The organism is Flavipsychrobacter stenotrophus (assembly GCF_002954265.1).
Taxonomy (GTDB): domain Bacteria; phylum Bacteroidota; class Bacteroidia; order Chitinophagales; family Chitinophagaceae; genus Flavipsychrobacter; species Flavipsychrobacter stenotrophus.
The window spans coordinates 57,672-288,357 of the sequence record NZ_PPSL01000001.1 but is presented as its reverse complement, the minus strand read 5'-3'; the positions used below and the strand labels follow the sequence as shown (position 1 = coordinate 288,357).

225 protein-coding genes and 2 tRNA genes (2 of these 227 only partly in view) are annotated in these 230,686 nt (G+C 42.3%); 110 read left to right on the top strand and 117 right to left on the bottom strand.

The window, feature by feature from the left end; translation table 11 throughout:
* Both CJD36_RS01425 and tilS read left to right on the top strand, forming a co-directional pair.
* Nucleotides 1–96 carry the 3' end of a tetratricopeptide repeat protein gene (locus CJD36_RS01425; protein WP_105037323.1) on the top strand. It extends 219 nt beyond the left edge of the window, so 96 of the gene's 315 nt are visible here — the last part of the coding sequence; its start codon lies beyond the left edge, outside the window; its stop codon occupies nucleotides 94–96.
* A 63-nt stretch (nucleotides 97–159) separates the two neighbouring features.
* Nucleotides 160–1,497, top strand: a complete 1,338-nt coding sequence (gene tilS, locus CJD36_RS01420; protein ID WP_105037322.1) for a tRNA lysidine(34) synthetase TilS — start codon at nucleotides 160–162, stop codon at nucleotides 1,495–1,497.
* Between the two features lie 5 nt (nucleotides 1,498–1,502).
* Here the strand turns inward: tilS and CJD36_RS01415 are convergent, their stop codons facing one another.
* Both CJD36_RS01415 and CJD36_RS01410 read right to left on the bottom strand, forming a co-directional pair.
* Entirely contained in the window at nucleotides 1,503–2,168 is a 666-nt protein-coding gene (locus tag CJD36_RS01415) for a rhomboid family intramembrane serine protease (protein ID WP_205685535.1), read from the bottom strand.
* Between the two features lie 163 nt (nucleotides 2,169–2,331).
* Nucleotides 2,332–3,735 (bottom strand): phosphoglucomutase/phosphomannomutase family protein, encoded by a 1,404-nt coding sequence (locus tag CJD36_RS01410; RefSeq protein WP_105037320.1) that lies wholly within the window; start codon nucleotides 3,733–3,735, stop codon nucleotides 2,332–2,334.
* 226 nt (nucleotides 3,736–3,961) lie between these two features.
* Between CJD36_RS01410 and CJD36_RS01405 the strand changes: the two genes are divergently transcribed.
* Nucleotides 3,962–5,842 (top strand): Nramp family divalent metal transporter, encoded by a 1,881-nt coding sequence (locus tag CJD36_RS01405; RefSeq protein ID WP_105037319.1) that lies wholly within the window; start codon nucleotides 3,962–3,964, stop codon nucleotides 5,840–5,842.
* Between the two features lies 1 nt (nucleotide 5,843).
* Here CJD36_RS01405 and CJD36_RS01400 read toward each other — a convergent pair whose 3' ends face one another.
* Complete coding sequence (locus CJD36_RS01400; RefSeq protein ID WP_133162438.1) at nucleotides 5,844–6,977, bottom strand: hypothetical protein; 1,134 nt, start codon at nucleotides 6,975–6,977, stop codon at nucleotides 5,844–5,846.
* A gap of 5 nt (nucleotides 6,978–6,982) precedes the next feature.
* Nucleotides 6,983–8,104, bottom strand: coding sequence for a hypothetical protein (locus tag CJD36_RS01395; protein WP_105037317.1), 1,122 nt, complete (start codon nucleotides 8,102–8,104; stop codon nucleotides 6,983–6,985).
* A 575-nt stretch (nucleotides 8,105–8,679) separates the two neighbouring features.
* On the opposite strand from CJD36_RS01395, the gene CJD36_RS01390 reads away from it, so the two are divergent.
* The 11 genes from CJD36_RS01390 (at nucleotide 8,680) to CJD36_RS01335 (ending at nucleotide 17,231) form a co-directional block, all read left to right on the top strand.
* Nucleotides 8,680–9,663, top strand: coding sequence for a glycosyltransferase (locus CJD36_RS01390; RefSeq protein WP_161499166.1), 984 nt, complete (start codon nucleotides 8,680–8,682; stop codon nucleotides 9,661–9,663).
* 118 nt (nucleotides 9,664–9,781) lie between these two features.
* Nucleotides 9,782–10,717, top strand: coding sequence for a heme o synthase (cyoE, locus tag CJD36_RS01385; protein WP_105037315.1), 936 nt, complete (start codon nucleotides 9,782–9,784; stop codon nucleotides 10,715–10,717).
* Nucleotides 10,718–10,741: 24 nt separating this feature from the next.
* Nucleotides 10,742–11,362: a cytochrome c oxidase subunit 3 gene (locus tag CJD36_RS01380; RefSeq protein WP_105037314.1), complete on the top strand. Its 621-nt coding sequence runs from the start codon at nucleotides 10,742–10,744 to the stop codon at nucleotides 11,360–11,362.
* Between the two features lie 54 nt (nucleotides 11,363–11,416).
* The gene (locus CJD36_RS01375) at nucleotides 11,417–12,178 is read left to right on the top strand and encodes a cytochrome c oxidase subunit 3 (protein WP_105037313.1); all 762 of its coding nucleotides are present in this window, start codon (nucleotides 11,417–11,419) and stop codon (nucleotides 12,176–12,178) included.
* 35 nt (nucleotides 12,179–12,213) lie between these two features.
* Nucleotides 12,214–12,657 carry a cytochrome C oxidase subunit IV family protein gene (locus tag CJD36_RS01370; RefSeq protein ID WP_240609271.1) on the top strand — a complete coding sequence of 148 codons (444 nt, stop codon included), beginning with the start codon at nucleotides 12,214–12,216 and terminating at the stop codon, nucleotides 12,655–12,657.
* Nucleotides 12,657–13,376, top strand: a complete 720-nt coding sequence (locus CJD36_RS01365; RefSeq protein ID WP_105037312.1) for an SCO family protein — start codon at nucleotides 12,657–12,659, stop codon at nucleotides 13,374–13,376. Before CJD36_RS01370 ends, CJD36_RS01365 begins: the two co-directional genes overlap by 1 nt.
* A 121-nt stretch (nucleotides 13,377–13,497) precedes the next feature.
* The gene (locus tag CJD36_RS01360) at nucleotides 13,498–14,052 is read left to right on the top strand and encodes a DUF420 domain-containing protein (protein ID WP_105037311.1); all 555 of its coding nucleotides are present in this window, start codon (nucleotides 13,498–13,500) and stop codon (nucleotides 14,050–14,052) included.
* Nucleotides 14,053–14,387: 335 nt separating this feature from the next.
* Nucleotides 14,388–14,600, top strand: a complete 213-nt coding sequence (locus CJD36_RS01350; RefSeq protein ID WP_240609270.1) for a hypothetical protein — start codon at nucleotides 14,388–14,390, stop codon at nucleotides 14,598–14,600.
* A gap of 71 nt (nucleotides 14,601–14,671) precedes the next feature.
* Complete coding sequence (locus CJD36_RS01345) at nucleotides 14,672–15,409, top strand: head GIN domain-containing protein (RefSeq protein ID WP_105037309.1); 738 nt, start codon at nucleotides 14,672–14,674, stop codon at nucleotides 15,407–15,409.
* Nucleotides 15,410–15,464: 55 nt separating this feature from the next.
* Nucleotides 15,465–15,917, top strand: coding sequence for a DUF2147 domain-containing protein (locus CJD36_RS01340; RefSeq protein ID WP_105037308.1), 453 nt, complete (start codon nucleotides 15,465–15,467; stop codon nucleotides 15,915–15,917).
* 528 nt (nucleotides 15,918–16,445) lie between these two features.
* Entirely contained in the window at nucleotides 16,446–17,231 is a 786-nt protein-coding gene (locus CJD36_RS01335; protein WP_105037307.1) for an IS3 family transposase, read from the top strand.
* A gap of 421 nt (nucleotides 17,232–17,652) precedes the next feature.
* Here the strand turns inward: CJD36_RS01335 and lipA are convergent, their stop codons facing one another.
* From lipA to CJD36_RS01320, 3 genes are all read right to left on the bottom strand, one after another.
* Nucleotides 17,653–18,585 carry a lipoyl synthase gene (gene lipA, locus CJD36_RS01330; protein ID WP_105037306.1) on the bottom strand — a complete coding sequence of 311 codons (933 nt, stop codon included), beginning with the start codon at nucleotides 18,583–18,585 and terminating at the stop codon, nucleotides 17,653–17,655.
* 167 nt (nucleotides 18,586–18,752) lie between these two features.
* On the bottom strand, nucleotides 18,753–18,995 hold the full coding sequence (locus CJD36_RS01325; RefSeq protein WP_133162437.1) for a hypothetical protein: 243 nt from the start codon (nucleotides 18,993–18,995) through the stop codon (nucleotides 18,753–18,755).
* A 50-nt stretch (nucleotides 18,996–19,045) separates the two neighbouring features.
* Nucleotides 19,046–19,867, bottom strand: coding sequence for a hypothetical protein (locus CJD36_RS01320; RefSeq protein WP_105037304.1), 822 nt, complete (start codon nucleotides 19,865–19,867; stop codon nucleotides 19,046–19,048).
* A 111-nt stretch (nucleotides 19,868–19,978) separates the two neighbouring features.
* Here CJD36_RS01320 and CJD36_RS01315 point away from each other — a divergent pair, with 111 nt between their 5' ends.
* Nucleotides 19,979–20,389 (top strand): OsmC family protein, encoded by a 411-nt coding sequence (locus CJD36_RS01315; protein WP_105037303.1) that lies wholly within the window; start codon nucleotides 19,979–19,981, stop codon nucleotides 20,387–20,389.
* Here the strand turns inward: CJD36_RS01315 and CJD36_RS01310 are convergent.
* The 4 genes from CJD36_RS01310 to CJD36_RS01295 all read right to left on the bottom strand — a co-directional run bounded on the left by CJD36_RS01310 (nucleotide 20,373) and on the right by CJD36_RS01295 (nucleotide 24,135).
* Nucleotides 20,373–21,644, bottom strand: a complete 1,272-nt coding sequence (locus CJD36_RS01310) for a DUF2851 family protein (RefSeq protein WP_105037302.1) — start codon at nucleotides 21,642–21,644, stop codon at nucleotides 20,373–20,375. The two genes, CJD36_RS01315 and CJD36_RS01310, sit on opposite strands and share 17 nt — an antisense overlap.
* Before the next feature lie 32 nt (nucleotides 21,645–21,676).
* Entirely contained in the window at nucleotides 21,677–22,906 is a 1,230-nt protein-coding gene (locus tag CJD36_RS01305; RefSeq protein ID WP_105037301.1) for an MFS transporter, read from the bottom strand.
* Between the two features lie 24 nt (nucleotides 22,907–22,930).
* Complete coding sequence (locus CJD36_RS01300; protein WP_105037300.1) at nucleotides 22,931–23,581, bottom strand: DedA family protein; 651 nt, start codon at nucleotides 23,579–23,581, stop codon at nucleotides 22,931–22,933.
* A gap of 104 nt (nucleotides 23,582–23,685) precedes the next feature.
* Nucleotides 23,686–24,135 (bottom strand): hypothetical protein, encoded by a 450-nt coding sequence (locus tag CJD36_RS01295; RefSeq protein ID WP_105037299.1) that lies wholly within the window; start codon nucleotides 24,133–24,135, stop codon nucleotides 23,686–23,688.
* 82 nt (nucleotides 24,136–24,217) lie between these two features.
* Between CJD36_RS01295 and CJD36_RS01290 the strand changes: the two genes are divergently transcribed.
* Nucleotides 24,218–24,934, top strand: a complete 717-nt coding sequence (locus CJD36_RS01290; protein WP_105037298.1) for a nucleotidyltransferase family protein — start codon at nucleotides 24,218–24,220, stop codon at nucleotides 24,932–24,934.
* A gap of 4 nt (nucleotides 24,935–24,938) precedes the next feature.
* Here the strand turns inward: CJD36_RS01290 and CJD36_RS01285 are convergent, their stop codons facing one another.
* Complete coding sequence (locus tag CJD36_RS01285; protein WP_205685534.1) at nucleotides 24,939–25,619, bottom strand: SanA/YdcF family protein; 681 nt, start codon at nucleotides 25,617–25,619, stop codon at nucleotides 24,939–24,941.
* A gap of 173 nt (nucleotides 25,620–25,792) precedes the next feature.
* On the opposite strand from CJD36_RS01285, the gene CJD36_RS01280 reads away from it, so the two are divergent.
* From CJD36_RS01280 to CJD36_RS01260, 5 genes are all read left to right on the top strand, one after another.
* Nucleotides 25,793–28,030 carry a sodium-translocating pyrophosphatase gene (locus CJD36_RS01280; RefSeq protein WP_105038024.1) on the top strand — a complete coding sequence of 746 codons (2,238 nt, stop codon included), beginning with the start codon at nucleotides 25,793–25,795 and terminating at the stop codon, nucleotides 28,028–28,030.
* A gap of 246 nt (nucleotides 28,031–28,276) precedes the next feature.
* Nucleotides 28,277–30,385, top strand: coding sequence for a glycosyltransferase family 39 protein (locus tag CJD36_RS01275; RefSeq protein WP_105037296.1), 2,109 nt, complete (start codon nucleotides 28,277–28,279; stop codon nucleotides 30,383–30,385).
* A gap of 49 nt (nucleotides 30,386–30,434) precedes the next feature.
* Nucleotides 30,435–31,793: a methyltransferase RsmF C-terminal domain-like protein gene (locus CJD36_RS01270; RefSeq protein WP_105037295.1), complete on the top strand. Its 1,359-nt coding sequence runs from the start codon at nucleotides 30,435–30,437 to the stop codon at nucleotides 31,791–31,793.
* Between the two features lie 63 nt (nucleotides 31,794–31,856).
* Nucleotides 31,857–32,717 carry a LysM peptidoglycan-binding domain-containing protein gene (locus CJD36_RS01265; RefSeq protein WP_117601785.1) on the top strand — a complete coding sequence of 287 codons (861 nt, stop codon included), beginning with the start codon at nucleotides 31,857–31,859 and terminating at the stop codon, nucleotides 32,715–32,717.
* Nucleotides 32,718–32,777: 60 nt separating this feature from the next.
* Nucleotides 32,778–33,824 carry a glycosyltransferase family 9 protein gene (locus tag CJD36_RS01260; RefSeq protein WP_105037293.1) on the top strand — a complete coding sequence of 349 codons (1,047 nt, stop codon included), beginning with the start codon at nucleotides 32,778–32,780 and terminating at the stop codon, nucleotides 33,822–33,824.
* Nucleotides 33,825–33,873: 49 nt separating this feature from the next.
* Here the strand turns inward: CJD36_RS01260 and CJD36_RS01255 are convergent, their stop codons facing one another.
* The 8 genes from CJD36_RS01255 to CJD36_RS01210 all read right to left on the bottom strand — a co-directional run bounded on the left by CJD36_RS01255 (nucleotide 33,874) and on the right by CJD36_RS01210 (nucleotide 45,676).
* Nucleotides 33,874–35,202, bottom strand: coding sequence for a LamG-like jellyroll fold domain-containing protein (locus CJD36_RS01255; protein ID WP_105037292.1), 1,329 nt, complete (start codon nucleotides 35,200–35,202; stop codon nucleotides 33,874–33,876).
* 118 nt (nucleotides 35,203–35,320) lie between these two features.
* On the bottom strand, nucleotides 35,321–37,525 hold the full coding sequence (locus CJD36_RS01250; protein ID WP_105037291.1) for an outer membrane beta-barrel protein: 2,205 nt from the start codon (nucleotides 37,523–37,525) through the stop codon (nucleotides 35,321–35,323).
* Nucleotides 37,526–37,538: 13 nt separating this feature from the next.
* Nucleotides 37,539–38,102, bottom strand: a complete 564-nt coding sequence (locus CJD36_RS01245; protein ID WP_240609298.1) for an RNA polymerase sigma factor — start codon at nucleotides 38,100–38,102, stop codon at nucleotides 37,539–37,541.
* Nucleotides 38,103–39,273: 1,171 nt separating this feature from the next.
* Entirely contained in the window at nucleotides 39,274–39,777 is a 504-nt protein-coding gene (locus CJD36_RS01240; protein WP_105037289.1) for a hypothetical protein, read from the bottom strand.
* Nucleotides 39,778–40,064: 287 nt separating this feature from the next.
* Nucleotides 40,065–40,616, bottom strand: coding sequence for an REP-associated tyrosine transposase (locus CJD36_RS01230; RefSeq protein WP_105037287.1), 552 nt, complete (start codon nucleotides 40,614–40,616; stop codon nucleotides 40,065–40,067).
* Nucleotides 40,617–40,947: 331 nt separating this feature from the next.
* A complete protein-coding gene (locus CJD36_RS01220; protein ID WP_105037285.1) occupies nucleotides 40,948–43,887 on the bottom strand; it encodes a sensor histidine kinase in 2,940 nt (979 codons plus the stop codon).
* Complete coding sequence (locus CJD36_RS01215) at nucleotides 43,880–44,683, bottom strand: LytR/AlgR family response regulator transcription factor (RefSeq protein ID WP_105037284.1); 804 nt, start codon at nucleotides 44,681–44,683, stop codon at nucleotides 43,880–43,882. The genes CJD36_RS01220 and CJD36_RS01215 overlap by 8 nt, the downstream gene beginning before the upstream one ends.
* Before the next feature lie 177 nt (nucleotides 44,684–44,860).
* Entirely contained in the window at nucleotides 44,861–45,676 is an 816-nt protein-coding gene (locus CJD36_RS01210; RefSeq protein ID WP_105037283.1) for a tetratricopeptide repeat protein, read from the bottom strand.
* 187 nt (nucleotides 45,677–45,863) lie between these two features.
* Between CJD36_RS01210 and CJD36_RS01205 the strand changes: the two genes are divergently transcribed.
* Both CJD36_RS01205 and CJD36_RS01200 read left to right on the top strand, forming a co-directional pair.
* On the top strand, nucleotides 45,864–46,898 hold the full coding sequence (locus tag CJD36_RS01205; RefSeq protein ID WP_105037282.1) for a N(4)-(beta-N-acetylglucosaminyl)-L-asparaginase: 1,035 nt from the start codon (nucleotides 45,864–45,866) through the stop codon (nucleotides 46,896–46,898).
* Nucleotides 46,899–47,009: 111 nt separating this feature from the next.
* Nucleotides 47,010–47,690: a copper homeostasis protein CutC gene (locus CJD36_RS01200; protein WP_105037281.1), complete on the top strand. Its 681-nt coding sequence runs from the start codon at nucleotides 47,010–47,012 to the stop codon at nucleotides 47,688–47,690.
* An 82-nt stretch (nucleotides 47,691–47,772) separates the two neighbouring features.
* Here CJD36_RS01200 and CJD36_RS01195 read toward each other — a convergent pair whose 3' ends face one another.
* The 6 genes from CJD36_RS01195 to CJD36_RS01170 all read right to left on the bottom strand — a co-directional run bounded on the left by CJD36_RS01195 (nucleotide 47,773) and on the right by CJD36_RS01170 (nucleotide 56,183).
* Nucleotides 47,773–49,077, bottom strand: a complete 1,305-nt coding sequence (locus CJD36_RS01195) for a DUF6600 domain-containing protein (protein WP_105037280.1) — start codon at nucleotides 49,075–49,077, stop codon at nucleotides 47,773–47,775.
* 152 nt (nucleotides 49,078–49,229) lie between these two features.
* Nucleotides 49,230–49,811 (bottom strand): D-glycero-alpha-D-manno-heptose-1,7-bisphosphate 7-phosphatase, encoded by a 582-nt coding sequence (locus CJD36_RS01190; protein WP_105037279.1) that lies wholly within the window; start codon nucleotides 49,809–49,811, stop codon nucleotides 49,230–49,232.
* Nucleotides 49,812–49,822: 11 nt separating this feature from the next.
* Nucleotides 49,823–50,407 (bottom strand): D-sedoheptulose-7-phosphate isomerase, encoded by a 585-nt coding sequence (locus CJD36_RS01185; protein ID WP_105037278.1) that lies wholly within the window; start codon nucleotides 50,405–50,407, stop codon nucleotides 49,823–49,825.
* A 632-nt stretch (nucleotides 50,408–51,039) separates the two neighbouring features.
* Complete coding sequence (locus tag CJD36_RS01180) at nucleotides 51,040–53,004, bottom strand: peptidylprolyl isomerase (RefSeq protein ID WP_105037277.1); 1,965 nt, start codon at nucleotides 53,002–53,004, stop codon at nucleotides 51,040–51,042.
* A gap of 24 nt (nucleotides 53,005–53,028) precedes the next feature.
* On the bottom strand, nucleotides 53,029–54,486 hold the full coding sequence (locus CJD36_RS01175) for a TlpA family protein disulfide reductase (protein WP_105037276.1): 1,458 nt from the start codon (nucleotides 54,484–54,486) through the stop codon (nucleotides 53,029–53,031).
* A 254-nt stretch (nucleotides 54,487–54,740) separates the two neighbouring features.
* On the bottom strand, nucleotides 54,741–56,183 hold the full coding sequence (locus CJD36_RS01170) for a TlpA family protein disulfide reductase (protein WP_105037275.1): 1,443 nt from the start codon (nucleotides 56,181–56,183) through the stop codon (nucleotides 54,741–54,743).
* Nucleotides 56,184–56,440: 257 nt separating this feature from the next.
* Here CJD36_RS01170 and CJD36_RS01165 point away from each other — a divergent pair, with 257 nt between their 5' ends.
* From CJD36_RS01165 to CJD36_RS01145, 5 genes are all read left to right on the top strand, one after another.
* Nucleotides 56,441–57,019: an RNA polymerase sigma factor gene (locus CJD36_RS01165; RefSeq protein ID WP_161499165.1), complete on the top strand. Its 579-nt coding sequence runs from the start codon at nucleotides 56,441–56,443 to the stop codon at nucleotides 57,017–57,019.
* On the top strand, nucleotides 57,019–57,615 hold the full coding sequence (locus CJD36_RS01160) for a cupin domain-containing protein (protein ID WP_105037273.1): 597 nt from the start codon (nucleotides 57,019–57,021) through the stop codon (nucleotides 57,613–57,615). The genes CJD36_RS01165 and CJD36_RS01160 overlap by 1 nt, the downstream gene beginning before the upstream one ends.
* A gap of 364 nt (nucleotides 57,616–57,979) precedes the next feature.
* Complete coding sequence (locus CJD36_RS01155) at nucleotides 57,980–60,469, top strand: TonB-dependent receptor (RefSeq protein WP_105037272.1); 2,490 nt, start codon at nucleotides 57,980–57,982, stop codon at nucleotides 60,467–60,469.
* A gap of 241 nt (nucleotides 60,470–60,710) precedes the next feature.
* Complete coding sequence (locus tag CJD36_RS01150) at nucleotides 60,711–60,941, top strand: hypothetical protein (RefSeq protein ID WP_105038023.1); 231 nt, start codon at nucleotides 60,711–60,713, stop codon at nucleotides 60,939–60,941.
* Nucleotides 60,922–61,338, top strand: coding sequence for a putative toxin-antitoxin system toxin component, PIN family (locus CJD36_RS01145; protein ID WP_161499164.1), 417 nt, complete (start codon nucleotides 60,922–60,924; stop codon nucleotides 61,336–61,338). The genes CJD36_RS01150 and CJD36_RS01145 overlap by 20 nt, the downstream gene beginning before the upstream one ends.
* An 18-nt stretch (nucleotides 61,339–61,356) precedes the next feature.
* Here CJD36_RS01145 and CJD36_RS01140 read toward each other — a convergent pair whose 3' ends face one another.
* On the bottom strand, nucleotides 61,357–61,650 hold the full coding sequence (locus CJD36_RS01140; RefSeq protein ID WP_105037270.1) for a hypothetical protein: 294 nt from the start codon (nucleotides 61,648–61,650) through the stop codon (nucleotides 61,357–61,359).
* 82 nt (nucleotides 61,651–61,732) lie between these two features.
* Nucleotides 61,733–62,776: a hypothetical protein gene (locus CJD36_RS01135; RefSeq protein WP_105037269.1), complete on the bottom strand. Its 1,044-nt coding sequence runs from the start codon at nucleotides 62,774–62,776 to the stop codon at nucleotides 61,733–61,735.
* A 583-nt stretch (nucleotides 62,777–63,359) separates the two neighbouring features.
* Here CJD36_RS01135 and metG point away from each other — a divergent pair.
* The 6 genes from metG (at nucleotide 63,360) to bamE (ending at nucleotide 69,696) form a co-directional block, all read left to right on the top strand.
* Entirely contained in the window at nucleotides 63,360–65,459 is a 2,100-nt protein-coding gene (metG, locus tag CJD36_RS01130) for a methionine--tRNA ligase (RefSeq protein WP_105037268.1), read from the top strand.
* A 97-nt stretch (nucleotides 65,460–65,556) separates the two neighbouring features.
* Entirely contained in the window at nucleotides 65,557–66,915 is a 1,359-nt protein-coding gene (locus tag CJD36_RS01125; protein ID WP_105037267.1) for an efflux RND transporter periplasmic adaptor subunit, read from the top strand.
* 99 nt (nucleotides 66,916–67,014) lie between these two features.
* Entirely contained in the window at nucleotides 67,015–68,034 is a 1,020-nt protein-coding gene (locus CJD36_RS01120; protein ID WP_240609269.1) for an NAD(P)H-dependent glycerol-3-phosphate dehydrogenase, read from the top strand.
* Nucleotides 68,035–68,107: 73 nt separating this feature from the next.
* The gene (locus tag CJD36_RS01115; protein WP_105037266.1) at nucleotides 68,108–68,740 is read left to right on the top strand and encodes a response regulator; all 633 of its coding nucleotides are present in this window, start codon (nucleotides 68,108–68,110) and stop codon (nucleotides 68,738–68,740) included.
* 66 nt (nucleotides 68,741–68,806) lie between these two features.
* Entirely contained in the window at nucleotides 68,807–69,358 is a 552-nt protein-coding gene (locus CJD36_RS01110; RefSeq protein WP_105037265.1) for a PH domain-containing protein, read from the top strand.
* Between the two features lie 23 nt (nucleotides 69,359–69,381).
* Entirely contained in the window at nucleotides 69,382–69,696 is a 315-nt protein-coding gene (bamE, locus tag CJD36_RS01105; RefSeq protein ID WP_105037264.1) for an outer membrane protein assembly factor BamE domain-containing protein, read from the top strand.
* 61 nt (nucleotides 69,697–69,757) lie between these two features.
* On the opposite strand, the gene CJD36_RS01100 is transcribed toward bamE, so the two are convergent.
* The 5 genes from CJD36_RS01100 to CJD36_RS01080 all read right to left on the bottom strand — a co-directional run bounded on the left by CJD36_RS01100 (nucleotide 69,758) and on the right by CJD36_RS01080 (nucleotide 73,273).
* A complete protein-coding gene (locus CJD36_RS01100) occupies nucleotides 69,758–70,195 on the bottom strand; it encodes a DUF5684 domain-containing protein (protein ID WP_240609268.1) in 438 nt (145 codons plus the stop codon).
* 138 nt (nucleotides 70,196–70,333) lie between these two features.
* On the bottom strand, nucleotides 70,334–70,834 hold the full coding sequence (locus CJD36_RS01095) for a DUF5684 domain-containing protein (RefSeq protein ID WP_240609267.1): 501 nt from the start codon (nucleotides 70,832–70,834) through the stop codon (nucleotides 70,334–70,336).
* Between the two features lie 63 nt (nucleotides 70,835–70,897).
* Entirely contained in the window at nucleotides 70,898–71,491 is a 594-nt protein-coding gene (locus CJD36_RS01090) for a class I SAM-dependent methyltransferase (RefSeq protein WP_105037263.1), read from the bottom strand.
* A gap of 121 nt (nucleotides 71,492–71,612) precedes the next feature.
* Nucleotides 71,613–72,140 carry a TlpA family protein disulfide reductase gene (locus tag CJD36_RS01085; protein ID WP_105037262.1) on the bottom strand — a complete coding sequence of 176 codons (528 nt, stop codon included), beginning with the start codon at nucleotides 72,138–72,140 and terminating at the stop codon, nucleotides 71,613–71,615.
* Between the two features lie 74 nt (nucleotides 72,141–72,214).
* Complete coding sequence (locus CJD36_RS01080; RefSeq protein ID WP_105037261.1) at nucleotides 72,215–73,273, bottom strand: quinone-dependent dihydroorotate dehydrogenase; 1,059 nt, start codon at nucleotides 73,271–73,273, stop codon at nucleotides 72,215–72,217.
* A gap of 86 nt (nucleotides 73,274–73,359) precedes the next feature.
* Here CJD36_RS01080 and CJD36_RS01075 point away from each other — a divergent pair, with 86 nt between their 5' ends.
* Nucleotides 73,360–74,070 carry a carboxypeptidase-like regulatory domain-containing protein gene (locus CJD36_RS01075; protein WP_105037260.1) on the top strand — a complete coding sequence of 237 codons (711 nt, stop codon included), beginning with the start codon at nucleotides 73,360–73,362 and terminating at the stop codon, nucleotides 74,068–74,070.
* 68 nt (nucleotides 74,071–74,138) lie between these two features.
* Here the strand turns inward: CJD36_RS01075 and CJD36_RS01070 are convergent, their stop codons facing one another.
* The 4 genes from CJD36_RS01070 to CJD36_RS01055 all read right to left on the bottom strand — a co-directional run bounded on the left by CJD36_RS01070 (nucleotide 74,139) and on the right by CJD36_RS01055 (nucleotide 76,810).
* Nucleotides 74,139–74,390 carry a hypothetical protein gene (locus tag CJD36_RS01070; RefSeq protein WP_105037259.1) on the bottom strand — a complete coding sequence of 84 codons (252 nt, stop codon included), beginning with the start codon at nucleotides 74,388–74,390 and terminating at the stop codon, nucleotides 74,139–74,141.
* 236 nt (nucleotides 74,391–74,626) lie between these two features.
* Entirely contained in the window at nucleotides 74,627–75,178 is a 552-nt protein-coding gene (locus tag CJD36_RS01065) for a CopD family protein (protein WP_105037258.1), read from the bottom strand.
* An 11-nt stretch (nucleotides 75,179–75,189) separates the two neighbouring features.
* Entirely contained in the window at nucleotides 75,190–76,233 is a 1,044-nt protein-coding gene (hemH, locus tag CJD36_RS01060) for a ferrochelatase (protein WP_105037257.1), read from the bottom strand.
* A 196-nt stretch (nucleotides 76,234–76,429) separates the two neighbouring features.
* Complete coding sequence (locus CJD36_RS01055; protein WP_105037256.1) at nucleotides 76,430–76,810, bottom strand: winged helix-turn-helix transcriptional regulator; 381 nt, start codon at nucleotides 76,808–76,810, stop codon at nucleotides 76,430–76,432.
* 108 nt (nucleotides 76,811–76,918) lie between these two features.
* On the opposite strand from CJD36_RS01055, the gene CJD36_RS01050 reads away from it, so the two are divergent.
* The 9 genes from CJD36_RS01050 (at nucleotide 76,919) to hemL (ending at nucleotide 85,824) form a co-directional block, all read left to right on the top strand.
* Nucleotides 76,919–77,500, top strand: coding sequence for a YceI family protein (locus tag CJD36_RS01050; RefSeq protein ID WP_105037255.1), 582 nt, complete (start codon nucleotides 76,919–76,921; stop codon nucleotides 77,498–77,500).
* A gap of 115 nt (nucleotides 77,501–77,615) precedes the next feature.
* Nucleotides 77,616–78,314 (top strand): DsbA family oxidoreductase, encoded by a 699-nt coding sequence (locus CJD36_RS01045; protein ID WP_105037254.1) that lies wholly within the window; start codon nucleotides 77,616–77,618, stop codon nucleotides 78,312–78,314.
* A gap of 287 nt (nucleotides 78,315–78,601) precedes the next feature.
* On the top strand, nucleotides 78,602–79,831 hold the full coding sequence (gene hemA, locus CJD36_RS01040; RefSeq protein ID WP_105037253.1) for a glutamyl-tRNA reductase: 1,230 nt from the start codon (nucleotides 78,602–78,604) through the stop codon (nucleotides 79,829–79,831).
* Nucleotides 79,824–80,744, top strand: coding sequence for a hydroxymethylbilane synthase (gene hemC / locus CJD36_RS01035; RefSeq protein WP_105037252.1), 921 nt, complete (start codon nucleotides 79,824–79,826; stop codon nucleotides 80,742–80,744). Before hemA ends, hemC begins: the two co-directional genes overlap by 8 nt.
* Nucleotides 80,734–81,447 carry a uroporphyrinogen-III synthase gene (locus tag CJD36_RS01030; protein ID WP_105037251.1) on the top strand — a complete coding sequence of 238 codons (714 nt, stop codon included), beginning with the start codon at nucleotides 80,734–80,736 and terminating at the stop codon, nucleotides 81,445–81,447. Before hemC ends, CJD36_RS01030 begins: the two co-directional genes overlap by 11 nt.
* A gap of 15 nt (nucleotides 81,448–81,462) precedes the next feature.
* Nucleotides 81,463–82,491, top strand: a complete 1,029-nt coding sequence (gene hemE, locus CJD36_RS01025; RefSeq protein WP_105037250.1) for a uroporphyrinogen decarboxylase — start codon at nucleotides 81,463–81,465, stop codon at nucleotides 82,489–82,491.
* A gap of 35 nt (nucleotides 82,492–82,526) precedes the next feature.
* Nucleotides 82,527–83,435 carry an oxygen-dependent coproporphyrinogen oxidase gene (gene hemF, locus CJD36_RS01020; RefSeq protein WP_205685533.1) on the top strand — a complete coding sequence of 303 codons (909 nt, stop codon included), beginning with the start codon at nucleotides 82,527–82,529 and terminating at the stop codon, nucleotides 83,433–83,435.
* A 73-nt stretch (nucleotides 83,436–83,508) separates the two neighbouring features.
* Nucleotides 83,509–84,486 (top strand): porphobilinogen synthase, encoded by a 978-nt coding sequence (gene hemB / locus CJD36_RS01015; protein ID WP_105037249.1) that lies wholly within the window; start codon nucleotides 83,509–83,511, stop codon nucleotides 84,484–84,486.
* Nucleotides 84,487–84,531: 45 nt separating this feature from the next.
* Entirely contained in the window at nucleotides 84,532–85,824 is a 1,293-nt protein-coding gene (gene hemL, locus CJD36_RS01010; RefSeq protein ID WP_105037248.1) for a glutamate-1-semialdehyde 2,1-aminomutase, read from the top strand.
* Between the two features lie 76 nt (nucleotides 85,825–85,900).
* Here hemL and pfkA (CJD36_RS01005) read toward each other — a convergent pair whose 3' ends face one another.
* Nucleotides 85,901–86,878: a 6-phosphofructokinase gene (gene pfkA, locus CJD36_RS01005; protein WP_205685532.1), complete on the bottom strand. Its 978-nt coding sequence runs from the start codon at nucleotides 86,876–86,878 to the stop codon at nucleotides 85,901–85,903.
* A gap of 109 nt (nucleotides 86,879–86,987) precedes the next feature.
* Between pfkA (CJD36_RS01005) and CJD36_RS01000 the strand changes: the two genes are divergently transcribed.
* The 4 genes from CJD36_RS01000 (at nucleotide 86,988) to CJD36_RS23910 (ending at nucleotide 90,712) form a co-directional block, all read left to right on the top strand.
* Nucleotides 86,988–88,058, top strand: coding sequence for a tetratricopeptide repeat protein (locus CJD36_RS01000; RefSeq protein ID WP_105037247.1), 1,071 nt, complete (start codon nucleotides 86,988–86,990; stop codon nucleotides 88,056–88,058).
* A gap of 81 nt (nucleotides 88,059–88,139) precedes the next feature.
* Nucleotides 88,140–89,531: a peptidylprolyl isomerase gene (locus CJD36_RS00995; protein WP_105037246.1), complete on the top strand. Its 1,392-nt coding sequence runs from the start codon at nucleotides 88,140–88,142 to the stop codon at nucleotides 89,529–89,531.
* A 27-nt stretch (nucleotides 89,532–89,558) separates the two neighbouring features.
* The gene (locus CJD36_RS00990; RefSeq protein WP_105037245.1) at nucleotides 89,559–90,179 is read left to right on the top strand and encodes an ABC transporter ATP-binding protein; all 621 of its coding nucleotides are present in this window, start codon (nucleotides 89,559–89,561) and stop codon (nucleotides 90,177–90,179) included.
* Nucleotides 90,180–90,520: 341 nt separating this feature from the next.
* On the top strand, nucleotides 90,521–90,712 hold the full coding sequence (locus CJD36_RS23910) for a glycoside hydrolase family protein (RefSeq protein ID WP_394337877.1): 192 nt from the start codon (nucleotides 90,521–90,523) through the stop codon (nucleotides 90,710–90,712).
* 448 nt (nucleotides 90,713–91,160) lie between these two features.
* Here CJD36_RS23910 and CJD36_RS00980 read toward each other — a convergent pair whose 3' ends face one another.
* Entirely contained in the window at nucleotides 91,161–91,646 is a 486-nt protein-coding gene (locus CJD36_RS00980; protein ID WP_105037243.1) for a hypothetical protein, read from the bottom strand.
* Nucleotides 91,647–91,795: 149 nt separating this feature from the next.
* Between CJD36_RS00980 and CJD36_RS00975 the strand changes: the two genes are divergently transcribed.
* The 6 genes from CJD36_RS00975 (at nucleotide 91,796) to CJD36_RS00950 (ending at nucleotide 95,378) form a co-directional block, all read left to right on the top strand.
* A tRNA-Arg gene (locus tag CJD36_RS00975) sits at nucleotides 91,796–91,867 on the top strand.
* A 152-nt stretch (nucleotides 91,868–92,019) separates the two neighbouring features.
* Nucleotides 92,020–93,267 carry a phage integrase SAM-like domain-containing protein gene (locus tag CJD36_RS00970; RefSeq protein WP_161499163.1) on the top strand — a complete coding sequence of 416 codons (1,248 nt, stop codon included), beginning with the start codon at nucleotides 92,020–92,022 and terminating at the stop codon, nucleotides 93,265–93,267.
* On the top strand, nucleotides 93,264–94,223 hold the full coding sequence (locus CJD36_RS00965; protein ID WP_105037241.1) for a hypothetical protein: 960 nt from the start codon (nucleotides 93,264–93,266) through the stop codon (nucleotides 94,221–94,223). The genes CJD36_RS00970 and CJD36_RS00965 overlap by 4 nt, the downstream gene beginning before the upstream one ends.
* Nucleotides 94,224–94,380: 157 nt before the next feature.
* Nucleotides 94,381–94,659 carry a hypothetical protein gene (locus tag CJD36_RS00960; RefSeq protein ID WP_105037240.1) on the top strand — a complete coding sequence of 93 codons (279 nt, stop codon included), beginning with the start codon at nucleotides 94,381–94,383 and terminating at the stop codon, nucleotides 94,657–94,659.
* A 10-nt stretch (nucleotides 94,660–94,669) separates the two neighbouring features.
* Entirely contained in the window at nucleotides 94,670–95,194 is a 525-nt protein-coding gene (locus tag CJD36_RS00955; RefSeq protein ID WP_105037239.1) for a hypothetical protein, read from the top strand.
* Nucleotide 95,195: 1 nt separating this feature from the next.
* Nucleotides 95,196–95,378 carry a hypothetical protein gene (locus CJD36_RS00950; RefSeq protein ID WP_105037238.1) on the top strand — a complete coding sequence of 61 codons (183 nt, stop codon included), beginning with the start codon at nucleotides 95,196–95,198 and terminating at the stop codon, nucleotides 95,376–95,378.
* 83 nt (nucleotides 95,379–95,461) lie between these two features.
* Here the strand turns inward: CJD36_RS00950 and CJD36_RS00945 are convergent, their stop codons facing one another.
* From CJD36_RS00945 to CJD36_RS00930, 4 genes are all read right to left on the bottom strand, one after another.
* Complete coding sequence (locus CJD36_RS00945; protein ID WP_105037237.1) at nucleotides 95,462–97,054, bottom strand: recombinase family protein; 1,593 nt, start codon at nucleotides 97,052–97,054, stop codon at nucleotides 95,462–95,464.
* Nucleotides 97,051–97,281: a hypothetical protein gene (locus CJD36_RS00940; protein ID WP_105037236.1), complete on the bottom strand. Its 231-nt coding sequence runs from the start codon at nucleotides 97,279–97,281 to the stop codon at nucleotides 97,051–97,053. Before CJD36_RS00940 ends, CJD36_RS00945 begins: the two co-directional genes overlap by 4 nt.
* 985 nt (nucleotides 97,282–98,266) lie before the next feature.
* A complete protein-coding gene (locus tag CJD36_RS00935) occupies nucleotides 98,267–99,166 on the bottom strand; it encodes an IS3 family transposase (RefSeq protein WP_105037235.1) in 900 nt (299 codons plus the stop codon).
* 20 nt (nucleotides 99,167–99,186) lie between these two features.
* Nucleotides 99,187–99,570, bottom strand: a complete 384-nt coding sequence (locus CJD36_RS00930) for a hypothetical protein (RefSeq protein WP_105037234.1) — start codon at nucleotides 99,568–99,570, stop codon at nucleotides 99,187–99,189.
* Between the two features lie 102 nt (nucleotides 99,571–99,672).
* On the opposite strand from CJD36_RS00930, the gene CJD36_RS00925 reads away from it, so the two are divergent.
* Both CJD36_RS00925 and CJD36_RS00920 read left to right on the top strand, forming a co-directional pair.
* Nucleotides 99,673–99,975: a hypothetical protein gene (locus tag CJD36_RS00925; protein WP_240609266.1), complete on the top strand. Its 303-nt coding sequence runs from the start codon at nucleotides 99,673–99,675 to the stop codon at nucleotides 99,973–99,975.
* Between the two features lie 8 nt (nucleotides 99,976–99,983).
* Nucleotides 99,984–100,463 carry a S24 family peptidase gene (locus CJD36_RS00920; RefSeq protein WP_105037233.1) on the top strand — a complete coding sequence of 160 codons (480 nt, stop codon included), beginning with the start codon at nucleotides 99,984–99,986 and terminating at the stop codon, nucleotides 100,461–100,463.
* Between the two features lie 267 nt (nucleotides 100,464–100,730).
* Here CJD36_RS00920 and CJD36_RS22935 read toward each other — a convergent pair whose 3' ends face one another.
* Together CJD36_RS22935 and CJD36_RS00910 are read right to left on the bottom strand one after the other, a co-directional pair.
* Complete coding sequence (locus CJD36_RS22935; RefSeq protein ID WP_133162435.1) at nucleotides 100,731–101,018, bottom strand: hypothetical protein; 288 nt, start codon at nucleotides 101,016–101,018, stop codon at nucleotides 100,731–100,733.
* Nucleotides 101,019–101,393: 375 nt separating this feature from the next.
* Entirely contained in the window at nucleotides 101,394–101,858 is a 465-nt protein-coding gene (locus tag CJD36_RS00910) for a response regulator (RefSeq protein WP_161499162.1), read from the bottom strand.
* Nucleotides 101,859–102,193: 335 nt separating this feature from the next.
* Here CJD36_RS00910 and CJD36_RS00905 point away from each other — a divergent pair, with 335 nt between their 5' ends.
* Entirely contained in the window at nucleotides 102,194–102,616 is a 423-nt protein-coding gene (locus tag CJD36_RS00905) for a hypothetical protein (RefSeq protein ID WP_105037230.1), read from the top strand.
* A 278-nt stretch (nucleotides 102,617–102,894) separates the two neighbouring features.
* Here the strand turns inward: CJD36_RS00905 and CJD36_RS00900 are convergent, their stop codons facing one another.
* Nucleotides 102,895–103,488: a chemotaxis protein CheB gene (locus CJD36_RS00900; protein ID WP_105037229.1), complete on the bottom strand. Its 594-nt coding sequence runs from the start codon at nucleotides 103,486–103,488 to the stop codon at nucleotides 102,895–102,897.
* A complete protein-coding gene (gene kaiC / locus CJD36_RS00895; protein ID WP_105037228.1) occupies nucleotides 103,488–105,017 on the bottom strand; it encodes a circadian clock protein KaiC in 1,530 nt (509 codons plus the stop codon). Before kaiC ends, CJD36_RS00900 begins: the two co-directional genes overlap by 1 nt.
* 811 nt (nucleotides 105,018–105,828) lie before the next feature.
* Between kaiC and CJD36_RS00880 the strand changes: the two genes are divergently transcribed.
* Nucleotides 105,829–107,505, top strand: a complete 1,677-nt coding sequence (locus CJD36_RS00880; RefSeq protein ID WP_161499161.1) for a Na/Pi cotransporter family protein — start codon at nucleotides 105,829–105,831, stop codon at nucleotides 107,503–107,505.
* 64 nt (nucleotides 107,506–107,569) lie between these two features.
* Here CJD36_RS00880 and CJD36_RS00875 read toward each other — a convergent pair whose 3' ends face one another.
* From CJD36_RS00875 to CJD36_RS23600, 4 genes are all read right to left on the bottom strand, one after another.
* Nucleotides 107,570–108,331 carry an SDR family NAD(P)-dependent oxidoreductase gene (locus CJD36_RS00875; protein WP_105037225.1) on the bottom strand — a complete coding sequence of 254 codons (762 nt, stop codon included), beginning with the start codon at nucleotides 108,329–108,331 and terminating at the stop codon, nucleotides 107,570–107,572.
* A gap of 77 nt (nucleotides 108,332–108,408) precedes the next feature.
* Nucleotides 108,409–108,660, bottom strand: a complete 252-nt coding sequence (locus CJD36_RS00870) for a hypothetical protein (RefSeq protein WP_105037224.1) — start codon at nucleotides 108,658–108,660, stop codon at nucleotides 108,409–108,411.
* A gap of 291 nt (nucleotides 108,661–108,951) precedes the next feature.
* Nucleotides 108,952–109,086 carry a hypothetical protein gene (locus CJD36_RS23810; RefSeq protein WP_262497490.1) on the bottom strand — a complete coding sequence of 45 codons (135 nt, stop codon included), beginning with the start codon at nucleotides 109,084–109,086 and terminating at the stop codon, nucleotides 108,952–108,954.
* Nucleotides 109,087–109,275: 189 nt separating this feature from the next.
* A complete protein-coding gene (locus tag CJD36_RS23600) occupies nucleotides 109,276–109,434 on the bottom strand; it encodes a four-helix bundle copper-binding protein (protein WP_240609297.1) in 159 nt (52 codons plus the stop codon).
* A gap of 756 nt (nucleotides 109,435–110,190) precedes the next feature.
* Between CJD36_RS23600 and CJD36_RS00850 the strand changes: the two genes are divergently transcribed.
* The 4 genes from CJD36_RS00850 to CJD36_RS00830 all read left to right on the top strand — a co-directional run bounded on the left by CJD36_RS00850 (nucleotide 110,191) and on the right by CJD36_RS00830 (nucleotide 115,269).
* Nucleotides 110,191–110,739 (top strand): hypothetical protein, encoded by a 549-nt coding sequence (locus tag CJD36_RS00850; RefSeq protein ID WP_105037220.1) that lies wholly within the window; start codon nucleotides 110,191–110,193, stop codon nucleotides 110,737–110,739.
* 580 nt (nucleotides 110,740–111,319) lie between these two features.
* A complete protein-coding gene (pfkA, locus tag CJD36_RS00845) occupies nucleotides 111,320–112,300 on the top strand; it encodes a 6-phosphofructokinase (protein WP_105037219.1) in 981 nt (326 codons plus the stop codon).
* 367 nt (nucleotides 112,301–112,667) lie between these two features.
* Complete coding sequence (gene rhuM / locus CJD36_RS00835; RefSeq protein ID WP_105037218.1) at nucleotides 112,668–113,636, top strand: virulence protein RhuM/Fic/DOC family protein; 969 nt, start codon at nucleotides 112,668–112,670, stop codon at nucleotides 113,634–113,636.
* Entirely contained in the window at nucleotides 113,629–115,269 is a 1,641-nt protein-coding gene (locus CJD36_RS00830) for a type I restriction endonuclease subunit R (protein ID WP_205685531.1), read from the top strand. Before rhuM ends, CJD36_RS00830 begins: the two co-directional genes overlap by 8 nt.
* Before the next feature lie 63 nt (nucleotides 115,270–115,332).
* Here the strand turns inward: CJD36_RS00830 and CJD36_RS00825 are convergent, their stop codons facing one another.
* From CJD36_RS00825 to CJD36_RS23895, 20 genes are all read right to left on the bottom strand, one after another.
* A complete protein-coding gene (locus CJD36_RS00825; protein WP_240609265.1) occupies nucleotides 115,333–115,539 on the bottom strand; it encodes an SHOCT domain-containing protein in 207 nt (68 codons plus the stop codon).
* Nucleotides 115,540–115,750: 211 nt separating this feature from the next.
* Entirely contained in the window at nucleotides 115,751–115,978 is a 228-nt protein-coding gene (locus CJD36_RS00820) for a heavy-metal-associated domain-containing protein (protein WP_105037216.1), read from the bottom strand.
* Between the two features lie 49 nt (nucleotides 115,979–116,027).
* The gene (locus CJD36_RS00815) at nucleotides 116,028–116,477 is read right to left on the bottom strand and encodes a hypothetical protein (protein WP_105037215.1); all 450 of its coding nucleotides are present in this window, start codon (nucleotides 116,475–116,477) and stop codon (nucleotides 116,028–116,030) included.
* 24 nt (nucleotides 116,478–116,501) lie between these two features.
* A complete protein-coding gene (locus tag CJD36_RS23905) occupies nucleotides 116,502–116,705 on the bottom strand; it encodes a DUF5676 family membrane protein (protein WP_394337876.1) in 204 nt (67 codons plus the stop codon).
* 117 nt (nucleotides 116,706–116,822) lie between these two features.
* Complete coding sequence (locus CJD36_RS22880) at nucleotides 116,823–117,149, bottom strand: four-helix bundle copper-binding protein (protein WP_117601784.1); 327 nt, start codon at nucleotides 117,147–117,149, stop codon at nucleotides 116,823–116,825.
* Nucleotides 117,150–117,355: 206 nt separating this feature from the next.
* On the bottom strand, nucleotides 117,356–117,565 hold the full coding sequence (locus tag CJD36_RS00800) for a dodecin family protein (protein ID WP_105037213.1): 210 nt from the start codon (nucleotides 117,563–117,565) through the stop codon (nucleotides 117,356–117,358).
* A 38-nt stretch (nucleotides 117,566–117,603) separates the two neighbouring features.
* On the bottom strand, nucleotides 117,604–117,666 hold the full coding sequence (locus CJD36_RS23900) for a hypothetical protein (protein WP_394337883.1): 63 nt from the start codon (nucleotides 117,664–117,666) through the stop codon (nucleotides 117,604–117,606).
* Nucleotides 117,667–117,775: 109 nt separating this feature from the next.
* Nucleotides 117,776–117,976: a dodecin family protein gene (locus CJD36_RS00795; RefSeq protein ID WP_105037212.1), complete on the bottom strand. Its 201-nt coding sequence runs from the start codon at nucleotides 117,974–117,976 to the stop codon at nucleotides 117,776–117,778.
* Nucleotides 117,977–118,014: 38 nt separating this feature from the next.
* Entirely contained in the window at nucleotides 118,015–118,200 is a 186-nt protein-coding gene (locus CJD36_RS00790) for a DUF6496 domain-containing protein (RefSeq protein WP_105037211.1), read from the bottom strand.
* A gap of 28 nt (nucleotides 118,201–118,228) precedes the next feature.
* Nucleotides 118,229–118,516, bottom strand: coding sequence for a hypothetical protein (locus CJD36_RS00785; protein WP_105037210.1), 288 nt, complete (start codon nucleotides 118,514–118,516; stop codon nucleotides 118,229–118,231).
* A 120-nt stretch (nucleotides 118,517–118,636) separates the two neighbouring features.
* Complete coding sequence (locus tag CJD36_RS00780; RefSeq protein WP_105037209.1) at nucleotides 118,637–118,906, bottom strand: hypothetical protein; 270 nt, start codon at nucleotides 118,904–118,906, stop codon at nucleotides 118,637–118,639.
* Between the two features lie 563 nt (nucleotides 118,907–119,469).
* On the bottom strand, nucleotides 119,470–119,739 hold the full coding sequence (locus CJD36_RS00775) for a hypothetical protein (RefSeq protein WP_205685530.1): 270 nt from the start codon (nucleotides 119,737–119,739) through the stop codon (nucleotides 119,470–119,472).
* A 98-nt stretch (nucleotides 119,740–119,837) separates the two neighbouring features.
* Nucleotides 119,838–120,398 (bottom strand): helix-turn-helix domain-containing protein, encoded by a 561-nt coding sequence (locus CJD36_RS00770; protein WP_105037208.1) that lies wholly within the window; start codon nucleotides 120,396–120,398, stop codon nucleotides 119,838–119,840.
* A gap of 365 nt (nucleotides 120,399–120,763) precedes the next feature.
* Nucleotides 120,764–120,940 carry an LOG family protein gene (locus CJD36_RS23595; protein ID WP_394337882.1) on the bottom strand — a complete coding sequence of 59 codons (177 nt, stop codon included), beginning with the start codon at nucleotides 120,938–120,940 and terminating at the stop codon, nucleotides 120,764–120,766.
* Nucleotides 120,941–121,052: 112 nt separating this feature from the next.
* Nucleotides 121,053–121,388, bottom strand: a complete 336-nt coding sequence (locus CJD36_RS23590) for an LOG family protein (protein WP_240609263.1) — start codon at nucleotides 121,386–121,388, stop codon at nucleotides 121,053–121,055.
* A 26-nt stretch (nucleotides 121,389–121,414) separates the two neighbouring features.
* Nucleotides 121,415–121,624 (bottom strand): DUF2158 domain-containing protein, encoded by a 210-nt coding sequence (locus tag CJD36_RS00760; RefSeq protein WP_105037207.1) that lies wholly within the window; start codon nucleotides 121,622–121,624, stop codon nucleotides 121,415–121,417.
* Nucleotides 121,625–121,663: 39 nt separating this feature from the next.
* The gene (locus CJD36_RS00755) at nucleotides 121,664–122,290 is read right to left on the bottom strand and encodes a hypothetical protein (protein ID WP_240609262.1); all 627 of its coding nucleotides are present in this window, start codon (nucleotides 122,288–122,290) and stop codon (nucleotides 121,664–121,666) included.
* 376 nt (nucleotides 122,291–122,666) lie between these two features.
* Nucleotides 122,667–122,918: a hypothetical protein gene (locus CJD36_RS00750; RefSeq protein WP_105037205.1), complete on the bottom strand. Its 252-nt coding sequence runs from the start codon at nucleotides 122,916–122,918 to the stop codon at nucleotides 122,667–122,669.
* A 291-nt stretch (nucleotides 122,919–123,209) separates the two neighbouring features.
* Nucleotides 123,210–123,344, bottom strand: a complete 135-nt coding sequence (locus CJD36_RS23805; RefSeq protein WP_262497490.1) for a hypothetical protein — start codon at nucleotides 123,342–123,344, stop codon at nucleotides 123,210–123,212.
* A gap of 189 nt (nucleotides 123,345–123,533) precedes the next feature.
* On the bottom strand, nucleotides 123,534–123,692 hold the full coding sequence (locus CJD36_RS23895; protein WP_394337881.1) for a four-helix bundle copper-binding protein: 159 nt from the start codon (nucleotides 123,690–123,692) through the stop codon (nucleotides 123,534–123,536).
* Between the two features lie 817 nt (nucleotides 123,693–124,509).
* On the opposite strand from CJD36_RS23895, the gene CJD36_RS00735 reads away from it, so the two are divergent.
* Both CJD36_RS00735 and msrA read left to right on the top strand, forming a co-directional pair.
* The gene (locus tag CJD36_RS00735; RefSeq protein ID WP_105037202.1) at nucleotides 124,510–126,027 is read left to right on the top strand and encodes an SIR2 family protein; all 1,518 of its coding nucleotides are present in this window, start codon (nucleotides 124,510–124,512) and stop codon (nucleotides 126,025–126,027) included.
* Between the two features lie 231 nt (nucleotides 126,028–126,258).
* Entirely contained in the window at nucleotides 126,259–126,750 is a 492-nt protein-coding gene (gene msrA, locus CJD36_RS00730; protein WP_105037201.1) for a peptide-methionine (S)-S-oxide reductase MsrA, read from the top strand.
* Between the two features lie 196 nt (nucleotides 126,751–126,946).
* Here the strand turns inward: msrA and CJD36_RS00725 are convergent, their stop codons facing one another.
* Together CJD36_RS00725 and CJD36_RS00720 are read right to left on the bottom strand one after the other, a co-directional pair.
* Nucleotides 126,947–127,399: a DUF1569 domain-containing protein gene (locus CJD36_RS00725; RefSeq protein ID WP_105037200.1), complete on the bottom strand. Its 453-nt coding sequence runs from the start codon at nucleotides 127,397–127,399 to the stop codon at nucleotides 126,947–126,949.
* A 60-nt stretch (nucleotides 127,400–127,459) separates the two neighbouring features.
* A complete protein-coding gene (locus CJD36_RS00720) occupies nucleotides 127,460–127,732 on the bottom strand; it encodes a hypothetical protein (protein ID WP_105037199.1) in 273 nt (90 codons plus the stop codon).
* A gap of 216 nt (nucleotides 127,733–127,948) precedes the next feature.
* Between CJD36_RS00720 and CJD36_RS00715 the strand changes: the two genes are divergently transcribed.
* The 3 genes from CJD36_RS00715 to CJD36_RS00705 all read left to right on the top strand — a co-directional run bounded on the left by CJD36_RS00715 (nucleotide 127,949) and on the right by CJD36_RS00705 (nucleotide 129,408).
* Entirely contained in the window at nucleotides 127,949–128,338 is a 390-nt protein-coding gene (locus tag CJD36_RS00715; protein ID WP_105037198.1) for a winged helix-turn-helix transcriptional regulator, read from the top strand.
* Nucleotides 128,339–128,510: 172 nt separating this feature from the next.
* Entirely contained in the window at nucleotides 128,511–128,951 is a 441-nt protein-coding gene (locus CJD36_RS00710; protein ID WP_105037197.1) for a hypothetical protein, read from the top strand.
* A 106-nt stretch (nucleotides 128,952–129,057) separates the two neighbouring features.
* Nucleotides 129,058–129,408 carry a DUF2200 domain-containing protein gene (locus CJD36_RS00705; RefSeq protein WP_105037196.1) on the top strand — a complete coding sequence of 117 codons (351 nt, stop codon included), beginning with the start codon at nucleotides 129,058–129,060 and terminating at the stop codon, nucleotides 129,406–129,408.
* A 124-nt stretch (nucleotides 129,409–129,532) separates the two neighbouring features.
* Here the strand turns inward: CJD36_RS00705 and CJD36_RS00700 are convergent, their stop codons facing one another.
* The 3 genes from CJD36_RS00700 to CJD36_RS00690 form a co-directional block, all read right to left on the bottom strand.
* On the bottom strand, nucleotides 129,533–129,949 hold the full coding sequence (locus CJD36_RS00700) for a hypothetical protein (RefSeq protein ID WP_105037195.1): 417 nt from the start codon (nucleotides 129,947–129,949) through the stop codon (nucleotides 129,533–129,535).
* 9 nt (nucleotides 129,950–129,958) lie between these two features.
* Nucleotides 129,959–130,312, bottom strand: a complete 354-nt coding sequence (locus tag CJD36_RS00695; RefSeq protein ID WP_105037194.1) for a YciI family protein — start codon at nucleotides 130,310–130,312, stop codon at nucleotides 129,959–129,961.
* A gap of 78 nt (nucleotides 130,313–130,390) precedes the next feature.
* Nucleotides 130,391–130,960 carry a Crp/Fnr family transcriptional regulator gene (locus CJD36_RS00690; protein WP_105037193.1) on the bottom strand — a complete coding sequence of 190 codons (570 nt, stop codon included), beginning with the start codon at nucleotides 130,958–130,960 and terminating at the stop codon, nucleotides 130,391–130,393.
* Nucleotides 130,961–131,188: 228 nt separating this feature from the next.
* On the opposite strand from CJD36_RS00690, the gene hemN reads away from it, so the two are divergent.
* The 3 genes from hemN (at nucleotide 131,189) to CJD36_RS00675 (ending at nucleotide 135,158) form a co-directional block, all read left to right on the top strand.
* Complete coding sequence (gene hemN / locus CJD36_RS00685; RefSeq protein ID WP_105037192.1) at nucleotides 131,189–132,553, top strand: oxygen-independent coproporphyrinogen III oxidase; 1,365 nt, start codon at nucleotides 131,189–131,191, stop codon at nucleotides 132,551–132,553.
* 95 nt (nucleotides 132,554–132,648) lie between these two features.
* Nucleotides 132,649–134,535 (top strand): CocE/NonD family hydrolase, encoded by a 1,887-nt coding sequence (locus CJD36_RS00680; protein ID WP_105037191.1) that lies wholly within the window; start codon nucleotides 132,649–132,651, stop codon nucleotides 134,533–134,535.
* A 2-nt stretch (nucleotides 134,536–134,537) separates the two neighbouring features.
* A complete protein-coding gene (locus CJD36_RS00675; RefSeq protein WP_105037190.1) occupies nucleotides 134,538–135,158 on the top strand; it encodes a hypothetical protein in 621 nt (206 codons plus the stop codon).
* A 435-nt stretch (nucleotides 135,159–135,593) separates the two neighbouring features.
* On the opposite strand, the gene CJD36_RS00670 is transcribed toward CJD36_RS00675, so the two are convergent.
* Nucleotides 135,594–135,785 carry a hypothetical protein gene (locus CJD36_RS00670; RefSeq protein WP_105037189.1) on the bottom strand — a complete coding sequence of 64 codons (192 nt, stop codon included), beginning with the start codon at nucleotides 135,783–135,785 and terminating at the stop codon, nucleotides 135,594–135,596.
* A gap of 162 nt (nucleotides 135,786–135,947) precedes the next feature.
* Between CJD36_RS00670 and CJD36_RS00665 the strand changes: the two genes are divergently transcribed.
* Both CJD36_RS00665 and CJD36_RS00660 read left to right on the top strand, forming a co-directional pair.
* Nucleotides 135,948–137,639, top strand: a complete 1,692-nt coding sequence (locus tag CJD36_RS00665) for a formate--tetrahydrofolate ligase (RefSeq protein ID WP_105037188.1) — start codon at nucleotides 135,948–135,950, stop codon at nucleotides 137,637–137,639.
* 114 nt (nucleotides 137,640–137,753) lie between these two features.
* On the top strand, nucleotides 137,754–139,184 hold the full coding sequence (locus tag CJD36_RS00660; RefSeq protein ID WP_105037187.1) for a HEPN domain-containing protein: 1,431 nt from the start codon (nucleotides 137,754–137,756) through the stop codon (nucleotides 139,182–139,184).
* Nucleotides 139,185–139,544: 360 nt separating this feature from the next.
* Here CJD36_RS00660 and CJD36_RS00650 read toward each other — a convergent pair whose 3' ends face one another.
* Nucleotides 139,545–139,916 carry a DUF1801 domain-containing protein gene (locus CJD36_RS00650; protein WP_205685529.1) on the bottom strand — a complete coding sequence of 124 codons (372 nt, stop codon included), beginning with the start codon at nucleotides 139,914–139,916 and terminating at the stop codon, nucleotides 139,545–139,547.
* A gap of 209 nt (nucleotides 139,917–140,125) precedes the next feature.
* Between CJD36_RS00650 and CJD36_RS00645 the strand changes: the two genes are divergently transcribed.
* From CJD36_RS00645 to CJD36_RS00605, 7 genes are all read left to right on the top strand, one after another.
* Nucleotides 140,126–140,578, top strand: coding sequence for a ferritin-like domain-containing protein (locus CJD36_RS00645; protein ID WP_105037185.1), 453 nt, complete (start codon nucleotides 140,126–140,128; stop codon nucleotides 140,576–140,578).
* A 719-nt stretch (nucleotides 140,579–141,297) separates the two neighbouring features.
* Complete coding sequence (locus CJD36_RS23800; RefSeq protein WP_170067815.1) at nucleotides 141,298–143,898, top strand: T9SS type B sorting domain-containing protein; 2,601 nt, start codon at nucleotides 141,298–141,300, stop codon at nucleotides 143,896–143,898.
* Between the two features lie 283 nt (nucleotides 143,899–144,181).
* Nucleotides 144,182–144,841 carry a hypothetical protein gene (locus CJD36_RS00625; RefSeq protein ID WP_105037181.1) on the top strand — a complete coding sequence of 220 codons (660 nt, stop codon included), beginning with the start codon at nucleotides 144,182–144,184 and terminating at the stop codon, nucleotides 144,839–144,841.
* A gap of 79 nt (nucleotides 144,842–144,920) precedes the next feature.
* Entirely contained in the window at nucleotides 144,921–145,940 is a 1,020-nt protein-coding gene (locus CJD36_RS00620) for a gliding motility-associated C-terminal domain-containing protein (protein WP_105037180.1), read from the top strand.
* A 296-nt stretch (nucleotides 145,941–146,236) separates the two neighbouring features.
* Nucleotides 146,237–147,769: an OmpP1/FadL family transporter gene (locus CJD36_RS00615; protein ID WP_105037179.1), complete on the top strand. Its 1,533-nt coding sequence runs from the start codon at nucleotides 146,237–146,239 to the stop codon at nucleotides 147,767–147,769.
* Between the two features lie 140 nt (nucleotides 147,770–147,909).
* On the top strand, nucleotides 147,910–149,076 hold the full coding sequence (locus tag CJD36_RS00610) for a glycosyltransferase family 9 protein (RefSeq protein WP_105037178.1): 1,167 nt from the start codon (nucleotides 147,910–147,912) through the stop codon (nucleotides 149,074–149,076).
* Nucleotides 149,077–149,218: 142 nt separating this feature from the next.
* The gene (locus CJD36_RS00605; RefSeq protein ID WP_105037177.1) at nucleotides 149,219–151,057 is read left to right on the top strand and encodes a DUF7619 domain-containing protein; all 1,839 of its coding nucleotides are present in this window, start codon (nucleotides 149,219–149,221) and stop codon (nucleotides 151,055–151,057) included.
* 68 nt (nucleotides 151,058–151,125) lie between these two features.
* Here CJD36_RS00605 and CJD36_RS00600 read toward each other — a convergent pair whose 3' ends face one another.
* Both CJD36_RS00600 and CJD36_RS00595 read right to left on the bottom strand, forming a co-directional pair.
* Nucleotides 151,126–151,380, bottom strand: coding sequence for an acyl-CoA-binding protein (locus CJD36_RS00600; protein WP_105037176.1), 255 nt, complete (start codon nucleotides 151,378–151,380; stop codon nucleotides 151,126–151,128).
* 83 nt (nucleotides 151,381–151,463) lie between these two features.
* On the bottom strand, nucleotides 151,464–151,940 hold the full coding sequence (locus CJD36_RS00595; RefSeq protein WP_240609261.1) for a heme-binding domain-containing protein: 477 nt from the start codon (nucleotides 151,938–151,940) through the stop codon (nucleotides 151,464–151,466).
* 149 nt (nucleotides 151,941–152,089) lie between these two features.
* On the opposite strand from CJD36_RS00595, the gene CJD36_RS00590 reads away from it, so the two are divergent.
* The 3 genes from CJD36_RS00590 (at nucleotide 152,090) to CJD36_RS00580 (ending at nucleotide 156,064) form a co-directional block, all read left to right on the top strand.
* Entirely contained in the window at nucleotides 152,090–152,701 is a 612-nt protein-coding gene (locus tag CJD36_RS00590; protein WP_105037175.1) for a thioredoxin family protein, read from the top strand.
* 23 nt (nucleotides 152,702–152,724) lie between these two features.
* The gene (locus CJD36_RS00585) at nucleotides 152,725–153,498 is read left to right on the top strand and encodes a hypothetical protein (protein WP_133162434.1); all 774 of its coding nucleotides are present in this window, start codon (nucleotides 152,725–152,727) and stop codon (nucleotides 153,496–153,498) included.
* Nucleotides 153,499–153,637: 139 nt separating this feature from the next.
* Complete coding sequence (locus CJD36_RS00580) at nucleotides 153,638–156,064, top strand: choice-of-anchor L domain-containing protein (RefSeq protein WP_105037173.1); 2,427 nt, start codon at nucleotides 153,638–153,640, stop codon at nucleotides 156,062–156,064.
* A 320-nt stretch (nucleotides 156,065–156,384) separates the two neighbouring features.
* Here the strand turns inward: CJD36_RS00580 and CJD36_RS00575 are convergent, their stop codons facing one another.
* Both CJD36_RS00575 and CJD36_RS00570 read right to left on the bottom strand, forming a co-directional pair.
* A complete protein-coding gene (locus CJD36_RS00575; protein ID WP_105037172.1) occupies nucleotides 156,385–157,161 on the bottom strand; it encodes a hypothetical protein in 777 nt (258 codons plus the stop codon).
* 325 nt (nucleotides 157,162–157,486) lie between these two features.
* Nucleotides 157,487–159,682, bottom strand: a complete 2,196-nt coding sequence (locus tag CJD36_RS00570) for a S46 family peptidase (protein ID WP_105037171.1) — start codon at nucleotides 159,680–159,682, stop codon at nucleotides 157,487–157,489.
* A 125-nt stretch (nucleotides 159,683–159,807) separates the two neighbouring features.
* Between CJD36_RS00570 and CJD36_RS00565 the strand changes: the two genes are divergently transcribed.
* Nucleotides 159,808–162,429, top strand: a complete 2,622-nt coding sequence (locus CJD36_RS00565; RefSeq protein ID WP_161499160.1) for a T9SS type A sorting domain-containing protein — start codon at nucleotides 159,808–159,810, stop codon at nucleotides 162,427–162,429.
* Between the two features lie 74 nt (nucleotides 162,430–162,503).
* Here the strand turns inward: CJD36_RS00565 and CJD36_RS00560 are convergent, their stop codons facing one another.
* The 4 genes from CJD36_RS00560 to CJD36_RS00545 all read right to left on the bottom strand — a co-directional run bounded on the left by CJD36_RS00560 (nucleotide 162,504) and on the right by CJD36_RS00545 (nucleotide 165,372).
* On the bottom strand, nucleotides 162,504–163,145 hold the full coding sequence (locus CJD36_RS00560; RefSeq protein WP_105037169.1) for a zeta toxin family protein: 642 nt from the start codon (nucleotides 163,143–163,145) through the stop codon (nucleotides 162,504–162,506).
* Nucleotides 163,132–163,398, bottom strand: coding sequence for a hypothetical protein (locus CJD36_RS00555; protein WP_105037168.1), 267 nt, complete (start codon nucleotides 163,396–163,398; stop codon nucleotides 163,132–163,134). Before CJD36_RS00555 ends, CJD36_RS00560 begins: the two co-directional genes overlap by 14 nt.
* A 1,029-nt stretch (nucleotides 163,399–164,427) precedes the next feature.
* Nucleotides 164,428–165,078 carry a Spy/CpxP family protein refolding chaperone gene (locus CJD36_RS00550; protein ID WP_105037167.1) on the bottom strand — a complete coding sequence of 217 codons (651 nt, stop codon included), beginning with the start codon at nucleotides 165,076–165,078 and terminating at the stop codon, nucleotides 164,428–164,430.
* Between the two features lie 3 nt (nucleotides 165,079–165,081).
* Nucleotides 165,082–165,372 carry a hypothetical protein gene (locus tag CJD36_RS00545; protein ID WP_105037166.1) on the bottom strand — a complete coding sequence of 97 codons (291 nt, stop codon included), beginning with the start codon at nucleotides 165,370–165,372 and terminating at the stop codon, nucleotides 165,082–165,084.
* 188 nt (nucleotides 165,373–165,560) lie between these two features.
* Here CJD36_RS00545 and CJD36_RS00540 point away from each other — a divergent pair, with 188 nt between their 5' ends.
* From CJD36_RS00540 to CJD36_RS00525, 4 genes are all read left to right on the top strand, one after another.
* Entirely contained in the window at nucleotides 165,561–165,953 is a 393-nt protein-coding gene (locus CJD36_RS00540) for a hypothetical protein (RefSeq protein ID WP_105037165.1), read from the top strand.
* A 73-nt stretch (nucleotides 165,954–166,026) separates the two neighbouring features.
* Entirely contained in the window at nucleotides 166,027–166,437 is a 411-nt protein-coding gene (locus CJD36_RS00535; protein ID WP_105037164.1) for a PepSY-like domain-containing protein, read from the top strand.
* 76 nt (nucleotides 166,438–166,513) lie between these two features.
* On the top strand, nucleotides 166,514–168,673 hold the full coding sequence (locus tag CJD36_RS00530; RefSeq protein ID WP_105037163.1) for a TonB-dependent receptor: 2,160 nt from the start codon (nucleotides 166,514–166,516) through the stop codon (nucleotides 168,671–168,673).
* Nucleotides 168,674–168,788: 115 nt separating this feature from the next.
* Nucleotides 168,789–169,469, top strand: a complete 681-nt coding sequence (locus CJD36_RS00525; protein ID WP_105037162.1) for a LutC/YkgG family protein — start codon at nucleotides 168,789–168,791, stop codon at nucleotides 169,467–169,469.
* On the opposite strand, the gene CJD36_RS00520 is transcribed toward CJD36_RS00525, so the two are convergent.
* The 10 genes from CJD36_RS00520 to queA all read right to left on the bottom strand — a co-directional run bounded on the left by CJD36_RS00520 (nucleotide 169,457) and on the right by queA (nucleotide 178,378).
* On the bottom strand, nucleotides 169,457–170,176 hold the full coding sequence (locus CJD36_RS00520) for a 4'-phosphopantetheinyl transferase family protein (protein ID WP_105037161.1): 720 nt from the start codon (nucleotides 170,174–170,176) through the stop codon (nucleotides 169,457–169,459). The genes CJD36_RS00525 and CJD36_RS00520 overlap by 13 nt on opposite strands.
* 9 nt (nucleotides 170,177–170,185) lie before the next feature.
* A complete protein-coding gene (locus tag CJD36_RS00515) occupies nucleotides 170,186–170,719 on the bottom strand; it encodes a GNAT family N-acetyltransferase (protein WP_240609260.1) in 534 nt (177 codons plus the stop codon).
* A 139-nt stretch (nucleotides 170,720–170,858) separates the two neighbouring features.
* The gene (argS, locus tag CJD36_RS00510) at nucleotides 170,859–172,658 is read right to left on the bottom strand and encodes an arginine--tRNA ligase (RefSeq protein ID WP_105037159.1); all 1,800 of its coding nucleotides are present in this window, start codon (nucleotides 172,656–172,658) and stop codon (nucleotides 170,859–170,861) included.
* A gap of 273 nt (nucleotides 172,659–172,931) precedes the next feature.
* Entirely contained in the window at nucleotides 172,932–173,234 is a 303-nt protein-coding gene (gene secG, locus CJD36_RS00505) for a preprotein translocase subunit SecG (protein ID WP_105037158.1), read from the bottom strand.
* Nucleotides 173,231–174,289 carry a tetratricopeptide repeat protein gene (locus CJD36_RS00500; RefSeq protein ID WP_105037157.1) on the bottom strand — a complete coding sequence of 353 codons (1,059 nt, stop codon included), beginning with the start codon at nucleotides 174,287–174,289 and terminating at the stop codon, nucleotides 173,231–173,233. The genes secG and CJD36_RS00500 overlap by 4 nt, the downstream gene beginning before the upstream one ends.
* Before the next feature lie 4 nt (nucleotides 174,290–174,293).
* Nucleotides 174,294–174,797 carry an LPS assembly lipoprotein LptE gene (gene lptE, locus CJD36_RS00495; RefSeq protein ID WP_105037156.1) on the bottom strand — a complete coding sequence of 168 codons (504 nt, stop codon included), beginning with the start codon at nucleotides 174,795–174,797 and terminating at the stop codon, nucleotides 174,294–174,296.
* Nucleotides 174,798–174,864: 67 nt separating this feature from the next.
* Complete coding sequence (locus CJD36_RS00490; protein ID WP_105037155.1) at nucleotides 174,865–175,155, bottom strand: c-type cytochrome; 291 nt, start codon at nucleotides 175,153–175,155, stop codon at nucleotides 174,865–174,867.
* Nucleotides 175,155–175,316, bottom strand: a complete 162-nt coding sequence (locus tag CJD36_RS23110; RefSeq protein WP_161499159.1) for a hypothetical protein — start codon at nucleotides 175,314–175,316, stop codon at nucleotides 175,155–175,157. The genes CJD36_RS00490 and CJD36_RS23110 overlap by 1 nt, the downstream gene beginning before the upstream one ends.
* 64 nt (nucleotides 175,317–175,380) lie before the next feature.
* A complete protein-coding gene (locus CJD36_RS00485; RefSeq protein WP_105037154.1) occupies nucleotides 175,381–177,063 on the bottom strand; it encodes an NAD+ synthase in 1,683 nt (560 codons plus the stop codon).
* Between the two features lie 265 nt (nucleotides 177,064–177,328).
* A complete protein-coding gene (gene queA, locus CJD36_RS00480; RefSeq protein ID WP_105037153.1) occupies nucleotides 177,329–178,378 on the bottom strand; it encodes a tRNA preQ1(34) S-adenosylmethionine ribosyltransferase-isomerase QueA in 1,050 nt (349 codons plus the stop codon).
* A gap of 180 nt (nucleotides 178,379–178,558) precedes the next feature.
* On the opposite strand from queA, the gene CJD36_RS00475 reads away from it, so the two are divergent.
* Nucleotides 178,559–179,077 (top strand): acyl carrier protein, encoded by a 519-nt coding sequence (locus CJD36_RS00475; protein ID WP_105037152.1) that lies wholly within the window; start codon nucleotides 178,559–178,561, stop codon nucleotides 179,075–179,077.
* Between the two features lie 196 nt (nucleotides 179,078–179,273).
* Here the strand turns inward: CJD36_RS00475 and CJD36_RS00470 are convergent, their stop codons facing one another.
* Complete coding sequence (locus tag CJD36_RS00470) at nucleotides 179,274–189,299, bottom strand: T9SS type A sorting domain-containing protein (protein WP_133162433.1); 10,026 nt, start codon at nucleotides 189,297–189,299, stop codon at nucleotides 179,274–179,276.
* 620 nt (nucleotides 189,300–189,919) lie between these two features.
* Here CJD36_RS00470 and pruA point away from each other — a divergent pair.
* Nucleotides 189,920–191,551, top strand: coding sequence for an L-glutamate gamma-semialdehyde dehydrogenase (pruA, locus tag CJD36_RS00465; protein WP_105037150.1), 1,632 nt, complete (start codon nucleotides 189,920–189,922; stop codon nucleotides 191,549–191,551).
* A 183-nt stretch (nucleotides 191,552–191,734) separates the two neighbouring features.
* A complete protein-coding gene (locus CJD36_RS00460; RefSeq protein ID WP_105037149.1) occupies nucleotides 191,735–192,727 on the top strand; it encodes an amidohydrolase family protein in 993 nt (330 codons plus the stop codon).
* Between the two features lie 92 nt (nucleotides 192,728–192,819).
* Here CJD36_RS00460 and CJD36_RS00455 read toward each other — a convergent pair whose 3' ends face one another.
* Nucleotides 192,820–193,299, bottom strand: coding sequence for a hypothetical protein (locus tag CJD36_RS00455; protein ID WP_133162432.1), 480 nt, complete (start codon nucleotides 193,297–193,299; stop codon nucleotides 192,820–192,822).
* 4 nt (nucleotides 193,300–193,303) lie between these two features.
* Nucleotides 193,304–193,753 (bottom strand): acyl-CoA thioesterase, encoded by a 450-nt coding sequence (locus CJD36_RS00450; RefSeq protein ID WP_105037147.1) that lies wholly within the window; start codon nucleotides 193,751–193,753, stop codon nucleotides 193,304–193,306.
* A gap of 159 nt (nucleotides 193,754–193,912) precedes the next feature.
* Here CJD36_RS00450 and CJD36_RS00445 point away from each other — a divergent pair, with 159 nt between their 5' ends.
* The 7 genes from CJD36_RS00445 to CJD36_RS00415 all read left to right on the top strand — a co-directional run bounded on the left by CJD36_RS00445 (nucleotide 193,913) and on the right by CJD36_RS00415 (nucleotide 199,042).
* A complete protein-coding gene (locus CJD36_RS00445) occupies nucleotides 193,913–194,524 on the top strand; it encodes a fumarylacetoacetate hydrolase family protein (protein ID WP_105037146.1) in 612 nt (203 codons plus the stop codon).
* A gap of 25 nt (nucleotides 194,525–194,549) precedes the next feature.
* Nucleotides 194,550–195,221: a uracil-DNA glycosylase gene (gene ung, locus CJD36_RS00440; RefSeq protein ID WP_105037145.1), complete on the top strand. Its 672-nt coding sequence runs from the start codon at nucleotides 194,550–194,552 to the stop codon at nucleotides 195,219–195,221.
* A gap of 116 nt (nucleotides 195,222–195,337) precedes the next feature.
* Nucleotides 195,338–196,084 (top strand): lysophospholipid acyltransferase family protein, encoded by a 747-nt coding sequence (locus CJD36_RS00435; protein WP_105037144.1) that lies wholly within the window; start codon nucleotides 195,338–195,340, stop codon nucleotides 196,082–196,084.
* Nucleotides 196,085–196,086: 2 nt separating this feature from the next.
* The gene (locus CJD36_RS00430; protein WP_105037143.1) at nucleotides 196,087–196,869 is read left to right on the top strand and encodes a Rossmann-like and DUF2520 domain-containing protein; all 783 of its coding nucleotides are present in this window, start codon (nucleotides 196,087–196,089) and stop codon (nucleotides 196,867–196,869) included.
* A gap of 94 nt (nucleotides 196,870–196,963) precedes the next feature.
* Nucleotides 196,964–197,734 carry a L,D-transpeptidase family protein gene (locus CJD36_RS00425; protein ID WP_105037142.1) on the top strand — a complete coding sequence of 257 codons (771 nt, stop codon included), beginning with the start codon at nucleotides 196,964–196,966 and terminating at the stop codon, nucleotides 197,732–197,734.
* A gap of 130 nt (nucleotides 197,735–197,864) precedes the next feature.
* A complete protein-coding gene (locus tag CJD36_RS00420; RefSeq protein WP_105037141.1) occupies nucleotides 197,865–198,647 on the top strand; it encodes a (Fe-S)-binding protein in 783 nt (260 codons plus the stop codon).
* Between the two features lie 32 nt (nucleotides 198,648–198,679).
* Nucleotides 198,680–199,042: a CoA-binding protein gene (locus CJD36_RS00415; protein ID WP_105037140.1), complete on the top strand. Its 363-nt coding sequence runs from the start codon at nucleotides 198,680–198,682 to the stop codon at nucleotides 199,040–199,042.
* 125 nt (nucleotides 199,043–199,167) lie between these two features.
* Here the strand turns inward: CJD36_RS00415 and CJD36_RS00410 are convergent, their stop codons facing one another.
* The 4 genes from CJD36_RS00410 to CJD36_RS00395 form a co-directional block, all read right to left on the bottom strand.
* Entirely contained in the window at nucleotides 199,168–200,604 is a 1,437-nt protein-coding gene (locus CJD36_RS00410; protein WP_105037139.1) for a TolC family protein, read from the bottom strand.
* Nucleotides 200,597–203,836, bottom strand: coding sequence for an efflux RND transporter permease subunit (locus CJD36_RS00405; RefSeq protein WP_105037138.1), 3,240 nt, complete (start codon nucleotides 203,834–203,836; stop codon nucleotides 200,597–200,599). Before CJD36_RS00405 ends, CJD36_RS00410 begins: the two co-directional genes overlap by 8 nt.
* A 22-nt stretch (nucleotides 203,837–203,858) precedes the next feature.
* Nucleotides 203,859–204,938: an efflux RND transporter periplasmic adaptor subunit gene (locus tag CJD36_RS00400; protein ID WP_105037137.1), complete on the bottom strand. Its 1,080-nt coding sequence runs from the start codon at nucleotides 204,936–204,938 to the stop codon at nucleotides 203,859–203,861.
* Nucleotides 204,939–205,164: 226 nt separating this feature from the next.
* Nucleotides 205,165–205,455 carry a hypothetical protein gene (locus tag CJD36_RS00395; RefSeq protein ID WP_105037136.1) on the bottom strand — a complete coding sequence of 97 codons (291 nt, stop codon included), beginning with the start codon at nucleotides 205,453–205,455 and terminating at the stop codon, nucleotides 205,165–205,167.
* A 330-nt stretch (nucleotides 205,456–205,785) separates the two neighbouring features.
* Here CJD36_RS00395 and CJD36_RS00390 point away from each other — a divergent pair, with 330 nt between their 5' ends.
* A complete protein-coding gene (locus CJD36_RS00390) occupies nucleotides 205,786–206,694 on the top strand; it encodes a hypothetical protein (protein ID WP_161499158.1) in 909 nt (302 codons plus the stop codon).
* Between the two features lie 132 nt (nucleotides 206,695–206,826).
* Nucleotides 206,827–206,900, top strand: a tRNA-Arg gene (locus CJD36_RS00385).
* A gap of 128 nt (nucleotides 206,901–207,028) precedes the next feature.
* Here CJD36_RS00385 and CJD36_RS00380 read toward each other — a convergent pair.
* Nucleotides 207,029–208,396, bottom strand: coding sequence for an NHL domain-containing protein (locus CJD36_RS00380; protein ID WP_161499157.1), 1,368 nt, complete (start codon nucleotides 208,394–208,396; stop codon nucleotides 207,029–207,031).
* Between the two features lie 236 nt (nucleotides 208,397–208,632).
* The gene (locus CJD36_RS00375) at nucleotides 208,633–209,064 is read right to left on the bottom strand and encodes a VOC family protein (RefSeq protein ID WP_105037133.1); all 432 of its coding nucleotides are present in this window, start codon (nucleotides 209,062–209,064) and stop codon (nucleotides 208,633–208,635) included.
* 197 nt (nucleotides 209,065–209,261) lie between these two features.
* Between CJD36_RS00375 and CJD36_RS00370 the strand changes: the two genes are divergently transcribed.
* On the top strand, nucleotides 209,262–210,842 hold the full coding sequence (locus CJD36_RS00370; protein WP_105037132.1) for an NHL domain-containing protein: 1,581 nt from the start codon (nucleotides 209,262–209,264) through the stop codon (nucleotides 210,840–210,842).
* Between the two features lie 190 nt (nucleotides 210,843–211,032).
* On the opposite strand, the gene CJD36_RS00365 is transcribed toward CJD36_RS00370, so the two are convergent.
* The 8 genes from CJD36_RS00365 to CJD36_RS00330 all read right to left on the bottom strand — a co-directional run bounded on the left by CJD36_RS00365 (nucleotide 211,033) and on the right by CJD36_RS00330 (nucleotide 217,678).
* Nucleotides 211,033–211,464: a DUF1801 domain-containing protein gene (locus tag CJD36_RS00365; protein ID WP_105037131.1), complete on the bottom strand. Its 432-nt coding sequence runs from the start codon at nucleotides 211,462–211,464 to the stop codon at nucleotides 211,033–211,035.
* 27 nt (nucleotides 211,465–211,491) lie between these two features.
* A complete protein-coding gene (locus CJD36_RS00360; protein ID WP_105037130.1) occupies nucleotides 211,492–212,049 on the bottom strand; it encodes a dihydrofolate reductase family protein in 558 nt (185 codons plus the stop codon).
* 143 nt (nucleotides 212,050–212,192) lie between these two features.
* Nucleotides 212,193–212,768 carry a dihydrofolate reductase family protein gene (locus CJD36_RS00355; protein ID WP_105037129.1) on the bottom strand — a complete coding sequence of 192 codons (576 nt, stop codon included), beginning with the start codon at nucleotides 212,766–212,768 and terminating at the stop codon, nucleotides 212,193–212,195.
* Nucleotides 212,769–212,870: 102 nt separating this feature from the next.
* Nucleotides 212,871–213,395 carry a VOC family protein gene (locus CJD36_RS00350; protein WP_240609259.1) on the bottom strand — a complete coding sequence of 175 codons (525 nt, stop codon included), beginning with the start codon at nucleotides 213,393–213,395 and terminating at the stop codon, nucleotides 212,871–212,873.
* Nucleotides 213,396–213,485: 90 nt separating this feature from the next.
* Complete coding sequence (locus tag CJD36_RS23580) at nucleotides 213,486–213,866, bottom strand: VOC family protein (RefSeq protein ID WP_105038013.1); 381 nt, start codon at nucleotides 213,864–213,866, stop codon at nucleotides 213,486–213,488.
* A gap of 159 nt (nucleotides 213,867–214,025) precedes the next feature.
* On the bottom strand, nucleotides 214,026–215,336 hold the full coding sequence (locus CJD36_RS00340; RefSeq protein ID WP_105037128.1) for an ATP-binding protein: 1,311 nt from the start codon (nucleotides 215,334–215,336) through the stop codon (nucleotides 214,026–214,028).
* Between the two features lie 24 nt (nucleotides 215,337–215,360).
* On the bottom strand, nucleotides 215,361–215,834 hold the full coding sequence (locus CJD36_RS00335) for a two-component regulator propeller domain-containing protein (protein ID WP_105037127.1): 474 nt from the start codon (nucleotides 215,832–215,834) through the stop codon (nucleotides 215,361–215,363).
* Nucleotides 215,807–217,678: a ligand-binding sensor domain-containing protein gene (locus CJD36_RS00330; RefSeq protein WP_105037126.1), complete on the bottom strand. Its 1,872-nt coding sequence runs from the start codon at nucleotides 217,676–217,678 to the stop codon at nucleotides 215,807–215,809. The genes CJD36_RS00335 and CJD36_RS00330 overlap by 28 nt, the downstream gene beginning before the upstream one ends.
* Nucleotides 217,679–217,945: 267 nt before the next feature.
* Here CJD36_RS00330 and CJD36_RS00325 point away from each other — a divergent pair, with 267 nt between their 5' ends.
* From CJD36_RS00325 to CJD36_RS00285, 9 genes are all read left to right on the top strand, one after another.
* A complete protein-coding gene (locus tag CJD36_RS00325) occupies nucleotides 217,946–218,146 on the top strand; it encodes a hypothetical protein (protein ID WP_133162431.1) in 201 nt (66 codons plus the stop codon).
* Nucleotides 218,147–218,167: 21 nt separating this feature from the next.
* Entirely contained in the window at nucleotides 218,168–218,482 is a 315-nt protein-coding gene (locus CJD36_RS00320) for a DUF2975 domain-containing protein (protein ID WP_105037124.1), read from the top strand.
* A gap of 12 nt (nucleotides 218,483–218,494) precedes the next feature.
* Complete coding sequence (locus CJD36_RS00315; RefSeq protein ID WP_449401675.1) at nucleotides 218,495–218,692, top strand: helix-turn-helix domain-containing protein; 198 nt, start codon at nucleotides 218,495–218,497, stop codon at nucleotides 218,690–218,692.
* A 158-nt stretch (nucleotides 218,693–218,850) separates the two neighbouring features.
* Nucleotides 218,851–220,497 carry a PAS domain-containing protein gene (locus CJD36_RS00310; protein WP_105037122.1) on the top strand — a complete coding sequence of 549 codons (1,647 nt, stop codon included), beginning with the start codon at nucleotides 218,851–218,853 and terminating at the stop codon, nucleotides 220,495–220,497.
* A 156-nt stretch (nucleotides 220,498–220,653) separates the two neighbouring features.
* Nucleotides 220,654–221,037, top strand: coding sequence for a hypothetical protein (locus CJD36_RS00305; protein ID WP_105037121.1), 384 nt, complete (start codon nucleotides 220,654–220,656; stop codon nucleotides 221,035–221,037).
* 248 nt (nucleotides 221,038–221,285) lie between these two features.
* On the top strand, nucleotides 221,286–222,200 hold the full coding sequence (locus tag CJD36_RS00300) for a hypothetical protein (RefSeq protein ID WP_105037120.1): 915 nt from the start codon (nucleotides 221,286–221,288) through the stop codon (nucleotides 222,198–222,200).
* A gap of 14 nt (nucleotides 222,201–222,214) precedes the next feature.
* Complete coding sequence (locus tag CJD36_RS00295) at nucleotides 222,215–222,607, top strand: hypothetical protein (RefSeq protein ID WP_105037119.1); 393 nt, start codon at nucleotides 222,215–222,217, stop codon at nucleotides 222,605–222,607.
* Nucleotides 222,608–222,718: 111 nt separating this feature from the next.
* On the top strand, nucleotides 222,719–222,994 hold the full coding sequence (locus tag CJD36_RS00290; protein ID WP_105038012.1) for a YHS domain-containing protein: 276 nt from the start codon (nucleotides 222,719–222,721) through the stop codon (nucleotides 222,992–222,994).
* 226 nt (nucleotides 222,995–223,220) lie between these two features.
* The gene (locus tag CJD36_RS00285) at nucleotides 223,221–223,994 is read left to right on the top strand and encodes an MbnP family protein (protein ID WP_105037118.1); all 774 of its coding nucleotides are present in this window, start codon (nucleotides 223,221–223,223) and stop codon (nucleotides 223,992–223,994) included.
* A gap of 243 nt (nucleotides 223,995–224,237) precedes the next feature.
* On the opposite strand, the gene CJD36_RS00280 is transcribed toward CJD36_RS00285, so the two are convergent.
* From CJD36_RS00280 to CJD36_RS00265, 4 genes are all read right to left on the bottom strand, one after another.
* Nucleotides 224,238–225,155 (bottom strand): LolA-like protein, encoded by a 918-nt coding sequence (locus tag CJD36_RS00280; RefSeq protein ID WP_105037117.1) that lies wholly within the window; start codon nucleotides 225,153–225,155, stop codon nucleotides 224,238–224,240.
* A gap of 61 nt (nucleotides 225,156–225,216) precedes the next feature.
* Nucleotides 225,217–225,624, bottom strand: a complete 408-nt coding sequence (locus tag CJD36_RS00275; protein WP_133162430.1) for a hypothetical protein — start codon at nucleotides 225,622–225,624, stop codon at nucleotides 225,217–225,219.
* A gap of 371 nt (nucleotides 225,625–225,995) precedes the next feature.
* Nucleotides 225,996–227,993 (bottom strand): tetratricopeptide repeat-containing sensor histidine kinase, encoded by a 1,998-nt coding sequence (locus CJD36_RS00270; RefSeq protein ID WP_105037115.1) that lies wholly within the window; start codon nucleotides 227,991–227,993, stop codon nucleotides 225,996–225,998.
* A gap of 204 nt (nucleotides 227,994–228,197) precedes the next feature.
* A complete protein-coding gene (locus CJD36_RS00265) occupies nucleotides 228,198–230,165 on the bottom strand; it encodes a KUP/HAK/KT family potassium transporter (RefSeq protein ID WP_105037114.1) in 1,968 nt (655 codons plus the stop codon).
* 355 nt (nucleotides 230,166–230,520) lie between these two features.
* Here CJD36_RS00265 and CJD36_RS00260 point away from each other — a divergent pair, with 355 nt between their 5' ends.
* Nucleotides 230,521–230,686, top strand: the 5' end (the start) of a protein-coding gene (locus CJD36_RS00260) for a biotin/lipoyl-containing protein (RefSeq protein ID WP_105037113.1). It continues 335 nt past the right edge of the window; 166 of the gene's 501 nt are visible here — the first part of the coding sequence; it begins with the start codon at nucleotides 230,521–230,523; the stop codon falls past the right edge of the window.

The window sequence follows — 230,686 nt, the reverse complement described above, 5'->3', positions numbered from 1 at the left end:
AGCATTTATGAGAAAGGAATGATACAGGCAAAAGCAGCAAAAGACATGCATAGCTACAGCGAGTTGCAGAATGCACACGAGGACCTGGTGTATTAACTTAAAAATTAAAAGTAAAAAGTGTTTGCTGTAGACTCCTTTTATACAAACATTTCAATTAAAATGATGGATCTATTAGCACAATTCAGGTATAACTGGGCGGCCAGGAAATTTTGCGGTGCTACCGAGAGTGTTTTGCTCACTGTAAGTGGTGGCATTGACTCTATGGTAATGGCTGAACTGTTTCTGAAGAACAACATTGCATTTGGAGTAGCACATTGTAATTTTCAACTAAGGGGTGAAGAGGCCGATGGTGATGAACAATTAGTGAGGGACTGGTGCGCAGTAAATACTATCCCCTTTCACAACATTCGCTTTGAAACAAAGAAACACTCGGAAGAGTGGAAAAAAGGAACCCAGGAAACTGCGCGCATACTGCGCTACGAATGGTTTGAACAATTAAGAAAGGAACACAAATACAGCAAAATAGCTACTGCGCATCATGGCAATGACAATGTAGAGACCCTACTCATTAACCTGTTCAAAGGTACCGGTATAGCAGGGATTCATGGCATTTTGCCGGAACAGAATGATATCATTCGGCCACTACTGTTTACCAACAAAGCCGCAATACTAGCCTATGCCGAACAGAACGAGATCCGCTACAGGGAAGATGCATCTAACGCCAGTGACGACTACCTGCGCAACGCTGTAAGATTAAATATCCTTCCCGTGGTGCTGGAAAGCTTCCCCAATGCAATAGCAAGTGTAAACGAAAGCATAGAAAGGTTTGGAGAAGCGGAACTACTCTACCGTAAAGCACTTGAAGCAGAAAAAAAGAACCTGATAGAACTTAGAGGACAGGACCTCTACATTCCTATATTGAAGTTGCGCCACAAACAGCCGCTGGCCACTATCGTCTATGAGTTGATCCATCCTTATGGATTCAATTCTGCACAGGTGCCACATGTATTTGGTTTATTGGATTCAGAAAGCGGTCACTATGTTAACTCGACCAGCCACAGGGTAATAAAGAACCGTGACTTCCTGATCATCACTACCCTGCCTACTTTAACTACCGACATGATACTGGTGGAGGCCGCGCCATGCAATATTGATACAGGTAAGGACCATTTTTCATTTGCTATTGAAGACAAACCTAAGCAGCTGGACAAAGATGCACACACCGCATTGATAGACCTTAATAAGGTGGAATTTCCAATGATACTCCGCAAGTGGAAGATCGGTGACTATATGTACCCGCTGGGTATGAGCATGAAAAAGAAAAAGGTAAGCAAGCTACTGATAGAAGCCAAGATGCCGATTCACGAAAAGGAACATGTGTGGGTACTGGAGTGCAATAAGCGCATAATATGGCTTACAGGCATGCGCCTTGACGAACGCTTCAAGGTAAAGGAATCTACCGAACAGGTACTTGTGGTAACCAAAACAACACGTTAGATTTATTAAAAAACGGGGTGCAGTATCTGGTACAGGAACATTTGTCCGTGTGTAGGATCAACGATCAACGCGAATACAAAACCATATAATGCACCACCAAGGTGAGCATCATGACCTATATTGTCGTTTCCACGCTTAGACATATACAGAGAGTAAAGTGTGTATAGTACTCCGTATATTATAGCTGGTATACCGATAGGAATAAAGTACATACTGATCTTGGACCATGGAAAGAAATAGATAACAAAGAAAAGAATTGACGATACACCACCCGATGCACCCAGCGCAGCATATGTACTATCATTCCGGTGTTTGATAACACTAGGTACCGAAGACATAACAATACCCGACATATATAGAATAAGGTAAATAAGCCCGCCGGCGCGGCCATAAAAATCGCCTAGAATGCTTTCTTCAACTATTCTGCCAAAGAAGAACATGGTGATCATGTTAAAGATAAGGTGGTTCCAGTCGGCATGAATAAAGCCGGAAGTCAGTAACCTGTAATACTCTGACGGGCCGTTCATGATACGCGGATAGAGTATAAGCCTGCTGCGCAGATTAGCATCATTGAATGCAGCCAATGACACTAATACGGTTGTAACTATAATAATAAGCGTAAATACCACGATTGGGAGATTGTATTTGTCGACGAATGTGTTGTGTTTCAAAGATAAGCGAAAGTGGGTGTCATAGCAGTGCGGTCGATCTCTTTATTGCAAATATTCTCATAAAATAAAATGCGCCTTACCAAACAGGCAAGGCGCACTAATAAATATTTAAACCCTGATCAGTAACTTACACTTTTTACTTTTCAGTTTTTAGTTTTCACTTTTAAAGAATTTCCTTCTTCACTTCTTCCAGTATGTCCAGTGTTTCTTCTTTGCTGTTACCTTCTGCATAGATACGCAATACAGGTTCTGTACCCGATGCGCGCAGCATCATCCAGCCGCCGTTATCAAGGTGGTATTTAACACCATCTATCGTCTCAATGCGGTTGAAAGTGTACTTGCCGAATTTAGCATAACCATTGGCCTGCGCCTTTGCTATTATAGCTTCCTTCTTGCTGTTCTCTACATGCAGGTCGTTGCGCTCGTAAACGAAGTGCCCAACTATTGCATAAACTTCTTCACAAAGTTCCTTCAATGTCTTGCCGGTCTCTGTCATGAATTCATACAAAACCAATCCATCATAGATACCATCGCGCTCAGGGATATGCCCCTTGACAGCAATACCACCACTCTCTTCACCACCAACCAATACGTCTTCGTTCACCATTATTTCGCTGATGTACTTAAAGCCGATAGCCGTAACCTCTACTGGTATATTGTAATGTTCGCACATCTTCTTTACCCTGTCTGTTACAGAGAAAGCGATAGCTACCTTACCGGTCATTTTCTTGTACTTGAACAGGTAGTGAATGAGCAACAAGATGATGTTATGTGCATCAACAAACTTACCGTCTTCGTCATACAAACCAATACGATCAGCATCACCATCGGTAGCAAGACCTACTTTCAACTCAGGAGTTGAAGCGATAGCTTTTGCCATTTCCTGCAGGTTCTTATCCAATGGCTCAGGCGCCTGGCCGTGGAAACCCGGGTTGTTGTCGCAATGGAACAATACCGCATTGGGCAACAGGCGCTTAATAACATTCTGCCCTGCACCAAACATAGCATCATAGGCCATTTTGAACGGAGACTTGTTCAACGCGTCAAAATCAAACTTGGTTTTGATGTAGTCAACATACATATCTTCCAGGTTGATGTATTCCAACAAACCCTTCTCTTTGTAGTATTCTATTGATTCTGTAGGGATGGTCACTTCTTCAGGTATCAATGCTTCAACAGCAGCAATATCCTTAGGGCTTGACGGGCCACCGTGTGCTCCCTTAAGCTTATAACCATTGTATGATGGAGGATTGTGTGATGCTGTGATCACCACACCCTGCTGTGCATTCAGCTTCAATACACCCAAAGATATCATTGGTGTGCTGATAAAGCCTTTAGACAACAACACCTTTACACCATTGGCACACAACACTCTTGCAGCAGTTTCCGCAAACAATTCACCTGCAAAACGGCAATCGTGCCCTACAACAACAGTCGGATTCTTATGGTCTTTCAGCAACCAGTCAGCCTGACCCTTAGCTACTCTTGCAACATTGTAAACGGTGAAATCCTGTGCTATAATAGCTCTCCACCCGTCAGTACCAAATTTGATTTTATCAGTTACCATGTGTATGATTCGTTTCTAATGTGCGGCAAATTTATAAAACCTTTTGTTGTTACGGTCATAATGTGAATGAAATAATAAATTATCCTCTTTTGAATAGAAATAGGAATGACCAAAGCCATATAATTAGTCTTGCCTAATTTTATTTCGTACATTTGCAACGCTATTATTAACGGTACTGCTTACTGAAAGCCAAACCGGACAAATAGCCATCAAACAGTGTTTTTTAATGACCGATCATATAAACGAAAAATCACTTCACGACGTACACGGATCAGTAGATCCTTCGAAATCGGGTAATAAGTGGAAGAAAATATTTGCATTCTTTGGCCCCGCCTACCTGGTGAGTGTAGGTTATATGGACCCCGGCAACTGGGCTACAGATATTGCCGGTGGCAGCCAGTTTGGTTACGTCCTGCTGTGGGTATTGCTGATGAGCAACCTGATGGCATTCTTACTACAGTCACTCAGTGCCAGACTTGGTATTGTGCAGGGCCGCGACCTGGCGCAGTGCAGCCGCGATCTCTATCCTCCTTTTGTCAACTATGTACTCTACGGACTAGCTGAAATTGCCATTGCAGCATGCGACCTGGCAGAAGTACTCGGTATGGCAATAGGTCTTAACCTCTTGTTTGGACTACCCATGCTGGGTGGCGTGCTCATTACACTGCTCGATACTTTTCTGCTGCTTTACCTGCAAAAGCTGGGCATGCGCAAAATGGAGGCATTTATTATAGCGCTTATTGCCATAATAGGCGGCTGCTTCCTTACCGAGATCTTCTTTGCCAAACCCGATCTGGGACAAGTATCGCTGGGCCTCGTACCGCACATACCCAATAACGCCGCCCTTTATATTGCCATTGGTATCATAGGCGCCACGGTAATGCCGCATAACCTTTACCTCCATTCAGCCCTTGTGCAGACCCGCAAGATCGGCACCGATGAAAAGTCCATCAGGAAGGCTATTCGCTTTAATATTCTGGATAGTGCTATCGCCCTCAACATCGCATTTTTTGTCAATGCGGCAATATTGATATTGGCGGGAACGGTATTCTACACCTCCGGTTTGCACAATGTTGCCTCCATTCAAGACGCACATAAACTGTTGGCACCGCTGCTGGGCAGCAAGTGGGCTGCTATTCTTTTTGCTGTTGCACTGGTAGCAGCAGGACAAAGCTCTACAGTTACCGGAACCCTTGCTGGTCAGATAATTATGGAAGGCTATCTACACCTTCGCTTAAATCCTATAGCGCGTCGACTTATAACCCGTATGCTAGCCATAGTGCCGGCGGTAATAGTTATATTGATCGCGGGAGATTCAAAGCTCGATGAGATGCTGGTCTTCAGCCAGGTGCTATTGAGCATGCAATTGGCATTTGCGGTAATACCCCTCATTCACTTTGTAAGTGACAGAGCCAAAATGGGTGTGTTTACTATCAGTATGACAACCAAAGTAGTATCATGGTTGATAGCTGTTATCATTCTATCGCTCAACATAAAACTGGTTGCCGAGAATGTGCAGCAGTGGTTGGCCTATAGCAATAATATTTGGTTGCAGGGCCTCATCATTGGCACGGTGACATTCATTACAGTAGTCTTATTAATAACCATTTTCTACCCGTTTGTGTTGAAAAGAAAAGCTAGCCATAAAGATATTCACCAGCATACCCCGGCCGATATAATGGCTGAAGTAGAGCAGGTCTCTTTCAATAAAGTAGCACTGGCACTTGATTTCAGTAATAAAGATGGAAAGGTATTGCAGTATGCAATGAAACTGGCAAAGGAAAACACTTCACTGGTATTGATACACGTGGTTGAAAGCGCATCGGCTATGGTAATGGGCAATAAAGCAGAAGACTTCGAGACCCAGACAGACCGGGCTACTATGGATGAATATGTAGCCCTGCTGCAAGCGAAAGGATATACTGCCACCGGTGTATTGGGCTTTAAAAACCGTATAACCGAAATAGCCCGCATAGTAAAAGACAACAACTGCGACCTGTTAGTAGTCGGTAGCCATGGCCATAAAACAGCTAAAGACTGGCTGTTTGGCGAAACCATCAATTCAGTAAGACACAAGATAGATGTGCCGGTGTTTATAGCGCGGTAGGTTACGGCAATACTATTTTCTTCCCGGGGTTCTTACGCTCATTCACTACTTTAAAAGGAACAAACGACCATTCAGGGTTACGGCACGGCGCTATTTCGCGCGGGAATACCGGCGATATGTAAAGTCCCTTATCGTTGATATACCATTCAGGGTTTACCCATAGCTTCACACCGTTGTAGTTGCAGTCTTCCTTGTAAGCCATTTGTTTAGGGTGTAGGCCCTGTAGCAGTGCTACCAGTTGCGGGGCATAAACCTTCTCCCTGTAAGCAAACCACTTAGCAGAGCCAGGCTCAGGCACTGCCACTTTACTCAGATATAACAGGTCTTCCAACTCCAGCTCTTCTCCTGTTTTCAGGTCTATATTAATAGGCTCCTCTCCCCCATCGGCATGTGGCTCTCCCTTGCAGAAATATTGGAAGGTGACGTATACACTCAGTATATTCTCGGAGAGGTAGAGATTTTCTATATTGTACTCATAAGAGGGTGCACCTATGTTGGCTGCACAGGAACAATAACTACAGGCAAACTCTATAAACTTATTGATCATCATATTATTGACCTTAGCCATCATAGCACTCTCCAAGCCCTCTGTCAGGAACAATAACTTCACCGACGTGCCTCTAAGCTTTATGTATTTGAACTTGAGTTTCCCTTTATTGGTTGGGTTGGCATCCCTGTCTACAGGCAGCATATATGACCTTACAAATTCGTAGGGTTCTGTCGCTTTAAATTGCCTCACTACTGGCAGGTCGGCAAATGGATGTTTTATGGTCGCTACATCTAAGGGGGCCAATAACATAGGCTGCTTTTTGCCCTTTTTATCTGCCCAGGTGCCAGTCCAGCTTTTGTCTGGGTTTTGCTTCAGTATTATACTTTCAGACGTATCGTAGTTTTTGCCTACTAAAAAACTGCGGTGTGTTGCATACACTGCTATACCACCACTGGTCTTTAATCCCCTGAGCGTAATATCAGTGCACGTGGTGGAATAAAAATAGGTGACCTCCGCGTCACCACCAGACACAATAAGGTCTACTACTACGGTGGATCTGCCCAATGTGCCTTTAAGCAAATAGTCCTGTGCTTTTACAGTATTGATCGTCAAAACGGCAACAGATAATAAAAATAATTGCTTCATGATACTTAAGGTAGTGTTATATGCTTTTTAGGATTCTTATGTTTTTTGAGCTCTTCAAATGATATGTAAGACCAATCAGGAAGCAAGCAATTGCTCATCACATGCGGAAAAGAAGGTGATATATAAAGTCCCTTTTCAGTTACGTACCAGGTCGGATACCTCCACGGATCGACTGTACCATAGCCACATTCATTTATGAGAGACATTTGATGAGGATGTAACTTCTGCATTAACGCCAAAAGCCTTGGTCCGTAAATTTCAGCCCTGTAGTCGCTCCACTTCCCCTCATGGTCAACCGACACCACTGTAGCAGTGAGACTGAGAATATCTTCCAGAACCAGTTCATTGCCCGTTTTCATGTCTATTGTTACCGGATCCTGTGTAAAGTCGGGGTGCGCAGCCTGATTACAATAATAATCAGCAGTGATGTTAACACTCAATATATTGTCGGTGATGTATGGTGGATAGATCGTATAATTGTAAGCAGGAGTATCATTGCCGGTACAACCATAGTAATTCCACGCATGTTCTACAAACTTGTTCAGCAAGCGGCTGTTTATCTTAGCTGCAAGCGTCTTATCCATGCCCCCCACTATTTCAAACATCTCTATCCTTGCATTCTTCAAATGGTAGTCTCTCAATGAGTATTTACCGTATTGGGCTATAGCAGTATCCTTAACAACCTGCAGCATTGAAGATCTTACGTAATTATAGGCATCTCCTTCTTTAAATTCTTTTACAATTGGCAATTGAGCATATGGATGTCTGATAGTATTAACATCTATCGGCGCCAACACCACATCATACGCTTTACCTCTCTTACCTATCCATTTACCCGTCCAGCTTTTGTTGGCATTTTCCGTGAGTTGCCACGTCTCTGTAGTATCCTCTATGTTCCCGTTATAGTGGCAGGCGTAGAGCACTACCCCATTGTCTGTGCGTTCTCCCTTCAGTACTATGTCTATGCAGGTAGAAGTGTAGAAATAGGTCGCCTCTATCTGGTTGCCACTCATAAACAGATCAAAAACCACAGGGTACTTCCCAATGTTGCCCTTCATAAGGTAATCATCGGCACGAACATTACAGAAGGCGGGCAATAGGAAAAACGAAAGGAAAAGTGTCTTCATAAAACGTTGTTCAGGAAAATAGTGCCAAAGCAATTTAATAACGAGTAAAACCGGGACTGTCAAACAGTACACAAAATCCCAAAACAATATAAATATTCCAACATTAGCACATTATCCCATTGTTCCCACACAATAGTTTTGCTCGTATGTGGATAATTAATGGAATCACCATGGTATACCACCAACTGAAATAATAAAAAGTGGTAGTTTTACCCAACAGCTTTAATTCGATACTATTGATTATGACTAATCCTCAACTAATAAAATTTAAGCGAGACCTTATAACTGTTTATTTTACGTTACACTTTGTAAAAAATTACTTCAGGAAAAACTATGCTACCTGTTTTGGATTTGCAGCAAACACAGAACACCTTGAATCTCACATTTCGGGCATTGTTAGCCGCATACTCTACCGAAATTTAAAAAACAAATATACCCCCGAAGATTGCAGCCTGGCGGAACCTTTTCGAAAAGATGTGATCAAACGCTTTAATAACGAATCAGGGAAAAAATTTCTGAGAGCAAATATCCTTTGCATTAAACCATGGATATCAGTTAAAGAAAAAGGCATTATTATGGTAAAATATACCGAGATAATAAACGCCCTACCTTTTTTGTTTGATATGGATAAACTACAGGAAAAATACCACTTGGTGATAGAGCCTAGTGCCGAAAGCCCGTACCAAATGTATAGTGCTTTTCTGCCATTAAAGTCAGAGATTTTCGTGCAATCATTAAGTATCAGGGAGAAGAACATTCATATTGCCCATGGTTTCAAACCGGTTCCACTTACCGCGGGCGACTGGGTAAATATAGAAAATTTTTATCCGGACGAATCTATTGAGAAGAAATATGATTTTTGTATCATTTCTAATTTCATACCCGTAAAGCGATATCCCTTCTTATTGGCTGCTTTAAGCAAATACTGGATTGGTGATCTGAGGTTTGCTATTGCGGCCTCCAGTCATGTGGGGTACAAAAGAGAATGGATGGAAGCACTGCTAAAAAAGTATGGCTTGTTTGATAAAGCTGATATTTTTATAGAAATTAAACAAACTCAAATAAATGAGATCCTAAATGCTTCTTACTGTCATGTGCTGGCCTCAAGGCGCGAAGGAGCTAATAAAGCTAATTTTGAAAGTATGATGGCTGGTACTCCGGTAGTTGTGGTAAAAGACCATATCGGGTTCCCTAACTGGAAGTTCACATCACCATTAGTTACAAATTACACTACACCGCAAGATCTTGTCTCTGCTATTAAAAAGAGCAGAGCAACAACAAGGACAGAAGTAGCAAAAGCTGCGAGTGAAATGATCGGATATAAACACGCGTCAAACACCTTAAATAAGGAAATAAAGAAAGTAAGTTTAGCCAGAGGTGACGAATGGACGGTAGATATCCTGCCGAAGATCAATCGTGTTCACTTGTTTTACGGTAATCAGGAAGACACTCATAAGTGCATTAAAGACTATCAGTTCATAGAGTCGATCGTCTATGAAAAGTCTTACTATCAGGCTGCATTAGCTATTGAGCGATTCAGCAAAAACGAATCTATTTAGGTGGGCAATATAGCCAAATCAAATACTTGTTTTAGAAATTTTTATTACTCCTTAATGAAATCATAAAATGTCGTAGTTTTGCGACCTGTAATCAAAAAGATATTTCCCCAGGTAATTAATGTTGCGAGAACAGTCTATCAAAGCAAAGTGGCATATAACGGCAGCAGGCCGTGCTAAGGACTACAGCCAACTACTGAAGCCAAATCTCAGTGGCATGGTGGTATTCAGCAGCGTTATAGGCTATCTAATGGCTCCCAACATTACTTTTTCATGGAGTGATATGACCATGTGGCAGAACGCTATTACCCTGTTTATCGGGGGCATGATGGTTACCGGTGGCGCTAATACCATTAACCAGATCCTGGAGCGCGATAGCGACAAGCTAATGAACCGTACCAAAAACCGCCCTATGCCGGAGGGCCGCATGGACCAACCCGAAGCCTGGGTATTTGCCGCGGTTACAGGTCTTGGTGGTGCAATTTTGCTGGGTTACTACTTCAATATTCTTGCTGCAGGGCTTAGCTTCTTCTCTTTATTGCTGTACGCGTTCGCCTACACACCAATGAAGAAAATACATCCGGTTGCCGTGCTTATAGGCGCTATACCGGGTGCATTACCACCCCTTATAGGCTGGGTGGCTGCTACTGGCACACTTACCGGCGTGCTTGGCTTAGGCGGCTGGGTTTTATTCTTATTCCAGTTTTTCTGGCAGTTCCCGCATTTCTGGGCTATCGCCTATGTAGCGTTCGACGATTACAGCCGCGCAGGCATGAAAATGCTCCCTACACGTGAAAAAGAAACACGTTTTACAGGTTTGCAATGTATGTTCTATAGCCTGGTGCTCATCCCTTTATCAGTAGTGCCCAGAATGATAGGACTTACAGACAATATTGGCATGTACGTGTGTATGGCATGTGGTATTATGTTCTTTGTAGCATCTGTTATGTTTTTCAGGGCCAATGATCATAAGTCAGCAAGAAGAGTAATGTTTGCATCGTTCATATATCTACCGGTTATACTGATAGCCTTACTGGCCGACAAACATGTGATATAATATTTTAGTGAAAAGAACAGCGTTATGGAAGGTATTTTAAAGAGTAACAAGACCGAGGGCAGAAAGATACATCCGCATAAATTCGCATTGTGGGTAGCCATGGGTAGCATCAGCATGATGTTTGCCGGGCTCACCAGCGGCTATATGGTACGCGAATCTCAGGGAAACTGGCGTTATTTCACGCTTCCTTCCGTGTTCTGGTATTCAACTATCGTAATTTTCCTCAGCAGCATTACCATTTTCCTGGGGACTAAAGCCTTCAAAAACAGGCAGATGTCGCGTTATAGAACACTCCTATTGACCACTTTGGTATTGGGCTGTTTATTCTGCGCATTGCAATGTTTAGGCTTTTACCAGTTGTACCACCTCGGCCAGCCCATGAGGATCAACGGACAAACACTCAACGAAATAATGCCGGTTCGCGTAGATGGCAACCCTAGTGAATCATTTTTGTTCATCATTGCAGGTCTGCACATTGCCCACATTTTAGGTGGAATTGTAGCGCTGGCCATCACATTTTTACGCTCTTTCAGAACACAAATTAAGGTCTATAATTCAACAGGTTTGGAGATCGTCGGTGGTTACTGGCACTTCGTTGACGCATTATGGATATATTTATTTGTATTCTTTCTGGTAAATCAATAAAATTGTTTGCATTTTCGCACTCAAATTCACACACTGAAATAATAAAACAAGTCTATGTCGCAAGCTACAGCTACTACAGCACAGGAGCCAAATTTATGGGGAGGAGGTCGTTCTCCTTTCAACGTCAGCTACGGAAAAATGATGATGTGGTTCTTCCTCTTATCGGATGCCCTCACTTTCGGAGCCTTCCTTATCTCGTATGGTACTACCCGTTTCTTCAGTGCCGTATGGCCTGATGCAAACACTGTATTCAAGTCGTTCCCCTTCCTCGAAGGGCACAACCTCCCGTTGGTATTCGTGAGTCTGATGACTTTCATACTCATCATGAGTTCTGTAACTATGGTACTGGCAGTACATGCCGGTCACTATGGCGACAAGAAAAGCGTGGCTACATGGTTGTTATGGACCATTATCGGTGGTATTGCGTTCCTGGGTTGCCAGGCTTGGGAGTGGACACACCTTGCAGGTGAGTGCGGCGGTCTATGGGGCACATTTACAAATGTGAACACACCAGTACACGAATACCAGCAGTTCTTTAATATGGAGAACAAGGAAGTTGCCAATATGCTGCATACACAGCCATTGGTAGCTATGCAGTCTACACACAACTTCTTCAACTATTTCTTTACTATCACAGGTTTTCATGGTGGTCACGTAACCAGCGGTGTTATCTTCAACATACTCATGTTGGTTAATACAGTAAACGGCACTTATGAGCGTCGCGGTCACTACGAGATGGTAGAAAAGATCGGTCTTTACTGGCACTTTGTAGATCTGGTTTGGGTATTCGTATTCACTTGCTTCTACCTTCTTTAATCTCTTACTGACTCAAAACCTAAAAAAATTATACAATGTCATCACACGCTAATAACGATAACATACAAGCACTTTATGAGGGAGACCAGTCTAAGCTCTACTCTGGTGTAATGTCTCATCATTCTGATGTAGAATCTACAGAAAGTAAAACGCAGATAAAAAAGATATGGAAAGTTTTCTGGGTTTTGCTGGCCATCACCATTGTTGAAGTTTTCATTGGTATGCAGTTAAGCCACAGCGTATCTCGGGAGATCCTTGCATTTGTATACCTGAGTCTTACATTGGTTAAGGCGGGCTTTATTGTTTACGTATTCATGCACCTTGGCGATGAAAAGAAAAACTTCATGGTCACGGTATTGATACCACTCGTTTTGTTCGTATGGTTCATCATAGCATTCCTTGCCGATGGCAGTTTCTGGTTGCACATGAACGACACAAGCAAAGCACGTGACCATGGTACTGAACAGATAGCAAAATAATGACTCAGAAAAGATCAAATAATAAATTCTTTATTGGTATAGCGGTAGCGTTTTTGCTACCGCTTTCTTTATACCTTATAGTGAGCAAACTCTCTAAGGGCAAGATAAAGATGCCAAAACACTACATTATAGAGAAGGTAGACACACTGGCCGGAGATCCGCCTAAACTAGATACTGTTTACCACCAGGTGGGTGACCTTGTACTTACCAACCAGGTAGGCGAAAAAGTATCGCTGAATAAAGATTTGGAAGGGAAGATGGTGGTCATCAATTTCTTCTTCGCCGAGTGCAGCGCTACCTGCCCTAAGTTGTCCAAAAGCATGCGTACCCTGCAGATGGGCTTTAAAAAAGATCCTAAGAAAGAAACTAATCTCAGCAATGATATACAGTTCATTTCTATAACTGTAATGCCGGAGCACGACTCTTTCCAGGTACTACGAGCCTATGCCGACAGGTATGATGCCAACCCCGATCATTGGTGGTTCCTGACGGGTGATAAAAAGACCATTTATGAATTCGCCCGTAAAGAACTGGGTATTGCTACAGGTCCCGGCGATGGTGGCGCAGAAGATTTCATTCATTCTGATAAGCTCATATTACTTGATAAGAACCGCTACGTAAGAGGTTACTATGATGGGCTTAACGATACCGCTGTTACCAAATGTGCCGACGACATAGTACTACTAACACTTGAAAAAGATAGAAAGAAGAAAAAATAAAAAATATTCCAATACAAGCAAGCGTAAAGTTAAAAGCAATTGAGCAGTGAGCACTTTTATCGTATATACATCGGCTCAGGTACTTTTATGTTTTAACTTTTCACTTTTAACTTAGTTTAATATGCTTACCCCTGTTTTAAAAAAAGACGACAAAAAAGCACAGATCATTATCTGGACCGCATCTATTGCTGTGTTTGCATTGGTGGCCATTACATCAAAATACAAACTCGACCTTGACCTCGGTTTTAATATTCACCTGTTTGCCTTGGTCAATGCGCTGATCAACTCTACCGTTACCGTATTGTTGATATTGGGTCTGATCACTGTAAAGAACAAACAGTATACCGCTCATAAGAACATTATGCTGCTGGCTATTATTTTGTCTTCATTGTTCCTGCTGTCTTACGTTGGCCACCACCTGCTGGCCGGAGAAACTAAGTATGGCGGTCCGCACGATGGTAAGTACTACGCATACATCTTCATCCTGATCACTCATATCCCTCTGGCAACTATCATACTGCCATTCGCATTGTTCACCGCCTACAGGTCACTGACCGGCGAATATGAAAAACATAAAAAGCTGGCAAAGTATACCTGGCCACTGTGGTTGTATGTAAGCATCACCGGTGTATTGGTGTACTACTTCATTCATCCGTATTACGTGCCTGCACTTTAGTTTTGATTTGTTAAGTTTCGTCCTACGTTTTCTAAACGTTACTCACTACCAAATTACCTGGATAGTACGTATGAATAGCGTATTTTGGCGAAAGAAGCGTTGGCCGAGCTTGCGAGGAGCGGTCGGGTCGGGCCAGCTGCAATAACACGCAGCTTAGCTCCTTTTGCGCGCGGAGCGATTCGCAAAAGTGCCGCTTTCTTTTGTTTCTTTTCGGCGTCTATCCCGCCCTTCATGCGGGACGGCAGCACAAAGAAAAGAAAACAAGAGGTGGGATTCAAAACACTTCGGTCACTGCATAAACCTGAACATCACACAAAACCCCTAACTTTGCAATTATGAAAAAGTATTTGCTTGCTTTATTCTTAATGACCGCATCTGTAACTGCTGTACAAGCACAGGGATGCTCGGTATGTACTAAAACTGCGCAGGGCCTTGATGACAAAAGCGCCAAGGGACTAAATGGTGGTATCGTATACCTCGCCTTCCTCCCGTTGGGCATCATGGGGACGCTCGCCTATCTTTGGTGGAGGTCTAACCGCAGTTTATAGGGTATTCACCGATTTCAGTAACCTACCTGTAGCCCTGTTTATTACTTTAGCAGCACTTTAAATAGGTAGTCATGAAAAAACACGTTTACTTTCTCGCCGCTCTCACCGGAATTGCCGTATTGATCGCCTCTTGCCATGGCAAAAGATTGCGTGGAACCGGCAATAAGATCTCTTCAACACGCACCATTACTGCATTTACTGAGCTGGACCTTTCCGCCGACATTAAAGCAAACATCACAATAAAACCGGGTGTTCAGCCTACCCTTGTGCTGCACGGCTATGAGAACATTCTCAAACACATCAAAACCGCCAACGACAGCAATACGCTTCGTATCTATACCGACCTTGAAGATTCATGGTCGTTCGATAGCCACTCAGGAACTACAGCAGAATTGATAGTACCGTCTTTATCTGCCTTAGGCATGAGCGGATCTACCGATGCCGATATTCATGGTGCTGTTACCGGAGAAAAACTGTCAGTAGAGATATCGGGCAGTGGTAAATTAGTTATAGATAGCCTAAATGTTACAGACTTTTCTACCTCAGTATCAGGTGCAGCCAACATAGCGGTAAACGGCGGCACAGCACAACGAGCCAGTTACGAGGTAAACGGAGCGGGCAAGATAGCAGCATTCCAGCTGCAGGCTACCGAGGTAACTACCTCTGTATCAGGCGCTGCGAAGGCCGATGTTACCGCCCTCAAAACATTGAACGTCAATATAAGCGGTGCTGGCAAGATAAAATATAAAGGCCACCCTACTGTAAATAAAGACATATCGGGTGCCGGCACAGTAAGAGACGTTAACTAGCTTTACTACGTTATTGGAAAATAATCGGTATTTTTATAATCAAACGTTATGAATCATGCCCGTTAAGCAGACCCTTATCTTCCTCTCCTTCTTTCTTCTTTCATTAGTTGCTAAAATAACCGCCACTGCGCAGGCTGCCGATCAGATAGAACGTACATGGTACAACGAACGATTAACGGCCAAAATACAGGTATATAAGGGCACAGACGGCAAGTTTTTTGGCAAGGTGGTTTGGCTTAAATATCCGCTGATGGCCGATGGCCGCCCGAAGATCAACGGCTATAGCCCCCACCCCGAACAAAGGAACGACCCGATTATTGGCTTACTTATACTCCGCAACTTCAAAAAAGTAGGTAAAGTCACCTACGAAGGCGGCACCGTCTACGACCCCGAAAACGGTAAAACCTACGACTGCAACCTCACCTACAAAGGCAATAAACTACTCGTCCGCGGCTACGTTGGCTTCTCCATGTTCGGTAAAACCACCACCTGGACTCTGGCAGAATAGTTGTGAAATTCCTTCAAATCGAATGCTGGGCGTAGTCTCTGACTACGTCCTGGCGGTTGCCGGTCTCCCGACCGGCTCATCGGGCCGGTTCTCTTTGAGACAAGCTAACAACATAGTCCATACACACCAAAACACATCAACGTAGAGACGCATAATTGCGTCTCCACAGCTGCTTGGCCTGATGCTGGGCGTAGTCTCTGTCGCAGTTCCTTCCCCGAAGGTTGTTGGTCAAAAGACCAACAACCTTCGGGGAAGCTCTCTTTGAGATGCGCTAACAACACAGCTCACATGTGCTGAGCGTTAGTCTCTGACGACGCTCGCGCGGTTGCCGGTCTCCCGACCGGCTCACCGGGCCGGTTCTCTTTGAGAGCACCAAGCAACAACTCCCCTCTTATTTTAAGCGGCAATCTCCCGATTCCCGTTATCTAAGAAAACCGCATATACCGGGATTATCTAACCAACATGTAAACCTACTTAGGGACGAAGAAAGCCTGGTATGTACAACAATGGCATGGTAGTCAAAGCGATCTGGACAATGCCATTATTCTCAAAAGAGTCAAGGAAATACGGGAGCAAATGCCCCGCATTGGTACCCGCAAGCTGCATTACATGCTTACTGAGACATTGGAAAAGCATAACATCAGTATTGGAAGAAATAAGCTCTTTGATCTATTAGCAGATTATGGACTGTTGGTCAGACGTCGCAAACGTAAACGCATTAACACCACAGATTCAAATCATCCGTTCAGGCGGTACCCTAACCTGATCCGGGAGCTGCGGGTACTACGTCCCAACCACCTATGGGTAAGCGATATCACCTACCTGAGTCTATCAGAAGGGTTCTGCTATCTGAGCCTGGTAACAGACGCGTACTCCCGTAGAATAGTGGGTTATTGCCTCTATCCTACGTTGAAAAAAGAAGGGCCGTTAAATGCATTAAAAATGGCATTGAATAGCCTGAACTACACGATCAAGGCCGCCCTGATCCATCATTCGGATAGAGGTTTACAGTACTGTTGTGCTGATTATACGTCCGCATTAGCGGATATAGGTATCAGTATAAGCATGACAGAAAAAGGAGACCCTTATGAAAATGCGATTGCGGAAAGAGTAAATGGGATATTGAAATGTGAGTTTGCAATAGACCGGGACTTTAAAGATATCGAACAAGCAAAAGAGGAGGTAGATAATGCAATAGCTATTTATAACCAGCTACGACCTCATGCAAGCTGTGATTATCTAACTCCCGACCAAGCTCATCAAAAAGAACGATTATTAACCGCTAAATGGAAAAGGAGGTTGGTTATGACATAATAGCTAATTTTACAGTGTAATCGAACCGCACCTGAACATCCTAAACCTGTAAATAAAAAACGGGACTAACAAAATGGCAGTAAATAAATACAGGGATTATCTAACAAACATGTAAACCTATTTAGGGACGAGGCACCAATTTCGGGACGAGGCAAACGAAGAAAAAAGTAGCAACATGTGGCAGAAAGTGGCAGTTTGTGGCAGTTTGTCAAAAAGCCTAAAACCCTTACCCACACAGCAGTACAGCAAAAATCCCATCAAAAAACTGCCACTTTTCATATAACCACATTTTTTGGAGTTCGTAGAGACGCAAAATTTTGCGTCTCCACAGCGGCCGGACAGAATAGCACGGTCATCGAAAAATGCAAAAAGAAAAGGTCGGAACCCTAGCCCCGACCTTCACTATAAAATCAAAATAACATTACACAGTCATCTTACTTTCTTCCCATTTCCTTCTACCCTCACCCTTTATAACATGCCTCTCACTATGATAAGAAGAACGAACCAACGGACCGCTCTCTACATAATCAATACCCATGTTATACCCTCCTTCGCGGTACTCTGCAAACTCATCGGGGTGTACAAAACGAACTACAGGCAGGTGCTTTTGTGTAGGCTGCAGGTATTGACCAAGCGTTACTACATCAATGCCGTTATCAGCAAGATCCTGCAACGATTGCAATACCTCATGCTTCTCCTCACCAAGGCCCAGCATTATGCCGCTTTTGGTACGCATACCGCCATCTTTAAGGCGACGAAGCGCTTCAAGGCTGCGGTGATACTTAGCCTGTATCCTCACCTTCTTAGTGAGCCTTTCTACCGTCTCCAGGTTATGAGATACAACTTCCGGTGCTACATCAATGATGCGCTGCAGGTTGTCCCAGTCACCTCTGAAATCAGGGATCAGTGTTTCCAGTGTAGTTTCAGGATTCAGTGCACGAACAGCTTTAATAGTATTGGCCCAGATGATAGAACCACCATCTTTCAGTTCGTCTCTGTCTACAGAAGTAAGCACAGCATGCTTTACCTTCATCAGGTGAATGGCCTCTGCCACACGCTGCGGCTCATCCCAATCTACAGGCTCAGGCCGGCCGGTAGCCACCGCACAGAAACCGCATGAACGTGTACAGATGTTACCCAGTATCATAAAGGTAGCAGTACCCTCTCCCCAGCACTCACCCATATTAGGGCAATTGCCACTCTCACATATAGTATGTAGTTTGTGTGTATCTACCAGGCCACGTACATGGCGGTAGTTCTCACCTATCGGCAATTTTACGCGAAGCCAGTCCGGCTTCTTAACACGCGTGTCAGCTTTCACATCTACTGAACTGATTATCGGCAATTCTTGCATATCAGGGTGCAAATTAGGCCAAAATGGGCATAAAAAGTATAATTAAATGGGCAAACCGGGAAAGAGAAAATCTATATTAAATAGAAAGTATAGAGTAGAAAACCCAACACTGGTCGAAGCGTCCCGCTTCGACCCACAACATGCAGCGTCTCGCTTGCGAAAAATAATCATTTAGGGTCCACCCACTCCGACTTATATCTTGCCCTGTATTCACTATCCGTTATTTCCTTGGTAGATATTATTTCGCCGGTAACAGTATCAATAACAGTGACAATAACCATCTCCGCCTTCTTTTTCTTTTTGCGGGTGGTTCTATCCATATTACCTCCCATTATAGGCTTGTAGCCCATAGCGGTAAAAGACAAAACGATCAGCATGCAAATGATACAGATATTGAGAATAGATTTCATAGTACACGATTTGGCTACCCTTATTAGGTTTCAATTATCGCTCCAGGCACCTACCAACGACGACCAAACTGGAAAGAGACAAAGAGATCGTAAAATGCAGATGTCGGCTTTTGGTTAGCCATTAGCATTACAGGTGTAGAGTAAAATTCTGCATTGACACCGGCTTCTACACCAATCACATTCTTCCTGTTAGCGGAGAAATCAAAATGCAGCGCCGATTTAAGGTGACCACCCGGTACAAACTGAATTTCATTCATACCCTTACTAAAGCCGGAGTTGCCCTGTATAATGCGCTCATCAAGGAAATCAGACTGGTTGATATCCGTGTACTTAATACTTTGCGATCCGCCAACAAGAGTGATATAGTAGGGCTTCAGCAATCCTAACGCAAAACCACCCGTTGTGGCCCAGTGAATAGCTACACACCCCGGATCAGGCTTACCTGCTATCAACTTACGATAACCCAGGCCAATCTTCAGCGCGTAAAAATTATTTACCTTACCATATATGTAAGTGCTGGAGCTCCTGTTGCTGATGGTCTGGCTCTTTACTTTTTCTTCCTTAGGGTCTTTCTTTTCCGTGAATTCGGTTTGCAAATAGAGCACATTATGAAACATATCTACCCGCTTCATATCATTGGTCTTAGCCCTACCATAGTCGGTGTATACACTCCAGCCATTGGTATTCACCCGCAGCCCGAAACTCAATTCATTACGAATTGGCTTAGGCAACTTTATGGGTCTTGGCTTTGCCTTTGGTGGTTCAGGCTGCTCTATTTTTTTAGTAGAATCAGATGAAAACACAACTTGCTGGGCATAGCTTACGCTACTCAAGCTTAGTAAACCAATAAATGCCCCAAGTACCTTGTTCATATAAATAGATAATAATCTGAATTTCTACCGAACATTATTAATTAAACTAAATTACAACTTTATCTTTGAATCAACAATGTATCAGTAATTTTAACAAAAAAGAATCAGGCCATGACATCTAAAGTAACATACACCGGCGACCTCCGCACTACCTGTACCCATTTACGTTCAGGCAGCACCATTGAAACCGATGCACCGGTAGATAACCACGGCAAAGGTGAGCGCTTCTCCCCTACCGATCTCCTGGCTACAGCACTGGCATCGTGCATGGTAACCACTATGGGCATTGCGTGTCTTACCCACAATATCAATATCGACGGTATGGAATGTGACGTGGAAAAGATAATGGTAGCCAACCCAAGGAAGGTAGGTGAAGTGAAGATAGACATGCGTTTCCCTCAAAGCAAACCATTTACCGACAAGGAAAAGAAGATTCTGGAAACAGCTGCCATCAACTGTCCTATAATGGAAAGCCTGCACCCCGACTGCAAAAAGACATTGAACATTACGTGGCCTGCCTGATAATGTTCAGGCCCACAGTACATTCCAGGCACCGGCGGTTGGTGCAGTAATTATTGTACAATTGTATCAGTGCCTGGCTTTGCGCTGCATTTTCCGCTTCCCAGCCATTTTCGGCCCACAGTGTAGTTATGTTGTTCTTTTCGGCAGGCACAGCTTCCAGCAGGTTCAGCGCCCGCTCTCTCAGCGACTCTGCACCCTGCCTCGATGCATACAAGAACTGTATAGGTGCTATAGTGTTGATGATGATATTCTGGACAGATGACTTGCCCAATGTTTTGGTGCCCGGGCCGGTGTGTACTTCATCAAACCTGAAGTGATCACTCCAATAATCACTGGCAGTTACATCCAGCAATGGTTCCACTTCTTTTATTGAATGCGTTTCTATGATCTGAGAAAACAAGTGTTCCGACTTATGTATCAACATGGCAAACTGCGCTATCCTTACTGTTGGGAAATTGGCAGGCCGCATCCGCAGGAATTTCCAGAGGTGAGCAGATATTGGTGATAACTTATACTTCTTTCTCAGGTAGTTATACTCGTCCTGTAGTTTTTCAGGATAGTCGTCCATAAACGCGGCATTAAGCATACCCGCCTGACCGAATAACAAAGCCTCTATCTGTTGCAGATTTTCCCTGTGCCTGCCCAATACATTTAAGGGTATGGACTGAGCCAATAGCAGGAAGGGAGTTGCATTGGTCTTAAAACCAAAGTTAGCAGCCATCCGCCAGTAAAGCAGGTTACGCCAGTCTTCAGCAGAGTTTTCCAGCATCACATTCCAGTCGCCAAGCTTCTGCTCCCAGCGCTCCGCCAGCAGCCTGGTCAACCATCCTTCTTTGGTTATAGATCGAACTTTATCATGTTGTCCGGCACAGGGTAGCTTATTGCGTATGTTCATCAAGCCTTCATAGTGGCGCATCACATAGCCGGGAATCTTACCTTCAAGTACCAGTACAGGAGTATTAACTGCCACTCCATCCACATCATTGTCGTACACCACATGCAGTGCCAGGTTATGATAAGCAGCATTATGCTGATGGCCGTGCTTCAGCCAGTCACTGCTTTTAAGGTGCAGTTCTACATTGCCAACAAGAATGGTCTTACCTATTTTTATACGTGCCTCCAGAAAATCGGGACCCGCATCTTTGTTTAGTTTACCGGGATGAATGATGGTGAGTGCTTCACCATCTGTGGTGGTCAGATCTGTAACCTGGTACAGGGAGTGTTGCCAGATGAACTGAAATAAAGCTTCTGTCATGTGTCAAGGTTTTCAGGGCAATAAGAAATGGATCAACTTTCAGTAAAATCGAGATCCTTACCAAAGGTCTCTTCTGTCATAAACACAGCTATAGTACTGATGGTCATAACAATAACACCTGTTATAGCGCCGGCATCTATAAAACTGAATCCCCACCTTTTTTGCAATGCGGTAAACAGAAATACCATTATGGGCAATGAACCACGCACCATATTGGGTACTGTAGTAGCTGCTGTAGCCCGCAGGTTGGTACCAAAATGCTCGGCGGCCATGGTCACAAACAATGCCCAGAAACCCGTACCAAAGCCCATAAGGGCGCAAATCATGTACATATTGCCGGCAGTTCCATTCTGCTGACGGAAGTACAAAACAATACTTGCAATGGTAATGGCGTAAAATATATACAAGGCCTTCTTCCTGCTCTTTAATACATGACTCACCAACCCTATCAACACATCGGCAATGGATATAGCCACATATGCATACATTACAGCCCTGCCCGGAATGACAGCTTCACTGAGATTGAATTCTTTACCAAACTTATCTGAAACCTGTATCAACAGCCCTATTACATACCAGGTAGGTAAGCCGATAAGCACACTAAGGATATACTTTTTAGCCCGTTTTTTCTTTGTAAAGAACATGAAGAAATCTCCTTTCCTTACATTGCTCTTTTGCACCTGCGTATACATACCCGATTCAAATACACTAACGCGTAATGCCAGCAACGCCAGCCCCAGTCCACCGCCAATGTAGAAACAAACTCTCCAGTCGAATAATTGAGATATAAAATAAGCAGCCACTGCGCCTGTAAGTCCTATACCCGCTACCAGTGATGTAGCAATACCCCTTTTTTCCTTAGATATAAGTTCACTTACCAATGTAATACCCGCACCCAACTCACCCGCCAGACCAATGCCCGCGATAAACCTGCAGAGTTGGTATTGTTGTATAGTGTGCACAAAACCATTAGCTATGTTAGCCGCTGAATATAGAAGAATAGATCCGAACAACACACTTAACCTACCCTTCTTGTTACCTAAAATACCCCAAAATATACCACCTATCAAAAGGCCATACATCTGCACACTCATTATTTCCAGACCTGTATTAATAGCCTTATCACCTGTAAGCCCAAGGCTCAGCAAGCTGGTATTACGCACCATACCAAACAAAAGGAGGTCATAGATATCGACAAAATAACCTAATGCCGCCACCAAAACGGGTATGCTCAGTAAACCGATAGACTTGCTTTGATTCATGTGGTGTGTAGGAGTTTGTGGTTTTTATGCTTCTGTAGTGGCCTTCTTTTTGCCAAAGAACATCTTAAATAAAACAGGGCCGGTTGTTACTATTACCAGACCAATAACGATAACTTCCAGATTCTTTTGTACCCATGTAATATTGCCCAGAAGAAAACCAGCCATTATCATGCTTATAACCCAGGCCAGACAGCCAAGAATGTTATAGTAAACGAATTTTTTGTAGTTCATATCTACCATGCCACCTACAATGGGTGCAAACGTGCGAACGATAGGTAAAAAGCGTGCGAAAAATATGGCCATGCCGCCCTTCTTCTCGTAAAAATCATGAGCCTGATGAATGTACTTTTTCTTAAAGAGCATACTATCCGGCCATTTCATAAGTATATGGCCAAATTTGCTGCCATACCAATACCCTATTATGTTACCAATAACCCCTGCAAATGTTATTAAACTTATCCAGTAAAGGAGATCCACGTATACATTGCCAAACTTAGTTAATGAATTGGCTATGATCACACCGGTAACAAATAACAATGAATCTCCTGGAAGGAAAAAGCCAACAAAAAGACCTGTTTCAGCGAAAATAATAAACATGACCACATATAAGCCACCGTGTGCCATTATCCACTCAGGCTTAATCAGTTCTCTATAAATTTCAATTAGTTGATGCATATTCTTTTAAGTTGCCGTGAAAATATAAAAAAAAGCCGAACAACCGGAAACAGAGTTTGCGCAGGATGGAGAATTAACCGATTTAAAAGAAAATGACGCACAGGTTATCCGCCATTTCGTTGCTTTTTTTTAGATACGCTGGCCACTTCTCTGAAGCAGATAGAGAAATACCATGCAGACACAATCAAGCCTGCGAGCATCACATAAAAATCATGTATGCCGGTTTTAGCAAACATCTGTAGGTCAAAGTCGGTTACAGCAACCTCTTTTACTTGTGTACTCACGTAGTAGTAAATGAGCGACCATATAGCCAGGACTACAGCAAAAAACAACCGCTCTAATTTTCTCTTTTTATAGAATTCAAGAAAGCAATTTACAACAAGGCTTACCACCTGTGTAGCCAATAAAGCAAAGAATACTGTTCTAAATGAATTCCCCCCCTCGTCAAGTACATAGAAATAGTACATTAGCAGAAGTGTCTGGATAGTGGGGTCGACTATTTTGAAAGCAAGCAACTTATCAAAAGTGCTCCTTGATTTCGTTTTCCTGGGCATTGAGGTTGGGTATATTTTTTGCTAAAGTATATAAAAAACAAATCCATAAATGATTTTGTACTGATATCCATAATTTTACATCATGAAAGCCATGCTGTTTGCCGCCGGGTTGGGCACAAGATTAAAACCATTTACCAATAATGCGCCAAAAGCACTTGCTATGGTCGGCAACAAAACCCTATTGGAACTCAATATCAATTATTTGCAGCGATTCGGCATAACAGATGTAATTATCAACGTGCATCATTTTGCAGAAATGATAGAAGAGATAGTGGTAAAACGCAATGGTTTTGGCAGCAATATCACTATTTCTGATGAAAAAGCAGAAGTACTGGAGACAGGCGGAGGGTTGAAAAAGGCTTCCGGTTTCTTTACAGGAGATGACCCATTCATAGTGATGAATGTAGACGTACTGACTAATTTAGACCTTACAAAAATGATAGCGGCGCACAATAATCATACTACATTGGCAACACTAGCTGTTATGCAGCGGGATTCGTCGCGTCAGCTGCTGTTTGATGCTGATATGACATTATGCGGCTGGCAGAATAATGCTACCCATGAGCAAAAAGTAGCTCGGCCTTTAGATCATACTTCCCCATATGCGTTTAGTGGTATACAAGTTGTTTCCCCCTCCATATGGCAGGATGCTCCTTATGATGGCAAATTTTCACTCATAGACCTCTACCTACATGTGGCAAAACAGCATGTGGTAAAAGGATTTGACCATACCGGAGACACCTTCATTGATGTTGGCAAACCAGAAAGCATTGCCAAAGCAGAACAACTGTTTAAATAGCGGGTTATTTGATCTCTACTTTATCGCCATAATATTTAGCCTGCTTATTGAGCAACAAGTCTATCATCATTTTTACGCGTGCCATTTTTTCGCGGATAAACTCTGATATATAGGCGTCCCCATCAGCGGCACAAAAGCCAACTGTGGTAACATTTTTCCGGTTGGCTATGTAAATGGCCCGCTCATTATGAAAAGCCTGAGATATTACTGTGAATTTGGTTTGCCCAAAGATATCTCTGCACCTGAGTATACTATCTAATGTTCTAAACCCTGCATTATCGAAGAAAATACGACCCTCTGGCACACCTTTTGAAATCAGATCTCTCTTCATCAATAATGGCTCATTGTAGTATTGAGTGCTGTTATCACCACTTACGATCACATAATCTATTTTACCAGCCATGTATAATGCCACAGCAGCATCAATACGGTACTGGTAGTAAGGATTAATGATGTTCTTCGCCTTATCCATATACTTGGCAGTACCTAATAGCAGACCCACTTTGTTTTTAGGTATGGCATTAACATCGCGGTAAATCTGATCTTTTGTATCATTTACAACCATATAATTAACTATGCCAACTAACGCCAGCACCAGTAGTAAAAAGACAATTAAAATATTCCGCCACTTCTTAAACGACATAAAGCTCTCTGTAATTGCCGGCAAGATACTCAATCGAGCCATAACTTTTATGCGGAGTTATACACCCGATTCCTATTAAACTCCCGGTATCCATTGATTTACAGGTTTTACATACATTATTAACATTGGTAACATTGTTTTATAACAGTGCTATTTTTTTTTCAAATCAAACCGCTATATTTGTCACTTCACATTTTTTTAACAAGATTTTCAATATGACGCCATTATTTTACCTCGTACCGGGATTTGGTATCCTGGCATTGTTGTACACTTTTATTAAGGGAGCCTGGGTAACTAAGCAAGAAGCAGGCAATGCCCGAATGACAGAAATAGCCACTTATATTGCCGAAGGTGCAATGGCTTTTCTGAAAGCTGAATACAAAATAATGAGCTACTTTGTCGTAATAGCCGCTATTCTACTTGCATTTATGGGTAATAGCAGTGAACATTCAAGTCCATTGATTGCAGTTGCATTTATAGTAGGTGCATTCTTTAGCGCACTTGCGGGTTTTATAGGTATGCGTATAGCCACCAAAGCAAACGTACGTACCGCTCATGCAGCACGTACAAGCCTCAGTAAGGCACTTGCTGTATCATTTGGCGGCGGTTCTGTAATGGGCCTGGGTGTTGCCGGCCTTGCGGTATTAGGTCTTGGTGGTCTGTTTATCATCCTTAAAATGTATTTCGCCCCAACTGCAGCCGTAGACAGCGCAGAAATGGAGCGCGTGATAGAAGTATTGACCGGGTTTTCACTGGGTGCCGAAAGTATTGCATTGTTTGCCCGTGTAGGTGGCGGTATCTATACTAAGGCTGCCGACGTAGGCGCTGACCTTGTAGGAAAGGTAGAAGCAGGTATACCTGAAGATGACCCGCGCAACCCGGCTACAATTGCCGATAACGTGGGTGATAATGTAGGTGACGTGGCAGGTATGGGTGCTGACCTTTTCGGTTCTTATGTAGCTACTGTATTGGCTACAATGGTTCTAGGCAGAGAAACATCTTCAGCCGCCGGTGATATGTTTGGTGGATTGGCTCCGGTATTATTGCCAATGCTTATAGCTGGTGTGGGTATTGTACTTTCTATGATCGCTACCCTGTTTGTACGTGTATCTGACAGCGCAGGCATCAGTACAAGTGCTGTTCAGAGAGCTTTAAACATGGGTAACTATGGTTCAATTGTACTCACGGCTATTGCATGTTACTTTCTGGTGAATGGTATTCTTCCTGAAACTATGTCTCTGCGTGGACATGAGTTTACACGCAACGGAGTATATGCGGCAATACTTGTGGGCCTTGCAGTAGGTACATTGATGAGTATGATCACTGAGTATTATACTGCTATGGGCAAACGCCCTGTATTGAGCATTATCCGCCAGTCGGCTACAGGTGGTGCTACTAATATAATTGGCGGTCTGGCTGTAGGTATGGAAAGTACTTTCTTACCTATATTGGTTCTTGCCGGTGGTATCTACGGCGCGCATTATTGCGCAGGCCTTTATGGAGTGGCTATTGCTGCTGCGGGTATGATGGCGACAACTGCTATGCAGCTGGCTATTGATGCATTCGGACCAATTGCGGATAACGCGGGCGGTATCGCTGAAATGAGTGAATTACCAAAAGAAGTTCGCGAAAAGACAGACGTACTTGATGCTGTAGGTAATACTACCGCTGCTACAGGTAAAGGATTTGCTATCGCTTCTGCTGCATTGACATCATTGGCTTTGTTTGCTGCCTATGTAGGTGTTGTTGAAAAGAATGGTTTTGCATTGAACGATGCTATCAATATCTACCATGCCGATGTATTGGCTGGTTTGTTTGTGGGTGCTATGATACCGTTTATCTTCTCTTCTCTGGCTATCCGTGCAGTTGGTGAAGCTGCAATGAGCATGGTAGAAGAGGTTCGTCGTCAGTTCCGCGAAATACCGGGTATTATGGAAGGTACAGGCAAACCTGAGTACGACAAGTGCGTAGCTATATCTACTACAGCATCTCTGAAGAAAATGATGTTGCCGGGTGCTATTGCTATTATTTCTCCATTGCTGATGGGCTTTATCTTAGGCCCTGAAGTATTGGGTGGTTTCCTTGCAGGTGCTACAGTAAGCGGTGTGTTGATGGGTATGTTCCAGAACAACGCCGGTGGTGCATGGGATAACGCCAAGAAATCATTCGAGAAAGGTGTTGAGATCAATGGAGAAATATTCTACAAGAAATCTGAACCACATAAAGCATCAGTAACAGGCGATACAGTGGGCGATCCTTTCAAGGATACATCAGGACCATCTATGAACATCCTTATTAAGCTGATGTCTATTGTGGCTTTGGTTATAGCGCCAACCATTTCTGTTTTACATGCTGGGAAAGCGGCACATGCGGCAGCACCTGTAAAGAAAGAAGTACGTGTTGCAGGTACTATTACTGCGCCTAAGGCCACAAAGGTGTTTACTATTAACTAATTGAAATTAATAACTATAGTGTACCCTGCGCTCTGAGAGTGCAGGGTATTTTTTTGCCTGTTTCTTTCTAAGACCCTAACACCTGCGGTGAAAGATGCGTCTTACTTACAAACAACTGCTCAACGCAGACACCCGGCATAATAATGAACAAATAAACCGCCGATATTTGCATAGTCAGCACAATTGAATTATAATTGCCTTGCGTTAATATCACCCATGTAAATAAGTAGCTTTTTATATCCCGTTATGAAAAAAAAACAACCACAAGGCCCCACCCACAACCCTAAAGACACACAGGAAAAAAATGCTCCCGCCAGGGATCAGACCTCTGTATTTGCAGCTCAACCAGAATCACGGAAAACATTGATCTCTGATAATACCCTGAAAAGTATATTTCTTTTTTCTATTGTCGGCATGTTGTTGACGGTATGGATAAGCGGCTTCAATATCGGTTTCCATTGCGATGAAATGGACATGAACAATTATGGCAAGGCCAACTATGCTTACTACATGACGGGAGGTAAGGATAAGAGCTTTATGGGCACTAAAAAGGAAGGAGCAGAAGTAGATTCCCTTTTAAAGTTTTACGGAAGTGCTTTTGAGATCATTGCCGTAGGAACAAACAAAATAACCGGCATGGATAAAGGCATGCACGAATTTGATTCCCGCCACTTCATTAACCAGATATTTGGTATCCTTGCCATTCTATTTGCAGGACTAACAGCTAAAAAAATAGCAGGATGGAGGGCTGCGATCTTCACCTCCTGGTTGCTCTTCCTCACACCATCCTTCTTCGGGCACATTCTCTTCAACACCAAAGACATACCCTTCTGTGCCGGGTATATCGCAGCTATATACTTCATGATTGAGTTCCTGGAGCAACTACCTAATCCGACCTGGAAAACCACACTAGGGCTTACAGTATCATTTGCGTTTGCTACCAACACCCGTATTGTGGGTGTACTGCTGATCGCATACCTGGGCCTGTTTACCGTTTTATACCTGCTGGTCAATAAAGAACTGTTGAGCAACACACTGAAAAACAGTAAAAATGTACTAATCAAATACGTCACTATAGGTGGTGGTGGCTTCCTGCTGGTAGTGCTTACATGGCCCTACCTGCTGATGAATCCGGTCAAAAACTTTTTCAACGCACTGGGTATATCCAGTAAATTCCCTATGAAAGTGAATATCAATTTTGAAGGCAATGCTATCAATTCGCTTCATGTACCTATTGGTTATATTCCTAAGTTTATGCTGGTCACCATTCCAATATTTATATTACTGAGTTTACTTGTTGGCGCCGCACTCTTTCTAAAGAGAATGAGAGAGTATGACTGGAAAGTTGGTTTATTGCTGTTAGTTGCCACATTCTTCCCTGTTATATATGCTATTGCCAGTCATGCTGCGCTCTACTCTGGCTGGAGACACTTTCTGTTCATCTACCCGGGCATTTGCTTAATTGCTGGCATTGGCCTGAGCGAAATATCGAAATTTCTTAAAAAACCTGCCTTTCAGATAGCATTTGTTGCACTCTGTATAGTGGGCATGTTTAAGCCAATAGTCTGGTGTATAAAGAACCACCCATACGAATACACCTACTTCAATGAATTTGTAGGCAGTTTCAACAAAGCCTTCTACGCATACGATAATGATTATTGGGAAATAACTATGCGCAAAGCAGTAGACAAAATGATGGTAAATGAACCTATTGAGCAGTCTAAAGACACCGTGTCAATAGCTACAAATGCCAGTGCCTTTGTAAAATACTATATCAACAGGCATTATCCGAAAGCCAAAATAAAAGTAGTACAGTCGGGCTATACCATGCGTAATTCCAACTACTGGACATATGGAGTATTCAATTCACTATTTGTAAAACCCGACTACCTCGAAAACTACTTCCCTCCGCCGTATGTGTATTCAGAGAATATTGATGATGTACCTGTAACAGTAATATTGAAAGACACAGCCCGCCTGGACTGGAAGGCTGCGCTTGCACTAAAGGTGGCGCAACATAAAGCAGCCGATTCGCTATATACCGCTTATATAAAAACAACCAAGGATGACAATGTGGGCCTTTATGCTTACATGGCTGTAGCCAAGGGGTCGCTGAACCAGAATGACGAGGCAATAAAATTGGCTAATAAGTGTCTGGAATATCATCTTTCCCCACTACTGGACTACAACTCTTATTGCGCACTTGGCATAGCTTATGCCAATAAGGCTCAGTGGAAAGTGAGTATTGAACAACTGAACAAAGCAATGTCGGTAATGCCTAAAGAAAGTGCTGCAAAAGACATAATGAGGCAAGTATTGGCAGCACAAAGACAGAGCCCTCCCAAACCACAATAACAGAGTGTTTGTTGTCCGATTTATTAATTTCGGGTTTTAATTAACGATATTGAATTTACCAGATCCGCTACTCATAGATTTACGTAAGGTACAAGGCTTCGATGAATCCTCTTTTCAGAAGGCTCATGACGAACCTGTTACCACATCGGTAAGATTACATCCGATTAAAAGGTCAGGAACCGATATTTCGGGAGATGCTATACCATGGAGTAACGGAGGTATATACCTTGCTCAGCGGCCGGTATTTACATTAGATCCGGCCTTTCATGGAGGAGCCTATTATGTGCAGGAAGCGTCGTCGATGTTTCTGGAACATGTGTGGAACAGTACGGTGCCACAAACTGAAGGCCTGCGGGTACTTGATCTATGCGCTGCGCCGGGTGGCAAATCAACCTTGATTGCCTCTCTACTTACCAACGACAGCCTGCTTATATCTAATGAAGTGATCCGGGCGAGAGCAACTATACTCGAGGAAAACATTGTACGCTGGGGGTACACCAATAACTGGGTGACATGCAACGACCCCAGAGATTTTACAAAGCTAGGCGGCTACTTTGATGTAATAGTTATTGATGCCCCCTGCAGTGGCTCGGGCCTGTTCAGAAAAGACCAGAACGCCTTGCGCGACTGGACAGAAGCTAATGTAGACCTGTGTAGCGCCCGTCAGCAGCGTATATTGGCCGATGTATGGCCCGCACTTAAAGAGAATGGTCTTATCATTTATGCAACCTGCTCTTTCTCTCCCCAGGAAGATGAAGATATACTGGACTGGATAGCCAATGAATATAAAACAGAAACTGTGCCCGTAAGCATTAGAGATGAATGGGGCATTGTGGAAACGCGATCACCTAAGCATAAAATGCATGGCTACCGCTTTTTTCCGGGCAAGGCGAAGGGCGAAGGCTTTTTCATATCCGCAATTCGGAAGAAAGAAAGTGCGTCAACCCTTTTTCTGCGACGTGCGAAGGCCGCAGATATGAGTAAGATCAAACAGCAGGCAGGACACCTGCTTGCAAACGATAACCTGCAATATATACAACCGGACAAAGAAAGCTATAATGCTATTGCCGCCGCACACGAAGCCGACTGGCAGCTATTACAGAAATTGTTTTACTTCCGCAGGGCAGGACTGCCTTTAGGTGCACCATCTGCCAAAGACTGGATACCTGCGCACGATGTAGCACTGAGCATTGATGCAAACCTGTCATTACCCGCAATTGACGTAACCCGTGAACAAGCTTTGAAATTCCTGAAAAGGGAAGACATGAACCTCGACAGCGCTGCCCGGGGTTGGCAGATAATTAAATTTAACAACCTGGGATTGGGCTGGATAAAATCGTTGCAGAACCGCGCCAACAACCACCTGCCAAAGAATTGGCGTATAAGAATGGAGATACCGGAAACTTAATATAGTAGCCTGTATGCAAAAAGGGCATGGATTTTGTATTTTACTCGTAAATTTGCCATCTATATGTTGAAATATTTAATTTTATTAATATGCTCGTTGATTGGTGTACAATCATATGCACAAGTTACTGACAGCATTATTGCGGGAAGGAAAGGTGCTGGTCTTGTTATCACTTACCGGCTGAAAGCGGGAGAAAGTGTAGCAATGATAGCTAACCGCTATTATGCATCGCAGGAAAAGATAGAAAGCCTCAGCATGGTTGACGGCAGAAAGAAATTGCCTGTAGGTACCACGCTGTACATACCTGTATCACCTGAAAATTTTACAGCTACCAAAGAACGATCTGGAATTGAGAACAAACAGGAGCTTTATTTCCGCGTAGGAGAAAAAGATGATCTGGCCCTGGTAAGTATGTACGCAGGTGTAAAAAAACAAGATATAGTGCTATGGAACAATATGCGGGGCAACACACTGAAACAAGGCCAGTCGGTTTTTATTGGCTGGTTAAAGATTGTGCAACGCGACAGCATAACAATGGCAGATGGCATAGCGTATCCCTCTAGAAAAGGAAGAGTAGTGAATAATGATACAGGTCGCCATGCATTTGGAGAATTGGACAGTATTTACAATGTGCAGACCAGAAATGGCACCAATGTATTGAATGAAAAAGGTACAGCCGTATTTTTCGAAAAAGCCGGCAGCAACAAAATATACTTTGCCTTTCACAATACCACTCCAAGAGGTGCTGTAATAAAGGTAACCAACCCTGGTACAGGTAAGACCATTTATGCCAAAGTACTGGGACCTGTTCCCGATACCAAACAGTATGCTAATGCCGTAATAGGAATAAGCAATGCAGCAAAAGAAGCACTAGGCATTACAGAAGATAGGGCATGGTGCGAGCTCACTTATTTTCCTAACTAATATTGCTGAACCCGCGATATGGCGGTTTCCAGATTTGCATCTTAACTCCAGGATTTATTAATGAAGGTCCTCATTATCCGTTTTTCCTCTATTGGCGATATTGTATTGACAACCCCCGTTGTACGATGCCTTAAGCAACAGCACCCTGAAGTAAAGGTGCATTACCTTACTAAGGCTGCTTTCCAACCAATACTGGCGCATAATCCATACATAGATAAGATCCATCTTTTCAGCGATGACCTGAATGCTGCCATTGAAGAACTGAAAACCGAGGACTTTGATTTTGTCATAGACCTGCACAAGAACCTGCGAACAACAAAGGTAAAAAGAGCACTGGATGTACCATCTGATGCGTATCCCAAACTCAATATACAAAAGTGGTTACTCACCAATTTCAAATTAGACATGATGCCCGACAAGAGCATCGTGGAGCGCTATTTTGAACCGGCTGCCGAGATAAAGGTACACAATGATGGCAAAGGCCTGGATCACTTCACTCCTGAAAGTGCAAAACTGAGTAACGACGATATACCTATGGGCCACTGGGGCGGATATGTAGGTTGCGTAATAGGTGGCTCATTTAACACCAAGAAATTGCCTGTAGAACAATGGAAGAAATTCTGCGCTACGGTCCCCTACCCTGTTATACTTCTGGGCGGACCTGAAGACAGAGAAGAAGGGCAGCTAATAGCCGAACAAGACCTTATTAAGATCTACAACTCATGCGGCAAATTCAACCTGAATGAATCGGCGGAGCTGGTAAAGCACGCACTGGTGATAGTGAGCAATGATACCGGCCTTATGCATATTGCTGCGGCCTATCAGAAGCCAATAATTTCCCTTTGGGGCAATACATCTCCCGAGATGGGCATGTTCCCTTACTATGGCTTTAATAACCTGAAAGATAGAATAGCGCCGCAGTCGGTGATCATTGAGAACAAATCATTGGGCTGCCATCCGTGCAGCAAAATTGGCTACAATAAGTGCCCCAAAAAGCACTTTAAGTGCATGAATGACCTGGATATGAACCTTGTCAGCGAAAAGGTGGTTAAGCAATGGAATATTGCGGTTTCACACAACAAGCAATCATCAAATACCGGCAATTAGGGATACGCTCAACAATCCTTGCTCATTACTATTTGACAAGACAATTTGGTCAACAAACCACAAGTTTGTATGTTTTATAAGTATGCGGGGAATGTATGACAACAATGTAAGAACCTTGATTCAACGTACCATTCAGGTTGATGGCGCCTGTTATCGTTCCATTATCAATATGTATTTCAGATTCATAAACTCTTCGCCCAAGCAAATCTAAAATCTCAATACTACCTATTTCTGTCAGACCATTACTTAACATTCCAGAAAAGCGAAAAGACCCATTCCCTGGATTAGGGACAATCATAAGATCATCACTATTACCTTGAGTGCTAACAGACAATGTCGTATCAGTTGTGGTGGTCGTGTCTGGTGTACTCGTCGTATCGGTTGTCAATACTGCAAAAACTGAAGTATCTATACAAGCACCTGCATCACGAATACAGCGATAAGAATTCACGTTCATTGCAGCTGTTACGGGGTTTATTGTCAATGTCATTGTATTTGATCCTGAATATGAACCACTGCTAATAACATCCGTAAAACCTGCACCAGCATTCACCTGCCATTGATAAGTTGCAATACCTCCCGAATCTGCGATACTAAATGTCGCTGTTCCTCCGGAAGCAACATACGTACTGGAAGGATTACCCATAATCAGGCTATTATTTGCGTAGTATAACTTACTTATCTCGCAATCAGACAATCTTCTATTCCAAGCACCCACATCATCTATCTTTCCTTTATAAAACTGCCAGGTACCGTAGTCAACCGCACCGATCATATTCCAAAAACCAGTAGTAGAATAAGCAATTGGCGTAGGAGCATACACTGCGGCATATCGTTTTCCGTCGTAGTATATTTTCATGGAATCATCGAGAATACTAAACGTACCTACAATCATGTGATATTTTGATGTATCAACTATTGATACGGGAATAGATGCATCATATGTTGCCGTACCCGTGGCCACATTTCTTCTGAATCTGATAGCTCCGCCGGTGATGAAAAGCATGTAGGGATCATAGGCACTTAAGGTGTTCCCTCTCCAAAAAATCTGACTGATGCTTGTTCCATAATTGTCACATTTTATCCACGCCATGATCGTCACCTCTTTTACTAGATCCAATGATGTGCTGGGAGGCAAGCTTATATAATTTGACGTTCCATTAAAGGAATAGGCTGATAACGAACTTCCGAAACGATCTGTGGTTGGCGATGCTCCGGTTACTGTGCCATTAAGTGCGTTTGCGCTACCATCAATTGCACCTCCGTTAAACGAGTACCACAATTCAAGATTGCCGGTTGGTACATAAGATGGAAGTGCCTGGCTGAAAGCAGCTGCGGAAAACAACATAAATACCGCAAGTATGGTGTGCTTTTTCATAGTGTAAGATTTTGATAAAGTTACAAATAAAGGAAATTAAATGAATTGATTTTTTTTAACAAAACATCCCGCTCCATAAGAAGCGGGATGTTTGTTTATATTTCATTCAGATCATCTGTTAATCTTCTGCTCTCTTGCCTGCGCCTAAGCGGTAGAATAGGGAGAATTGTAGTGATGGACTCTTGTACAGCTGACTGGATACTGATTGCGATCCGCCAACTTTAGCATTATCCCACACTGTCTGCACATTGCGGAAATCGAGCATTACGTTAGGAGATACCCTATAAGCCATACCGCATGTGTACCCAACTCCAAAGCGGGCACCGAAGTCACTTTCCTTGATAGAAGGTGTGGTGTTAGCAGTGTTTGTAGCTACAACAGGTAACGTAGTAGGATCTACCAATTGCTCTGCACCGCCGGTGTTTACTGACAATGTATACAGGAAGTTACCACCAAGGAAGAAGCTGAACTTAGCTGCTGTGTACCTCATTGTAATTGGTAATTCAAAGCTGTGCAATGTAGAGAAACCATAGCTTACCAGCGTAGAATCTTTATAATAACCACCTGAACTTATAGGGCGATACTTGTTGTAAGTAACATCCATTGAGTAGTCGTTATTCATGCGGTGGAAGTACTTCAGTTCACCCATAAAGCTCCATTTGTCATCCAACTCGAATGAGCCGGTAAAACCAAACTGGAAGCCCTTGAAGCTGTTAGGACCAAAGAAAGTGCCATTGATACCGGCTGTAAGCCCCGGAGCAAATTGAGCACCGCCCAACTTGTACTTCACTTCATTGAACATGTTGCTGAGGCTCTCGGCTATGTTCGATCCGTGTTTCTTCTTAGCAACAGCAGGTTTGTTTTCTACAGGCGGTGGCGCTGTAGGTGTAGACAAAGCCGCATTAGGTGTGATGTCTGAAGGTGCCTTAATATCTCCATTTGCAGAAGCAGCAAGAACAGCTGTATTTACCTGATTATCAACACTATTTCCCGCAGCATTTGAACCTGCATTGCCGGTCTGTTTGTTATTTGTAGTATTTGCAGCTACACCGGCAGTGCTATTATTTTGCGCAGCATAGGTATTAACTGATTGCCCATTACCAGACTTATTACCGGTAGTCTTATTACCTGTAGTCTTGCTGCCCGCAGTCTTATTGGCAACAGTGTTATTGTTATTATTATTATTTGCCTGATCGGCTGAGCCCTTACCCGTTGTTGCAACACTTGCTGTAACAGCAGGCTCTTTTGCCTTGGTCAGCTCCATGGTTATGCGGTTGATAGAGATAGTGTCGAGGCGGGTTTCAATTCTGCCTTCAGATGCACCATTAACTCTTGTCTTCTGCACAACAACACGAGATATTACTCTCTTGCCCGGAATAGGCTTTACTACCATTGGCGCACGTGCCACTGACGGAGCTGTAGTAGTGTTGTTTGCTACCACAGGGGTTACCGCAGCGGGCTTTACCGGAACAATAGTAGCAGGCTTATTGGTAGCCGCACTCAGGGGTATTTTATTCAGACTGCTCACATATGCAGTACCATGACCATGATCGATCATGTGGTCATTTTTAGGGATGGCCTTTATAGGGCTATTATCTGTAGCTACAGATGCTACAGCATTATCCATTGCAGTAGCAATAGCAGGACTGTTGCTCTTTGCAACAGTAGAATTTGCATTAACTAATTGATTATCAGATTTTTTAGGTGAATTATTTGCAGTAGAAGTGGCACCGGATGTATTCCCAGCCAACTTACCACCGTCAATATGAGCCGAACCCGAAGTTTTGTGGTGCTGGCCACTATGTGGAACAGATGATGTACCCGAAGAAGCAAAATGATCATTGCTATGCATATGGGCTAACATATCGTTATTGACCGCACCATGCTCAGTGGTAGCAGCAATGCCCGATGATGCTACATGGTGATTACCGGTAGCTGTTCCCGCCTTATGACCTGTATGTTCTGCAACAGTATTGTGGCTGTTGTCAGCGGCGTTGGTAGCAATATTATTTGTTGCCGGTACTGAGCTCTTAGCCACTGCACCTGCGGCAATAGCATTGCCCTCAGCCGCACCTGCCACCGCACTACCCGGATTTCTGAATGCCGTGGTTACCTCGTACCCCCCAACACTTACCGCTGCCAGTAACATAGCCACACCACAATAACTCATGGCACGCTTCCAGTAAAGACCTACAGGCTTACGGCGATCTTCTTTATCCAGCAACTGCTCCATGCGAGACCAGGCACCGGATCGCTCCGGCTCCTGCCCACCGCCTAAGCGCTGTCTGACAAGATCATCAATATTTACAAAGTTGTTATCCATATGGATAAATTTTTTAAGCTTTTAAATGCAGTTCTAATTTTTCAATTTTTTCCTTCAGTTGCCGCCTACCTTCAGACAGATGCCACTTTGATGTTCCTTCGCTTATCCCCAACATATTCCCGATCTCCTTGTGCGTAAAACCCTCCATTACATACATGTTAAAGACCGTTCGGGTAGCATCGGGTAATGCCTGCACCAATTTCACTAACTGATCGTAGTATAGCTTGTCGGCGTGATCCTTATGCACCAGCTCATCTTTCTCTACCAGTACTACTTTTTCAGAATAACGGGCATTCTGCTTTACATAGTCTGATACCGCATGAAATATTATTTTACGCAACCAGCCTTCGAAAGAACCTTGAAAATTATATTGACTTAATTTTTGAAACGCACGTAAATAACCATTGTTCATTACCTCTTCGGCCTGCTCATCATGGTCTATATAACGGCGTACCATTGCCATCATTTTGGGGTAAAATAAACGATATAACTTCTCCTGGGAGCTTCGCTCATTGCGAATACACCCCTGAATGAGTTGTTCAAGCTCACTTACCTGACTTGTTGCGGTATATGCCAAAGCTATAGACAAGTATAGTGGTTATTAAATATTTACAAAGATAAAGACCGTCTCACCCTCAGAAAGGTTGGGTAAAACACTCACAATTGATACTAAGTTAACAATATTAGGGGAGAATTGGTTGTTTTTGACAGTAATTGCCTCATTTAGTGATCGGGCAAATCTCATTACTACAGATCGGGATCAAACAACAACAGGTAACATGAAAATCATTTAATACTATCCATTCTATATATTTTGCTTAGCGTAGAGCTTTTACCTGCAGACTGCGGCCAGCCGGGCTGATTAGTTTGCCTGAACTCCAGCTTGAAGGGCGGGACAGGCTTGATTATGCTGATCAACTGAAGGCTGTGATTCCCGATGCGTTATCTTCTTTTAAAAGATAGTTTGGGGGAAATGCCCGATGAAAATGAAATTGTAATCGGGCATTAGTGTGGTGTAGTTTGTTGATTTTCATTGGTTTGTGGTTTTGGGTTATGCCCGATCATGCCCGATCGGATTGTCCGAACTCGCGCTTGAAGGGCGGGACAGGCCTGATTACGCTGATCAACTGAAGGCTGTGATTCCCGATGCGTTATCTTCCTTTAATAGATAGTTTGGGGGAAATGCCCGATGAAAATGAAATTGTAATCGGGCATTAGTATGGTGTAGTTTGTTGATTTTCATTGGTTTGTGGTTTTGGATTATGCCCGATCATGCCCGATTGGGTTTGTCTGAACCACCGCTTGAAGGGCGGGACAGGCTATTTTTCGCCATAGCTAGGTTCTGCTGATGTTGTTTGTCTCCCGGGTGGATACCCAATGGAAATGAAATTGTAATGGGGCATGGATTGGGTGTATGGCGGCAGAGTGGTGGCTAATGTTGATGGTATGGATTTAGGAAATGGTAATATATAATTTTGGGTGCAAGTTACTGCATTGGTGTTTACCGGTGAAGTGTATTAACAAAATGTGGATATCTTTTGACCGGCAGTAGTCTAAATGTAGTTAGGTTTATAATTCGAGTTATATCTTGTCTGTTTACGGTAATCGGGAGATTCCGTGCCGGACAAACCCCGAAATAATCGGGATGAACTCCGTGAATAGACTTCGTTTAGCGACCCTTTTTTGTTTTGTGAAAAGACTACGGAGAGCTTGGGTTGGTCATAATGGACAGTTTTGAAAATAAACAGTTAGTCAAAATAAATTGACATTACTACATCTGTGTAAAGTTTGTGATATCTGTCAAATTCTTTCGCCTGACATGTGCCAGACAAAAGAAAAACATCGGTATTATGGCAAAAATAAAACTGAAAACGAACTAAATTGAGAGTGGATGTTCCATGCAATATAGATTGCTGAAAATTATCAACAACATATTTTAAACGATTTTTATTAAATTGTATTAGTGAATTGGGATAGTACATATTTACTAAACTCAATTCTGAAAGCATAGCTATACTGGTTTCTTTATCTCTTACAACCTCAATTTTTTCAATTATATTTTTTTCTCCATGTAAATTAATTGGATCTTTAACAAAAGAGATACCCTCATATCCTGTAGCTCTGTAACCTGCTGACCAGTTTTCAGGAAAGGAAATATGGAGTTTATTTACACTATCATAAAAAGGAATTAACTTTTGCCCTGAGCAATATGATGCTGAAAATAGGAGGAAAGCAATTGCACTTTTTTTCATATTTTATTTTTTCTGAACATAGCCTTTATCATAATAAATTTCGGCTCCAATTATATAGCCCTGAGGCTCTATTTGATTTTCATCGATTATTTGGACAAAGTTCTTTATTAAAACTGCTCCCAGTCCCCGTGCTGAGCGAAGTCTATTGACTTCGTTCGACCGGTAGGGAATCCCCTGTTCGCCGTAGTCTTCCAAGTTACAAAAAACTGTGCTGAGCGAAGTCTATTGACTTCGCTCGACCGGTAGGGAATCTCCCGATTCCCGTAAACATGCCCAACAGCCGTATCCTAAAAGCCCCATTGTGTAAGCGGTATTTGTCCCGGCAGATTCTGCAATAGTGCTTTTGCACTGCTGTAGATATATTCTTCGGCGTAGCTAACCCACCCTGCTCTAACGGGATTGTTATGTATGTATTGCAGCTTATTGGTAAAAAAATCATTTGAATAAACGTGTACCGCATGATTTTCGTGTGTCCAAACCTGGTAATTGGCATTGCGGGTATGGGTTGAAGCATTCCACGAAAATCTGTGCAACATCCACTCTCTGCGGCTTTCGGGCTCATTGGCTATTGTTGCCAATATCTTACTGGCCGTATATTTTTTGAAGTCGCGTATAATGCCCGACAGGTCGCCATTTTCGCTTCTTACTATTATATGCGCATGGTTGGTCATTATCACATACCCGTATACCAGTAACCCTCTTTTTTCAATACAATATTCAAGGCTTTCTAATACAATATCCCTATACACCTGTCTCGAAAAAACATCTACCCAATCTACAATTGTAGGCGTAATATAATAGGTAGCAAACTGGTCGGCGATCTGGTAACCTGTGCTCATAGTAATAGTTAGATTTGATGTTATAAATTACAAATAATTCAGCATTTGGTGGTTACGGGAATCGGGAGATTCCCTACCGGACAAACCCCGAAATAATCGGGATGAACTCCGTCTATAGACTTCGCTTAGCATCCTTTTTCTTTTGTTTTTTTGAATAGACTACGGCAAACTGGGACATACAGACAAATCGCCAAAACCAAAAATTCCGCAAACAAGAAAAAATTGCCACTTGCTGAAAACCATATTCGTACTGGCTGGGCTCGCCCCTGCCCTGCATTAAATGTACCTGTGATGGCTGCAAGTCAGGAAACATAACAGCCGCAGTTGCCGGTTACAATTCCATTGTTATCAACACCACCGTCCAGTTGCCGCGGTCATCAACTATTTCTTTAATGTCGAAATCGATTTTTTTGCCGAGGATGATGCTGAGCTGCTCTATACGCACCTTTACATTGTTGAGGCCGAAGGACTCGTGTTTGTCGCTGGCTTTCTTTTTGGCATGTGCAAGGCCTACCCCATTGTCGCGTACTTCTATGTGCAGAATATCCCTTACTTCATAAATATTCAGCTCTACCCTGCTATTCTCAGACTGGCGCGGGAAGATGCCATGCTTGATGGAGTTTTCTACCAGCGGCTGTATGAATAGCGGCGGTATCATTATCTCGGTAGCATCCACATCTTCATCCACATTAATGGAGTAGTTGAGCATCTCCTTAAAGCGGAGCTTTTCAAGGGCCAGGTAGTTGGTTACGAGGTCTACCTCTTTCTGCAGCGATATGAGTTCTTTAGATACGTTGTGCATGTTCTGCCTGATGAGGTCGGCAAATATGCGCAGGTATTCATTGGCAGCCAGCTTATCATTCCTGTTTACCAGGCCCTGTACATTGTTAAGGGTATTGAAGATAAAGTGCGGGTTCATGAGGGCATTCAGCGCTTTGTACTCCGACTTCATGAACCTTATCTTATTGTCATTTTCCTTTTGCGTTTTACGGAAGGCCATCAATATGCGGTAGCGCACAAACAACACAATAGCGCCAATGATCAGGCAAACATAGAAGGTAATGAACCACCATGTAGCCCAGAATGGCGGGGTGATCTCCAATACAAACTCTATAGGAATAGAGTTGGCGCTGGATACGCTTTTGGCCTTTATCTTAATGATATACCGGCCGTACTTAGGATTGATAAGATCTATATGATCACCTGTAAGTTCCAGCCAGTTATCTTCATCGGTACTGGAAACAGAATAGCGGTAGGAAATAGTTTTACCAGTAAATGAAAGAGTGGAGAAGGTAATGGAGATATTACGCCCACCCTGGTAGGGCACCTTAAGATAATCGTACATTACATACCTGCGGGTACCGTAGGTGATAAGATCAAAAAATAGTGTAGGCGGCTTTGTTTTCAATAACAGGTTATCAATGCCCATCTCCACAATATTCCCCTTATCAAAGAAAAAGCAGTTTTCGCCATCGCTGCAAAACCATTCGGCCGACAATGGCAGAATGGGATTTTCAATACCTGTAACGGTAAACGGCACTTGCGAACCGGGAGGATTGATAGTGAACAGCCTGTACACATCGTTGGTACTAATGAGCATGTGTGTACTATCTACCCTATAAAATTTATCCCAGATACAGTCCTGGCTAAAGACCGTATCCATGATTATCTGCTTGTCTATGTTGCGGCAAACCACCAACCTGTTATTGGCAGTATAGCCTACCAGGTACTTGCCCAGAAACTCAAACTTCTTGAAGGTAACATCTCCAAACTGTGGTTGAATAAGCGTAGTATCGACAGTTTTATACACCCCGTTAACGGTAGAGAACCATATATCATCATTGGCATTGCTGGCAAATGCGAATATTCTACCGGCCGAAGCAACCAGCTTTGCATTGGGCTCTCCCAACACACCGCTAACCTTGTAGTCATTAATAGGTTTGGCGTATATCTTGTCAATTGTTCTGACTATGAGTTTGTCTTTGGCATCAATGATCGATTTCACGCTCTCTCCATCCTTAAATGGTAGCCTTTGCGGAGTGAGTCGCCGCTCTCTTAAAATGTCTCTTAAGAATATGATATTGTTCTCATAAAAATTATAGTAATCATAATCTCCGGCAGCCTGCCTGGTGATCAGAAATCCATGATTGGCAGGCACTACAGGCAGTTTTATCACAAACTTTGAATAGTCGAACAGGCACTCAATCGCATTGTTCTTCAGCCTGTAAAGATTATTATCAGAATTGGTATAGAACAGGCTGTTATTGTCGGCATATGAGTACCTTATGTTGCCTTCATATGCCTTATTGTAGACATGAAAGTTGATGTAATTATTGTCTATTACATACAGCCCATCGAACAATGTGGTCACCCAGTAATTACGCTCTATATCCTGAGTGATAGACGTAACCCTCACATCGGGGATAACGTGTATACTATCATCTATATACAAGCCATTCTCTGTACCCAGGAAGAATTTTTCAGCTTTATCGAAGTAGACAATAGGTGCATGGAAGCTGATCTTATCCTTGCTGGTGATCACCTTTATCCGTTCCATCTGCGGATTAAATACGTCATTATTACTAACAATGTACCGCTGATCCTGCGCTATGGAGTGCGCTATGCCATGTGCAGCATCGGGCTGGCTGTAGTTGTACAGTACAAGCCTGCGGTTCACTATCTTGCTCGTTTTATCTATGTCTTTAGTACTATCAGCATAAAAACACCTGTATAAGCCACCCTTCAGTTTGTACATGGCATAGAAGCCCCGCACACCGGGCACATTTACATTCACTATGTCTACTTTATTCTCATTAATGTTGATGAACTTTTCCTGGTTATCAAACATAATGGTGACCGTACTATCTGCCTCTACCGCTATCTTATTGATGAATGTATTCTTAAAGGGCAGTTTAAGAAAGCCGGTATTTACCGCCGTATGAAAGCGGCTGTCCTTATAATAGCATAGCTCACCATTGTAGGTTGCCAGCCATAGCCTGCCCTGCTTGTCTTCCTGAAAAAAGAAAACCTCATTATCGGGCAACCCATCTGACGTAGTGAATTTTTGAAAATTGATACCGTTATAGCGGGCTATGCCCTTGGGTGTAGCTATCCACAAAAAACCCTTGCTATCGCGATAAACACTATAGACAGTATTGCTGGGCAAACCATCGTCGATAGTATAATGTAATAATGGAAAGTTCTGTGCAATGGCACTTCCACAGTATAGAACAATAAAAACAGTAAGGATGGTCCAAAACCTCCTATACATCCACAGTTGGTTTTGTCTGTAAGAATTCGAGTAATGCCGAGAACCTGCGCCTGCTTACCGGTATGGTATGCGCCGAGTTGAGCAGTATACTCGGAGACTCGTCTTTATGTATTTTCTTTATCTGGTCGCAATTGATAAGGTATGATTTATGAACCCTGTAAAAGACCTCTGGTGCCAGCATATCTTCGTACTCAGCTATTGAATAACTGGTGAGCATATCTACAACCTGGTTGTCGCGAAGGAAGAATACCTTAGAATAACCGCCAAATGCCTCTATATAAAGTATATCTTTAAATGCTACTATCTCTACATTATTATTGCCTTTAAGGGCTATCTTATTGAGCTTTGTTTTGGAAGAGATCTGTTTAGATATCTCGGAGAATTCGGAAGTGCCCGCGCTAAAGTGAGATTTATATAATACCCTTTCCTTCAACTTTGCTACGGCGTTGGCCAATTCAGAAATACTAATGGGTTTAAGAATATAGTCGACAGCATTCAATTTGAATGCCTTAATGGCATATTCGTCGTACGCAGTAACAAATATCACCTCGAAGTGAATAGGTGCAATACGCTCAAGGAACTGAAACGCATTTTCATTGGGCATTTCAATATCCAGGAAAACAGCATCGGGGTTATGGAGGGTCAATTGCTTCTCTGCCTCTGCCGCACTATAGGCCATGCCTACTATGTTGATAGATGGATCGATATACTCTAATAGAATGCTCCTGAGATTGCGGCATGCCTCCACCTCATCATCTATAAGCAATACATTGAGCTTTACATCCGCATTAACCATACCTATTTCCCGCTGTTTTTTATGTTGTTACAAAGTAAGAATATATTGGGTGATGGACAAATTATAATTCCACAATTTGGCAATTTGACAATTTGACAATGTCCGTCAATGAATTAATGAGGTATCCTGTGGGAAACTGCTCAATGTTTGCGCAATAACAATTTGTTCGAATAAGGCTTAATGACAATATTTTTCAATATAGGTGGCAGCATTTAATACACCCAGTCTTTCAGCGATATGAAGATCTTTGCAGGCATCATCCGTTTTATTGAGCTTTGCGTTGCAAATTCCTCGATATAAATAGGCCATGGCAAAGGTAGAATCCACCTTTATTGCATTATCAAAACTTACCAGTGCCTGCTGGGGAGCATTATTTGCCTGGCATGCTAGTCCCATGTACAAATAGACGTTTGCATCATTGGCATCAAGCGAAATATATGTTTCAAAATCTTTAATAGCACCGGCGTTATCTCCGATCTTGTACTTTGACAGGCCTAAAATATAATAGGCTCTGCTCAGATCTTGCCGTTTGGCTGTTACTTCGCCCAAGTCGGCAATTGCTTTTTTCCACTTTCCTTTATTGTATTCCATTCGTCCCCTTGAATAGAGTGCAAGAAGCAGATCGGGTTTGAGGGAGAGCGCTTGGTCCAAATCGGCGGCGGCTTTTCCATCTTCACCCGTAAGCTCCTCCAGTATGCTTCTGTAATAAAAAGCGAGCCCATTGCCGGGATGTAACTTTATAACCTTAGAAAAATAGAAGACTGAAGTTTTAAAATCTCCCTCTAACTCACAAACACTCGCCATACCGTAGTATCCTTTCCATAAGTTTGAATCGGACCTGATGGTTAAAAGATATTCTTTTCGGGCGTTGACCAAATCACCCACAAAATGAGACTCTAGCCCCTTTGAATAATGTATATCTGCATCTCTTTTTTCAGGATTACAGGAACAGAAGTATAAAGAAACAAGAAGAGGAAGTATTATAATGCGCATACCCAAAGTGAATTGAAACAGTAAAATAATTAAATTAATTTAAACACTTCAAATAACAAAAAGATGACGTAGAACTGAGCAGAAAATTGCCATCCGATTAAATTCTACAAGTTAATAAAGGCAAAAAACGACGTTCGTAATTTTTTTTGCATAATTACTCTTATCTTGTCCGCTGAAATAGAAATTAATGTCGGATCGCAGAGCTTTTTTAAAATTTTCACTACTCACATCAGCAATTCTTGCCAGTGGTAAAAGCTTGTTAGCCAACGACTCAAGAAGAAATCCAGAGTTACAACCGACGGTAAAGGATAACCCAATAGTTATATCTACCTGGGACTTTGGAAAAGAGGCTAACAAGGTAGCATGGAAGGTATTGACGGGTGGAGGCAGAGCACTTGACGCCGTAGAGGCTGGTGTAATGGTCCCGGAAGCCGACCCTGAGAATCAGACTGTAGGACTCGGTGGCAGGCCCGACCGCGACGGTAGAGTGACCCTGGACGCAAGCATAATGGATGAGAATAGCAAGTGCGGTGCAGTAACCTGCTTGGAACATATTGTTCATGCAATATCTGTAGCAAGGTTGGTGATGGAAAAATCGCCACATGTAATGCTGGCCGGAGAAGGTGCACTAAGATTTGCACTTGCTAACGGATTCAAGAAAGAAAACCTGCTTACCGAAAAAAGCGAACAGGAGTGGAAAGAGTGGTTGAAAGAATCGAAATACAGCCCTGCAGTAAATACAGAAAATCAATATCATAAAACCATTAATTGCCTGCCGGGCGGAAAGCTTAACCACGATACAATTGGTATGGTGGCAATGGATAAATCGGGCAACCTGAGTGGTGCATGTACCACCAGCGGACTGGCCTATAAGATGCACGGCCGTGTGGGTGACTCACCAATCATTGGCGCGGGACTTTATGTAGACAATGAAGTAGGTGCTGCAACAAGCACAGGCATGGGTGAAGAAGTAATACGGGTAGTAGGTTCTCACCTGGTAGTGGAGTTAATGCGCCAGGGATTATCGCCCGAGGAGGCTTGCAAAATGGCTGTAGAGCGCGTAGCCCGTAAGAATCCTGAAGCACATAAGAATTTCCAGATCGGCTTTATAGCCCTGAACAAAAAAGGTGAATATGGTGGCTATGCTTTACAGAAAGGTTTTTCTTTTGCTGTAAGAAATGGCAATGAAGAGATGATCTATTATGCTAAGAGTATGTATTAGTCTAGTAGATAGTACGCTTAATAATATTTATGTAAAGCTTTGGTTGCACGGTGTATAACTATGTAGCCGAAGCTTTGTAGTTTCAGCGTAATTAACCCCCAATTAATTTTCATGAGCAAATCTATACTCGAAGTTTGTGCCTATAATATACAGTCTTGCATAATTGCTGAAAAAGCAGGTGCTGGCAGAATAGAACTGTGTGCCAGCCCGGCCGAAGGGGGTGTAACACCCAGCTATGGTATGATAGAGTATGCTGTCAAAAATCTATCCATACCTGTATATGTAATGATCCGTCCGCGTGGAGGGAATTTTGTGTATACCCCGGAAGAATTGGCGATCATGCGTAAAGACATAGCAGTGTGTAAAGAATTGGGTGCGGCCGGAATAGCCATAGGCATATTGACCGCCGACAACCTAATAGATACTGCGGCAATGAAACAAATGGTAGCCCTCGCCTACCCCATGGGCGTAACCTGCCACAAGGCATTTGACAGAACACCTGATGCCATTACATCTCTGGAGGAAGTAATAACGGCAGGATGCGAACGCATCCTTACATCGGGACTGCAACCCACTGCTGTAGCAGGAGCAGATATGCTTGCAAGACTTGTAAATAAGGCATCAGGAAGAATAATCATTATGCCGGGTGGAGGTGTAAGAAGTACCAATGTGAGGCAACTGGCAACCGATACAGGTGCTACCGAGTTACATAGCTCTGCCCTTTTGCAAGGCTCAGAAGGCTTTGTAGCTGATGCTGGTGAGGTAGCTATGCTTGTGAAGCAGATAGGGTAATTATTATCGAAATAGGTACAGATGTTGTATAAATGGTAACGCCTCCCGATGGGAGGCGTTACCATTTATGATCGGTATGAAATTATTTACCGTTAGGTTTTATTGGTTCGGGATGCTGCGCCGGTATGGGTTCTGGCTTAGGCTGTGCCTGATCGGGCTGAACGGGCACGGGGTCTGCATGTTGCCTGATAGTAGCTTTTGTTTCTTCCTGCCTGTTGGTTACGGTTACCGGCTCAGGGGTCTGAGACTGCTGCTGAGGTAGTGGTTTAACCGGTGGCTTAACAATACCATTTGACGATTGCCTTGGCCTTTGTGGCTCAGGTACTTTTACGCTCGACTGGTAAGTATTTTTATCCGCACGTATCACTTCTGCCGCTTTAGCTGTATTTGTTACGTTTGTGTTTTGCGCAGGAACAGGGCTTAGCACCGGCGATACAGGAATGTCTTTTATATCATTCTTAAATGCCGGTACAGCACCTGAGTTAATGTTAACCGCCACCGCCTTTGTACCTACAGGGCGGGGAGCAACAATAACATTAGGTGGCACAGCTATTTCACCATTTGCCAATGAGGTTTTGATCTCATTAGGGCGATACATTTTGATCATGTCATTATGTATATACGATGCGCGTGGGCTGCCCGAGTTGAACAGGTGAAACAACTGAACAGGCTTATCGCTCACGGCCTGTATCTGCGTTGTCGTAGGACCTGCTACATAAGTATTGCCATTGCTGGTGTAGGTATTATCTAACACCGTTGTCCCCTTACTTGCTATGCTGTTGCCAAACGGACCTGTAAGATAGCGATAATAGTTACCACCATAGAGGTACTGTGGCGGCAAGAATACCCACCAGTCCTTGGGACTATGATAGGCTTTAAAGTCAGACGCGGTGAACTGGTATTCAGGATCGAGCGGAGCCCAGCCAAAAACGCCTACGCCACTTCTCCAGCTTACCCAGGCCGGTCCCCATAGGTTGCCCGGCACCCACAACCAGCCATAATAGCTATCGAAAGTCCAGCGGCCATAGTGGAAACATGCCCAACCCCATGGATAGTCTGATATCCAGGTATTGCCATAGTCGGTTAAAGCCCAGTGACCACCTGTATAGTACGGGCGGAAATTAACATCCATATTAGGGCTCCACACGTAGCCATAATGCGCGTCTTCTATCCACTGACCATAAGGTGCCAGATTCACATAAAAATCATTGTAAGACACATAATCATTATACTGCGGATTTGTGTACTTACCCTCGTTATATTGGTTATTGTAGTACAGGTTATTACTACCAAACTGATCGGTCTGAGCCTCTACCCTGCCTGCGCTACCCATTAAAAACAAGCTCAAAGATGCGGTCACCAAAGCCTGTTGATACTGCCTTTTCATAACTATTATTTTATTGTGCTCCGCCACCAAATAATGACAGAAATATAATACCGATGCCAATATACATAAAATAGGGTTTCTATAATCGAAAAAAACAAGCAGAACGCTTAATTCATGCTTGTTTTTGATAAATATTAGTCCAATTATAGTGCCTAGTTAGTCACCATCTCGGTTGCAAGTAGTGCCTGCGCCCATTCGTTAAGCGAGGTATACTGCTCGTCAATAACATCGTTAGGTAACTCCACGGCTTTATACTTAGTGGTAAGGAATATAGTATGCATGCCCAGGCGTTTACCAAACTCCATATCACTCATACTGTTACCTACCATTATGCTCTTCTTAAAGTCTATCTCAGGGAAATCCTGCTGCGCCTGGTGGCCCATACCCACATTAGGTTTGCGGTTATGGTCGGTATCTACCAGTGCTGTACAAGCGTAAACCTTGTTGATACGGCCTCCGTTATCGGCTACCTCTTCCTTCATGTTAGCATGTATTTCCTTTAGTGTAGCCAGGGTCATTATTTCCTTGCCTACCCCACGCTGGTTGGTAACTACAACTATGTTACCAAATACACCGCTAAGGTCTTTTATAGCCTGCAGCACGCCATCGTGAAATTTGAATTCACTCCAGGTGGTAATGTATGAGCCTACTGATTCTACATTGATCACGCCATCTCTATCAAGGAACAGAGTCCATGAATTATCTACTTCGGGTCTATTATTCAGAAAAGTCATTTGCTACCTCCTCATTTCTTATCGTTAAACAAACTTGCTTCTACCAATTCACAAATTATATGCCCCATTGTTATGTGCGACTCCTGTATCCTTGGGGTATCTGTACTGGGTGCGTTGAGCAGATGATCGCAGATGTCCTTCATTTTACCACCACTCTCACCAGTTAATCCTACACTTATCATGCCTAACTCTCTGGCCTGCTCCATAGCCTTGATAATATTAACAGAATTACCCGAGGTACTCAGGCCTATCAAGACATCGCCCTGGCGGCCCATTCCTTTCACCATTCTACTATATACGACATCAAAGCTGTAATCGTTTGCTACCGCAGTCAAATAAGATGTATTGCAGTGCAGCGCATCTGATGGTAATGGATTACGATCGGTATAGAAACGGCCACTGAATTCAGCCGCAAGGTGCTGCGCATCGGCCGCACTACCACCATTACCGCAAAAGAGTACTTTATTACCATTAGCAAAAGCATTGGTAACAATGTTGGTAACCTCTTCCAGTTTAGCTATCATAGCGGGGTCTGAAACTATTTTCTGCTTCACATCGATAGAAGCCTGGAGTATACTTTTTATTTTTTGTTGCATATAGATAAGTCAAAATAAAGAATAAATTTCCACACAAAGAACAAACTAAATTAATGAAAATGTATTGTGCAGTGTTTTTAACATTTAAGCAATATAGCCATTTATCTTCTCTATGACACCACCATTTGCATGGCCATTTCTAATAACGTGCCTATAGATATTGATGAGTTTACTACTCACTAATATAGACGTAAAATCTTAGGGTTATGTTGTTTAGGGAATGTTAAGAAATCCAGAGGGTCTTTCTAGGACACGGATTCGGCCTGATAAACGTCGGTCAGAAGACGAACATCGGCGAATGAATCAGGCTAAGCATCATCCACCAATGTATTAACGTAGGACGCATAATTGCGTCTCCACAGCGGCTGGATCTGCAACAAACACACATCACCAATTGTGGCATGTGAAGACGCAATTATGCGTCTCTACCACTGACCTACTCCAAAGCAATGACGGCTTCGGAGTGATTACGTACTCAAAGAGAGCCGACCCCGATGAGCCGGTCGAGAGACCGGCAACCACAAGGGCGTAGTCGGAGACTAACGCCCAGCACCACAGGGGTGTCAGTCACGTAAACTAAAAGAGGTTGTCACAGTGTGACAACCTCTTTCTATAATACTATACTTATTTACTTATTTGCTACCTACCATGCTCTGGAAAACCTTTTCGTTAACCTTCATAGGGTACTCTTTCTTCATCATAGCATTCCACTCTTTTTCCAGATGATCCTGGTATTCAGCAACTACATAGCCACGTGCTTCATCCAGCGTTTTGATACCCGGTGTTGTGAATACCTGCCTTGCAACAACCATTCTGTACGTGCCATTTACTCCGGGCATTACCTTGGTCTTGTTGGCAGTTAATTCAGCCTGTGTAGCATCTCTGAATTTAGAGAACTCATAACGGCCGCGCTGAATGGTAACCCTGTCAGGATTGTTCTGTGTATTCAAAGCCTTTATGAGGTCTTCGTCAGTTACATTACCAGCTTTCAATATTTGCTGTGCAGTATCAAGGCTTGCTTTGTTCTTAAAGGTATAAACCGAACCTTCAAAACCGTTTTCCCATACGTACTTGGTCTTATGGCTTTCGTAGAATGCCTTTAAACCCGCAGAATCTTTCGTAGCCTTACTCCATACATTACGGTCCATCAGTTCGAACAACATGATACCATCACGGTATTCTTCCATAAGAATGCGGAAGTCAGGGTTTTCTTCTACCAGTTTATGCTCCTGAAAATCGGTGACTACATTGCTTACATAGACACCAAATGCGTCTTTAACTACAGTCTGTTTAGGACCATTCAATCTGCCATGTGTCAGATTTTCAAGGAACCTCATGTAGTCGTTCTGCAGATAGTTTTTACCGGCAAGCGTAAACACGGGCTTGGTCATGTTATTAAAGTCTGTAGACTTGAACGTTCCCTTAGCTTTACCTGTATCAGCTACCATGCTCATCAACTTGTCAACTATGGCACTTACATTTTCAGGATACTCTCTGTAGCCGTTCTTTTCCTTGATCTTGTTGAAGAAGATCTCCCTTGCAGTCTGTGCACGTGAATCATTCTCTACTTTGTGCTTCAGCGTAGTGTAAACGCTGTCATAAGGCTGTACAGGATACTTAGCCAGCAATTTGATAATGTGGTAGCCATAGTCTGTCTTTACCGGCTGAGAATACTCGCCAATGTTCTTCAGGCTGAAGGCAGCGTTCTCAAATACAGGCTGATAGCGGCCTACACCAAACTGCTTCATTACGCCACTGTCGTTAACTGAGTACTTATCTTCAGACAATGCTCTTGCCATTACTGCAAAAGAAGTGCCTTTCTTCAATTGCGCTATAACGCTATCCGCACGTTTGCGGGCAGCTTCCATACCTTCTTCACCTCTTGATTTAGGAGAAAGGAAAAGTATCTGTGCCACCTTTATCTGGCCACGATCAGCACGCTTTTCTATCACCTTTACAATATGGTAGCCAAACTGGCTGCGGAAAGGCTTAGACATCTTGCCGACAGGCGTAGAATAAGCTACATTCTCAAAAGAATAAACGGTCTGCATTGCAGAGAAGAAACCTATATCGCCACCATTTTCTTTCGAGCCCTTGTCATCAGAAAACTGCTTAGCCAGATCTTCAAACTTTGCTTTGTTGGTTACAATAAGGTTATAGATGCTATCTGCTTTTCTGTAAGGCAGCGTAGAATCACTTCCCGGAGGGCAGTTGATAAGGATGTGTTTTACATGCACATCTTCCTTACTTCTGTCATAAGCTTCCTTTATCAGCTTATTGGTGACCTGCTCATCTGTAAGATAATTCTTGGCCAGCTGCTTGCGGTAAGTGTCAAGGTCCTTCTGTATTTTATCTACAGTATCCAGGTGCTGCTTGTCGGCTTCTGCCACCTTCATACGAAACAAACCATACAGATCAAGATAAGTGCGCAGGGCAGTATCTGTCATGTCGGGTTTCTTGTTGATGCTATTCTTCTTATAAACCCTCAAAAAATCATTCTTAGCAACTGAATGGGTGCCGTAGGTAAATAATGTCTGGGCATATCCGGATGTGATACCTATTCCGGAAATAAGGCAAGTGATTACCAGCTTTCGCATTGTGTATGTGTGTGGTTTTATAATTTACTTTTTACTGTTCTTTGCTTTGTCTCTAGCCTTCCTTTCCTGCATTTCTATTACGCTCAGGATGTTGGTATGGTCAAGTCTCTTACCCCTTATGATCTTCTTATCATCCATCAGGTAAATTGTAGGTGTGCTGTATACGTCATACTTACCTCTCCAGTCACCAACATGTTCATTGTCCCATGTGTTGGTCCACTTTTCCAGTTTGTGCTTGATAAGGAAGTCTGCTATTTTCTTTTGGTCACCCTCTGTAGCCACGGTCATTACCTTAACGCCCTTAGCCTTAAGTGATGTTTCGTAAACAGTATCCAGTGCAGGTATCTCATGCTGGCAATGGCCGCAATCAGGAGAATAGAATACAAGCAATGTGTAAGGCGACTTGATTGCCTGCATGCTTTCTTCTTTCTTGGTCAGTACATTAGGCAATTTCACTTCAGGTGCTACGTTACCGATCACATTCGGCGCGATCTTCATTGCACGATCCTGGTACTTGGTCAACTCTTCGTTGCTCAGCCAGAATGCTTCACCCTTCATGTAATAATTTTCAACAAGGTATACGAAAGCTTCGTCCATACCCATTACCTTACTGTTCTCAACATTACGGGTCAACCACCAAAGTGTGTACTTGTACAGATCTTTAGTACCATGCGCTTTCTTCAGCAATACATCGCTTTCATGCTCTACGCTATCCGGCCAAGGCAATACCAGCTTGTTCATGTATTCTTCCAGCTTGGCATCCAGTATTGGCGTGTGTATCAAGCGATCATCCTGGTAATTGAAACCATCCCAGAAATGAGCCTTATAATATTTGTAGGCAAACGTTGAATCTTTGGTCTTACCGTCTTCAAGGAAATGGTCGCCTTCCGGTATCTGTGGCACTTCCAGCGCATTAAAGATATTGGCCAGCAATGTACCCGGGAACTTAGCTACATAGTCGTGACGATAGTTAGTAAGGTCTTTAGCAGTCTTGCCGGCTTTCTTACGAACTGCAGCAGTATCTTCTACACTCTTTGCCGCTGCCAGTTCATCCTTCAGCGCTTCCTGGCCCTTGCTATATACTTTCAGAAAATCTACATAACCCTGGAAACGCTCATTCTCAGGTGAATTTTTAAACTTCACACCTTCGGGCAGTTTACTTACGCTGGCCGTAATGGTCATATCATCATTAGAATTCAAAAGGAATTCGAAATACGTCTTCTTGTCAGACAACAGCATCATGTAGATGCCGCCTACAAAAGAAGAATCTGTAGTGAAAAATTCCGCATTTCCGTTCTTATCAAAACGTGCAGAATCCCTTTTGTAAATAGTGGGCAAAGGCTTACCATAATAGTGAGCCAGGAATACCATTGAATCTTTTACATCGGGAATTTTTAGATGGATCTTGTAACCATTGCGGGCAGTAGATTGAAGGGACAAACCCATCAGCAATAGTGTGGCAAACAGCGTGATTTTCTTCATACTCGATCTCAGATTAGTTTTTCCGTCTAAGACGGGGTTAAACTCGTACGTTGTTGGTTTAGAAACTCAAAAATAAATCATAAAATTGGTGAAACCCAATTCATTTACTTACAATTCCTATTATAACAAAGTTTTTACAAGTCAGATAAAATTATTTGTTTATTGGTCGGCAAAATTAATGGTGCTAAAACTAATATAATGGCGCCTAACGTATTAGACACCATTATGACGGTAAAGTAAAAATTTCGGCACTATTACTTCTTTAATAACCTGTCTCTCGCCTTTCGTTCTTCTATTTGTATCACATTCATAATATTGGTATGGTCTAGCCTTTTACCTCTTATTATTCTGTTTTTATCCAAAATATATAAAGTAGGTGTACTATAAACATCATACATAGATCTGAAGTTACCCACGTTCTTTGGGTCCCAGGTATTTGCACCACCCCACTTATCCATGTGTTGCTTTTTCACAAAGTCGGTATTTTGTTTTTCATCACCTTCTGTGCTGACTGTAAATATTTTAACACCTTTTTCTTTAAGTGCTGCATTATATAAAGAATCTATCAAAGGTATCTCGTGCTGGCAATGGCCACAATTGGGTGAATAGAATAATAATAAGGTATAGGGGCTGGCAATATCCGATAGTTTGTCATCCTTACCCGTGAACAGATCGGGCAATTTTACTTGTGGAGCTATATGCCCCAATACGTTTGGCGCTATCTTTTGTATACGGTCCACATACTTCTGCAGCTCTTCCGGTTTCAGCCAGAATGCATCGCCCTTCATGTAATAGTTCTCTACCAGGTATACAAAGGCTTCATCCATGCCCATCACCTTACTATTCTCTACATTCCTTGTTGTCCACCAAAGCGTGTATTTGAATATATCCTTGGTTCCCCGCGCTTTTGCCAGTAAAACATCAGCTTCATGCTCTACACTATCAGGCCAAGGCAGCACCAGTTTATTGAAATACTCATCAAGGCGGGCATCAAAAAGGGGTGTATAGACCAGCCTGTCATCCTGAAAATTAAAACCATCCCAGAAATGCGCCTTATAATATTTGTAAGTAAAGGTGGAATCTTTCGTCTTTCCGTCATCGAGGAAATGATCACCCGATGGTATTTCCGGCAACTTCATGGCGCTGAAAATATTAGAAAGCAATGTGCCGGGATAGTTCCTGGTATAATCCATCCTGTATTCATCCAACTCTTTGGCCAGCACTGCCGACTTTTTCCGCACCGCCTCTGTATCGGAAAGGCTATTTGCATGTTCCAATTGCTGCTGTAGTGCTTTCTGACCATCACTGTAATGAGCCAGAAAATCGACATAGTTTTCGAAGCGGGTATTCTCCGGCGAATTTTTGAACACCACTCCTTTTGGCAATGTAGCCGCATCTGCGGTCACAGTAATATTATCGCCGTTATTCAACAAAAAATCGAACGTGGTATTCTTACCCGGCAGGAAGACCATATAGATACCACCGGCAAACAAAGAATCGTGGCTTACAAACTCCGCTACCCCATTTACCAGTTTGGCTGAATCTTTTTTATAAGGATTGGCAATACCATAGTAATGACACAAAAAGACAGTCGTATCTTTTACATCCTTCATTTTTAACTGAATACGATAGCCATCTTTAGCAAAAGATGATAATGCCGTAAGTGATATCGCAACGCTGATCAATAGTTTTTTCATGCTGAGATCGATTTTAGTTTATGGTTATTACCAGTCTACTCAATACTAAATGCAGACTATATGGAAAGCGTTGGACGAGCACCAAACATTATTTACATGTAAATAATATTATGACGTATTAACCAATAACAAAATTTTACCGAAATAGTCTCAAAAACATAAAACCGCAATACCATTTTGAACGAATGTTATCATAGCATTATACGACTTCAAATGCATTTGCGATAGAGATTTGTTTTTGTTTAATAAACTCAATATTGTTTATAACAAAAGCCATTATCTTTGACAATAATGCCGAAAATTTGATAACAGATACCGCTAATTTCGATTTACTGGAACTCATTAGGCAACGTAGCGCAAAGGGATTTGAAATATTATATGACAAATACTCTGATGCACTCTTTAGCATAATCACCCGTATAGTTGCCAACACAGCCACTGCTGAAGATCTGTTGCAGGATACGTTCGTGAAAATATGGAAGAACATAGGTTCCTATGACGAGCAGAAGGGATCATTTTACACATGGATGCTTAATATCGCGCGGTTCACAAGTATCGATTACCTGAGGACCAAACAACATAAAAATGAGCTAAAGACAGGTTCTGATGAAGTTCTTGAATTTGGCCCTGATGCGAAGAAGACGTTACCGAGTATAGACCATATGGGGTTGCGCGCCTCGGTGCATAAAATGGAGTTGAAATACAGGCAGGTAATTGACATTATCTACTTTTATGGATATACTTATGAAGAAACCGCTGTGATTCTGGACATACCTGTAGGAACAGTAAAAACAAGGGCCAGAAAAGCTATACAACTATTAAGAAACGACCTGTAATGAATATAGAAGACAGTTTGAATCAAGGCTTATTGCAGGACTATTGCCTGGGCCTTCTGACAGATCCTGAAAAGGAGATGGTAGAAGGTATGGTAAAATTATACCCTGAGGTAAAATCTGCACTTTTAGCAATGCAACAAGGCCTTGACAATTATGTGGTGGAAAAACCAATATGGAGAAAAGCCGCACTGAGAAATAAGATATGGGAGACTCTCGACAATATTAATACCGAAGAAAAGAAGGACATCAACAACCTGCCGCTCATCAACAAATACAGCGACCACAAAAAATGGCTGGAAATGGTTGCGCCAATGTTGCCGGCTACCCTGGAGGAAGATACTTTCCTATCACCTATACAAGCTAACGAGCATGTAGTGCAGCTGGTAACGAAATCTATAACCGGTCATGCCGAAGAGATACACACCGACATGATAGAAAGCTTCCTGATACTGGAAGGTGATTGTATCTGCCAGATAGGTGATAATTTCACTCAGCTTACAGCAGGTGGCTTTATCGAGATCCCGTTATTTGAAAAGCACAATGTAAAAGTGCTGTCACCATATATCGTGGCAATAGTGCAAAGAATAGCTGTGTAATTATTAGATAACGAAACAGAATTGAAAGCGACTGCTCACAAAGAAGTCGCTTTTTTATTGGGTATTTTTAACTAAAAGAAATAAGGTAACGCAGCCACCACAGCCATTTTCACTCGAAATATCCCCCTTTTCTTATTCAGTCAAAATATTTTAACTTTTTATCCATCCACCCAAAAGGGGTATTTACCGCCAAAATCGGTTAATTAATCTTAAATCGATTTTTTGATATCCATTTTCTCACCACTTTTGTCTTGTTGTTGTAACCACAAACTACTAATTGTAGTCAAATGAAGGGCGATAGCAGCAATTTATTTTCACAGCCCCTGTAACATTTTGCTCAAATCAACTACTAACAAGTAGTAACATGAAACACACACCACCTATGCAGAAAACAAATACTATTCACCACTCGAAAACACGCAAGTCGTTATCAATGCTTTTAGCTTTGGTGGCGCTATCCACCGGTAGCTTTGCCCAGACAATGGGTAAAGTAACCGGCACTGTAAAGGATAAAGACAACGCCGCTCTGTCAATGGCTACTATTATGCTGCTTAAAGCAACAGACAGTAGTGTGATAAAAACAGAACTATCAGACGAAAAGGGCTCTTTTGAAATGGCTGTGCCTGCCGGCAATTACCTGCTGCGCTACACCAACATCGGTTTCACCGATTCATGGACAGCACCATTTACACTTACAGATGGTTCACCATTCACCGCACCTGCAGTTACATTGCAAAGCAGCACCGTAAAACTTAAAGATGCATCTGTGGTGGCGCGCAAACCCATGATTGAGATCAAGGCCGACAAAACTGTGTTCAATGTAGAGAACAGTATCAATGCCACCGGTAGCAATGCGTTGGAACTACTGCGCAAAAGCCCCGGCATGCAGGTAGACAACAATGACAACATAAGCATGCGCGGCAAGAACGGCGTGAAGATATACATAGATGGTAAACCATCTCAGCTGGATGCGGCAAGCCTTGCTTCTTACCTGAAGAGTATAAACAGCAGCGACATTGAAGCCATAGAAATGATCAGCAACCCAAGTGCCAAATATGATGCAGCAGGTAATGCAGGTATTGTCAATATCAAGCTGAAAAAGAACAAGAAAATAGGCACTAACGGAAGTATCAACGCAGGTTTGAACCAGGGCATACGCATGAAGGAAAATGCCGCAGTAAACTTGAACTACCGCGACAAAAAGCTGAATGTTTTCGGTAACGCCAGCTACAATGGCGGTATCTATCAGAACGACCAGAATCTCTACCGTACCTCTAATAACATCATCTTCGATCCGCACACGGTGCAGCTAACCAACAATAACAACACTAACCTGAAAGCAGGTGCAGACTATTTTGTGAACAGAACGACCACCATTGGTGTAATAGCAACGACAGCAATAAGCGACGGCACATGGAGCAGTACCGGCACTACCAAAATATATGAAGAGGGGCCAAATGGCACAAAGGGCGATTACCTTAAAACACTCCGCGCCTACAACAAAATACCGGGCGCCAGTACCAACAGTAACCTTAATTTCAATTACCGCTTTGTAGACACCAACGGTAAAGAGTTCAATATTGATGCCGACTACGGTACATTCATAAGCCGCCACAGCAGCTACCAGCCAAACTATTACGACAATGCAAATGGCACTGTAGACACCTTTACCTACAAAAACATCACCCCGGTGAATATTGATATTTACTCACTAAAAGGTGATGGCGAACAGAACCTGTGGAAAGGGAAGCTAGGCTATGGCCTCAAATTCTCTTATGTAAAGACCCGCAACACGTTCGACTTCTTCAACGTTTACAACAATGTAGATGTAAAGGTGATGGACCGAAGCAATAAGTTTGAATATACAGAAAATGTGAATGCGGCCTATGTAAACTACAACCGTCAGTTTTCTGAAAAATGGAGCTTGCAGGCAGGTGTGCGTGCTGAGCAAACCAATAGCGAAGGAAAATTAACAAGAGCTGACAGCATAAAGCAGAATGATGATGATGTAAAGCGCACCTACCTCAATCTCTTTCCTAGTGGGGCACTAACCTGGACATTGAACAAGAACAACACCCTGAATTTTACCTACAGCAGGCGCATAGACAGGCCAACTTACGAAGACCTGAATCCGTTCGAATTCAAATTGGATGAACTGACCTACAACAAGGGTAATGCATTTCTCCGCCCACAATACACCGATAATTATGAGATCAGCCACACGTTCATGGGCTTCATCAATACAACCATCGGCTACAGCCATGTAAAGGATTACGCGGTACAGGTTTTGGATACAACCAAAAAAAATGCAACCTACGTGCAGCAGCAAAACCTTGCAACACAAGATATCTATACTTTCAGCATCAACTCACCACTCATGATAAAGAAGTGGTGGACGGGATATGTAAGCGTATGGGGCAACTACCAGTCGTATAGCGGAAAAATAACTGACCGTAACCTTACTATGAAGATACCGACCTACGGTGCCTATATGCAGCACAGCTTTACACTGGGCAAAGAATATACTGCCGAGATCAGTGGTTGGTTCAACGGCCCCGGCATATGGGGTGCAACGGGTAAGACCAATGCACAGGGCAGCCTGGATATTGGCCTGCAGAAGAAATTCCTCAACAAGAAACTGATAGTTAAACTATCTGCTACCGACCTGCTGGCAACAGCATCTCCATGGCGCATCAACAGCAATTTCAGCGGGCTGATCATTAAAGGCAATGGCACCTGGGAAAGCCGCACAGTAAGACTGAACGTTACTTACCAGTTTGGTAGCAGCCAGATAAAATCTGCAAGACAAAGGCAAACAGGTTTGGAAGATGAAAAGAAGAGATTGAAAGGCTAATAATTTATTGGCTCAATGCACTAATAATAACCACCATGCGAACAATAAATTAGCTGATCACTTACACAGCTGACCAGCTAATTTATTTTAGTATCCTGTATCCTCTATCAAGCACCCTGACGCACATTCAGGGTGCTTTTTTGTGAATAAATATCATCTTGAACCACTAACTGGTCGGAGTGTATACAGGTTCCATATACAGCAAATGTTTCTTAACTTTGAGAAGCAAACAATACATGAAATGAAAACACTGAACATTTCTATATCGGACATTGAATACAATAAATTTGGCATTAAGAACAGTAATCTAGCTTTCTCTGATTTTGTGGATATCATTAGTAGAGAGTTGGCAATGCAAAATCTAAATAGGTCGGTAGCACTTGCGGAGAAATATGGTCTCTCTGATATGTCTATGGATGAAATTGATCAGGAAGTTAAAGCAGCAAGAAAGGATGCAGAGAATAATCATTGATACAAATGTTTTGGTATCTGCTCTTATTCAAAAGTCCTATCCCTACTTTGTTGTAAGCGATATTTTTCTTGACCGCAATATTGAATGGTGCATATCTGATGAAGTATTAAAAGAATACCATAATGTCTTAAAGCGTGATAAGTTTTCCAAGTATCCAGGATTTACAGCAAGAGCTGAAAGTATACTTGCTTCCATAGAAGAGATTGCTACGCTATTTACGCCCAAAATCAGGCTGACTATTATCAACGATCCTAACGACAACAGGTTTATTGAGTTGGCAGATGAAAGCAAAGCAGACTTTCTCATTACAGGTAATACTGCCGATTTTACCTTCCGAAATTATAAGCAACCCCAAATTGTCAGTCCAAAAGAATATTGGGAAACTTATCGAAAGTAAAGTGGTACCCGCTCAGCCCTAAGACTGCCCCACTGCGTTTCTCCTCCTCCTTGCCGCAAGTGCTACAACAACTGCTATAAGTACACCTGCACTGGTGAACAATACAAAATTGCTTCTTTTAGTACCCTTGTCGCCTGCCGGATTATGCACCGCTGTAGTATCTATGAGCGACTTGTCTTTCATTGAATCTTCCATCACTTCACTCAATGCGCCGGCCTTAGCTGCTGCCCCTACCCCGGCCGCACTACCCAACTGCCCATAACTAAGCGTTGATAAAAAGAGTACTGTCAGAATTAAAGAAAGGCGTTTCATGGTTGGTTGCTTTTATAGAATAAAGTTACTGGTTCTTGTCTGAATCATAGATTTCAAAAATGAACGAACCTTCTGGAGATTTTCAATTAGTAGTAGGCGGTTGTAAATATCCCACCTTTTGAGCAGAAGGATCGTCTGCAACCCTTAGATTTCTGCTGTACAATTTCCGTTGCTGGGGTAGCAGATGCGTCCACCAGGACAAAAGCCTCTTTTTTGCAGTTTCCTGCGTACAGATAAATACCTTATTCCCATCAACGTAGTATTGTAGTTTATTACCGATTTCGCAATAGTCCACCCCGGTGAGATCATATAAAAAATCTCTGATTTTTACATATGCTGAAGGTTCATGAAGGCCATTAATTGTCGAATCTTCTACATTTTTGAAGTCTACCAGACTATGTGCCCGGTTTCCCCACAAATTTTTGCAGAGTAATGTTTGATCAACAAAAAAAGTATCTGAATGAGAATTACTAATTGCGTTTAATATCAATGGTAAGTGATTTGCCACATCCTCATAAGCTCCTTTGTCAGGGTTCTGTATTTTAACTGACTGGTCAAATTCTTTAGGGATTTCCTGACCAACTGGTAGGTCTATTGGGAATATCGTTAGGTAGTTATTGAGTGCCCAGGTATCCCCTTTTGAGTTCCTCATTACATTCATAACAATTGGAATGTCACTATAACGTGGATCTCTGATCAGTAACTCTATAATACCCGCCTGTAAACTCGTGTCACTTAGCAATGACAGTAGGGCATTTCGTGCAGACAAATTAGTAAATTCCTCAGTTTCCCTTCCGGCAATTTCACTGTTGATACCAATCAGATGAATCGTACAAATAGCTCCCCATTTAGCATGTCGATTCTTAGTGGTGTTAATAAAATTTAGTAATGGTTTAATTGCAACATTTCTTTTTGCGGCGATAGAATACATAAGATCTGTATATCCTATCCAATAAAATTTATTGGTTTGTACCCACTTCCAGTCACCTTCAAAGCGTTTTATAAGGGTGTTTACCGGCGTAGTATTATCTAAAACGACAGGCCAGCTATTTTGTTCGGTGATATGCATTTGGGCAGACATTTCCGCCGAAAAAAATACTGCCAGCAGAAGAAAGTAAATTTTCATAGAGTTTAGTTCGATTGGTACTCTAAGCTAACATAAAATTCTCTTATGACCATTATCCTTGCTGGTTATCGATCACATTCATGCAGAAAATATACCTCACTTCAAGTAAACTCCATAACGGAATGAGTCACCGATCATTAGCACCACTTATCCACATTTTTGTGAATATCTTTATTTGGCAGGTGCATTTCTATCTGCTAATTTGCACTACAATTACATAAAAATAGAATCATGTCTATCCTTCAATCAGGCGAATCATGGTTCAGACAATCCACATGTAAACAAATTCAGGGACTAAGCAACTGAAAAAAAGTGGAAGAGAGTAGAAAAAAGTGGAAGTTTTTGGAAATTTGTTAAAACACCACGAAACCCTTACCTACAAACAAATACAGCCCAAAAACCTTAAATAAAACTTCCGCAAACAATAAAAAAATGCCACTTTTAAAATTCACCAAATATCAACACAGACTCACTGAATCTGTGAAATCTGAGCAATCCTTTTAAAATCTGTGATTCAGACAGCTAAATCTGTGGTTCAGACAACAGTCCCCCCGCTCTTTTTTTATTATCTTGCACCTTAATTATGGAGTTCAAACGTCATTTAGTTACCGCAGCCCTTCCTTATGCCAACGGACCAGTACATATTGGCCATCTGGCAGGCTGTTATTTACCCGCCGATATATATGTGCGCTATCAGCGTGCGCAGAAAAGAGATGTAAAATTCATTTGTGGCAGCGATGAGCACGGTGTGCCTATCACCATTCGTGCCATGCGCGAGGGTGTTACCCCACAAGACGTAGTAGACAAATACAATACGATCATAAAGGACAGCTTCGATGGTATGGGTATCAGCTTCGATATCTATAGCCGCACCAGCAATCCTACTCATAAAGAAACATCGCAGGCATTCTTTAAGAAGCTTTACGACGATGGTGCATTTGAAGAGCGCGAAAGCGAGCAGTACTACGATGCCGAGAAGGATGTGTTCCTTGCCGACAGATACATTGTAGGTACATGCCCTGTATGTTCCAACCCTAATGCCTACGGCGACCAGTGCGAAAAGTGTGGCTCTACCCTCTCTCCCGAGCAGCTCATCAACCCACGCAGCGCACTGAGTAATAGTCCACTGGTAAAGAAGCCAACAACACACTGGTACTTCCCGCTCAATAAGTATGAAGACTTTTTGAAGGAATGGATAGTTGTAGGCAAGAAGGACGAATGGAAATCTAACGTTTACGGACAGTGCAAAAGCTGGCTCGATAGTGGCCTGCAACCACGCGCTATGACCCGCGACAGTAGCTGGGGCGTACCCGTTCCGCTGCCCGGCGCTAATGGCAAGGTGCTGTATGTATGGTTTGATGCACCTATAGGTTACATCAGCGCAACCAAAGAATTGACCAATCAGTGGGCCGACTACTGGTGTCAGGAAGATACCAAGCTGGTACACTTTATCGGCAAGGACAATATCGTTTTCCATTGCATCATATTCCCTGCTATGCTTAAGGCGCACGGTGGATTTGTGTTACCGGAAAATGTACCTGCCAATGAGTTCCTGAATATAGAAGGAGAAAAAGTGTCTACATCGCGCAACTGGGCGGTGTGGGTAGACGAATATCTGAAAGACTTCCCCGATCAGCAGGATGCATTGCGTTACGTACTCTGCGCCAATGCTCCGGAAAGTAAGGACAATGACTTTACCTGGAAAGATTTTCAGGATAGGGTGAACAACGAGCTCTCTGCTGTATTGGGCAACTTTGAGAACCGTGCATTTGTACTAATGCATAAGCTGTGTAAGGGCCGCGTGCCTGCACTGCATGCCGATGCAATGAATGAAATGGACAACGCCCTTATAGCTGATATAAAGGATGCGAAGACCAAAGTAGAAAATGCAATAGAAGGATACAAGTTCCGCGAAGGACTGGCAGAAGTAATAGACCTTGCCCGTAAAGGCAATAAATACCTGCAGGATAATGCCCCTTGGACACTGGCTAAGACGCCTGAGCTTCAGGAGCAGAACCAGAAGCGCATAGATATATGTATGCACCTGTGTTTGCAGCTTACAGCTAATCTGGCCATTTTGCTCAACCCGTTCCTACCATATACCGCCACCAAAATGTGTAAAAAAATGAAGGTGGTGCCGCGTATGCTCGATTGGGAGAATGCAGGACGCATAGATCTGCTGAAGGTTAACTATCCCCTCCTTGCGCCGGAACTATTGTTCCGCAAAATAGAGGATGAAGAAGTAACCGCACAGGTAGAAAAATTAAGAGAGAATTTAAAGAAAGCAACCCAACAGATAGTGGAAAATAAACCAACAACAGTAAGCGAGGCAGAAACGCCATTGGCAGTAGCAAAAGAGATCATCACCTTCGATGATTTCGCTAAAATAGACCTGCGTGTAGGTACTATCATTAAAGCAGAAAAGGTAGAAAAAGCTGATAAGCTGCTGAAGCTGGAAGTGGATATGGGTACTGAAGTAAGAACCATTGTATCGGGTATAGCATTGCACTTCGCTCCTGAGGAGATCATAGGCAAGCAGGTAAGCGTAGTAGCCAACCTGGCGCCACGTAAGATGAGAGGCATAGAAAGCAATGGTATGATACTGATGGCGCAGAATGCTGATGGCAAACTGATATTTGTATCTCCCCTGCAAACTGCCGATAACGGAAGTGAAGTAAAATAGTGATGCAATAATTGTAATTTGTAACTTTAGTTCGTAATCATTTCGGGCAACCAATTACGACTACTTCCTTTTAACTTTTTTGACATAATCAAATACAATGGACAGCGCACCTGGAACAGAACAGAAAAAAAAGAAAAGTAAAAAATACTGGTGGTTGGCAGGATTGGGGGTAGTAGCTATTATCATTATTGTTGCGGTAACCAACAAGGGAGATAAGGACGTTACAAAGGTGCAGATAGACAAGGTGGCCCGTCATACTATTACCGAGATCGTTACCGCCACGGGTAAGATATACCCCGAAACAGAAGTGAAAATTGCTCCTGAAGTGAGTGGTGAGATCACCGTGCTCAACATACAGGAAGGCGACAGTGTGCACAAAGGCGATGTGTTGGTAAAGATCAATCCTGCCATTTACTCATCATTGGTCAACCAGGCACAGGCTTCTGTAGAGCAGACACGTGCTTCGGCCAACAATACCAAGCAGATGATGGCACAGGCTGAATCTCAGTACGACCTTGCCAAAAGCACTTACGACAGAAACAAGAAATTGTTCCAGGATAAAGTGATCTCGTCACTCGAATTTGAACAAAGTCAGGCTTCGTTCAAATCTGCGCAAGCCACCTGGGATGCCGCTAAAGCAAGCACATCGGGCGGACAGTACGGCATTGTAGGTGCACAGGCAAGCCTTAACCAGGCACATGAAAATCTGTTGAAAACTACTATCATTGCCCCTACATCGGGCATCATATCACAGCTCAATGTTAAGCGTGGTGAGCGCGTGGTAGGTACTGCACAGTATGCCGGTACCGAGATGCTGACCATAGCAGATATGAGCCGACTTGAAGTGCGTGTAGATGTAAGCGAAACAGACATTACCAAGGTAAAAATTGGCGACACCACAATGGTAGAAACAGATGCTTACCGCAACCGTAAGTTCACCGGTGTAGTATCTAAGATAGCCGTTAGCGCCAAAACAACGGTTACTTCTACCAGCGACCAGGTAACTAATTATACCGTACACATTCTTATCTTACCATCAAGTTATGCCGATCTTACAGCTACCCTGCCTAAGGGCAAGTTCCCGTTCAAGCCTGGTATGTCATCATCAGTAGAGATACAGACCAACAGGCAGACCAACATCCTTTCCGTACCCGTTAATGCCGTTACTACCCGCGAATGGTCTGACAGTGTAATAAAGAAGAACGCGGAGAACAAGATAGTGGATAAAGTAAGACAGGTAGTATTTGTCTACGACAGCAAAACCCAGCAGGTAAGCCTGCGCGATGTAAAGACAGGACTACAGGACAATACTTATCTTGAAATAACCGGCGGCCTTAAAGAAAACGAAGAAGTAGTTATAGCTCCATATGGCGCTATTGCTCGTCTGCTATCGGATAAGAGCAAAGTAAAACCTGTAGGTAAAGATGAGTTGTTCGACGCCAAGGCAAAAGAATAAACTCCCGCAAATCTAGAGTTCTCCTTGAAAATCACATCTGGCTAACTATGCCAATTGTAGATAAAACACTATTTTTAAGTTACTATAACACAACATATCTTGAGCAGTAAACTGGGACAAATAGGTATAATAGGTAATGGTAGCTGGGGCACAGCACTGGCAAAGATACTCACAGATAATGGCCATGCCATTCACTGGTGGGTACGCAATGAAGAGGCTATCAAAGGTCTCACCAATCGCCACCACAATCCCCATTACCTTACATCGGTTCGCTTTATGCCCGAGACCATTATGCCTTCTGCCGACCTCGGTTATGTGCTGGATAAGTGTGATACTGTATTGGTAGCTGTACCCTCTGCTTATGCCCAGGGTGTTATAGAGCAGGCCGATAAAAGCGTATGGCAGCAGAAGAATATCATCTCCGCTATCAAGGGCATATTGCCCGATAGCAACCTGTTACTCAACGACTTCCTAACCAGCAAATTCGGTACGCCAATTGATAAATATATTTCCATCACAGGGCCATGCCATGCCGAGGAAGTAGCTGATGAAAGGCTCTCTTACCTTACATTCTCAGGGCTCAATGATGAGTTGACACAGGCTGTGGCAAGTGCGTTCAACAACACCTATCTTAATACTACACACAACCACGACATATGGGGCGCACAGTATGCCGCAGTGTTAAAGAACATATATGCCATAGGCGCAGGTATTGCCCGTGCATTAGATTATGGCGACAACTTCCTGAGTGTATACATCACTAATTGCTACCGCGAGATGTACCGATTCCTGGAGAGCCATTTCGAGAAGGTGCACCCTTCTAATGAGCGCCCCGATTTCCACACAAGTGCCTACCTGGGCGACTTACTGGTAACTTGTTATTCATTGCATAGCCGCAATCGTACCTTTGGTACTATGATAGGCAAGGGCTATTCGGTTAAGGCGGCAACGCTGGAAATGAACATGGTAGCGGAGGGTTACTACGCGGCACGCGGCATGCAATCTATCTCAAAAGAATTCTCCATACCATTGCCAATAGCAACATTTGTATACAAAATGCTCTGGGAAAACCTAAACCCTTCTGACGGGTTCCTGAAGCTGGAAAAAATGATGTCATAACTTTATAAAAGCCCCCTTTTAGGGTCACTTTACGCAGTCGTTTTTATTTTAAATTTGCCTATACATTTTGAATATGAATCACGACCTTGATATACGCGTAGCCATTATAGAAGATGACGAAACCATCCGCGAGGGGTATGCCTTCCTTATAGGCAATACCACCGGGTACAAAATCGTCGGCACTTACCCTTCGTTTGAAGAAGCAGCAAAAAAGATCGTCAGTGACGACCCTGATGTGGTTTTGCTCGATGTAGAATTGCCGGGCATTTCAGGTATAGACGCGTTACCCAAACTAAAGAAATTACTGCCCGAAACCCATATACTTATCCTCACTGTCTATGAGCAGGAAATGCTCATCTTCCGTTCGCTTGGCAATGGCGCAAGTGGCTATCTCACCAAGAATACACAACCGGAAAAGATAGTTGCCGCAATAAAGGAAGTAACCGAAGGTGGTGGACCAATGAGTGCCAATATAGCCCGTATGGTCATCTCCTCTTTCAAGCGCAATGAATCTACACCACTCACCCGCCGCGAAACCGAAATACTGGAACAGATAGCTACCGGCAAAAGCCGCAAACGCATAGCCGATGAGCTGTTCATAGACCTGGAAACCGTCAAATCGCACATCAAGAATATCTACTACAAACTGGACGTACACTCAAAAGCTGATGCCATAAAAGCAGCTAAGGACAATAAATTTATCTAACCTTCCCGCTCCGAAACTATACTCACCTACAATTAATATCTAAAATCTAACACATCATCTTTCACTATGTGGACCGCCGAAAAAGTAGAAGCTGAGATAAAGCGCTTAGGCGCAGAACTGATCTGGGTAACATCAGAGGTCAGTCACCTGCATAAGCTCCTTTTGCAAGACGAAAAAATGATCTACATCATTTCCGGCGACTTGAAAAAGATACATAATGAAGTGATGGACCATTCCGGAGTAGTGGTACTTACCGACTCACGAATAATATTCTTTCGCAGGAACATACTTGGTGAAATGACCACCGAAACCACACCCTTGCATACCATATCATCGGTCTCCACAAAATCCGGGCTGTTGTTCGCATCCCTGCATATTTATACCGCCAATAACGAGTCAGTGGTTGAAGACACACTAAAGAAGCAACTGATAAAAATGGCCGGTTTTATACAGGCACAACTTAAAGTTATGCCTGAGCAACCGTTGGGAGAACCCGGCAAGCAAGCTCCAGTAGCGGCAAGAGACTATTCACTTCTGGAAAAGCTGTTTGAATTAAAGACAAAAGGTGTCCTTACAGAGGAAGAATTTCAGGCTGAGAAAGCCAGGTTTCTTGCATAAATACTTGTCAAGATCTCTCGCCTATGAAACAAATACGTAGAATATGGATTATCATACCCACCTCGACACTGCTGTTAATGATTATCTTTTTTATGGCGGGCGGCCGCTTGGATGGCTACAGTAAGCAAGAAGCCAAGCTAATGCAACAGTTAACGGCAGGAATGGATTCTAATCAAGTTATATCCATACTTGGCTCACCAGATAGCAGAAGTTACCACGATGATTCGACATTTCTATTTGAATATTTCATAAGCAATAAAATGTGGTCCACCCTACCCTTTGTGAAATTTGACAGTGCGGGTAAAGTAACATCGGCATGCTACCATATCAAAGAATAAATAAAACTATAAAAAAAGCGCAGGATACGATCCTACGCTTTACACATTCAAATGATCCTTTCTAAACCAACTCATTTCTTTCAAAATCAAATTGAGGGTTGTTCCTATCCTTATAAGCTCTGAATAAAATTGGGTCTCCGTATGGCCCTTGATACTGCGCTTTGCAAAATCCAAGAATAGGGACAAATATAAAACTTAGCAAAAACAACCCGACAGTAAAACCTTCGTCTTTACCAAAACTCTTCGACAGCATGTTGTAGCCCCAGATCAGGAATACGACATTGACATATGGAATACAAAATAGAAATATCCACCACCATGGCTTGCCTATGATCTTCAGAAATATAAGTCCGTTGTAGATGGGCACAATACACTCCCAGCCTTCATAACCGGCCTTTTTAAAGACCTTCCACATACCAATTACGTGAATGATAAAGATTGGGAAGAAAATTGCAAATAATACTAACATAGCGGCAATGCCTATTCCTAATTCAGTCATGGTTGTAGATTTTAATGTGAAGTAAATAAATATAATTGATACTACATAGCAACTCTTCTCCTTTATTTATAAGACCGTACAGCCTGAGAGCCAAAGATGTTATTGCTATGAAATTAAATAGGGCGGGTTACCGAGGAGCTATGCCAATACATCATTTTCAAAGTCAAACTTGTCAGCGGCATTGTATTCGCGGAATAGCTCTTGGTTCCCGTATGGCCCGAGATACTTTGCGCTACCAAAGCCAAGTATAGGAATAAAGATCAACGGAAGAATCACGATACCTGCAGTAAATGCTTCTTCCTTCCCAAAACTCTTAGAAAGCATATTGCACGCCCAGATACCGAATACCCAAACTAAAATAGTAAGCAGGAATGAAGACCCGTAATAAATGGCATCTGTTTTACTTACTGCTATCCCATAAGCACTTGCCAACAGGTTACTCAGGATACACAGCGCCCACCAACGTGGCTTCCCTACTATCTTTAAAAAGACTATCAGATTATAAAACGGCACAAGACACAGCCAGCCCGAGTAGCCCGCCTTTTTAAAGATCTTCCACATGCCAATTACCATAGGAGTGATAATTGCGAACATTAGGAGCATCAAAATAATAGAAATGTACGGCGACTGCTGATCCATAGTAAAAGTTTGTTCGGCTAAGTAAATACATTAGCAATTCATATACAAGTGAAATTGAAAATATTAGCTACCCGACTTCATCTTATACACCTGTACCGTCCATGAATTGCCTTCCAGGTTAATGACCTTATTACTTTCCTGAATGTCGAGGATAGAGTTAAGCATTTCCCATAGACCAGTCTGCTCTTTGCCATATTTGTCTACAAGGCTTACTATAAATACACCACCCGGTTTAAGATTTGGAAACAATTTAGTAACTGCCTCTTTGGGATTAGATAAATAGTTTAGGCTTTCATTATAAATGATCACGTCAAAAGTACCTTCAATGGTCAGCTTGTTAAGGTCACCGACCAGGTAAGTAGAGTTTGGTCTCGCTTGTTTTTTTACATTCTCTATTGCCACGTCGCTAAAGTCGATGCCAGTATAATGACTGTAATCTGTCGTACTGAATTTATCTTGTAGAATACCCTCTCCACAACCCAGATCCAGGATATGACCATTTGTACAGAAATATCGCGAAAAGCCAACAATAAGGCTGTAACGGCCCAATTCAGCAAGTGTAGCCAGACCATCCCACTTATGATTGGTGTATTGCAGGTTAAACCTGTATTTCTGCGATGTCTTCCTCTTTACAAACGACTTTATCTTATCCAGCATAGTATTGTCCTGACCCTTCAAATATAAAACCTTCTCCCGAGTTAATGATAAACATGCTTACCTACGCACATAAAAAATCCCGGACTGGCCGGGATCTTTAATTCTGAATATGTTCAGGAAACTATTGTACAAACTTTTGAATGTCTGCTCTTGCCTCTTCAGCACGCATATACTTGCCAATGATCTTGCCATCAGGGCCAAGAAGGAAACACTGTGGTATAAAGCCCAGACCGTAAAGCGGTGTAGCTGCTGAGTTCCACTGTTGCAGATCGCTCATGTGGTTAGGCCAGATCAATCCGTCTTTCTTAATAGCGGCAACCCAGTTGTCCTTGCTCTTGTCCAAAGAAACACTTACTACAGTAAATCCGTTCTTTGCACCTTTGAATTTCTTTGCAGAATACTCATTGTACATCTTTACCAGTCCCGGATTTGCTGCACGGCAAGGGCCGCACCATGATGCCCAGAAATCTAGCAATACATAAGTACCCTTGTTGATCTCAGACAGTTTCAGTGTCTTGCCATCCGGGTTTGGAAATGCAAGATCAGGTGCCTTCTGACCTATAGTAATTGTTGTATTCTCATTAGACTGCGCATTAGCAGTAAAGAACAGCCCCATTATCAGTGCGACAAGCGCCAGTGTTTTTCTCATTTTGTGTTTTTTGAAAGATTTTGCTTTGTAAATATAAACAGTACAATGCACTTAATACAAATCCCGTTCCAATTTTAATTGTTCCTTGCTTTTTTGCTGAAATGGCCATTTTTTATCAGCCCTTCACAAATGTCTTTGGCTATAGATGGTCCCTGGTATATGAACCCTGTATACACCTGTACCAACGATGCGCCTGCTTCCAGTTTTTCAATAGCATCCTCGGCAGTAAATATGCCACCCACTGCTATTATTGGTATCTGCCCATTACTGCGCTCACTGATATACCTTACCACTTCTGTAGATCTTTGTTTTAAAGGCAATCCACTCAAACCACCCGCACCAAAACCTTCTACCACACTTGTTGCCGTGTGTAGACCTTCACGGTTAATGGTGGTATTAGTGGCTACTATGCCATGTAATTTAGTTGTCCGAACAATGTCAATAATATCATCTAGCTGTTCATTAGTAAGATCCGGAGCTATTTTTAAAAGAATAGGCTTCCCTTCTCCCAACTCATAGTTCATTTTCTGCAGCTTCATCAGCAGGTTGGTAAGTGGCTGCTTTTCCTGCAGAGCTCTCAAACCCGGTGTATTGGGGCTACTTACATTCACTACAAAATAATCAACCGCCTTGTATAGAAACTCAAAACACTGTTCGTAATCATCATCTGCCCGCTCATTGGGCGTCTCTTTATTCTTACCAATGTTACCGCCAATGACCACATTTTCTTTCCTTCTTTTTATGCGCGGTCCGGCACTATTAGCGCCTTTGTTATTGAAGCCCATTCTATTGATGAGCGCCCCATCGGCCGGTAAACGAAACATTCTGGGTTTAGCATTACCACCTTGTCCGCGAGGCGTAACAGTACCTACTTCTATAAAACCAAAACCCAGGCATGCCAGAGGATCGATGTATTCGGCATTTTTATCAAAACCTGCCGCAAGGCCTACAGGATTGGGAAATGTAATGCCCCATAGCGTTTGAGACAACGATGGTTCGTCAACTGCGTAACGCTTTATCATCCATCTGCGCATCATTGGCATATTGTATGCCATCTTCAGCCTACCCATTACCCATGTGTGAACAGTTTCGGGATCGACCTTAAAAAGTATGCTTCGAATTAATTTATACATAACCGCTGCAAAGGTACATCAGACATTCCTGTATTTTAACAAAAATAACTGCCATTAAAATCAGTTAAAATGTAATTTAGCACTCGATGCATATAAAGTCTTCCATCACTTTAATTACACTGCTGGCAATTGCGTGCCTGCAGGCATGCGCCCAGACCATAAAAGGAGAGGTGGCAGACAGAAACAGTAAACAACCCGTAAGCGGTGTAACCATACAGAATGTTTACACATCACTACAGGTCAATACCAACGATGACGGAGGTTTTATTATTGCGGCATCTAAAGATCAGCTACTGGAATTTAAAAAACAGGGCTACCAAACGGTGCGGGTAAGAATACCTAATGGTATAATACCACCCTACTTTAAGATATTGATGGAGCATGGCATTACCAAGATGGATGATGTATTAGCTTCAAACGAAAATAGGTACAACTATCATGATGACAGTCTGAGATTCCATGAACTGTACAAACATGAACTTGATTTCCAGAAACTATCAGCCGTGGGTAGTATAGCACATCCATTCTCCGCAATGAGCTCAAAGAACCGGGAAATATGGAGATTCCAGGAAACATTTGCCGAGGCAGAAAAGGAAAAATATGTAGATAAGACATTTAACCCTGCGCTGATAACCAAGTTTACCGGGTTAACCGGCGACAGCTTGAAATATTATATGGTAAGATACCGCCCATCATACGAAGAGCTGAGAAAGATGAATGACTACTCCTTCTTTACCTACATAAAAAAGACCGCAGTCATTTACAGAGGGCGGTCTAGAGGCAGAAGTGCGCAGTAGCAGTAAATACTAAAATGAGGATAAGTATAAACTTATCCCCATTTTACAAAATATAGATGTCCAATTTTTTAAGCGTGTGTGAAAACGTAGAATTGGCTTGACATAGCGTCAAAAAACTCTTCTGCAGTCCGGTAGTAAGAAGGCTCATTAGAAATGCCGTACAAATTATTTTCTACATCGAAGAAGGCAACCGCCTTAGCAGGGTTGGTGAAGATATGCTCCTCGTTAACTACTTTATAATCGTCAACGAGAATTTTTATTCCATCTAATTCAAAGCGATAGCCACCTTTTTCTTCTTTGGTGATCCTGAAATGATACATTTTAGAGAGGTTAGTTGACCTACCCTCTACAAAAAGAATGACAAAGTACGCAGCAAGACAGCAAATAGGATTAATTGAATAAATTTAAATTCAAAAATGATTGAATTTCAATACCACACAAATAAATATAATTTTAAACGATATTTATTTTATTTAACTATAAAGAACTTTATTAACTACCTGTATAATTATGAGATACTCGTGGTTGTAGAAAAAATTCCCCAATTAGTGAAGCCCTAGCTGGATTTTTCGTCCTTACTCCTTATCAGTTTATAGATCTTGATAGCACTCATTAGTACGATCACAAAGAGCATGAGCCCTCCTAATCCCCAAACCAGGCTCATACCATTTTTCACCACAGCCAGCATTACAATGGCTATCAAGAATATAGTGGCCACCTCATTCCAGATACGTAGCTGCGTGGAAGAATACTTATATACACCTGCTGCTAGTTTTTTATATATGCTATGGAGGGATAGATGATAAGCATATAAACCAACAACAAAACAGAGCTTTATAGCCAACCAACCATCGGGGTGATGAAAACCGCTGAACAAGTACCACATCCACGGGCCGAAAATAAGCGTAAACACTGCCGATGGCCATGTAATACCAAACCACAATCTGCGGATCATGATTGCAAACTGGTTGGTAAGAATTGTTTTTTCCGGCTCCGGCTTTTCATTCGCTTCGGTCTGGTAAATAAATAACCTCACGATATAGAACATACCGCTGAACCAGGTAACAATAAAGATAATGTGCAGTGCCTTTATATAGAAGTATAGCATGTGTGTGGTATTTAAGCGGTCACAGGCTCATCAACATTAAGAAACCACTTTTTGATCGTTTCGATCCACGATTGCTGGGTGTTCATGCAAGGAATAAAGTCATAAGTTTCCCCACCCGCTTCCATGAAATTTTCCTTCTCCCGTATAGCTACTTCCTCCAACGTCTCCAGACAGTCGCTCACAAAAGAAGGACAAACAACCATCAGGTCTTTGATGCCTTCTTTAGGCATCTGCTCCATGCGCGCTGTGGTGGCCGGTGTCAGCCATGCCGACCTTCCCAACTTAGATTGGAAAGAAACACTGTAACTACCCGCAGGTAAGCCCAGTTGCTCTGCTACCAGCCTTGTAGTAGTATAGCATTGATGGCGATAACACACGGCATGTGCAGCTGATGGTTTGTTGCAACAATCTTCTACCTTAAGACAGTGATTGCCGGTAATGTCGCTCTTCTTTATGTGCCGCTCAGGGATGCTGTGATAGCTGAACAGCAGGTGTTTACCATCATTCTTGATATGAGGCTTGATGCTTTCTACGAGGGCACTAATGTAATCGGGATTATTATAGAAAGGTGCTATAGCTGCGATCTTAAACGGATATTTGCCCTCTTTATGTACATCTTCAGCATGCACAACGGCAGTTTCATAGCTACTCATTGCATAATGCGGATAAAGTGGTAGCAATACCACTTCTTCCAGGTCTGGATACTTTTGAGCAAGACTATCGTAGGCAAACTTCATTGTAGGATTGCCATAACGCATAGCTACCTCTACCGGTTCTTTGATGATCTTCTGCAATTCGCGCTGCACCTGGTAAGTGATCTGCACTAGCGGAGAGCCTTCCTTTGTCCAGATAGTACTATAAGCTTCGGCAGATTTTGAAGACCTGAAAGGAGTGATGATACCCTTTACCAGAATAGTACGTATCAGGTATGGGGAATCTATAACACGACCGTCCATCAGGAACTCATCGAGATACCGCTTTACATCTTTAGTACTTGTGGAATCGGGTGAGCCCAGATTCATTAGTATTATACCCCTTTTTATCTTTTCGGACATGGTTTAATTACTGTTTAACGAGTATTGCAAAACGATATCTGCAATTATGCTGCAAAGAAACGCAAATATTGAACGGATGGAAAAATGAATGTTAGTAATGACGAGATAATGACAGAAAAAGGAAAATGAGAAAACTTAAAAGTAAAAACACCGACCCTGTAATCTATTCATCCTAAATACATTATCTCTACCAGAATCAGTTTTCTACTTCTTCTTTTGCCTGGCTGTGTATCACCTGTCGGTGGGCCTTACCCCATACCCGAAGTTCATTGATGACCCTGTCTAAAGACTTACCATATTCGGTCATAGAATACTCTACTACAACAGGCACCGAATTATAGACCGTTCGCTTCACCAACTTATTCATTTCCAGGTCGCGCAACTCCTTTGAGAGCATACGGTCGGTAATATTAGGTATCTCATTAGCCATCTGGCTGAACCGCTTATTTCCGAATGACAATGAAATAATGATAGGCAGTTTCCATTTACCACTTAGAATGTCCAGCGCATCGCGCACCGGCAGTATCATTTCAAGACACTCGCTTGGTTTGCACTCTTTATGTTCTGTTTTTGCCATTGATGTCGGTATTTAACTATACTCGAGTATAGTGCTATACAAAAGTAAAGCACTTACTATTGTATAGCAAATGTACTTAGGTTTGCACTTCAAAACAAACAAAACAACATGAAAAAAGGAACATTGATCTGCGCAACGGCTTTATCTGCCCTGTTATTCTCCTTCAAAACAACTGATGCTACTACCTGGAGTGTAGACAAGTCTCATGCGAAACTGGGTTTTACTATTACCCACCTTATGGTAAGTGATGTGGAAGGATCATTCAAATCATTTGATGCAACCATTACCTCTACCAAAGAAGATTTTTCTGATGCAGTAGTGAATATGAGTGCGGACATGAACTCTGTAAATACAGAAAATGAAAAGCGTGATGAACACCTTAGAGGTGCAGATTTCTTTGACGTAGCCAAATACCCAACTATGACGTACAAGAGTACATCATTTAAAAAAGCAGTTAATGGCAAGTATACAGTAAAAGGTATGCTGACCCTACATGGCGTTACTAAACCGGTAGAACTGACAGCAGTAAGCAGAATGGGTACTAACCCTATGAGTAAGAAAACTGTAGCAGGATTCAAGATCACAGGTAAGATCAAGCGTACTGACTTCGGTATATCTGCCGGCACTCCTTCATCAATGCTGAGCGACGAAGTAGAAATAGTAGCAAATACTGAGTTTGCAAAGGGCTAAAATGGGTAATAGCGAAAGATAACAAATTCGATCAAAGCTGCTCCCCAGGCGGCTTTGATTCGTTTAAACCTCACCGAACTGAAAACAGATTATATTTACAGTATAAAAAAAGCATATGCAAGTTGAGATATGGAGTGATGTGATGTGCCCGTTTTGCTATATAGGCAAGCGGAAAATGGAAGCGGCACTGGAGCAGTTTCCTCATAAAGATAAAGTGGAGATCACCTGGAAGAGCTTTCAGCTGAACCCTGACATGAAGACCGAAGCAGGCAAAAATATCAATCAGTACCTTGCTGAAGCAAAGGGCTGGACGCTACAGAAGGCAAAAGAAATGAACGACTATGTGACGGAAATGGCAAAAGAATCGGGACTTACCTACCACCTCGACAAGGCGGTTGTGGCCAATTCATTTGATGCGCACAGGTTGTCGCACCTTGCAAAGAAGCGTGGTGTGCAAGATGCTGTTGAAGAACGGATTTTTGCCGCATACTTCACTGAAGGAAAGAATACTGCCGACCATGCCATCCTTACCGAAATAGGCGTGGAAATGGGGCTAGACAAAGCAGAAGTTACCACTATGCTTGCCGGAAACGATTATGCCGAGGATGTGGAACAGGATATCTATGAAGCACAGCTGGTAGGGGTAAGAGGTGTTCCGTTCTTTGTACTAGGTAGAAAATATGCAGTATCCGGAGCCCAGCCAAGTGAGGCTTTTCTACAGGCACTGACGACTACATGGAATGAACTGGAACAGGAAAATAAGCAAATGACGTCGATCGATGGTGCGGTTTGCACACCTGATGGATGTGAGTAATATTTTCGATATTGGGATAAATTACTAGCTCTTGTTCAGAGCCTTCATAGTACGATCTGACATTAAAAGAAGCCCTCTAGATGAGGGCTTCTTACATTTAATCCTATGAAATGTGTCGCCAAAGTGTCGGATTTGATTGAACAATTACCACCATACGAGGAAAAGAAACGGTGGTCATCCCCAAAAATGATCTTTGTCAGGGTTTAAAATGACGCATACATGACACGTAAAATAGCCTAAAGCCGACGGAGAAAGTACCTTTGCGACGGAGATTCTGAATGAATTAAATGCTAACCGGAGACACACACAATATTCAAGGCTTTTGGGTTGTAGGAATAAACTACAAGAAAACTGATGCGAGCGTACGTGGGTCTTTTGCTATTAACAACGACCAATACGCCACCCTGCTTGAAAAAGCACCCGAATACGGATTAAAAGAATTATTTATACTATCTACGTGCAACCGTACTGAAATATATGGCATTGCCAATAATTCGGACCAGCTCGCAGAATTACTGTTGAGCGTCTGCGAAGGCGACAGGAAAACATTTAATGAAATTGCCTATCTGAAAAATGGCACACCGGCCATTGAACACCTGTTTCAGGTAGCGGCAGGACTGGACTCACAGATACTAGGCGACTACGAAATACTTGGGCAAATAAAAATTGCTGTTAAACAAGCTAAAGCAAAAGGTTTTGTAGGTGCATTTATGGAGCGACTGGTGAATTGTGTTTTACAATCGTCTAAGGCGGTGAAGACAAATACATCGCTTAGTGGCGGTACTGTTTCTGTATCTTTTGCGGCTATACAGTATATCAAGCAGCACGTACTAGAGATAAAGAAAAAGAAAATAGTATTATTGGGTACCGGCAAGATAGGCAGAAGCACCTGCCTTAATCTCATACATTACCTGGGCACACATAACATTACCCTCATCAATAGGACCTTTGATACTGCCGCCAACCTGGCAGCTGATCTTAAATTGGAATCAGCACCAATAGAAAATCTCAATGCTGAACTTAGCGATGCTGAGATAATCATTGTTTCTACAAATGCCAGCGAACCAATCATACTTAAGGAGCATCTTGCCAACACAGGTAAGAAGTTGGTAATAGACCTTTCAGTGCCTTGCAATGTGGAAAACGGATCTGAATTGCTGGACGGCATTACCGTTGTGAATGTAGACGTGCTTTCTAAGATAAAAGACGAGACACTCGAAAACAGAAGAGCAGAAGTACCTAAGGCGCTGGCCATTATACAGGAGCACATTACGGAGTTTAAAGAATGGCATCAGATGCGAAAGAATGTGCCTGTACTGAAAGAGGTAAAGGATAAACTGAAAGCCATACAGATAGACGCAGCACTGCTGATGACACAGCCGGCAAAAGAAACCCTGACCAAAGAAGAGACCATTCAAAGCGTGATCAATGTAATGGCCACCAAGATGCGCCGCAACAATGCTGCAGGTTGTCACTACATAGAAGCCATCAATGATTTTATAGCCCATCATGGATAAGATAATAAAGATAGGCACCCGCGAAAGCGAGCTGGCCGTATGGCAAGCCACCAATGTAAAGAACAGGCTACAAGACAGAGGTTTTCCTACAGAACTTGTTTTCATAAAAAGCGAAGGCGATACAGACCTGCAGACACCACTCTACGAGATAGGAGTTCAAGGTATTTTTACCAAGGCACTTGACATTGCCCTGCTGAAAGGCTCAATCGACATTGCGGTACACTCCATGAAAGACGTACCTACGGCAATGGCGAAAGGCATTGTGCAGGCAGCAGTATTGCCAAGGGCTTCATACAAAGATCTGTTGGTACCAAAGACAGATACCGCATTCCTGGATGATACAAGCGTTGATCAACTAATAGCTACCAGCAGCATACGCCGCAAAGCGCAATGGCTTAACAAATACCCCGGAACAGTTCTGGAGAACCTACGTGGCAACGTAAATACGCGCCTGCGCAAGGTGAATGAGAACAACTGGCATGGGGCAATTTTTGCCGCAGCAGGTCTGGAACGTATTGGACTGCGCCCGGCAAATGCTATAGAACTTGACTGGATGCTTCCTGCACCGGCACAAGGGGCAATAGTAATAGCATGCAGGGCAGATGATACATTCGCATTGGATGCCTGCGCTCCACTCAATGACGTAAACACAGCAATGTGCACCAAAATAGAACGGGATTTTCTGCGCGCTTTGATGGGCGGATGCGCTACCCCGATCAGCGCGCTGGCACAGGTGATCAACAACGAAATTGTATTTGAGGGCAACATACTCAGTACCGACGGGGTAAGAAAAGTAAGTGTGAGCAAAAAGGCGGCGGTTGAAGCGTACGAAACATTGGGTACTGACGCTGCTGAAGAACTATTGGCTAATGGAGGCAAAGCAATACTACACGAAATAAGAAATGAGCAATAAGATATCTATACTGAGCACGATGCCATTGGAGCAACCATTGCTGAATAAGGCGCTGGACAATAATATTGTGCTGGACACAAAGGCATTCATACAGGTCATAGATGTATCAGACGAGACGGAAGTGTGGGAAAAAATAACAGGCGCTTATGCACAGCAGGCTATTGTAGTATTTACTAGTGCTAGTGCAGTTTTTGCCGTATGTGAACACCCGTCGTTTGTACGACCCAACTGGAATATATTTTGCATAGAGAAAGCCACTAAGAAGGCCGTATTACAGTACTTCGACGAGTCATATATTGTAGGCTCTGCTAAAGATTCTGATGAACTGGCACAAAAAATAAGAGAGACTGCTGATGTAAACGAAGTGATCTTCTTTTGCGGAGACAAACGAATGGATACCCTGCCATCTATACTACTCAAATCGGGTATTATTACCAACGAAATTGTAGTTTACAAGACAGTAGAGCAACCTACATTTATAGAAAAAGAGCATAATGGAATTCTGTTTTATAGCCCCAGCGGTGTAAGCAGCTACTTCAGCATGAATACTGCCAACCCCGGTACTGTGCTATTTGCAATTGGCAATACTACAGCGGCGGCAATAAAACTAGAAACAGAAAATGAAATAGTAGTATGCCCTACCCCATCTAAAGAAGCACTGCTGGATGTGGCGATCAACTACTTTTACAACAAACAAAAATAAACAACACACATACAAGTGAATTTACAAAACGATCTGTTACTAAGAGCATTAAGAGGAGAAGAAGTGAGCCGCCCACCCGTGTGGATGATGAGACAAGCCGGCCGCTACTTGCCTGACTATATAAAACTGCGTAATAAATACGACTTCTTTACCCGCGTTGAAACACCCGAATTGGCCTGTGAGATCACCTTGCAGCCGGTAGACCAGGTGGGAGTTGACGCTGCCATTATATTTTCAGACATATTGGTGATACCTCAAGCAATGGGTATGACCGTTTTAATGGAAGAAGGTAAGGGGCCATCATTACCAGATGTGATCAAAAACAAAGCAGATATTGATGCCCTTATCACCGACGAAGTAGAAGAAAGATTGGGTTATGTAATGGGGGCTTTATCGCTTACTAAAAAGGAATTGAATGGTCGCGTACCATTGATAGGCTTTGCAGGCGCACCATGGACCATACTTTGCTACATGGTAGAGGGCAAGGGCAGCAAGACATGGGATAAAGCAAAGCAGTTTTGCCTTACTCAGCCCGAACTGGCTCATGCCTTACTACAAAAGATAACAGACGTAACTATAAGATACCTGATAGCGCAGACAAAGGCCGGAGCAGATACTGTACAAGTATTTGACAGCTGGGCCGGTTGCCTTAGTCCTGCAGATTTCAACCTATATGCATTACCTTATCTGTTACAGATATCTGATGCAGTAAGCAAGTATGCACCAGTGATCCTCTTCCCTAAGGGTAGCTGGTATGCACTGCCCGACCTGGCTAAAAGCAGCGCGGCAGGTATAGGTATAGACTGGACAGTGAGCCCGGAAATGGCCAGAAAGATGACCAACAACGGCATAACACTTCAAGGTAACTTCGATCCATCTCACCTGCTGGCACCAATACCACAGATAAAGAAGGAAGTAAAAGCAATGATAGATGCATTCGGCACCAAAAACTATATTGCTAATTTGGGTCATGGTATTATGCCTCACATACCGGTGGATCATGCAAGAGCATTTGTAGATGCGGTGAAGGAGTACGGGAGTTAGTTGTAAGTTATAAGGGGAAGCGATCATTCAACAAAATGGATATTAAAGAACAATTCACGAAATACATACATAACCTGCAAGATCAGATCTGCGCAGGACTTGAGCGTGTTGATGGCAAAGCGAAATTTGTAGAAGATGCCTGGGTTAGACCGGAAGGTGGTGGCGGCAAGTCGCGCGTGATAGTTGATGGTAATGTATTTGAGAAGGGCGGCGTAAATACTTCAATTGTTCATGGCGCACTACCGGCAGCAATGCAGCAGGCATTTAATGTGCCTGAGAGCAATTTTTTTGCTTGTGGTTTGTCTTTGGTTATTCATCCGCTCAATCCGTTTGTACCCACTGTACATGCCAACTGGCGCTACTTTGAGCTATACGACAAAGAAGGCAAAAAATTGGATAGCTGGTTTGGCGGAGGCAGTGATCTTACTCCTTACTACCTGTTTGAAGAAGATGCTGTGCACTTCCATACAACGCTCAGAGACGCTATGGATCCGTTTGGAACCGAGAAATATCCGAAGTTTAAAAAACATTGCGACGAGTACTTTGTAAATAAACATCGCGGCGACGAGATGCGTGGCATTGGTGGTGTGTTTTATGACTACCTGCGCCCCACTGAAGAAACCGATGAAAACACATTATTCTCCTTTCAACAAGCCAATGGAAATGCATTTCTTGATGCATATTTACCAATAGCTGAAAGAAGAAAAGACATACCCTATACAGAAAAAGAGGTACTCTGGCAGGAGATAAGGAGAGGCCGTTATGTTGAATTTAATCTTATCCATGATCGCGGCACCTTGTTTGGCTTAAAGACCAATGGCCGAACAGAGAGTATATTAATGAGCCTGCCGCCAAGGGCAAGATGGTACTATAATCATACTCCGGAACCGGGCAGCAGAGAAGAAGAGATGATGCAGTACTATAAGCCGAAGGAGTGGGTGTAGAGGTTAATGAAACGCTACACGTTAAATATTAAGTTCAGACATTTACAAAGGCAAAAGAAAAAAACACAACACAATGCACCTTATAAGAAGAAACCGCATACTACGCCAGTCACCAGCTATACGTGCTATGGTTGCTGAGACCATCATAAAGCCGTCAGATTTTATTGCTCCTCTATTCATTACAGAGGGTTCTGGAATAAAAGAAGAGATATCGTCTATGCAGGGGTACTTCAGGATGAGTATTGACCTAACTGTAGTTGAAGTAAAGGAACTGTGGTCGCTGGGAATAAAAAGCGTATTGCTGTTTATTAAGTGCAAAGACGAACTTAAAGACAATAAAGGCACTGAAGCGCTTAACCCCGATGGGCTTATGCAACGCAGTATCAAAGCAATAAAGAATGCTTGCCCGGATATGGTGGTAATGACCGATGTTGCATTGGATCCATTCTCTACTTACGGCCACGACGGCATTGTAGAAGGTAATGAAATAGTGAACGATCCTACTGTTGAAGTTTTGGCTTTAATGAGCGTGAGCCATGCAGAAGCAGGAGCCGACATAGTTGCACCAAGCGATATGATGGATGGCCGTATCATTGCCATCCGCGAAGCACTGGAAGTGAACAACCTTACAAGAACGGGTATTATGGCATATAGCGCCAAGTACGCATCTTGCTTCTATGGTCCTTTCCGCGATGCACTGGATAGCGCACCTGGATTTGGTGATAAAAAGACCTACCAGATGGACTATGCTAACCGCCGTGAAGCTATTAAGGAAACATTGATGGACGTGGAAGAAGGTGCTGATATAGTAATGGTAAAACCCGCTATGGCCTACCTGGATATTATCCGCGAAGTAAAAAATAGCGTAGAAGTACCCGTGAGCGCATATCATGTAAGTGGCGAATATGCTATGATCAAAGCCGCAGCCAAAATGGGCTGGCTGGATGAGAATAAAGCGGTAATGGAATCACTCACCAGCATTAAGCGGGCCGGAGCAGACCTTATTGCTACTTATTATGCTAAGCATGCAGCAAAGCTGATAAATGGATAATAAAGGCACTTATTAAATTTTCGATTGAACTACTAACTTTCCACAATGTCATATACAACCAACAAAAGCAAAGAACTTTTTGAACGCGCACAACTCAGCATACCGGGTGGCGTAAACTCGCCTGTACGTGCATTCAAAAGCGTAGGCGGTACTCCCCTGTTTATGAAAAATGCTAAAGGCGCATACATGTATGATGCCGATGGCAATCAGTATATAGATTATATTAACTCATGGGGACCAATGATATTAGGGCATGCCTATGAGCCTGTAGTCAATGCTATTCGTAATAAAGTAGCAGACTCTACTTCTTACGGTGCACCTACTGAACTGGAAATAGAGATGGCAGAGCTCATCAAGAGCATGGCACCAAATGTAGACCTGGTGCGTATGGTGAGCAGCGGAACAGAAGCGTGTATGAGTGCGCTAAGGCTTGCAAGAGGTTATACCGGCAGAAACAAGTTCATCAAGTTCGAAGGCTGCTATCACGGTCATGCTGATGCTTTTTTGGTAAAGGCAGGCAGTGGTGTAGCTACATTTAACATACAGACAGTACCCGGCGTAACAACTGGTGTATCTCAGGATACGCTTACAGCGCCATATAACGACATTGCCGCTGTAGAGCAACTGGCGGCGCAACATAAAGGAGAGATCGCGGCAATCATCATAGAGCCTGTAGCGGGTAATATGGGTTGTATTCCACCGGTACCGGGATATATGGAGGCACTCCGCGCTATCTGCGACAAAGAAGGTATTGTATTGATCTTTGATGAAGTAATGACTGGCTTCAGACTGGCTGCAGGTGGTGCACAGGAAAGACTGGGTATCAATGCAGACCTGATCACTTACGGAAAGGTAATAGGTGGTGGTATGCCCGTAGGTGCATTTGGCGGTAAGAAAGAGATCATGCAGCATATCGCTCCTCTTGGCAATGTGTACCAGGCAGGTACACTTAGCGGCAACCCAATTGCAATGATTGCCGGCTACACTATGCTAAAAGCACTCAAGGATGACCCGTCTATATTCACACAACTGGAAGAAAAAACAGCCTACCTGCACAAAGGTTTGGATGAGGCATTGAAAATGGCCAACACACCCTATGTTATCAACAGGTTGGGGTCAATGATCAGTGTACATTTCAGCGACAAGCCTGTAACTAACTTCAAAGATGCTGCCAGCGCAGATAATGCACTGTTCAATAAATACTTCCATGCCATGCTGAATGAGGGGATATATTTACCACCATCAGCCTACGAAACATGGTTCATAAGTACCGCACTAAGCACTGCTGATATTGACAGAACTGTAGAGGTTACAGCGAAATTTTTTAAGAATAACTAGAGTAGCAATTGTAGATAACAAAAGCGGCCCAAACTATGTTCGGGCCGCTTTCATTGGTATATGATTGTCTGAAGCACTACACCGACAACACCCTAATCATCTCCAGCATATCTGGAGAAACAGGCGTTGTACCTTTTATCACATTGCTAAACGGTGTATATACCACCTCTCCATTTATAATCCCTGCCATAACCTGAGTTGTACCATTATTCAGTGCGGTTACTGCTGCATGACCCAGGCGGCTGGCCAATACCCTGTCGGCATAAGATGGTGCACCACCACGCTGTATATGTCCCAGCACGCAATTACGCACATCCAGTTTAGGAAAGCGAGCCATGATCGTTTCTGCCACTTTCTTTGAGCCACCATAGTCATCACCCTCAGCAACCACCAGGATGTGGACTGTCTTCTTTCTACGTTCGTCCATATCGATCCGACAAAGCACATCGTTTATATCGGTCACCATTTCTGGTATCAGTATATCTTCAGCACCACAGGCTATGCCGCTGTTAAGTGCTATATAACCGGCATCACGCCCCATCACTTCTACTACAAACAGGCGGTCGTGTGCTTCCGCTGTGTCTCTTATTTTATCAATAGCTTCTACAGCCGTATTCACAGCCGTATCAAACCCTATAGTAAAGTCAGTACCCGAAAGGTCTTTGTCAATTGTGCCCGGCAAGCCCACCGCTGGAATCGTATACTTTTCAAAAAACTTATTAGCGCCCCTGAAAGTGCCATCCCCTCCTATCAATATCAATCCCTCAATACCATGTATTTGTAACTGGTCGTAGGCCTTAGCCATTCCCTCGTCGGTCATGAATTCTTTGCTACGAGCTGTTTTAAGGATCGTACCGCCACGCTGTATAATGTTGGACACGTCGGTGGTTTTCATCTTAAAGATATCGCCCTCTATCATACCCTGGTAGCCCCTGCGAATGCCAAATACATCCATTCCCAGGAATACCCCTGTGCGTACTACCGCGCGGATAGCCGCATTCATTCCCGGGCTATCGCCGCCTGATGTTAATATACCTATGTTACGAATGCTCATGTTTTACTATTGTTTCAATTGTTTTCAAGGAAAAGTTATGCCAACTGTCACTAAACAGGGAAATATTTACTGTAAAGTGATTTACTGAATGTAAATTTATCCATTGTTTATGTGGATCAGCAAAATTTTTACCGTCTTAATATTTTTATCATGCAGCCAGCTGGTGCTGGCACAGGATAGCCTGATTTCTGTAGAGTTGCAACACATGCACCGGTTTGCGGAGACATATGTGAAGATGGAGAATTACAAAATGGCCATCGCGACGTACAAACAACTCATTGAACTTTCGCCCGAGAACATACAACTGAAGACAGAATTAGGGGACACCTATTTTCGATCCGGTGACTATGACAATGCCACTGCTACCTTATCACCCTTGCAGGATTTACCTCATGTCACTTACAAGGCCTATGAGGTAATGGCTGCGGCGCAATTGGCACAACACAAAGACAAATTATCAAAATCAACCGTTGAAAGAGGACTTGCACGTTTTCCTGATGCGGGCGCACTGTATTATTTGAAAGGGACTACCGCATCAGCAGAGAACCAAATGGCCGCGGCAGTACAAAATTGGCTTACAGGAATTGAGGTGCAACCAGGTTATGCAGCAAATTATAAAGCAGCCGCTGTGGCATATTTAAATACATCAGAATCTTTGTGGGGTATTTTATACGGCGAGACCTATCTTGCTATACCACATGATTCTACCGGAAACGCTGCCTTTAAAACAATGCTCTACAACGGATGGTCGGCATACTTTGAGCATATTACGGATAAGCATGACCACTCTACTCCTTTTGAAGAAATGGTTAGAAGTACATTATTGCAACTGACACCTATCATTAGTGATGGCATGAGCGTAGAAAACCTGACGATGGTTAGAACGAGATTTTTAATGGAATGGAGTAATCGTTATGCCACAAAATACCCTTTCCCTCTGTTTACCTATCAGGAAGAACTGATCAGGAACGGACTAATGGACACTTACAGCGAGTGGTTATTGGGTATGGCGGAGAGCAAAAGCGGTTATGAAGCCTGGAATAAATTTCATACAAATGACATGCATCGGTTTGAGAAATGGCGGGAAGAACATTTTATGTGGCCTGCACAAATGACTACTTACGTTGATAAAAGCGATGTAAAAATGCATGAATTGTTCCCCAAAAAGAAAAAACGTTAAAAATATTTACCTATACTAAATAAGGCGGCAAATAAGCTATTTTTGCGGGAGAGCGTGTTTTCCGCACTTTTTTATCTTAATATGAATTTCATAAAAGTGAATACTATACTAAAGGCAGCAAAGGCAGGGATAGTTACAGCATTGTTACTCTCTTCGTCAAATATTTTCGCACAGGAAACAGCAGATAAGATCATTGCGGTAGTAGGCCGTAATAAGATCATTCTGCAATCTGACCTTGAAAAGCGCTTTATTGAAGCACGCGCGCAGGATCCTAACATCAATGATAGCGCCAAATGCCTCATACTACAGCAGATGATCATGGGCGATGTACTGGTGGAGCAGGCTGAACGTGATAGTGTTATGGTAACTGACGAAGATGTAGAAGGCCAGCTGGATAATCGCCTGCGCTATTTTACATCGCTCTACGGCTCTAAAGAAAAGTTGGAGCAGATGTCCGGCAAGTCGGTATACCAGATCAAAGAAGAATTCAGAGAAAACATTAAAGAAGAACTGATTCAGCAGAAAATGCAGGGCCAGATCTTTGAGAACATTAAGATCACACCGGCTGAAGTTTCTAATTTTTACAGGAGAATACCAATCGATAGCCTACCCTTCTTCCCCGCTACAGTAGAAGTAGGACAAATAGTTATCGACCCGCCTGTTAGTCCTGAGTTGGAAGAATATGCACACAAAAGGTTAGAAGACATACGCAAGGATGTTGTAGAAGGTAAGACCAGCTTCGAAACTGCAGCAGGACTTTATACTGATGATCCTGGTAGCCGCGATAACGGTGGTCGTTACGATGGTATCACACGCACCGGCCCTTGGGCTCCTGAGTTTATTGCCGCTGCTTTCAAATTGCAGAATGGCGAAATATCACCGATATTCAAAACTAAATTTGGTTACCACATCCTGCAGATGATCAACCGTAAGGGAGAAGAAGCTGATATAAGACACATCCTTATTAAACCTGCCATTACTACAGGTGACTTTAAGACTTCTATGGCAAAGCTGGATAGCTTGTACAATTTGTTGACGTCCGGCAAAATGAGCTTTGCAGAAGCTGTAGGTAAATTCTCTACCGATGAGGCCGCCAAGAGAACAGGTGGTATGATAGCAGATCCGCAGACCGGTAATACCGAACTCGACATTACCAAGCTTGATCCCGGAATGGTGTTGATGCTGGACACCATGAAACAGGGCTCTTACTCTAAGCCACACATTTTCTACAATGATATGCACGAGCAGTCTTGCCGTATCATATTTATGCGTAACAGAACTGCCCCGCATAAAGCTAATCTGAAAGATGACTATAGCCGTATACAGGAAGTAGCACTGGCAGAAAAGAAGAACCAGAAGATGGTAGCCTGGATGGCAGGCAAGTTGCCTACATTCTATATGAAAATAGATCCTCAGTACCAGGTATGTAACAACCTGAAGTTGCTGGGACTGGGCACGAACAACGAACAATAATACATCACACACGCGGTAACACCCCGGATGAAAATAACCCTTGATCAAGTAAGCAAGCGTTTTCAGCAACACTGGATATTTAAAAATATCTCTTACAGTTTTGTGCAGGGAAACGGCTATGCGTTACTAGGGGCAAATGGTAGCGGCAAGTCTACCCTGCTGCGGGTAATAGCAGGAATGCAGTCGGCCTCAAAGGGTAAGGTGCTGTTCACCGATGATAATGACAAGGCTGTTACCACCAATCAGATCTTCAGCAAGATAGGCTTCTCCGCACCGGGACAGGAAATAGTAGAAGAGCTGACAATGAGAGAATTTCTCGATTTTCACTTCTCCTTTAAGCGCCCTTTGAACAACCTGCGAATAGATGACATCATCAACCTTACAGGCCTGCAGTCAGCAGCAGACAAGCCCATTGGTGATTACTCATCTGGCATGAAACAAAGGGTAAAATTGGCACAGGCTATATTCTCCGACACCCCAATACTGATGCTGGATGAACCCTGCACCAACCTCGACCAGGCAGGTGTAGAACAATACCGCGAATGGATAGAAACATACGCCGCCAACCGCCTTATACTGGTAGCATCTAACGACGTAAGAGAATATTTCTTTTGCCGGGAGAAAATAACGCTGGAGAACTTTAAATAGTTAAATTTGCACTCCCTTTTGGTCCTGTAGTACAATGGATAGTATAAGAGTATCTATCCTTTCTCACATAACACGCTGACAATCAATATGTTACAAGCGTTTCATTTCCACACGACAACAAAAAGACAACCTTAACGTTTCCTTAACAGGTATTTGCGACAATATCACCCCGATCTTGTGCGGACTGTGCTTTTTCTGCACTGTCTGCAACAAGATCGGACTTTCAATATTATATCAGCTTGCTAAATATTTAATAGCCTTAGCCTTGTGTGCGGAGCATTAAATGTTTAGTATGCTGATGCCTTTGTAATAGGAAATAACCATGATTAAATATATACCTGATGGGTATATATAAACTATCAAAACAAGGTTATGAATTAATCAAAAAACTAGAAGGAATTAAAAACAAAGCATACCAGGATAGTGTTGGTATTTGGACTGTTGGGATCGGATTTATTCAAGTCAGTGGTGTTAAAGTAACGGCACAAACTTATTTGACGGATGAACAAATTGAAGCTGAATTTTTCAATTGAAGACAAGTGAAAGGTGTTTATTTCATAATCAGTTTCAATAACATCGATTCCAATTATATAATCAGGTTGACCATAAAATGAGTAGTTACTATGAAAGTTTTTCACATAAAGAATCTGATTATCAAATTTATTATCAGCATCATATTCAGCGAAAACTTCAAAAGGATATTTACTTAAATTTCTCCAATCATCGCTGACACAATAGCCATTAAATGCACCATTTTCATATACTCCGATTCTTACCTGTAGCGGTGACAAATAATTTATTTCAGCTATCTTACTATGACCTTTATCCCATCTAATATTTAAACAGAAAGAACCAAAGAGACAATAATCATAAGCTATCTTAGCAAGTATCTGTGATATGCTATCATTCTTTGCAGCACCTGTTGGCCTGTTATTTAAAAAGGCAACCATAGCCATATCCCAAGCAGCATCAATAAAGCCATTAGCACCTAACATAGTAGCCTTTAAGCCGATGATTGATGAATGCATTGGTGAGTTGTTCACAAGCTGTAATTTCATTAAATTTCAGATCATCTTTTCCGTTTGATTTTAAAAATAATTTAAGCTTTTTTAGGACTGTAGAATGCTTTAAATTAGTCCCGTGATTCTCACCATTTTTAATTAATTTTTCCCAATATTTAATAAATGATTTAGAATCCTTGGGTATTGATTTAATCTCACCATCATGATTATCTACTTCTTCATATGCTCTTTGTATAGCATCATTAAGCATCTTATATGATGGCATTTGGCTCTTAAATCTTTGTTCACTATGGTTGAAATGTTTTCTAAATAGTTCACAACTAACTTTTATTTTAAGGCTCTTTTTATTGTTGTTATCCCTACCTTTGGAGCGCAAATAAAGTGTTGCTGTAGAATCATTTTTGTCTGATTTTACGATGTCGATGTAGTTTTTTTCGTTACTCATATATTATTGTTTTTTAGCGATTACAAGAATATGACTAATAAACCAGATGCAAAAATCAAAAAAGACAACATTTTACGATTTCTTGCAGAAAAAGACAACACATTGACAAAGTTGAAATAAATAAAATGATGATTATCAACACTTTATAGGGTCCTGTAGTACAATGGATAGTATAAGAGTTTCCGAAGCTCCAGATCCAGGTTCGATTCCTGGCAAGACCACTTTAATACATTCGTTTTAGCACTAATCCCCGCAAATAGAGCATTTGCGGGGATTCTTGTTTTCAGTATCCCCCACTTGAAATCACTTTTCGTCGGATTTAGGTTCACCATTACTTCACCGAAACATATTTACTTCACCTAAATTTTGAATGATGGCAACGACTAGATTAATTTTCTTTCCAAACAAACTAAAGAAAAGCAAGAAGACAGGGAGAATACCAATGTACCTTAGAATATTGCACTTGGGTGTAAAGGCGGAAGCACGATTGAATGCAGATGTAAACGAGAAAGATCTGGCTTTATGGAATGAACGAACAATGAGTTTTGAGCAGAGGGATAATAAAGTAAACAATCGGATTTACTCAATAAAAACTGCTTTCGAAAAATTAGAAATCCAGAAAAACTACATACTCACGGCACTAACAGCCAAAAGTATAATTACTGAGCTCACTGGCCCACCGAATAGTGAAATAAAAACGCAGGTTTTAGCTCTAGAATATGTAGACGAATACTTCAATAGACATGTAGTCAATAACAAATCTTATGTTTACAACACGGTTAAGACGTATAGAAAAGCAGTCAATCATTTCAAAAACTACATCGCTAAAAATCGACTAAATGGTTTATTGCTAAACCAATATACGCATGAACATGCTCAGGGGTTTAAATGCTACCTAACAAGCGACTATGATGCCATCTTAAAGAAAGCGATGACAGAGGTTTCAGCCTCTTCAGTTATCTGCAAAATGAAGGTGATTTTCTCGAATGCAATGGATTCTGACTTGATTAGTAAAAACCCATTTACTAAGATTAAGATAACAACCGTGTCCCCTCCAAAGCCGAAATTAACTTTAGCAGAGTTGAAACGAATATCAGAAATAGACTTAGCAGAATTTGAAGGGTTGGAAATATATAGAGATATTTTTTTATTTTCATGCTACACTGGCCTGTCATATAACGACTTTAGCGCTCTAAAAAGAAGCACACTTTGCAAAACCGATTTTGGCTTAAAAATTGCCAGCTCTAGAGGAAAAACATCAATGGTTATTGAACAACTGCTAATTGATCAAGCACAAAACATTTTGAAAAAATATGAAAATCATCCGCAAGTAAAAATTTGTGATACATTGCTTCCCCCTAGAAGTATGACTCAAATTAATATTCACCTAAAAATAATTTCAACTATTGGTAAGGTAAATAAGAAATTGAGCACCAGTATAGGACGATGTACTTGTAGACAGCTGTTAAGTGAAGCAGGTGTGCAAGATCCGCTAGTAATTCATTCGATTATGGGATGGAGCACAGCTAAGAGTATCGATTTTAAATACTATTCCATTACTGACACATTACTTAACGAAGCAAAGTTGAAATTTCAATTGTATTTAAATACTATAAAATGAAGAAAATAAGCGACGAAAATCAAATTAATGAAATGCTTAAACTGCAAAACAAGGCTAAAGAAATCGTAGCTGATTATTTGTGTCTTAATTTCGAAATAATTGAAATTGAGGGTGCGACAAAAGAAGATTTTATAAATGACAAGGAGAATTTTCACAGTCACGTCACAAAACTACGAAAGCAAATTCCCAATGTCCGGAAGAAAATTTTGAAAAATAAACTTTATGACAAGGAAACTGAATCATTTACAGACATAATTCATCTGATGTCTCCATACTTAACATGGATGGGCCAGGACGAGGATGTAATTCAAAAATTAATAGATAGTAACATTCCTCCAAATTCGCTTAAATATTTTCATTTCTTAGATTTGGACACGTTAGTGGATAATTTACTCGCGTTAGAAAAAATATCAGGAGTTAAAGTTTTTCTCACTCCATTGTTTCGTTCAATTTTATATTACAATCTTCAAAAAATTTACAAAGATTTTATGAAGGCGCAACCTGGTTCGTTTAGGGTATACGATAAATCAAAACAAGTTAGTGAGACGGAAATATACCTAAACAATCTACGGAGAAGATTGAAAAGTAATGGAGGCAATTTACCAAAATATTCAGATGAGTTAATTGATGTCCAATTTACAAATATTGTAAGGGATATCCAAGATAAATACCCTGGAGTAAGTGATATAGAAAGCACGATTATCAAATTCGTATCAACAAATGTTGAATTCGAAATTCTTGGTATTGCAATAAAGTCTTTCATTCATTTTGATAAAAGCATAATAAAAGGAGATAAGAAATTTGAGGTTATTTTCGACTTATATAAAGATATTTTAAAAGAAGATTTCATATTAAAGAATGAAATTGAAGTTGAGCGATTAGATGGATATCGCGATTATAGTACGTACAAAAGGCGCTATATCAAGAACGCAATTTTCAAGAAAACGAGAATTTGAATTTAATTAGATTCTGTATTAATTAAGTCAAATGCTTAGTTTGAAATGAAGACGAATTTCAAAGTATACAGCATATGGAAGATATTTTCGTAGGATTTGGGTTTTGTAAAACATTATAAAAAGCATTCACTTTGTAAATGTATTAAACACAAAATTTATGGAGGAGAGAGAGTTTAGTGAATTGATTAAGGAAACGTTAGATGCTTTGAATGAGTTAAAGCAGCAGTTAATCGGTCAAAAAGGAATAGTTACGCCAAATTGGGTAAACAGAGAGCAGGTAATGAGTTTTCTAGGTTATGGAAATACTCAGATGGCTGCGCTAGAAAAAAGGGATGATTTAATTGTGGCAAAAGTGGGTAAGCGCAAATTCTATTTGAAGGATTCCGTTGAATCATTGTTACAGAATTCAGTCACAAGGAATAATAGTCGAAAATAAACATAAATCTATGAAAACAGAATTAGTCCATAAGAAAGCCACAATAAAAGATTTACTACGGCAATCTAAAGATCCAAATGCCGATAGATTTAGAATTTGTCCAAACTGTAACATCCCACACTTTGTCAAAAATAAGGGACGAGATTACTGTTCAGACACTTGTGCGATTCAACACTACAATGCGAAGAGGCGGCTTATAAAACAAGCAACACAATCTATTATGGTTGATTCAGCTCATAATAATAGCATGCCAGAGCTACCAGAAACAACAACATCATTACCCAATGAAGCAAATTACCCATTACAAATTAAACATAATATCAATATCCTTAATCAGCTTTTAATTGACGAAGTTCATGGTAGTTCATACTACATAGAATTTTTAAAAAATCAAGGCTTTTATTTTTCTGTGTTCACATCTGTGATGAAACTCAACAATACCATGACGGGCGACCATGGTTATCAGGTTGTTTACGAATCCTACAGGATGTGCAGATTAGAACAAAACGTCGTAATAATATCTAAAATAAAATAAAATGAATTATACAGAAATTGATCATCTTTTTGGTAAACCAATTAGTGAAATGGCAGCACCACTAACACTAGGAAAAATAAAATTTCAACATTTTATTGCTGGGGTATTGATTGGCGGCATTTTAGTGGGTGCTATATGTGCACATCAGGTAAAAAGATTAGAAATTGCATGCCAAGATAAGTAGCATTTGTCAACTTGATAACATATATAGCGCTCGCTTTGTAATTATCTATTCAACCTGGCACAAGATCTGTTATCGCAAGGTATTTAAAGTTCGATCCTTGTTCTCTCTACCAAAGAGGGAACATGCAATTCAAATTGCAGTTCCCTCTTTTCTTTTTCCCCTGAAAGCCTTGCCAGTCGTGCAAAGTAGCGGAATGCTACATTTACTTTTTGGGTTCGACACTCGTCTTTTTTTCGATTGTAGTATATTCCTTCTGGAAAGACCATGTACTGAAGTTCTTGTCTGTCGTTGTAATCGGCGGAAGCCCATTCTGGAGCGAGTTTCGAGGTTGTTCTAAAGGCTGTGTCTATGTATAAATCAAGGTTCGACACCCTATTCCCGAATTTTGCCCGTTCCTTTTCAATATCCTTCTTTTCCTCAGCGAATTTCGCCTTGAATTTATCGAACATATCCCTGGTTATTTCCTCCAATACATATCTTTCTTCAAGTCGTTCTAACTTCTTGTCTACTTCCGCTAATTGCTTTTCGATGTTCTGAATATTCTCTTCTTTCCGCTCATTTGACTTATTGTATTCCACTATCATTTGCTCTTTTATGAGATACTGCATTGCCTCATCAAATTCGAGGGTGTAGTCTGATAACGTTTGAACGAAACGTTCGTGAAGAGTATCTGCCCTCATATTGCAGTTGCAACCCTTCGTGTTGCATTTGTAATAATACTTCTGATTCTTGTAGGCTTTGTATGCCCTAAGAAACTGCCCACACTCATCGCACTTATAAAACCGTTTAAGCGGTATTTCGTCATTCTCAGGGTTAGTGCGATAACCTTGCTTGTTTTCAGATAGAACGTCATTCGCTTCGAGGAACAGCTCTTTTGAGATCATCTTCTCATGATTACCTTCTATTACCTGTCCTTCCAAAGCTGTATGCACCATAAGGCCACAATAAAAAGGATTTCGGAAAAAGACTGAGATTCTCTGATTAGTTATTTTCAGCCCTTGTGCAGCAAGCCTCCTGATAATCTCCTCACTGGATACCTTTTCCTTAACCTTCCAGTGGAACGCCTTTTTGAGCAGCTTACCATCCTTATTAAGCACAATAGACCGATTGCCATTGGACTTAACAATATCATAACCAATAGGCGGTGCAGTAGGCCAGTCTCCCCGCAGGAGCATTTCCTTTACACCGGCCATGCATTTCTCCCTGCGCTGTTGGTTCTCATACTCGCTAAATATGAACTGTATATTCTGCTGTAGACTGCCACTTGCTGTCGATGCATCTGTTGGCTGTGTTACGGAGCAAACCACTATACCCTGCTTTTTCAACTGCTCGGCTATGTAGATGGCGTTAGCGCCGGAGCGGCTGAACCGATCAACGCTGTAAACTATGATGTGCGATATTTTCTCTCTGCTCTTTTTCAGAAAAGATAGCATGTTATTAAACTGCTTTCTTTCATCGGTCTTAGCACTCTCAAACGTACCGCCGAAGCTGCCCATAATTTGAAGGTTCCCCTTTTTAGCAAACATTTCACAAGCCTTCTTCTGTGTATCAAGGCTTAAATTATTGTCTGCCTGTTCTTTAGTGGAAACACGGGTATAGATAACGCAGTTGCTGCCTTTAGTTTTTGCCTTATTTGAACCTTTAGCGAAGGTTTTGAATAATGTAATGTCGCTCATGCTGCTTTAGTTTGCTGATTATCAATGTGTAGTGCAATTTTCTTGCCAGATTTTCTCCTCTTAGAAACCACATTATAAATAAACCGAGTATATTTCCTGATGGTATCTATCAATTCATTTACCTGTTCATCAGTGTAGTTTTTAAATCTCTCAAATCTCCCTACCTCGTCCGGGGTAATGTCATGTGTCCTGTCATACGAATTTACGTGTCCTGTCTTATTCTTCATAGATCGTTTTTTATGTTTTTTATGCAAGCTACTATCCTCTAATTGACTACTTTACAGGCTATTGTTTAGTTATGCCGAGTTATGCTAAACAATGTCGAGTTGTGTGAAACATTGTGTACCTGTGTCGGTTCTCAACAACCTTAATTTACTTTATGCCCAAATCCACTGCAAAGCTAAAACTGCCGAAAAAACAGCTTTCCGTATTCAGGTATAGTTTACGGCATCCTGCGAAACATACCTTGAACGGGTAAACGTTACTTAACTTAACTTTACTTGATTCGAGTAAAGATAGCAACGCACAAAGTCGTGGTTTCCTATTTTGGCACGAATGGGACAGTTAATTCACAACATTCCCTCTTTGTGCCACAAATAGCCTCAATTTGTCGTCATTTCGATACCAATTTAAAAAATGAGAGCAGAGTTGTTTTGCAACAAGCATGGTGGCATTGTGTAAACGTTTTTTAAAGCTATCAGCCTGAGCGAAAGAATAGGCAATTAAAAATATAAAGACCAATAACGCTAATGATCGGTGTGAAAATTCGGCGGGTGTCCATGCTATTGATACTGCAATTACTACACCGAAAAAATGAGGCTGGCAGGGCAAAATGGCGGTTTTAAATGAAATCTAATTCTGCTCTAATTTGCTTCTAAACCGGGGCAAATTCGCTCAAATAGCGGAAATGAATATTTTTTTTCTGTATTGACAAATCGTCCTGTCAAGATGTTTAATTTTTGTGTGTTACTGAAATTACTATACAGTTTTTGGTGAGAAATTTTTATTTTACTGGTTTACCTACACTATCATTTTTTACAATATTAGGCATTTTACTGGTTAACTATACACCCTTTTTCTTGGATGTTTTATTTTACTGACTTTACTATACACCAGTTACTTATCCAATGCTTCATTTTACTGGCGGGTGTCTTATAAAAACCATATGAGTTCTTTTTTTGTCATTAATATTTCCCTGAAACAAACCTCCCCTTACCCTCCGGGGGGGAGGTTTGTTTCAGGGAAATTGTTCTTGTGTTCCCTTGCGTTTTTCCATCTTTTCTTTAGCACTCCTTGTTTCTCATGTGCTTGCAATGGTGTTAAGTAATCGCAGCTTGCATGAGGTCTCTTGCCGTTATATTTGTCAATAGACAGGCATACTATTCTTGTAGCATGGCCATGATCACGGAAGGTTTTGTCTAATCCGAACTCACTTTTAAGTATGCCATTAACCCTTTCTGCTACTGCATTTTCATAAGGGTCTCCATTTTGGGTCATACTAATTGCAATACTTGCCTTTGTTAGTTGAGTTACATACGGATCTGACCGGTATTGACTACCTCTATCTGAATGATGAATACAATCAATTAGCTTCGTTCGGGTAGAGAGTGCCATATCCAGTGCAGCCAAACAACCTGTAGCGCTCAGGCATTTACTCAGGAAATAACCTACAATACGCTTGGAATAGATATCGGTGATTAGGGATAAGTAATTGAAATCCCTGCCTACTCTTACATAGGTTATATCGCTTACCCATGCCTGCTCTGATTCAGTAATGACAAGGCCTTCAAGTAGATTGGGGTACTTCCATACCCAAAACCTTGAATCAGTTGTTTTGACATATTTTTTGTGCTTTTTAAGCACAAGCCCCTGTTCTTGCAGCAGCTTATGTAGTTTATCCCGGCCCATTTTAATACCGTGAGATACTAACGGTCCCTGAAGCAGGTAATATAGCTTATGAGTGCCTAATCTTGGCATTTCTCTACGCAACGCTGCTACCAGTTCCAATACTACCAGGCATTCGTTTACAAATGGCTCCCAATGCCATTTCTTGTCATAGAAAGCATGTCGTGTTTTACCAAACAGCTCACAAATGCGGCCGACACCTGCCATTGTGAGGTTACCTTCATGGATTACTTTGACCGTTTGGTACCAGGTTTTTTTCTGATTGGAATATTAAAGTGATTTTCGGCAATATCAATCATGGTATTGAGAGCCAGTATCTTTAATTCAGCTTCTGCCAAAGCCTTTTCCAACTCATTAGTACGCAGCTTTACTTCCTTCATGCTGTTCTTCTGTTCGTCCGTTAAAGCTGGTAATTTAACTTGTCCCATTTTGATTTTGCGCTCGTATTGCCGCTTCCAATTAATAAGCTGATGTATTGACGGTGCCCGATATTCTTCCTGTACCTGTTTGTACGTTTTTCCGGCTGCTAATATCTCAAAAGCTATCTTCTTTTTAAATTCCTCGTTGATTTGAGACTTAAAAGCAAGTTCTTCTTCCTCGGTAACTTTCATAACTATACACGTTTTTTAGAACTGTATAGCTATTTCAGTACAAGACATTTACCAAATATTTGTCAGTTAACTTTGATAATTTATATTCTCAAATTTCGCCAAATGAAAGTAAAACTGGGTTTGAAAGAAAACTGGAAGCAATTCACGTTGCTTGTTATCATCAATGCTTTCGTTGGAGGTATGATTGGGCTGGAAAGGAGCATATTACCGAGAATTGCAGATGTAGAATTTCACATTGCAGCAAAAACGACTATTCTGTCTTTCATTATAGTATTTGGAATTGTAAAGGCTTTTACCAATTACTTTACCGGAGCCTGGGCTAACAAAATCGGCAGAAAAAATTTGCTTACAATCGGTTGGTTGATAGGAATACCCGTACCATTTGTACTGATGTTTGCACTGTAATTACACATGTGCCGGTTAAAGCAACTGCCGGTTACTTAACAGGATACGGCGATGTAGATTTCATCAATGCACTGCCAAGCTATACCTTACCTTTTTTATCAAGAGAGAAAAGCTACAGATCTTTTCAAACAGACGGAGATTCGATGTATCCGTTCCCAGAAAAGGCTATTATAATTGGCGAGTATGTTGATGATTGGTTCTCATTGAAGGACAATTTTCCGTGTATTGTTGTTACATTGAACGAAGGAATTGTCTTCAAACTAGTATCAAATAGAATTGACGATGAAAGAACCGTTCGACTTACATCTCTCAACCCAGCTTACAAACCATATGATATAAATGTTAGTGAAATTTGTGAAATTTGGAAATATAAGTGCTTTATAAGTGATACGATATTTGAAGTGCCTCAATCCATTGATCTTATTAACAATTCAATCAATGAAATCAAGCATGACATTAAAAATATATTGAAAAAGCATTGTAGTTGATATGCACATTTTCCTTGTGGAATTGTTTACATTTTTCAGAGAAGTCGTTCAACGTAAAATCAAAACTACTCACCGCCATTCAAATACTATTTGCCTCCTATTTGAATTCCATTTAAAAACCATTAAAATTATTTGTTGCGCATTCGGAAAATATCGGATAACAGTTAACGCCCCATTGGTTTGCTATTAAAAAAAGTTGCTATTATATGGATTACGTAGCATTTTGACGGTCATTAGGTATATTTTCCGCAGGGTAATGAACGAATATCAACCTACGTCCTGATACTCGTTATTAAATCCGGCCATTTGATTGACAGAATAACGCACCTTGCCATATTTTTCTATTCTGTCATTGATTTTTTTTAATTCACCTTCTTGTTCGCCAATTAGTTGCCTTATATCTTCCGTCATTGTTACGCTTTCATTTAAAGCAGCTTCATAGGCATAATGAACTATTTGTTCATTGTATGAGATGTAAGCTATGATAGCTTTTTGTGTCTTACCTGAAAATACTATTTTCAGGTCTCTCCAGGCACTATATATATATTGCCACAAACGGATCGGGAACTATCGTCAATATTTAACTCTTTTGTCTTTTGAAGTAGTTGAAGCCTGTAATACTCACCCTCCGAAATCATTTTGTCAAACGCTAAATGTAGGTCGATATCTATACATCCTAAACTGCCAACTGCTTGTCTGTAACTCGCTACACGGTCATTATGCATCATTATAAGATCATTGATCACCTCAAATAATTTCGTTATTTTCTTGTGATGAAATATCATTTATATATTTTTAGAAGTAAAAGAATTGTTTTGTCCGCAATAAATATCATATGCTTGTTTTGGTATTTAGAATAACTGGTCTGTATTATTGGCTCGGATAGCTTTTGAACAAATAAAATGCACTTCTCCATAATTATATGGTTGTTTAGCATTCTCCTTGTAAACTAAATTTAAATCTATCTTTTGATGCTTGGTTAGGAGTTCTACCAAGAATGGCAAGCAATTTATCTATGCTCTCTGTGAGTTCCGAATAGATGCCTTTTTGCAGGAAATAGGTTGCTCCATACTGGTAACACTTAATTATATAATCATCTCCGACAGAGTTCGAATACATTATTACAGGAATCTGTTTTAGTTTTTCATTGCGCATTATTTCGGTCAAACATTCTATTCCGTTTTTTCGGGGCATCATTATATCAAGAAAAAGAACATCAGGAAGGTTATCTGAGTTTCGGGAAAGATATTCCATCAGCCCTACCCCATCTGGCACAGTTTTGAGATTTGTTGCAGTTGGTAGTTCTTTAAGTGCAATCTCAAAGAAGTATCTTTCATCTGCATCGTCATCTGCAAGCAAAATCTTAGGTATTGGATTTTGTAGAACGCATTCCATAAAGTAATGTTTAGCCATGAAATAATGCCTGTGAGAACCTCTAAAGGCTTGCGATGCGGCTACATTGCTCTGGGTAAATACAAATTTATTAGAAGATACAAGAGTTTCAAATGACGCAAGTCAGAGCTATTCCTGTTCTTAATCAGTTAAAGGCAATATGTAAAATTTGCAGATGATTTCAACAAGCAAAATACTCAATTAATATGTCGCTACCATATAAAGTGTATTCAAAACGCAATGCCTACCTCTTAGACTTCCCTTAGTCTTTGTCGGCTGCAAGATGGTTGCCTCGTAGATTTCTCATAGATTTGGTATGACGGCTTGTTGGAAACGATATGATGCCTATCAATAAATGTTACAATAATGGTAAAAACACTAGAAAAACCGATTTTAATGCTGCAAATTCGACAGAAAAGCTGCAAAAAGAGAATGATCGGCTAAGAAAATTGCTGAAAGAAGCCTTATTAGAGGTACAAAACCTCAACGAACGCCTCAATAAATACGAAAAACCGAATGACGGCTATAATAAAAGCAGGACAGTAATTGCCAAAATCGTTTTTCTCATCACGAAAGCTGATAACACCTTGCGCTCATCTGAAACAATACCGCTTCTTCAAATAAGAGAACCTTCCATAGTTAATAAACAGGTAAGCCTTGAAAAATACGTTTCTGCATTTTTGAATACAGCAATGAAACATGTGCGGTTGATTCCATATAAACTAAAAGGTGTAAAGGGGAAATTATTATTGTATTCCTGAATGGATTGATGAAGAAGGAGAAGTAGTACCCGAAATGAGAAAAAAAGTTTATTGAGCGATCGATAAACGGTAAAAAAGCAATTCAGAACAATTACCGTAACAGATACTGAATAATAAACAGTAACCAACGACAATAAAGGACACCTTTTATTCCATGAAACGGTATCTGTTAGAGACAGAGGATTAGGAGATATGTACGCTGTTGCATATGCCTGGAAAAGAAATAGATGGAGTTCTGATAAGTGATCGGTGCATTCTCAACAGTCATAACCTCGTTTCTACGTTTTTAGCGCAGCTGCCATTTTTATTAATTTGGCTGAAATTTTGCCGGGAGCCATAACGAAATCAACACAGCCCGAAGCCTGAGCACTAAGAGGCATGTGAGGCACTTCGGCAGACATGTCCTGGGCAAAAGTCATTCCTCCCTTTGCTTTGATTTGCTTGCATCCCTCAGTGCCGTCTCCATCATACCCTGATAGGACAATGCCTATTGCACGTGCGCCCATTGCCTCTGCTAAAGAAACAAAAAATAAATCTATCTGCTTATTCCTACTAACACGAGGGGATAAAACTTTGAAAATATATTTTTCAATAAAAAGATCTGAGTCTGCTGGAATCACATATACGTGATCCCTCTGTATCGGCATCTTTTGGGAAGCCACGATTACCGGCATTTTTGTGTGACGAGACAAAATTAGAGCTAACTGGCTATAAGCAGTTGGACTCATGTGAGAAATAATGACAAAGGCCATACCTGTATCAGGCGGCAGAGCATCCAAGAGCGCCCAGTATGCAGTAAGTGCTCCCGCTGAGCCGCCAACACCTACAATGAATTTAGGATGTAATGCGCTCATGCGTCCTCCAGCTTTCATTATGTACTTTTATTTATCTTCTTTGATTTTTTAGCAATACCGCTACCTACTTTCTTTTTCGGATCGGGAGTTGAAGTGGAATCAGCCTCCATTGGTTCTAGGGAGATTCCATCATCACTCAAAATCAATTTGTGGACGTCACTGGAGTGACCTGTGCCACGAGATTTAACAATGTAGAGTCCGCGAATACGTTTTTTACCCACTTTCTCTTCTAATTCTCTAACCACAATCCAAGTGTCTATCAATGAAGATACCCCAATTTCGCCGCTCGTGTCATTTTGTGCGGTTGAAGAGACAAGGCTCGTAAAAAATCCGGTTATGCCTTGGGTTTTTAAAACATCAATCATGCGTGTAATCATCGATCGAACTTCACGTGGGCTTCCCTCTCCAATGAGACTTGTCAGCGGATCTATCACAACAGATTTAGGTTTAAACCCATCAATGGTCTTATATAAATCAAGTAAATGCTTCTCTAAACCAACGAAGGTAGGTCTGGTGGACGCAATCTTTAAGAGCCCTTTTTTTATCAATGGTTCAAAATTAAAACCAATGGATTTCATGTTTTGAATAAGTTGCCCGGCTGATTCTTCATAAGACAAGAAAAGACATCGTTCTCCACGTTTACATGTTTCTATTGCGAATGCCGCAGCTAAACTTGTTTTTCCGGTACCAGCAGTACCTGAAGCAAGTATGGTGCTGCCTTTGGTATATCCTACACCCTTAAACAGTTTATCAAGCGATGAAATTCCAGTTGAAACTCTTTTGGCTGTTCCCGGTTGATTGAGTCCTGCTGAAGTGATAGGAATTACTGAAAGCCCATCGTCATCTATTACAAATGGATATTCGTTTGTTCCATGATTTGAACCACGATACTTAACAACACGAATTCTTCGAACGGAAACTTCTTCGTCAACTCTGTTATCGAGAAGAATTATGCAATCGGAAATGTACTGCTCCATGCCGTGATGAGTATAAGAGTCTTGTCCCGGCTCGCCCGTAACTATTGCCGTAACTTGCTTTTCTTTAAGCCATCCGAAAAGTCTTTTTATCTCTAAGCGAAGAATACCATTATCTGTGATGCCTGCAAACAGGGATTCAATAGAATCTAAAACAACACGTTTGGCGTTAACGGATTCAATTGCATGTTCCAGCCGAATCAGTAGTCCTTCAAGATTAAAGTCTTTCTCTTGAATATCTTTACGTTCCAAAACAACATGCTCAAGCACAATTTTTTTTTGCGAAACAAGTACTTTTAAATCCAAGTTGAGAGAAGCCACATCTTTAAAAAGTTCATCTGCTGTTTCTTCAAAGGACATAAACACGCCATGTTCTTTGTAATTGATAGCACCATTGATTAAAAAATCAATCCCAAAAAGGGTTTTTCCTGAACCGGCACCTCCGCTAATTAAAGTGGTTCTGTTTTTCGGAAGCCCGCCTTCTGTAATCTCATCAAAGCCTTTGATGCCAGTTAAGCATTTCTGCAATTTATTGAGCTTAAGGGTAATTTTTCTCTTGATAGTATTAGGCATACAATAGTCTTTTGTTATTCCCTGAGATTTAGATCTTCAAAGAATAGAGGAAAAATCCCCTTTAGCCAATTTATTTTTACTGGATAAGAAGCATTAATTATATACTTATATCCAACAAAAACCACGCCATTAAAACTAAAATCTGCCAGTTGTTTGCGTATTACTTGAATCTTATGTTTTATGGGAGTGGGAATCAAGCTGCATCCGACTTCTGCTTAAAGCTACAAAACGAGAAGTTCTACGTTGTGTGAAAAGGGCTGGTATCGTCTTCAGGAATACAACGTATCTTTACGAAACCATTTTTTTAACTGGTTTTTGTAATTGTGCCATATTATACGGTCTAATTTCCCGAACACTACTGTTTTTTGGTCCATCTTCTGAGCAAGTGCGATGAAAAATGCCTGTGTGAAACCGCCTATTTGCATTGGAGCTCATGCGGTTTTTTTAAGAAATGCTTTTAAGAATCTAAAAATCAGGAAATAGTAAAATCATACTTGTAACACTATTCCTCATTCCTCTAATGGATAATTGATATTACTGCATTGTTTGTAGAAGCATTGATAAAAATAAAATTGAACTAAAATCAACGATTACTTGTCCTTCATTGTAAACATAAGAAAGTTAAAACAATGCCGAACGATTCCTGCTAGCATTTTTAAGAGCGTAAAATTTAAAAAGGCATTAAAACCATAGTTGGGCGATTGCTGTGTTCATTGTTCTTATGGAACTGTAAAACACCCTTCAAAACAGTTAGAAACAATTTGCTGCAGAGATAAAAATATAACGAAATGGAACATCAACGCTAATGACTATGTGGATTCTCATATTTAAACTTTCTGCCGGAATCGGTTTGTTTCTGTTTGCCATGTATCTGTTGGAGGAATCCTTGAAAAATCTTTCCGGGAGAAATTTCAAGCTCTTTCTTCAGCGCACTACTAAAAACAAAATAGGTGCAGTTGCGGGCGGTGCGGTAGTAACAGGAATACTTCAAAGCAGCTCGATGGTTTCACTGATGGTACTTGCATTTGTTGGCGCAGGAGTGTTCACCATGAAAAATGCAATGGCTATTATTCTGGGTGCTAACCTTGGCACCACACTGGATAGCTGGTTGGTTGCTACTCTCGGTTTTAAGGTGGATATAGAAGTTGTGGCTTACCCCGCTGTTTTCTTAGGAGGCTTGTTTCTTATTCTTTTTGGCAACCGCAAAACCATGAAATACATTGCCTATTTTCTATTGGGCTTTGGTTTGTTGTTCATTGGGCTTTCGTTTATGAAAGTTGCTATGGAAGGTCAGGTAAAGACCTTTGACTTTTCGAAATATGCCGAGATGTCAGTGGTGGTTTTTCTGATTATCGGCTTTGTAATCACTTCTCTTGTTCAGTCAAGTTCTGTAACTATGGCGCTTACACTAAGCGCACTTCATGCAGGAGCTATCACTTTCCCGGCAGCAGCGGCCATTGTGCTCGGTTCTGAGACAGGTACTTGCATTAAAATATTGGCTGGCTCATTAGGAGGTAACGCCTCAAAAAAACGGGTGGCGCTGGGTAATTTATTTTTTAATATTTTCCTTACAGTATTGGCGTTCACTTTACTGAAACCGACTTTGCTTATGATAACTGATGGGATTGGAATCATAGACCCGCTCATTGGCCTGGTTACCTTTTCAACCCTGATTAATTTGGTCAGTATAATAATCTTTCTTCCCTTCCTTGATCCATTCACGAAGTTCCTAGAAAAATTTTTCAAAGATACGGATGGTTCCGCCGCTGCCTTTATTGGTAATGCCAATGTGAATGAACCGGAAACGGCTTTGGATTTATTTAAAAGGGAAACGGAATATTTTATTCATAACTCCATGCTTTACAATCTTGCTTTGTTTGATATTGATACAAAGCGTCTATTTGAATATGCTGCTTTTAAAACTATCAATGAGAAAAGAAAATATTTTTCAAAAACAATGGAAGAAAAATATGAATTTTTGAAACAGTTGCAGGGCGAGTTGCAATCGTTTTATTTATCTCTACGAACAAAAGTTAAGGTTGAACAGAACCCTTTACTCAGCCAATTGATTTCCGCAGTTCGCAGTTCCATGTATGCTATAAAAAGCATGAAGGATATAGGCAACAATATTGCCAACCTCAGGCGTTCGTCCACCGATATAAAGTTTAATTTGTTTACACGGCAAAAAGGCGCAACTGAAGAATTATACCTGCAATTAAATTCACTGATGGAGCAAAAAACAAAGCCTGATTTCGAAAAATTTAAAAGCATATTTATCTCCATACAGGATAACTATAGTTCCACTCTTAATAATTTTTATAAAGATGCGCAAGGTGGCAATATTGAAGATTTGGATATTACGACAGTTATTAATTTCAACAGGGAGCTTTTTACTTCGCATAAAGCCATTCTTATATCAGTAAAAGATTTTTTATTGGAAGAAAAGGAAGCAGAAGGTTTTAATGAAATACCCCTATATACAACTTAACGATCCCACACTTGACTTCATTTTATGGTGTAATAAACAACCGGTGCTTAAGATGTATCACTACTTACTGAGCCAAATAACCACCATCTATTTCCATAGTAGTACCGCTCATAAATGAACTTTCATCGCAAGCTAGGAAAATAAAACCACTGGCAATTTCTACGTCTTTACCTAACCGTTTTATCGGGTGCAGGTCAATGATATGATGCTTTACGTCTGAATGATCAGTAATCCCTGCGTTGGAAAGTAAAGGGGTATCAATAAAACCAGGGCAAATTGCATTAATCCTTATTCCTTCAGTAGCATACTCCAAAGCTGCCGTTTGTGTAAGCCCTATTACACCATGTTTGGCTGCAACATAATGCGATGAAGTAGCGAAGCCAACTTTACCCAAAATAGATGCCATATTTACAATAACTCCTTTTTTTTGCTTAGACATCTGAGCCAGCTCATGCTTCATACAATTAAACACACCGTTCAGGTTTATATTGATTACTTTGAGCCATTGTTGCTCAGTCATATCACCTATTTTATTTGGTTCTCCTCCTATGCCGGCATTGTTAAGTGCTACATCCAGCGCACCAAATGTGCTTACCACTTTTTCAACAGCGGCTTGTACCTGGGCAAAGACTGATACATCGCAATCAATAAAAATTGCTTTGGAATTTTCTCTTTTTATTTCTTCCATTGCATTATCTGTAGTCGCAGATTTCATATCTACTATGACAATGTTAGCACCTTGTTTTGCTGCGGCAATTGCACACGCTTTGCCTATTCCAGACAACCCTCCGGTAATAAATATCGTTTTATCTTCGAGCTTTTTCATGTTTTTAAAATTTATTAATCGTGAGTATTATTTTGTTTTTTGAGGAATATTTAGACTGGAGCTGTCAGAAGGATTTATCATTTTATAATCTCAGAATGGGAAACAATAACTTTATGACCAGCGTTATTCGTTACATCAAGATAATATTTCTTGCCATCATTTCTATCTTTAAGCATTTTCATTTCATTCGCTACTGCTTCGTTAATGTCTGAATATGTAGCCAAAAGTTTTGCGTCGCTGTCTATGGATGCCAGTGTAATTATTGCATCGTTATAAAAATACCTAACTGTAATGAGGTTGTCTCTAAAGTCGCATTTCTCTATCATCATACAATATATTTAGTATATTTATTGAAAAGTCCGGTTATGTTGACCGCCTGATTCCGATTTAAGCTGACCAGAGTAACCCGATTCAAATTGATCAATTTCTGTCTTGCTCAAATTGGTCACCTTTGTGAAGAAAAAATTCATACTCTTAGAACGCGAATAGTGTTAAAGTTACCACCCAAAACTTTACACTGATGGCCGCCAACATTCCGATAAACATGATTAAGATTAGAAAAATACTCGTTTACACCTGCGGGGACGCAGAAGATGAAATCGCTGTTATTTCTGACTCGTCTAATCGTATCGCTCATTTGCGTCATGATATGATACATCTATACCATTGGTGTCGCTCTCTAACTCATAACCTTGAGTTAGGTCAGCATGGTAAGCTGCCTTTTCAGCAGTCCCTTCCTGCAAACTGTTATTCACTGGTTTGGACTGTATTGGACCTTCAATGAATCTATGCGATACTTGATCCTGATAAACACCTCTCATAATACAATGTTTGTAAGAATAGCAGTAGAACCGCGCAAGCGACATTACTGTAAATCCAATGTGAAATAATGGGGAATGCCATGAAAACAATCCCATTCCAATTGTAAATGCCTTATTTGGGAATTATTGCATTTTTGAACACTCGTCAGCGCATTTATTACATGCATCTGCACACTCCTTGCAATGGTCGTTGTGATGCTTTTTACATTCTTCAGCACAAGCTTTGCATACCTCAGCACAGAGCTTACAGATAACTTTCGCGTGGACGCTTCCTAAACTCATGAGCTGTGCCGCAGCATAACATAGAACAGCACATTCCATATCCATTTGGATACATTTCGCCATCATTTTTACATCATGCTCTGAAAGGCAAGAAGATGCACAATGATTACAGGTTGACGCACATTTAAGGCAGGCATCAATACATTTTTGGTACTCATGATATTTCATAATATTTTTATTTTAAAATGATTATATTTTTTATACCCCTTAATAATCGCGCATTTCAATTGCACGTTCATTTCCCTCTAGTCCAACCACTCATTACAACTGCAACATAATCATGCCGTTGATAAGAAAACTGACGAAGATCAGGTATTCTCAACCTGAGAAGATAATATTCTAAAATAACCTACTGGGTAATACAATCAGATGAGATGTTATGACTTTGTAGATCGGGAGAGAGATAGTTACTATTTTTTGTAATAATTTCTCACCTTCGGCAACAATGCAACAAAAAGGATAAATAATAGCCCAAAGCATGTACAGGGTATGAGACCAGTGAACTGATTGCAAATAAATCATTTCAACCTGTATCCAGATTATAAGTGCAAAGGCTATATAAATGCAGTAAGTCCAGGCCCAATACATATCCCTGTAAAAATTAAATAATTCTGCTAACTTGTATTGTGGCTTTTTTATTAACGCAAAAGCAATGCCTATTGGTGTAATGCCAAGTACGCAGAATAAATTCATTATTGCCGCGTTATATATCGGTTCTATGCCGCCATTTTTAAGTAATTTTGCGAAAGACTCTTTATGACTGAGCAGGAACAACTTGATGGCGAAACACTGGAATCTTTTGTGGAAAGATTAAACATCGCTCATTACGATGTGATATATACGTTGTGTAATACAGTTGGTAAACTAGCGCAAAGGATACAAGAAGGGGATGCGCTGCATAAATCATCAGAATATGTTTCATGGTGCAATAAGTTGACAGGAGAAGTGCAGCGTTACATAACTATAAAAAAAGAACATTTACTACCCTATATACATTCTTTATTTAAAAAAGATACTGACGGAGATTACTGCCAGAATTCTACAGAAAAAGGTTGTAGCGCGCAGCATGACTTGCAATTGGCAGGGTTAGACCAGTCGCAATTACAACTGAAAGACATTATTTCACGAATACAAATGGTAGCCTTACCATTATATCCGGGGATTATACACCATGACTTATATAAGTTGTTGCAGCAACAAATGGCGCTGCTTGGGAATGGGTTATCGGAACTTCTGTTATTGGAAAAAAACTATCTTATCCCAAAAGTCACCGCGACACAAATGAATATTAATACACGTGATTAATGAAAATGGAAGACTTGTGAAATAAGCCAAGCTTTAAAGAATATGCCTCGTGGTGTCATTGAGGGATAGCTTGTATTACAAGGTATTCACACGAGGTAAGGCCGCTTCTTTAAGGGTTACATGCAGGTTTTGAGTTACTCAAAGGAGTGACATGTAATTTTACGGGTAATAACAATAAGGCAGATCAGAAGTTAAAATATTCTACTTATGCCTTTTTTTTATTTTAGATAAATTCGTGACGTATAAAAAGGAACACTTGTATGATAAGGAATATTAATTACCAAATACTTTTTTAAATAAATCCATTATTTCCTGTATGACATGCGAAGAGTGTTCAATTAAGATTAACGAATCTATTTTTACTAATTTATCTTCTTCATACTGTTGGGTACTAGATTATCGAAATTATTATTTTCGTATTTTTCATTCAACTTATCTAGTCCATTTTTGAACATAATATTCTTTTTCAAAAAATCTTCTTGATCCTTGTAAGGGTATTCATATACATTTTCCATTTGTTCTATTTGTTTCTAACCTAAATTTACACTTAATAATTATCATCACTGCAAAAAAAATATCAATGGTCCCGATAAATAAAATAGCCCTCCTAACTTCCGGTGGCGATGCTCCTGGTTTAAATGCTTGTATAAGAGCAGTGGTTAGAGCATCTATATTTCATAATATCAAGGTGGTAGGGATTCGCCGTGGCTATGAAGGACTGATTGATGGAGATTTTTTTGAAATGGACTCAGCCACTGTAAGTAATATTATTCAAAGGGGTGGTACAATACAAAAATCTTCCAGAAGTCCGCGTTTTAAAACATCTGATGGAAGAGAATCGGCATATCAGCAATTAAAGAAGGAAGGAATTGACGCAGTAGTATTGATTGGTGGTGATGGTTCATTTGCTGGTTCAAAGGCTTTCACATCAACCTACAATATCCCGTGGATTGGAATCCCCAAAACCATTGACAATGATCTCACTGGGACTGATTCTGCGATAGGCTTTGACACTGCGACCAATACAGCGATGGAAGCTATTGATAAAATCCGCGATACAGCTGAATCACATAACAGGATATTCTTTGTAGAAGTAATGGGGCGTGATGCAGGTTTTATAGCGTATGAAACAGGAATTAATGTTGGAGCAGAGGCAATCTGTATACCGGAAACAGAAAATGATGTTCAACATTTGTTTACCGTTTTAGAAAAAGGTTGGGGACGGAAAAAAAGTTCATTAATCGTAGTAGTAGGAGAAGGGAATGAAGCAGGAGGTGCGTTTAAAATATCCAATGATGTAAAGGAGAAATTTCCCCAATATGATGTGACTGTTTGTATTCTTGGTTATATACAGCGTGGCGGCTCACCAAGTTGTTCAGACAGAGTATTGGCAAGTAAGCTTGGAGTTGCTGCTATTCATGCCTTATTAAACGGAGAAAAAAACATAATGGTCGGTGAGATAAAAGGGGACATTGTATATACCCCACTTGAAATAGTTACTAAAAGATATTTAGAAATTGATCTTGCCAGGATCGAGTTAATAAATATTTTATCGACCTGATAGACAAATAAAGTCTATGACATCATAATGAAGTAAGGCTATCGGCAAACAAAGGTTTGAATACGAACAGCAAGTAACAATACACAACTAATCCAACTATAGTAGAAAGTAAGTGTGATTATAAAACGGTAAGTGTTTTGTTAGGGCATTCAAACATAAGCACTACATTAAATCTCTATGTGCATCCTAATTTGGAACAAAAAAAGAAGGCTATTGACCAGATGTTCAGAGGATTAAAATAATCGGTTATTTTCTCGTTAACTGTGCGCATTTCAAGTTTATAATTATAATTTTAGAGGTTACTATTGCAGATTGATCAAATAGCAGCAAATCTACTTAACGAGCATTTATCAATAAAAATTAGCAGATGCAAAAAGGCGAAATTCATATTTATACAACAAACAATGGTACGGATATTCAGGTAACACTGGATAATGAAAGTATTTGGCTGGATGCTCACCTAATTGCAACGCTATTTAATGTTAAACGGCCTGCCATTGTAAAGCATATACAAAACATATATAAAGCCAGTGAATTGACAGAGGATACAACCTGTTCCATTTTGGAACAGGTTGCCAATGACGGGAAAATAAGAAAAATGAACCTATATAACCTTGATATGATAATTTCAGTTGGTTATAGGGTTAACTCAACACAAGCTACCAAATTCCGCCAATGGGCAACACAACGGTTGAAGGATTATCTCGTAAAAGGCTATGCCGTTAATCAACAGCGATTAGAGCAGCTTAACCAAATAGTAAATGTAATACAGCAATCAGGCACTACCGATAGCTTGCAGCTTACCGAAGTAAAGGGGCTATTGGACATTTTGAGCAGTTATACCCGGAGTTTTGTATTGCTCAGTCAATTTGATAGCAATAGCTTAAAAACAGGCACGCTAAACGCTAATATTACCTATGAAATAAAATATACCGAAGCAAAAACCGCTATTGCAGAATTGAAGCATCAACTAATTGCTAAAAAGGATGCAACCGAATTATTTGGCAATGAAAAAGACCAAAGTTTTGAAGGTACATTAAATAGTGTAGTACAAACTTTTGGCGGAGAATATGTGTACCCTACTATTGAAGAACAAGCGGCACATTTGCTCTATTTCATAATTAAAAACCATCCATTTAGTGATGGCAACAAACGTATTGGGGCATTCCTTTTTATCTGGTTCCTTGAAAAGAACAAACACCGATTCAAGAAAAATGGAGAAATAAAAATTAACGATAACGCATTGACGGCATTAGCCTTACTGGTAGCGCAAAGCGACCCGGCAGATAAGGAACTAATGACATCGTTGATATGTAACTTAATAGATAATGGCTAAACAACCCGAACAAATATTAGAAGAACAATTGGTAACTCAACTGGCAAAGTTGGGTTATGGTTTGATACTTATCAAAGATGAAAAAGAGTTGGTTGCCAACCTAAAACAGCAATTAGAAAAGCACAATAATATTCAGTTTAGTAAGAAGGAATTTGAAAAGGTCTTAAATATTCTCAGCAAGGGATCTGTATTTGAAAAAGCTAAAACCCTCAGAGAAAAACAGCACATAGTGCGGGACAATGGAGACAACCTCTATTTTGAATTTATCAATTCCGAGCATTGGTGTCAAAACCAGTTTCAGGTAACACACCAGGTAACAATAGAAGGCAAGTATAAAAACAGGTATGATGTTACGCTACTGATAAACGGTTTGCCATTAGTACAAATAGAACTCAAGCGCAGAGGGCTTGAACTGAAAGAGGCATTTAACCAGATCAACCGCTACCAACGTCATTCGTTCGGTGCAAACTCTGCTTTATTTCAATACTTGCAAATTTTTGTAATCAGTAACGGGGTAAATACAAAGTATTACGCCAACAACCGTCTTCAATCTTTCAAACAAACGTTTTACTGGACAGATAAAGAAAACAAACGGCTAACCAACATATTAAACGGGTTTACCAGCGAGTTTTTAGAGCCTTGCCACATATCAAAAATGATATGCAAGTACATTGTTGTGAACGAGACTAATAAGATATTGATGGTGCTTCGGCCATATCAATTCTTTGCGGTAGAAGCACTCATTGACCGGGTAATAAACAGTAATAAAAATGGGTACATCTGGCACACCACAGGTTCTGGCAAGACCTTAACTTCATTTAAGGCCAGCCAGATATTAATGAACCTGCCGCAGGTAAAAAAAGTGGTGTTTGTGGTGGACAGAAAAGATTTGGATTACCAAACCAACAAAGAATTTAACAGCTTCAGCAAGGGGTGTATTGACGGTACAAATAACACAAATCAATTAGTACGTCAATTTTCTAACGATACTAAACTGATCGTAACCACCATTCAAAAGCTAAATACTGCAATCAGTAAAAAGCAGTATTTGGATAAAATGGAGAAGTTGAAAGATGAGCATATTGTCTTTATTTTTGACGAGTGCCACCGTTCACAGTTCGGCGAAACCCACAACCGGATTAAGGCATTCTTCAATAATATTCAGTTGTTTAGGTTTACTGGTACACCCATTTTTGCCGATAATGCTGTAAAAAATGAATTGGGTAAACGCACTACTACAGAACTGTTTGGCGAAAGTTTGCACAAGTACGTCATTACTGATGCCATTAAAGACGAAAACGTACTGAAATTCTCGGTGGAATATGTAGGCCGGTATAAAAAGAAAGAAACCGCTACAGAAATTGATATAGAGGTAGAGGACATTGATACCAAAGAGTTGATGGAATCACCGAAACGATTAGAGAAAATAGCCGATTACATTATAGCCAACCACAACCGCAAAACCCACAGCAGAGAATTTACTGCAATGTTTTGCATTAGTAATGTTGCTACGCTGATTAAGTATTACGACATTCTTCAAGCAAGAAAAGAAGCAGGGCTGCATAATTTGAGAATTGCTACCATTTTTAGCTATGTTTCTACCCAAGAGAAGCGAAGGCAAAATCTTTTTTGACGACACTGCACAAGCAATGGTAATAAGTGGTGGTAAAATTGATAGCCCAGCATCCTGCATCGTTTACAACATTTTTTTCTTCTCCTGATATTCCTCGTTAGTGATTTGCCCTGAAGCAAATCGTTTTTGTAAAATGTCAAGCGGTGAATCTTTTTTCTTTCGCTGCCCTGGCACATCATACGGTGTTGCGAAAATCCAGAAAAGAAGTATTATCCAAACAAACCACCAAACAAGGTGCATTCCCCAAACATGATAACCATCGTAGAACATAATATTTGTTTTTAAAATTGTTAATTGAATTGTTGTTAGAATTTATTTTGCGATTATGGGTTTACTTTTTTTAGCCGTCTTGTTTACAATTTGCTTAATGGATTTCTTAACTGCCTTTTCAATTTTAGTTGTGAGGTCGGCTTTGTTATCCTTTATTATTTTTTAATTGCAATAAGCAGTTTTTCCTTTAGTGCCTTTCTTTCTACTTTTTTCATGCTGATAGATTTGAAACAATTTCCTTAATTGTATAATGTCCTGCTTTTTTAAGTTGCGTTTGTAATTCGTCAACAGCAATAGATTTATTCATGGTGATAACTGCTCCTTGCGGATTCAGATGGACTTCTGCCTCTGTAACATCAGGGACTTGTAACAATGCCCTTTTTACATTGCTCACACAACCTCCACAACTCATTCCCTGTAGCTCATATTCTTTTTTCATTTTGTTTGATTTTAGTTTTTAACAAAAATATCTCTGATGCTGTTGTAACTTATTTCATCTTACTCATGTCCATTCCCTTCATGTCGCACATGCCCATATCTTTCATTGACTGCGTTCCTTTTGGATGTTCTTTCATTGAACCTATCATCATGCTGCATTTTGATTTATCCATGTCGCACATGTCCATCGTTTTTCCCATCATCATTTTGCACATACCCGTATCAGCCATGCACATGTCCATCATGCTACCCATCATTTTTGTTTGCATTGCTTTGTCTTCTTTCATCATGTCGCATGATGTAGAAGCAATGGCATCGCAATGTTTTGTTTTCATGGCAACCATAACTTCTTTCATGTAAGCATCGTTGTTCATTAGTTCGGAAATTACTTTTGCTCTGGTGTCTGCATTGCTGCAAAGTTTATCGGCGGAAGAGTTGGTGCATTGCGTAAACGAAAACATCATTGCAACGGCAAGTAAGAATGTTGTTATTTTTTTCATTTTGATTTTTTTAATTAATTGAGTTTATGATTTTTTATTGAACGAAACATTGTGAATACCTGCAATGCAAACACCGATGAGCCAGCAAAGAATGAATGTTTGCACAAGAACTAAAATTTCTTCTACAGGTGAAATATCCATTCGGATTATTGAAGTAACATCTAAGCCATGAAGCAATGTGTTGAAAAACTTTACTGAACTGTCATGTCCTAAAATGAGCATGATCAATGCACAACCAAACCGAATTTTCTACACTTCAGTGCAAATGCGTTAGCACTTACAAGCACAAATTTATATCTTGCGAAAAAAAAACCAACATTTCTTGTAATAGTGGTTGCGATTTAATTATGCTACTGCAAGCATAGATTTACATTCTGCTGCACATTTGCGACAAGCATCTGCACATTCTTTGCAATGTTTCATGTCAGAATGTTTTTCACATTCAGTTGCACAAGCATCACACGCGTCTTTGCATTTTTTGCAAAGAGCATCAAGGTTCGAATTGGTTTTACTTGCAGCAACTAAAGCGTTGCAAGCTTCAGCACAAGCGATGCAAAGTTTTTCGGAATGTTCCATTCCTGCTTTGCCTTTGTTTTCTGTTGAGCAAGTTTCACATGCCTCTGCACATGTTTCGCAAGCATCAATGCAGCTTTCAATTTTTTTATTTTCCATTTTTTTATAATTTTAGTTTGTAACTGAATTGTTACGACGTAAAGGTAGATGCTCTTAAAATGATAAGTGTTGTAGAAGTTTAGAAATAAGTTGCAGGATTCACACATTTTCAAGTGCTGCGTTTTTTAAGTAGTATATTGTTTTTCTAAATGCGTTAGCTGCCTGGTGAAATGATTTACTTTATGGGCATTGCTGGAATACTAATTTCAATTGTTTCCATCCACCTCAAAAGTTATTTTACAGTCCAACCTCCAGTGTGTAATTTTATCCTTATTCACTTCGGCTGTTAAATTTTTTACATACACGGAGCGTATGTTACGTATAGTTTTAGATGCTTCGGTAACTGCATTTTGTGTTGCATCTTCCCAACTTTTTTTTGACTCGGCTAAGAGTTCGATTACTTTTAATAGTGCCATAGTTATTTGATTTTATAAATTGTTTGATTACTTTTTAATTAACTTTTTTCCTTCGGAACTTTTGCTCCTGCTTCCCGCGCTTCACTCAGTAAGGTGGCTATTGTAGAAAAATATTCCTAATGGCATTAAAGAGTCACCTTTTCTATCCCCTGATGAAAAAAACAAAGAAAATAACAATGCCATTATAAATTCTACAAGATTGACATCGCGTTATTTTTTTTCGAAAGTTATTTTACAGTTTAGCCTCCAATGTGTAATTTTTCCTTTATCCACTTCGGCTGTTAAATTTTCTATATACACAGATCGTATGTTGCGAATAGATTTAGATGCTTCGGTAACTGCATTTTGTGTTGCATCTTCCCAACTTTTTTTTGACTCAGCTAAGAGTTCGATTACTTTTAATAGTGCCATAGTTATTTGTTTTTAGAAATTGTTTAATTACTTTTTGATTAACTTTTTTTTGGGGGAACTTTTGTTCCTGCTTCTCTCGCTTCACTTATACCGATGGCTATTGCCTGCTTGCGAATTTTTACTTTTCCGCCTTGACCGCCTTTACCCGATTTTAATTCTCCATACTTAAATTCATGCATCACCTCTTCAATTTTGTCCTGAGCTATTTTGGAATATTTAGCCATAATTATTTATTTTAAGAAATTGTTCTATTTATTGTTTTGGTGGTTCAGGTTTGGTTGGAAGTGGTTCATCAATGCGGGTGGGGTCTGTTTTTTCTGGTTCTTCAATTCTTGTAGGGTCGTTTTTTTCGGGTTCGTTAACTCCGGGTCTTCGTTTGGTGGGGTCGGGATTTTCATCAGGCTTTGCAGGGGTTGTTGGTTTATTTGGAAGCGGATTCTCTGGTTTTATTTGTGGGTCTTCTCTTTCTTTGCCAAATGATGGTTGATTCGACTTGCTAATAGATTGTTGACTGGAATGGATATTTTGAGTTGTTTTCATTTTTATTAAAATTTTGAATTGATAATTACAAGGCAAAGGTAAGTAACGAAATAGCTACATATATTACATAAATTTGTGAATAAATTACATTATTCCCACATCAAGATTGGAAAAAAAAATTCAGGTACGATACTGTGTGCTATCCCCATGTCCACTATGTAGTGGAATTTCACCATTTTTTCCTGTTTCCGTTAGGGCTATTACATCTTTGCACCCTTTGTAATAATCTATAAAAGCAGTGGAATATAAAGCGTCAAGAAACGATTGAAGCTCATAAATAGTACTGTTCAATTCTTTGACAAATTGATTTACACGTATATGCCGATGGCCATCAGGGTTGTTACTGCTTAATTCTTTTATTTTCAAATGGACATCTCTTATATTGCTCATACAAGTATTTTACAGAAATTGTGTCTTTTAATATTTGAGGTTCGTAAGCGATACCCCAAAATAAGTTAGCACAAGAATTGTATTTCATAGGGCATTGTTTTGCATTGAAATACTATTAAATAATCGTGCCTTTAAATGGACACAAAATCAAGAATTAGAATAATAACTCTGTAACTAATAGTTTTTACAATAGACCTGCGAAGTGTTTCTTCTGAATGAGGTAATTACAGGGAGAAGTTTCTAGTCATTTATTGAATTGTTTGTCGTTTTCTTGACATTGACAACCCGAACTTTTGCAGGGACTTTTTCTAATACGAGCCAAATGAGGGAGTCAAATGTGAAAAGAGAATACATAGTTGTGTATATAGCTGAAGTATCCTTAGTGTTAAATAGTCTTTAATGCCTGAGGTATAAAAGATATAATAGTACAACGTGCGACAATCATGCCAATATAGATGATACACTTCATGAAATTTCCATTTAGCGAAAATAATTTTACAATTAAAAAAAGTACTGTTTAGAAACCTTCTAAACAGTACTTTCTAAAGACTTTTGCTAAATTCCTACTTACTGTTTACTGCGTGATGCTTTGCATCATCTGTTTGTTTTTCAGATGCCATATGGGCATGCCCATTAGCAATTACAGTACTGGTATGAGCCCTATCATGGTTACCTTCTTCATGATGCTTTGCCGCTTGCTTGTGGTGTTTTGCCGCTTCCTCATGATGCTGAGCTGCTTGCTTGTGATTTTCAATACTTTTTTTCACATCACCAGCATTTGGCTGTTTAACTTCATCATTACCTTCTCCGGGATTTTTTGTTGTATTTGACATTTTATCTATTTTTATATTGTGATGGAATAATCACAGTACAAAGGTGATGCCTTATGCTAAATAAAGCATTACACAAATGGAGACGATAGTTACATCATTCACACATTCTCAAGTGCAACAGTTCTTTTTAGATTAAGTTGCTTGTAAGAAGAAGGAGAAAAGCTGGTAACCTTTTTGAATTGGTTAGATAAATGCCCCACGCTGCTGTAATGCATTTTAAAGGATATTTCAGTCAGGCTAAGTTCGTTGTATAAAAGCAGTTCTTTTACCATTTCAATTTTATGGTTGATTATGTATTGCCGAATGGAGATATGCTTCATCGCAGAAAATATGTTAGCAAGATATGTATAATCGAAGCCTAATTTTTTGCTTATATAAATGGAATAATTCATTGGTGGTAATTCATCGGAATAATGAATCATTTCAATAATGAGATTTTTTATTTTTTCAATCAGAATGCTTTTTTTATCGTCAAGCAATTCTAGCCCTGATCTGAGCAAGTTTGCGCTCAGTAGTTCCCGTTGATCGTGTGTTATATCTTCTGGAATTTCAATAATACCGAGATCTATATCTATATATTGTATTCCCATTTTCACCAACTCTTCCGCTACCATCATTTTACAACGCAAACTGACCATGTTCTTTATATACAATATCATAATCAAATAAATAAATTGTGAATAATGTTGTGAACCGATATGCGAACAATAGCTTATAAATATTATTGAGCTCAAAAGTTATAACAAACTCGTGATTATAATTGATTACATAATCATGCCGTTGAGCAGAAAAATGATTAAGATCATGTTTTAGTGGCATGGTCAAACAACACTATCCCCAAAATTAGATACAGATATTTTAAAAAATACGACATTTCTATGAAAAAAATCCACTATTACCTTTCTTCTCCTAAAAATCTTAATGGTTGAATTTTTCTTTTCTTTTTAAGACCAAAGCATTAAATATAATTTTTTATTATATGATTAATCGCTTCGTCAACCGAATCAGTAAACAGGAATGAATATCATCTGGGGCTAATTGTTTTCTCATAAACCATTTTCTGTATGTACTCATATAATTCCAAATAGTACGATTTACCAATGAGTATAACTGGAAATTTCTTTGATTTTCCAGTCTGTATCATTGTTATAGATTCAAAAAAATCATCCATCGTTCCATAACCACCAGCATTACCACAAATGCATACGAATATTTGGTCAATAATATTTTTCGGACAAAGAAGTAATCTATATCAACCCGTTTTTCTAGGTATTTATTGGGTTGTTGCTCTTTGGGCAAAACTATATTACAGCCTATAGGCTTCCGCCTGCTTCTTTCGCACCACGATTGGCTGCTTCCATAATACCTGGGCCACCTCCAGTCATAATGGTAAAACCAATTTGTGCAAGTTGTCTTCCGATATTCCTGGCTATTTCATAATAAGGATGCGTTTCTTGGAAACGCGCAGAACCAAAAATGGTAACAAATGCACCTACAAAATGTAATTTTCTAAAACCCGTATATAAACTCTTTAAAAACACCAAAAAGCAAAAATTAATTCTTTCCATCTTGAATGAGGACCTTCCAGAAATATAGCTTTGTTTAGAACCTTCCGGTGTAAAATCTCCAACCTTACTATTGTTGTGCATCCTGAAAGGAGTTTTCGGTCATATAGTTATCTCGTCACTATTATCAGATCATCTGCACTAAAAGGGCCATAATGAGCTTCTTGTTTAGGGTCATTATCTTTTTCAAACCAAACACAATCAAATATATTCTGTACATACTCCTTAGCTAATACATCATAATGAATACCCTGAACAGACATATTAGGTCCCCCTGAGATTAATTTTACTATATCGCCAGATTTAAATTTTGGTTCCATATTTTTTATTAATTACGAATACTATTTCGTATAATACCATCATTTCCAAATATTAAAATTCAACCGAAATTTATTTTCCCGGAGCAGCTTGTGCCAGTCAATAAACAGGAATACACAGATAAGAATGAGACCTAACAATGTACCTGAAATAGTTTTCCATGATAAAAAGCCATGCGCGACAGCCTGAGCATTTTTAGCTACATAATCTCCGGTAAGTACCATTATCATATCACTGATAAATTTACCGACAAAGGAGGCAAGAACAATATTGATAGTCCTGATCCTAGCCATACCTGCCGCTGTAGATAAAGGCGTTGATGGCAAAGGCATCAATGTATATAGTAATACAAATAGTTGTACTCGCCATCCGTTATTACCTAGTTTTTGTCCAATAAATTGAATATCCTCATTTTTCTGTACTTTAATAATTTTTGCAGATAAAAATGGAATATAGAGACTAAGAATATACCTGCCTAAAGTTGAACCTAAAACTCCTGCCACTAAAACCATCCAGATATTAAGGCCATACCGCATCTGGAAGAATACCATTACAGTCCATGCTGGTGGACCGAAAAAAGGAACAAGATCAACTATAAATGCTGCTATAAAAACTAAAGAATAATACCACAGTATCGCGCAATTTATGGAAAACAAGAATGCAGGCAACTATCTTAAAGAGCCAAAAAAAATCCACATTTTACACTATGGCTAAATGAGGGAGTTTAGTTACCGGGCTTTAAGGGTGTTAATGGTTCAATTCCAGGAAGCACTTCCGGCTTTTGGGGTACTGGTTGCCTTTCTGGAGGTATTGGGGTAATCTCACGCTTGCTTGGTTCATTTGGTAATTCCTTTGGCTGTTTAGGTATCTCTGGAATTTGTTTTGGCTCTGACATAGTTGTTATATTAATTAGGGTCTGCTGATTAACTCTGATGCAGTAAATATTAGATAAAAAAATTCCTTTCTAGCCGTTATGCTCGATTTTGGTGTCCTTCTGTCACAAGGTATCTATCCTTATTAGACTTGAGCTGTCAAAGGGATTTATCATTTTATAATCTCAGAATGGGAAACAATAACTTTATGACCATCGTTATTCGTTACATCAAGATAATATTCCTTGCCATCATTTCCATCTTTAAGCATTTTCATTTCATTCGCTACTGCTTCGTCAACGTCTGAATACATAGCCAAAAGTTTTGCGTCGCTGTCTATGGATGCCAGTGTAATTATTGCACCGTTATAAAAATACCTAACTGTAATGAGGTTGTCTCTCAAGTCGAATTCCTGTATCATCATACAATATATTTATTATATTTATTGCAAAATCCGGTTATGTTGACCACCTGATTCCGATTTAAGCTGACCAATGTAACCCGATTCAAATTGATCAATCTCTTCTTGCTCAAATTGATCACCTTTGCGAAGAAAAAGTTCATACTCTTAGAACGCGAATAGTGTTAAAGTTACCACCCAAAACTTTACACTGATGGCCGCTAACATTCCGATAAACATGATTAAGATAAGAAAAATACTCGTTTACACCTACGGGGGCGCAGAAGATGGAAATCGCTGTTATTTCTGGCTAGTCTAATCGTATCGCTCATTTGCGTCATGATATGATACATCTATACCATTGGTGTCGCTCTCTAACTCATAACCTTGAGTTAGGTCAGCATGGTAAGCTGCCTTTTCAGCAGTCCCTTCCTGCAAACTGTTATTCACTGGTTTGGATTGTATTGGACCTTCAATGAATCTATGCGATACTTGATCCTGATAAATACCTCTCATAATACAATGTTTGTAAGAATAGCAGTAGAACCGCGCAAGCGACATTACTGTAAATCCAATGTGAAATAATGGGGAATGCCATGAAAACAATCCCATTCCAATGGTAAATGCCTTATTTGGGAATTATTGCATTTTCGAACACTCGTCAGCGCATTTATTACATGCATCTGCACACTCCTTGCAATGGTCGTTGTGGTGCTTTTTGCATTCTTCAGCACAAGCTTTGCATACCTCAGCACAGAGCTTACAGATAGCTTTAGCGTGAACGCTTCCCAAACTCATAAGCTGGGCCGCAGCATAACATAGAGCAGCACATTCCATATCCATTTGGATACATTTTGCCATCATGTTTACATCCTGCTCTGAAAGGCAAGAAGATGCACAATGATTACATGTTGACGCACATTTAAGGCAGGCATCAATACATTTTTGGTACTCGTGATAACCCATGGTACGTTGGTTTTAAAAAATGACTATATATTTGTTTATTCTACTCAATAATTGCGCACTTTAATGGTACGTTCATTTTCTTCTACTAATGGTAGTTAGCTAGATAAAGTGAATTTAAATAACATTCTGGCAGGTATACTAAAGCGTCAATTGCTGACTGTCATTACTCTTAGGTATAAGCTACTTATATCATTGCAGCAAAACCGTGCCCTTATGCGAAAACATGACCAGAATCATGTATTAAAAATAAACATACTTATAATGGTGATTCTACGTTCAACCAAAGCGCAGCACAGACCTTATAATTTTAGCTTCAAAGCAACCTTATAAATTTCAATTAAATCATCCCATATTTGGTTCGACATTTCCCCTGTCGAGCCTACCAAAGAAAAGCCAATCATTTACTGATTGGCTTTTTTATTTTCCAGCAACTAGTCAATTTTCCGCCAGTTCACTTATAGATAGATATCTTATATTACCTGAAAAGTTTAGAAAATATTTTACTTTTAACGCTTTGGCAATTAAAGTATTTTGAAATACTAAATTCTTGATCTTTATGAGTACATATTTGCGAGACTACTTTCCTCAGCCTTTGCTTGATGACATAGTAAAAGGAAATTGTTAGCCAATTATCGGATCTGGATTTTCGATGAATGCGATAGTACCTAAAGGCAAGCAAATGTTATTGTGGGATTCTCTAGGTAAGAAATTAGGCGAATATCTGCCAGATTATCAGTATTCTAATGCCCTTGACGCGATATCGGCGTATGGTCATGAATTTTCTAGAAATAAGCTAATTGAAAAATTGGCAAATGTATTATTAGTCGATCAAATAAAGCCTGGAGAAGCCCACAAAGCATTTGCGAAACTTCCATTTAAATTGATTGTTACAACCAATTTTGATTTCCTTCTAGAACAGAGCTATTCTTATTGCAAACCAATTTTAGATGAGAGCCAATTATCGATCTCTGTCAATGACAATAGTGTTTCAATTCTTAAAATACATGGTGATTTACATCATCCCAACAAATTAGTAGCTACAGAAGAAGATTATGATCTTTTTATTGAGAAAAACCCTCTTTTTTCAACCTTTTTGGCCAATCAATTAATTACAAAAACACCGCTATTTATCGGGTATAGTATTGACGATCCAGATCTAAGGCAAATTTTTAAAGTTGTCAACGAAAGACTGGGTAATTCTAAACGCCCAGCCTATACAATAAAGCTTAATTCTACTCATCATGAAATATCGAAGTTTGAAAGGCGCGGAATTAAGGTTATAAACATCATTGACAAAGAACTTAGCTATTCAAGATTATTTGAATTAATATTTACCGAACTTGAATCTTATTGGCAAAATGAAATACTTAAGACTGGGACATTTACTCAAGAGGAATCACAATCTGAAATTCTTGTAAAGGATGACTCAAAAAACAGACTGTGTTTTTTTTCAATACCATTTCAGTTGCTTTCATTTTACAAACAAAATTTGTTCCCTATAGCAGAGAGTTATGGATTTGTTCCCATAACTGCAGATGAAGTTCTCACATCAGGAGATACAATTTTAGCGAAGATTTCAGCTTTAATTGATAAGGCCGAAATCCTTGTTATGGACATAAGTAGCCAAAACAATAACGTCATGCTTGAATTAGGCATGGCAACGGCTAAAGGGAACAGCAAGAAAATTCTTGTATTTAAAGATGAAGACGATCAAATACCATCTGACTTGGGAGGGATAACTTACATCAATAAACCAAATGATATTTTTACAGATTACGAAGGTTTTTTCAATGAAGTTGAGAATTGGTTTAGAGATATCGCTGAAGTGTACCGTGAATATTTTGAGAACGAACCATCTAGGTTATTAAACAAAAATGAATACAGAGCAGCTATCGTTTCTGCAATTTCTTTGTTAGAGAAAACTCTACGCAGCAAGATAAGCATTAATGAAACTCAATATAAATATAGAGCCATCCCTCTTTTTCAAATCGTAAGAATAGCAGTTGAACAAAACATTGTTGACAAAAAAGATTATATAACTCTTCGCCAAGGATTAGAAATACGAAATACAATAGTGCATTCAACTACTGCAATATCTATTACCAAAGATAAAGCCAAAAAAATAGTGGACTCAGTGAATAAAATTGTAAAATCTCTACGACAATAAGTGCTATGCTTTTGCCACAAATTTAGTAAAATAGATATAGTAAATTTCAATCAACCTATCAAATGTCGGGTTTAATCCACTTGCCCTCTAACAGAGAAAAGCCGATCATTCTCCGATTGCTTTTTTTGACCATTTACCGAAGCAACACCATCCAACACCATGTTAAAATCACATTACTCCTAAAAGCTCACCTGTTTGTACCTTACCTTTATTCTCTTAAAAAAAAGTAGAATGAGTACTGAAAAATCAATTTTGGCCGGTGGTTGCTTTTGGGGAATGGAAGAGTTGATACGGCACTACCCCGGCGTTCTTTCAACAGTGGTCGGCTACACGGGTGGTAATGTTGCTAATGCCACTTACCGCAACCATGGCACACATGCCGAAGGCATAGCAATCACATTCGACCCAACAATGCTTTCCTTTCGCAAGCTATTGGAGTATTTCTTCCAAATACATGACCCGACTACCCGCAACAGACAGGGCAATGATATTGGCACATCTTATCGTTCTGCTATATTCTACCTGAGCGATGCGCAGCGCGATACGGCCAATGAACTGATCAAAGAAATGGAAGCATCAGGAAAGTGGCCCGGTAAGATAGTAACGGAAGTAGTGCCTGCAACCGACTTCTGGGACGCAGAAGCCGAACACCAGGACTATCTGCAAAAACACCCTTATGGTTATACCTGCCATTTCGAAAGGGCTACCTGGAAACTAGATTAGCGTATTCAATGTGAATTAAAGTCGAATCAAATTTGCAACAGCAGACGGTTTAGCAAACAGCGTACAAAATATAAGATCTCATCAGATAATATCTGATGAGATCTCTTTTTTTAGAAGTTTATATACGTGGCTTTAGATGATCCCAATACTACTTCCGGTAAAATACCCCCTGCATTTGTGCGCATGTACTAACGCCTTATACTCCAAACTGGCGTAGATGATGGTCCAGGTGTTTGTAGTTGAGTATCCCCCACTCTTTTTGCGTCATCTTACCAAAAAACGGATGGATCTCTTCCTTTATGCCCGCTTCACCCTTTGCGTACAATTCATTCACAGCGGCAATCAGCCGCCCTTTCTCTTGTTCAAAGTCTCTGGTATCGGTTATTGTTAATTCGGGTGCGGTCGGTGAGTTCCTCCTGAATTCCCCCGCTCCCAGTACTTTGTTTTTCAATAGCCTGCCCAGCACATTTATAGGAAACAGAACCCTACGTGGCGTCAATGCTCCCGTGGTCATCTTAAGGCCTTCACTACAATGTGAGAGCATTTGGTTCACGTTCATTTTCCCCCAAACAGCCGGGTTGGATGGAGCTACCTTTTCTATTCGCCTTAATAGCTCGTTTTTATCCTGATCATTGAAAATGCTGCTCATAAAAAAACCTTTCACTAAAAGTAATCATTTAGCGAATGTATAGGTAACAGGCAGTTTTCATCAGATCTCACTATCCTTGATCAGGGACAATATCTCCAGCGACTTTTTAAATTGATAGAGCGGCAAAGTGGTCATCAATTCATTGACTTTGTCAAGGTCTACATTTTTAAAAATGAGTACAGCCCCATTTTTTGTTTGCCTTAAAAATAGCTGGTCCAGATAGCCGGCCTCTTTCCATTCTTTTACCACTCTACGCTCGTGCTGCAGCACTTCAGGAAAGTTAGCCGGGAGGTTTTCTGTGTCGATCGTGAGAATCACTAGTATTCTGTTCATACTTTATATATTCTATTGGTTAAAAACTAATCGTTATTGCCTATGGACCTTCTATGGTCATCATTTAGCTTGTTCATCCTCATGCCTTATATACCCATAGCAAAAGAAAAACACGTACTATCTTGATTTTCAGATCAATAGTCGCCGAAATTATTAGATTTGCCTGTATTAAGGTGATATGCGCATATTATAGGTATAGGCTAAAATTATAGACCAATGGAAAGTAAGGCAGTTAGAAAGAACAAAGACTTTATGCCGGGCAACTGCCCGGTGGCATATACTATGAATATCATTGGTGGAAAATGGAAGCCAAGCATCATACATATGATCCGAACCGACAGGAATCGGTATAGTCTTTTGCTAAAGAATATTACAGAGATCAGTAAGCAGACTTTGACCAATCAGCTTAGGGAAATGGAGATGGACGGCATATTGGAGCGGATCATTTATCCTGAAATACCACCACGAGTGGAATATAAGATCACGCCATATGGCAGTACTTTATTGCCCATAATAGACAGTATGTATCAGTGGGCGAAAACGAACATGCCCAATAAACCGGCGACCAGTAGTGAATATTGCAGCGTGGTCGACAACACTATTTGAGGCTGACGCATGAAATAGAGATCTCTTGCGTCAAACATTTGGATGACACCGTCGGGCGTACGAGTCCGGCGAAGTATGCAGGCACTAGCGATACGAGGGGTACCAGCGTAAGAAATATACCTTTGAAGTTGAAAGTCAAGTAACAATTATCTACAAACAATACATTTACACTATGAAATACCTGCTCACTATTCTTCTGTTCTATGCATTTACTGCAAATGCTCAGGTGCCTTTTACTAAGAAATATAAAGACTGCGACATTACCGACACCTGTTTATATTGTGGCGATACACGGGCAGCATACACCAAAAATATTGCCGGTAAATTTCAACGTAGTCTTGATCATAGCTCGGTAAAGTGGATGAGCACAAGTGGGCGTCTCTATTTTGAGATCGCAGTAGATTCTACCGGACATTCATGTGTGCTCAGCATCAAAGATGAGGTGCATATGAATGACCTCACAGAGAATATCAGAAGATGCATCAATAACCTATGGGACTGGACACCCGCAAAGCTGGGAGGCAGACCGATCAACTCCACTGTAATTCTGGAGTTGTATTTTATTGGCGATGTGGCAAGTGTAAAATTCATAAAACCCGAAGAGGCGCATTAGCAGATAGTTTTTTTGTGTTCGCAGGTGAAAGCTAGCATTAGACAAGTACAGTTCCGTTTTGAAACCGACGATCTGCTTACTAACTTTGGAGAATAATAACTCCCGTATGGTCAATACTAAGATCTTTAAATCCTCTTTTGCCGTCGTCTACGACTTATATATAAAAAAGGCAGAAAGAAAAGGACATACCAAGGCTGAAGTAGACACCGTCATCTATTGGCTGACGGGATATAATGAACGTACGCTACAGGAACAAATAGATCTGAAGACCGATTTTGAGACCTTCTTTGCGCAGGCACCACAGATGAATCCGAATGTCACTAAAATTACAGGCATGATATGTGGCTACCGCATAGAAGAGATAGAAGATGAGCTGATGCGGAAGATCAGGTACATGGACAAACTGGTTGATGAGGTAGCCAATGGAAGGGCAATGGAGAAAATATTGAGAAAGTAGGTACTGAGATTAGGTTACTCATTTTGACTGCAAAAATATGCGTACAATAATGCCGATCGTGAATTGATCGGCATTATTGTACGCATAAAACAGGAACTATATCGGGCTGTAGCTTTGAGCTGAGTTACCCCACTACTCTTTTGTCTTTTGCTACGAATCTTGCATAGCCAAGTAGTGCGCCAATAACCATAATATTCCTGAAGAAATTAACCATTTCCAATTCCTGATTGCGGGCGGCATCAACTGCCATACCAATAGTTTCCGGGCCATGACCCATCGCTCGGGGTAAGTGGACCAACAATGCCATAAGTAACACATACAGTGCCATAAGTGTATAAGCCAGTTTATCAAACTTTCCTGTAAATGCACTTGTTATAAAAGCGCAGATGCATGCCAGCGTAAAGTAATTCCAGAAGTAAGGAAATGGAAGGAATGAAGGAACAAATGATGCCTCCACATCAGGCTTACCCAGGTGCAGCCCTACATATAGAAGAAACGAAGCGGGGAATAAATATCGACCGAATGATAATAATTTATCCATAAAATAAGATTAGCCTAAGGGGAATGGGACAAGTGTACGGATCTCTACAGAGCTATTCGGGTATTTCAGAATGGGGCAACCCTTGCTCCATTGCTGAACTTCTTCAACATTATCAGACTTGCAAATGAGAAACCCTGAAACCAATACTGTATTAGCTTCCTTATAAGGTCCCACCTCTACAGTGGTGTTGGTAACAACAGTGGAGTGGTATTCTATTGGCGCCGTAGTTACCAACTTACCCTGCATGGCAATATTGCCTATCCAACTTTGCCACAGCGGCATGTCGGTTGCCATATCTTGGGCAGTAGCCATGTAGCCATCTGCGGCGCTGGCATTGCGAAATAATAATAAATACTCTTTCATCGCTTATGATTTTTGATCGTTTATAATGATCAAAATTCAACAATCAGTTGGTAGCAAACGATGACAAAAGTCGATGTTTTAAAGCTGTGCTTTTAGTCGGCTGAACACATCTTTATTGATGCCCAGATAAGAAGCAATAAGCTTACTGGAGAGTCTGGTCATGAGATCCGGTCGGTATTCCATCAACCATTGAATCCGCTCCAGAGCGTTTAGAGATACAAAGGTATTTATGCGATAAACGGAATTGGCATACGATGCCTCAAGTATCTGCTTATACACCTTATCAAACTGCGGAACTTGCTCCATCATGTTCTGAAAATTCCGCCGGTCTATAGCCAGTAGCTCGCTGGATTCAACTGCCTTTATCGACTCTGTAGCCGCTTGCCCACTACCAAAGCTTATCAACTCAGAACACCAGTTATCCTCAATAACAATGTCACGCGTAGTGTCATTCATATCCTTGTCGTGCACATAGACTTGCAGACAACCTTTCGCGATAAAGTAGACGTATTTGCAAACCTCACCACTCCGCAAAATATGTTCATTTCGCTTCACCATAATTGGCTTAAAAGAAGCCAGAACTATTTCCAGGTTTTCTATGTCATTGCCCAATCTCTTAACTATATGGTTGCGTAATGTATCTATCATTTTGTATTGAGGTTAAATTAATCTAATTGACACCGCACGATTTTGTCTCTTATCAAAATTACAGAGGAAAACAATTTAGGTCACTCTCCCTTATTAACTTTTCTACTAACTAGACCTTATATAGCTGTAACGATCGGTTAGATTTAAAAAAATATCAGCTGAATTTCTGACCACGGTCATGTTTTTTGCAACAGGCCAAAAGTAATTTTGCGGGTCAATATTGAGTCTATGACCACTTCACATTTGCTGCAAAAGTATAACGTACCCGTTCCCCGCTACACTAGCTACCCTACTGTGCCCATATGGAAAGACGAGATAGATACCGCGGAATTTTCGAAGGTTTTTGTGCAACAATTTGAACTTGAAAACAAAGCCAACGGTATCAGTCTGTACATTCACCTGCCCTTTTGTGAATCACTCTGTACCTACTGTGGCTGCAACAAAAAGATAACTACCAACCATAACGTTGAAGACGATTATATAGACTCTATAGTAAAGGAATGGCACCTGTATCTGGGCCTGATGAATGAAACGCCGGTCATCCGCGAGCTGCACCTGGGCGGGGGAACACCAACATTTTTCTCTCCCGACAATCTCTACCGCCTGCTAACATCTATATTCAAGACCTCCATTATTCACGAGGGGCATGAATTCAGTTTTGAGGGCCATCCCATCAATACCACGGAGGCACATCTACAGGCATTATATGATCTTGGCTTCAGAAGGCTAAGCCTGGGTGTACAGGATAATGACCCGAAGGTGCAATTGGTCATTAACAGGATACAACCAATAGAAAATGTACGGAACGTAACGGAGATAGCCCGTAAGATCGGCTACACATCTGTAAACTACGACCTTATTTACGGACTGCCACTGCAAACACATGAGAGCATAACCCGTACCATACAACAGACCATACTGTTACAACCCGACAGGATAGCATTCTACAGCTATGCACATGTGCCATGGACTAGTAAAGGTCAGCGCCTATTTGATGAGAACGACCTGCCTAGCGCCGATAACAAGCTATTACTGTACCAGACTGGCAAGGAAATATTCCTGGAACATGGCTATTGCGATGTAGGTATGGACCACTTTGCCCTGCCGGAAGATGCGCTGTTCATAGCATCGCAAAACGGTGAGCTGCACAGAAACTTTATGGGCTACACAACACAGCATACCAATATGTTGATAGGATTGGGTGTTTCCAGCATTAGCAGCACGGGCCGCAGCTTTTCACAAAACGTAAAGACCGTTCACGATTACTACGACCGTATAAAGAATGATCTGCTACCGGTACAAAAAGGCTACTTCCTTAACGATGAGGACATACGCTTTGGCCAATATATACTGGATATCAGCTGCAGTGGTAAAACAACTATACAGCCTGCCGATTGGGATATGGTGTATGCAATGTGCCTGGAAGAATTGGAAAAGCTGGAACAAGACGGACTGGTGAGCATCAGCGGTTACGAAGTTCAGGTAACACCAAGAGGCAGAAATTTCATCAGGAACATCTGTAGTGCCTTCGATCTGTATCTGCAAAAAAGCAAAATAAGCAGCAGTAAGAAGATGTTTAGCAATGCAATATAGCAGGCCATTGTGGTTAGATAAGCTATCATAGCACTCAACTTACCCGCAGCAAAACTCATCTCCTTTTGTATATTTACTGCATAACAGCTGAATATATGAACAAGATAGGTTTCCTGGTAGTTTTGATGGCACTGCCATTTATGAGCCTGGCCAATAAGGCCGACTCCACCTGGATGGCGGAACACTACACCAAGAAAGAGCTCTATATACTCATGCGGGATGGAGTGAGATTATTCACCACCATCTACCAACCCAATGATAATAAGAACGATCACCCTATCCTGCTAAATCGCACACCCTACTCCATTGGCCCCTATGGAGAAAAGTTTAAAGACTACTGGAACATACCCTACATGAACTACCTGAAAGAGGGGTACATAATGGTACTGCAGGATGTGAGAGGCAAGTATATGAGTGAGGGTGTATTTGAAGATGTGCGCCCCTACCTGCCTGCAAATGACAAAGCCAAGACGGATGAAGCCAGCGATACTTATGATACCATAGACTGGCTGATCCACAATGTAAAAGGCACGAACAAACGCGTAGGCTTATACGGTATATCATACCCCGGCTACTATGCAATGATGGGTGCGCTGTGCGGCCATCCGGCATTAAAGGCGGCAAGTCCACAGGCACCGGTAACAGACTGGTTTGCCGGTGATGACTTTCACCACAATGGTGCATTTATGGAGATGGATGCATTCAACTTCTACTCTTCATTTGGCAAGCCAAGGCCGGTGCCAACCAAAGAGAGTGCACCCGGTTTTCAGTACTATACCAAAGACAACTACAAATTCTACCTGGGCATACCTACCCTTACCGACCTCAGCTACTATGTGGGTAGTGATGTAAAATTCTGGAACGACCTGTATGCTCACCCCGACTACGACAAGTGGTGGCAAGACCGCAATACCCGAAACTACGCTCAGTACATTCCTAAAAATGTAGCCACGCTGGTAGTTGGCGGTCTGTTTGACGCCGAAGACTGCTTTGGTGCATGGAACTTGTACAAGTCGATTGAAGAAAAAGCACACAACACCAATAAGCTGGTAATGGGTCCGTGGAGCCATGGAGGCTGGGCACGAGGCACGAGTGAGTTTCTGGGCAATGTACGATTTGGGAAAAAAGTATCGGAGTGGTATCAGCAAAAAGTAGAACTACCCTTCTTCCAGTATTACCTGCAGGATAAGGGAGACATAAAGAAGATAAAAGAAGCAACCATATTCTTTACCGGAACTAATGAATGGAAAAAGATGAGCAAGTGGCCGGCCGAAGAGGTGGACTACAAGCGCATGTACCTGCAGGTAGATGGCAAATTATCTTATGATGTCCCCTACAGCAGCGGCCCTAAGTACATTAATAAGTACACCAGTAATCCCAACAAACCTGTGCCCTACACCGAAGATGTGCATTTTAAACGCACCCGCGAATATATGACGGATGATCAGCGGTTTGCCGCGCGCCGCCCCGATGTGATGGTGTACCAGACAGATTCGCTGAAGGAAGACATAACACTGGCAGGACCAATAGTGGCCAATATATTCACGGCCATCAGCAGCACCGATGTAGACATAGTAGTGAAAGTGATCGACGTATTCCCCGACAATTTTGCATACGATACTACCCGCGACGGCACAGGCAGCGGCAAAGACTACCCTATGGGTGGCTACCAGATGCTGGTGCGTGGCGAAGTAATGCGCGGCAAGTATCGCAACAGCCTCAGCAAGCCTGAGCCGTTTACACCCGGAAAGGTTACAGAGGTAAAATTCAAGATACCCGATGTGGCGCATGTGTTCAAAAAAGGCCACCGCATAATGGTTCAGGTGCAGAGCTCATGGTTTCCGCTGGTAGACCGCAACCCGCAGAAGTTTGTCAATATCTATACTTGTGATAAGAGCGACTTTGTGAATTGCGATGTGGGGATCAATTGCGGAAGTGATAATCCGTCGAGCATAATTTTACCAATAATGAGACCTGAATAACAATGAGTATACTCAATGAACTGGCTTCTGTAATGAACATAAGAAGCACCGAACCTAATAAAGCACTGGCACAAAAGCTCGCCGATACTAATAATGAAGCAGGCGTGCAGGAGCTCGTAGATAACATTGGCAACAAGAAAATACAAAGCGACATTATAAAAACGCTCTATGAGTTGGGCGAAAGAAAGCCTGCTTTGATAGTACCTCATGCAGCAATATTCATAACACTACTAGATAGTAAGAACAACCGCATGGTATGGGGCGCTATGTGCGCACTCAGCGCCATAGCTACTGAGTGTGCCCCGCTACTATATAAAGCAATAACCAAAATAGTAGCCATAGCAGATAAGGGAACAGTGATCACCAAAGATCATGCAGTAAATATACTGGTGAAGCTATCTGCATTTAAGGAATATGCCGACGATACACTACCCCTGCTACTGGAACAAATACTGGCCGCACCAATGAACCAGATGCCTACCTATGCCGAAAAGACATTACCTGTAATTGACGCAGCCAACAAGCCCGCATTCCTGGACATATTGACTACACGACTACCAGACATAGAAGGCGACGCTAAAAGGAAGAGACTGGAGAAAGTAATAAAAAAAGTGAGCAAATAAATTTGTTAGGGCATATTACTCCTATCAACGACTACATTAAACAGTAAGTGAAAAGTAGTAATGATGCCGAAGGTATCATATGTCTATAGCAAAGTCAGGAAGCAACTGTGCAACGATGCCGAAGGTATCGCATGTCTGTGTAAGCGAATTTTCCAGATCCTTTTCGGCGTAATCATAATGACTACATCGCAGTAGTTGCCAGTCTTCTGACACCCTTAAATACTGTTTCGATAGCAACATTTAATAAAGAATCGCAGAAAACCTGAAGCGTCGGCTGAGCTTGCGAAGAGCGGTCGAGCCATCCACAAGCACACGCAGCATAGCTCCTTTTGCGTGCGGAGCAGTTCGCAAAAGTGCCGTTTTCTTTGTTTCTTTCTTTGCGGCAGCACAAAGAAAGAAAATATGCGGTTGGATATATAAGCTGCTTTGTCGAATTTACATGCCTGATAATTTCCTCATCAGGTTCACACCACCCTTCTTCTGGCCATTCACCTGGGCATTACCACTTTTACCGCCGCTCTTCTTAGAAGCCTGGCCGGAAAATGATATTGACTTTGATGGGAGCTTCGCGCCTTTCTTTGGTGCTGCTTTAGGTTGTGGTGCTGCTTTCTTTTCCGGAGTGTCCATTGGATACGATGTTTACAATTGAACCTGTAAGCTAACCAAAATGTACGAACATCAGTAGAAAATCACTGCGGATGTATAATAATTGAGCAATTTATTTTTGATTATTCCGATTATTATTTACTTTGTTAGTTCATAGACGAAATGATAAAAAACTAAAAACGTATGTCAGACCAGCAAGTAAAGAAATTTCCATCAGACATTGAAATATCAAGAGCGGCGAAGCTATTGCCAATTGCCAAAATAGCGGCCAACATTGGTATAGATCCCGAAGACATTATACCCTACGGTAAATACAAGGCTAAAATACCACTGTCATACATTAACGAAGACAAGATAAAGGAGAGCAACCTGATATTGGTCACTGCAGTTACCCCTAACAAGGCAGGTGTGGGTAAGACCGTTACCAGCGTTGCATCATCACTGGGCTTGAACTATATAGGTAAGAAAACAGCTGTAGCACTACGCGAACCCAGCCTTGGACCATGCTTTGGCATGAAAGGCGGCGCCGCAGGTGGTGGCTATTCGCAGGTATTACCTATGGATGAGATCAACCTCCACTTCACCGGCGACTTCCACGCTATCACTTGTGCCAACAACATGATAGCTGCCCTGCTCGATAACTACCAGTATCAGAACCGTAAGAATGATAAAGGACTGGAGCGTATAGTATGGCGCCGTGTGCTGGATGTGAACGACCGTTCGCTCCGCCAGATAGTTACCGGCCTTGGTGGCACAGGTAATGGTATACCTACAGAAGCAGGTTTTGATATTACTACCGCATCTGAGATCATGGCACTCCTTTGCCTGGCTACAGACCTGGATGATCTGCTGGCACGTATAGAGCGTATTGTATTGGGCTTCAGGTTCGACAAAACTCCGTTTACCGTTAAAGATCTGGGCGTGGCAGAAGCAATAACCGTATTGCTGAAAGATGCTATTATGCCTAACCTTGTGCAGACAACCGAGAACACAACCGCATTTATACATGGTGGTCCATTTGCCAATATAGCTCATGGTTGCAACTCAGTAATAGCTACCAAGATGGCTATGAGCAGCAACGAATATGTAGTAACAGAAGCCGGCTTCGGCAGCGACCTTGGCGCAGAAAAGTTCCTCGACATTAAGTGCCGCCTTACCGGTCTTACACCTAAGGCAACTGTAATAGTAGTGACGACAGGTGCATTAAAGCTGCACGGCGGCGTGGCCGATGGCGAAATATCTAAGCCAAACAAAGAAGCCATGATCACCGGCCTGGGCAACCTGCGCAGGCACATCAACAACATGAAGGAATTCGGCCAGAGCGTTATAGTATCGTTCAACCGCCACAAGCATGACAACGATGATGAAGTTGGCTACCTCGAAAACTGGTGTGGCGAAGAAGGCGTTGCATTTGCTATAAACAATGGCTTTACCACAGGCGGCGAAGGCGCAGCAGCACTGGGCAAGAAGATAGTAGAGGTTGTTGAAAACAATCCGAGCAAGCCAATCAACTTTGCCTACGACCTCGAAGACTCCATAGGCACTAAAATAGAGAAGATAGCCAAGCGTGTGTACAAAGCAGGCGAAGTTACGTTCAGCCAGACAGTAGAGAACAAGATAAAATCATACACTAAGAATGGATGGGCCAACCTGCCTATCTGTATAGCCAAAACACAATACTCCTTCAGCGACGACCCTAAGCGCGTCAACGCACCCGAAGGCTTCAGCCTCCATATCCGCGACATCGTTATCCAGGCAGGCGCCGGCTTCATCGTAGCCATCGCCGGTGAGATCATGCGTATGCCGGGCCTCCCTGAAGATCCGCAAGCTTACCGCATTAAGCTGGTAGATGGTGAGATCGAGGGATTGAGTTAATTTCCCTGATGATATTTATTAAAGCGCCCCGAGGTTTTCGGGGCGCTTTGCAATTATATCAATTAAATATTTCGCGTGAAAAACTAATAAAATCTACGAGGTTAATTCTATAAAATGAACAAATCAGTTAACTCATTTCGACATATACCCCAACTTGTACCTTTTCTACAATCCCTTCGGCGTATTGACCCAGGCAACAATGAATATAATGCGCTTGTTGTTGATATTGAAAGGTCATTTTTAACTTCAGATGGCGTACATGGTCAAATCGAGCCCAAATTAATTTGGTATAAGGAAATTGACAATTTTTCCATTGATACATTTCGCAATGTCATAAAAAAAACCTTTGGGGGAGTCAATCATAAATACTCAGATGATTTAGCAGATTCCTTTTTATTACTTTATACATATTTTCGAAATGACTCTGAAGTAATACCTGTTGTTGAAGAAATATTTTCTTCAATCCAAACTATTTCGCTTTCTCAATATTACCTCTTACCCGCCAACATAACTGATGGATTTAAAGGATTTCAGTTCGGTGATTTTACATTTGGTGAGCTCGACGAGAAAAAATTTGAATATAGATGCAAAAGAGCCACATCAGATTACTTTGACAGGTATCAGAACAAACTCAAAAATAGGATATGCATAGATCGTGCATTTCATAACGTCAACATTATAGCATGGCATAGCCTTGCTGATAAGTACTCCATGCATGATGCTGGCTTTTCTGCAGCTTTGTTGATTTACTTCGAGAAATTGTCAGAAATAATGTTTCAGGATTTCTGGATTAGCTTTACTGAACAACAATCGTTGCAAATTGCATTTGGCATACCTTATATAGATGTGGAAAGATTCTCACGATTGGTTAATGCTGAAAAAGTGTCAATTTATTCCAAAATATCCGCGTTTAACAGAATGGTTGGATATGTTGTTCCGACGTTGCAAGCATCGTTTAATGTTTCTGTGCCATATCTATTAAATGATAAAATACAAGAAGTTAATTTAGCGCTTAAAAATGAGTTTGGATTCATCGATTTTGCTGATTCAGAATTCCATAAAACCATCCAATCTTTTACAAGATTCAATGCTAAAGCATATATTCATTTTTATGACAATCGAATTAACGAAGCATTCCTTCATTTTGTGATTGCACTTGATCTGTTACTTGGAGACAAGGGCGAAAGCACACAAACTGTATCTAATCGTACAGCAATTCTTACCTATCTAACTTTCAACGTTTCATTTCAAGATCAGAAAAAAACAATCCAAAAAATTTATGATGCGAGGAGTAAATATGTCCACAACGGTGAGGACGTCAACATACTATTACTTAAATCCTTAATGGAGGTATGCAGAATTATATTGGATATATTATTTTACATGCAATCTCAGCCTGATAACGAGAAGGCTATTTTCCATAAGTGGATAAAGAAACTTGATTATGTTGTCGCATCATATGATGCTGGTATTATAATCTCAAATGATGAACTAAAAGAAATTGGGATTTATAAAAAAGAACGCCCGATAATTAATGAAATTTAATCCTTGTTCGACATTATGTTATTAGCTTCGCCTTGGCAGTTCCTAATCTTCAGAGTGCTGTAAAAACTGCTTAGTTCGGCGTAGTCTTCCTGACTACGTCGTAGCGGTTGGCAATCTTCAGATTGCTGTAAAAACTGTTCACGATAAATTGTATCTACAAAACCAGAAGCGCTGGCTGAGCTTGCGAAGAGCGGTCGAGCCAACCACAAGCACACGCAGCCCAGCTCCTTTTGCCCGCGGAGCGATTCGCAAAAGTGCCGTTTTCTTTTGTTACTTTTCGCAGTTTATCCCGCTTATTGCGGGACGGCAGCACAAAGAAAAGTAAAGAAGCGGTTGGATAATTAAGCTACCGAACACAATTTACTTCCCCTTCAGCGTCACCACCACCATCTCCTCCAGCACCCCCATATCAATATCAGCCAGCTTCTTCACGTACACACAACCACCATCAGTTTTATGTTTACCCAGCCGGGCAAGCATCTCAGCACGCTGCTCCCCTTCCAGGCCCATCAGGTAAAGAGATATCGCAGCCTTACGTCGTGAGAACCCAACTTTGAACCAATCTACCTGCCTGCCCGATGAAGGACTTTCGTATCGGTGATTGCCAAAACCTATCAGCGATGCACCCCACATTTTGGGCTGCTGTTTAGTCAGCTTATGCATTAGTTTTATGAGCGTAGCACTGTCGGCACGTTTCTGCTCATCAGCCACACCGTTGATGAAATCATCCACACTCGCCTAATTCTAAGTTGTCTTTACTACCGCCAGTTTAGCCATAAAAATAGATTTACCGTTATGAGCATCTCTTCATCATAACCCCATAAAAATACAAATACCGGCAGACAATTTTGCCTGTTCAAACCAAAATCACCATTCAAACCAAGCCTTGGATACGGCACACCACTTGGCACGATATTTCAGTACACTAGTAAAAAAAACGTATGACCAACTCACCAAATCCGGGTCTTATCAACGACCTTATAGAGATCAACAATGACCGTGTAGACGGTTTTGAAAAAGTACTCGCCGACATCGACGATCAGAATGTAGATCTGAAGGCGCTCTTCCAGAAATTCGCCACACAAAGCCGTAAAAACGGTCAGGAATTGGCCGCATTGGTAGGAGATCCTACTGAAGTAGAAACCGGAAACAGCGTAAGCGGCACCTTGCACCGTGCATGGATCGACGTAAAAGCGCTTTTTGGCGGTAGCGATCGTGCAAGCATTCTTTCCGAGGCCGAACGCGGCGAAGATGCCATAAAGAAGGCTTACAAAGATGCTCTTGCGGGTGGCGAATTACCATTAAGTGCTATAGAAACTGTTGCTAAGCAGGCGCAGGAGATCAACGCAGCCCACGATGCCATTAAGGCACTGCGCGATGCAGCAAAAGCCTGATCAACAATCAAATGATCATTTTGAGAAGCCCCGTATGGGGCTTCTTTTGTTTCCAGGCATTAGCGAATTAAAATAAAACCAAATAAAAAATATACATCACTTCAAATAAACCCCACAACTTGTTGACTCACCTCAACATAGCTCCACTTATCCACAATTTTGTGAATATCTTTATTTTACCACCTCATTTTCCTTAATTAATTTGCATTGATTCCAAGCAAAACATGGCTAGCTCTTTGAAACTAAAAGTCCCTATTCGATCTGCAAAACAAAGAACGACTGCAACTATAAACTGTCAACTTTTTTCAGGACGACACATTGCCCACTATCAGGAAAATCCCTTAATCCTTTAAATCCTGCCTGTCCCAACCGAAGGTCGGGAGTTCAGACAACCACCCCAAAAAGTAGCAGAAAAAGTGGCAACATCTGGCAAAAAGTGGCAGAAAGTGGCAGAAAGTAGCAGTTGGTTAAAATCAGTAAAACCCTTGTCCAATAGCTATGTCAGCAAAACCGGTATCAAAAAACTGCCACTTTCGTGAAAAACTGCCACTTTTTTGTACAAAGCTAATATTTGCCGAAAATCAGCCTTCATTACGTAATCCAACATAACCGCTAAAAACTCTACAAAAACCAACGATTTTCATTAATTTAACGTCTATAATACGAAACCTATTTAATATTCTGCCCTTTTTGCCGGGGCACATGAAAAACAGCGGATTATGTTAAGACCCTTTTTTACACTTATCGCATTACTGTTAATAGCCAGCTGTGCATCCGCACAGGTACTCTTCCCAGTGCCCAACATACCCGGCGTCTGCGGGGTATCGGGCGTTATTGTTAATCTGAGGGGTGGTAGCGGTGGCGCCAGCAACAGCAGTGGCACCGGCTTCCCCGATGGTGGCGCAGGCGGACGTGCAGGCGCTATTGTCTGCACTTTAGATGTGGCTAACCCGGTGGTAGTTACGTCTCTTACTTATTATGTGGGTACTCAGGGCGCCGTTGGCGTACCTGTTTATACTGGCATTATTGGCGCGGCAGGTGGTACCGGCTATACCAATGGCGGTAACGCAGGCAATTTTGCAGGCCCCAGTGGTTTTGTAGGTACCGACGTTAGCGGCGGCGGTGGCGGCGGCTCATCGGCAGTGTTGAACACAACAAGCGGCGCAGTACTCCTGGTAGCTGCCGGCGGCGGCGGTGGTGGTGCATTAACCCCTTCAGTTGTTGGCGGTAATGGCGGCAACCCGGGTGCTAATGGCGGCAGTTTATCTCCCAATTTTGGTGGCACTGGTGGCTCTCCGGGTGTATTTGGTGCAGCAGGCGGTGCAGGCATAACCTATCCCGGACAACCGGGCGGCCCTACAGGCAACGGCGGTAACGGTGGCATAGGCCCTACAGGCAGTCAGTCTGCCGGTGGTGGCGGTGCAGGTTATGGCGGCGGCGGTGGCGGCGGTGCAGGTAATACAGTATTTTTAGGTGTAAATACTATCACCGCCGGTGGTGGCGGTGGCGCTAATTATGTGGCACCTACTGCTATAACCACTTCCCTTACCAACAATACAGCTACCGTTACCGGCAATGGCGTAGCTTCTCTGATCCTTTACCCCGATATTGCTACAACAACAGGCGTTAATCTCTGCGTAGGCGATCAATCAACATTCACACAGACAACTCCGGGCGGCACATGGAGCTCATCAGATGCTTCCATCGCAACGGTAAGCTCTTCTACCGGCATGTCCATCGTTGTTACAGCAGTATCTTCGGGCACTGCCAATATCTCTTACACAGCGGCGGCTGGTTACTGGTCTTTCGTTACTGTTACAGTAAACACTGCACCCGCTCCTATCGCAGGACCTTCTAATGTGTGCGTGTCGCAGACAATAAACATGACCGACATCACACCGGCCGGCACCTGGAGTAGTGCCAATACCAGCATAGCTACAATAGCTTCTACAGGCGTATTGACAGGAGTAACACCTGGTACTGTTATCATTTCATACACACTCCCAACCGGCTGTAGCGATACGGCTACAGTAATTGTAAATCCGTTCCCCGCGCCTATAGGTGGTACATTGTCTGTATGCATGGGTAGTGTAACTACCCTTACCGATGCTGTACCGGGGGGCACCTGGAGTAGCGTTACTACTACCGTTGCAACCATAGATCCTGTTACAGGTATGGTCACTCCTGTATCACCGGGCGTCACTACTATAGCTTACGGCTTTACTGCTTCGTGCTTCTTAACTACCACAGTTACTGTAAATGCTTTACCCTTTATAGGCCCGCTTACCTCTACCAATCCTACAACTTGTGGTGGCAGCGACGGTTCTATTTCTTTTGCAGGCCCTACCCTGGGCGTATCTTATTTGGTGAATTACGACTTCAATGGCACCCTCGCCTCTCCTATTACCGTACCCGTTGGCAGCAGCGGACAATTAGTTATTAATATGCCATCAACAGGTTTATTGTTAGCCGGCACTTATAGCAACATTTATATCACCAACACAACAACAGGCTGTGTATCTGCACCTGCCGGGCCTATCACACTTACAGATCCGCCAATACCGCCTACGCCTGAGATCACCTCTGTGCCTATCTGTTTCCACCAGACATTGTTCCTCGAAGCTACAGATGCATTGGGTGGCGGCACTTATGCATGGACAGGTCCTGATGGATTTACATCTGGCATCTATAACCCAAGTATTGTTGGCGCGGGGTATAACAATACCGGCACCTACTCGGTTATCTATACCTTGCAAAACTGTGTAAGCTTACCGGGTACTATCAATATAACCATACAGGCACCACCACAGCTCACCAATGTAACACCAAGCCAGACTATTCCTTATGGCACCAGCATACAGCTCTACGCTACCAATGCATTGTATTATACCTGGACGCCTAACGACGGTACGCTGAACGACCCGAACATTAACTTCCCCATAGCTACACCATTCACTACTACTACCTACACAGTTTATGGCATGAACCAATATGGCTGCCGCGATACTGCTTACGTGACGATAGTGGTAGATAGTGTATTTCACGGAGTGATCCCTACTGCCTTCACCCCTAATGGCGATGGTCGTAATGATATTTTCCACCCCATAGGTTTTGATTTCCACCGCATAGTTGAGTTCACTGTTTTCAACAGATGGGGTCAACAGATCTTCTATTCCAACAACATCAACGACGGCTGGGATGGCACCTTTAATGGCGTCCCTCAGGAAATGGGCACTTACTACTACAACATCATTGTAGCGCAGCCCGACGGCATGATGGAGAATAAAATTTATAAGGGCAGCGTCACCCTGATAAGGTAGTGCTATATTCTGCTTGATATTTATAAACAATAAGGCGTAGACATCTGTTTACGCCTTATTGTTTACCCTAAACCAACACAGGATGCCAATATATTTAAGACTTGTCTGTTCATCAACCACTCTTATCCTTTTGAAGGAGGAGTACCCTAAGTGTCCGCATTTTCATCCGTAACTTAGGGGGAGGTGGTTACGACAGAAGATGTGTTCCGATTTCATGAATGTATCAGTAACAATATTTCAACCCTATTTACGTTACAATCGCAGATCATAAAAGCAGCTTATAGTGCGAAAACTCCAGCTCATACTCTCCCTACTTATACTCACCAATGGCTTGTCCGCACAAACTGCAAAAAAAGATGACATAGTATGGCAGAAGATGTTACGTCCATTAAAACATGTTGATGTTACTAATAACACGCACCTTACACTCGCCCGGCCTTTTACCATTCAGCAGTTTGTTGAATACTATGTAAGAAATAGCAAAGTGATCACCGAAAAGAAATATAGCAAATGGGTAATTAATGAAGTGAACAGGGATTCGACCTACACCTATTTTGCCCGCGAAGTTGGCGGAGACAACGGCATCATCGATTTCTTCAAAGTAGCCACTATTGAACTGAAATACATAGACTACAATAAAATAGACGGCAACGAAATCAGAACAACTTTCTTCAATGAATTTGTACCGGCGGCAGACAAAGAAAGGGTCGCCAAAAAAGAAAAGAACTGCAGCTCAAGCTGCCATTCCGCAACCTATTCCTATAAATACATGCCACTAACACATGAACTGGAGATATCCTACAAATGGAAGATCAAATGCGATTTCCTCTACAACATCATCAACAAAACCTACACTGCAAAATACAATGTCACCACCCGCACGTTTGTAAATAATATAAGCTGCAAAAAAGTCAATAATCTTATCAAAATGACTATGCGTTAACTCTAAATTATTTTAAGGTGATTTTACATGTTATGTATAATTTATCTGCATAATATACTACTTTTAATAAAGCTTATCTATGAAAAACCTATCTATCATTTTCGTTTTGCTGCTATGCAGCCTACCTGCTACTTGCCAGATCGGCACTCCGGGTTTCACCCACTATACTACATGTCCTGCAACCTTTAGCCAGGTAGACTCTTGCATTGGCTGGTATCAACCCACTGGCGGCACTTCCGATTATTTCAATTACTGCGCAGCAGGCACAGACGTGGGCGTACCTCAAAACTACTTTGGCTACCAGGATGCTGTAGATAGCGTATACACCGGATTATACACATACGGACCAATAGGCCTTACAGACTATAGAGAGTATATAGGGACCACCATTGCCCCTCTTCTTGTAGGGCACACCTACACGATGACCATTTCTGTATCGCTCTCTGATAACAGCAACTATGCAAATGACGGACTAGGAGTATTTTTCTCTACCTACCGTGTGGATACCTCTTCTCTTATTTCTACTTTTCCACTTGCACCACAGATCGACTATTCGAGCTATGGCATTATAACGGACAAGATCAACTGGGTAACTCTTAGTAAAACCTTTGTCGCAGACTCTGCTTACACCCACCTTATGGTCGGCTGTTTCAAGTCCGATGTCACCACTAGTGTAAGTCATGTTGGTGGTGGTGACCCTGCCCTTGATTACGCCTACTATTATATTCACAGTATCGGTTTGCCCGATTATACAGGCGGCCCAATAGATACCATAGTAATACCGCCTGTCGATCCGCCGGCACCACCACCTGTTGACACCGTTAAACATACCTTCCCAAGCGGCTTCACACCAAATGGCGATGGCTGGAATGATGTATTTAGGATCATAGGCTTGCCGGGATATAATTTTGAAGGGTATTCATTAAGTATTTATAATCGTTTTGGTCAACGGGTGTTTTTCACAGAAAACCAGGCGGCCGGATGGAACGGCGTTTATAACCGGATGCCACAGGAGGTAGGTGTCTATTTTTATATGGCCACGTACAATTTCAATGGGGAACGAAAAATAGTAAAAGGAAATGTGACATTGGTTCGATGACGGTAGACCTATACACAGCTAGAGATTAAATAATAACATCACTGTGAATAACAGAAAGCTCCAAGTGATCCCGTCCTTCGTACCTTTACAATTTCCAATGAATACTATGCAAGAAATCAGAAAAAATTGCCAATAACCCGACTACCTTTTACACGGCACGGCTCCTCACTAAGACAAACTTGGTAAAATAATCTCCTCTACATTCCATCCATAAAAAATAGGTACGGTTTTTGCTTTTGTTAACTCAGACAAACTCTATTAAACATTACCTTTATTAAGTAGTCAATATTACTGTTATGCGGCACTTTAAATTTTTACTGGCATCTGTAGGCGTGGCGGCCACTTTACACTCATCTGCACAAGACCTCAATGAAGCCTACAACCTCTCTAATATGACACCGCAAGGTACTGCCCGCTCTATAGGTTTTGGCAGTGCTTTAGGATCTATAGGTGGCGACTTTTCGTCAATAAGTGTTAATCCTGCAGGTTTAGGCGTTTACCGTACATCAGAACTATCCTTTACTCCGTCTTTGAAGATCAATTTCGCTAGTTCCGATTTCCAGGGAGTCACCAGGAATGATAATAACACCCGCGCTAACATCAATAATTTTGGAGTAGTATTTACTGAGGCACCAAAGGGTCGCCGTTACGACCGCCGGGCATGGAAGGCCGTCTCCTTTGCCATAGGTGTCAACCGTGTTGCAGACTTCAACCACGACTACAATTATAAAGGCAATAACTCCACCAGCTCCGCATCATTGGCATTTGAAGCAGATGCCAACGCATACCCGAACTATATTACGCCCGGCACACTAGCCTACACAGGAGTTAACAGCGGTGTGATATCTTTATCAACACTCAATTATTACACTGCCGTGCCCTTTGCAGGCGGCATATCGCAAAGTAACGTGATACAGGAGCGTGGCGGTATTAACGAATACGCCATAGCACTTGGCGGCAACTATAAGGAAAAACTACTGCTCGGCGCCACAATAGGCATACCGTCTATGACGTATATCCGTAATTCAGATTATACTGAAACAGTGCTTCCTACAAATTCATATAATCCAGCTCATTTCCAAACATTCACTTACAACAACCAGTTGAATATTAGTGGACTCGGCGTAAATCTGAAATTAGGTGCGATCTATAAAGCCACCGATTTCATCAGGATAGGTGCTGCATTTCATACACCCACCCTTTATAGTATCAGCGAGGTAACCGACTATGGCATATCATCGGTAGTCAACAACTACCAATATGCAGTATCTACTGCCAACGACCTGCCGCAAAAACGTTTTGACTATAGCTTCGCCACTCCACTTAAAGCTGTATTAAGCGCATCGATCATCCTGAAAAAATTAGGTTTCGTTACCGCAGACTATGAGTATGTCAATTACGGCACAATGAAGTATTACTACCCTGCAGGATTTGATGAGAATACCGGCATCTCCTATAAAACCGAGGCCGACCAAATGAATCAGGCTATAAAGAATAACTACCAGTCTGCATCTAACATAAGAGTAGGTGCAGAAATTAAGATCACCAAGTACTTTATGGTAAGAGGTGGTGCAGGTTATTATGGCAACCCTTACAAAACCGGTACAGCTATGGAGCGCCTGGATATTTCAGCAGGACTTGGTTTCAGAACAAAGAACTTCTTTGCCGATTTCGGCGTGGTGAACAGTATGTACAAATTCAGCGAACAGGCCTACAGCAAAGTAAACTATGACTATGTAGCCAGCGCTAGTACTCATGCCTTACCTCCCGTAGCAACAGTAAAGAATACGGTTAATAATGTTGCTTTAACTGTAGGGGTAAAATTCTAGTATCTATGACCTTCAGTATTAGACAACGGTCCAAAAACCTGTCTGATTTGAACACAGGCAGAATGCAGTCCCATAAAAATTCGCTATTTCTTTTGACATCATTAGTAAAATATTAATTTTACCGGAAACCATACTATTGAATGCTCCGGAACATTTCTTTATCAGTACGCAAGATCCAGGGAAGAAAGGAAATAAAGAAAGTCTTAGCCACATTTAATAAATGGCAGCAGGAGATAGCAGCATTAAAACCGGCAACAACAATAGCTAAGAAACTGCTTATCATTCGCCTCGATGACATTGGCGACTATCTGTTGTTTCGCAATACCCTTACAGCCTACCGTAATGCTGCTCAATGGCAGGGCTACGAGATCACCTTACTCGCCAACCAGGTGTGGCGCAGCCTCTATGAGTTTGCAGACAAAGATGCCACCGACAAGGTAATATGGGTAAATAAAAACGACTATTTCGACAAAGATGATGTGCGCCTTGGCTTATGGCAATCGCTGCGCACCGAAGGATTTGATACTGTTATTTGTCCTGCCCGTGCCCGGCCATTGCTTATAGACGACGCTTGTATGCTGGCTGCAAACGCACCCAACAACATTGCCAGTTGTAATGATATGAAATACCACGAGTGGAATATCGTATCAGATAAGCTCTATACAAAGTTGTATCCTCAGAAAAATATGATGGTGCATGAGTTCTTATTCAACACCCAGTTCGCTGAACAGTGCACCGGGATCCATCTCAATATTCATCGCCCAGAGATAAACACGCCAACCGTTAATACAGGTATAACTGGACCATATATAGTATGCTTTATCGGGGGGTCTAAAAAAAGCCACAGATGGCCTGCTGAAGGATGGATAGACCTTATTCAACTGGCAGCTAATGACAACAAATACACGTTTGTGCTGGCAGGCGGAAAAGGAGACAAAGAAACTGCAGACAAAATTGCCACAGCTACAAATGCCATCAGCCTTGCAGGTGAAATATCGTTGCCTGAGGTGGCAGGCTGGATGAAAGGTGCCGCCGCAATAATAAGTAATGATACCATGTCGGCACACCTGGCCGTAGCATGCAACCGCCCTACCCTTATCGTTGCCAATGGCGATAATTTTTACAAATTTTGCGACTACAAGAGCGCAGACATAGACCAAGTAGACAATGCTTACCCCGACCTGTTTTTGAACCAATGGAAAAAGAAAAACTATAAACCATTCAAACATTACGTAGCCGTAACCAAAGACATTGCAACAATACCTGCAAGCCGGGTGTATGAAGCGCTGAACAAACTTGTACAATAGCCTCGACTATACCACCAATCACTTTAACTATCTTTCACTTACTTATAACTTACTGCAAAAAATCTATGTTTAGTTTATAACATAAATGAAAAATCATAACTACCTTTCTATAGAAATTTAACTCGAACCTAAAAACTTGACCATGAAAAAAGGCTACTTGCAGCTCTTGTTCTGCTTTCTTTTACTCGTAAGTTCTTCCAGCACATTCGCACAGATAGCTACTTACAACCGCGGAGATATCACTGCAGTTATCAACCCAACAATGAATCATGATTCTAATGCATGTAGCTCTACCTGTTTTGTAACGGCTAACATTACCATTAATAGTTCATTTCTCAATGACTCTGTTATAATAGTAGACACAATAACGCATACCCGCCTATTTGCTACCGGCAATGCGACCGGGGCATCACCATGGTCTGTAATTGCCGGTATAAACATGTACAATACCGTGCAACCTGACTATATGGTTGGCGGTGGCGTTGTATTTTTCAATGGTCCGGTGCTCAAGATCATTTCCGGAGTGGATACTATCGACTCTATTCCCAACAACTATGTATTACCTGTTCCCAATCCTTGCACTTACAACAACGTGACAGGAACTATATATGTGGATAATAATGGTGACTGCGCTTACAACGCGGGCGATGTTCCGTTAAATGGATTGATCGTTACAGGGACGGAAAATCTATTCAGCCCAAGTACCGGTCTATACATGAATAATGTGTATACAGTACCTACAGGCATTTATACAATGCGAATGCAGCAATCGTGGATGACCAACTATACCATTAGTCTGCCACCATCTTACGCATTTATCTTTCCGGTCACCTCATGTTTCACCGGGTCAATTACCTCTACTACACTTCCTTTGATTAATGCCGATTTTCCACTGCAATGCTCCAGCAATATAGACCTGCAATGCTGGGCCAATGCGCCTTGTGACATAAGGCCACTAGGCGCGTTTCTACTGCATCCGTATGCTACCAATACCGGCTGCGATTCGGCTACAGGTATAATGACTCTTATTAAAGACAGTCACACCACCTACAATGCGTCGCTGAGTACCAACCCGGCCACATATGTATCGGGAGACACCCTGCAATGGAACTATACCAACCTTACCAACATATCAAATGGCGCTTATTGGAACAGTTTTATAGCGGGCGTGCACCTTACCCCTGACGCAACAGTTAACATCGGCGATACGCTTTGCTTCCATGGCTATGCTACAATCGCAAGCAATGATATAGACAGCACCAACAATGTGTTCAATATATGTATACCGGTAGTTGCATCTTTCGACCCGAACATAAAAGAAGTAAGCCCTAGGGGTACAGGCGTTACCGGAAACATTCCCGTATCTACTCCCGATCTTGAATATACTATCCACTTTCAGAATACAGGCACTGCTTTAGCATACAATGTAAATGTTGTAGATACACTAGATGCAGATGTCGATGCACTAAGCTTGAAGATAGTTGGTGCTAGTCACTACATGGTTCCTGAATGGCTGGCACCGGGTGTTGTACGGTTTAACTTTAACAGCATTTTTCTACCAGACAGTAATACTAACGAACCGGCAAGTCATGGGTTTGTTCGCTTCAAAGTAAACATGCATACCGGCCTTGCATTGGGCACTCAGATAAAGAACAAGGGTTATATCTACTTCGATTCGAACCCGGCTGTTATAACCAATGAAGCACTGAATACCATTGCAGACCCAACCGTGGCGGTGACCAATGTAATACAATCAGGCAATGTACGTATTTACCCTAACCCCGCTACCACCCAGATAACAGTAGAAAACCTGCAAAACGGCACTTTATCTATTATGGGTATTAACGGCAATGTAGTTATGAGTAAAGAGATCACTGCAGTCAAAACCACAATCGACATCAGCCACCTGCCGGCCGGAATGTATATCATCAAAACAACCAACAAAAACAGCACCTCAACTACCAAGTTGATCAAGCAATAAGATCTATTTCAAAAACAACAAAGCATGATACTTGAGGGTATCATGCTTTTTTAATGTCTCCAATTATCTTATTTCAGTGTTTTGAAAATATCTACGTACTGCTGCATAGCATCATCAGATGCAATACCCTTTAATTTTTTCCAGGCACCGTGTTTGGCTTTACCAACAATATCAAACATATTAGTTGGTCCTTCTTCAGGCGCATCGCCATCGGTGGCCTGCTTGTATAGGCTGTATAGCTTTAGTAAAGTTTCGTTATCCGGACGTGTAGTCAATTGTTTACTGGCGGCTACTGCGCTCTCAAATGTCTCTTTAAGTGTCATAGTATAAAGGTAAGTAATGACTGTTAATCTATACCCGTTACCAGTAAAATGTTATGTGAAAATATGCAACGAGGTAGTTCTACCTATAATTTCTTCACCGTATCAGCTACCTGCGCGGCCAGCCCACGGGCCCAGTTCACTACAAGTGTTTTTTCAGCGTCTGTGAGAATGGCGTCTTTGTGAACGACAGTATAACTACTCAGTGGCATTTCATTGTCTGTTATGGTACCCGCTACTTCCGTCAATTTCTTCGCTTTACGCTTAACACTATACGTATCAAATTCAGAGAAGTTAAGGTGTCGCTTACCCTCTTTTACATGATCATTCAGCCACCAATCTACAGGCTGAATTTTACTGTACCACGGATAGACAGTACTGTTGCTGTGACAGTCATAGCAGGCACGGCGCAATACTTTCCGCACATCATCAGGCACATGGTATGCGCGAGTAATATCTTTATCAGTCATTACACCATTTTCATTTTTCGCCGGGTGGAAAAATTGTATCACTACCAGAGCGACTACAGAAACAATGACGGACCTTTTTATGATCGATTTCAAATTTAAAACGTATTATTCAGATGCACAATCTAATATAAATAACTTATTTTACAATACAAATAACAAATAAAAATAAATCAGCTGCAACTTACCAGCCCGTAATTTACATACTTATGGGCTAACTTTACTGAAAAATCATAGCATAAAATATGAAAACGACTCTATTTTCAGTTTGTACCATCATTGCCATGTCAACAGCTACAGTAGTCTTTGCTCAATCTACTGACAAACTAAATCCGGGCGATGCCATGCCTGCCGCGACGGTGGCTATGAAAAACACTGATGGAAAGACCATGACATTAAAGAGTGCCATAGCCAAAAACGGATTATTAGTAATGTTCTCCTGCAATACCTGCCCGTTTGTGATCAAAAACCAGCCGGTTACGACTAAAACAATTGAGTATGCCAAAGCACACAACGTGGGTATGGTCATCATCAACTCTAACGAAGCGAAACGCGATGGAGAAGACTCTTACAAAGAAATGGTGAACTATGCCAAAAAGCAGGGCTATAGTGTACCCTACCTTATTGACGACAATTCTAAAGTAGCCGACGAATTTGGTGCCAATCACACACCTGAAGTTTTCCTCTTTGACAATACCGGAAAGCTCGTGTATAAAGGTGCTATGAACGACAACCCCGGCGACCCTACCGCCTACAAAAAGGTATTTATAAATGATGCGATAGATGCAATGCTGATGGGCAAAGAAGTGAACCCCAAAGTAACAAAATCGATTGGGTGCAGCATAAAAAGGAAATAATAAAAACAAAAAATGGCACGAAAATGGCTTGCTTATTTAATATGAGCAAGCCATTATTTATTTTACTCCTAAGCATTACCCTTGCAAGCCTGCACATTTCAGCACAGGAATACCAGGTGTGCGTGTATCACTATTTCAATAATAAAAAGGTATCTACATCGCAGTGTTTTGATAAAGATAAAAGGTGGGGAAAGGCTTTAGCTTATGATAAAACCGGTAAGATCATTTATGAAAAGGAACTGAGACGCGTGGCGGGTAATAGCAGCGTCGATTTTACTTACTACCCCGATGGTGCGGTAAGCCGGGCACAATGGCATAGCGCACCCGATGCGGGTATACAATGGTATAATTCCACCACCTACTTTTCTAAAGACGGAACAATAGAAAAGGTAGAAGAGAACAGTTATGACATGACTCCGGGTCTCAAAGAACTGAAAGTGCCGGGGGAATATACACCGCAGATCAAAAAGCAGGAAGCAGCGAGATGTGGTGCTATCTACAGTACAGAGTTTTACTTCATAAACAAATACAAATATCCGGTAAATATTACGGCGACAAGAAAAGGTAATGCAGCGGATATTAAGACAGTAACGGTAAACCCCGGCGACACTGCAATAGGCGGCAGTTTCATCATGACAGAGCAATTTGTAGAATTATCTGATTATTATACTTTTAGCGCCATCCCAACCAAAACCCGCAAAGGGCGGTCATATAGTATAGTATTGTGCAAAGTACCAGGTTTTGAGACAATCAGTAAAGCAACAAGACGATATCATTACGTGGCCTTAGACATGTAATACCGACTTTATTCTTACTTACCTGCTATCTTATGATCGTAAATTTGCACAATTATGTCTTTTTTTAATGTTTCACTGTTTCATAATGTACAGGTAATATTAAAAACGGTCCTTTGCGGTGTCAAACAGAAAATATTATATGTTCGGTAAATTCTACAAGTTAAAAACCCTGTCAATCCTAATCATCCTCTCGGTTGTCAATGTATCTATTGCTACTGCACAACTTACGGTTGTACCATCAGGCACAGCTGCATCTCTTGCGGCAAAACTGGCCGGTCCCGGTATTACAATAGTTAGCGATACGCTCATTTGCAACACACAGGCCAACGGTACATTTGTGTCAAATGCCACCCCTATTGGTATAGACAGCGGTATCATATTAAGTACCGGACGGGTATCAATGACCACCGGTACTGAGCCAGCGCTTACTTCCATCAGCTTCTCAGGTGCAGGCGACCCTGACCTTACGCCCCTGCTTGGCTCTACAACTGTAAGCCGCGATGCATGTGCACTCATTATTCATTTTGTACCCAAAGGTGATACTATCAGTTTTAAATATCAGTTCGGATCTGAAGAGTATCGCAACTCTACCTGCGGTGGTTATAATGATGCCTTTGCATTTTATATTTCAGGTCCCGGCGTTTCTGCTTCATTGCCGGGTGTGAATATGGCCATTGTTCCCGGTACTACCATCCCTGTAACTGTTAATACCATTAATAGTGGCGTACCCGGTCCGGGCCTGTCTATTGCTACTTGCAATGCCATGGGTGCAGGCTCACCATTTACCGCCTATTATATAGATAATACCGGTGGCACGCAAGTAACCTACCGAGGCTATACCACAGTGCTTACTGCTAAACATTGGGTAACACCGTGCGATACATACCGCATAAAGATGGTAATAGCTGATGCCAGTAATTACCTCTATGACTCAGGCGTATTTATTGAAGCAGGTAGTCTTAAGACCAATACGTATCATTTCGACAGGACAACAATTGGTTCAACAATAGCTACTATACCCAACGCTGTTGTAAAAACCTGCACACCAGATACCATCACGATCAAAAGCGCTTATACCGTACCATTTGCCACCACACTTAACCTATCTTATGGCGGAACTGCTACCTCTGGTCTCGACTTTTCGCCACTGCCGGCAAGTGTTACCATAGCTCCGGGAGATTCTATCGTGAAGATACCAGTAACTGGCCTGGCTACAACACCTGCAGGAGTTAAAACAATAACCATCGTGCTTACATCTGCTTCCATTTGCGGAGTGATCGATTCCATAACCATTTCTCTTATAGACGCACCATTTGCTTCTATCACCTCGCCTGATACTATTATCTGTGCGGGGAACTCATATGCAATTAACACAGCAGCTACACCTGGCCTGTCTTATGCATGGACACCATCTGCAACACTGAGCAGCGCGGTTGCTGCCAGCCCTACAGCTACACCGATTGCCAGTACGACCTATACCATGAGTGCCACTCTTGCAGGATCACACTGCCCTGTGATGACAGATATGATCACAGTGAATGTTGAAAATCCATCTTTCACCATTCTTACCCCCGACACCACCATCTGCGAAGGCTCGGCATTCACAATTCGTGTGAACGGTCCTACTGCTTATGGCTATAGCTGGAGTCCGGCGGCGGGCTTGAGCAATCCGTTTGTGAAAGAGCCCTTTGCTACACCATTGACCACCACCACTTACACGGCCACAGCCACTACTACACATAGCTGCACGGCCACACAGCAGGTAACAGTTACTGTGCTGCCGTTCAACTTTACAATCAACACCCGCGATACTTCTATTTGCGAAGGGTTTACGATCAACCTGAATGCTACAGTATCTCCCGCTGGTGCTTATACTTACCTGTGGACAGGCCCCAACGGCTATAGCTCACCATTCCTTAATGGAGTGATCACCACGGCCACCAGCCTGAACGAAGGCAACTACCACCTGGTAGTGACTAATGCCGGCGGCTGCTTTGCTACGGCTGATGAGCACATTACAGTATTTGCCATTTCCAACACACCAATACAGGCATCGCCAATAGTAGTTTGCCAGTATTCCCCGGCTATGCCTTTGATAGTAGATAATTACAACAACCTGCTTTGGTATAGCGATGTGAGCGACACTACCCCATCGGTTGCCGCGCCATATGTAACTACAGACACTATTGGCGTGCAGCACTTCTACACATCGCAGATCTCCTTCCTTACCAACTGCGTAGGACCAAAAGAACAGGTAGACGTAACAGTAGAATCTTGCTGCAACGGTCCTATCATCATACCAAGTGCGTTCACCCCTAATGGCGACGGACACAATGATATATTGAGAGTAGTAAGGTCGGGCGACTATGCCCTTACCGAATTTCATATCTACGACCGCTGGGGTACACTCATCTTCACGTCGACCGACGAGACACCGGGATGGGATGGTACAGTAAATGGCCAACCAGCCGACATGGGCACCTACTACTACTCATTAGTAGTTAATTGCAGGCATTCGGATAAGCATCCGATACTGAGGAAGGGAGATATAACGCTGATAAGGTAGGCATATGCCACGCAGCAGCAATGCTGCAAGACAAGAGATTTTTTAAATACACAAGCAGATCGTATCCTTACTAAGCCTACACTGGTCGAAGCGTCTCGCTTCGTCCTAACACATGCAAGCGTCTCGCTTGCGAATAATACCAATTTGACTTTAAAATTACACCGACTGAAATAACCACCTCCCCCTAAGTTTCGGCAGAAAAAGCCGAAACTTAGGGTACTCCTCCTTCAAAAGGAGGAGAGTGGTTGACGTATTCAAAAGTGTGAAATTGATGTCCATTTGGTATAAACCCGCTCTCCGCTCTCTTTCCCGCTCTCCTATTAGTATCCATTCGCACTGCGCTCTGTCTCCTCGCTCTCTTCACCGCCTTGAGCCTTCTGCCACTTCTCATAAATTACCCCGAATACCTTAGCGAATAAAAGGAGAATACCCGTAAAGGCAGCCAACATTTTAAACTCCCAGAACACCGGATTTGCAGGAAATAACATCTTTAAAATAGGGAAACCAACAAACAAATAAATGCCAATAGCACCCACTATCCCACCCGCCAGTCGCCATGCGGCCTTGCGCTTTTCAGACGGACTTTGCGTATATACGGGTGTCTTCTTTTCATAGCCCAGCGGCACTTCAGGTTCGGGATTCTTTATATTGTAGCGTTCCACAGCATCCCAAATATCCCTGCCCATCGCCTCCATATCTTCCTTGCCGGTCACATACATATTGAACTGATTATAGACCACGTCGCTGCCATCTTTCAGCAGCAAGGCGTAGGTGCGCGAAATGCGGCTGGCAATGTATTCATGGTCCTCTATGTCTTTGAAGTGGATCTCTTTATCGTCCTGCTTGCTGAGCAGGTAGTGCTTCATCCACCGCATATGCAGGCGGTCATTCATCACAATGGTTTCTATAAGTCCCGATGAAAATACCCGCATCAACAGGTACGAAAGCGACACCATTTCTGCCAGGTAGATCAGCAATATCAGCCACACGTTCATCAGCCCCGACAACGAGAACACTATTATCATTCCTATAAAAGAACTGACAATAAACGCCACCATCCGCGAGAATGGATCTGATACAGAAGTACGGTAGGTCATAAGGGTACAATAACAGTCACAAAATTACCGCAAATATTACAAATGGTAATTGGTGGATTTTATAATAGAGTTTAACAATCACAACTTCGAATGTCATGCTGAGCCGCGCCGAAGTACGAAATTCGCACAGGACATATTCGTTTTGTATCTTTTCTATAATTGACGGGTGCACCCAGTGTATTATACCCAACCCGATGACTGTTGGTCAAAACACACAAAAGCGGCAACCCTAAAACAAAAAAACAGCCGCCTCGTTTCCGAAGCGGCTGTTCATTGTATATTCATAACACGCATTGAGCCATTCAGCCATTGCGCAATTGAGCCATTACTTGCGTATTTCCATTTCCTTGATCAGGTTATCGGCATGGCCCATTTTATCTATCATGAACAAGATGTAGCGGATATCGCACACAATTGTTCTCTTATACTTACGGTCGAAAGCGATATCACCGCTCATAGCTTCCCAGTTACCATCAAATGCGGCACCGATCAACTCACCATTACCATTGATACATGGACTACCTGAGTTACCACCGGTAATGTCATTGTTAGTGATAAAGCAAGTGTGCAACTTACCATCAGCATCGGCATACATACCATAGTCCTTAGCCTTGTACAGGTTCACAAGGTCGGCAGGTACATCAAAATCTTCATCACCCGCTTTGTACTTAGCCATCAGGCCATCCATAGTAGTGAAGTAGTTGTAGTGTACACCATCCTGTGGCTCATAGCCCAATACGCTGCCATAAGTGATACGCATCGTAGAGTTAGCATCCGGATAGAACATCTTATCTTCCTTCCAAACCATCATCTCACGCAGGTATTCCTTAGCCAGTTCCGCCTTGCGGTAGTTAAATGCTTCTACCTTAGGCGCATACTTCTTGTAGTTGTTGGCAAAGCTGTAAGCATACAATACTGCAGCATCATTCTTCAATGCGGCAAAAGTTGGTGCTTCGCAGAACTTGTTGAACGATACGCTATCTGTTAAGAAAGTATGGCTATAAACATAGGCAGCATACGCCTCATAAGTAGTACCCATAAAGCAAGGCAATTCGCCCTTCTTTGGCTTAGCACAGCTCTTCTTGCCTACACACTCCTTGTTGAAGATAACATTAGCATAGATATCAGGCATCTGGCTCTTGTCTACATTCTCATAAAACATCTTGGTCATCTGTGCAAACAGGTCCATATCAGTAGCCTTCTCATAATCATGAGCGGCAGCACGGTAAGCGGTCTGTGCATTGGTTATGTACTTCTTCACGCTATCCGCATCCGGCTTAGGGTTCTTTTCGTAGTAGTCATACAGTGGCTTCAATGCTACTGCCATGCGCGACATAGCACTTGCGCGGAAACACTCACCATAATAAGTAGCATGCTTGGCATATGGCTTATAATCATCAAATGCCAGCTCGAACTTGCTCATCAGCCCTGCATCCATGCCCTGTGTAGCACGTGCCCAGGTGGTAAACTTATCTTCGCTCTTCTTCTTCTTTTCTACCACGTTGAGGCGCTTCAACTGCTCGGTCTGACCGATAAAGTACTTCCAGTAGTTAGCAATTTTGCTGTAAAGGCCGGTCAACTGCAGGTAAGTCTTCTTATCAGCATCCATGTGCTTCTTCATAATGTTCAGGCGCAGATCGCGGATGGCTACGATAGAAGGATTAACCGTATTGATGGCCAGGTCTACACCATAGCTCACTTCATAACGGTTGGTACGGCCGGGGTAACCCATTACCATAGCATAATCGCCTTCTTTTTGTCCTTTTACCGATACCGGCAGGTACTTACCGGGGTGGTAAGGTACATTGCTGGCTGCATATGGCTTAGGATTGTTGTTGCTATCAGCATAGATACGGAACATAGAGAAATCTGCCGTATGGCGTGGCCACATCCAGTTGTCAATATCGCCGCCATACTTACCCAGGCTGCGCGGAGGATTACCTACCAGCCTTACATCGGTATAACGCTTGTATATCAACAGGAAATACTGGTTACCATTAAAGTACTCTTTTACATTGGCTACATACTTACCCTTCTTGCCTTCGCGCTCTTCTATTACCTTGCGTACAGCATCAAAAGCCTTGGTATATTCAGCACCGGTAGTGCCGTTAACGGCCATCTTTACCTCGTTGGTCACATCTTCCATGCGCTGCAGGAACAGTGCGGTAACACCCTGCGCAGGCATCTCCTCGCTCAGGCTATGTGCCCAGAAACCATTATCCAGCAGGTTACGGTCCACAGTACTCAGCGCGGCAATAGCATCATAACCACAGTGGTGGTTAGTCAACAGCAGGCCATTAGAAGAGATCATCTCGGCAGTGCAACCACCACCAAACTGCAGAATGGCATCCTTCATGCTGCTGTGATTAATGCTGTACAGGTCTTCCTTCGTGAGCTTCAGGCCCAGGCGCTGCATCTCATCATAATTCTTACCAATAAGCATAGGTATCCACATACCCTCATCTGCCCTTGCGCCCATCATACCGATAACGGCAACAAAAAGTAAAAGTGTTTTCTTCATTTGTCTTATTTAAAAATATGCGCAAATATAGGCTCTATACTCCATTTATCATATGGCAGAAAAAGGGGGAGATTAAGGCCGAAACACCACCACACCAAATAATTGAATATATTTATGATGTTTCTATGAAAAGACATTTCCAATTTTTCCTCTACTTCCTTTTGATTGTGCTTAGCAACACTGTTGCATATGCGCAGCAATACCAGTGGGTAAAAACAGGCGGTACTAATTTCACAATGCCGCCGGGGTATAGTAACGAGAGTTCTTATTTTACTACGACTGACCCTAACGGAAATGTGTATTCTGTAAATATTGTTGCGAATACTGCTATTTACGCAGATACTTTCTACAGGAGCAGTGGCTACGGATCGAATAATAACGCATTACTGACTAGTTATGACTGTCTGGGCAATATGCGGTGGGCTAAATTAATAGGTGCTTCGGCTGTTCCGTATATATTAGGGTTAACCGCTGATAGCATTGGGCATGTGTATATATGTGGCACATTTACTCATGGTATACTTCGTATTGGTTATGACACAACAATACCTAATTCAACTAGCAATCAGGTTGCAGCTGTAATACAGTTCGATACATCCGGCCATCTCAATTGGCTAAGATGGGTTGGCCCCAATACGGCGGCTAATTATTATGCGAGTGGTATCGCCTTAGGTACCCTGGCACTGGATGGGCAGCAAAACGCACATTTCTTAAAGTTGTTCAGGGCGGGTTCGCAAATCACGCCAACAGTATTGAGTGTGTCAGGTCATTATGATCTGGCATACGATGCATCGGGAACATTGTTAACTGCTACGCAGATACAACTGGATACCATGTGGAAAATTCACAGTGCAGCAATCGATCGTTACTCAGGAAAATTGTATGCCTGTGGTTTTCCTAGTGGATATGCACCAGGAGCTGGTGGTAATTTTGTAGCAGCTTTCGACATCAATCGTAACATGGTATGGACTGACTCGATGCATGATGTCACCATTCCCGGTGCTGGTGGATTTAGTGGAATAGTATGTGACAATAATGGCCATCTATACCTTTCGGCTACCGGAACCGGTATGCTTACTTACAGGGGCGATACCGTTCGTAATCCGGTATTATGGGGTGGTGCAACTTCTTTTGTCGTTAAAACGGATACTTTTGGAAACCCTTTCTGGATAACAGGATATGCTGCGAGTACAGGTGTCAATTGGTTTGAGAGCATTACGCCTATTCGGGGCAGCAAAGTAGCAATTGCAGGAGTTATGGCTGGAATAGTGGTCAGTGGCAACGATACCATGGCCTCGTATAGCGGTGAAGGTCAAAATTCTTTCTTTAGCATATTGGATACAGGTGGTTATGTCCATTCTATTGAACAGATACACGGGAATGCGTTTTACGACCATGCCTATACCATTTCTTCTGATAAGGTTGGTAATCTTTTCATCGGCGGTTATTTTTCAAGTGATATATGGGGTGGTTCGTTACCGCATATTACCAGTGTAGGAGGTAATACCGATTTTTGTGTCGTGAAATACGGGGTGAGCTGTGGCTGTACTGCAATGCCGTTGGCGGCCTTTACCCATAGTGGTAATCCCTTTGTTACGTTTACTTACAGCGGTACTGTTACGGGTATAGATAGTGTGAGGTGGTATTTTGGTGATGGTGGTACAGCTACCTCCTACAGCACTACCCATAATTATACTACTCCCGGTACTTACATAGTGAGTGTTAGTATCTATTCAGCCTGTGGCAATGATATACGGTTTGCAACTATCGTCGTTCCTTGTGTTGCTGCCCCCGTTACAGCCTTTACTTCATCCGGCACATCTGCAATCCGAAACTTTACCTATACAGGCACTACAGCTGGTATAGATAGTGTGTCCTGGAATTTTGGTGATGGTGGCCATGGTGTAGGTCTTACACCTTCACATACCTATCTCGCAGCCGGAACCTACAATGTCTGTGCGACGGCATATAATCCATGCGGCAACCACACCATTTGTCATACAGTCAATATCACTTGCACAGCAGCAATTGCCCCGGCATTTACACATACTGGTTTCGGCCCTATTAATTTTACTTACACTGGCACAACCGCAGCATTAGATAGCGTAGTCTGGCACTATGGAGACGGAGGGCATGGTGCAGGACTTGCCTCGGCTCATACATACATTTCAGCAGGTATTTATACGGCTTGCGCATTAACCTATAGCCAATGCGGTGTAGATTCTGTTTGTGATACCATAACCCTGCCTTGTGTATCTGCACCCATAGCATCTTTTACCAGCAGCGGATCACCTGCTGTAACATTTACCTATACAGGTACAACCGCCGGAATGGATAGCCTTACGTGGGATTTCGGAGATGGACTCACGGATACTGGCACGGCACCTTCGCATACCTACACTACTACAGATACCTTTCATGTATGTGTGATAGTTTATACTCCTTGCGGTTCAGATACTGTGTGCACCGATGTTATTGCAACCGGCGTGGGCATTAACGACCCGGCCAATGCGCTTACCCATATCTCCATCTACCCTACCCCTACTGCAGATCTGCTCAACATCTCCGGCATTACCACCACTACCCGCTACCGCCTGTTCTCCCTTACCGGCACCACCCTGCAAGACGGCACACTACAAACCGGAAACAATACCCTTAACGTCAGCAACCTGCCCCCTGGCGTGTACCTGCTACAATTCAGTAATGATAACGGAGCAAGGACAACAGCGAGAGTAATTAAACAATAGGTTATCAACTATGTGCTGTAGACATAACTCAACGATCGTCAGGAGCAGGCACTTTTGGAGTACAGTTATAATAATCAGAGAAAATCTTTGATTTTTTGTGCGAGCAACGGCAATCCGGATTTGATCCACTTCTTTTTCATGGCTGTTTTTAAAGCAAAAGTAATTGCACCATCTTCGATAACAGCAAGAAGTGCTGGCATGGTCATCCCATCATAAAGTTCAATTACCTTAAACGTACTGTTATACTCATCAATATACTCCAGGTTCCTTTCGTAAACACCTTTTATGGTTTTGGGTTCAACATAGTGCCCTCCTTCAATTACTCTTTGTCCTACTCTGGCAATACAGTCACTAACCTTATCTAAACACAGATAGTTGAGTTGGATCTGGTATCCTGCCTTGGTAAACATATCAATGTAGGCCCAGTAATCGGGATGAGAAAGAGGTGTTTCGAGTACAAAATGATTGTTCTGACGAATAGCAGATTTCATAGCTTCTACCAATTTGCTTTCCATCTTTGCTGTGGCTTTATAAAAAAGCTCATCAGTGCTTACACCTTCAGCAATGAGTTTTTGTTCAAATTCTACCCTTGTATTATCCCTGTCGAATGACACAATACCTTGAAATGCTGTTGGTAGCATCGTCTGTATGTGGGTGGATTTACCGGCACCATTAGGCCCGGAAATAACAAGCAAGGTGGGCTTAGAGTAATCCATACGCCTTCCTTACTTTGTCAGCTTCTGATGCATGAAGCGTTTTAAGTACCTTATATTGAAATGTAGAACCAGTGGAAAACACCTCCTGCAGCTCAATATGTCCGTCAGCAAATTCACGATACACCTGACCGTCTGGTAGTTTATCTGAGAGGATAAGAAATGGAAGATTTTTACTGAAATTAACCGCCCTCAACCTCTTTATTGTAATGAGGTATTTTTCATCTTTCTCCGTTGCTATATGCGTAGTTAACATGATTATCGGGTTTGTATGACCGGGCAATTAGTGCATAGTAAAAATACGAAAAAATCTGATAATATGGGTGCTAAAAAGGACCTAAAACTTGTAGCAAAATACCTATTAAATGGAATTTTGTAACACCATTGCCACTAAAAAACATATCCACAGAAATCACCCCTCTCAAACCCTTACCCACAGCACACTACAGCCTGCTGCGCCTTTACTTTTGTTGATATCTTTATTTGCCCGAAACAGATCCCTGCACTAAATTGCACCCACATTGGCACCACGCCTGTAAGCTCCTTGACATATCGACTCTATCACAAAACTAGCATGCACCACCGGGCACACTGGTCCAATACTGGTCGAAGCGTCTCGCTTCGTCCCGGCACATGCAAGCGTCCCGCTTGCGAAGTTGCGCAAACACTAACCACATCAAATAAAGATCGCCCGTTGTCGGTCTCTGACCGACAACACATCAAACCGGCCCTCTTTGAGTACGTAACAACACACCCTAAGGAATTATAAATCGGGCACGATCGGGCATACCCAAATTCATTAAACAACTAATAACCAAACAATTACACCAAACCCATGCCCGATTATTTTTTCAAAACCATCGGGCATTGGATAAATTTCAGTAGGCCCGTTGTCAGTCTGTGACTTCAAGTGTTCGAAACGTGATAAAACAGGTCTGAAAGACCGAAATATAATAGCCCGGGGTGTAGCCCCGGGTATTAAAAAATGAAGTGATCCTAGCCCTGAAGGGGCGAAAGAAATTACATAATATGAGGAGTTTGTTACAGAAAATGAAGTTTCGAACACTTATGGTCTCTCACCAACAACACATCAGGCCGGCTCTCTTTGAGAAAAACAAAACACGCTCTCCGCTCTTTCGCTCCCCGCCCTCCCATTCGTCGGGCACGATCGGGCATACCAAAATTCCTTAAACTACTAATAACCAAACATTTACCAAAAAACAATGCCCGATTATTTTTTTACAAATAATCGGGCATCAATAAATATCAACATGAAAAAACTAACCTATTTCTTAGTCGGCGGCGGACCATCATCCCCATCCCTATCTCCCGGCGGCGGACCACGATGCTCATGTTCCTCCCCACCCTCATGTTCTTCCTGCTCCTCCTGCTCACTTTCACCACGCTCATGTCTGCGGCGTTCCGCCGGGCCCATGCCGTCACCACGGAAGCGGGGCTGTTCGGGCAGGCGAGTAAGTACATCGCGGGTAATAGTATCAAACTTTTGTTTCTGCACATCGGTAAGGATAGACCTTATCTCCCTGAAGCTATTGTAAGTCTGTAACTCTATCAACCTATGATAATTCCCAAGGTCATTGCTCAGTCGGGTCATTTCTGCCGCATCAGGTGCAGCCACAGAAATATTATTGAAGAATTGTGTACGCACATCTCTTGCCAGGCGCTTCAGGCTGTCTACATGCGCATGTTGCTCCGCAACAATAGCATCAAACTTAGCCTGTTGCTCTTTCGACAAATTGAGATCGCCGTCAAAAGCCATCATTCTTTTACCGCCACGACCGTGATGTTCTTCTCTTTCGCTACCACCGCTATACCCGGGTTGTGGTTTGAACCATATTATAGCTATCAATGCCATATTACAGACCACCAGCAAACCTACCAACCATTTCCAGAGACCTGATGCCTTATTATCTTCCATATATTAAAAACTACCTTCTGATAAATTACTTATCTGCTCGTCTACCAATTGATAAACACCTGTTTGTGTTGTTTGTTTAGCCTTGGTAGCATGATATACCGAAAATATGTTCACTGCCAGCAACAATACCGCCGCCGCCGCTACCCTGGGCAGCAACACACGCAGGTTATTCCTGCTGGTCCGCACCCTGCTCATCACCCCCTCATACATACCATGTGGGGGTGGCACGCGCTGCATTCCTGCAAGGCTATCCATCACCTCATTTACCCATATGTTCTTATCCGGCTGATCCATAAAAATTACATTAACAATAGTTAGACGCTGCACTTACCTTTATCCTTCGCTTGCAAACGAAATAATTTGCCATCCAAAAATAAGGGTAAGTTGCGAGATACCGATGTACCCCACCTTCAAAGTGAGACACGTCACCAACCCAAAAAAGCAACAAATTGAATTGAAGAAACCACATATATTTGTAACGCGTGAAACAAATAGTCATAACCTTCTTACTGGCATACTATGGCATCGGGGCTATCTTGTTCCCCATGGGCGACCTGTCTTTTATGCGCGACCTGCCACAAATGTATCAGCAATGCGCGCAGGAAGACCCGGATATTAACCTCTGCGATTTTGTTGTAGAGCACCTCCTGAACATACATGATGGCGATGAAGCGGAAGAGCATGACAAGCCACACCAGGCTGTTTACAACCACATACCGGTGCAAACATTAATTACATTCTATGCTAAAGCAAAATCTCCGATAATTATAGTCAAAGAATTCATTATCAAACAGAAATACTCAATTTTCAAAACAACTTCATTTCGTCCCGGATACCTTTCGGGTGTGTTTCGCCCTCCGGCATTTACCATATAGCCATACAGTTTAACATTCTGGTTAAAAACCGGATGAAACCTTCAATTATTTAATTCAACTCAACAATTCTAAAATGAAACATATCGTTTTGTGCGTAGCTATGCTATGCACCATCAGCGCAATAGCGCAGAAAACTACTTCAGTTCCGGCTTTGGTAAAAGCAGCCTTTGCCAAAGCATATACTACTGCCACTAAAGTAAAATGGGAAAAAGAACATGGCAATTATGAAGTATCTTTTACCAACGGCGCAGACAAGATGTCTGTAGTATACAATGAGAAAGGCGTAGCGGAAGAAACCGAAACGGCTATTCCCGCAGACAAACTGCCCGCCAGTGCTAAAAAATATGCTGAAGCAAAAGGCAAAATAAAGGATGCCGCGATAATTGTAAAGGCAGATGGCAGTAAAGTATATGAAGCGGAGGTAAATGGTAAAGACCTGATATTTGACATGCAAGGCAACTTTATCAAAGAGGTGAAAGACTGATCACTCTCTTCTAAAATTATAGTCCGGAGTAGTACTTGCTGCTCCGGACTTATCTATCATTTTACAAACAAACTACATGAAAAACATATTCATGTTGTGCTGGGTGCTGTTGTTTAGTGCAGCGGCCCACGCACAACAAACATTAAGGCTAAGGGTAATAGACGCCGCTAAAAAAGATGCCTTACCGGGGGCAACAGTGAAGGTAGATAGTGCTGTAGCGGGTATAACCGACACCCTGGGATCAGCAACTATCAATGTATCAGACGGCAAGCACACAATAGAAATAAGTACTTTAGGTTATGTCACTCAAAATATTATTATTCAGCAGGTTAATAATAATATTAGAACCGTGCAGATGGAGATAGATAATGCCAGTCTGGAAGAAGTAACCCTTATAGCTTCTACCCGAAACAACCAGGCGATCGAGAGCAGTCCGCTGAAAGTAGAAGTGTTGGGAAAGGAGGAAGTAGGAGAAGAAGTTGGCATCAGGCCGGGCAATATTGCCAGCATACTGGGCGATGTTAGCGGTGTGCAGATACAGCAATCATCGGCCGTATCGGGCAATGCAAATGTGAAGATACAGGGATTGCCGGGTAGGTACACACAGATACTCAGGGACGGAATGCCACTGTATGATGGATTTTCCGGCGGGTTTGGCATTCTTACCATCCCCCCACTCGACTTGAAGCAAATAGAACTGATCAAAGGATCGGCCTCTACCCTGTTTGGCGGCGGGGCTATTGCCGGGCTGATCAACCTCACCTCCCGCAGACCTACGACCACACAGGAGGCAGATATAGTAGCCAACTACACCTCACTGAATGAGCTTAACCTGAATGCCTATGTGGCCAAAAGATATAAAAGAGTGGGTTACACCCTTTTTGCAGGTTACAGCCGGCAGGAAGCCAAAGATGTAGATGGTGAGGGATTCAGCGATGTTCCACAGGCCAAAAGCCTGCTACTCCACCCCAAACTATTCTTCTACCCATCAGATAAGACCATCATCAGCATTGGTTACTCGGGTACATTTGATAAAAGACTTGGTGGGGATATGGTGGTCTTAGCAGGACAACCAGACACGCTACATCAATACGAGGAACACAATACGAGTGGCCGCCATTCGGGAGAATATAGTATTGACCACTTTTACAAAAGCGGAGCCAGGCTTACGATAAAAGGACTGTTTAGCTATTTCCGCAAAATATCATCTGGCAGTGAACATAATATTGAGGGCTGGCAACAGAGCTATTACAGCGAGGCGGCGTTATTCAAACCATATAAGCACAGCGAACTGGTATTGGGAACAAATATAGTTGGAGATCAGTATCGCACGCTTACAACAGACAGTACGCTTATACATAAGTTCGTCAACTTCACGGCAGGTGCCTTCGGTCAATACACCATGCATCTCACTAAAAACACAACACTGGAGGGAGGATTGCGAATAGACAACCATGCAAAATATGGACTGTTTATCCTGCCACGAGCTGCATTTTTTCAGCATATCAATGAGCATTTCGGGCTGCGTGCAGGGTTTGGTATAGGCTATAAAACACCGAATCCATTGGCGCAACAGGACATAGAATATGAACCCCGCTATATAGCACCTGTAGGCGACAACATTAAGGCAGAAATATCTTACGGCTATAACCTGGAAGGCAATTATAAGCATGATTGGGATAAGGATCATAGCCTGTTCATCAATCATGCATTCTTTCTTACCCAGATAAATAATCCCACTTACCTTGTTTACAAGGCAGTTGACACCATTTCGCTCATTAACAGAAACCAGCCTGTGCTCACCATGGGCTTTGATACCTACGTGAAGCTGGTACTGAAGAAATGGGAACTGTACGGCGGCTATACCTTTACCAATGCTGTAAATAAGTGGCAGAGCAATGCGCCTGTGCCATTAACACCGCGCAACAGGCTTGCCTTTGTTTTGGTAAAAGAAATAGAAGAGGACTGGCGGCTTGGACTGGAAGGCTCCTATACAGGAAGCCAGTATAGATATACCGGTGATAAGACTCCCGGTTATATGTTCATCGCCCTTATAGCTCAATACAAACTGGGCATGCACGTGTACATTGTTGCCAACTGCGAGAACCTGCTCGACTATCGTATGAGTAAGGTAGAGGCGTTATATTCGGGTAGTATCAGTAATCCTACATTCAAGCCTCTTTGGGCACCTATTGATGGGCGCGTAGTAAACGTATCTGTGAGGTGGAAGTTATAAAAGCCCCCCTGCTGTGACACACCTGCCGGCAACCAGATGTGCCACACCTCAAAGGTGTGGCACATCTTATAAAATCGACTATTGTATTTACAAACAAACCATTTAATTTTACAACGTGCAGACTTTCAAAACATCAAAAGCAAGGGAGAATATCTTAAGTCGTATCCGTAAAGGACTGAGCGAGGCCAAACTGCCTATGCCCTTCCCCGAAACGGATAAGGAAAACCAGAAGATATATACTACCAGTACCGATGGTATGGAGGAAGTATTTGCTGATGCTTTCATAAAGCTGGGTGGAAAGTTCATCTTCTGCGACAATGAAAAGGAACTGCTCGACAACATAAACATACTGCACGAAAGCCGTGGCTGGAGACATATGCTTTGTGCCGACAATCGCTTGTTGAAGATGTTCAACGACCTGGAACCAGGTATTGTTGAACCTGCAGAGCCCTACCTGGAGACAGCAGATGCCTGCATTACCGGCTGCGAAATGCTGGTAGCCCGCACAGGATCTATCCTCATAAGCAGTAATCAGCACATGGGCCGCACAGCCCCTGTGTTCTACCCAATTCACATAGTGTTTGCCTATGCCGACCAGATAGTTGGCGATATAGATGACGCCTTTGCCACAATGAAGAAGAAGTATGGCAATGACCTCCCTTCAATGATGAACCTCAACACCGGCCCCAGCCGCACCGCAGATATAGAGAAAACACTAGTAGTAGGCGTTCACGGCCCCGCAGAAGTGTTTTGCTTTTTTGTAAATGCCGAGAGTGGTGCGTTTTATAAGAGGTGATAATACGCAATTGTTTCAAATTCAAGACAATACCCCACACTCCCCACATACCCATCTCCAATCACAAAACTTCTAACTACCCAATCAACGTGGGTAAACCCAACTTCATGCACACCATGAAGTGATGGTATGGAAATAAGGTCGTCATCTACACCCTTAGCAGTTGCCTTAAGTAGGGCTTCTTTACGTGTCCAGAGGAGGTAAAAGGTGTGCCGGGGATCATTAGATGAGCGGATCTGAGCGGCTTCTAGTGCGCTGAAACAAGTAGGGATAATTTCTTCATAGTCGAAGTCTGGGTGAATATGCTCTACGTCTATACCTACTTCATAATGAGATATAGCAATCAGTATTTGGTCGCCGGAATGAGAGACATTGTAGTGGATGGGCTGAGTGGCGCTTTGTATATATGGCTTCTTGTTGTTAACTATAGAGAATACTATATTCTGGGGAGCTTGGCTAAGGTATTTGCCCAACAACTGCCTTAGCGCTACCCTGCTTATAATAAACCGTTCTCTGTCTTTTTGCTGGTAGTAGCTGTTAGCGCGTTTGTGTTCGGCTTCGCTAAGTAAAGTGTCTGCTAAAGTAAGCAGGTGTAATGATTCGGAGATGGTGATACTGTAGACATGTACTGTATTGTGCAATTGATAAGTATCCGGCTCATTTTGCCAGCTTACATTATCTATATTACCACAATTGACTATTGCCATGTTATGCGTTTAAGCCGGTTTGTTCCAGTCTTCCTTCGTTATCTCAAAGATATAATTAAGCTTGTAAGCTTCGCCGGGCATCTCCATTTCTATTTGTCCCACTTTCTTGCCGCCTATTTTCATGGCTGCTTTCTGAGAACGGATGTTTCCCTCGCCTATGTGTAGCAATACAGAACCGACTGACTCAAACGCATGATCGATCATCAACTGTTTCAGTGCACGGTTGTAGGTTCCACCCCAGCAGCTTCGTGCCAGGAATGTATACCCTATGGCTATTTCACCTTTTGCGGCATCATAGTCGTAATAGCGGCTGCTACCGATAACCTCATTGGTCTTTGCATCGAAGATGAGAAACGCGCTACCGGATGCGATAGCCTCATTGAAGAAAGCCTGGAATACGTCTCTTTTATAGCGAAACTTATTGGGGTGCTGATCCCAGATCAATGGGTCGGACGCTACAAGGTATAGGCGTTCCAAGTCGTCTGATGCCAGCGGTACCAGTTTGATCAGGTCGTTTTCGAGATGGGTGGGTTGGAGGTTCATGTTTATATTTTAGTGAGCAATCAACGGAAACATATCATTTTGATAACCACCTCCCCCAATAGTTTCGGCAGAAAAAGCAGAAAACTATTGGGTACTCCTCCTTCAAAAGGAGGAGAGTGTGTAATGAAATACTTAGACACTACATTTTCTCAGGCAATGCTATTCCCAGTAGGTTCATAGAGTGGCGGAGAATGGATGCGGCCATTACTACTATCATCAGTCTCAGTTGTTTCTTTTCTTCGCTTTCGGCTTTCGATATGCTGTGCACATCGTAGAATGAGTTGAAGGTCTGGGCCAGCTGGAAAGCATAGATACATAGCTCCGATGGATTGTATTCATCGGCTGCAGCAGCCAATACCGTGGGGTATTGCTCCAAATGCAGGATCATTGCTTTCTCCAGCGGCGCTATTTCCTCAGTCAGTTTAAATGCCTGAAAATGGCTTACTGATGGCATCAGCGGTACATTCTCTTTCCTGAGGATAGAGCAGATACGCGTGTGGGCGTACTGTATGAAAGTAGCGGTAAAGCCATGCAGATCTATCGACTCTTTTGGGTCGAAGATCATCTTCTTCTTAGGGTCTACCCTTAGCAGGTAGAACTTAAGTGCACCTAATCCCACAGTATCATATAGTTTGCCCAGTTCTTCTTCTGTAAATCCTGCGGTCTTGCCATTCTGTTCGGCCTGCTCTCTGGAAAGGGAGATCATCTCTTCTACCATATCATCTGCATCTACCACAGTGCCCTCTCTGCTCTTCATACGGCCCGATGGCAGTTCTACCATGCCATAAGACAGGTGATGGATACCATCACCGCAAGGCTCGCCCATTTTCTTTAAAATGAGCTTCAGTACCTGCATGTGATAGTTCTGCTCATCGGCAATCACATAAAGCGACTGATTGAGTTTAAAATCGTCATACTTAAGCTTAGCTGTACCCAGATCCTGAGTTATGTATACCGAGGTGCCATCGCCACGAAGCAGCAGCTTTTCATCCAGTCCTTCGTCTTTAAGGTCTATCCATACTGAACCGTCATCCTTTTTGAAGAGTACGCCCTTCTCCAGGCCAGACTGCACGAGTTCTTTACCTAACAAATAAGTCTCGCTTTCGTGGTAGGTTTTATCGAAGGTGATGCCCATTTTCTTGTAGCTTACATCAAAACCTTCATATACCCAGCCATTCATTGTTTGCCATAGGCCATAAACTGCAGGATCACCGGCTTCCCACTTGCGGAGCATTTCCTGTGCTTCTATCATTATCGGAGCTTCTTTCTCCGCTGCTTTTTCATCTTTACCGGCAGCTATCAGCTCTGCTACCTGGGCCTTAAACAAGTCATTGAACTTTACATAGTAGTAACCCACCAGATGGTCTCCCTTCATGCCTGCAGATTCGGGAGTGGCATTATTGCCCAACTTCTCCCATGCGATCATACTCTTACAGATATGTATACCCCTGTCGTTAATGAGATTGGCTTTTACCACTTCATTGCCTGCGGCCTTTAATATCTGAGACACAGCTGCACCAAGGAATATGTTACGCATATGCCCGAAGTGCAATGGCTTATTTGTATTGGGCGATGAATATTCCACCATTACCCTGTTATCCCTTTTAGCCTGCTCACCATAGTGTGCATTGGCGAAATTATTGAGCAGGAATGAGCCCCACACGTTGTCTTTTACGGCCATGTTGAGGAAGCCGCTCACTATGGCGTATGAAGAGAACAGATCGGTATTAGCCACGAGGTAGTCGCCCAACTGCACACCCAATGCATCGGGCTTCATGCGCAGGAGCTTTACAAAAGGAAACAGCACTACGGTATAATCGCCTGTAAATTCAGGCTTGGTCAGATTAACGGATATCATGGAATCCTTTATCTCCGCATCGGGGTAAAGGATTTTCAGAGCAGATGCAACGGCAAGTCTTGTCTGTAAGAAAAGGGTCATTGTATGGAGTGTTTGTGTGTTGTTAATGTTTCTTAGAAACGTACCAGCAATTAGGTTGCTTATAAGTTATGTCGCCCTTTCAGGGCTAACGTTTTGTTGTTTTTCTCTACGAGGGGTTGAAACCCCTCGCTATTTATATCGCCCCTTCAGGGCTTGTTAGTATTGTTCGATTTATAATGCTGGCCAAATGAATAATAACGTAACTATGAAACAAAAAAAATCAGGCTGCTGAAGGAACAGCAACCTGATAATATCTATTAAAACAGACTAGTATTATTTTTTAGCAGGAGCTGGTTTTGCCGGAGCAGATTTTGCTGATTTAGCAGAATTGCCTTCTTCAGAACCTGCAGGTCGCTGCATGAACATAACAGAGATGATGCACAGACCAGCGATAACGCTCATCAATACCCAAGTACCTTTTTCCATGATATCACCAGACTGCTTAACGCCCATAACCTGTGAACTCACATTACCGAAAGTACCAGACAATCCACCACCCTTAGGGTTCTGGATCAATATGAAAAAGCCCAGCACAGCACAAGCAATAACAATAACAGTTGTAATTAGAAATATCATGATCTTTTTTCTTTTAAAATTTCTTCTATTTTGCGGGCAAAGTAAGCATTTTTTTGCGGATTGCGCAAACTTAATTTTTTATACATTTCAATTGCCTGGTCATACTTACCCTGTTTCATGTAAATATCTGCCAATGATTCACTTGCAAGACCTTCTTCGCGGGCGATAGAATTAACGGCCATCTCGAAAACATTCTCCGGGATCTCGTCATTCTCTTCTTCCAATGCCGCCGATAACTTTTCTTTCTGCCACATGGTCCGTACTGCCTTCTGATCTTCCAGTTCTGAATTCTTTTTTTCGGCGGTGGTCTTAAAATGGAGTAACCATTCCGTGAAACTCATCATCACCATCAGTGACTTATCTCGCGTATCCTGCTCATTATTTACTGCCAGTTCATCTATATTATCGGGCATATCCCTCGATATTTTGATGCCCTGCTGCATGAAATAATCTTCGCTCTGCATAGGAGTGAAGATGTCTTCTTCCTTCATCTCAGCAACGGTAAGGGGCTGCATATCCTCGTCGGTTACTGTGATCACTTCTTCAATTTCGTCTTCTTTCAGAAGGTCCTCATCATTTTCAGCAACCACCACTTCCTCTATGACAACCGTTTCCACAACTACGGGAACTACTTCCTCTATCACCTCTGCTGGGATCTGCTCCTCAACCAGCAAAATTTCTTCATCGCGCTCCATGAGCAGAATGGGACTTACTGAATCATCAACCAACACATCAATTTCCTCAGCCGGCACCTGATCATCCACTACTGATATCTCTTCCACAAGGTCTACAGTAGCAGCTACCACAGGCTTCTTTATCCCTTGTATATGATCCAGAAACATTAGCCAGTTGCCCCTGTATGGGTAAGTGTCAGTAAGCATTTCAGACGAAAAGGCCTTTTTGCTATGGGACTGTTCGGCCTTAATATATCGGGCAGGTATGAAGTAGGGATATTTCTTTATAATAGCATCCACATCGCCTGCTGCCTTACTGTGGGCCGCTGGCGCTTGTTGCAATAAACCGGAAATTATTTTAATGGCATTCTTGTCTGTCATGATCCTACCAGTTTACAAATGCTTTATTAAAAATATCATCGGCAAGCTGGTTGCCGATGTCCTCTATCAGTGCTGTTTCCACATTTTGCAATGTCTGCGTGGCATCGAAATCGGAAAAACGGGTGAAAGTCTGCGTGAAGCCTACCTTTTCGTTCTTACGATTCTTAAACACCATTTTAATCGATACCGTCAACCTGTTTTTGGTAGCGGTCTGCACATTTTGCGCACCTGTTACCGTAACGGTGTAACCAATAATATCCCCACTAAGATCATAATCAGCATCGTCTCTAGATACAGGACTAAGCCCTGTTTGCGACAAGATACGGCTTCGTAGCTTGTCGGTAAGTGTGGCGGCAAGGCTCGGCACTACATTCTGCGCCTTGTTCTGCAACAGGCGGATATTAATGTTCTTGCCCTCTATAGTAGCACCGGAAAGGCTATAAACTTTACAGCCGACCAAACCGAGCACTATAACAGCAGCTAATAATAAAAGGCTTTTGAAACCCATAAGGGTGCAAAATTAGGCTAATAAGGTGATTTCCCTGCCGAATATTTGTTTAATGTATTATAAAATATTAGTGCTTTGATGGCTCTGCGTCTTTCTTCAATGAATCAACGCTATTTATGGGGTGCGCGTTACCATTATGGCAAGTAACACAAGTTACCTGGCGGAGACTACCATCGCCTATCTTACTAATGAAGTTTTTATTTAGTGCCGCTGTCATCTTTATCATTTCCCGGGCTACTTCTTTATCTTCCTTTTTGTCTGATGCGAAATCCCATTTCATTCTTTCCTGACCTTCTATTTTCTGGCCTTCATGGCAATAATTGCAGCGCACACCTAATGCGCGCGAATAATTGCGCATTAGGTGTGCAGATCTTCCTCTGAAATATCCTTAGGCAAAACCTTCAGGTTTTGGGGTTTCTCTTCCTTGTGTTGTTCTTTCTGCGCGAATGTTTGCGCAAATACCATAGCGGCACACACAACGGTGATCATTATTGCTTTCTTGCTTACCAGAATGTTCATATAAGTAATTTGAAATGAGCTAATGATTAAAGTTAATCATAAAACACAATTCAAACAGACAATTCTATGACAAATATCTACCCTCAATAGGCATTCTTCTACCGATACCAAATGACTTTGGAGAAACCCTGATTATAGGGCAGAACTGGTTTCGCTTGTACTCATTAGTATTTACCAGTTTGGTTATGCGCCTTACCAATGCCTCATCAAAGCCTGCTGCTATGATCTCCTTCGGGCCTCTGCGCTGCTCTACATAGAGATACAATATAGGATCAAGTATAGAATAGTCAGGCAGGCTATCGCTGTCCTTCTGACCGGGGCGAAGTTCTGCACTCGGCGCTTTGTCTATTATATTTTGCGGTATGATCTCTTTGTTTCTGTTGATGTGCCGTGCCAGTGCATATACCTGTTCTTTATACAGATCACCCAATACGCCCAATCCACCGGCCATATCACCATAGAGCGTACCATAGCCGGTGGCCAATTCGCTTTTATTGGATGTATTGAGCAAAATAGTGCCGAACTTATTGGATAAAGCCATGACCATTGCGCCTCTTATGCGCGATTGCAGATTTTCCTCAGCAACACTGAAAGGAAGATCTTTAAACACCGGACTCAATGCCTTTTCATAGGCTTCAAATACATCTTTTATAGGAATAATGTCGTAATGGCCGCCGAGATTCTGCGACAGATGTACCGCATCATCAACCGAGTGACCAGTGGAGAATTGTGAAGGCAACAACAATGCATTGACGTTTTCGGCTCCTAGAGCTTCGCTGGCTAATGCCAGTACCACAGCGCTATCTATGCCACCTGAAGAGGCCACGATTGCCTTCTTAAAGCCCATCTTGCGGAAATAGTCCCGGATACCTGTAAGCAGTGCCTGGTGTATTTTATCAATACTCTTTAATGGCTCCAGCGTTTGGGGCATGGTCTGGATAGAAGGTACTTTGTCGGCTGTACAAATCAGTTCTCCGGATAACCTACCATCATCGTTGAAAGTAACCGCCTGCATCGCTTCTGTGAAATATGGAAGCTCGGCTATGATGTTGCCATCTACGTCCATTGCCAGTGAACCTCCATCAAAGACTATATCGGTATGCGCACCAACGGTGTTACAATATACCATTGGCAGGTTGTACTGCATCACATTCTGCTTTACAGTGCCCTTGCGGCTATCGGCATGTACATAGTCGAACGGTGATGCGCTCAGATTGATCATGATGTCGGGCTGCTGCTTGATCAACTCGTCCATAGGGCAGGTGCGATATAATGGATCTTCAGTAAGGTTCCAGATATCTTCGCAAATGGTCACAGCCAGCTTTTTACCTTTGAACTCGAGCACGTTCCAGTTGTATGCGGGTTCGAAGTAGCGGTACTCGTCAAATATATCGTAGTTCGGGAGCAACGTTTTGTTGACCACACCCTTTATCTCATTCTCATACAGCATGAAAGCGCTATTGAATAGATTCTTCCCTTGCGGTTTGTCATTCCTTGACGGGCAGCCTACCAGCACGCCAATAGTATCAGCCACCTGGCGGATACGCTCTACCGATGCCAGGCCAGCCTCAATAAAGTCATTGAACTCCAAAAAATCTCTGGGCGGATAACCGCATATAGACAACTCGGAGAAAACAATAAGGTCTCCCCCATTTTGTTTTGCTTCCTCAATAGCTGCAATGATCTTATCTGTATTGGCCTCGAAATTGCCTATATGGTAGTTTTGCTGTGCGAGAAATATCTTCATGACGGGGTAAAATTAAGGAGTAGTGGTTTAATAACCTATGCATGGACTTAAGATGCTCATCTTCATTACACAAGCGAGACGCTTGCCCCCCCTGACATCGTTAACCATCAACTAAAAGTGCACAAAACGAATACGTCCAAATGATCGTCGGTCAGAGACCGACAACAGGCGATTAATTAAAAGCAAAACAGCGCACCAATTGGCACGCTGTTCAATAATATATATAAACTATTATTTCAATTCCATCGGAACTATCTACTATCTACTAGATGATCAACATAGCATCTCCATAGCTGAAGAAGCGATATTTTTCCTTGATAGCTGTTTCGTAAGTATGCATCATCAGATCAAAGCCGGCAAAAGCGCAGGCCATGATCATCAGGCTGGTCTTAGGCAGGTGGAAGTTAGTGATCAAAGAATCTGCAATTGAGAATTCGTAAGGAGGATGTATGAACAAGTTCGTCCAACCTTCTTCCGGCTTCAGCAAACCTTGCGCTGTAACTGAACTTTCCAATGCACGCATGGTAGTTGTACCTACAGAGCAAACGTGGCGCTTTTCTATCTTCGCTTTGTTTACAATGTTAGCTGCGTACTCGTCTACCTTAAAGTATTCAGCGTCCATCTTGTGCTTAGACAGATCTTCTACTTCAATAGGACGGAAAGTACCCAGGCCGGTGTGCAAAGTAGCCTCAGCAAACTTAACACCGACAATTTCCAGGCGCTTTATGAGCTCGCGGCTGAAGTGCATACCGGCAGTTGGTGCAGCTACAGCACCTTCGTACTTAGCATAAACTGTCTGGTAACGCTCTTTATCTTCTTCTTCCGGCTTGCGCTTGATGTACTTAGGCAATGGTGTTTCGCCAAGTATATCCAGCATGTTGCGGAACTCCTGATCGGTACCATCAAATAAGAAACGAATAGTACGGCCACGAGAAGTAGTATTGTCTATTACTTCTGCTACCAGTTCATCGTTATCACCAAAGTATAATTTATTACCCACACGTATCTTACGGGCAGGATCAACGATCACATCCCAAAGGTGGTTTGGCTTGTTCAATTCACGCAAAAGGAAAACTTCGATCTTAGCACCAGTTTTTTCCTTACGGCCATAAAGACGGGCAGGGAATACCTTAGTGTTATTCACTACCATTACGTCCTTGTCATGAAAATAGCCGAGGACATCTTTAAATACTTTATGTTCTATTTTGCCGGTAGCGCGGTCTACCACCATAAGGCGGCTTTCTTCACGTTTTTTAGCGGGATGTTGTGCTATGAGATTTAACGGTAATTCGAACTTAAATTGCGACAACTTCATAAGAAAGAAAAGATGTTTTAAAAGTGTGCGAAGTTACCGATTTTTTTAGTAAATAACGAGTATTTTTTGTATTGTGGCAGATATTCGTTGATATTATAATTGATTTCGCTATTGTTAAAGCCGGTGTTTTCAATACAAAGTAGAATCTAATATGCTTATTTCTGCCGTAACTTTGCGCCCATGCAAATTCAGGAATTAACTAATCTTATCCCGGCCGAACTATCAGATAATTCACGCGTATGGGTATACCAGAGTAGTCGCGCTTTTATAGAAAAGGAAGCAAATGAGGTAAATGAACAACTTTTCCAGTTTTACAGCCAATGGCAGGCGCATGGTGCACCGGTGAAAGGATGGGCAAAATTACTTTTCGGTCAGTTTGTGGTGATCATTGCCGACGAAAGCGACGTGACGGTAAGCGGATGCAGCACAGACAGCTCTGTAAGGGTGATCAAAAGCCTGGAGCGCCAGTATGATGTCAACTTCTTCGACCGTATGATGTTGACCTTCCTGAGGAAAGGAAAAGCAGATATGCTGCCAATGAGCCAGGTGCAATATGCTATAGATAAAGGATTTATTGACGGCTCTACCCTATTATTCAACAACCTGGTGGAGACAAAAAGAGAGCTGCTTGACAAATGGTTGATACCGGTAGCTAATAGCTGGCTGGCGGACAGGGTGAATTTGAATATGGCTAATTAAATGAAAAGAAAACAGCACTAAGACCGTTTCTGAAACTATTAAAGCCGCCTGTTTTGGGTGGCTTTTGCTTTTTAGTGCTGGTTATCTGGCTATAATGTAAAATAAGCCTGGGATAACCAATTTTAAGATCGCACCAAATAAAAATAGGGCAGGATACCTTGAGTACCCTGCCCTAAATTATATAAACACAGATCGATTATTCCTTAACCAATCTCTGTGTTATCTTTTGTTCACCCTGTGTAAGTTCTACCATGTAGATCCCTGCTGCGAAGCTGCTCAACGGAACACTTATCGTGCCATTCTGCTGTTCACCAAGGTCTTTACTGTAAATACTCACACCGCTGATATCCATAACACTTACTGTTACCTTTTCTTTTTTGCCAGATGTGAAGTTGATCTTCACATCATCGGTAGTTGGATTTGGTGTCATGCTTACTGCAAGTGGTTTTACAGGAACAGGAGCAATTGATTTCAGAGCCAGTTCGAAACGGTCTCCTTGTGTGGTTTTGTCCTTTCCTATTGTAAATGCATATTCTGTACCCTGATTCAGGTCAACATACTTTCCTAGCAACTTATCATGAAGCACCAGTTTGCCACCGGCAGGCACAACCAGGTTGTCTGCACGGATGATAAAATTCTGCTGGTAGCCGCTAGTAAGACCAAGAGGTATCACCTTCTCGGCTAAGAACGGACGGCTATCTACTGCCAACTTCAAGTTATCGGTTGATTGACTGTAGAAATTGAAATCTGCTACTCCCATTGGTTTAGAAGCATCCAACATTCTGTCATGCTCATCTGTTGCCTTGTCATTAAAGTCCAGCTTCAGCATGTCCCATATGTGGTACTTCTCATCATACACACTCAGATTGGTGTATTGTACAGGAGCTTTGTACAAATAGTTAGAGGTATTGGGTGATTTGTCGGCTTCTGAGAAATCAATATGCGCGCCATCATGATCTGCTTCTACCTGTATACAAGTATTAGCCTGCACATAGTATGGAACTGCTGAACCACCAAGGTTAACTGATACGAATTGACCACCCGCACCCATTGCCGGGTCGAACACGAAGAACGCACCACCCATAACCTGTCCTGCGGCTCTTGCATTCCATATAACCGTACCCATATCGACAGGTGATGCATAAGGATTACCCACCATATTAAAGCTTTGCAAAGTAGCAGTGGCACCCTGTGCCAGAGGTATCGACACATCGCCCTGGTTTACATTACCGATCATCTTGAAAGTAGTTGGCGATACAGTATACCCACCCAGGTAACCGAGATATCCTAAACCTTCACCCTTTGCGCCTCTGAACAATATACGGATACCCTGACCAGGATGCACCTTATTTGAATCAGCAGCACTTGCATTGATCTTTGTAAACGGCTTCCAACCCGGGTCATAACCCATACTCGAATTCTCTGTATAGGGGTCTAATCTGAAGGTAGAAGGCGCATTTGAAGCGGTATACCTGAATCCATTGGCCGTACCACCAGGACCAGTGATATCTATATACGGCTGCAACTGGCTAAGTGACATAGTATCGCTGAATGGATGGCTGAAGAAACGGAACCTGCGGTAGCCACCCATAACATATTGGCCTGCTTTCACCTTGCCAGATATAGCAGCACCTGATGAAGGTATTTCTGCAATACGTGCAGTGGCATTAGTATCTGTAGATGCGAGCTCCAGGCTATCATTAGTTGTCAAGGTACCAGAAGTAATGGTAATAGTGTTACCGATCACTAAACGCGAGCCAGTATTAATAGTTGCGCCAGTGCTGTTATTCAACTCCAGATTATTAGTTGTTCCAATACCTGTAATTGTCTGGGCAGAAGCACCATTCAATACAACTTTACCAGCTCCAAGAACCTGTGCGCTGTTATTATAAGAACCGTCTACCTCTATTTTACCTGATCCATCTATAACCAATACACCGCCACTGCTAACTGTAAGATTTCTTGTGGTTGCTGTAAAGGCGCTTGGCACTACCGGATTAAAGACAGCCGCAGATATCTGCACATCATCTGCCACGGTTGGCACAAAACCACAGCTCCAGTTGGTTATTCTATTCCACTCAGACTCATGTCCTGCACCGCCAGTGCCACCCACCCATGCCATAGGCGTAGGGGTTATAGTAATAGGCGTGCTGTAGAAAGTTGTGCAAACAGCATTGTGGGCATCAATAATTAAATAGTTATGTGCCGAAGTCATAACACCGATACTCAATGAATGTGTGGTGCCACTAAATATGAAATTGGACGTACTGCCGCCATCAACTGAATATGCTACGCTGGCGCTATCTGCACCAGTAAAGTCTATACTACCTGCATAACCAACACATGGAACGTTGACGGCCGCGATAGTCATCAACGGCTGAGCATGCACAATGGTATGAACCGGATAAACCGGACTGGTACAAAATCCATTAGATAAAGTAAGTGATCCATCGAAGGAACCTGCTCCACCACCAGTGTTATATATCAATGTAACAGACGAGCCTGATAAAGCAGCGCCCGATATATTACTAAAGCCGCCATCGGCGAGTGCCGCGCCAAGCCAGGTTACACTATATGTTGTAGGCGAGCCAACAATACTACTCAGCCCAATTGACGCAGATGGTGTAGGCTGACAAATATTCGGCATAGCCGCACTAACGGAAGCGGCAGGAATGGAATGAGTTGTTATGGTAGTAGTTGTAACCGCAGCTACGCAACCTGTACCTGCATAACCAATAGATACACTATACACATTAGCCGCAGCAAGCGTAGGCGAAAATACCGGCGAAGTAGCAGACGTACCTGTAGTAGTTGTTATGGCCGCACCACTCCATGTATAGGTGCCTGTACCTACGCCACCGGTTGATGTGGTGGCAATGGTGATGCTCTCCCCTGCACATGTGCTTATAGCTGAAGGTGTGACACTAGTAATAGATGGCTGAGGAGAAACCGTATATACTGAGGAAGTAAGGAATGCCGATGTAGTATTACAGCCAGTGCCTGAGTACGCAAGCGTAACACTAAATTCGCCACTGGCAGTAGCCGCAACGGTTGGGTTGAGAACAGCCGAAACTGCTGAGCTACCTGTAACACCTGCCAGGCCGGGGCCAGACCACGTATATGTAGGCGATCCTGCACCACCGCTGGCAGTGGCCGTCAATGTTATTGCGGCACCCGAGCACAAACTGGTATTTGCGGGCAGCAAAGAAAGAGCGGTTACTGATGGCTGGGGGGCTACCGTATAGGTAGACGCAGTAACTCTTAGAGGACTGGTAATACAGTTAGCTCCGCTGAAATTCACGATAACACTGAATGTTCCGGACACATTTGCAACAGCAGTTGGTGTAAGTACAGATGAAGTAGATGCGCCACTGGTAGTTGAGGGAAGGCCCGGCCCCGACCATGTATAAGTAGGTGTACCAAATCCACCGGAAGTAGCCCCGGTAAGAGTGATGCTTGCTCCAGAACAAATGCTTGTAGAAGATGGCGCAACGGCTAGGCCGGAGATAGTTGGTTGTGCCGCAATAGTAACCGAAGTTGCTGACGCCTGTGTTTGCTCAGTAGCAGACGTGTTGAGGCAGGCAACCAACGCTCTATAATAAGTAGTAGTAGTTACAAATGGACTGTAAGTGGTATTAGTCGCACCACTTATTGCCGACCAGCCACCTACACCGGTAGCAGAAGACTGCCATTGATAGTATGCCCCCCCGCCGGTAGTAGTAGTTGACAAGGTAAGTGTTGGCGATCCGCTAACACAGAAACCCGGTGCAGATACAGCTACCGCTCCTCCGTCGGCAGTTGTGCATCCTGGTGATGTGAACTCGTTTACGCCAATATCCGGGAAACTTGCATCACGGGTGTTACAGTCGAAGTCGGTAGTTACTGTTGGCGAAACAGAAACACCGGTATTATTTAACAGGTAATTTGCTGTACTTGCGCTTAATGTAAGATCAACAGGCGCGGAAGTAGAGGTAAACGCAGGTAGTACGTTTACCGAACCTCTTGGTGTTGTAATTGGCAACGACACTGCAGGATAACCCAATGGTGCATCTTTTCCTGAAGCCGCATTCCAGGCAGTAATTGAAGTGTAGTAGCCTGTAGGAGTCTGTAAGCTACCATAACCAACAAGATTGCCGCTGGCGGCATACAAGTCGTTACTAGACGATGTAAGTCCTGTATAAGTAGCATAAGCAAAACCCATTGCACTTCTTGCTGAGCCTGATGCGTTGTTATTGACAATGATGTTATTTTTAATGTTCAGCGTTGGGTTAGAACCTGTCACCGCAATTCCATATCCGGGAACGGAACCGCCTGTCGTAGCATTAGCCAGGTATATTGCATTGTAGTAAACGTTGGTGGTTGAACCCGCAACCCCTCCGATAAAAATACCCGCCCACAGATCAGAAGGAGTAGCCTTGCTCCAAACACCACTAACCATATTGTTGGCAATGGTTGTTGTACCCGTTGAGGCACCACAAACGGCTATACCCACTGCACTCCAGGCAGCGGTTGTAGAGATATTATCTACCTTATTATAGGTTACGGTTGCATTGATCACCTCACTTGCCACTGTAGCTGTATTAGTGATCCCATCATTACCCATACCCAGATTAATGCCGACAATATCGACGCCCAGTGTACTTACCAGGTTATAAACTGTATTGCCGGAAACAGTTACACCATTGTCAAACCCCACAAGAATACCATTTTTACCAATGCCGGTAGAAGCCGTCATCACATTCTGATTGATAACAGTACCCGTGTTCCTTGTGGCAGTGCTTGCTCCCATAGAGTAAATGCCGTTCTGAACTAACGATATGCTGTTATTTTCAATTCTTATATTATTATTACTGCTACCCAAACTAGCTATTCCAATGCTGGCACCACCAGAACCAATACCTATTAATGTGGTGGTAGAGGCGTTACCGGTGATCTTGCAATTCTTAACAGTGTTATTATTAGCACCTGCTCCCATCCATACCACAGCACTAGATGTACCGGTGTTGGTATTGGTGATAGTAAGGTTGCGTGAAGAAGCGGTTAAAGGACATATTGAATTGGTCACAGGACTGTTGGAACCATCAATGATAATATACTTTGCACCTGCACCCAGCATTACAACTCCTGTAGTACTTGACGCGGTAATGGTTGTAGAAACACCTGCACTTGGCATAATGGTCAATGTATTTGTAGCACTTGCCAGCGCATTGAGGTTGATAGTTACCGGCGTTGATGAGAGATTGTACAACGCATCGGTTAGCTTGTAAGTAATAGGACCACTTATACATGCGCTGCCATTATATGCAGCAACGGCAAGCGGCAGTGTGCTGAAATCCTGTCCTGTGCCTACATAGTAAGTACCTGAAGATACTGTTGTTACATAAGTATTAGGTGTAGGTGCCGCAGTAATAGCGCTTACATTTGGCGCTACAACCCCGGTTGGTAAAGAACCTACACCGGCCGGCGATGACTGATCTTGTGCAACTACATAATAATAAATGGTTTCGTTACCAACAAGCCCCATGGTAGCAGCGGTAATTGTAAAGTTCCAGGTGCTTGTACCGCCAATTGCTGTTGAGCCGCTCACATATGTACCGGCATTAGAATACCAGGTAATATTATCTTTACTAAAATACACTCTTGGTGCATAAGTAGTAATGTCAAGACTTGTTGGTGCGCCACCACCAATAGCAATGGTTGCCGTTATTGTCTTATCTGTAGGGCAGTTGCCAGACGCCGCAATAGCTGTATAAACTATTGTTGGTGGCGGTGCTGATCCGTTGAACTCATTGATACCAATGTCCGGCGTGGACGCATTACGGGTAGCGCAATTCGCATCGGAAGTGTAAGATATGGGTGTGCCGGCATTATTGATACTGATATTTGAAGCAGCATACGAAAGGCCAAGATCAGGCACCGCAGCCGCAGGACTGTTAAATGTTGGTATGGCTAATACCGAATTCATATCCTGTGTACTACCCGAGCCTGTCTGCCATGCAGCTATTGATGCGTAAGTGGTTGTAGGTGCTGTTAAAGACCCTACCGATACAAACACAGCTGTGGCACTACTATCGCGAAGTACATTGTAATTAGAAGAAAGACTACCATAAGAAGAATAAGCTAAGCCCAATGCTCTTGCCGAATTTGCCGTACTATTCCACATAGCGTTGACGAGAATATTATTCTTGATCTCAATCGGTGACGCTACTCCGGATACTGCAAGTGCAAAACTTGGCCCAGTACCACCACCCGGTGTACCTGAGAGGGCAACAGTATTATACCATACCTTATCGGCTATACCCGAAGTAATACCCGACAAGAATATGCCAGCTGTAATATCTGTAGTATTAGACAGACTCAAGGGCTTATACACTGAATTATTTACAATAGTATTTGCGGTACCTGTTGTGGTTCCCGCAACAGCAATGCCAACGGCAGATTGCGTACCAACGGCAGCAGTGGAAGTAATGCTACCAACAACATTATTACCTATTACAGCATCTGACACTTCATTGCCGATAACAGATGTAGTGCCGGCAATTACTCCGTTGTTAGCGAAGCCGATGTTAATACCCACCACATCACGACCGGCGGTAGAGCTTGTAACGCCGGTAACTATATTACCCCGGATATTGATGCCGCTTTCAAACCCTACCATTATACCATTATTGCCGGTATTTGTTACTGTATTCTGATTAATGACCGTACCTGTGTTTTTACTGCCTGCACTTGCCCCCATAGAATAGATACCATTCTGAACAGCTGATACAGCATTATTCACCACAGCGTTATTATTATTTGATGCGCCAACACTGTTAACTGCTATTGAAGCACCACCTGAGCCTATGCCCACGAGCGTTTGCGCAGCACCACTTCCACTGATAATACAATTACGTACTGTGTCATTATTAGCACCACTTCCGAGCCATATAACCGCACTTGAAGTTCCCGCATTAGTATTGGAAATAGTAAGATCACGACTTGAAGTAGACGATGGACAAACAGCATTAGCCACAGGAGCGTTTGACCCGTCAAAAATTATATACTTACCGTTTACATTAAACAATGCTGTTGCACTGCTAGCACTGAGCGTTGGCGACATACCAGATGCGGGCTTAATGGTTAGTGTGTTGGTGCTACTAGCTGATGAATTGCTGTTGATGGTGATCGGATAGGCTTCATTAGGGTAGCTGGCATCTGTTAACTGGAATACTACCGGACCGGTAAGCGAGGTAGCACAGTTATAGATAGCTACGGCATCGGACAAAGTTGGGAATTGCTGACCGACACCAACAGAGTAGGTACCGCCTAAAGAATTAACCGTTTTAACGGTAGCCGTAGTTGGTGTACCGCAGCCGGTATTATAGGTAATGGTAACAGGAGAACCTATACCCGTAACTGCTGTACCCGTAACAACGCCCCCACTGGTAATAGTAACGTTGCCTGATGGAGCACTAGACCATGCTGTGCCACTGGCGGGATTACCACCACCCAATGTATAAGTAGCTCCGGCACAAATTACAGTATCTGATGGCGTAATGGCTACCGGCAATGGTATAACAGTTACGGATGAAGTAGTACCCGCAGAACTACAGGTATAATAAGGGTCGCTGCCAACGGTAATTGTATATATGCCAGAACCAGATGTTCCTATAGAAGGCACCAAACCCGAGCCAGTACTACCTGTGTAGCTAGATGAAAAACTTGCAGGTCCGCTCCATGTATAATAATTGTAACCGGAAGCGGTTGTTGCTGAAAGCGTTAGATCATTTGTTGCACAAATAGGATTTGGAGTGGCGGACACACCCGTAGGAGCAGATGGATTCTTACAGATCCTAATGTTGTCAATTGCTGCATCGGGAGACATATTGGCTGAACCAAACACTGTGCAAGTTTGATTAGCGACATACTTAATACCCAAATAGTAAGTACCTGTACTTGGTGCAGTAAAAGTCATAGTTGTTGGCGTTATCCATCCCGTATTTTGAATAGAACCGGTGGAAAGGAGGGTTGAAGGGGAGCCGGACATTGTTGAAGCCCCCGTTCCTGGAAGGGTTCCATTGTCCGACAAATATGCCGTTAAAGAAGCTGTACCATTTCCTGGAAACAAACATGTTGCCGGATTGGCCCCTGCACGGACATTATAATTAAAACTGACATTATAAGTAGTTCCTGCAACCATTGGCATACCGGGTGAAACAAGCCAGTTGTTGGCATTTGTATTACTATTAACGTTACCAATAAACATATAATCCCAGCTCCCATGAAACGGAGTAACTCCGGAAGTATTATTGTCAGCGTATTTAGGAGTAAAAGACCCTGCATTAGTAGTTGCCAGCCAGCCAGTTGGTACTGCGTTCTGACTGGATATACTTTCAAAGCTTTCCCAATAAGGCAAACCCACAGGTGTGGTTACCTGCACCGAAGCGCTATTAGGTGCGTAGCAGCCGGATCCTATATCAGCCACGATAATGATCCAATATGCTGTATTCGGACTCAGTGTGGTGATATCGCCTGAATTGGTAGCCGATGTTGCTGAAGCAGCCAAAGTAGTTAGCCCAACATTTGTATATGCTTTCATAGTATAGCCTGTAGCACCCGAAACAGCAGTCCAGGCAAGGTGCACTGAAGTAGTGGTTATGGAGGAGGCAGATGGCGCAGACGGTACTGCCGCGAGAATATTTATTGCACTTGTACGTACATCTGCGCAGCCACCTGCATCTGTGCCTGTAATGGTATAAGTGGTGGTGGATGTTGGTGATGCAGTAATAGTAGTTCCTGTAGTAGCACTCAATGCAGTTGCCGGCGACCATGTGTAAGTAAGCGAAGATGCTGATGATGCTGTTACCGATACCCCCGCACCAGGACAACCAATAGAGCTGGACGCCGGGCTAACGGAAAACACCGGTGCGGTGCCAATGATTGTTATAGTTTTCGTTAACTGATGTGTGCAGTTAGCATTGGCACCTACTACCGTGTAGGTTGTTGTGACTGTCGGATTTGCCATTACCGTAGCAGCGGTATAAGAGGTAAGGTTGCCCGGATTAGGCGTCCAGGTATAGCCTGATGCACCACTTACACTTAAAGTAAGTGCAGGCGATCCTACGCAATAGGTATTGGAGGAAGACGTAACACTAATAGTGGGAGTTGTGGTTACTCCAATTGCACCGGTATTCGCAAATGCCGGACATCCAGCTGAAGTAGTTGCTATAAGAGAATAAGTACCCGCCGCTGTTAATGCAGGAAAAAAAGGGGTTGGATTCTGAACTGCACTACTATAACCAGAAGGGCCAGACCACGCCCACGTAGCAACACTTGTTCCGGCACCTGCTAAAGAAAAAGAACTTCCCGTGCAGGCCGTTGTTGTACTTGCCGTTGCTGTTACACCCGTTGGAGCATTACACGTTACAAGCACGGAGAAATTGTCAATAAGACCATTTCTGGTCCCCAATAAGGCAGCACCACGATAATTACCTATGAAACCAGCAACTGATAATGCAGGGGAAGTGGAAGAGGTAGTATAGGTTGCATCTACTATTGAAGAAGCGACTTGCGTATAGGCACCAGTAGCAGGATCCGTAAATGCTCCCGTCCCATCATCCCTTAAGAATAACGACCAAGTGTTGGTACTAGGCACATATGTAACCTTAACACTAAGGTAATCTGTTGCATTAGTTATCATATTGCTGGCAGGCGTAATCAAAACAGTATTTGCCCCTTGTAGCCCTGCCCCGTTATATCGAATCAGTTGAACACCTTTATTTGCTCCGGTAGTGAATGCGACAGCATAGCCACTCCCAGAACCAGCCAAAGCTGAATTATTACCTGCTAGAACAACGCTTAGCATTTGACTTCCACTAGCGAAACCTGATGACGCTACATCCGTGCGCATATTAAAAGTCCATGTTACAGTGCCGGCATTTGTGTTAAGGGCACTACGAAACGGAATAGTAAACCCTGAAAGAGGTACGGTTGCGGCCGACGTGCCATTCGCGGCACTAAAAGCGTTACCTGTAACAGTAAGTTGTAACATAGTGCTGCCGCTCATAGAGCTGCTAAAGTTACCACTCCCACTAGTTGTATATGTTGATGAAGGAGTGCCCCCAGGGCTTAATGTACCTCGATTATAATTGTCTGTAAATGTGGTAAATGTCGTTTGTGCAAATACACTTGATCCCAAACAACACAAGCAGGAAACGATTAATAGATAGATCTTTTTCATAAGCGGTGAGTATTAAGATGTGGGTACATTGAATATTATTTCTTCGCGACAAAAAACTATTTGATGGTTTTATTCGTTTATAAATAGTTTGTCGAATTAATTCTTATAAAATTAGTTTCGAGATTTTATATTTCATAATTGCGAAAACGCCACAAGTAGTCTACTCAAGTTATAGACTTATTCGCATAATATTTTATTTAGTTTTATTATTTTTAAAATGTGACTAAAAAAGCATATTTTAGAATACATTATTAACTTTTAATTAAATATTCGGCAGCGATGCATTATTTAAATTAATTTTAAAAAACTATGTAATTTCTTGAAAAAAGTTTTCCACAATGGCCAATTTGACCCCGTTTGTTCCCCCTTTCACCCCTAAATAGCCTGCAATTTTTTCAAAAACAGGGAAACGCCTATCCTGTTTTCACAGTGTGACCTTACCGACAATGACCAAACATTTAGAAAAAATATCCCTGGTAAAACTTTTGTTTGATACATCATTTAAGGGATGGTTACCATTTTCCTAACGATTACAGCGTTTAATCGTAAAAAACTACCTTTGCATTCTCCAATTGAGTTGCAACAATTTTTATAACAAACAATAACCATTCTTAGTTTATATGAACAACGCGTATTTCGATTTTGCCGAACCAAAAAATGAACCGGTATTAAACTACGGACCGGGTAGCCACGAAAGAAAAGAACTACAGAAAGCTGTAGCTGAGCTGAAGGCCCAGGTAAGGGATATCCCTATGTACATTGATGGTGAAGAAGTACGCAATGGTGAAAAGAAAGACATACATCCACCGCATGAAAAAGCGCATCTGCTAGGACATTACTATCAAAGTAATGAAGAACATGTGCACCAGGCTATAGATTCAGCTTTGGCAGCACGCGAAAGCTGGGCATCAACAAGCTGGGAGCACAGGGCAAATATCTTCCTGAAGGCCGCAGACCTGCTGGCTACCAAATATCGTTTCCGTATGAATGCGGCAACCATGCTGGGCCAGAGTAAGAATGCCTACCAGGCGGAGATAGACAGCGCTTGTGAGCTGATCGACTTCCTGCGTTTCAATGTACATTTTGTAAGCCAGATATATAAAGGACAGCCGTTATCATCACCCGGAATAAACAACCGTATGGAATATCGCCCGTTAGAAGGTTTTATTCTTGCGGTAACTCCATTCAACTTTACAGCTATTGGTGGTAACCTGCCTACAGCACCTGCCATGTGTGGAAATGTAGTTGTTTGGAAGCCTGCTAATACACAGATCTACTCAGCAAGTGTATTTATGGAAATACTTATAGAAGCTGGATTGCCTGCAGGCGTTATCAACCTTATCTATCCTCCGGGAGCTATGGTGGGTGAGGTTTGCTATGCGCACCCCGACTTTGCAGGTATTCACTTCACAGGTTCTACCGGTGTATTCCAGAGCATGTGGAAAAGCATTGGTATGAATATCGCCCGCTACAAGTCTTACCCACGTATAGTAGGTGAAACAGGTGGTAAAGATTTCGTATTCGCTCATCCAAGCGCGCATGCTGCTGCTGTAGCTACAGGCCTTGCCCGTGGCGCATTTGAATACCAGGGACAGAAATGCTCCGCTGCTTCACGCGCATACATTCCATCTAACCTTGCCGATGAGATCAAAGAAAAACTGATAGCACAGGTTAAGACAATGAAAATGGGTCCTGTTGATGATTTTACCAATTTCATCAATGCAGTTATCGACGAAAAAGCATTCAATAGCATTACAAAGTATATAGACGCTGTTAAGAGCAGTAATGGTGCAGCTAAGATCATATGCGGTGGCAACTATGATAGTTCTAAAGGATATTTCATTGAACCAACGATCATAGAAACTACCGATGCTTCTTATAGCTCTATGTGCGAAGAGATCTTTGGACCGGTATTGACCATTTACACTTACGAAGCAGATAATTGGGTAGAGATGCTGGATGTAGTAGATACTACTTCCCCATATGCATTGACCGGCTCTATCTTCTCGCAAGACCGTTATGCTATAGAATTTATGGCAAAGAAACTGGTGAATAGCGCTGGCAACTTCTACATCAATGACAAGCCAACAGGTGCAGTTGTAGGCCAGCAGCCATTTGGTGGTGCACGCGCATCTGGCACAAACGACAAGGCAGGTTCTATCCTTAACCTTTATCGTTGGTTAAGCCCACGTACAATAAAGGAAACTTATGTACCCCCTACCGATTACAAATATCCGTTCCATCAGGAATAATTTAAAATGCTCAATGACTCAATAGCTTAATGGCTCAATTGAAAAATGTGGCATTACTTTTTTTACAAAAGGTGCATCATTCATGTGATGCACCTTTTTGCTATACAATGTCTGCCATGATCTTAAAGGGAAGTTTGGGTTACTTTTGTCTTTCTACTTTCTACTATCTACTTTTGACTTGATATGAAAATCGACATCCACACACATATAATGCCGGAGCATATACCCAACTGGTTTCAGAAGTTTGGGTATGGAGAATTTATACGTCTGAAACACCATAAGCCATGTTGCGCCCAGATGATAAAGGGCGATAAGGTGTTTCGCGAAATAGAACATAACTGCTGGGATGCTGATGTACGCGTAAAAGAAATGGATATGACCACCGTGGGCATGCAGGTATTATCAACCATACCGGTTTTGTTCAACTACTTTGCCAAGCCAGAACATGCACTGGAAACATCACGTTTCTTTAATGACCATATAGCCCAATGTGTAGACCACCACCCTACCCGTTTTATGGGCCTGGGTACTGTACCTATGCAAGATGTGGATGTGGCCATAAGAGAAATGGAGCGCTGCATAAAAGAACTGAAAATGCCAGGGATAGAGATCGGCTCTAATATCAACACTATGAATCTTGGCGATCCTTACTTCAATCCTTTCTGGGAAGCTGCGGAAGAACTGGGCTGTAGTATATTCGTACACCCCTGGGAGATGATGGGTGAAAAAGAAATGAGCAAATACTGGTTGCCATGGCTGGTGGGTATGCCTGCAGAAACCAGTCGAGCCATCTGCTCTATGATATTCAGCGGAGTGCTGGAACGCCACCCTAAACTACGTGTGGCTTTCGCTCATGGTGGTGGTAGTTTCCCACTTACTATTGGCCGCATAGAACATGGCTACAATGTGCGACCAGACTTATGTGCCGTTGACAACCCGGTTAATCCACGCGACTACATTGGCAAGTTCTGGATAGATGCGTTGGTACACGATCCTAAGGCTTTAGATTTTGTCATTGACACAATGGGAGCTGATAAAATATGCATGGGTAGTGACTACCCTTTCCCACTTGGCGAGCATCACCCTGGGCTGCTTATAGAAAGCATGAATTATACAAAAGAACTAAAAGAAAAACTACTCTTCAAGAATGCCATGCAATGGCTGGGTAAAGTGTAGCGCATTAAGCAATATTACTTCCAACACATATCAGATTTGACAACTTTCCAAAAAGTTGTCAAATCTTTTAAACAAGGTTACGTTCACCAATATTAATCTTCTCTTTTCAAAAGCGGCAACCCTGATTTAGTAGCAATGACATCTGCCAGCTTATCACCACCATCAGTGAACGGCCACACATACAACGCTTTAATTTCATGATCTTTTTGCATTGTGTATATAGCATCAAGTGTGAGCTTAAGGGCAATCCCTTTATGCCTGTATTCTTCCAATACTAATGCAGAGCACAGATAAATTGCATCATACTTTGCTCCTGGCAATGTTTGTTCCAACAGCTGGCGTTCAGAGATCGTATGCGTAATAAAATCCTGCATCACCTTGGTGGTAGTAGGTATCAATAGAATCCACGCTATGGGACCATCACCTTCATTAAATTCCGACAAAGTTGCCGGACTTATCTGTTCCAGCTGTTCCCGTTCCTTCTCAGTTACACTTATCTGGTCGGGATCGGTACGGTAGGAAAACACCTCATCGGCCAGTTGTATCATTCGCTCAAAATTACTTTGTGGCATAGGGTCAGTTTTGTTTTGCGTTTCCTGTTAGTAACGCTCGTAAATCATCGGTTATAGCAGCTGTTTTACGTGTATCATAGTTGAAGCAGGCCATACCGGTTTTGCAATGGGCTATATCTTTTACAACACCATTGCGTATAGTAGTAATGTGATAGAGCAGATCGAAGGAAACTGTACCCAATTCTTCGGCATATATTTTAATTGTGAGGGTATCACCGTAAAAGGCTTCACCTTTGTAAGCGATCATCACATCGGCCATTATGAGGCTAGTACCGGCCGCATTCAGTTCGGTATACCCATATGCCTTCAGCATCAGCATCCTGGCTTCATGGACAATACTCAATATGGCATCGTTCCCCACATGGTTACCATAATTGATATCACCAATGCGCACCGGTATTGTGGCTATATATAATTCTTTGGTATCGGGAAATTTGATCTTTACTCTTGCCATCAGACAGAAAATAGAAAATGAGGAGGGTTGAGATATGATTGTATATCTTTCCAAAACAAAGTAACTGCAAAAAAAGTCATCCGCAATTTTTAATCGATTATTTTTGCAACTTGCCTGCGGTAAGTACGCGATACTATGCAGGCACAATAATATAATGTTATGAAAATAATATGCATAGGGCGCAACTACGCCGACCACGCCAAGGAACTTAAAAATGATCTGCCCACAGAACCGGTTATCTTCATGAAGCCCAAGAATGCATTGTTGCATCCGGGAAAGCCGTTCTACTACCCCGAATTCAGCAAAGACATGCACTATGAGTGCGAGGTAGTGGTGAAGATGGCTAAGAATGGTAAATTCATACAGGAGAAATTTGCCCATAAATATTATAATGAAGTGAGCCTGGGCATAGACTTTACTGCCCGCGATGTGCAGAATGAATTGAAGAAGAAGAGCCTGCCATGGGAAATAGCGAAAGCGTTTGATGGATCTGCCGCCGTAGGAACTTTTGTTGCTCTGAATGAAGAAACCGTAATGAGCGATCTTGATTTCCAATTGAAGCTAAATGACGAAGTGGTGCAGGACGGCCATACCCGCGATATGATCTTCGATATCAATGCTATTATTGCTTATGCATCACGCTACTTCACACTTAATATAGGAGACCTTATTTATACGGGCACACCTGCGGGTGTAGGCCCTGTAAAAGTTGGCGACAAGTTGGAAGGGTACCTAAAAGGAGAAAAACTACTTGAGGTAAGCATCATGTAATCATTGATAGCACATCTGTTGACCTATGAACATACAGTTAGAACAAGGCTGGAAGGAAGAACTGAAAGAGGAATTTAATAAACCCTACTTTCTTGAAATAGTTAATTTCCTGAAGGAAGAAAAGACCGCTGGCAAGATCATATATCCGCCCGGCAAGCAAATTTTCAATGCTTTTGAACATACACACCTTGACAATGTAAAAGTGGTGATCATAGGCCAGGACCCTTACCATAATCCCGGACAGGCAATGGGCCTGTCATTTTCTGTACCTGAGGGTGTGAAACCTCCACCTTCTCTAATGAACATTTTTAAAGAATTGCAAACGGACCTTGGCATTGCCCCGCCTGCAAGCGGTGACCTGACAAAGTGGGCCGATCAGGGTGTATTATTGCTGAATGCATCACTAACAGTAGAGGCGAACACACCTATGTCTCACAGTCAGCTTGGCTGGCATATTTTTACCGATGAGGTGATCAAACATGTATCTAAAGTGAGGCCGCATGTAGTTTCTATCTTGTGGGGAAAGTTTGCGCAGAATAAAGAAGTACTGATAGATACCACAAAGCACAAGGTCATTAAATCAGCACACCCATCTCCGTTGTCTGCCTACAATGGCTTTTTCGGCAGTGCACCGTTCAGTAAAACCAACTTGTGGCTGCACGAGCAAGGCATGACACCAATAGACTGGACACTGTAGAAGGAATTTGCAGTATTCATAACCCAAATGCGGTAACTTTGTAAGCCATTCAGGATAAATGATTTCCAAACGAACAGCATGTAATGTTGTAGTGAAGAAAGCATCAACTATAAACAATGAAATTGATTCAAAACATACTGGGTAAAATTTTTGCAGTGTATGCCGCGCTAATGTTTGTGGCTACTATGCTGTTTGTACTGATACCGGTATGGATCATTTCTCTGTTACCGGAGCCACGACGGGCGCGGGTACTACATCCCGTTTTCCGGCTTTGGATGGGCATCTATATGCCGCTCATATTTTGCCCGGTGACCCGCAGAGGAAAAGACAAATTCAAAAAGGGAGAAAATTATGTGGTGATCCTTAATCATAACAGCTTTATGGATGTACCGGTATCATCACCGTGGATACCAGGGCCTAACAAAACGCTGGCAAAGATGGAAATGTCCCGCATACCGCTATTTGGTGCCATCTACAAAGCAGGATCCATACTCGTAGATCGTAAAAGCGACCAGAGCCGCAGAGGTAGTTTTGGTAAAATGCAGGAAACGCTGGAGCAGGGAACGAATCTCTGTTTGTACCCGGAAGGTACCCGAAACAAAGGCGGCCAACCCATGCAGCAGTTTTTTGACGGCGCATTTCGTACCGCAGTAAAAGCACAGAAACCTATTATGCCCGGCGTAATATTTAATACAGCCAAAGTACTGCCGGCAACCAGGACATTCTGGATGCGCCCCCACCCTATACAGATACACTTTCTAGACCCTATACCCACAACAGGGCTGACTACCGATGACATACCCGCACTAAAGGAGCGCCTGTTCACTATTATGGAATCCTATTATATCAATCACAAAAAGTAAGAATGACATTCAGCATTATAGGATCGGGCAACATCGCCTGGTTTTTCGGGAAGAGATTAGCAGCAGGAGGCCACCAATGCAAAGGTGTTTATGGCCGTAATGCTACAGCGGTAAAAGAGCTTGCAGATGGATTGTTATCTAACAGATTTGGTGCAATAAACGAAGTACGTGATGAAGACGCCGATGTGTGCTTTCTTGCGGTCTCAGACGCTTCAATTGAAGAGGTAGCGAAACAATTACATTTCAAAAAGACAATATTGGTACACATGTCGGGCGCGCAGCCGCTGGACATTATAAAAGATGCAGCCAAAGATCATGCTGTGCTATGGCCGGTATATTCAATTCTCAAAAACAATACTCCGGGACACAGGGAAATACCTATTGCATGGGAAGTATCATCTGACAGGGCCAAGCGTTTTGTACTGGAAATGGGCCATGCTATTACAGACAACCTGTTTGAAGCTAAGGATGCCAAGCGCAAGTGGCTGCACCTATCGGCGGTGATGACCAACAATTTCATCAATCACCTGCTGGCTATCAATGAGCAGATATGTAAGGAAAACAACCTCCCGGCGTCTACCCTGCAGCCTATGATAGCACAAACATTCGAAAGAGTGAAAAGTGCTTCACCTAAGGCAGTACAGACCGGCCCGGCAATAAGGCAGGATATAACTACTATAGAGCAGCATAAAGTTCTACTGGCAGATCACCCTGAACTACTGAAGGTTTATGAGGCATTAACGGAATCTATCCAGGCCATGCATCACCCCAAAGCATTATCATAAAGCTAAAATTGAATGAGCTGTACATGGTAAGTAGCCATGTGGCAATAAATTCATTAAATTTGTTTCCATCTCAACGAAACAGGCAGTAGGAATAATGAATAGAGCAACGTTCAGGGTAACAGGTTTATTTATAGTGGCATTTTTACTGTCATTACCCGGCTATGCCCAGACCGACGCTCAGAACTTCAAGAATTTCCAACTGTCGTGCCCAAGAGTATCTGATGCATGGAAAAAGTATAATGACTCACTTGCCAGCAATTTCAAGCGAAAGAACCTCAACTACCCCGCCAAAGACATTTACCTGCGTGCGTTCAAAGCACAGAACGAACTGGAAGTATGGGGTCGTAACAATGAGAACAGCCCCTATACGCTGATCAAGATGTTTCATATCTGCGCGTTGTCCGGCGTATTAGGTCCAAAACGTGGTGAGGGAGACCGGCAGGTGCCGGAGGGTTATTATTTTATTGATGACTTCAACCCTAAGAGCGATTATTACCTGTCGATGCTACTGAATTACCCTAACTATTCAGACAACCTGCTGGCTACAAAGCCTCGCAAAGGCGGCGACATATATATCCATGGCGGCTGCGTAACTGTGGGCTGCATGCCTATGACAGATGAGGGCATACAGGAACTCTACACCCTCTGCCTCAATGCCAAGGTAAATGGAGAAGAAAACATACCCGTTCACATCTTCCCTACCCGAATGACGCCCAAAGGAATGGAATACCTGAAACGCGAATATATCAACTATCCCGAGAGCATAGCGTTCTGGAACACCCTGAAACCCGGCTACGACTACTTTGAAAAGAACCACAAGATCCTGCCGGTCATGTATTCGCCGGATGGGTATTATGTGAATTAGCACAAAGTATTTTCTTCTTTAAAGTCTTTATTTTGGGGAATTTAAGTACCCCTGCTTATCTTTGGTCTGTACTATGGTACAGTATTCCCTGTACTGCGTTAGTACAACTTTAATATAGAAATTCAACAATATGCAGGTAAGATCAATGGCAGAGTTTGCCGCCAGCGGCGAAACACCGGAAGTACTTTTTTGGGTAGGATGTGCGGGTAGTTTTGACCAGCGTGCCCAAAAGGTTACCAGAGCCTTTACGCAGATATTGGATAAGGTGGGTGTATCTTTTGCCATAATGGGCAAGGAAGAAAGCTGCACAGGCGATCCTGCACGCAGGGCCGGTAATGAGTTCCTGTTCCAGATGATGGCTTACAACAATATTGCCCTGCTTAATGGCTATGGCATTAAGAAAGTAGTGACCACCTGCCCGCATTGCTTCAACATTTTCAAGAATGAATACCCTGCACTGGGCGGTAATTATGAAGTGGTTCACCACACTACTTTCCTGCAGCAGTTAATAGATGAAGGCCGCATCAAACTAAAAGAAGGCGGCTCATTTAAGGGCAAGAAGATCACTTACCACGATAGTTGCTACCTGGGCCGTGGTAATGGCATATATGAGGCTCCGCGCAAGGTGCTGGAATTTTTCGAAACAGAAGTAATAGAAATGAAGCGCTGCCGTAGCAACGGTATGTGCTGTGGTGCCGGTGGTGCGCAGATGTTCAAAGAAGAAGAACCGGGCACATCAAGAGTAAACTTCGATCGTGCCGAGCAGGCACTGGAAACCGGTGCTACCATTATTGCTGCTAACTGTCCGTTCTGTACAACCATGCTTACAGACGGTGTTAAGAACAAGGAAAAAGAAGATACCGTAAAGGTGATGGACATAGCCGAGATGATAGCTATGTCTATGGCGGAATAATTTTTGTAGCGATACCGGTATAAAAGTGCAGCATGAAAAATAAGACATTAGTATTAGGTGCATCTGAGAATCCTTCCCGCTACAGCAACATGGCGGTAAAGAAACTGCTCAGCAAGGGGCAGTCTGTAATTGCATTAGGAAAGGTGAAAGGAAATGTAGATGGAGTAGAAATACTCACTGAAAAGCCTGCTACAGATGAAATAGACACAGTAACACTTTATCTGAATCCACTGCATCAGCAACCCTACTACGATTACATTCTTTCACTGAAACCAAGACGCATCATTTTTAATCCCGGTACAGAGAACGAAGAACTGGAATCGTTGGCGCAGAAGAATGGCATAGAGCCGATTGAAGCATGTACACTCGTAATGCTGAGTACAGGACAGTATTAGGTAGAACTGAAAAGTAAAAAGCTCCTCAGTCTTACAGAATGGAGCAACAAATAAAAAGCCTTCAGAGTTAATGCTCTGAAGGCTTTTACATTACCATCAAATCTGATTTTCATGCGTGACTCTTTCTACTTCCATCCACCACCCAACGCCTGGTAGATATTCACCACCGCATTGAGTTGCTGTTTCTGTGTTTCGATCAGCTCGAATTTTGACTCCAGTGCATCGCGTTGAGTAAGCAATACCTCCATATAATCTGCTCGTGCAGACCTGAAGAGCTCGTTAGAAATATCTACAGACTGCGATAACGCCTGTACCTGCTTCGATTTCAGTTCAAAACTCTTTTCCAGGTTGCCGATCTTAGATTGCTGGTTAACCACTTCGGTATATGCCTTTAATACCGTACGCTCATAGTTGTACACCGCCTGTATCTGCTTAGCATTGGCATTAAGGTACATGGCCTTAATAGCGTTCCTGTTTACCAATGGCGCTACCAACTCACCTGCCAATGAATAGAGCATTGATTCCGGCGTTTTCACAACGTACGCAGGATTGAACGCCTGATAGCCTACCGAAGCCGAAATACCCAATGATGGATAGAAGGCAGCCTTTGCCACCTGCACATCCAGCTTACTGGCTTTCAACTCCAATTCTGCCTGCTTTACATCTGGTCGGTTCTCCAACAATTGCGATGGTATACCGCTCGACACAACCTTGGGAACCAAGGCGCTGAATGATTGGTCATTTCTGAGTATAGGTTGCGGATAGCGCCCAAGCAAGAAGTTGATCCTGTTCTCTGTCTCGGTGATGTTCTGCTGTATATTGTACTGAAGGCTCTGCGTATTAAGTACCTGCGCCTCAAACCTACGAACAGCCAACTCTGTAACACGTGCAGCTTCCTTCTGTAGTTTTACAATTCTCAGCGCATTATTTTGCAGCTCTATATTCTGTTTCACTATTTCCAACTGATTATCCAGCGCCAGTAATTCATAATAAGAATTGGCTACCTCTGCAACCAGGTTAGTGATCACAAAATTTCTCCCCTCCACAGATGCCAGATACCGGTTAACTGCAGCCTTCTTTGCGTTATGCAACTTATGCCACACATCCACCTCCCATGTGGCGGTTGCCGCTATGAGGTAGTCAGGCAACGGATCGGGTGTTTCCTTGCCGGGCTTTATCTCATTATTGGCTTCAAGGGCGCCTATATTGGTATACCGTGCCACTTTATCAACACCTGCCCCACCCTTGATGCCTACAAATGGCAGATATTCTCCCTTTCGCGCCCTAACCTCATTGCGCGCTATCTGTATCTCCTGCAGTGTTATATTCAGCTCCTGGTTGTTCGTAAGCGCTGTATCTATAAGGGCATTCAAATAGGGATCAGTGAAGAAGTCTCTCCAAACCACCTTAGCAGTATTGGTTGTATCCTTCGTACTATTAACGTATCCTGCGGGCACCGTTCTATTTACATTCCGTTCTGCCAGCGTTGGCAACTTACAGCCAGCATACACCAACGACAGGCAGGCTATGCCAAGGCTTTTATATATTCTTTGTCTAAGCATGATCGTCAGTTTTTTCGGTTAATGAATCGTCCTCGTTTGATTTAAAGAAGAACTTACGCTTCTTCTTCTTAGTGTGTGTAAAATCCTCGCTCAACGGCACATGATCCTCATCGCGTATGAGCTTACGGCCTTTTGCCAGATTGCCAAATACATAGTATAGCCCCGGTATAATGATCACCCCGAACAGCGTACCGAGCAACATACCTCCTGCCGATGAAGCCCCTATGGTGCGGTTACCTATTGCACCCGGACCTGTTGCAAACATCAGTGGGATCAAACCCGCAATAAAAGCGAAAGAGGTCATCAATATGGGACGGAAGCGAACAACAGCACCTTCTATAGCCGCCTCCAGTATGGTTGCACCCTGCTGGTGTTTCTGTACCGCGAACTCTACTATCAGCACTGCATTTTTACCCAACAGACCAACCAACATAACCAATCCCACCTGTGCATAAATGTCATTAGATAATCCCATGAGTTTGAGCAACAGAAATGCACCAAACACACCTACAGGCAAGGAGAGAATAACCACCAGTGGCAAGATAAAACTCTCATACTGCGCCGCTAGTACCAGATACACAAATGCAAGTACGATCAGGAAGATGTACAATGCTTCGTTCCCTCTACCTACCTCATCTTTAGAAAGGCCCAACCAGTCTATACCATAACCACGCGGCAATGTTTTTTCAGCTACCTCCTGTATGGCTTTAATTGCTTCACCGCTGCTATAACCAATAGCGGGCGCACCATTGATGGCCGATGACGTGTACATATTGTACCTCGTTATTTCATTGAGCCCCTGTGTCTTCTTTATTTTCATAAAGGCAGAATAAGGCACCATTTCATCCTTGTTGTTCTTAATGTAGAGTTTCAGTACGTCTTCGGGTAGTTGCCTGTATTCCGGCGATGCCTGCACATATACTTTGTAGAACATACCAAACCTGATGAACCCCTGCTCATAGGTACTACCAATAAGTATGGACAAATTGTTCATGGCCTTGCCAATAGATACACCCTTCTGCATGGCCGCATTGTTATCTATCTCCAGTTCATACTGCGGATAATTGGCAGCAAAGAAGGTGAACAGCCCCGTCAGCTCTTTGCACTTCTTCAGTGCCGCCATAAACTCATCGTTCACCTTACCGAAAGATTTGTAGTCACCGGTATTGGTCTTATCTAACAGGCGCAGCGAGAAGCCTCCTGCAGCTCCATACCCCGGCACTGCCGGTGGCTCGAAGAATTCAATAGTAGCACCCGGAATAGCCTTGGCCTTTTCTTCCAGTTCCTCAATGATCTCTTTGGCAGAATGTTTCCTGTCCGACCAGCCTTTGAGATTGATCAAACAGGTGCCCGCATTAGATCCTCTACCCTCTGTCAACACCTCATAGCCTGCCAACGCCGATACCGATTGTACACCTTCTACATGCGATGCTATCTGTTGCAGGTGCTTGGCTATATCATTGGTTCTTTCCAGTGTTGAGCCTGGAGGGGTTTGGATAATAGCATATACCATTCCCTGGTCCTCATTAGGTATAAAACCAGTTGGCAGCGTAGCAGACATTACCCAAATGCCTCCGCAGAAGGCCAGCAACAAACCAAATGTCACCACTCTGCGATTGACGATCAACCTGAGCAAACTTGCATACCTCCCGGTAACCCGCTCAAACCAATTACTAAATCCATCGGTAAGCCTGTTGATCGGTGTTTTTCTTTTAGGTTGCCCATGGGTATTCTTCAATATCATAGCACACAACACTGGTGTAAGCGTCAATGCCACAACACCCGAGATAACAATAGATGCCGCCATGGTTATAGAGAACTGCCTGTAGAATATCCCTACAGGGCCCGACATAAATGCAACCGGTACAAACACTGCAGTCATCAACAAGGTAATGGCGATGATGGCGCCACTGATCTCTCGCAGTACTTTCTTTACTGCCTTAAAAGGAGATAGATTTTCCTCCGCCATTTTGGTATGCACCGCCTCCACAACGACAATGGCATTATCTACTACAATACCAATGGCCAATACCAATGCAAACAAGGTAATGAGGTTGATGGTCAGCCCCATCATTTGCATAAAGATAAATGCACCAATAAGAGATACTGGCACAGCCAACGTAGGTATCAGTGTAGAACGCCAGTCTCCCAAAAACAGGAACACTACAATAGCCACGAGAATAAATGCCTCAGCAAGTGTATGGATAACTTTTTCTATAGAGGCATCGAGGAAGGTAGATACATCATAGCTTATCTGGTAGTCCATGCCGGGAGGGAACGAACTGGCCTTGATCTCATCCAACTTAGCCTTTACTTCTTTAATTACATCGCTGGCATTACTACCATAGGTCTGCTTCAGCGTAATAGCGGCAGATGGGTGGCCATCCATGTTAGAATAGATATCATAAAACTCGCTACCCAACTCCACATCTGCCACATCCTTCAGGCGAAGGATCTCGCCATTAGGATTGGAGCGAAGGATAACTTCTTTATATTGCTCAGGGGTGTTGAATCGCCCCTTGTAAGTAAGCACATACTCCAATGCCTGAGATCGTTTACCAGTCGCCTGCCCAATTCTTCCCGGCGAGCCTATTATACTTTGTTGCGCAAGCGCCTCCATTACCTCGTCGGTAGATACATTGTAAGCCCTCATTCTATCAGGCTTTAGCCATACACGCATAGCAAACTGACGACTACCCAATATTTTTGCACTACCCACACCTTTCAACCTGCTCAGTTCGGGTACAATATTTACCCCTGCAAAGTTGTAAAGGAATTTTTCATCAGCATGCGGGTCTTTGCTGTACAAGTTCACATACATCAGCATGTTGGGCGAGGTGTAGCTTACTACAAGTCCTTCGCGCTGCACCAACTCAGGCAGCAGGTTAGTGACCTGTTCTATTCGTGTCTTCACGTTCACCATTGCCTGGTTAGGGTCCGTGCCCAGGTCGAACACTACCTGTATAGTAGCCTCACCGGCACTGGTGGCATCCGATGTCATGTACTTCATGCCCGGTGTACCATTAATAGCTTTCTCCATCTGTATAAGCACGGAGTTCACCAGTACATCGGCACTGGCACCGGGGTAAGCGATATTTACAACCACCATTGGCGGAGCAATAGATGGGTATTGTGATACAGGGAGGGTTTTGATAGCAAGCACACCCATGAATATGATCACAAGCGACAACACTATAGCCAGAACCGGCCTCTGAATGAATTTATTAAACATGTTATAGTTTTTAAAAATTAAATTATTCGGATGGCAGTTTCAATTGAGACATAACAAGTCTGGGGTTCTGATAATCGAAGCTGATCTTGTCATTATTCTTCACCTTCCTTATTCCTTCCAGCAGTATCTTATCCGTCTCTGCTATACCCGCGCTAACTGCATACAGGTCTTCCATATCAGCGCCGATCGTTATCTCTCTTGACTTTACCCTGTTGTCCTTGTCCACCACATATACATACTTCTTATCCAGCACTTCAAATGTTGCCTTCTGCGGTATGATCATAGCATTCTTCAGTGGCACTAACATTCTTATGTTGCCTGTCTCCCCATGGCTCAACAAGCCCTTAGGATTAGGAAATGTTGCCCTGAATGGCAGGTTACCGGTTTCGTTATTGAAATCAGCTTCAATAGTTCCAACCACACCAGGATACTCAAACACTTCATTATTGGCCATTACTAGGCTTACCTTGGTAGTGTCCTTCCGAGGATCGGTCTTGTAATCGAGATATTCCGCTTCAGGCACATTGAAGTATACCCACATCTTGCTGTTGTCCGACAGTGTGGTGAGCAGATCCCCTTCACCAACAAGGCTACCCTGCCTTACCATAAAGCGATCTATGATTCCATCGAAGGGCGCCCTTATCTCTGTAAATTGCAGATGCACCTGACTCAGCGATATATCCGCCTTTGCCTTATCCAGCTTTGCCTTTGCCATGGCCAGCTCATTTGGTGCTACCACATTATCGTCGGCGAGCTTTTTGGTATTCTGATATTCTATCTCGGCAAACCTTGCCTCAGCCTGCGCCTTCTGCAATTCTGCTTCATACAACTTGGGCATTATCTGGAATAACAGCTGGCCTTTCTTTACAAACTGCCCTTCATCCACAAATATCTTTTGCAGGTAACCGCGCTCCTGCGCTCTTAATTCTATATGGCTTATAGAGCGTATCTGGCATACATATTCTTTGACCAATGTTGTGTCCATTTTCAGCGGACTGGTCACCAACAGTTTCGCTTCAATTTCCTTTTCTTTCTTTTCCGTTGTGCAACTGGCGTGGCACAGCAAGGCCCACAGGCCTGCAAGCATGAGTAGTCTATTCATAAGTTATGATGATTGCTAATTGAGAATTGTGTTAATTAAATTCTACTGATCCCGATTGAACGGATTAATTGACATGGCTTTTTTTGCCCCGCAGCATAATTAAATATGCGGTTTGAAGTGTCCCAAACAGACCACATCACATGGAAGTAGCTAGCCGACGCAATGCAGTAAGATCAGAGAGAAGTAAAATAAGCCCGGAAGAACTCCTGAGCTCAATAAAAAGGGATCAGATCCTGATCACCCGATTGCGTATAAACAATCTGCAGGATGAGGCTATAGCCAGATGTTGGCTAAAAGGATAGCAACGTTTAGCACGGCCAACACTATGTGCATTAGAAATAATAGAATAACAGAAAATACCGGCGCCTTTACCTGCCAGGCTGTACTTCTTTGAGACTACCGACTTATCATCATCGTCTTCATCCTCATCGTCATTGTCTTCAATTATTGCCTTTTCCTTCTTTATTGTCCGCTGAGAAATATTTACAGCAGTAATGTCAGCATTGTCTACTGTCACAGGGGACTGGGTATGTAACGTCTTGAAGTTATGCAAGGATAAGCTCGTATTTACCTCTTGTTGCACATGTGCAAACACTTGGCTGTTCCCCCAAAAAAGAAGAATAAATAACGACAGTAAGCCTCTTGAAATTAAGTCCATCAGATCGGCACCAAAATTATAGAAACCTCGTTACCGCAGTCTTATAAGAACGTTAAAAATGGTTCGATGTCGAATTAATACTTACAGACTGAAAAGTAACACCGTGTACTATCATCAATCTATTTCCTTTCAATTTATGGTAACTTTAACCGCAAAATGTTTAAGTTTGTTGGTATGTACACTAGTGCTATGTTGAAAAAACTACTCATCTTTTCTGCTGTCCTATTTACGCTGCTATCTGGCAGACAGGCCTTTGCGCAGGGCGGAGGGATCACTCCCCGTGATCTGGAGAAACTGCAGATTATGGAAGACTCTATGCTGGTAACGGCAGATTCCATGTACGAGGCATTTATCCCCGAAACCCACGTGGCTTACAGCGAGCGCTTCATCAGGCAGTTGCTCAAGACGCTGAAGATTCCTAATTCTTACCAATACCCTTTCGACAAACTGAAAGACAAGATCAGCATCATTGGTCCCGATGATCATTCTTTCCGCATCTTCAACTGGGGCGTAGATATGTCTGCCATATTCAGGCGATACTATGGCGCCATACAGATGCCTTCTGAAATCCTAAAACTATACGGACTTAGCGACTACAGCGAACAACTGGGTAAGGGTGCCGAAGACAGCATATTGACCGGTGGCAAATGGTTTGGTGCTCTTTACTACCGCATTATGACCAATGATCTTGGCAACGGCCGCAGAGTATACACACTATTTGGCTTTTCTTCGGCCAACGCACTCAGCAATAAGAAGGTAATGGATCCGCTTACCTTCGACGGAAATTCTATAGTATTTGGTGCACCAATATTTGGTGTTGGCTCTAAAAACTTCCCGGGTCAGCGCATCAACCGCTTTGTAATGGAATACAAAAAGGGTGTAACTGTGGGCCTTAACTGGAACGATGAAAAGCAAATGGTAGTATTCGACGACCTCACTTCGCAGGTAAATGATCCTAACCGCAAATACACCTACGTTCCCAGCGGTCAATACAATGCATTTATGTGGTTAAACGACATGTGGACACTCAGAATGAACATAATGCCGATACAAGAACTTCAGGACGGACAAGCCCCAACCGAAGACGACAAAAAATAATCAAAATAATTCCCTACATTTGCACTCCTTTTAAAGGTGATCCGGTTATGGTAACGGCATCGGAAACAACCTACCAAAAAGCAATACGCTCATTGGACACAAAAAGGAAAGATTATCTAAACAAAGTGGTCCGGCCCGGTAGCTCAGCTGGATAGAGCACCAGCCTTCTAAGCTGGGGGTCATTGGTTCGAATCCAATCCGGGTCACTTTAATAAAGCCCTTCGCATTTGCGAGGGGCTTTATCTTTTCAGAACGACACCTCAGGCTGGATAGAACGCAAGCTTTACCTTGTTAGCGATCCGGCTTTTATTTTTCGAACAATGTTTCAGTACTGCTAAAGTTTTACAAATCTATGTACCAAGTTCCCATTAACGCCTGTCAAATTAACAAAATATAAACCTGCAGGCATCATATCAATATTCAATTCAGTAGCGTTTTGGATAATACTGCCAGAAAACAACTCGCCACCCATAATATTTGTCACACTATACGAGCTGAATAGCGATTGGTCAACCTTTATATGCAATATGTCGCTTGCAGGATTGGGATAGATCTGCAGGGTATATGCATCGTCCTGGACAGTGGAAACCGATGTACTGGCGCCCGGAACATACATGAATCTGCGGATGGAGGATGGAACCATGTATCCACCGACATTGATACCAAATTGAGAAAAGTAGACATAACAACTGCCTTGTTTTTTAGTCTCGACATCGTCAACGAATACACGATAAGCGCCTACATAAGCGGTAAGAGGAGGCACGCAGTCGGCTTTTGCTGTATCCTGTCCGGCAATGAGTCTTATTTTTCCGGTTATTGCATCAATTCTGTGAATACCCAGACAGGCGTCAGACGTAAAAATGTTGCCTGCCATATCTAAACTGCAGCCATATAGCTGGCAATATTGCGCTGCAGTTGCAGGAATATCATCAAGGTTACTCGTACCTCCACCGGCAACAGTAGTTATAATTCCCGTTGTTACGGTCACCTTTCTCACCCTTTCACTATACATATCTACAATATACAAATTTCCAGCGCTATCGATGGCAACACTATTAATCGCCCCACTCAGGCTAGCGTTTGTTGCCGGGCCGCCATCCCCTGAAACACCTGACGTGCCATTTCCTGCAACTGTTGTAATTAATCCTGTAGATAGATCAATTTTCCTGACGCGGAAATCAGTACTACCAGTATACAAATTCCCGGATCTATCCAAATAAACACAAAATGGTTGCAAGCTTGCTGTAGTTGCAGGTACATTATCTGCAGTGCTGGCACCTCCACCGGCGATAGTAGTAATGATTCCAGTTGCACCGTCAACTTTTCTTATTCTATGATTTGAGTTATCAGCTATGTATATATTGCCCGCGGTATCAACAGCTACATCATTCGGATTGGCAAGACCCGCTGCTGTCGCCGGGCCACCATCGCCTGAAACTGAACCTCCCCAATATCCTGCAATACGATAAACAAGGTTTGTAGCCGCATCTACTTTATACACCTTTGCATAATTGTAATCAGCGTAATATATATTCCCGTGCTTGTCTTTGCATATCCCACCACCTCCGCCAAGATACTCAGTTTTTGCAGGCACTCCATTAGAGAACGATGTGCCGCCACCTGCGAATGTACAAAGGTTGCCTGCCTGTGCCAAGCTAACTGCCGGTAACAGAATAAACAAGATAAATTGTACTGCTTTCATAGGATCTGATTTACTATAAAGATAAGGACAATATACAATAAGCATGTATTATGTAATTAAATCCGTGTGGTACATAGGGTTCACATTTTACAAAATAACAAAAGGTTTGTCCAGCAATTGTTGCAAGCTTTTTATATTTTTGGTTTAAACATACGGGTGCTGGCTTTCCAAATCCATCACCATGACAAAAGCCGCTCTCTGAGCGGCTTTTGTCATTTACAATTTCAATACTTTCATCAGGCTTTCGCAGGATCAAAATCTACCATCCATTCAATGCCATACTTATCTCTGAACATACCAAAATGTATGCCGCCAAAACCTTCTGCCATTGGCACTTCTACTGTTCCACCTGCCGACAGGCCATTAAATAATTTATCTGCCTCTTCCTTGCTTTCTGCACTTATCGCAATTTTACTTCTGTTCTCATTCTCATTTACTTTTCCCATAAATTCCGGAACATCATTTCCCATCAATGCATTGCTTTTACCTATAGGCAATGCAATGTGCATGATCTTATCGTGCTCTTTTTCAGGTATGGGATATTCATCGCTTGCAATGTCTTTGAAACGAATAATTTTTGCAAACTCTCCACCAAATACCGATTTGTAAAACGTAAATGCTTCTTCGGCATTGCCGTTGAAATTAATGTGTGGATTGATGAGTGCCATTAGCTTTGTTTTTTGTTATCCAAATGTACCCTTTAACCACAAAATAAATAAGGTATGAAAGCGTCAAAAAAGGTGTTATTCGCACCATTCCTTTGCGCTCGGAATTTCTCCCTAAAATTGAGTAACGTGAACCGTTCGTACACACATTGTTATGCTACGAGAAGTATTATTTATCTTTATAAACTCAACACAACCACATGAAAAAACTCTTACTCATTCTCATTTCTTTGCCCTTCGCTGCCGGCGCACAAATCATTACCACTATTGCGGGCGGCGGAACAATTACAGGCCTTGGCGATGGTGGCCTCGCTACTATAGCCCGGGTTCCCGATCCGCAATGCCTGGCTTTTGACAGAGCGGGTAATTTGTATATCAGCGATATTTTGGAAAACAGGGTGCGGAAGGTAGATGCAACTGGTGTTATTACTACCATTGCAGGCCCTGGCACCGTAGGAATTATTGGCGACGGCGGACCGGCAACAAGTGCCTATTTGCATACCCCTCTGGGAATGGTGTGTGATACTTTTGACAACTTGTATTTTGCTGACTGGTCTAATTACAGAGTAAGAAAAGTAAACACTGCTACAGGTGTGATCACAACTTATGCAGGAAATGGCACCAATATTTTTGCAGGGTCAGGTGATGGTGGCCAGGCTACGGCGGCGCAGTTCAACAGTCCGGTGGACGTTAAATTTGACAGGAAGGGCAATTTATATATTGCAGATAACAGTGCTCACGCAGTTCGCAGGGTGAGCCCATCAGGTGTTATCACAACGATTGCGGGCATGGGTGGCCTTCCCGGATTTAGCGGAGATGGTGGACCGGCAACTGCCGCCAAATTAAAAGACCCACGATACCTTGCTTTTGACGATTTAGGAAATCTGTACATTGGGGAACAATTGGGCCGACGGATAAGAAGGGTTGATACTTCAGGCATAATACAGACCATCGCCGGCACAGGACTTAGTGGGTATAATGGCGACAGCATTTCGGCAACTAGCGCCAATATTTCTCCAACAGGGCTTATTGTTTTTAATAATGAAATATACCTCTCTACTTCAGACTATCGAATCAGAAAGATCAATCTTGGAAACGACAGCATTTATACAATAGCGGGCACAGGTGTGTTGGGATACAATGGAGATGGTATAGCTGCCACTACTGCACAATTTAATAATCCTGCTGGTTTGGCGGAGCGTGACTGCGGCAACATTTATATTGCGGATGCAAGCAACGCACGTGTACGCCAGATCACTTCACCGCCTGTATTGTTAACCCCGGCTGTTACACTTTCAGGAATTACCGGTTATGTAGCGGGTAGCACTGTGACCGTTACTGCTACCGTATCAAATGCTGGTATCAATTATACTATCCACTGGATGAACGATGGTACAGAGTTCGCAGTTACTACAGTGCCGACAGTTACCTATATCAAGACCGCAGGAACAGACACGATCACTGCCAGGGTTGTTCCCATGTCCACCTACAGTTGTTATGACAGTACTACCTCGGCAGGACATGTGGTATATGTGCAAACAGGTATAGATTGCTTCGCGACAAACCAGGTGTTTGATATTTACCCCAACCCGGCATACAATGTGCTAAATATAACAGGCACTGATATCAAATCAGTCGCTATCTACAACTTTTTGGGACAAGTGATGCATACTTATGGGCAAGCCAGATCACCAATGCAAATTGATGTCTCAGACCTGCCCAAGGGCGTTTATTTTATAAAGGTCAACGGGTTGGAGGTCAGAAGATTTGTGAAGCAATAAGCAGCCAACCGACGTTGTTTATGCAGCTCAGTTGAAAAACTACCGCGCTGCTGCAATCTGCTGTTGGGCAGAAAACAAGACTATACTGCAAACAAATAAAGGGTTGCGCTCTTGTAGGTTAACGAATAGAGCATCAACCGGCTATCAAGTCTATCTTCAGGATAAGCCGGGCTTTACATTCCTCCTACTATCAACCCCCACTCGGCAGTTCGCCTCCATACTTTATCGCCGCCTCAAGCACATCAATATTTATATCTTTCAGCTTTTTGAACTTGATGCAGTAGCCCGTTATAGTCGCTTTCCCCAGCTTTTCGCGATAGGTGTCGGTCAGATATTTTTTATCGGCTATGCCTAGTATATAGACAGAGATGCCGGTAGTGTTGGCACTCAACCCAATCCGAAAAAAGTCCCTGGTTGAACCATCCGCATATTTTATGGTGTAAGATCCATAGCCTACGTTGGGGTTGCTCACTGTTTTCCCTTCACTGTTTACACCCGTCTCATACCATAGCTTACACCCCGGCAACACATGCAGTATGCGGTCATGCAACACCTGCATCTCACCCCGCTTAGGTTCGGGCTGACTGGCTATATATCCGTCTATTTGTTTTTGCACGTTCATTTAAATATCGCTTTCGATTGTGATTAGTTAACCCTTCACATACTTCAATGCCACACTCCCCGATTTAAAAAGTTTTGTTTCAACAAGTTTCAAGTGCAGACTTTCCATCAGGTTAATGCCCCCCATCAACCTTCTTCCCTCTCCCGCAATTATAGGGTGAACAACAAAATGATATTCATCAACCAGTCCACGCTCAATTAGTTGCGATGGAATATCCACACCCCCAACCGAAATAGGTTTTCCTTCCTCCTGTTTTAACCTGTCAATTTCGTCACATGGATCCGTGCTAACAATTCTCGTATGTGCGTCCTCGACATTCGCTAACGTGCGGGAGAAAACCACTTTATCTATAGCATCAAATACCTTGGCAAAATCATTTAACTCCTTCGTTGGCCCTGATTGATCCCTTGCCATATCGGGCCAGAAAGGCACCATCAACTCATAGGTCTTACGCCCATAAGCCAGTATACCTGCGCCGCTCAAAAGCTCCGTAAAGTAATCATGAACCTCTCCATCCGGGTTACCCTTTGTATGGTCGCAGTTGCCATCCAAAGTAATGTTGATGGCGAATATTACTTTTCTCATGTTTAGTTTAGTTTTTATAAATGTAAACTCGGCGAATTAAGACTACTTTTTCACAGCCCTGAAAGGGCGATATAATTGTACCTACTTCTTAACTAACTAAAGCCTGGTTAATTTGTCCCGGCATAGATTAATTAAATCTCTGTTCAACTATTTAGATCAATCGTCAGATACTCCAGAACAACAACACCACTCTCAAAAACCTGCGAGTGCTTCAGCTTGAATTTCTTCAATTTCAGGTCATCATCAAAAAGCCTTAACCCACCACCAATAGAAACAGGAAAGATCATCAACCTCAGTTCATCAACCAGATCATTTTGTAGCAGAGATTTGACAAGGGTGGCACTACCATAAACAAGAATATCACCGCCACTCGTTGTCTTCAGCTCCGCAACCTCATTGACTACATCTTTTAGTATAATACTATTGTTCCAATCTGCCTTTTCAAGACTGGCAGAAACTACATACTTCGGCAACTGGTTCATTTGGTCGCCAAAAGCACTACCGGCTTGCCCGGGCCAGTATCCCGCAAACAGATCGTAAGTTTTCCTTCCCAGCAATAAAGCCCCTACCGACCCTAGTTCATCTACCTTATATTTACCGGTATCGGGTGCACCATATTCATGTTGCCATCCACCATTCGGATGTACCGTCTCATTACCACCGGGAGCTTCCACAACACCGTCCAAGGTCATGAATTCAGTAACAATGATCTTTCGCATATTTTGTTTTTTGTAAAACTAGCGAAGATCAGCTACCCGGTCGGGTGAAGAACACGACATTGATTAGGGTAAATGCGTCTGGGATCAATTAATACAGTTAGCCTACTTCGTCGTCTCCATACCCATCTGCACACCCATCTTCTCATACTCTATATCATTCGGCTCCCACAGCTCTATCTTGTTGCCTTCTATATCCATTATGTGCACAAACTTGCCATAGCTGGCAGTTTCAAAAGTATCGGTTATTGTCACCCCTTCGGTCTGCAACTGCGCCACCAGCGCAGTAAGATCCGCTACTCTGTAGTTGATCATAAACTCTTTGGTAGATGGCGCAAAATATTTGGTCGTTTCCTTAAATGGGCTCCACTGGGTGAATCCCTTCTTAGTGGCGTCTGCGGCCTGCTTCCATTCAAATACACTACCATAGTTATTGGTACTCAGGCCCAGGTGGACCTTATACCATTCTCTCATTTTGCCGGGGTCCTTGCACTTAAAGAAGATGCCACCAATTCCGGTCGCTCTCTTCATCTTGTCACCTGCCGCTTTGCTCACCAGCAAATGATTGAAAGCAAAACCCAATCCAAACGAAATAACAATGGCTAATGCTGTAAGTATGATCTTTTTCATCTTTAAATTGTTTTATCTGCACCTAAAAATAGCCGATTATTTCCGGCAACAAAAAACCGCTCTTTTGAGCGGCTTCTGTTATTAAATTTCTTATTCACCTGCCGGTTCCCACAACTGTATCTTGTTTCCCTCATTGTCCAGTATGTGTACAAACTTCCCATAGTCGTAAGACTCTATACTATCGCAGATCGTTACGTTTTCCTTTTTCAACTCTTCAACCAGAGCTTCAAGATTTTCTACCCTGTAGTTGATCATAAAGTCTTTAGTAGAAGGTTCAAAATACTTTGTTGTTTCTTTAAAAGGATTCCACTGTGTCGTTCCTTTTAAAGTCGCATCATCGGTATGTAACCATTCAAAGCTGGTGCCATACGGAGTTACATCAAACCCAAGATGTGTCTTATACCATTCATTGGTTGCAACGGGGTCTTTGCTTTTAAAAAATATCCCCCCTATTCCTGTTACCTTTTTCATTTCTGTGGTTTTTATATCTATGTAATTATTTGCTGTAGCTTTCAATAAAATTAAGGAACAAAGAAACACCACGCTCAGCCCTCACCTAAAACAATTATAACAAAATTGCTACTCCCGCTCTGGAAAATAATAACGCAGGTCACCTTCCATTCAACAGCCTCAACTTACCTTGTTTACAGGCAACACTACAGTAAATGTGGTCCCCTTACCCGGCGCACTAACAACCCGTATATCACCATTATTGGCCTTTATAAAGTCATAGCTCAACAGTAATCCCAGCCCCGTACCCTTTTCCCCTGCAGTACCATATGTAGTATTGTCAACAACAGGCTTAAAAAGTTTGTCTATCTGCTCTTCCGTCATACCAACCCCATCATCAGTTACCTTCAGTTGCATATATCCATCTTCTGTAGTTGCAACTATTTCAATAGTGCCGCTCTTATTAGCAAACTTTATAGCGTTGGCCAGCAAATTACGGATGACGATGTCAATCTGCTCGTAGTCGCAATAAGCGGTCGTCTGCTCAGGCACACCATTAACTAACCTTATATTTTTACCCTTCAGGCCTTCCTCAAATAAATTAGCATTTAATACCACAACTTCAAAAATGTTTATAAAGTCAGGTCTTGGCTCTATATTGCCCTCCATAGACCCCTTTGCCCATTTCAGCAAATTATCTAGCAGCACACCGGTAGCATTAAGTTGCTTTACCACGCCTACTTTCAGCGCCTTAAACTCATCCATAGATATCTCTTCATCATCCAGCATAGATATTACAGTGGCCGATGTGCTTATTGGCCCCCGCAGATCATGAGATAATATAGAAAAGGTCTTATCCTTAAAAAGATTATGCTTCTTAAGGTCATTGGCCTGTAGCAACACCGCCGCCTTTTCCTGCTCTATTTGTGCGGTTCTTTCAGCCACGATCGTCTCCAGATAGGCATTTTCCTTTTTCAGAATAACCGTACGGCGATGCACAATGACGTAAATAAAATAAATAACTGCAAGACCATACAGCACATATGCCCACCATGTTCTGTACAAAGGAGGCAGCACCACAAAACTGTAAACAACCGGCGTACTCCACACACCATCAGGGCTTTGAGCCTTCAACCTGAATGTATATTCCCCTTCTCTTATGTTACCAAACGATGCGGTGGTTCTGTCTGTAACAGGGTTCCAACCTTTATCGTAGCCTTCCAGTATGTACTGATATCTTACCAGGTACGGTCTCGCTAATTCGGTTGCGGCAAAATCGAAGGTTATGTTATTGTGCTTATAGGGTAAAATTAAGTTTACCGGTAGGGGATAATAAGGTGTTATACTATCAAAATGTATATCCGAAAATTTCCTGCACATGCTATCGTGCACTGCTGGTGTGGCCAGATCACCAAGCGTGCTTAATTCTTCATTGATCATTGCCAATGAATCTACAGGGCTTACATTCTTTCCAGAAATCGCTCCACTCAATAGTTTATCAAATTTCAGGTCATACTAGCAAACCTTCTCGCCCCCTATTTTCACGGCATTCAACACTACATGCGGCAGTTCTATATTCTTGTTAAGTTTGCTGTAATCAAATGTTATAAGCCGGTCAGCAGTTCCGGCCCATACCACACCGGTACTGTCTATATACATTGAGTTGGTGTTCACATCCCTTATAGGGTATCCATTCCTGAAGTTGTATTTTTCGAAGACCGGCGCATAATGTTCAGCAATGCCTGTATTAGATACTTCATTATCTGCCGTTAGCAATTGGCTATTGCCCTGTTTCGCACTATCAGCCGGTCCATCTTTTTTAAATCCCTTAAGCACTGTCAACCCCTCGTTGGTACCAAACCATAGATAGCCGTTTTTATCTTCCGCTACAGAAACAACTATATTATTGGTCAATCCGTTTATTGTAGTGTAATTGACAAAACAATTACCATCAAAGCGACTTACTCCTCCCCCCCTGTTCCCAGCCAAAGGTTGCCATTATTATCCTGTGCTATGCTCTTTATGCTATTTAATGGTAAGCCTTGTGCGGTAGTGTAGGTCATAAACCTTGCAGGACCACCATCTGAGGGGTGCTCTATAAATTTACTTAATCCCCCGCCAAACGTACCAAACCACATGTTGCCATCCTTATCTCTTAGTGAACACCACACAGCATTGCTGCCCAGCCCTTGTCTGGTAGTATAATTGACTATCTGCTTCCCATCGTAGCAAGACACGCCATCTCCCGTGCACAACCATATACGCCCCCCATTGTCCTCTGCTATACTCCATATCCTCGCGCCCCGCAACCCCTGCCCGGCACCTAATAACTTAAAGTGCGCAGGTGTGCCGCTGCCCGGCCGCTGGTCGCAAGTGAAAACTCCTTTATCCTCGGTGCCAAACCACAATTTACCGCTCCTGTCCTCCAGCATACTGGTGAAGTGGCAATCCTTAGGCAAAGCATCGCCACTATAATACATGAAGTATTTCCCGTCATACTGCGCTATCCCGTTTTCGTTAAACTGCAGCCATATGCCTTTTTTCCTGTCACCGCTGATACATGTGGCTGTAGTTTTTGAAACACCCCGCTGAACAACATTGATTTTAATTGCATCTCCGTCAAACCGGCTTACGCCACCACCATCCGTTCCAAACCACAAATTCCCGTTTTCATCCTCGGCAGCACATTCTACCTTGTTACTATACAACCCCTGGTCGGTAGTATACGTTGTAAACATCCCATTAGTAGATACCGGCACCGAAGGATCATAACAGCTCACCCCACCTCCCGATGTACAGTACCACATTCTACCTCTTATGTCTTCAAATATATTTTTAACCACATTGCCGGCCAGCCCCTGAGCCGTGGTGTAAGTAGCCACAGTCCAGCCGCCACCACCACTCTGTTGAGTAGCGCAGCTCACACCGCCACCATCTGTTCCCATCCATATTTTACCCGTCCTCTCTTCTGCAATACTAAGCACCTTACCGGCTCCTGAGCCGTATATGACACTAAAATTAGTTATGCCAACAGCTTTCTTTTTTGTAGGTTCTATAAAGAAACGGATAACACCGCTATCTGTTCCACACCATATAGCACCGTTCTTAGTTTGCAAAATGCAGTTTATGTTATCAGATGGAAATCCATTTTTAGTTGATATTATAGAGAACAGTTTACCGTCATAAACACTTATACCACCACCACTGGTAGCAAACAATACATTGCCAACTGTGTCTATAGCTATTCCGCGAATATTGTTGCTGCTCAGGCCCTTAGCTTTGGTGAATTTTGTAAAACTTCTGCCATCGTAGTAACTAACGCCTCCACCGTGTGAGCCAAACCAGAAATTACCCTTTTTGTCCTCTGCCAGGCATCTTATATTATTAGATGCCAAGCCTTGTGCTGTGGTAAAAGTAGTTGCTGTTTTACCGTCAAATCTTATCACACCTCCCCCACCAGTTCCAAACCAGAAATTACCTCCTCTGTCTTTTTTAATAACATTGACCAATGAATAAAGTCCATGTTCAGCACCATAATTAATAAGATTTATAGAAAAAAGCGCTGGCTTTAGGTTACCACTTCCCGGTATCAATTGCTCTGGCTGTGTCCTCGATCCAGGCACAGGTAACAATCTGCCATTAGCAATAGTTATCGTTTGCGGAACCGGACATGTATCAAGTACTACAACCTTAGGTAGGCTTATACTATCTTTGGAAGGAACAACTCCTACTGCCTTATAGGGCATTTGTTTATTGATCGGCAGTACCCGCTGCTTTTCTGCGCAGCCAGCCACAAATACTAATAGCGCAATCAAGGCTACATATCTACCCATGAAATCAAATCAAAAATAAACAAATGAAACTTGAAGGAATCTTGGCCAGGTAATTCTTATGTAAACTAAGGAACTTTATGAAATACACATAGTTATGGTCTGAACTTACTAAATATTTAATTTTTCTTCAACCCGCACGCACACCGGCATCTTATAATAATAGTATCTAACCGTGGGTTATCTAAACATACAATTTATCGAAAAAAGAACTTTATTTATTGTTTATCAATAATTATTTATTATTTTTACCTTCTAAACAAGATGAACATGAGCACAATACCTAAAACTCGTACCACCCAGATACTGGCGGTAATGAATGTGGTAGCCTGGTTGGCATTTACAGGCTATGCTATAAATCTCGGCGGCATCGTTACTTCTTATGCAGTAAGTTGGTTCAACCCCAGCGCTTCAAAAAATATGTACCTGCAACTAAACAAGCACGAGTTGGAACAGTATAGCTTTGTGTAGTACTCTCTATCTGTTTCATTTATGATAGCCATAGTAGGTATGAAGGCACAAACCGCGTTTTTGGTGACAAAAGTTCTGGGAAAAGTAAATATGCAGAACCCATTTAAAATTCGTGTGGCCATAGCACTGGAGAAGATAAGCTACTTGCTGCTAAGTATTGCCACTGCTGCATTCCTGGCCAATGAGCATGCCGATTGGTTACAAAAAAGAGCGGGAATAGAGGGCGATAAACTAACCACACAAGAGTTCCTGGTTACCGCCGGGCTTGTTTTCATCATTTCACAGATCTTCAGGCGTGGCGTAGAGCTTCAGGCCGAAAGTGACCTAACCGTATAACCCATGCCTATTATGGTAAACTTAGATGTAATGATGGCAAAGCGAAAAATGTCGCTGAACGAGCTATCAGAAAAAGTAGGCTTAACACTTGCTAATCTTTCCATTCTCAAAACCGGCAAAGCGAAAGCGATTCGCTTTAGCACACTTGAGGCCATATGCAAAGTACTCGACTGCCAGCCGGCAGATATTCTTGAATACATAGAGGAATAACCCGCTGTATCCGTTTTATTATTTTTACTAATAATTTAGTAATAAAAATCATTGAAAATTAAAAAACATAACTATTTTGTCCATTTGTTATATTTTGATAATGATAGTACTTTGCAAACTAAGTTACTATGGAACAGGTAAAACACCTGATAGCATAAATGGACAACAAAATAAATCAATTAAGCAGGTTTTCCTCATTTAAGATTGTACTGCTATACGCTGTCTTTAGTGCTGTGTACATATATACATCAGACTACTTCCTCGACATGTTTATAAAAGATGTTGATCTTCTCTCTAAAATGCAGACATACAAAGGGTTGGGTTTTATACTTATTACAGCTACTCTACTTTTTGTCCTCGTTAAAAGAAACATAGATGCAGTATCTGCCAATTATCAAAAGATAATAGATGTGCAGCGGGATGCCGACCATTTACTTAAGGGATCTGAGGAGAAGTATATGTCCCTGTTCAATCACAGTCCTGTGCCAATGTGGATATTTGAGCTTGATACATTAAGGATATTGCTTGTTAACGACGCTGCCTGCGACCAGTATGGATTTTCTCAACAGGAATACCGATCGATGAACCTTAGAGACATTCGCCCCTCTGAAGATATTCCGCACATGGAAGCTGTGATCGCCGAATCGCTAAAAGACGAACACTATACCTTCCCCGATCTGTCAAGACATAAAAAGAAGAATGGAGAGATCATCCACGTAAAAGTTAAGAATATTGGTGTATTATTTGATGGAAAAAACGTCAGACTGGCTTCAGCAGTAGATGTAACAAAAGAAATAAATTTCCAAACCGAACTTTCAGAAACGAATGCACGACTGAAACTTGCCAGCGAGATAGCAGGAATGGGCTATTGGACAAATAATTTTGCAAATGGTAAGATTCACTGGTCTGACGAGCTTTACAAGATCTTTGAAGTAGATCCGGCAACATTTGTATTAACACTAGAAAATATACAGTCCTATTTCCATCCCGAGCACAGAGATCAGTTTACCACCGACAACGATACAAGTTTCGATGAAAATGGAGTGAGTGAAAGCGAGCAACGCATCATTACGCCGGTCGGCAAAGTAAAATGGATAATGGAGCGCATTTATATGCTTAAGGACGAACAAGGTATCCCGGTTGCAATGGAAGGTATTACATTGGATATTACTAACAGAAAACTTGCCCAACAGGAAATATGGGAAAGTAATGAACGATTTAAAATGCTCGCCAGCGCAACCGTAGAGGCGATAATTGATTGGGATATCGAAAATGACACGGTGATATGGGGCGAAGGATTTCAAACTCTTTTCGGCTACGACCTAAGCACTTACGACAACCACCTTTGGTCGAATAACATACACCCCGACGATAGAGAAAAGGTACTCGCTGACCTGCAGGCAACGCTTGCCGACCCAACAAAATTTTACTTTAACGCAGAATTCGGCTTCCTGAAAGCGAACGGCGATATAGCCTATGTACAACACCGGGGACTATTTATTAGAGATGCCAACGGCAAGGCAACCCGTGCCTTAGCAGCCATGATCGACCTCACAGAGTCATTGGACAAGATGCGCAAGATCGAATCGCAAAACAAGGCACTTAAAGATATTGCCTGGACCCAGTCACATATAGTTCGTGCTCCCCTCGCCAATCTGGTCGGACTGGCTGAATTGCTAAAGGATGAAAATCAAAACGAATTATCACACACAGAAATTATAGGCCACATCTGCGACTCCGCCCAAAAACTCGACAACCTCATTCACGAAATAGTAAGAAAGACGGAAGAGGTAGATGGGATGTAAGATCTTCTTATTGGGCAACTGCATGCCCCTTTTGTGTGTTTGAGAAATAGCAGTTAATTATTTCATACCGAAGGAAAACCACAGCAACCTCGTCTATTACATTAGTTGTTTAAACTTTCCTTTTGCCACATAAACCCTAACCCCTAATTTTGCCGTGTGAAAAAAGCTGTTGCCATTATTATCTTTTTATCGTTGCTTACCCAATGTGTGATACAGCTGGGTGTGTGGGGGTATTACCAGGTAAATAAGGCATACATTGCGCAGAACCTCTGCGAAAACCGCAACAAACCACAAAAGAAATGCTGTGGTAAATGCTACCTCCGCAAACAGCTAAAGAAAGTAGACGAGAATAGTACATCCAAAAAGGCACCGGTTAAAACAGAGAAAAGCGAAACGCTTGTATTCGTAGTTACGCCTGCATTCTCTGCCCCGCAACACTTTATACCATCTTTATCTTCAGTCCACACTCCGGTAGGCCAGCACATGTTTGGCTACACCATCCCCCTCCCCATATTCCACCCACCATCTGTAGCAGCGTAAATCGTTATTGGTTTAAAAAGATGGTCATTGCGAGGAACGAAGCAATCTAGTATCGGGACGTATTCGTTGTGAAATGATCTATTTATTCACTCTACTCGTTTCAAACCATGAGTTATCTGGGTATGGGCTTTTTGAGCCGAAACTCAGAGAACGGTATTTATCTGCGTATTCTGTACTCCTTTAAAAACCATCCTTAATAACGCCCTGACCAACACCAACCATTTACCTCACTGAGTTAAACAACTCCAATGAAAAGGATCATTCTTTCAATGCTCCTGGCAATCTGCATATACATGCCTGCGAAAGCATGCGATGTATGCGGCTGCTCAGCCAGCAACCAGTTCCTGGGTGTACTGCCGGGATACGACTATAATTTTATAGGCTTACAGTACATGAGTACCTACCTGTCAAGTGCGCACCCCTCTGCTTATGAAAACCGGCCTTACGAGCACTCCCGCGAGTACTACAACACCTTTCAGGTGTGGGGCAGGTATAATATGGGCAAGCACTACCAGCTATTTGCATTTGTTCCCTATCAGTACAATATCCATCGGCAGGATAGTGCTGATGCATTACACTCAGGCATTGGTGATATATCGGTCTTGGTAAACAGGATATTGATCAACAAGGAGCACAAAAAGCTACAACACCAGCTATTGGCAGGCGGTGGAATAAAACTGCCCACAGGCAGCCACACCAGCCTTAGCCAGCTCGATAAACAAGGGCTGCCCAACATGCAGCCCGGCACCGGTTCGGTAGATTTTATGGTCAATACCAACTATACCTTACGTCGCAAAAGTGCAGGTATTAATGCCGATGCAGCTTACACCTTTACCACCACCAGCAAAGACAGCTATAGGTATGGCAACAGGTTAAATGCCGGTGCTATGGCCTTCTACTCATTTGCGGTAAAGAAGTTTGCCATTATGCCGGTATTGGGCGCACGCTATGAGTATACCCTGCACGACTATGACAATTACAACCGGAAGTGGCTCAACGAACAGTCGGGTGGATATATGCTATATGCAACCGCAGGCATTCAGGCTTACTACAAAAGACTAGGTGCACGCATTAACTATCAATTACCGCTCGCACAACACTACAGCAGCGGCTACGTTACCGCCAACTACAAAGTGGAAAGCGGCATTTTTCTATTATTCTAAAACAATCAATTTTTATGAAACACTTACTGATCATACTTATTCTTGCCATTACTGTTTCTGCATGCCAGAAAAAAGACACCACTACCCCTGATGCTGGCAAGGTAACCATCAACATCACATCCCCCGTTCCTGCACAGGTATTCCGCAGCGGAGATACCATGCACATGGTGGCAACCGTTTCTTATCCATCGGAATTACACGGGTATGAACTCAAGATATCCGACAGTGCCACCGGCAACATACTGTATGATGAAGATGAGCACGTACACAATGACCATTTCGAAATAAACAGTACCTGGGTAGATACTGCTACCACTGCCGCAACACTAAAACTGGAACTAACAGTAGAAGTTGACCACACCGGCACCGAAGCAGAAAAAACGATCTATTTTAACTACGTACCTTAGTGTAAGATAATGTTCTGTAATCTTCATATTGTTCATCATCAGATTTGACAACTTTTTAGAAAGTTGTCAAATCTCCTACAGCAGTACTTCACACAATCTAACAACAACATCATGCGTACCATCATTCTTATAACAACAATACTCTTTCTTGCCTCATGTGGCAACACCCCAAAAACGGTAACAACAGAGGGCACTCCTGCAACCACAGAAACACTAGCAGCAAAACCTGAGGCGCCCAAAGGCAAGATAGACCCCGTTTGCGAAATGCCCTACGACAAAGCATGGACAGAGCAAACCATCTACAACGGCGACACCATCAGCTTCTGCAGCGAGACCTGCAAAAAAGCCTTCCTCGGCCGCCCTACCAAATACATTAAACACTCTTAATAACCCGTCCAGAAAGCCTACAGGCAAACAGATATGATAGGTAGCGCCGGGTTTCAACACAACTATTTAAATTAATGAGCCATTACTATGTCATGATGCCGAAGGTATCAGATATCTATAGCCAAACCCGATACAATTTGAGAAACGATGCCGAAGGTATCGGATGTCTATGTAAGCAACTTTCTATATCTACAATGATATTTCCAGACACTTTAAAAATCAAACAATGAAAACAAACATAATTACCCTTGTTCTTTTAGCCACTGCAGCCTTCACATCCTGCCGCTATAAAGACAAAAATATCATACTGCCTGTCGCTCCAGTGTCTGATAGCGCCAATGTAAAAATTGAAGTATTCAACATGGTAGGCACCAGCAGCCTGAACATGGGCAACCAATGGTATAGGAACGAGCACAACGATTCTTTCCAGGTAACAACTTTTAACTATTACATCAGCAACATCAAGCTCAATTCTGCTTCCGCTACCTACACCGAAGACTACAGCTACCACTTGGTGCAACAAAGCCTTTCTTCATCCCATATATTCGATTTGGCCAATGTACCCTACGGCACCTATACCGGCATTACCTTCACCATAGGTGTAGATAGTGCACATAATGTTACAGGCACGCAATCCGGCCCATTGGATCCAATAAATGGTATGTTCTGGAGCTGGACAACAGGCTATGTCATGCTGAAATTTGAAGGCGTATCACCCAGATCACCACAGGCCAACAATGCCATAGCCATGCATGCCGGCGGCTTCTCAGGAGTAAATAATGTATTGAAAACAGTTACGCTCACCTTCCCTACCCCTATAACAGTGGGCAGCGGTGCAGAGAATCACGTTCACCTCGCCGCCAATGTACTTGCCCTGTTCAAATCACCTAACATTATCGACTTCTCCACCCTCAATACTATCCACATGCCCGGCCCCGATGCCAAACTATTTGCAGACAATTATGCCAGCATGTTCAGTGTTAGTTATGCAGGGTTGTAGTTGAACCTTCAAAGTATCAGCATTATTATTGCTTAAAACGATAAATACATCATCTACTCTCCTCCTTTTGAAGGTGCCGGCGACGGCACGAGCGTAGCTCTGTACCCAATGTTTCGGCTTTTTCTGCCGAAACATTGGGGGAGGTGGTTACCCCACTAGTCGGCATGGTCCAAATCAGATTTGACAACTCTCCGAAGAGTTGTCAAATCTTTTATGCTAAAACATAGTCATTTTTTAAGCCCACTAATACGCTATCTTCATCACTACCCTCATCCTTTCCCTACCTTGCGTGGCCACAGACCAATTGCCATCATAGTCGATCAATGTAGGATATAGCTTGTTATTCATCAACCTCATGCGCACCTTCATGTGCACATCAAAGTCGTAGAAAAGCGTATTGAAAGAAAGTGAATAATCGCGCGCTACAATACTATAATCGCTCCGTCTGAACCATGTTTTCAGCTCATTATAGACCACCTTATTCTTATATTCAGGCTTCGGCGTTACATTAAACACATACACCTCTTCACTGTCATACACTTCCTGGCTTATCTTCAAGTCATACTTATCAACCTCATCAGCATCAAATATCGAAGCCTTATCCCCCATGAACGGCACACCCTCCACCTTCGATCCTGGGTTAAATATCAGCTGCTTCAACTCATACTTATTCTTCTCCATTCTACTCTTATCCTTCAGCACCATGCTGCCCGCTACAATATCATTCTGATTACACACAGGCTTGTCGGAGTAGAAGAGATTATAGAACAGTTCAGCCGTGTAGTAGTTAATGGTCTTTTTATCTTTTTTATAAAAATCACCCGTCACTGTCTGATTAGAAAACGTAGTAGTGCGGCATCTTTTAGCATTAAGTCTTTGCTGTGCATTAGTATGCATCGAAGCAATTACCCTACCCTTCTTATCAAATGCCGTAAAACTATTCACTGCATTAAACGGCACCAGGTGCATACTCTTAAACGCCTTATAAAAAGTAGTATCATTCTGCACCCGCTTTATAAACGAGTTCATATTAAAACCGCTCTTCACCACAAAACTATCCAGCTGAATATTCCTTGCACCTGCAGTATCTATTTGTTGCGCAGAGCAAATGAAAGAGCAGCTTAAAACGGCAAAGAACGAAAGCACAATGCATATTTTCATTATCCATATTTATATGTCAGCAAATTTTCTCCATTTTAATCCAATAATGTTAGGGTAATAATCAATGTGCTTTAATCAAAGTTAAAAGGGCATGTTTATTATGATCAGCAGTTGGGAAATATTCGATCTTTAACACGATTAAATCATAGGTAGTTTTGTCGGTTTTCGTGATTTTCAGATGTAATCTATTACCTGATTTTTTTAGAGTAATCTGCCAAACTGGGTCAGTTACATCAAAAGAGCAAAGTCCAACACAGTCATGGGTTTTACGTTTATAGCAAAAGTGTTTTTTAAAAAATTGCAAATCCGTCCCTTCACAGCATAGTTTTTCGTAGTGAGTATTGTGGTTGAACATTCTTACTGTGTCTGCAGTTAAAAACGAACTATCTGTAAGGCAAACAGACCACTGATATTTTTTAAAAGGCTTATCATGATTTCTTGCGATACTCGTCCTGAATAATTTATTCAATGTTCTTTTACTTACCGTAGTGTCCTGACCAACGGCAAGAAAATAAGAAAAGCAAAAAAATATGATTGTAAGACACCTTATCAACGTCATTCTTTTTATTGTAAATATATAAATTAATAAGGGCTGCACCTTGCAGCCCTTATTAATATCTCGCGTTTCGTGCGCAATTCTGTTTTGTTTATAGTAATTAATCAGACTAGACTACCCACCATTTTACTTTTTACTTTTAAGTTTTTACTTACTACTCCTCCATTCTCGTCAGGTTATAATCCGGCACTGCCTATACCGGCGGGGCGGTGGTTATCTCCGTATCTTGAGCGCTACAAACACAATCGCTTTAAATGTAAAAATTCAGTAAAGTCTACCGGCTGTCACACAGTCTTAAATGAAAAGAAAAATGTTGTGCCTGCGCCTTCTATACTTTCTGCCCATATCTCCCCCCCATTCTCTTCCACAAATTCCTTACAAAGCATAAGACCTATGCCATTTCCCTTCTCCATAGCAGTCCCAATTGTATTATTCACAAAAGGCTCAAAAATATGTTGTACCCGCTCAGCTTTAATACCAACACCATTATCCTTCACAGACACCACTGTGTACCCCACCCTTAAATTGTTATCAGCATCTATTTCTATCATGCCTGCTGCACTGGTGAATTTGATTGCATTGGATAACAAATTCCGGATAATAAAATCAAAATGAGAGGCATCCCCACGAACTTTTATCCCCTGGTCCACTTTATTCACAATGGTTATTTGCTTCTGATCAGCTCCCATTTTTAGTAACCTGATGTTCTTATCTACTAGTTCTAATGCACCGAAGTCTACTATTTCTATTCTGTTACCGCTTATCTGGGCCTTACCCCAGAACAACAGTTTGTCCAGCGTCTCTAAAGAAGCAGATGCCTGATCCTTTAGCGAATGAAGTAGTTTCTGATCATCCTCATTTGCGCTTTCGGCTTCCAACAGATCAAGTATCAATGTGATATTCCCAATGGGGCTGCGCAGATCATGGCCAATAATGGAGAAAAGCCTGTCCTTTACTTTATTCGAATTCTCCAATTGTTCTTCTTTTTTTGAAAGTACTGCATACAACTGCCTCGTCTTATTCAGATAGAGAAGAATAAATACAATAAACATGACAAGGCATACAACAACTGTTAGCAGTATATTCCGCTTCAATGTATGTGCCTGATCGGTCAATGTTAACTGGGTCAACTTATTGTTCGACTGTTCCAGTTCATATACCGCTTGCAAGTTGGCTATAGCCTTACTTTTCTCTATCCCCGAGGTACTGTCCTGATACTTTTTAAATTCCTCCATTACCTCTACTGCATACTTGTAGTCGCCTGCATCTTTACTTAGATCTATCAATTCAGAATATGCATCTTCGAGCATTGATTTGTCCCCTATCTGCCGGGCTATTAAGAGCGCTTCTTTCATTTGCACTATAGCCTTCAGTGGTTCAGTTTGCCCTGTAATACTGGCAATATTTATGAGTATGCGGGCGTGTTCAGCTATCATTTGTTTTTCCCCTGTTATCTTCAGTGCTTCATTAAGATAAGTCAATGCTTTTGCAGGGTCGCCAAACCTGGTGTATACAATACCGATATTCAAAAGTGAATAAACGTAAACATCAATATATTCATTTTTATTACTCAGCTTCAAGGCCTTATTTAAGTACTCAAGCGCCTTATTCAGATTTCCTTTTTTGCCGTATATGATCGCGATATTGTTATACAGGTTACTTCGGCTTGTCACCTCAATAGTATCGACAATAAGGTCAAGTGCAGCATTATTGTATGCCAACGCCTTGTCAAAATTATTCAATTCGCTATTTATTTTTCCAAGGTTTATATAAACATCTATTACTCCGGAAGTGTAAGCCAATTCTTTATATAGCTTCAGTGCAATAATAAAATGGTTAGTAGCTGAGTCGCTATTACCCTGCATGCCATCCAGAATGCCCAATGCATTGTGCGTAATACCAATACCTTTCTTATTACCCAATTCTTCAAATATCTTTAGCGCTTCATTCTGCCTGCGCCTCGCCATCACTACATTACCGTGATTAGCTTCTATTCTCCCCAACAAATTTGTTAGTGAAGCAACACCCCTTTTATAGCTGTTGGAAGTAAAAAGCTTAATGCCCTGAGTAAGATAATAGGTTGCCGAATCGGGCTGAGAATATTGATAATATTTCCCAATTGCTGCATATAAATCTACTCTTTCCGAATCATTCTTCACCACATTCAACCGGCCTGTCATCTGGCCAATATCTTTTTGCGCGTAGGAAGAAAAGCACGTTATGCTGATGGCCAATAGTAGTAAAACTCGCCTGATAACTTCACGGGAAACAATTCGCATCATATGTAATGGGTGTACTAATTATAAGAAAGACAATACTATATAAAACGCTCCAAATTTATACATATTACTGATACCACTTAGACCGATCTTTTGTAACAATCAGGTCAATCCTCATAATTACAGGTCAATATTCATTAAAACATGGAGGGCTAAGGCGCTCGCTCATGCCACACTTTTTACTTTTAAGTTCTAAGTTTTTACTTATTACTCCTCCATCCTCTTCAGGTTATAATCCGGCACTGCCGATACTATAAGTGGATATTTTTCAAGCGTCACATCAGATGGATCAAGCCCAAAACCACGCTCCTCAGACAAGCTCACCTTCTTCAGCAGGAAGTACCCACGCATCATCAGGCGCTCCCATAATGGCAATGAGTTATCGCGAGACAGGAACTTTTCCATGACTATAAACCTGAAATCGCCCATCACATTATTGCGGCTCAGCGACTCATAGCGACTCACAATGTTCACTTCCTTGTTCTGCACCATTTCTTCCACCACCCTCTTGAACATCGTCTGTATCTTATGTTCCACCCTGAAACCAAGCCTGAATTCCACCCTTATGATCTCATTTGGAACGATCGTCTGCACCACATATTCCATCGTGTACGGGTCATCCAATACATCTACGTGTACAAACCAATAGATATCTGCCCGCTTTGGCTTACGGTATAGAATAGAATAAATGATCTTATGCTCTATTTCCTTAGGATTATTAGCACTGGTCAGGTACACAAGGTGAGTAGCATATTTGTTGATCCCTATATCATGGCTCAACTCCTGTATGACCGGCACATAATTCTCCAACCTTACAAACTCCACATACCTGTTTTTGATCTTCCTGCTCTTAAACCATATGAACATGGTCATGAACAAACCACCGGCCACTATTATCGTTACCACACCACCCTCTATAAACTTCTCTACCAGATTGGCATACAAGAAGGCAAATTCAATGGTCAGGTAAACTGCCAGGTAACTGGCTATCCAAATGATGGGTACCCGCTTCACAAACATGTAGTAAGAGAACAATACCGATGTCATGATCATACAGATAGTGATAGACAATCCATACGCCGCCTCCATCTTAGATGAACGCTGAAAGTATAGGGTAATGGCAGTACAACCCAAAAACAACAGCAGGTTGATGCCGGGGATGAACAATTGTCCACGCTCTACCGTAGGATAATTGATCTTCATTTTAGGCCATAAGTTCAGCTTTATGGCCTCACTTATTAGCGTGAATGAACCAGATATCAAAGCCTGACTGGCAATAATTGCAGCTATTGTAGCTATGATGATACCCGATAAAAGAAACCAATGCGGCATCAGATCAAAGAACGGATTCCTTACTGCTGAGCTCCATTTTTGTCCGCTCGACAGTGCCAGCATCTGCGCACCCTGACCCAGGTAATTAAGTATCAGACACGTCTTAACGAATATCCATGAGTACCTGATGTTAGCTCTTCCGCAGTGTCCTAGATCTGAATACAGCGCCTCAGCTCCCGTAGTACAAAGAAAAACACCACCCAATATCCAGAAACCCTTAGGGTAAACAGTCAGAATACGAATGGCATAATATGGATTCAACGCCCTCAGAATATTAAAATCATTCACCTTATACAGCTGGTAGAGCCCCAATGTACCCAGCATCAGGAACCAAAGCAGCATAATATTACCAAATGCCTTCCCAATGGTCGAGGTACCAAATTGCTGAAAGAAAAAGAGTACACCCAGAATTGAGATAACTATATAAACAATGGTCATTACCCCCAGGTCATGTAGTTGAGGTATATTACGCAACCCCTCAATTGCTGATGTGACCGAAATGGGTGGCGTGATCATACCATCGGCAAGTAGTGCTGCACCACCCACCATGGCTGGTATTACCGTCCATTTACCATGCCTCCTTACCAATGCAAATAATGAGAATATACCACCTTCACCCTTGTTGTCAGCCTTCAGTGTAAGCATTACATACTTAACCGTTGTCTGTAAGGTAAGTGTCCATATGATACATGACAAAGCCCCTAATATCAGTTCCGAATCAATGATCCTGCCGTTGCAGATTGAGTTCATAACGTATAGCGGAGAGGTACCAATGTCGCCGTAAATAATACCCAGAGCTATGATGAGGCCTGCTACCGTTGTTTTATTCAGATTCTTTGTCAATGGTTGGACTTACTTTTCGTATAAGCGGACGCAAAGTTATGCAATAAAGAAATTCAAAAAATAAAAAATATAGCTAAAAATATGCTTATTATCCCCGCAAAACATACTTTAAAATCACAAAATACAATTAGCTGCTAACCACTTAAAAATAACAATTTTCATCTCTATATACGCTACCCTGCTTACCGCACCCACCTCTTACTCAATCCTTTCCCATTGCCTGCACCAACAGTAACGTCATGTACAGTTGCACACACACAACTCATCGGCAACAATCACATAAACTTTTGTTTCCACTATCAACCATCACTTTATAAAGTTCATTACTTTTGTTGCACTTAAAAACTAATAGCTCATGCTGCAGGTATCTGTCAATGAAAAGAATAATTACGCCATTACCAACAATGATGGTCAGTGGGTAATCAACGACAATAATGCCGATCCGGACATAAGCATGCAGCCCAATGGCCTTATAAGTGTTTTGCTCAACGGCAAAAGCTACACTGCCATTATTGAAAAAA

Coding starts and splice junctions, on each gene's coding strand:
- CJD36_RS00320 (WP_105037124.1), top strand. CDS start 218,168: ATGATAGCCATAGTAGGTATGAAGGCACAAACCGCGTTTTTGGTGACA.
- CJD36_RS01280 (WP_105038024.1), top strand. CDS start 25,793: ATGACGCCATTATTTTACCTCGTACCGGGATTTGGTATCCTGGCATTG.
- CJD36_RS01115 (WP_105037266.1), top strand. CDS start 68,108: ATGAATCACGACCTTGATATACGCGTAGCCATTATAGAAGATGACGAA.
- CJD36_RS00955 (WP_105037239.1), top strand. CDS start 94,670: ATGAAAACAGAATTAGTCCATAAGAAAGCCACAATAAAAGATTTACTA.
- CJD36_RS00735 (WP_105037202.1), top strand. CDS start 124,510: ATGAATGCGATAGTACCTAAAGGCAAGCAAATGTTATTGTGGGATTCT.
- CJD36_RS00600 (WP_105037176.1), bottom strand. CDS start 151,380: ATGACACTTAAAGAGACATTTGAGAGCGCAGTAGCCGCCAGTAAACAA.
- CJD36_RS01410 (WP_105037320.1), bottom strand. CDS start 3,735: ATGGTAACTGATAAAATCAAATTTGGTACTGACGGGTGGAGAGCTATT.
- CJD36_RS01310 (WP_105037302.1), bottom strand. CDS start 21,644: ATGACAGAAGCTTTATTTCAGTTCATCTGGCAACACTCCCTGTACCAG.
- hemF (WP_205685533.1), top strand. CDS start 82,527: ATGGATATTAAAGAACAATTCACGAAATACATACATAACCTGCAAGAT.
- CJD36_RS00370 (WP_105037132.1), top strand. CDS start 209,262: ATGAAAAAACTCTTACTCATTCTCATTTCTTTGCCCTTCGCTGCCGGC.
- CJD36_RS01240 (WP_105037289.1), bottom strand. CDS start 39,777: ATGAAAAAAAGTGCAATTGCTTTCCTCCTATTTTCAGCATCATATTGC.
- cyoE (WP_105037315.1), top strand. CDS start 9,782: ATGTTGCGAGAACAGTCTATCAAAGCAAAGTGGCATATAACGGCAGCA.
- lipA (WP_105037306.1), bottom strand. CDS start 18,585: ATGCAAGAATTGCCGATAATCAGTTCAGTAGATGTGAAAGCTGACACG.
- CJD36_RS00720 (WP_105037199.1), bottom strand. CDS start 127,732: ATGAACAGAATACTAGTGATTCTCACGATCGACACAGAAAACCTCCCG.
- hemN (WP_105037192.1), top strand. CDS start 131,189: ATGACCACTTCACATTTGCTGCAAAAGTATAACGTACCCGTTCCCCGC.
- CJD36_RS00695 (WP_105037194.1), bottom strand. CDS start 130,312: ATGAAAGAGTATTTATTATTATTTCGCAATGCCAGCGCCGCAGATGGC.
- CJD36_RS01155 (WP_105037272.1), top strand. CDS start 57,980: ATGAAACACACACCACCTATGCAGAAAACAAATACTATTCACCACTCG.
- CJD36_RS01125 (WP_105037267.1), top strand. CDS start 65,557: ATGGACAGCGCACCTGGAACAGAACAGAAAAAAAAGAAAAGTAAAAAA.
- CJD36_RS00285 (WP_105037118.1), top strand. CDS start 223,221: ATGAAAACAAACATAATTACCCTTGTTCTTTTAGCCACTGCAGCCTTC.
- CJD36_RS00515 (WP_240609260.1), bottom strand. CDS start 170,719: ATGAACCTCCAACCCACCCATCTCGAAAACGACCTGATCAAACTGGTA.
- CJD36_RS01350 (WP_240609270.1), top strand. CDS start 14,388: ATGAAAAAGTATTTGCTTGCTTTATTCTTAATGACCGCATCTGTAACT.
- CJD36_RS00790 (WP_105037211.1), bottom strand. CDS start 118,200: ATGGCTAAATATTCCAAAATAGCTCAGGACAAAATTGAAGAGGTGATG.
- CJD36_RS00500 (WP_105037157.1), bottom strand. CDS start 174,289: ATGACAGACAAGAATGCCATTAAAATAATTTCCGGTTTATTGCAACAA.
- CJD36_RS01360 (WP_105037311.1), top strand. CDS start 13,498: ATGCTTACCCCTGTTTTAAAAAAAGACGACAAAAAAGCACAGATCATT.
- CJD36_RS00710 (WP_105037197.1), top strand. CDS start 128,511: ATGAAATACCTGCTCACTATTCTTCTGTTCTATGCATTTACTGCAAAT.
- CJD36_RS00470 (WP_133162433.1), bottom strand. CDS start 189,299: ATGAAAAAGATCTATCTATTAATCGTTTCCTGCTTGTGTTGTTTGGGA.
- CJD36_RS01395 (WP_105037317.1), bottom strand. CDS start 8,104: ATGAAGACACTTTTCCTTTCGTTTTTCCTATTGCCCGCCTTCTGTAAT.
- kaiC (WP_105037228.1), bottom strand. CDS start 105,017: ATGCCTAATACTATCAAGAGAAAAATTACCCTTAAGCTCAATAAATTG.
- CJD36_RS00575 (WP_105037172.1), bottom strand. CDS start 157,161: ATGACCTACCGTACTTCTGTATCAGATCCATTCTCGCGGATGGTGGCG.
- CJD36_RS01135 (WP_105037269.1), bottom strand. CDS start 62,776: ATGAAAATTTACTTTCTTCTGCTGGCAGTATTTTTTTCGGCGGAAATG.
- CJD36_RS00420 (WP_105037141.1), top strand. CDS start 197,865: ATGCAGGTAAGATCAATGGCAGAGTTTGCCGCCAGCGGCGAAACACCG.
- CJD36_RS01150 (WP_105038023.1), top strand. CDS start 60,711: ATGAAAACACTGAACATTTCTATATCGGACATTGAATACAATAAATTT.
- CJD36_RS00945 (WP_105037237.1), bottom strand. CDS start 97,054: ATGAGCGACATTACATTATTCAAAACCTTCGCTAAAGGTTCAAATAAG.
- secG (WP_105037158.1), bottom strand. CDS start 173,234: ATGATATTTCTAATTACAACTGTTATTGTTATTGCTTGTGCTGTGCTG.
- CJD36_RS00535 (WP_105037164.1), top strand. CDS start 166,027: ATGAAACATATCGTTTTGTGCGTAGCTATGCTATGCACCATCAGCGCA.
- CJD36_RS00910 (WP_161499162.1), bottom strand. CDS start 101,858: ATGGAATGCGTTCTACAAAATCCAATACCTAAGATTTTGCTTGCAGAT.
- metG (WP_105037268.1), top strand. CDS start 63,360: ATGGAGTTCAAACGTCATTTAGTTACCGCAGCCCTTCCTTATGCCAAC.
- CJD36_RS00605 (WP_105037177.1), top strand. CDS start 149,219: ATGAAAAAAGGCTACTTGCAGCTCTTGTTCTGCTTTCTTTTACTCGTA.
- CJD36_RS01400 (WP_133162438.1), bottom strand. CDS start 6,977: ATGAAGCAATTATTTTTATTATCTGTTGCCGTTTTGACGATCAATACT.
- CJD36_RS00555 (WP_105037168.1), bottom strand. CDS start 163,398: ATGTTAACTACGCATATAGCAACGGAGAAAGATGAAAAATACCTCATT.
- CJD36_RS00530 (WP_105037163.1), top strand. CDS start 166,514: ATGAAAAACATATTCATGTTGTGCTGGGTGCTGTTGTTTAGTGCAGCG.
- CJD36_RS23600 (WP_240609297.1), bottom strand. CDS start 109,434: ATGAGTTTAGGAAGCGTCCACGCGAAAGTTATCTGTAAGCTCTGTGCT.
- CJD36_RS01095 (WP_240609267.1), bottom strand. CDS start 70,834: ATGGATCAGCAGTCGCCGTACATTTCTATTATTTTGATGCTCCTAATG.
- CJD36_RS01320 (WP_105037304.1), bottom strand. CDS start 19,867: ATGAACAAGGTACTTGGGGCATTTATTGGTTTACTAAGCTTGAGTAGC.
- CJD36_RS00800 (WP_105037213.1), bottom strand. CDS start 117,565: ATGGCACTATTAAAAGTAATCGAACTCTTAGCCGAGTCAAAAAAAAGT.
- CJD36_RS00990 (WP_105037245.1), top strand. CDS start 89,559: ATGAAAATAACCCTTGATCAAGTAAGCAAGCGTTTTCAGCAACACTGG.
- lptE (WP_105037156.1), bottom strand. CDS start 174,797: ATGGGTTTCAAAAGCCTTTTATTATTAGCTGCTGTTATAGTGCTCGGT.
- CJD36_RS00965 (WP_105037241.1), top strand. CDS start 93,264: ATGAAGAAAATAAGCGACGAAAATCAAATTAATGAAATGCTTAAACTG.
- queA (WP_105037153.1), bottom strand. CDS start 178,378: ATGAAGTTGTCGCAATTTAAGTTCGAATTACCGTTAAATCTCATAGCA.
- CJD36_RS00980 (WP_105037243.1), bottom strand. CDS start 91,646: ATGAGTAACGAAAAAAACTACATCGACATCGTAAAATCAGACAAAAAT.
- hemA (WP_105037253.1), top strand. CDS start 78,602: ATGCTAACCGGAGACACACACAATATTCAAGGCTTTTGGGTTGTAGGA.
- CJD36_RS01110 (WP_105037265.1), top strand. CDS start 68,807: ATGTGGACCGCCGAAAAAGTAGAAGCTGAGATAAAGCGCTTAGGCGCA.
- hemH (WP_105037257.1), bottom strand. CDS start 76,233: ATGTCCGAAAAGATAAAAAGGGGTATAATACTAATGAATCTGGGCTCA.
- CJD36_RS01080 (WP_105037261.1), bottom strand. CDS start 73,273: ATGTATAAATTAATTCGAAGCATACTTTTTAAGGTCGATCCCGAAACT.
- CJD36_RS00665 (WP_105037188.1), top strand. CDS start 135,948: ATGTCAGACCAGCAAGTAAAGAAATTTCCATCAGACATTGAAATATCA.
- CJD36_RS00485 (WP_105037154.1), bottom strand. CDS start 177,063: ATGAAGATATTTCTCGCACAGCAAAACTACCATATAGGCAATTTCGAG.
- CJD36_RS00400 (WP_105037137.1), bottom strand. CDS start 204,938: ATGAATAGACTACTCATGCTTGCAGGCCTGTGGGCCTTGCTGTGCCAC.
- CJD36_RS01290 (WP_105037298.1), top strand. CDS start 24,218: ATGAAAGCCATGCTGTTTGCCGCCGGGTTGGGCACAAGATTAAAACCA.
- CJD36_RS00315 (WP_449401675.1), top strand. CDS start 218,495: ATGGTAAACTTAGATGTAATGATGGCAAAGCGAAAAATGTCGCTGAAC.
- ung (WP_105037145.1), top strand. CDS start 194,550: ATGAACATACAGTTAGAACAAGGCTGGAAGGAAGAACTGAAAGAGGAA.
- CJD36_RS00875 (WP_105037225.1), bottom strand. CDS start 108,331: ATGAAAAAGCTCGAAGATAAAACGATATTTATTACCGGAGGGTTGTCT.
- CJD36_RS23590 (WP_240609263.1), bottom strand. CDS start 121,388: ATGCACAACAATAGTAAGGTTGGAGATTTTACACCGGAAGGTTCTAAA.
- CJD36_RS01200 (WP_105037281.1), top strand. CDS start 47,010: ATGAGCAAATCTATACTCGAAGTTTGTGCCTATAATATACAGTCTTGC.
- CJD36_RS00795 (WP_105037212.1), bottom strand. CDS start 117,976: ATGGCACTATTAAAAGTAATCGAACTCTTAGCTGAGTCAAAAAAAAGT.
- CJD36_RS00520 (WP_105037161.1), bottom strand. CDS start 170,176: ATGGCAATAGTCAATTGTGGTAATATAGATAATGTAAGCTGGCAAAAT.
- CJD36_RS22880 (WP_117601784.1), bottom strand. CDS start 117,149: ATGGAAAATAAAAAAATTGAAAGCTGCATTGATGCTTGCGAAACATGT.
- CJD36_RS01260 (WP_105037293.1), top strand. CDS start 32,778: ATGAAGGTCCTCATTATCCGTTTTTCCTCTATTGGCGATATTGTATTG.
- CJD36_RS00325 (WP_133162431.1), top strand. CDS start 217,946: ATGAGCACAATACCTAAAACTCGTACCACCCAGATACTGGCGGTAATG.
- CJD36_RS00995 (WP_105037246.1), top strand. CDS start 88,140: ATGAATTTCATAAAAGTGAATACTATACTAAAGGCAGCAAAGGCAGGG.
- hemL (WP_105037248.1), top strand. CDS start 84,532: ATGTCATATACAACCAACAAAAGCAAAGAACTTTTTGAACGCGCACAA.
- CJD36_RS00950 (WP_105037238.1), top strand. CDS start 95,196: ATGAATTATACAGAAATTGATCATCTTTTTGGTAAACCAATTAGTGAA.
- CJD36_RS01170 (WP_105037275.1), bottom strand. CDS start 56,183: ATGAAAAAACTATTGATCAGCGTTGCGATATCACTTACGGCATTATCA.
- hemC (WP_105037252.1), top strand. CDS start 79,824: ATGGATAAGATAATAAAGATAGGCACCCGCGAAAGCGAGCTGGCCGTA.
- CJD36_RS00820 (WP_105037216.1), bottom strand. CDS start 115,978: ATGAAAAAAGAATATGAGCTACAGGGAATGAGTTGTGGAGGTTGTGTG.
- CJD36_RS00905 (WP_105037230.1), top strand. CDS start 102,194: ATGATGCCTATCAATAAATGTTACAATAATGGTAAAAACACTAGAAAA.
- CJD36_RS00880 (WP_161499161.1), top strand. CDS start 105,829: ATGTGGATTCTCATATTTAAACTTTCTGCCGGAATCGGTTTGTTTCTG.
- CJD36_RS01180 (WP_105037277.1), bottom strand. CDS start 53,004: ATGCGAAAGCTGGTAATCACTTGCCTTATTTCCGGAATAGGTATCACA.
- CJD36_RS00675 (WP_105037190.1), top strand. CDS start 134,538: ATGAGTATACTCAATGAACTGGCTTCTGTAATGAACATAAGAAGCACC.
- CJD36_RS01275 (WP_105037296.1), top strand. CDS start 28,277: ATGAAAAAAAAACAACCACAAGGCCCCACCCACAACCCTAAAGACACA.
- pfkA (WP_205685532.1), bottom strand. CDS start 86,878: ATGAGCATTCGTAACATAGGTATATTAACATCAGGCGGCGATAGCCCG.
- CJD36_RS00350 (WP_240609259.1), bottom strand. CDS start 213,395: ATGAAAAAGATCATACTTACAGCATTAGCCATTGTTATTTCGTTTGGA.
- CJD36_RS00815 (WP_105037215.1), bottom strand. CDS start 116,477: ATGAAAAAAATAACAACATTCTTACTTGCCGTTGCAATGATGTTTTCG.
- CJD36_RS00405 (WP_105037138.1), bottom strand. CDS start 203,836: ATGTTTAATAAATTCATTCAGAGGCCGGTTCTGGCTATAGTGTTGTCG.
- CJD36_RS00760 (WP_105037207.1), bottom strand. CDS start 121,624: ATGGAACCAAAATTTAAATCTGGCGATATAGTAAAATTAATCTCAGGG.
- tilS (WP_105037322.1), top strand. CDS start 160: ATGATGGATCTATTAGCACAATTCAGGTATAACTGGGCGGCCAGGAAA.
- CJD36_RS00490 (WP_105037155.1), bottom strand. CDS start 175,155: ATGCGCAATTATTCGCGCGCATTAGGTGTGCGCTGCAATTATTGCCAT.
- CJD36_RS01055 (WP_105037256.1), bottom strand. CDS start 76,810: ATGGCAAAAACAGAACATAAAGAGTGCAAACCAAGCGAGTGTCTTGAA.
- CJD36_RS01325 (WP_133162437.1), bottom strand. CDS start 18,995: ATGAAATCTATTCTCAATATCTGTATCATTTGCATGCTGATCGTTTTG.
- CJD36_RS01190 (WP_105037279.1), bottom strand. CDS start 49,811: ATGACTTTTCTGAATAATAGACCCGAAGTAGATAATTCATGGACTCTG.
- CJD36_RS23580 (WP_105038013.1), bottom strand. CDS start 213,866: ATGAAAAAGGTAACAGGAATAGGGGGGATATTTTTTAAAAGCAAAGAC.
- argS (WP_105037159.1), bottom strand. CDS start 172,658: ATGACCCTTTTCTTACAGACAAGACTTGCCGTTGCATCTGCTCTGAAA.
- CJD36_RS00375 (WP_105037133.1), bottom strand. CDS start 209,064: ATGGCACTCATCAATCCACACATTAATTTCAACGGCAATGCCGAAGAA.
- CJD36_RS23800 (WP_170067815.1), top strand. CDS start 141,298: ATGTTAAGACCCTTTTTTACACTTATCGCATTACTGTTAATAGCCAGC.
- CJD36_RS00460 (WP_105037149.1), top strand. CDS start 191,735: ATGAAAATCGACATCCACACACATATAATGCCGGAGCATATACCCAAC.
- CJD36_RS01090 (WP_105037263.1), bottom strand. CDS start 71,491: ATGCTGGATAAGATAAAGTCGTTTGTAAAGAGGAAGACATCGCAGAAA.
- CJD36_RS01305 (WP_105037301.1), bottom strand. CDS start 22,906: ATGAATCAAAGCAAGTCTATCGGTTTACTGAGCATACCCGTTTTGGTG.
- CJD36_RS00585 (WP_133162434.1), top strand. CDS start 152,725: ATGGCTTGCTTATTTAATATGAGCAAGCCATTATTTATTTTACTCCTA.
- CJD36_RS00620 (WP_105037180.1), top strand. CDS start 144,921: ATGAAAAACCTATCTATCATTTTCGTTTTGCTGCTATGCAGCCTACCT.
- CJD36_RS01315 (WP_105037303.1), top strand. CDS start 19,979: ATGACATCTAAAGTAACATACACCGGCGACCTCCGCACTACCTGTACC.
- CJD36_RS00930 (WP_105037234.1), bottom strand. CDS start 99,570: ATGAAAGTTACCGAGGAAGAAGAACTTGCTTTTAAGTCTCAAATCAAC.
- CJD36_RS00825 (WP_240609265.1), bottom strand. CDS start 115,539: ATGTTCTACGATGGTTATCATGTTTGGGGAATGCACCTTGTTTGGTGG.
- CJD36_RS01230 (WP_105037287.1), bottom strand. CDS start 40,616: ATGAGCACAGGTTACCAGATCGCCGACCAGTTTGCTACCTATTATATT.
- CJD36_RS00700 (WP_105037195.1), bottom strand. CDS start 129,949: ATGGATAAATTATTATCATTCGGTCGATATTTATTCCCCGCTTCGTTT.
- CJD36_RS00475 (WP_105037152.1), top strand. CDS start 178,559: ATGCAAATTCAGGAATTAACTAATCTTATCCCGGCCGAACTATCAGAT.
- bamE (WP_105037264.1), top strand. CDS start 69,382: ATGAAACAAATACGTAGAATATGGATTATCATACCCACCTCGACACTG.
- CJD36_RS01075 (WP_105037260.1), top strand. CDS start 73,360: ATGCATATAAAGTCTTCCATCACTTTAATTACACTGCTGGCAATTGCG.
- CJD36_RS00690 (WP_105037193.1), bottom strand. CDS start 130,960: ATGATAGATACATTACGCAACCATATAGTTAAGAGATTGGGCAATGAC.
- CJD36_RS01085 (WP_105037262.1), bottom strand. CDS start 72,140: ATGAGAAAAACACTGGCGCTTGTCGCACTGATAATGGGGCTGTTCTTT.
- CJD36_RS00940 (WP_105037236.1), bottom strand. CDS start 97,281: ATGAAGAATAAGACAGGACACGTAAATTCGTATGACAGGACACATGAC.
- CJD36_RS00715 (WP_105037198.1), top strand. CDS start 127,949: ATGGAAAGTAAGGCAGTTAGAAAGAACAAAGACTTTATGCCGGGCAAC.
- CJD36_RS00445 (WP_105037146.1), top strand. CDS start 193,913: ATGAAAATAATATGCATAGGGCGCAACTACGCCGACCACGCCAAGGAA.
- CJD36_RS01145 (WP_161499164.1), top strand. CDS start 60,922: ATGCAGAGAATAATCATTGATACAAATGTTTTGGTATCTGCTCTTATT.
- CJD36_RS01000 (WP_105037247.1), top strand. CDS start 86,988: ATGTGGATCAGCAAAATTTTTACCGTCTTAATATTTTTATCATGCAGC.
- hemB (WP_105037249.1), top strand. CDS start 83,509: ATGCACCTTATAAGAAGAAACCGCATACTACGCCAGTCACCAGCTATA.
- CJD36_RS00300 (WP_105037120.1), top strand. CDS start 221,286: ATGAAAAGGATCATTCTTTCAATGCTCCTGGCAATCTGCATATACATG.
- CJD36_RS01185 (WP_105037278.1), bottom strand. CDS start 50,407: ATGCAACAAAAAATAAAAAGTATACTCCAGGCTTCTATCGATGTGAAG.
- CJD36_RS01070 (WP_105037259.1), bottom strand. CDS start 74,390: ATGTATCATTTCAGGATCACCAAAGAAGAAAAAGGTGGCTATCGCTTT.
- CJD36_RS01265 (WP_117601785.1), top strand. CDS start 31,857: ATGTTGAAATATTTAATTTTATTAATATGCTCGTTGATTGGTGTACAA.
- rhuM (WP_105037218.1), top strand. CDS start 112,668: ATGCAAAAAGGCGAAATTCATATTTATACAACAAACAATGGTACGGAT.
- CJD36_RS00560 (WP_105037169.1), bottom strand. CDS start 163,145: ATGGATTACTCTAAGCCCACCTTGCTTGTTATTTCCGGGCCTAATGGT.
- CJD36_RS00610 (WP_105037178.1), top strand. CDS start 147,910: ATGCTCCGGAACATTTCTTTATCAGTACGCAAGATCCAGGGAAGAAAG.
- CJD36_RS01345 (WP_105037309.1), top strand. CDS start 14,672: ATGAAAAAACACGTTTACTTTCTCGCCGCTCTCACCGGAATTGCCGTA.
- CJD36_RS01370 (WP_240609271.1), top strand. CDS start 12,214: ATGTCATCACACGCTAATAACGATAACATACAAGCACTTTATGAGGGA.
- CJD36_RS01065 (WP_105037258.1), bottom strand. CDS start 75,178: ATGCTATACTTCTATATAAAGGCACTGCACATTATCTTTATTGTTACC.
- CJD36_RS00925 (WP_240609266.1), top strand. CDS start 99,673: ATGAAAGTAAAACTGGGTTTGAAAGAAAACTGGAAGCAATTCACGTTG.
- CJD36_RS00330 (WP_105037126.1), bottom strand. CDS start 217,678: ATGGGTAGATATGTAGCCTTGATTGCGCTATTAGTATTTGTGGCTGGC.
- CJD36_RS01285 (WP_205685534.1), bottom strand. CDS start 25,619: ATGGCTCGATTGAGTATCTTGCCGGCAATTACAGAGAGCTTTATGTCG.
- CJD36_RS01215 (WP_105037284.1), bottom strand. CDS start 44,683: ATGGTTAATGCGGATGTAAAGCTCAATGTATTGCTTATAGATGATGAG.
- CJD36_RS01030 (WP_105037251.1), top strand. CDS start 80,734: ATGAGCAATAAGATATCTATACTGAGCACGATGCCATTGGAGCAACCA.
- CJD36_RS00295 (WP_105037119.1), top strand. CDS start 222,215: ATGAAACACTTACTGATCATACTTATTCTTGCCATTACTGTTTCTGCA.
- CJD36_RS23110 (WP_161499159.1), bottom strand. CDS start 175,316: ATGAACATTCTGGTAAGCAAGAAAGCAATAATGATCACCGTTGTGTGT.
- CJD36_RS01340 (WP_105037308.1), top strand. CDS start 15,465: ATGCCCGTTAAGCAGACCCTTATCTTCCTCTCCTTCTTTCTTCTTTCA.
- CJD36_RS01140 (WP_105037270.1), bottom strand. CDS start 61,650: ATGAAACGCCTTTCTTTAATTCTGACAGTACTCTTTTTATCAACGCTT.
- CJD36_RS00550 (WP_105037167.1), bottom strand. CDS start 165,078: ATGGAAGATAATAAGGCATCAGGTCTCTGGAAATGGTTGGTAGGTTTG.
- CJD36_RS00900 (WP_105037229.1), bottom strand. CDS start 103,488: ATGAAAGCTGGAGGACGCATGAGCGCATTACATCCTAAATTCATTGTA.
- CJD36_RS00870 (WP_105037224.1), bottom strand. CDS start 108,660: ATGATGATAGAGAAATGCGACTTTAGAGACAACCTCATTACAGTTAGG.
- CJD36_RS00455 (WP_133162432.1), bottom strand. CDS start 193,299: ATGCCACAAAGTAATTTTGAGCGAATGATACAACTGGCCGATGAGGTG.
- CJD36_RS01050 (WP_105037255.1), top strand. CDS start 76,919: ATGAAAAAAGGAACATTGATCTGCGCAACGGCTTTATCTGCCCTGTTA.
- CJD36_RS00450 (WP_105037147.1), bottom strand. CDS start 193,753: ATGGCAAGAGTAAAGATCAAATTTCCCGATACCAAAGAATTATATATA.
- CJD36_RS01205 (WP_105037282.1), top strand. CDS start 45,864: ATGTCGGATCGCAGAGCTTTTTTAAAATTTTCACTACTCACATCAGCA.
- CJD36_RS01210 (WP_105037283.1), bottom strand. CDS start 45,676: ATGCGCATTATAATACTTCCTCTTCTTGTTTCTTTATACTTCTGTTCC.
- msrA (WP_105037201.1), top strand. CDS start 126,259: ATGAGTACTGAAAAATCAATTTTGGCCGGTGGTTGCTTTTGGGGAATG.
- CJD36_RS00580 (WP_105037173.1), top strand. CDS start 153,638: ATGTTCGGTAAATTCTACAAGTTAAAAACCCTGTCAATCCTAATCATC.
- CJD36_RS00680 (WP_105037191.1), top strand. CDS start 132,649: ATGAACAAGATAGGTTTCCTGGTAGTTTTGATGGCACTGCCATTTATG.
- CJD36_RS23910 (WP_394337877.1), top strand. CDS start 90,521: ATGGGTATATATAAACTATCAAAACAAGGTTATGAATTAATCAAAAAA.
- CJD36_RS00290 (WP_105038012.1), top strand. CDS start 222,719: ATGCGTACCATCATTCTTATAACAACAATACTCTTTCTTGCCTCATGT.
- CJD36_RS00430 (WP_105037143.1), top strand. CDS start 196,087: ATGACATTCAGCATTATAGGATCGGGCAACATCGCCTGGTTTTTCGGG.
- CJD36_RS01220 (WP_105037285.1), bottom strand. CDS start 43,887: ATGTATAGGAGGTTTTGGACCATCCTTACTGTTTTTATTGTTCTATAC.
- CJD36_RS01250 (WP_105037291.1), bottom strand. CDS start 37,525: ATGGATAACAACTTTGTAAATATTGATGATCTTGTCAGACAGCGCTTA.
- CJD36_RS00355 (WP_105037129.1), bottom strand. CDS start 212,768: ATGCGAAAGATCATTGTTACTGAATTCATGACCTTGGACGGTGTTGTG.
- CJD36_RS00670 (WP_105037189.1), bottom strand. CDS start 135,785: ATGGACACTCCGGAAAAGAAAGCAGCACCACAACCTAAAGCAGCACCA.
- CJD36_RS01375 (WP_105037313.1), top strand. CDS start 11,417: ATGTCGCAAGCTACAGCTACTACAGCACAGGAGCCAAATTTATGGGGA.
- CJD36_RS00545 (WP_105037166.1), bottom strand. CDS start 165,372: ATGGATCAGCCGGATAAGAACATATGGGTAAATGAGGTGATGGATAGC.
- CJD36_RS01195 (WP_105037280.1), bottom strand. CDS start 49,077: ATGAAAAGGCAGTATCAACAGGCTTTGGTGACCGCATCTTTGAGCTTG.
- CJD36_RS00660 (WP_105037187.1), top strand. CDS start 137,754: ATGAACAAATCAGTTAACTCATTTCGACATATACCCCAACTTGTACCT.
- CJD36_RS00360 (WP_105037130.1), bottom strand. CDS start 212,049: ATGAGAAAAGTAATATTCGCCATCAACATTACTTTGGATGGCAACTGC.
- CJD36_RS01380 (WP_105037314.1), top strand. CDS start 10,742: ATGGAAGGTATTTTAAAGAGTAACAAGACCGAGGGCAGAAAGATACAT.
- CJD36_RS00615 (WP_105037179.1), top strand. CDS start 146,237: ATGCGGCACTTTAAATTTTTACTGGCATCTGTAGGCGTGGCGGCCACT.
- CJD36_RS01295 (WP_105037299.1), bottom strand. CDS start 24,135: ATGCCCAGGAAAACGAAATCAAGGAGCACTTTTGATAAGTTGCTTGCT.
- CJD36_RS01390 (WP_161499166.1), top strand. CDS start 8,680: ATGGTAAAATATACCGAGATAATAAACGCCCTACCTTTTTTGTTTGAT.
- CJD36_RS00570 (WP_105037171.1), bottom strand. CDS start 159,682: ATGAAGAAAACACTTTTACTTTTTGTTGCCGTTATCGGTATGATGGGC.
- CJD36_RS23895 (WP_394337881.1), bottom strand. CDS start 123,692: ATGAGTTTGGGAAGCGTTCACGCTAAAGCTATCTGTAAGCTCTGTGCT.
- CJD36_RS01255 (WP_105037292.1), bottom strand. CDS start 35,202: ATGAAAAAGCACACCATACTTGCGGTATTTATGTTGTTTTCCGCAGCT.
- CJD36_RS00390 (WP_161499158.1), top strand. CDS start 205,786: ATGTTGAAAAAACTACTCATCTTTTCTGCTGTCCTATTTACGCTGCTA.
- CJD36_RS01175 (WP_105037276.1), bottom strand. CDS start 54,486: ATGAAGAAAATCACGCTGTTTGCCACACTATTGCTGATGGGTTTGTCC.
- CJD36_RS00775 (WP_205685530.1), bottom strand. CDS start 119,739: ATGTCAAATACAACAAAAAATCCCGGAGAAGGTAATGATGAAGTTAAA.
- CJD36_RS00280 (WP_105037117.1), bottom strand. CDS start 225,155: ATGAAAATATGCATTGTGCTTTCGTTCTTTGCCGTTTTAAGCTGCTCT.
- CJD36_RS00565 (WP_161499160.1), top strand. CDS start 159,808: ATGAAAAGACATTTCCAATTTTTCCTCTACTTCCTTTTGATTGTGCTT.
- CJD36_RS01405 (WP_105037319.1), top strand. CDS start 3,962: ATGACCGATCATATAAACGAAAAATCACTTCACGACGTACACGGATCA.
- CJD36_RS00725 (WP_105037200.1), bottom strand. CDS start 127,399: ATGAGCAGCATTTTCAATGATCAGGATAAAAACGAGCTATTAAGGCGA.
- CJD36_RS00425 (WP_105037142.1), top strand. CDS start 196,964: ATGAATAGAGCAACGTTCAGGGTAACAGGTTTATTTATAGTGGCATTT.
- CJD36_RS00410 (WP_105037139.1), bottom strand. CDS start 200,604: ATGCTTAGACAAAGAATATATAAAAGCCTTGGCATAGCCTGCCTGTCG.
- CJD36_RS01300 (WP_105037300.1), bottom strand. CDS start 23,581: ATGCATCAACTAATTGAAATTTATAGAGAACTGATTAAGCCTGAGTGG.
- CJD36_RS00850 (WP_105037220.1), top strand. CDS start 110,191: ATGACTGAGCAGGAACAACTTGATGGCGAAACACTGGAATCTTTTGTG.
- CJD36_RS01100 (WP_240609268.1), bottom strand. CDS start 70,195: ATGACTGAATTAGGAATAGGCATTGCCGCTATGTTAGTATTATTTGCA.
- CJD36_RS00415 (WP_105037140.1), top strand. CDS start 198,680: ATGAAAAATAAGACATTAGTATTAGGTGCATCTGAGAATCCTTCCCGC.
- CJD36_RS01045 (WP_105037254.1), top strand. CDS start 77,616: ATGCAAGTTGAGATATGGAGTGATGTGATGTGCCCGTTTTGCTATATA.
- CJD36_RS00270 (WP_105037115.1), bottom strand. CDS start 227,993: ATGATGCGAATTGTTTCCCGTGAAGTTATCAGGCGAGTTTTACTACTA.
- CJD36_RS00705 (WP_105037196.1), top strand. CDS start 129,058: ATGGTCAATACTAAGATCTTTAAATCCTCTTTTGCCGTCGTCTACGAC.
- CJD36_RS00785 (WP_105037210.1), bottom strand. CDS start 118,516: ATGAAAACAACTCAAAATATCCATTCCAGTCAACAATCTATTAGCAAG.
- CJD36_RS00365 (WP_105037131.1), bottom strand. CDS start 211,464: ATGAACGTGCAAAAACAAATAGACGGATATATAGCCAGTCAGCCCGAA.
- CJD36_RS00750 (WP_105037205.1), bottom strand. CDS start 122,918: ATGATGATACAGGAATTCGACTTGAGAGACAACCTCATTACAGTTAGG.
- CJD36_RS00960 (WP_105037240.1), top strand. CDS start 94,381: ATGGAGGAGAGAGAGTTTAGTGAATTGATTAAGGAAACGTTAGATGCT.
- CJD36_RS01365 (WP_105037312.1), top strand. CDS start 12,657: ATGACTCAGAAAAGATCAAATAATAAATTCTTTATTGGTATAGCGGTA.
- CJD36_RS00380 (WP_161499157.1), bottom strand. CDS start 208,396: ATGAAAGCAGTACAATTTATCTTGTTTATTCTGTTACCGGCAGTTAGC.
- CJD36_RS00310 (WP_105037122.1), top strand. CDS start 218,851: ATGGACAACAAAATAAATCAATTAAGCAGGTTTTCCTCATTTAAGATT.
- pruA (WP_105037150.1), top strand. CDS start 189,920: ATGAACAACGCGTATTTCGATTTTGCCGAACCAAAAAATGAACCGGTA.
- CJD36_RS00780 (WP_105037209.1), bottom strand. CDS start 118,906: ATGAGCAATATAAGAGATGTCCATTTGAAAATAAAAGAATTAAGCAGT.
- CJD36_RS00770 (WP_105037208.1), bottom strand. CDS start 120,398: ATGATATTGTATATAAAGAACATGGTCAGTTTGCGTTGTAAAATGATG.
- CJD36_RS00935 (WP_105037235.1), bottom strand. CDS start 99,166: ATGGCAGGTGTCGGCCGCATTTGTGAGCTGTTTGGTAAAACACGACAT.
- CJD36_RS01160 (WP_105037273.1), top strand. CDS start 57,019: ATGAATATAGAAGACAGTTTGAATCAAGGCTTATTGCAGGACTATTGC.
- CJD36_RS00645 (WP_105037185.1), top strand. CDS start 140,126: ATGACCAACTCACCAAATCCGGGTCTTATCAACGACCTTATAGAGATC.
- CJD36_RS00435 (WP_105037144.1), top strand. CDS start 195,338: ATGAAATTGATTCAAAACATACTGGGTAAAATTTTTGCAGTGTATGCC.
- pfkA (WP_105037219.1), top strand. CDS start 111,320: ATGGTCCCGATAAATAAAATAGCCCTCCTAACTTCCGGTGGCGATGCT.
- CJD36_RS00830 (WP_205685531.1), top strand. CDS start 113,629: ATGGCTAAACAACCCGAACAAATATTAGAAGAACAATTGGTAACTCAA.
- CJD36_RS00590 (WP_105037175.1), top strand. CDS start 152,090: ATGAAAACGACTCTATTTTCAGTTTGTACCATCATTGCCATGTCAACA.
- CJD36_RS00970 (WP_161499163.1), top strand. CDS start 92,020: ATGGCAACGACTAGATTAATTTTCTTTCCAAACAAACTAAAGAAAAGC.